Origin of the sequence: Sediminibacterium sp., assembly GCF_019264485.1 — a bacterium.
In the GTDB taxonomy this organism is placed as follows: Bacteria; Bacteroidota; Bacteroidia; order Chitinophagales; family Chitinophagaceae; genus Sediminibacterium.
On record NZ_JAHVAA010000006.1, the window covers coordinates 115,344 to 290,886 of the forward strand.

Consider the following 175,543-nt stretch of genomic DNA (forward strand, 5'->3'; position numbering starts at 1 on the left):
CTCCAGTAAAGGTCTCCGTGGCACATTGCAGGAGAGTTTGCAGGATGAAATTACCGGTGCCGTTCGTGAGCAGGATCACGCACTGATTAAATTTCACGGTATGTATGAACAGGACGACCGTGATGTACGTGAAGAACGGGCAGCAAAAAAATTAGATAAGTTATATTCATTTATGATACGGCTGCGTATACCTGGTGGGTATATGAAGGCAGATCAATGGGTGGCAGCACATCATATTGCAGGGAATTATTCAACAGGTGTTGTCAAGATTACCACCAGACAAACCATACAATTGCATGGTATTCTTAAACACCAGATAAAACCAACGCTTCAGGATTTTAATGCAGTTCATCTCGATTCAATTGCAGCCTGTGGTGATGTAAACAGGAATGTAGCCTGTACCAGTCATCCTTCAGAATCGCCCATACACGAAGAAGTGCATGCCTATGCTGATAAGATCAGTCGTTTGTTATTGCCTAAAACAAGGGCTTTTTATGAAATATGGCTGGACGAAGAAAAGCTGGTTGAGTACGATGAAACAGATCCATTGTATCAGGACCGTTACCTGCCGAGGAAATTTAAAATCGGTATTGCCATCCCGCCCAATAATGATGTAGATGTGCTGACAAATGATCTTGGTTTGATAGCTATTATTGAAAACGGAAAACTCACCGGTTTTAATATTGCTGTGGGGGGTGGCTTATCTACTACACATGGTAATCCGGATACTTATGCAAGACTGGCAACTGTGATTGGTTTTACAGCAGGCGAAGAAAAAACACTGAAGGCAGTGTATGAAGTGCTGACTATACAAAGAGATTTTGGTAATCGTTCAGATCGTAAGCTGGCACGACTCAAATATACACTCGACAAAATGGGTATTGATGCATTCAGAAAAGAACTCGAACAACGTTGTGGTTTTGAATTAGAAGAAACAAAACCATACAATTTTACAGCAAGAACAGATCGATATGGATGGCAGGCCGATCATCGTGGTAACTGGCATTATACTTTATTTGTTGAAAATGGAAGGGTAACCGATGAGGTTGATGTTCCGTTGAAAACGGCACTCCTGGAGATAGCAGAAACCGGTAAAATTATTTTCCGTTTTACCAGTAATCAAAACCTGATTCTAAGTGAAATTCAACCTGATGATAAACCAGTGATAGAAAGTATACTGCAGCGGTATGGTATTTTGGAAAGAGATGAATCAATTGGTCTCATGCGAAAAAATTCAATCGCCTGTGTGGCTTTGCCTACCTGTCCGCTGGCCCTTGCAGAAGCACAAAGATACCTGCCTTCACTTATCAGCAGTCTTGAACCCTTACTGGAAAAACACCAGTTAAAAGAAGAAGGTATTATTACGAGAATGACGGGCTGTCCCAATGGTTGTGCCCGCCCTTATGCAGCCGAAATTGGATTGGTGGGTACGGGCCCCGGGCGTTATAATCTTCATTTGGGTGGCGACCGCGAAGGAACAAGATTGAATACCAGGTACAGGGAACAATTAGATGAAGCAGGCATATTAAGTGAGCTCGATATAGTGTTTGATCAGTATAATAAAAATAAAAAGGAGCAGGAAAATTTTGGAGATTATGTGCAGCGGACCATATTATAAACCGGTTATATTCAGAGATGCGCAGGTTCAGACTTGCATATGTAAGCATGAGCGATGTTGTAGGTGTTAAAGAATAAAAAATTTATCTTATAACTCTACTAAATTAATAGACTAATGAAATATTTATTGTTATCTTTAAACTTCATGATTATCGCTGTATTCCTTTCCGCACAGGATATTTATACTTTATCCGGAACATTAAAAGAGGGTCAGGGAAATACTCCACTGGCAGGAGCAGTTATTCGTATAAAAAACAGTTCATCCGTTACTACTACCAATGATGATGGCTCATTTCAAATTAAAACCACTGCATCACTTCCGTTAACCATACAGGTGTCATCATTGGGTTACGCTACACAGGAATTTATTGTTTCTAACAAAAATAGCCCGCTATTATTGTCGTTGAATGTACAGAATGCTTATGCAAGTCTTGTAGTGGTTACGGCTTCACGTGTTCCAGAAAGTATTCTGAAATCGCCGGTGAGTATTGAGAAGTTGAGTTTATCTGCTATTAAAGAAGCAGCGGCACCAGGTTTTTATGATGCACTGGAGAATTTAAAAGGGGTTCAATTAACTACATCCAGTATCACATTTAAAGTGCCTAATACCAGAGGATTTAATATTCCCAATAATTTTCGTTTTGTACAACTTGTTGATGGAGTAGATATACAAGCTGCCACACTTGGTGTTTCGTTGGGTAATTCGATTGGCCCCACAGAACTTGATGTAGAGAATGTTGAAATTACACCGGGAGCTGCATCGGCTCTCTATGGCATGAACGCCATCAATGGTATGGCCAATATTGCTACAAAAAATCCGTTCAAATATCCGGGTCTGAGTATTTACCAGAAAACCGGGGTGAATCATGTTGATGGAAAGGATCGCAATGTATCAGTGCTAACAGAAACAGCCATTCGCTATGCACATGTATGGAACCAGAAATGGGCCTTTAAAGTGAATGCAGGTTATACGCGTGCCACAGACTGGGTATCGAATACACAAACCGATCAAAACCCGAATAACCTGAGTACGGCCAATCCTCAATACAGCGAACTCAATGGTAGTGCTAATGCCGCCTATGATGGATGGAATAAATATGGGGATGAAAATAATAATGCGGTAACAGTTACAGGAATCAATTACAACGGCCCTAACAAGTCTTTTATCATCAGAAGAACAGGTTACTGGGAAAAAGATCTTTCGAACCCTACAGTAGAAAACATAAAATTTGATATTGCATTACATCATAAATTTTCTACTAAAACAGAGCTCGCCTATAGTTATCGTTTTGGACAGATGGATGGTATTTTTCAAAGAGGTAATAAGATTCAGTTAGATAATGCCACTGTACAAAATCATAAGCTTGAACTAAAAGCAGGAGCCTTTACCGCCAGAACCTATCTCTCACTGGAGAATACTGGTAATTCATACAATATTAAACCACTGGCAGATAACCTGGACTTAACCCATCTTTCCAATAATGCCTGGCGCGACAGGTTTAGAAACATTTTTCAAACACAGCTAAACAATGGTACAGGTTTGGCAGAAGCTGCGGCTGCTGCAAGAGTAGCAGCCGATCTGGGTCGTGTGGAACCGGGAACCGCAGCTTTTGAACAATTAAAAAATACGATTACCGGTATTAATAATTGGGATCATGCCAATTCCGGAATTACAGGTGCGCCGGCAACCGGTGGTGCCTGGTTAAACCAGCGAAGCAGAATGTATCACACAGATGTACAATGGGATCTTTCAGATAAAGTAAAAATCTTCAGTCTGCTGGTAGGTGCCGACTATCGCTTGTATGAGGTAATACCTGACGGAAATAATTTTGTTGATTTTTCAAGGGCTACAGCAGATCGCAACAAACCATTGGCAGATGGGTCATATGGGAAACCCGTTCAATACACAAAATATGGTGTGTTTGCACAAAGCACAAAAACCTTTTTCGATCAACGGTTAAAATTAGTTACTTCTCTGCGAATGGATAATAATCCGGAGTTCTCACCAAAATTCAATCCAAGGATTGCATTGGTTTACACAGTTGCTCAAAAACACCATATTCGTACTTCATTCCAAAACGGATTCAGGTTCCCGGCTTTGTTTGAAGCCATTTCATTTGTAAATAATGGTAATGTAAGAAGGGTGGGAGGACTTTCATACATAAATAAAGGGCTTGGTTATCTTGATAATTCATATACCCTTGCATCTGTAAACGATTTCAACGCAGCGGTGAATAAAGATGTAGCAACAGGCTTAACTGCAAATAATGCCGCATTAAAAAACAGGTCCTTATTACAGGTAACAAGTTTGCAACCCACCAGACCCGAAAGAATTAACTCTTTTGAAATTGGTTATAAAACTGTGTTGCTGAATAATAAGCTGGTTATTGATCTCGACTTATATACCAATACCTACGATGGATTTTTAGGTCAGGTAGAAGTAGCCGTTCCAGAGAATAATACTGTGCAGGTAGGCTCAGATGCGGCAGTAATTGCTATGCTGGCTTCAAATAGGTCGAGACAAACACGTTACCGGGTGTACACCAATGCAAGAAACAAGTATTATAATTATGGAGGTGCATTTGGTTTGATCTTCAGTCTTCCTGAAAATTATACCATATCAGGTAACCTGAGTTATAATAATATTTCAGAGAACAGGCAGCGAGATGTATTTGTAACCGGTTTTAACACACCCAAATGGATAACCAATCTATCGCTGCGTAACAGGGAATTTATAAAAAATACCGGATTTAATATCGTCTGGAAATGGCAGGATTCTTTTAACTGGGAAAGCCCGCTGGCAAATGGCGGTGTTGCAGCATTCAGTACCATCGATTTACAATTTACACACCAGTTGCCCGATCTGAAAACTACCATCAAAGTCGGAGCTAGTAATATCTTAAATCATAGGTACATACAATATGCTGCAGGTCCAACAATTGGTGCATTGTATTACCTCGCACTGAGTTTCGATACAGGCTTTAAACCCAAATTACAGTAATGCAAATGACCATAGAAACCATTGAACAAAAACTATCCGGAACGCAATGCAGGGCCTCCCGTCAGAATCATTTATTTCCTGTTTTTATACAACTGGAAAGAATGCGTGTACTGATTGTAGGTGGAGGACCGGTAGCTTTTGAAAAATTACAAACAGTGCTGATAAATGCACCTGCAACAAGGGTTAAAATAGTAGCAAGGGAATTTGATGAAGAACTGGTTTTACTGGCTGAGAAAAAAGAACAGGTAACACTTGTACAAAAAAACTATTCATCGGGCGATTTATATGATGCCGATATAGTAATTGCAGCAGTAAATGATATTGTTACTGCAGAAGAAATCCGGAACGATGCAAAAGCAAGAAAACTATTGGTGAATGTGGCTGATAAACCTGCGTTATGCGATTTTTACCTTGGCTCAGTGGTTCAAAAAGGCAATCTTAAACTGGCTATTTCTACCAATGGCAAATCACCAACAATTGCCAAACGGTTAAAAGAAACATTAAATGAAATATTACCCGCCGAACTTGATCAGGTATTGGACCAGATGCAACTGATCAGAAATAAAATTGGGGGCGATTTTTCAGATAAAGTAAAAAAACTGAATGAGATCACTGCTGTATTAGCCGCTACAGATAAAAAGAATCCAACAGTAGCAGAAAAAAGATGGAAAAAAATTGCTTCCATTTTTCTGTTTGCTTTCTTCTTCATGTTTGTGGGTCACCTGGTACTTTCTTATGTACCCTTCTCACAACTGTTTGTACAATCAAAAGAACTCGTAGCTACTTTAGACAGTACTTTTTACTGGATGATACTGGCAGGATTTCTTGCGCAACTGGTTGATGGTTTACTGGGTATGGGTTATGGCGTGGTATCGGCTACGGTATTATTATCATTAGGAATAAAACTGCCTGCTATCAGCGGAAGTATTCATACGGCAGAAATGTTTTCCAGTGCGGCTTCCGGATATAGTCATTATCGTTTCGGTAATGTCAATAAAAAATTATTTAAGGCATTGTTGATTCCGGGTGTACTGGGTGCCATATTGGGGGCAGTTGTATTGTCAAAATTATCTGATCACTACTCAGGCCTTGTAAAACCTATTCTTGCAGCCTATACGCTTTTCCTTGGCTTAAGGATATTGCGAACTGGGTTTAAAAAAGTACACAAACCCAAAAAATTCCGTAAAGTAGGATGGCTGGGTGCTGCCGGTGGTTTTCTTGATTCTTTTGGTGGTGGCGGTTGGGGGCCTCTGGTAACAAGTACCTTGATACTAAAAGGAAGAACACCACGTTATGTGATTGGCTCTGTAAGCATTGCTGAATTTTTTATTACGCTGGCAAGTGCCGCTACTTTCTTTTCTTTACTGGGTATTTCTCACTGGCCTGTAATAGCAGGGTTGATTATTGGTGGTGTAATAGCTGCACCCATTGCTGCAAGACTTACGGGTAAATTACCATTAAAAACAATGTTTATTGCGGTGGGTATTATGGTTATTATCTGGAGTATCCGGATACTCATTAACTCATTCGTATAAAATAAATAAAAAAGCCTTTGCGGGGAAAACCCTGCAAAGGCCGCGTAGCGTTTGGTTTTTCAATCTTCGGATATTGCCCGTTTAACTTACACTACAGGAGTCAACAGGCTGATTTGGATTTTCTTAAGATGTTTGGATTCTAAACCGAGCAATGATACAGTTGTTTGTATTTCTTGCTGGAACAAAGGAACAATAAAGCGGTAGCAGGTACAATAGTGCTGCCATTCTAGTTACTGTAACGGATTTACTACAAATTGACGGTGTTTTAACCGGATATGTTACCTCCCCGCCTCCGTTAAATTACCGTAACGGATATTCCTTGACAGTTCTTCCTGTACTTTTCTGATGGAATTATTGACCTGGGGAATGATATATTGCTGTACATAATCTCTGTCGTTCAGCCGTCGCTCATTATAAGCTTCCAAACCATATTCAGGCGGTCGCATATCCTGCACATTACTGGTGGTTTTACTGGAGAAACAGATGATATCGCTGATCTGGTTTTTATAACCGGTATTTGTAAAACTGATGGTCATGGTAAACATTACAAAAGTCTGTTCCATTACCAGTCCGGATGTTTCAAGCGGGTACATGATATAAAAACCACATCTTCCGGCAATAGAATTTTTATTTTTATTCTCCACCAGATAAACAGGCTTGCCTTTTTTGGTGACCCTGAACTGATCTTCAAACCTGGATATTTTATAATAATTCATAAACCAGGTTTTTACACGGTTGTATTTATCTGCTTTTGAGACGGCAATTTCTTCTGTTTTATGAAAAGAGATTTTACCTGTTGACTGGTCGGACGGAAAATAAGCCTGACCCATACCACTTAATTGCAGGTATAAAAGAGATAATAACAAAAGAGTCTTCTTCATAAGCTGTAGTCGTAATCAAGATAGAAAGATTGAGTTAACCTGCCAATTAGATTCGGCTTAAAACTGGCAAACTTTCTGAGTAATGGCTAAAAAAAATTCCTATAGACACAGTTTATTGATGGAGATCGGTTGTATAATAAGCAGTAACTTAATAGCAGGTAAACCCTAATGAATCAGCTAAAATATCCGCTATGAAACAAGCAAAAATTACAGAAGTGCGTACATGGCATGAACAGCATGCTTCTAAAAGAACTTTTGGTCAGCGGATTGCCGACGGAATATCAGAAGGCATGGGGTCATGGTCATTTATTATTATTCAAACCATTATTGTATTGATATGGATGGTATGTAACCTGATTGGATTTTTTTTGCATTGGGATCCTTATCCGTTTATTTTACTGAACCTTTTATTTTCAACCCAGGCTGCCTATGCCGCCCCAATTATTATGATGTCGCAAAAAAGACAAAACGAACGTGACCGTTTACAGGCCATGGATGATTATAAAACCAATTTTGAAGCAAAACAGGAAATAGAAGAACTGCAACGCAGGTTAAACAGGATAGAAATCGATAAACTGGATAAAATTCTCGCGATTCTCGAATCAGGAAACCTGAAGTAGGATTTTTTAATAAGCGGCTAAGTCAGCACAAAAATTCGTGCGCCATAATAATTTAAGGGTACAACACATTCTTATCTGTGCAAGTAGCCCTGCTGCAATAGTAAGCGCTCCTATAAAGAGTAATGTGCCTGTTATGCCAATACTGTCGGCCAGCAGACCCGCTAAAATAGCACCTACTACATAACCACTGTCTCTCCAGAAACGAAATAAACTAAGTCCAACTGCCCGCTGTGAAGGGTGCAGGTTTTCGGCCATTACGGTGAGGAAATTGGGGTATACCAGTGCGGTACCAATACCCAATAGCGCAGCTGCTAGTAACATGCCGGGAAAAGAATATAAAAAGATCATCAGAAAAATGGCCAGCCCCTGAATAACCATACCTACTGTAATCAGTTGTTTTTTGCAGACATGGTCGCCCATTTTGCCGGTGAATAATTGTGCAAAGCCCCAGGTAGCAGGATATACTGCTGCAATCCAGCCAATCTCTACTGTACTGAACCCTCTTTGTATTAACAATAGCGGAAGCACCCCCCAAACCATAGCATCATTCATATTATTTACCAGTCCGTTGATAGAAACAGTACCCATATTATGATGCTTCCAGCTTACCTGCTTCCATAAATCACTGAATAATTTGTTGGTGGTAGTCTGCGTTTCCTGTAACACAAAATGGCTGGTATCTTTTACCAGCAACAAAGAGATGAGCAGCCCTGCAGCTGCAAAAAATATACCGGGTAAGAATGGAAAATACTGATAACCAAAATTGGAAGCAATATTACTGGCCAATAAAGCAGCAAGACCTACTGCTACATACCCTGCAAACTCATTGATGCCCATGGCGAGCCCACGGTTTTTATTTCCTACCAGGTCAATCTTCATAATAACGGTCGATGACCAGGCCAGCCCCTGGTTAATCCCCAGGAAAATATTGGCTGCAATTACCCACCACCAGGAAGAGGCATACATGAGCAAAAACGGAACAGGCAGGGCAGCGATCCATCCAAGAATCAATACCTGTTTTCTTGTTTTTAGCAGGATGAGTTTTGCTACTGCAAGGTTTGCCAAAGCTTTTGTTAAGCCAAATGCAAGAATAAAAGAAAGGATGACGGTGTATTCATTGAGAAAAAAAACTTCTTTACCCAGACCCGATAAAACAGATCTTTCAAGTCCGATCATAGCACCAACAAAGGCATTAACCAATACCAGCAGGTAAAACTGGAAAGCATTTTTCTTTAATCCCTGCATACAATTGTTTAATGTGGCAAACGATCCCTGAAATAGCCATATACCCAGGTGCCTGCAATAGCGCTTAATAAAACTACAATCATTACGGTAATACCCATACCAATTTGTGCGAAGATGGGTCCGGGGCATGCACCGGTGAGTGCCCATCCTAAACCAAAAATCAGTCCGCCAATGATTTGTCCTTTATTGAATTTTTTGGGTGTGAAATGGATGTCTTCACCATGAATGGTTTGTACTTTGAATTTTTTGATCAAGGCTATCGAAATGGCCGCTACAACAACTGCCGTTCCGATTACACCATACATGTGAAAGCTTTGAAAACGAAACATCTCCTGCATGCGGAACCAGGAAATGATTTCAGCTTTCACAAAAACAATTCCAAATAAAATACCCACTGCGAGGTATTTAAAATTATACCACCATGGATGTTGCTGCTCCGACTCATTAATACACATGGTATCGAGTGAGCGTACTTCAAAATCGGTTACTATTTCAGTTTGAGAATGATTCATGATTTTCAGTTACAGTTTCATAATAAAAGGAAGGATCAGGTTGGCCATTAAAAATCCACCAGCCATAAAACAACAGGTAGCTACCAATGAGGGCCATTGCAGGTTAGCTAAACCCATGATGGCATGACCACTGGTACAACCACCTGCATAACGGGAACCAAAGCCCACTAAAAAGCCACCACCGATCATCATCACCAATCCGCGGGCTGAGAAAAAAGAGTCCCATGATACCAACTCTGTTGGTACCATGCTGCTGTAATCGGTAATGCCATAATCTTTTAACTCATTCACCAGTTCGGGATGAACAAGAATGGGATTGGGGTCGGGTATGCCAAATGCTGCAATCATTGCCCCAATAAGAATACCACCAACAAAAAACAGGTTCCATGATTCTTTTTTCCAGTTATACTGAAAAAAATTAATCCCCGCAGGAAAGCAGGCTGCACAGGCATGACGCAGGTTGGCCGAAATACCAAAATGCTTATTACCCAACAATAATAGTATGGGAACAATTAATCCGATTAATGCCCCCGCTACATACCATGGCCAGGGCTGTTGTAAAAACTCCTTCATAAAAAAATATTGATTACAAAAATGCTATTTATGGTCTTGTTGAAACGTGATACATGTCACGACTGCGCACTAATTTTTTTTGGCCTGAATAATGGGCAGAAAAGGGCCGTATTTATGCTGTTGCTCGCTAAAGCTATCTGTATAAGGGCCAAAAGGATGGTCGAAAGGTTTTTTTGAGATATCGGGCCAGTCATGCTGATTTCTGAAAACAGGACGTGGCTGTGAGTTTACATAGGCAGCAAGGTCCCAGGCTTCTTCATCGGTAAGACGGTTATTATGTGTTAGTTCATTAAAAGGCATATTTGATTGCACAAAACCTGCGAAACTACTGAGACGGTATAACCCCGCACCGGTATTATAACTATCCATACCCCAAAGCGGAGGATAAATGTATCCGTCATTCCCGGTATTTATTTGCCCTTCTCCATTACTGCCATGACAGCGTTCGCAGTTTATTGCATATAATTTTTCCCCACGAACAGGGTCGGCAGCACGATCCAGTATTTCAGGAATTTGTATACCGCTGCCCTTCGGGCGATCATTTTTGGCAACATCTTTCCCTATCCATTTAATATATGCTTCAATGGCCCTGAACTCACGGCTATTGCTATCGGGAGCACTGCCATTTAAACTTCTTTCAAAACAATCACTTACACGTTTGTAAACCGTTTCCATATGGCCGCTGCGTGACCTGAATTTAGGATAGGTAGCTGCAACTGCTGCATAGTTATTACCATTAACCCTTTTGCCTGCATCCAAATGACAGTTCTGACAATTCATGCCATTGCTGATTTGTTTTACTGTTCCATTCGGACCAAGATAACGAGCTGTATGGGCAATCAGTTCTTCGCCATATAATACAAGTTCACGAGTAGCTTCATCTTTAATAGGATCAATAAAATAACTGGGTGCATGCCAGCTACTGTCTGTCTGGCTGTACAGATTTGTATGCCGATTACTTTGAATAAACCAACTGATAATGACTGCTAACACCAGCAGTGATAACAAATATGCTGGCCAGTCTGGTTTTATTTTACTCCACATGTCAGATAAATTAGAATCGGTAGTTTAAAATTAGGTTGAATAATGATGCGTTCACTTTGTTGATAACATATTTATCATTGTTATGGCTGTCGCCTTCCTGTCCTTTATATACATAGAGCAGTTGCGCCTGTGTACCTTTCAGTAAACCGTTGAAATGATACTGAAGCTCAATATTTAATTGGGTATAAGATGGCATGCCATATTTGTTGAGTCGGGTATTCAGCACATCTGGCAATTGATAATAGCCCATACCGGTATATAACTGAAACCCACTTTCCCCAAATTGTTTTTTGTATTGTAACATCCATGCATCCAGATCTCCAAAACCTTCATTTCTTTCGCGCGGCAAAAAGGTAAAGAAAGGGTCACGCCCCCATTCACGAGGCATTAAATAACGGCCTTGTTGCGTAATGCGGGTATAGTTGAATGAAATATCCTGGTGTTTTTCTTTCCAGCCAAGTCTTGCGCCAAAACTTACTGCATTATTACCTTTTGGCATATAAGTATGCGCTGGATCATGATTACCGCCGTTTTTTATACTGTGTTGTATAATAGTTTGAACAGCGGCATAATAATGCTCTTCTTTGTTCTCTCCGAACTGTTGATCAGCCTGCAACAATATGGTATTAGAAACCTGTTGGGTTAATTGTTCCCATAACTGAATCTTTAGCCGACTGCTTACCGGATAGCTAATTCCAATGATACCAATAAAATTACTGCTGATATGTTCCTTATAATCTGATGGCTTTCCTGATTCGTTAACACCCTGCGGGTATATACCGATCGACTGTCCGATATTGAACCAGCGAACTGTACTTCTCGGGCTTATTCCCCATAATAAGCCTCCATCAATTTTTGCAGTGCCTGTTTTTGTCTTTAACCAAATACCTTCAACACCTGTTGGCCGCATTCTTCCATCCTGTGGGTTGATAAAAGGAGTATTGATGATTTGTTTGCCTAATACAACCGAATTTTTCTTCCAGCTATAACTCAGGTATAATTCTTCCAGCCGGTCAATATCATTTTTGTTGGATGGATTTTCAATATCAAATAATCCAATTTCATACCGATTAACCTGTTGTGTAGATGGATCTGTTTTTACAAGATCGGAAGAGCCGGTATTAAAAATGAAAAAGCCTCCGATACCCAGTCGAAACCCATGAAATCCTGCAGTAGCATAACATAAGCCACCGCCCGCTGCATGTGCATGGTAATCTGTGAGCCCTTTTTTATTATCGGTGGTCATAAAGAAATAACGGAAATGACCTTCTGTTTTTCCATTTCTGAAAACAGACAATAAGGAGCTGCTGTCTTTTTTATCTTCAACCGGTTCATGCTGTGCGAAAACAGAATGACTTAATAAAGAAAATAAAACTCCTATGGCAGCGTATGGAACTGTCATGCAAACAAGGTATTATTTGATAATTATTTTCCTGCGGAACAGGATACCAGTGAAACAACTTTCCTGAACATGGAATTATGACCCGATTCGGGATATCCCATTTTGTTGAGTGCTTTAGTAATAAGATCTCTTCTCACAGCAATACCCAGTATCAATATCTTTTTTTCTGTAAGAGACACCTGAACAGCCTGCACGCCGGGAATTTTATAAAGCGCAGCCTGAATTGTATTTATACAACCGGAACAACGGATATTTTCTGCATAAAATGTTTCTGTTGTTGTCATACTATATATTGTTGAAGCAGTTTATGTAACTGAGCCGCATTTTTTACACCCGGTTCTCTCCATAATAACTGACCTTTTTTAAAAATCATCAGTGTAGGTATACTGCTTACCTGAAAATGAGCAGATACATCTGCGTGTTCATCTACATTTACTTTAAATACCTGTACCTGATCGCCCATCTTCTCTTTAATTTCTTTTAATACAGGCGGCATCAGCCGGCATGGGCCGCACCAGTCTGCATAAAAGTCTACCAGCACGGGTTTCTCACTATTAATGATTTTTGAAAATGTATTATTCAACATGTGCATCTTTTTTAGCTGTTTTTTTAAATAAACTGAATAACAGAGCGCCCAATACAGAAAAATAAAGTGTACTGTTTAATGGTTTTGATGTAATGGCACAGGTGCCGGAAATACATCCAATATATTTCCAGTATAGATAACCCACCAGGGCACCCAGTGCTGCACCAATGATCAGCAGATAGTTATTATTAAACCACTTCTTCATACACGGGGTCATTAGGGGATGCCTTTTTATTCTTTTTCACCGGAGTGTAGCAACCACTGGCACCACAGCAACCAATATTAAATACACCCATCAATAACAATAATACACCCACAATTGCAGTGGTGCTGTCTTTTGCATACCATGACTGTACCAGAATGGCGATTGCCAATACCACTCTTAGCATACGCATAAAGTGCCAGTTGCGACCTATTGTTTTTAAGGAGGATAACATACTCTTTTAATTTTTGTAGCGTAACATATCACTTAATCCACCGCCATTATATACTTCTTTCAGCCCTTGCTGGTGTAAGAAACTCATACCAATACCACTTCTGTTGCCACTTCTGCAATAGAGTACGATAGGTTTGAGGTCTGTTTTTAACTGGTTGAGGTGTTTGGGTAATTCATCTAACGGAATATTAATGGCATCCGGATAATGCGATACCCCAAATTCGCTGCTTGTTCTTACATCAATAATAGTTGCATTGCCATCACTGATTATTTCCTGTATTGTTTTCATGTTATAATAAAGTTGTTGGACATACATAATCACTTACCCTGAATTTCTCTGATTCTTTAATGGCTTTAAACCCACCTTTAACATCAATCAGGTTATCGAAACCTCTTGCGCGCAGGATTGAATTAAAAATCATGGACCGGTAACCACCTGCACAGTGTACATAATAGGTTTTGTTACGGTCTATCTGGCTCATGCTCTCATTGATAAAATCGAGTGGTGCGTTCTCTGCCTCTAACACATGCTCACTCAGGTATTCACTTTTTTTGCGTACATCAAGTATGTTTACCTTTTCTTCTTCCATGATGAGAGCCAGCTCTTCGGCACTAACAGAACGAATCTGATCTACTTCTTTGCCTGCTTCTTTCCAGCTTGCGAAACCACCTTTTAAATAGCCAATGGTAAAATCGTAGCCTACCCTGGCTAAACGGGTAATAACTTCCTGCTCTCTTCCATCATCTGTTACCAATAAAATTTCCTGTTTAATATCTGGTATCATAGCGCCTACCCATGGAGCAAAATTTCCGTCGATACCAATATTGATAGCGTTGGGAACAAAACCTGCGGCAAAAGTTTGTGGGTCGCGGGTGTCGAGAATCAGTGCACCTGTTTCATTGGCCGCAGCTTCAAAGGCATCGGCACTCAGCGCGTGCTGACCTCTTTCCAGCACTGTATCAATACTATCGTAACCATGAATATTCATCATTACGTTTAATGGAAAATAGGCTGGTGGTGCAACAAGACCATTGGTTACTTCCCTGATAAACTCTTCTTTTGTCATATCGGCTCTCAACGCATAATTGGTTTGCTTCTGATGACCCAGGGTATCAGTTGTTTCTTTGCTCATGTTTTTACCACAGGCACTACCAGCACCATGAGCCGGGTAAACGATAATATCATCGGCTAGTGGCATAATCTTGTTTCTTAAGGAATCAAATAAATAACCCGCCAGCATATCCTGTGTGAGTGCTGCTTTTACTTTTTGTGCCAGATCGGGGCGACCCACATCACCAATAAATAAAGTATCTCCGCTGAACAGACCAATTGCTTTTCCTGTTTCATCTTTTAACAGGTAACAGGTGCTTTCCATGGTATGCCCCGGTGTATGTAATACCTGAATGGTTGCCTTACCTATTTTCAACTCTTCACCATCTTTAGCAGAATAGAAATCGAAATCAGGAGCTGCGTTTGGACCATACACAATTTGCGCGCCGGTTTTTTTAGCGAGGTCGATGTGGCCTGATACAAAATCGGCATGGAAATGTGTTTCGAGCACATATTTTATTTTGGCACCATTGCGTTCTGCCTTTTGAATATAAGGGGCTACTTCTCTGAGTGGATCAATTACCACAGCTTCACCATTGCTTTCAATATAATAGGCACCCTGTGCCAGGCATCCGGTATAAATTTGTTCAACTATCATAATGGTTTGTTTTATTTGATACTGTAAAATTCAGTTGTTTCATTTGCCTTTTTCGTGACCTGTATCACGATGAACATTTTTTAACACTCCTCTGCGAAAACTCTGCGCCCTTCTTTTTCTGCGGTGAAAATTCACCGCAGAGAAAAGAGAACGGAGAGTTTTCGCAGAGGGGTTGTAAAGTTGAAAAGAGTAGTCGAGTTAAAACGTGATATTCGTCACATTCAGCACTGCTCTTTGTCATAAATTGGAAAGGCCCACATCGCTGCAGGCCTCTCGCTTATTGGGGGGTATAAAAAACTAGTGTGATGAACCGCCGGGGAAAACCAACTCTTTAATGATAATATAAATACCCATTACCAGTACAAACCAACCAAATCCTTTTTTGAGTTTATTACCATCAATTTTTGTACTGATGCGGTTACCGATAAAAATTCCGCCAATGGCCAGGGCTGTTACTGAACCGAGTAAGGTCCAGTTCATTTGAAAATGTGAAAGATCGCCTGTAAAACCAATCAGCGACTTGGCTGCAATAATCAACAATGACGTTCCCACGGCCTGTTTCATGGGCAGCTTGCTTAATAATACCAGTGCTGGAATGATTAAAAAACCACCACCGGCACCTACCAGTCCTGTTAAAATACCTACAACAGCTCCCTCGAGTAAAATCAAGGGATAATTAAATTGCTGTGGTCCTGTTTCTTTTTCTTCTGTCTTTTGTTTTTCGCGGATCATAGAAACAGAAGCGAAAAGCATGAGCACAGCAAATAAAAGCATCATTAATATAGACTTCGTTACTACGAAACCATAAATAGTAAATACTTCATCGGGTATAACCGGAACAATAAATTTCCGGGTGGCAAAAACTGCAGCAATAGATGGAATACCAAATATGATGGCAGTTTTGAGGTTAATAAAACCCTGTTTGTATTTTGGAACAGCTCCAATCAGGCTCGACAAACCCACGATAAACAGTGAATAAGCAGTAGCCAGTACAGGTTCTACATGAAAAAGATAAACAAGCACAGGTACCGTTAAAATAGAACCACCGCCTCCTATTAACCCGAGTGAAATGCCAATAACCAGCGATGCGATATAACCTGCTATTTCCATGTTTTTAATTGTGAGGGCAAAGTTGGGTGTATGAGTGGAGTTATTTCGTGATAAATATCACGAACCCCATTTTTGCAGGTTAAGAATTTCAATTTGCGATTTATGCTGCCTGATCATACCTTTTTCGGCGAGTTTCTTCATGAGCCTTGAAATTACTTCACGCGATGAATTGAGTTCCTGGGCTATTTCGGTAAAAGAAATACTCAGCATGGGCGATTTGGTGGTAGTCTGGTGTTGTTTCAGGTAAAAGACCAAACGTTCATCCATATTCCTGAAAGCAATATGGTCTATGGTTTGTAATATGTCTTCAAAACGCTCACGGTAACTACTTACCACAAAATGATACCAGCTTTTGTGATTTGCCATCCATTGATCCATATAGGTAAGCGGAATGGTGATTACCTCTGTTTTATTGACCGTTTTAGCCATAATCTGACTTGTCTCCTGTTTAATGGCACAAACCATAGAGAGGGCGCAGGCCTGACCGGGCTGCAGGTAATACATAAAGAATTCATTTCCCTCTTCATCTTCCCTGAAAATTTTGATGAGCCCTGAAAGCACCAACATGGTAGAACGTATATTCTGACCGGTTTTCATGAGGATATCGCCCGATTCAAATTCTTTTATTTCACCTATGGCAGCAATCTGATCCTGTAATTCTTTTTCAAAAAAAGGGAAATGTTTTTCTATGATCTCAGTAGGTATCATGTACACAATTTAGACAATCTGCAAATTTAACCTACTTAAAAAGCAGGTGCGTGACATTTGTCACGGGCTATTTTTTGTTCAGGATGAGTAACTGGTGAAATTTTTCAATTTCTTTTTGTTCCAAAGCTGCAAGTGTTTTTCGTTGTTCCAGCTGCGTTTTAAGGAATAATACACGTTTATGTTGCGGGTATTTTTCAAGTACCTCATTCATCAGTTTACTGTAGTCTTCGCTTGATTCCTGGTCCTTGCTTCTTATACTTTCTACCGGCGTTTTATCACGTGTTGGCATTTTCAGTACAATGGCTTCCACTGCTGCAATAATACCTGTAGGGAGGTCGTTTATTTTTCTGGCTTTTAATAATAAACCTTCCAGTTGTTTTTTACTCAGGCTGCCACGGTCTTCGTACTGGTGCATGAGGCTCATAATAAACAAAGCATCTTTATTATGCTGGTAGCAAGCTTCCAGCAATTTATCTATTACGTCTATCTTTTTCTTCTTTCCGGTTAATGCCATCTGTATGAAATGAGAGGAAAGGTAGAAAAACCCTGCGAAATCTCCGTTTCCTCTCGTTCTCTGCGGTGAATATTCGCGTAAGTTCACCGCAGAGAACGAGAGTTTGCAGTCTACAGGACTCCTTCGGAGAGTTTTCGCAGAGAGTGTATAATGTTTTGGAGTAGTTTTAATATTCATAACTGCCATATATGTATCGTAATAGTTTACTTATTTGTTTTGCATCTATCTTTTTCCTGTATTGCAACCCTGCTAAAAAAACACAACGAAATGAACCGGTAAAAACATCCGGCGCCGACAGAGAGTTCAGGGCAGCATGGATCGCCACAGTGGCCAATATTAACTGGCCCAGTAAACCCGGATTAAGTGTTGAGCAACAAAAACAGGAAGCCATTGAGCAGCTCGATTTTCTAAAAGCACATCATTTTAATGCAGTCATTTTCCAGGTACGCCCACAAGCCGATGCTTTGTATGAGAGTGCATTGGAGCCATGGTCTTATTATCTCACCGGTAAGCAGGGAAAAGCACCCGAACCATTTTATGATCCTTTACATTTCTGGATTGAAGCGGCACATGATCGTGGTATGGAGTTGCATGTATGGTTAAACCCATACCGGGCACATCATAAGGATGGGAAAGAGATCAGTGAACAATCGATTGTAACCAAACATCCTGAACTGGTAATGAAACTAAAAGAAGGGTACTGGTGGATGGACCCTGCCAGAAAAGAAACACAGGATCATACATCGGCAGTGGTGATGGACCTGGTAAAACGTTATGATATAGATGGTGTTCATTTTGATGATTATTTCTATCCTTATCCATCTTACAATGGAACCGATGATTTTCCGGATGATGAAAGCTGGAAAATGTATCAGCAGTCAGGCGGTAAATTATCGCGTGGCGACTGGAGAAGAGATGCGGTGAATACCTTAATTGAAAGGTTATACAAAGAAATTAAAGCGGAGAAGAAACATGTAAAATTCGGGCTGAGCCCATTTGGTATCTGGCGCCCGGGTTATCCTGCATCCATTGAGGGGTTCGATCAGTATGATCAATTATATGCAGATGCAAAGTTGTGGCTGAATAAAGGATGGATTGATTATTTCGCTCCTCAATTATACTGGCCCATCAATCGTATGCCTCAGAGTTATCCGGTTTTATTGGGTTGGTGGCAACAGGAGAATACCATGCAGCGTCATCTCTGGCCGGGTATTAGTGTGGGGAGAGATACCAGTGCAAAAAACGTAAATGAAATCATGAGCCAGATTATGATTTCACGTGGCATGTTACCGGAAAGCATGGGAGTATTACATTGGAATATTTTTTCTGTTTCCAAAAATCCACCCATGGCAAAAGCATTGATAGAAGGGCCGTATAAAAAACAGGCGCTGGTACCTGCAAGTCCATGGTTGGGTACCAATGCTCCTGCAAAACCGGAACTAAATATTATTACTGAAAATGGAAAAGTAAAAATCAGTTGGAAACATGGAGAAGCAACGGCTGTATTTAAGTGGGTGGTTTATTACCGGTATGGAAGCCAGAAACGGTATCAGATACTTAACAGGAACGACAGGATGCTTGAACTTGAACAAAGCATAACTGCTGCCAATAAGGAAAGAATAAACTTATCTGCAGTTGCTGTAACGGCTATTGACAGATTGGGTAATGAAAGTGAAAAAAGTGAAATGCTGAGTTCAAATGGAACATCATGGACTACTCATTAATCGGCTTAACCCTGCCCCGGACTTAAGTCCGGGGCAGGGTTAAGGTTGGGTCAAAAATGAATTGTATATTAATGGTTAAAACCTGCTCATGAAGCGCCTTATTCTTTTCTGCTTCCTTATGATATTCGCAAAACAACATACAGAAGCACAAAACCAGTACGATCAATACCCCACTTATAAAGGCAATGATCTGGGTTTAACCTATACCAGTCAGTCATCTTTATTCCGTATCTGGAGCCCGCCTGCTGCTGAAGTTGAGTTGAGGTTGTATAAGCAGGGTACGGGTGGCCATGTATATCGTTCTCTGGCAATGACAAAATCTCAATCAGGTACATGGGTTGCTAAGGTTGAAGAAAACCTGAAAGGAGTTTTTTATACTATTCGAACAAAAATTAACGGAAAATGGAACAATGAAGTAACCGACCCCTATGCCAGAGCCGTTGGTATCAACGGACAAAGAGCCATGGTGGTTGACTTGAAAGATACCAATCCTGATGGATGGAATAAAGACAGAAGCCCCGATTTCTCCGATAAAAACCTGCCCACTGATGCCATTATTTATGAATTGCATATTCGTGATGCAACCATTCACCCTTCCTCGGGTGTAAAACAGAAGGGCAAGTTTTTAGGACTGGCAGAAACAGGAACCCAAAATACAGCCGGCTTATCGACTGGTCTTGATCATATAAAAGAACTGGGTGTTACACATGTGCACCTGCTTCCTTTTTACGATTACAATTCGGTAGATGAAACAAAAACCGATCAGTATAACTGGGGTTACGATCCTGTTCACTATAATGTGCCCGAAGGATCATACAGTACCAATGCTGCAGACGGCCTGACTCGTATACGTGAGTTGAAACAAATGATACAGGCTTTTCACAAAAAAGGATTGCGGGTGGTGATGGATGTGGTGTATAACCATACGGCGCTTACTGAAACTTCTAATTTCAATCAACTGGTGCCGGGTTATTATTACCGCCAGAAAGCCGATGGTAGTTTTTCGGATGCCACTGCCTGTGGTAATGAAACGGCCAGTGAGAGAGAAATGTTCCGCAAGTTTATGCTGGAGAGTGTTTTGTACTGGGTAAAAGAATACCATATAGATGGTTTTCGTTTCGACCTGATGGGTGTGCATGATATTAAAACCATGAACCTTATTTCAGATACCCTGCATAAAATAAAACCCGATATACTTTTATATGGTGAGGGCTGGACGGCAGGCGCCTCCCCTTATCCGGAAGAACAAAGAGCCGTAAAGAAAAACGCACATTTACTAAAAGGTATTGCTGTTTTCAGTGATGATATACGAGATGGTATTAAAGGCAGTGTGTTTGATATAAAAGACAGAGGTTTTGCCACAGGAAAAACAAGCAACGCCGAATCGGTAAAATTTGGTATAGTGGCATCGGGTAAACATGTACAGATTGATATGCGTAAAGTGAATTACTCAAAAGAACCCTATACATCAGGTCCTGATAATGTGATTACTTATGCTGAGTGCCACGATAATAATATTCTCTGGGATAAAATTGCCTTATCTGTTCCTGAAGCATCGGAAGCAGACAGGAAGAAAATGCATGAACTGGCTTTAACCATTGTACTTACTTCACAAGGCATTCCTTTTTTGCATGCAGGCTCAGAGTTTCTGCGTTCAAAGTTTGGAGAGGAAAATTCGTATAATAAAGGAGATAGTGTAAATGCGATTCGGTGGGATCAAAAGACTATTCATTGTGAATTAAACCATGCAGTAAAGAAATTAATCGAATTAAGAAAATCCTACTCGCCGCTTAGGATGAATACTCAGAAAGAGGTCAACAGTAAGCTACAGTTTTTACAACTACTACCAGATGGAGTAATTGCCTATATCGTTAAAGGGAGGTTTCATGATAGCAAATTTGGGGAAATGTTGCTGTTATTCAATGGCAGCGCTGACAGCCATACTATTAGCGTACCGAACGGAATATGGATTCCATTACTACAGGAAGATTATCTGACAACTCAAAAACCTCTACCAAACCAGATTAAAGTAGCTCCATTTAGCAGTTTAATATTAATTGGAAAATAACAGATACACCTATATTTGCACAAAATCAACAACGGTATGACCATTGAAAGTTTTAAAGAACTGGCCCACGAAAAGAAACTGTTAGAGCTGAAGCATAACGGTGAATTGCTGGGTCCATATGAGCGCAGAAGCGAAAACGGTGACAGTAAAACCCCCGGTGATATTTTTACACTGTTTGAATTTTGGGTGTTTTTGAGTGAAGATGAGAAAATGATCATCCCCACCCGCAGAAACCCGCTGTACAAGGCAGAAGAAGAAGAATAACCAGGCACTCTCTTTATACATAGCCACAGGCGTATTGGATGAAAGGAAATATTTTCCAATTGTAATCTTTTACGACTGTGGCTATATTTATGCAGTAAAGCCAACACATGCCCTACCAACTACCTGCAGCAATTGTAAAAAAACAATTACACTACGATCTTATTGGTAAAGATTCTCAAAGAGGTATTACCCTCAGTTATGGCTGGCTGGCCAATCAGTGCGGACATTGTATGCTCGGTTTTATTCCTACTCATTTGCTCTATCTTCTTTTATCAAGCGTATTCCATGTGAAAGGAGCATCGTGGAAAGCTGCGGTGTTTATAGCACTGTTCTGGACCCTTTTTGAAATTTACAATGTGGTAAAACCACTTAGTCAGCAGAAAAAAGAAGGTGCTTTATTCGAACCCGACTGGAAAAATATTATTCATGATACGGCAACCGATCTTGTTTTTTTTGCTACTGGCGCACTACTCGCCGGCTTATTATTGGGATTTAACTGGTACCTGCTTGCTGGTCTTTTGGTAATAGGGTTGGTGCTGGTTTCCCCATCCAAACACTGGTACCATACCAAAATATTTCAGCAAGCCGCAGAATATCCATTTCAGTTCAGGCTTAGTCAATGGAGGTGGAATATGAAAGAAGCCGACAAAACTACGGCCCTGTATTTTTTAAAGCAACCGAAAGCCGGTTATCATCTATTAATATCAGGCGCTTACAAAACCGGTAAAACATCGCTGGCAGTGGCTATTGCAAATGAGTTGTCTATAAAACACCATACTTGTAAATATGCTACATCCATGAAATTGTTTAGCTGGATGTTTGAATCGGATTTGGTGGAGCCATCCGTTCCATCCAATCTATGGAACTGGCGTAATGCAGATTGTCTGGTGATTGATGATCTCAATACCGGATTACCACATTCCGGTGAACTCATCTCTCCGGCTGTTTTCCTCCAACACATGAATGAAGGCCAGTATGCCGCACAAAATCTCAAAGCGTTACAGCAACTGAATACCATCTGGGTATTGGGTGAAATAACATCTGTATCTGCGCAAACCCTCCAAAACAGCTGGCAGCATATGTTATCAGGTATGGGTGTTCCTGCTGAGAAGATAATACAGATTGATCTTAATCGTTCTGCCTGATACCATTATCAGGGAAGAATATGATTATCGTAGGCAAAGCTCACGAGGTGGGTAAGACTTTTTACATCGAAACGTTTGTACAGCGGAATAATTCTCTTTTCAATAGCTGATTGCGACACATTGAAATTACTGGCAATTTCCTTGAATGAAAAACCTTTCGCTACCAATGCCAATGCTTCTTTTTCTTTATTCGAAATAGCGTACTGATAGAATAATGTTTTATTCAGTTCTTCTTCAAAACCAGATTTCTCGGGGCCGAAAGCAGCATAACGCATTACTTTACCGAAAGTGAGACTCCTGTTAACCTGAAAACGACCGATGATAGATAACACTTTTCCTTCTGCATGTTCAAAAACACCTACCCTCGCTACAATAGGTACTTCGGTACCATTCTTGTGCATCTTCTTCGACTCAATCATGAAACTGTATTTGTCGAGATCGCTATTGGTTTTATGAATAAACATAAGCGCCTTATCATTTACTTCATGCACAAAGGGTGCATAAGCAGGGGCAGTCATGTTTACAATCTTCAGCATGGTTATTTCGTCGTCTTTATAACCCAGTACTTCTTCCCATCCATGGGCATAAATCATTCTGCCTTTTGCAAATGAATAAATATAAATTCCTTCTTCAGGAAATTTGGGAATGGTTTCATTAAAATGTTTCACTTCCTCTGCAGAAAGGTCTGCAGGGATATCGGTGATAAACTTTTTTGAATAAGTACCTAATCCGGTGGGTGCTGTCTGGTTCATACTCGTTTACTAAAAACACTCATTTCCTGCACCTGCGTCTTTTCACAGTTGACTTGTATAATCAGTCGCTGTACTTTTGGATTCAGAAAAGAGGGGTTATTAAACCTCGTCCGTTTAACAGTTTAAAATTAGTAATCATATACTAATACACCAAGAAACTATAACTCCTCTTATCTCATTGATAATCAGGCATTAGCCTTTATCGAATAAACCTATCGGGGCTGTTACCGATCACGTCGGGGGGTGTGATCCTGTAACAGCCCTAGGGTTGAGCAAGCAATCATTAGTCCTATGGTAAGCCATTCCCCCATCTGAAAGGGTGGGCACAGACCCGGATAACCCTATCCGGGTCTTATTTTTTGGCATAGTTCAATAAGCAGGAAATCTTCTTTAAGCGGGATACCAGATTCAGTATAACATTTTCGATCAACCTAAATTATAAGCTCATGCCACTGGCGCAATTCAGGATTTTTTCGCCGGATGAATTTGATGTTTATCTCAACAGTTCTGTTTTTTCAAGAACGGTGAAGATTATTCAGAATCACCACACCTGGCGACCGGGTTATTCGCATCTTAGTTCTCAGCGGGGAGAAATGTATTGGCTCGAATCGATGCGATCGGTTCATATCAATGACCGAAAATGGAGTGATATTGGTCAGCACATCACCACCTTTCCATCAGGTAATATTGCATTATGTCGCCCGATTGACCTGGTTCCCGCAGGTATTCGCGGCGCAAATACAGGTGGTATATGCATCGAGCATTTTGGAAATTTTGATCTGGGTGCCGATCAAATGACCGATGCACACAGAAACTGTATCATCAGGCTGAATGCCTTGCTCTGTAAAAAATTCAAACTACAACCGAACGCTTCCACCATTGTATACCATCACTGGTATGATCAGCGGGGAAAAAGATTTTCGGAAGAAAAAATAAATTCAGGGTTGGTTGGTAATGAACAGAAGAGTTGTCCGGGTACCGGATTTTTTGGTGGTAATACCATTATGGCTGCACAGAATAATTTTTTTCCACTGATTACAGAAGCAATGAAAGATCAGGCCACAACACCTGTTGTTCAGCCAAAGATGAAAAAGGTAAAAGCTTCTGCATTAAACGTGCGTTCAGGTCCAGATAAAAATTCACCTGTTTTGAGGGTAGTTCCAAAAGAAACAGAATTGGCTGTGTACCAGGAAAGAGATGGCTGGAGCAAAATCAGCAACACTGCCAACGAATGGGTATTTAGTAACCTCTTAATCTGATCATCAAATCCAACATCAATCATGGAAAAAAATAATTTAGGATTCCTGCAGGCGAAAGCATGGAGCGGAAGAGAATGGCTGCTGACACTTTGTTTATTACTGGGTATTACTGTTCTTGTATATGTGTCGACACATATAGCCTGGAAAGGAAATCAATATGTACAACTCGATAAAAAACAATTACAACTGGTGTATAAATACCTCGCGTACGACAGCAGTATGCAGGCAAAAGACAGCATAAAAACCAGTCCCTACCTGCAACGTAATTTGTTCCTCGATCATTTTCTCAGAACCGAATTGCACCAGAAAATTAACCGGCAACAACTGAGTGAGACCATGGCTTTGCTGACGCAAATGAAGAACCAGGATATAACCGATTATTTGATCGATAAAAAATTTCTGGTAAGCAGTCCCTTTTGGTTAACGGGGAATAAAACATACCTGGAAGCTTTTTTCTGGAGCCTGATGGGCGTATTGGTGAGCCTTGTGTATTATGTAAGTATTGCCAATGCAAAAAGCCTGAATACTGCGGGTACGGAAGACAGTGGCAGTTTCGATCCGGCTGAAATATCGGGTCAGGTAGCCAAAATGTTTTACGCACCTGCCTGTACCATCGTGTTGGTATTGGGTTACCAGTATATTACAGACAGCAACGATAATATGATTGATATTTCCGTGAATAACGGGTTGATTGTATTTGCTTTTATCAGTGGTTTCTTTTCTGGCCGCGTGATGCGTTTTCTTGACCGCCTGAAAGAACTCATCCTTCCTTTTGGAACGGCTACCCAAACTACCATTACCCATACAGAAACCGGTAAAGCTGATATAACTGTTACACTTGATTTGACAGAAGCAGTTGAGAAAAGCAAAGAAGGAGCTTCCATTTCGGAGGCGGGTTTTAATGCAGCAACTGTAACTTTAAAACCATTGAATGGCAAAGAAATAATCACACTGGTAAATCCTGCCGATGACCAGTCGGATGATTTTATGGGGAAAGCAATTCCTTTTGGTAAGTATATATTATCTGCTCAACTGGCGTATAAAAAAGATGAGGACGACAGTATCATCAATTTTTCAGTGGAAGAAGAAATTACGATCAACCAGCCATTGGTTACGAAAACAATGCTGCTGCAAAGAATGACGGAGGAAGGATAATTTATTTTAGTTTGGGTTTGTTCAGCAGGAACATACGCATCCGCACATCAGTGAGCGGTCTGTCGCTTTTTGTGGGGGTAACTGCTATAGAATCCAACACCTCGAAACCCTGTAATAGTTCACCAAAAACGGTATATCCACCATCAAGATGAGGGGTGCCGCCAACTGTAGTATATATTTTTTTTTGCTCCTCAGTTAAAACTAATTTTCTGGCAGCAATGGTACTGTCCAGTTCAGTTTTTCGCCAGGCGGGTCTTTGTACAATATAGAACTGACAATTGCTACTGGCTTTTTCGGGATTATCGGTGCGTGCAGCAGCTAATGCGCCACGCTGGTGATAAATTTTCTGATCGGTCCTGAATTCTGCAGGGATACGATCACCCGGGGCTGCTCCGCCTCCAATACGTTTTTCTGCTGTTGCATTTTTACTTTCAGGATCTCCGCCCTGTATCATGAAGCGATTGATAACACGGTGAAATAATAAACTATCGTAAAATCCTGCACTTACTTTTGAAAGAAAATTATCTCTGTGCAAAGGGGTTTGGTTATAGAGTTTAACTACCATATTTCCCTTACTGGTCATGATAAGCACATGCGCTTCCTTTTTGGAAACAGCTACCCATTTTTTACTTTCTTTTACAGCCCTTTTTTCTTCTTTATCAAGTTTCCTGAAATATTTAGTTCCGCTACAGGAGCTGATAAAGAGAGCAAGAACAAGTAATAATTTATTCATTGGGTAAGATTAATGTATAAGTAATTGTTTATAATTCGCCATTCCATTCGGAATAAAACTGCTGAAGATAATTCTCCATGAATACATGTCTTTGTAAAGTCAGTTGTTTCCCTGTAACTGTATTCATCCTGTCTTTCAGGAGTAATAGTTTTTCATAAAAATGGTTAATGGTGGGTGCCTGACTGTTTTTATACGCTTCTTTGGTCATATGCAAATCAGGAGCAATGGCAGGATCGTAGATTTCTCTGTTTTTGTAACCTCCATAATGAAAGGCCCTGGCTATACCAATGGCGCCAATGGCATCGAGGCGGTCGGCATCCTGCACAACAGCCAGTTCTGGTGAATAAAAACCCTTTTCATGATTACCACCTTTGAATGATATATGGGTCACTATATTCACTACATGTGTTGCAATGCCAGCATCTACCGGAAGTGTAGCTAAAAAAGTTTTTGCTGTTGAAGGACCAATGTTTTCATCGCCATCATGAAATTTTGAATCTGCAATATCATGCAACAAAGCAGCCAGTTCTACCACCAGTAAATCAACCTGTTCCGATGCGGCAATCAGTTTGGCATTTCTCCAGACCCGTTCTATATGAAACCAGTTGTGACCCGATTCGCTGCCAGAGAGGGTCTGCTTTACATAAATAACAGTTGTGTTTATAATATCCTGGTTCGTCATCATTGTTTGGGTTCAAGTAACTCCCGTTTTGTCCAGCACTCGTCCATAGCGCCACCTGTTGATTTCTGCCCCTTGTGCCTCCAGTCGCCATTTACAAAAGAGTAGTCAAAACTTAAACTCTTGCCAACGCTCTCTGCTGTTTTGGTAAAGAAATGAATAGTTTCTGTGTATTTACCATTTTCAGTCGTATAAGTGCCTCCGCCCGTATCAATAAACTGTTTGGTTACTACATTATATGCAATCCACTGAAAATGTTTGCCCGATAAAATCTTCATGGTTCTGCGTGGATAAAACGGACTGCGTCTTTTTGATACCTGATCATTGGTATAGCTGCCTGTAATGATCCAGGCTCCTGCCAGCTCACCGGGTGTTCCATCATCGAGCCGGTCTAATTTTTTGGGTAACCCGTTCAGGCTTAACTGATTTTTTGTAATACTAAAAGACGATACCCAGTCAGTGCCAACTTTAGCACTGTCGATGCTGTTCCACTCTGTTTTCAGTACAAGTTTATCGTCTTTTACAGACCATGTTCCGCCATAAGAGGAGATAAATTTCTTTTCACTGATATTATAAGTGGCAGATGAAAAAACCTGTGGTGTAATGATAATCACTGTTTGTTCCTTACCTGAAACATATTGCCAGGCACCCTGTACAGACTTAGGGTTGTCTTTTTTTACAGTAAAAGACAGGAGCGCCAAGGTGAAAAGTAAAATTATACTGCAGTAGCTACCGGTAATATTTTTTTTCATACGCTAAGCTTTCTATAAATATAAGCAGCAGATCTGAAAAATCGAACCAGATTCATTTTTCGTATCTAAAACAATTGGCAGGAGTTCTGTTCCATTAATTTATCTTTACCCTATTCCTATTATATATGACAATAACTCCACCCGTTCCCGAAAATGAAATGCAGCGAGTGATTGAGCTGTCTGAGTTTGATCTCGATTATTCTTCACTGGATGAGCAATTTAAAGAGCTAACCAAACTGGCGGCGAAAGTGGCGGGTACAGATATATCGCTGATAAACCTGATCGACTCTTTCACTCAATGGTCGGTTAGTAATTACGGACTGGATATACAGCAAATGCCCAGAGAAGATTCTGTTTGTCAGTATACGATTGTAACAGAAAATTTCTTTGAAGTAAAAGATCTTTCTGCTGATGCAAGATTCAGGGATAAATTCTATGTAAAAGATGATCCCAATCTCCGGTATTATTTTGGTGTTCCACTACAGGCAGATAATGGCATCCAATTAGGGGCTCTCTGTGTACTTGATACGGTTGGAAAAGAAATCAGTCCAGAAAAAGTAGAAATGCTGAAGATCATTGCGGATGAAATTGTTAACCGGCTAATGATAACCCGTGTTATTAACGGACTGAAAAACCGGGTAAAAGAAGCGAGAGAAACACAGAAAAAGGTAGCACACGATATACGCGGCCCTTTGTCGGGTATAGTTGGGCTGGCACAAATCATCAGCGAACAGGGTAATGAAAATAAACTGGAGGAAGTACTGCAATTGGTGTCTATGATACAGAAAGGCGGGCATTCGTTACTTGAGCTGGCAGATGAAATATTGAGTTCAGAAAAGAAAAAGGAAAATGCAGCAGAGCCGGGTTTAAATGAATACAATCTCCTGACTTTTAAAGAAAAGATTGAAAAACTATTTGCGCCACAGGCTGTCAATAAAAAGATTTTATTCTCTGTGCTGGCCGATGCTAAAACAGATGATATTCCTTTCTCAAAAAATAAATTATTGCAGATCACCGGAAACCTGATTTCTAATGCGATCAAGTTTACACCGCTTAACGGATGTGTAACAGTTGCATTATCAATACAGATTACAAAAGTAAAACACCTTGTTATTAAAGTGAAGGACTCAGGTAGTGGAATGGACGCTGCTACTGTACATGAAATCCAGAAGGGAGAGGCAGAATCATCTGATGGTACAGGCGGTGAAAAAGGTTATGGGTTTGGTTTGAAACTGGTTAAGCATCTTGTTCATAAACTTAATGGCAGTATTACAATCGAATCTGAGCAAGAGAAAGGGTCATCATTTGAAATTCGTTTACCAATCAGCTAGTAATCACTGGTATTGTACAAATCCATCAACTTTATTAAATCGGTTTCTGTCTTCAGGTTTAATTGATGTTCCTGAACGAGTTTTGATAATTTACCTGCCTGTTGTGCATTAATAGCAACAGGTATATCCTGTGGCGATTTGGGTAATTTAATCATGCCTCTACTATCATTGTAAATATAATAGGTTGGAGACTGTTCATATTTTCTTGTGGGAACCGCCTCATGATAAGCGCGTGACTCAGACCAGTAAAGGGTAATAACTTTTAGGAGATTGGTTTTGCCAGGATGCAGCAACTCATAATAACTTTTTTCTGTCTGTTTATCGATCGCAGGAAGACCCGATAAAACCGTTCTTTCCTGGCCCGTCGTTTCATCTTCAAAAACAACCCTGTACACCGGTACAGAAATAGCAAACAGTTTCTTTTTTTCATCCAGCACTACAATCTCATTATTCTCAAGATCCAGGTTTGCGGGAATATTGGCAATGGCTTTGTTGCGATCGAGGTAAATGGTAGCATTGACAAATTGCTTTAATAAAAAAGGAGAGCCTTCAGTTTTTCTATTGTTTCTGTTCCTTTCTGGTGACCATAATGGTAAATCACCAAGGTTGGGTGCTGTAATTGTGTTCTGTGCCTCGGTAATTAAAACAGAACCAAGCATCAGAAAAAAACAAAAGAACCTTTTCATATTGCTGATTTATACCTGAAATATACAACATTACAACTGTAAAACATGTTAAAATATCTGCATAAGATATTGTGCCTTTATAATGAATTGTAATAAGCAAAAAGCCTGGTCAAATCTGCTTCATTTCTTGATTTTAGCTGATTGGTGCGTATATAGCTATTGAGTTTGTCTTTCTTTTCTTTTTCAAATAAACCAGGGATATCAGAGATAGATCTTGGAATTTTTACAAGCCCCTGTGCAGGCAAAAACACATAATAAGCAGTGGTTTGTTCATATACCCTTGTAGGTATGGATTCAGAATAACCCCTTGATTCTGAAAAATTACTTTGGTAAGATTTCAGTAATAAAACTGTGCCTGAATCAAGTAATTGATAAAAACTGCGTTCAGTTAAACGATCTATGGGGCTGAAACCAGATAAAAAGACTTTCTTTTCATTTGTTTCACAATCCTTAAATACCACACGTGATACAGGAATGTTTACCGCCATTATTTGACTGTCTGGCGATTGGAAAATCAGTTCACTGGTTTCGAGATTAATATTGGCTGGTATATTGTTATAGCTTTTACCACGGGTTGAAACTATGCTTGCATTGCAGAAATCTTTCAGTAGTAACGGGCTTCCTTCCATTTTATAATTCTTGGTAAAACCATCAAGAATGCGGCCATTGGCATCGCGCATAAAAAAATTGATTTCACTGGGCCCCTGGGCATTTATAATACTGGGTGCTAAGAGCAGAATCAGGTAAGTAGCAAATTTCATGTTACAGTTTTTATAGTAGGCAGATCAATTCATCATTAGATACACAAAAATGAAGCCAGATATGAGCAACCACCAGGCCATTGCAGTAAGAATAGCAAGTCCAAAGGATTTGACTTTACCCCTGGTGGTAAATTCACCCATAAAATGGTAATAGAAAATAGTTCGGTACAGTATTTCAAACAAAACAAAAATATAACTGGCAGATTTTAGTCCGGGATGAATATGTAACAAAGCCAGTATTGGTGAATAAATCATACACCGGACGAGATTGGTAAAACCGATGAGGTAGAGGTTGGCTACAAGGTGTTCGGTAAAATTATAAGGTCCTTTCAGGTAAACCAGCCATATCAGCAAACTGATAAATGGTGCTGCAAACATGGCGACGAAATTCGAATACTTAGCAAAGAAGCGATTAATAGGGGCCATTTTGCGAGCCATGTTTTGCTGTTCGGCCGAAATGGTAGTTTTGCTTTGCTGAGTGGTATAACTATTGGATTTGTTGCCTTGTCTTATTGCTGTATTTGAATAACTCAACACACTGTTCATAAATACATACAAGGCGGCAACGATGAGAAAAAAATTCAGTGGAGGAAAATATTTTTTTCTTTTGCCTGTTACGAATTCCCTGGCAACAGTTCCGGTTTTTGTAATCAATGCGCGGAGTAACTGGAAAATACCCTTATCAGCATGTGTGAAATAGTGTACTACATCATGCCATATATCATGCAGGTTAAGTCTTTTTAAAGCCGCTTTTTGTCCGCAGTTGGAACAGAAATGCTGTCCTTCGAGTAGCGGATGATTACAGTTTAAGCAGTTGTTCATGGTGTTTACGAATATAAATAAGAATGACTGTTTTTTCTATTCTTTATGATGAATTAATAGAACTGTAATTCACCTACCTTTCAAGAAAATTCTTATGGATCAGGGAAAAGCGGCTTTTATACGGGAAGGGTTTATAACCTTACTCGATCATTTATCACCAGACGCAGAAGCAGTATGGGGTAAAATGAATGCACAGCAAATGGTGGAACATGTAACGGGTTTCTTTATGGTATCAACAGATCGGCTGCATTTTCCATTGGTAACACCCGAGGAACACCTGCCCAAATTCAAGGAGTTTTTATTAAGCGATAAACAATTTAGGGAGAATACAAAAGCCCCTGTTTTACCGGAAGAACCACTACCAACAAGACAACCCGATCTGGCATCGGCCGTTCAACAACTCAGGAATACGATTGAAGCTTTCTTTGTCTATTTTGAAGCCGACCCTGCCAGAACAACTGCTCATCCGGTTTTTGGCTGGTTAAATTTTGAAGAATGGGTACTGCTGCATTATAAACATGTAACCCATCATGCCCGCCAGTTTGGGTTATTACCACGATGATTTTGTGTTGGAATACAGCCACAGATTCACAGAGTATTGTTTTAAAATCTGTGAATCTGTGGCTTTAATTAATTACAATCTTCAACTAAAGCTATCAATCGTTAGCTTTGCCATCTAAACGATAGAAATGGCAAAACTTGAAAATTATATCCTTGGAAAATGGATCACTGGAGATGGTGAGGGGCAGCCCCTTTTTAATGCAGTAACCGGTGAGCAGATTACAACAGCATCAACAAAAGGAATTGATTTCAAAGCTATATTGGATTACGCAAGAACCAAAGGTAATCCCGCTCTTCGGAAAATGAGTTTTCATGAACGTGGACTCATGTTGAGAAGTCTTGCCCTTCATTTAAGGAATCATCTCGATCGTTTTTATCAGGTAAGTTACCAGACCGGCGCCACCAAAGCCGACAGTTGGGTTGACATTGAAGGCGGTATTGGTAATTTATTCTCCTATGCATCTTTACGCAGAAAATTTCCTGATGAAGCATATTGTCTCGATGGAGAGCAACATATTTTAGGTAAGGGCAGCACTTTTATGGGACACCATTTACTGGTGCCCAAAGAAGGCACAGCCATTCATATTAATGCATTTAACTTTCCGGTATGGGGTATGCTGGAAAAAATTGCAGTAAACCTTTTGGCCGGCGTACCTGCCATTGTTAAACCGGCAACTGTAACATCCTATCTTACAGAAAGTGTAGTAAAAGAAATTATTGCTTCCGGTATTCTTCCAAAAGGCGCACTGCAATTGATTTGTGGAAGTGCCGGTGATATATTACAACACGTAACAGAACAGGATGTGGTAACTTTTACCGGTTCTGCTACAACAGGATTAATGTTGAAATCAACACCCGCTATCCTGGGTAATAATGTTCCCTTTACGATGGAGGCCGATTCGCTTAACTGTATTGTATTGGGCGATGACGTAACACCCGATATGCCTGAGTGGGATATTTTTCTGAAAGAAGTACGAAAAGAAATGACCACTAAATGCGGACAAAAGTGTACTGCTATCAGGAGAATTTTTGTGCCGGAAAATAAAATTGAAGACATACAGATTGCATTGGGTAAAGCCCTCTCACAAACTACGATTGGTAATCCGCTGAATGAAAAAGTAAGAATGGGTTCACTGGCAGGCTTATCGCAAAAGGAAGAAGTAAAGGCACAGGTACAGAAATTGCTGGCTTCCTCACAAATTATTTATGGATCACTTGACAGTGTTGAATTGATTGATGCAGATGCAGCCAAAGGAGCATTTATAAGCCCGATATTATTACTGAATGAAAATCCTTTTCATTCAAAAGAAGTACATGAAGTTGAAGCATTTGGACCGGTTTCAACATTAATGCCATACAAGCATATAGATGATGCTATTGCACTGGCAAAAATGGGAAAGGGTTCATTGGTGAGTTCTGTAGTTACAGCCAACAGAAAAATAGCCAGACAATATGTATTGGGTGCGGGCCCATATCATGGGCGTATATTGGTACTGAACCAGGAATGTGCCAAAGAAAGTACTGGTCATGGTTCACCTTTGCCATTACTGGTGCATGGCGGTCCGGGAAGGGCAGGCGGCGGTGAAGAGATGGGAGGTATTCGTGGTGTGAAACATTATATGCAACGGGTGGCTATTCAGGGCTCGCCTGAAATGATTACTGCTATCAGTAATGTATACCAGGCTGGTGCAAAAGGTAATACAAATGGCATCCATCCTTTCAAAAAATATTTTGATGAATTGCAGATTGGTGATCAGTTGCTGACTGAAAAAAGACTGATTACTGCTGAAGATATTGATCGGTTTGCAGACCTGAGTGGCGATCATTTCTATGCACACCTGCGTGATACTGATTTCTCTGGCACCATGTTTGAAAAACAAGTAGCCCACGGATATCTGATTATGAGCATAGCGGCGGGTTTGTTTGTAAGTAGCTATGAAAAAAATCCGGTTCTATTGAATTATGGTATTGACGAACTGCGTTTTACCAAACCCGTTTATCCGGGTGCAGAAGTGCAGGTAAGATTTACCTGCAAAGAAAAAATAAGACAAGAGAAAAAAGAACCTGCAGATATTGATAAAGGTATTGTTAAGTGGCTGGTAGAAATTATGGATGAAACAGGTGAAATTACAGGTGTAGCCACCATTTTAACAATGGTGGAGCGGAAAGCATAAAAAGATTAATTAACTTTAAAATACAGTTGGGTTTATTGTATTTTATCAAGAGAACAGAGCGATTATGATCGAAGAAATTAAAGAAGGCTATGTAAAAGTAGAAAGAGAACATGGTATTGCCACGATTGAGTTTTATCATCCGCAACGCAATTCTCTGCCCGGACAAATACTGGATGCCCTGGCGAAAGATATTCATAGTGAAGGATTGAATCCTGAAACAAAAGTGATCGTACTAAGGTCGGCTGGAGAGAAAGTTTTTTGTTCCGGTGCCTCATTCGATGAACTGGCATCTATTACCAATGAAACACAGGGGTCGAAATTTTTTAATGGCTTTGCACAGGTTATAAATGCCATGCGTACAACTCCTCAACTCATTGTTGCCCGTATTCAGGGTAAATGTGTGGGTGGGGGTGTAGGTATTGCTGCTGCTGCCGATTATGCCATTGCTGCAGAAGGTGCTGATGTAAAACTCAGTGAACTGGCTGTAGGTATTGGTCCATTTGTAGTAGGACCTGCAGTTGAAAGAAAAATCGGCATTTCGGCTTTTTCGCAACTGGCTATTGATGCATCTATGTGGCGCCCGGCCGATTGGGCCCGCCGGAAAGGACTTTTTGCTGAACTGCATGCCGATGTGGCTGGTATGGACGATTCTATTAACCGGCTTACTACCACTTTATCGCAATCGAGTCCTGATGCAATACGTGAGATGAAAAAAATATTGTGGTCGGGTACAGAACATTGGGACGAACTGCTGAAAGAAAGAGCCAAAATAAGCGGCAGGCTTATACTCAGCGACTACAGTAAAAAAGCCATAGCCCGCTTCAAGGAAAAGCAGCCATGAGTGGGGTAAAAAGATTCGGAGAAGAGAATTTTATTTCACTTTGTGATGAACTGGCTGTTATTGATAAGAGTTTTCAGCAAATCATTGATGAATATGGTTATGCTCCGTGTTGGAGCCGTAAGCCAACATTTTCTACACTCATTCACATCATACTGGAACAACAAGTGTCGCTGGCTTCAGCCAAAGCTGCATTTGATAAGTTGCAATTATATACAGGAGCCATCAATCCGGAAAATATTTTACGCCTTTCTGATGAAGAAATGAAAGCCTGTTATTTCAGCCGGCAAAAAACAACCTACGCACGCTGTTTGGCAGAAGCGGTGTTAAGTGGTAATCTTGATTTGGAAAGCCTGATATATAAAGATGATGATACCATTCGTGTAATACTCACAAAAATTAAAGGTATCGGTAACTGGACCGTTGATGTTTTTTTGATGATGTGTTTGCACAGTCCAGATATTTTTCCTTTCGGAGATATTGCTTTGGTAAACAGTCTTAAGCATGTAAAACAGCTTCCGTCGCATACAACAAAAGAAGAACTGCTATCCGTTATTGAACCATGGAAACCATACAGAACGATTGCTGCTTTTCTGTTATGGCATGCCTATATCTGCAGAAAAGGAATCGTTTTTAAGTCAGCGTAATAAACCAGCAGACCAGTCAACAGCATACCTGGCTTTCAAATATTTGATACGTAAGCTGATTAATTTTTCAGCCGTTTCAATCACTTTATTTTCTCTGGTATTAATGAGGAATAAAGAACTCTCTCCATTCCTGAATTTGAGGTATTCGGCTGTTAAGATGGTTTGAAAATTCTTGTAAGCCTGTTCACTGATTACTAATTGTTGTTGCAGTTGACTTGTTTCATTCAGGTATGATCTGAGTTTGTTTTCAGTTTCTCTTCTCTTGAGAGAAAGTTCATAAGAGGTTTCCTTGATTTTAAGTACAGATTTCCTGTACTCGCCCCTGCCTTCTCTGATGAATAAAGGCAATTTAAAATCAATACCCCATACATAATTATTCTGAAAAAGGGCGCTGTTCCATCCCTTGAAAACGTTGTAACCCCTGTTAAGCAGGTTGGCCTTCAAATCGATGGAAGGTAAAATATTCTGTTGCTTTAGTTTTCTGTCGATTTCAAGTGCATTCAACTTGAAATCATATATACGCAATAGGGGGTTTGCCGTTAAAGCCTGTTGTATGATAGCTGATTCATCGGGCAGAATAACATATTTTGAAAAGCCCGTGGTATCGGGAATGTATGTTGGTGAGAGGAGATAAGTACTGTCTCTTTCATCCCATATATAATTAGACAAATCAAGTGTGCTGTTAGTATACTGGAGCAGGGCTTCATTCTGTAAAAGTTGAAATTGCTGCACCTGCGTAAGTGCTTCTATGGTATCTACTGAAGCTCTTTCGCCATTGTAAAAACCTATTTTTACGAGTCTCAAACGATCCTGAGCAATTGTTACAAATCTTGAATAAATCCGGAATAATTGATACCTGCCCGTCCACTGCCAATAAGCCTGATAGGCATCAAATAACAGGTTATTGAGTGCATTTAATTGTTCCTGTTCACTTTGTTCACGCAATACACGCGCCTGTTGTAAAGTAGCCCTTCTTTTATCAAGCAGTAAACCTTTGGCTACAGGTAATGTTAAGCCGAGATAGCTGGTTTGTCCGGCTGTGATTTCTGAACTTAAAAACTGACCTCCATTATTTTCAATTCCTGCTTTAATATCGGCACCAATCCAGGTAGGGATTTTTATTTCAGGGTTGGTATAGAAATAATAATTTTTTCCATCAAATGTTTTTCTGCTGGCATCCATGGCAACTACAGGATCGAAACCTCCTTTGGCACTTAATAAATCTGCATCAGCTTTTTGTATGCCAATTTGCGCTTGTCTGGCCATAGGGTGATTGCTGCGTACCATTTTTATAAAATCGTCAGCATAAAATACCTGTGCATTGCAATAACAGGTAAGCAGTAATCCAAGAATACTATAGATTAATTTCATGCTGCCTTATTTTCCGATACTGGTATTTGGGTTAACGGGTTGATAGTATTCTGGTGGGAAGCCATTTATATTCCGCCATAATTCGTAACCAACAGTTACATCTTTCAATAATGCAATACCGTTGGCGCCACCACCAATACGCAATTGTGTAGGCCAGCTCTTTTCATTTGGGTCTTCTGTTACCAATACCCTGAATTTACCATTACTGCTTACAGAATTTTCGATGGCCGTTACAATACCACCGAATGTGCCATAAGAACTGGAGGGCCAGCCACTGAATACGATCGCCGGAAAACCATCGAACACAAAGCGAATTTTTTGTCCTCTGGAGAGCAGGGGTAAATCCATTGGAGTAACAAACATTTCAACCGCGTACTGAATTTTATCGGGGACTACTTCAACAATCATATCGCCCTCTTTCAACAATTCCCCGATCCCGGCTTTACGGGCTTTTGTAATTTGACCACTTTGGGGGGCAGTAACATAGTAAAGTTTATTTCGCATATCATAATTAGCATAGGCATTTTTTAGCTTTGCTACTTCAGCATCATTACTGGCTTTATCAGATATGGCACTGTATTGTTCACCCCTGGCTTTGGCGATTTTGTCTGTATAATCCTGTACTACTGAATTTTTTTCAATCCGGAGGGCCGTTAGTTCCTGTTTACTCTGTAATAATTTATTTTCGGCGCCGATTCGCTTGGCAGTGGCATTCTGAAAATTTATTTTTCTTCTCTCATAATCTATCAGTGCAATTACACCACTGTCTAACATTGCTTTAGCCGCATCAATTTGTCTTCTGGCAATATTCAGTTCATTTATTACGGCACTGAGGTCTATACTATCGCTTTCTACTTTTAATTGCTGCTGCCGGAGTTTAATATCCAATTGTGAGAGTTTAAGTGTTCTTCCTTCTTCCAGCGCCGCAATCTGTTGTACGGATGTTTGTGCCTTATTTTCATAACCAGCCCCGGCGTTCTCTTTGGCAGTAATCTGGATACCTGTTCTTTCAAGTAATGCGGGATCGAAGTATTCTACTTTTACTTCACCTAATTGTAAAATAGTATCACCCTGCTTAACAAAATCGCCTTCTTTCACCCACCATTTTTCTACTTTTCCACCAATAACTGAGTTGAGTTGCTGGGGTCTTTGTTCCTGTCTTAAAGTGGTAATTAAACCTGTAGCCCGGATATTTTGTGTCCAGGGTAAAAACATCAATAGAATAATTAACACAAGAGAACCCCAAAGCCAGTTTTTTACCCTGCTTCTTCTCCCGATATGGTAGATGTTTTGAAATGAGGGGATGTTAGTATTATTTAATTCTACTTCCGGTTCACAGGTAAGGTATTTACTCATATGATCATGCATTGAGTTGTTTAGAAATGGTTTCCCAACTGCCAAAGGCTGTTGCTTTTCCTTGCGTCAGGTATAATACTTTATCGCACCGCATTGCTACTTCCTGATCGTTGGAAGTAATAATAACAGTCGCTTCCCTGTCTTTTTTAAGAAAATCGAGTACCATCATCTTATAATGATTTTCAATTCCGTTGAAGGGTTCTTCCAACAATACAAGTTGCCTCTTACCCAGCAATGCTCTTGCAAGCAGAATACCTTTACGGGTTTTTGTAGGCAATTTTTTACCGGTAGGGTCAAGCTGTGTATCGAGTCCTTGTGGTAATGATTCAAGAAAAGCACTTAATCCGCATTTTTCAATTATATCCGTAATATTAGCGAGGGTAATATCTTTATTGCCCATAGTGATATTCTCCCATAAGGTTCCCTGAAATATATCCTGCTGACTCAACAAAATGCCTGTTGAAGCCCTCAGGCTATTTAAATTGTAATTACCGATGGGTATATTATTCACCAACACGCTTCCTTCAAAATTTTTGAAAGCACCTGTCAATAACCTCAGTAAGGTTGACTTCCCTGAACCTGAAGTGCCCATCACACATATTTTTTCACCAGGTGCAATTGAGCAGTTGATCTGATCTAATACATACTGTTTGTCGGGATAACTAAAACGCAAATCCGTAAAACGAATGCTCAAACCACCAGTGTGTTTGTCTAATAATTCTGTTCCGCCGGTTTCAGTTTCACTGCCGGTTATTTTATCGAGTTTTTCAATTGAGGTGAGAGAATCGTATACTTTATCGAGATTAATGATAAGCTTTTCAACAGAATTCATAACAGTGAGAATTACAATCTCAGCTGCAATAAACTGACCAATATTTATCTGCTGGTCGGTAAGTAGAATTACGCCAACAATCAGCATGGTGGCTGTAATAATAACCTTGAATGTTACAAGGCTCCAGAACTGGGCCAGTAATATTCTAAAATATTTTGTTCTTGACAAAAGGTAACTGCTCACCAGTAGATCTGTTTTTTCAATATTCAACGAAGTGCCTCTGGAGTATTTAAAGGATTTGATAGACCTTGATATTTCTTCCAGCCAGGATGCTGTTTTGTATTTATACTCGCTTGCGGCCATACTGGCAGCAAAACCATTGGGTAGCGTATTACGAAGAATGATGTATAACAACAGTAATAATAAAGCACCGAAACCTATAAATACAGGATGATAGAATGATAATAGAATAATGCCAAAGAATATCTGGATAATAGCAGAGGGTACATCGAGTAGAATTTTTTCAATACCTTTTTGAAGTGATATGGTATCAAAAAAACGGTTTACCAGCTCTGGCAGGTAATAGTGATCTAGTTTTTCGATATCAAGTTTGGGGATCCGGTCGGCGAATTCAAGTGCATACCGTGTATAAATTTTCTGCTTGATCTTTTCAATGATCTGCATTTGCCGTACCTGTAGCAGGCCATAGATAAAAACACCGGCTACAACGAGAACAATCAACACTATGATAGAAGTGGAAATAGATCCTGCCATTACAAAACTGATAATGGTTTGTATACCCAATGGAAGAGATAATTGTACTAAACCAGCCAATATCGAAAAAGCGTAAATAGCTGATACGTCTTTTCGGTCTAGTTTAAGTAGTGCAAAAAATTTCCTGGCCGCACCTGATGGTGAGCCGTTTGCTTGTTGAGCCATAGTGCTGAGTTGTCAAAGAAAGTTATCGTTACTTCTAAGCAGGAACAACATAGTATCTGGTGAATTGTTCTGCGAAACAGTTCATTTTCTGTTTTTTAATACATTTTTATGAACTGGATGATAAAGGGTCTGTGATGAAAATAAATTCATCACAGACCGGTAAATTTATAAGTCGTCGTATTCGTAAAGGCTGTCAATATTGGTATTGGCAGACATTTCAAAAACGGGTTTAATTAAACCATCTTTCAATCCATATACCCAACCATGTAAATGAGGGCGCTGTTCATTTTTCCAGGCGCGTTGAATAATGGATGTTTTTGCGAGGTGTATTACCTGCTCCTGTACATTGAGTTCAACGAGGCGATCAAATTTTTGCTGCTCGTCGGTAATGGCATTTAACTCATCGCGGTGCAGGCGGTTTACATCTTTAATATTGCGTAACCACATGTTGAGTACCTGGTTATAGTCGTGGTTTGTCATGGATGCTTTTACACCACCGCAACCATAGTGACCGCAAACAATTACATGTTTTACTTTCAGGTGTGTTACAGCATAGTCTAATACGCTTAACAGGTTTACATCTGTATGTACCACCAGATTGGCAATATTGCGGTGTACAAAAATTTCACCAGGTTGTGTATTGGTAATTTCGTTGGCCGGTACACGGCTATCACTGCAACCGATCCACAAGAAATCAGGTTTTTGAATATCTGCCAGCCTGCTGAAATATTCCGGGTCTACTTTTACTTTTTCACCCGCCCATGCTTTATTTTCTAATAATAGTTTTTCGTAAATTTTCATTTTTCTGAAGTTTGAGGAATAACAAATAAATTATGCATTGATTTACTCTGACTAGTCTTGATTTCTACTTTAATTTTTTTAAGGTGTGCGTGACAAAGAAAATTATTGACTTCTTCAATCACATCTTTATCAATAAAGTCGGCTCTTGTAGCATCAATAATTACATTGGCATTGTGGGGAACGTCTTCGAGTTTCTTTTTAACGATGGGTTTATTGAGGAAAGAAACATCTTTTCGGAAACGGATCAGGTAATTATTATCATCATTTACCACCATTACAGCTGATCTGAAATTACTTCTGATCAGGTAAAATAATCCAACACCAATACCAATCATGATACCTACGAGCAGATCGGTAAAGAGAATGGCCACAATAGTTACTACAAAAGGAACAAACTGATCCCATCCTTTACGATAAAACTCTTTAAATAAAGATACTTTTGCCAGCTTGTATCCTGTAAAAATTAATACTGCTGCCAGTGAACTCAGCGGAATTTTATTAAGGATGGTTGGAATAAACATTACACAAAGCATCAGCATAGTACCATGAAAAATGGTTGACATTTTTGATTTGGCACCTGATGAAATATTGGCGGAAGTTCTTACTACAACAGAGGTAAGTGGCAAACCACCAATAAGACCAGACACCATATTACCTACACCCTGAGCTTTTAATTCCCTGTTCGTTGGGGTTACCCTTTTCAATGGGTCTAATTTATCGGCCGCTTCAATTGCAAGTAATGTTTCAAGACTGGCAACTATAGCTATGGTGATACCAGATACCCATACATCAGGATTTTTCAGGAAAGCGATATCAGGAAAAGTTAAGAACGAAACAAAGGAACTAACATCAGTAGCTACAGGTAATGTAACCAGGTGTTTTGAGTCCAATGCATAGGCTGGTTGTGATGCTTTGAAATATTCATTCAAAATAGTTCCGATTAATACCACCACTAAAGGACCGGGAACAAGTTTCAGTGATTTTTTTGATTTAATGAATTTACTTTCCCATACCATCAATAAAACAATTGAAACTGAACCAATAATTAATGCAGTTGGTGTAATATATTTTACTGCACTGAACATGGCTGTAAAAGTATTTTCATGATCGGGCTGCAGAAATGATTCATCGCCTTCAAAATCGGCATCATATCCTACCAGGTGAGGAAACTGTTTCATGATCAGGATCAAACCAATGGCTGCCAACATTCCTTTAATGACTGAATTGGGCACATAATCGCCAATAACACCGGCTTTAATGAAGCCAAAAATCAGTTGAAACAAACCAGCCAATACTACGGCAAGCAGGAACGCCTCATATACCTGTAATTTGGTAATGGCTGTGGCAACAATAACAGTAAGACCTGCTGCAGGTCCGCTAACACTTAGTTGTGATCCACTTAATGCACCAATAACGATACCACCAACCACACCGGCAATGATACCTGAAAAGAGTGGGGCTCCTGATCCGAGTGCAATACCCAGACAAAGGGGTAAAGCCACGAGGAGGACAACAATAGACGCAGATACATCGGCACCTGCATGTTTTAAATATTTATTCATGCATTAGTTTATAATAGTAAAGATAGAAAACCAGACTAGTCGGTAAAACGATTAGCAATTGGGTGGGGGTACGTGAATTTCCGTTGTATGATTCTGCGGAATCACATCGGCGGTAACGGGATGAATGAGACCAATGCAGTCTTTCAGGTGAAACATAGAGAGCTCAGGGGTAGAAATAAAATCACTTTTTGATTCTGATTGTTGAGGCTCTCCGGAATGATCGAGACTATGGGGTATTTCTTCTGTAAACTGATTGGTATACAAAAGCTTACCCATTTGTTGAATGGGAAGGATCTGTATGGCCAGCACCAGGATCAGAAAAATATTGATAATACGTTTACCCATAATGAGTTGCAAATGTAACCGCCTGTGAAACAACATACAAGCTTAAACATTTGTTTAACAAAAAAATAAGTTACCCGTTAGTTTTGTAAACAGTTGAAAATTAGGTGATTACACGGTTACAAATTGAATAATCGGTGAAATTCTGTATTCAATAGGGGAAGACTGTCGTTATAAAAGCAGTATAACGACAGTCTCCATATCTAGATATTTAATCCGCCACAGGCACTTAATACCTGTCCGGTGATATATGAACTCATATCGCTGGCAAGGAAAAGGGTTGTATTGGCAATTTCTTCCGCCTTACCAAAACGGCCTAAAGGGATCTTTTTCAGAAAATCTGTAGCTGCATCACCATCTTTCAGGTAATGGGTCATATCGGTTTCAATAAAACCCGGGGCGATGGCATTACACCTGATATTGCGGCTGCCCAGTTCATGTGCAACAGATTTGGTAAATCCGATGATGCCGGCTTTGCTCGCAGCATAACTACTCTGACCTGCATTACCTCTTAAACCTATGATGGAACTCATATTGATGATACTGCCCGATTTAGCTTTCATCATTGGACGAATAACCTGTTTGGTCATGTTGAATACACTTTTCAGGTTAATATTCATCACGTCGTCCCACTGTTCTGCTGTCATGCGCAGTAAAAGATTGTCTTTGGAAATACCGGCATTGTTTACGCAAACGTCAATGGCGCCAAACTCTTTCAATACATCGTTAACAAAGCTCTCACTTTCTGCAAAATCGCCGGCATTGCTTTTCCAGGCTTTGGCATTAACGCCTAAAGATTTTAGTTGTGTTTCAAGCGCTGCTGCTTTTTCTGCACTGCTGTCACTCACATAAGTAAAAGCAATATGGCTGCCCTGTTCGGCAAGTTTTACTGCAATGGCTGCACCAATTCCTCTGGCCGCACCGGTAACAATCGATACTTTTCCTTCAAGTAGTTTCATAGTTAATGTATTTGATAGAATACGGCTACAAATAAAGTGAATTTATACAAGGTGTAAGACATCCTGCTGGTAAAGAAAAGGAAAAAGAAAAACAATCAGGGCGTTACCGTAGTGTCATCAGCTGTTTAATATCGTCAATGTACTTTCTGTCGTTACTGAGTCGCGGTACTTTATGTTGTCCTCCCAGTTTTCCTTTGCTTTTTAACCATTGATTAAATAAACCTGCTGGCACTGCATGTACCTGTGGAAGTGTTAATGCCATATCCTTGTAACGTTTGGCCTCATAATCACTGTTCAACGATTTGAGTGCGCAATCGAGTTCATAGGCAAACGCATCAGTTGACGCAGGATGCTCTTCAAACTCAATCAACCATTCATGCGCGCCCTTGCTATGATCGCCAAAATAAACAGGGGCAGCCGTATAATCTTTAACTACCAATCCTGTTTTTTCTGCAGCCATAGTAATGGCTTTATCGGAATTGTCTGCAATTACTTCTTCTCCAAAAGCATTGATATATTGTTTTAACCTGCCACTTACTTTTATCCTGAATGGGTTAAGTGAGGTAAACTGAACGGTATCTCCCACCAGGTATCTCCACAGACCCCCATTGGTACTAATAACAAGCGCATAGTTTTTACCCATTTCTACTTTATCAAGACCAACGGTAAGCGGGTCTTTTTTCCCGTATTCTTCTACGGGCATAAACTCATAAAATATGCCGTGGTTTAAGAAGAGTAACATGCCTTCTTCATTTGGGTCGTCCTGTGCAGCAAAAAAGCCTTCACTGGCATTGTACATTTCAAGATAGGTACAATCCTCCCCGATTAGTTTTTTAAACTGTTCGCGGTAAGGAGTAAAAGATACACCCCCATGTATGTACAATTCAAGATCGGGCCATACTTCTTTAAGAGTTTGTTTGCCAGTAATCTCAAGAATACGTTTTATCAAAACCAAAGTCCAGGTAGGAACACCTGAAATAGAAGTAACGGTTTCAGGGATAGTAGACTGGGCCAGTTTTTCAATCTTTTCTTCCCATTCATCCATGAGTGCAATAGAAAGTTCTGGTGTTCTGATCCAGTTTGCCCAGATGGGGGTGTTTTGTAAGAGTACAGCACTCAGATCGCCATAATTTACTTCCTCATTTATTTTACTGATCTGGTGGCTGCCACCAATAACCAATCCCTTTCCGGTAAGCAAATGACTTTCATTGTGGTAATTATAATACAGTGTGAGTACGTCTTTTGCGGCCTGGTAATGACAGTCTTCCAGGCTTTCCTGTGTAATGGGAATGAATTTGCTTTTATCGCTGGTAGTGCCGCTGCTCTTGGCAAACCAGTTTACAGGGGTGTTCCACAAAAGATGCTGCTCACCCTGCATTAATCTTTCGATATAAGGTTTCAGATCATCGTATTCATGAATGGGAACTGACGCTTTGAATTTGCGGATATTAAAAAGAGAGGTAAACCCATACTTGCGGCCAAATTCTGAGTACTGTCCATGTGTTACAAGGTCTTGCAGCACTTCTCTCTGTGTGGCTATGGGGTCAGTAATCCATTGCTCAATGCGCCAATGCCTGAACCGGGCCAAACGTGATATAGCAGGACTGAGCAGTTTCATGGTTGATAATAGCAAAATAAGGAATCGGGCTGATAAATACTAATCTGTGACTCTGTCGCTAAAATTATTTCCTGATAGGTAAGTAATCTGCTATTCGTGTATTGATGAAGGCGCTGTTTGTGTTTTGCCCATTTCAATGATCCAGTCTTTTCTTCTTAATTCAAAATTGGTGCCGAGGTATAAACGCCTTACCTGTTCATCATCTGCCAGTTCTTCTGCTGTGCCATGTTTAAATATTTTACCTTCAATAAGCAGATAGGCGCGGTCGCAAATAGAGAGGGTTTCGTTTACATTATGGTCAGTAATGAGGATACCGATATTTTTATATTTCAGTCGGGCTACTACACCCTGTATATCTTCAACAGCAATCGGGTCTACACCTGCAAAGGGCTCATCCAGTAATATAAATTTCGGATCAACAGCCAATGCCCGGGCAATTTCTGTTCTTCTTCTTTCGCCGCCACTTAAACTGTCGCCATTATTTTTGCGCACATGGTGCAGGTTAAATTCGTCCAGTAACTGATTGAGTTTATATATCCTTTCTTTCTTTGTAAGTGAAGTCATCTCCAGCACCGCAAGAATATTGTCTTCAACACTTAATGTTCTGAACACACTGGCTTCCTGAGGCAGGTAACCAATACCCATCTGCGCCCTTTTATACATGGGTAGTTTGGTAATATCGGTATCGTTGAGGAATACACTTCCTTCATCAGGTTTAATCAGTCCAACCACCATATAGAAAGTGGTGGTTTTACCGGCACCATTGGGCCCTAATAAACCAACGATTTCGCCCTGGTTCACATTAATACTTACCTGTTTTACAACGGTTCTGCCCTTGTAACTCTTAACCAGTTGCTGGGTATGTATGGTTAGACTCAAAATCTTTGTTTCAACAAAAATACGGCTTCTCATTTGCAGAAATGCACCTGTTTGCCGGATTAACAGATGTTTTTATAAAGCTGTTAAGGCTGTATATTGCAGCCATTTAGAACCCGCAAGCAAGCAGGCATGAAGATTACAGAACATATACAACAGGCAAAAGACACGCTGATTTCTTTTGAGGTATTACCTCCTTTAAAAGGGAAGACCATCGTTTCATTATATGATCACCTCGACCCATTGATGGAATTTAAGCCATCATGGATCAATGTTACTTATCACAGAAGTGAAACCATGTTCAAGAAAAAACCCGATAATACTTTCGAAAAAGTGGAAGTACGTAAACGTCCGGGTACGGTAGGTATTTGCGCCGCCATTATGAACCATTACCAGGTAGATGCGGTACCGCATATTATTTGTGGAGGATTTACCAAACGTGAAACAGAAGATGCTTTAATTGACCTTGATTTTCTGGGTATTGATAATGTACTGGCCTTACGTGGTGATGCTGCTAAAAATGAATCAGCTTTTGAACCAGAACCCGGAGGTAATCATTATGCCATTGAACTGATTCGTCAGGTAAATAATATGAATAATGGTTTGTACATTGATGAAGACATCAAGAATGGCGGGAAAACCAAATTCTGTATTGGCGTGGCGGGTTATCCCGAAAAACATTTTGAAGCTCCCAACCTCGAAATAGACCTTGCCAAACTCAAAGAAAAAGTAGATGCGGGTGCTGAATACATCATGACGCAGATGTTTTTTGATAACCAGAAGTTTTTTGATTTTGTAAAAAGCTGTAAAGACATGGGGATCAATGTGCCGATTATTCCGGGACTAAAACCCATCACTAATAAAAAACAATTATCGGTTTTGCCTCGCATTTTTCATGTGGATATTCCAACAGATCTTTCTAATGCCATTATGAAATGCAAGACCGATGCGGAATGTGAACAGGTAGGTACCGAGTGGCTCACACAGCAAAGCCGTGAACTGAAAGCCTTTGGCGTTCCTGTATTACACTATTATACTTTAGGTAAACCCAAAGTAATCTGGAACGTGGTAAAAGAACTCGTCTAAAATAAAAAAAATCCGGTCTGAAAAGACCGGATTTTTTTTACTTGTTCTTAGATTTCGTCATAATCAAATCATCAAACTGTTCGATACTTAGCTGTTTGGCGATGATTCGTTTGTCTTTATCTAAAAGGTAAAGTGTTGGTGTTTTAAAAATATCATATAGCTGCCTGTAATTGGGTGCACCTGCTTTTTCTTCTGCATCTCGGGCAGCTTTGGTTTGATAAGTATGTGTCCAGCCTGATAATTTATTATCACTGATAAATTTTTTCCAGGCAGGGAGCTCATTTTCATAAATGTTTACACCATATATCGCCACGTTCATATTTTTCCATTTATGGCGGTAAAATGAGTCTAAGCGTGGCATTTCGTCTTTGCAATGCCCGCAGTTGGGGTCCCAGAAAGCTACAACTGTAAAAGCAGCATTAATGCTGTGAAGTGGAACGATTTTCCCGGTTGTATCTGTTAAATTCAATACTGGTGCAGGTTTGCCGAGTTGATTGGCCATTAAGCTATAGGCTCTTTCAATTACCGTTTTACGGGAGCTTGCATTGAGAATGGTGGTATCGCCTTTGGCATAAAAATTTTCAAAGAGGTATACAAATACTTTATCCTGACCCATGAATTCGGGATTCATGTATTTGTTGGTGAACTTGGTGAGCAAATAAGGGTAGATTTCTTTTCCAGTTCGTGCGGAAAGTAAAATGTATTTCACTTCTTCAATCAGTGAGTCGGGCTCAGGTGAAACATAATATTTGAAATAATCATCGAGTTTAGGCTCAAAAAAAGGTGTTCTCAGGAGCCGGTCATCACTAAATAACACATCATCCCAGAAATGATCTTTTACATAGCGGTATGGGTAAGCAGAATCGGCTTTGCCATTTACTACTGGAACTGGAGGTAGCTCAGGTCTTTTCATGGTATTAAACAACATGGCCAGCAAAGAATTGGGATGTTGTTTCATGATATTCGCTCTGTAGTCCTGTAATTCTTTGTCTGCTTTGGTGAGCGCAGCCAGCAAACGTATAGAATCGGCTTTATTGGTAGCTGTTTTGTAAGCATTACTAAGTTGTTGAATCAATTGCCCTTTTTCAACAGAGAAACCTGTATAGCTTTTAAAGAGGTCATTGTCAACAGAACCACGAATAACAGCCTGGTCTTTTAAAGAAGTGTCGCCTACAATACTGAATTGCTGAACATTATCCATTAATACCTCAAACTGAATGGTCATTTGCGGAGATACCACAAAATAAATACCCCCCGTTAGCTTTTTGTCGCCTTTAAAAACACCCTGACTTTTATCATTCAGCATGGCAGAATCAACCAGTGTTCTGCCGGTACCCATATAACTACCCAGGTATACTTTACAGTTTTTTAAAGGGGTAAGTGTAATGGAGATATTTCTCCCGGTAGAGCCTGTTTTTGGACTGGTCTTAAGCGGTGCTTTGGGTTTTGGTTTTGATGTTGCTGATTTCTGTTGAGAAAAAGCGGTTAATGATAAAGCCATACAGGCCAGCCATAAGAAACAATACTTCATATCCTGAGAATTGGGCCCAAATTTAGTTAATTACTTAAATGGGTTCGTTAATCATCTGTCAAATACATCATTTCAGGATCTTCATAGTTACCTTTGCCACGTGAGAAAGCAAAAGAAAAGAATCATTTTAGAGAATATAAGGGTAGAAGACTATGCTGCCGAGGGCCGTTCACTGGCAAGGGTAGATGGTAAAGTTATTTTTATTGAAGGTGCCGTTCCGGGCGATGTGGTGAATATTCAGCTTACCAAAAACAAGTCCGACTGGGCTGAGGGGCATACTATTCAGATCAATAGCTTCTCTACTGACCGGGTAGCGCCGTTTTGTGCTCATTTCGGGGTTTGTGGGGGATGTCAGTGGCAGATGCTTCCTTATGAACAACAACTGAGGTATAAACAAAAACAGGTAACAGATAATCTTACACGTATTGGCCGTATTGAACTGCCGGAGATGATGCCCATTGCAGGTGCCGGTGAAACCCGCTATTACCGCAATAAAATGGAATATACATTTGCCACAAGAAAATATATTCCAGCAGATGTGTTCAGGCAGATGAAAACAGAAGGTATTAATCCTGATGAATTGCCCGGTGCAGCCGGTTTTCATGCACGCGGTTTTTTTGATAAAGTAGTGGAAATAGATACCTGTCATTTACAGGCTGAGCCCACCAATCTTATCCGGAAATTTGCAGCATCATACACGCTCGACAATGGGCTGCCTTTTTATGATATTAAACAACACCAGGGCTGGTTGCGAAATATGTTTGTTAGAAATACCAGCACCGGGGAGTTGATGGTAAATGTAATTCTGGGGTATGAAGACAAAGAACACCGAGAAGCGCTGTTGAATGGAATGCTGAAAGCTTTCCCTGAGATCACCACTTTATTATATACAATTAATACCAAACGTAACGATAGTTTGTTTGATCTTAACCCGCAGGTGTATACTGGTAAAGGTTATATCATTGAAAAACTGGAAGATTTTCAATTCAAGATCAGCCCCAAATCCTTTTTTCAGACCAATACCAAACAGGCTGAAAAACTATACCAGATAACCCGCGACTTTGCTGAACTTGATGGTTCACAAACTGTATATGATCTGTACTGTGGTACAGGTAGCATTGGTATTTTTGTTAGTAAGCAGGCAGCCAGGGTAGTGGGTGTGGAAGTAATTGCCGACGCAATTGAAGATGCAAAAGAGAATGCAATTCTCAACGGACTTACGCATACTGCTTTTTTTGCGGGTGATGTAGTGGATATTTGTGATGATGTATTCTTTACTACACATGGCAAACCCGATGTAGTAATTACTGACCCTCCAAGAGCGGGCATGCATGATAAACTGGTGAGGAAACTATTGGATATTGCCGCGCCAACAGTTGTGTATGTAAGCTGTAATCCGGCTACACAGGCGCGCGATCTGGCATTACTGGACGAGAAATACAAGGTCACAAAAATTCAACCTGTTGATATGTTTCCGCATACCTTGCATATAGAAAATGTGGTGCAGTTAAAGTTGAGAGACTAATTTTATTTTATCTAATAAATACGCGTAAGCGTTATTAATATGACAGAATTCAGACCGGGAAGATTTGAGATATTACCGATCATCATCAAGAACCTGTTGATCATTAATGGTATTTTTTTTCTCGCACAGATTACTTTCTCAAAAGGTGTGGCCCCTGTTTTTTCTTTTGAAGATCATTTTGCCTTACATGCCTGGCAGAGTGAATTGTTTAAGCCATGGCAACTCATTACACATATGTTCATGCATAGTACCTATGATTATTTTCATATCATCGGTAATATGTTTGCCCTCTGGATGTTTGGCTCTGTATTGGAAAATGTATGGGGTGCCAAACGCTTTCTTACTTTTTACCTGATTTGCGGACTGGGCGCGGCATTAATGCACCTGCTTTTTCTTTCTTATGAATTATCGCCCATTATCAGAGATTTTACATTAGTAGCACAACAGCAAAATGATCCGGTTGGTTTTACAGATGCCTTACTCAGTTTCGGACGTAAATATGAGCTGAGCTGGTACAGACCCGAGCTTATTACTTACCTGCGTTCAGCTCCAGGTAATACTGAAATAACAGAACAAATATTAAGTAATATCACTTCTTTTTATGAGAGTCGCCTGAATACTGCAACAGTAGGTGCAAGCGGGGCTGTATTTGGTATACTGGCAGCCTTTGTATACCTCTTCCCAAATACCTATATATATATCTATTTCCTGGTTCCTGTAAAGGCTAAATGGCTGGGGATACTCTACTTCGGGTATGAAATATTTTATGCAGTACAAAATTCTGCCGGAGATAATGTCGCCAGATGGGCGCATATAGGAGGCGGTATTGTGGGTCTGCTGATTGTGATAACCTGGAACAAAACCAACAGAAAAACGTTGTATTAATAAAGTAACCGTGCGATATGGCTATACAAACTTATAAAAGCAATAGCAGGAAAATATTACTGGGGCAGGATAATAATTCACTCGTGTTCCTGTTTGCTGTAAACATGCTGATGTTTGTTATCGTGAACTTTCTTAAGGTAGTATATTATTTATCGGAGATACCCGATGAATTCTTTTACAGCCAGGTATTAAACTGGTTGAGCCTCCCGGCTCAGACAGACATTTTTCTAACACGTCCCTGGACTTTAATCTCTGCTATAATTACGCATCATAGTATTTGGCAACTGATCAGTAGTATGTTGTGGTTATGGTGTTTTGGTTTCATCTTACAGGACCTTGCAGGAAACAATAAACTTATTCCTATTTATATCTACGGTGGTCTTGTGGGAAGTATTTCCTTCCTGCTTATGAATAACCTGGTTCCTGTACTGGCTAATAATGTACAAACAGTAGCGCCTCTGCTGGGTGCAGGATCTGCTGTGATGGCTATTGCAGTAGCAACCACTACACTTGCGCCAAATTACAGGGTGTTTCCTCTGATCAATGGTGGTATTCCACTATGGGTAATTACACTCATATTTGTTGCCATTGACTTTGCAACAATGGCCAGCAGTAATGCAGGTATTGGAGCCGGACATCTTATGGCAGGAATGATCGGTTATTTCTATATCCGTCAGATGCGGAGAGGATCGGACTGGGGAGCATGGATGAATAAATTTGCACAATGGCTGGATGATCTCTTTAATCCTGAAAAAAAGCATAGGCAAAAATCATCATCCGAGAAACATTTTTATAAAGCAGAGAATAAACCATTTGAAAAGAAAGCCAATCTCACTCAACAAAGACTGGATGAAATTCTCGATAAAATCAATCAACAGGGTTACCAGTTTCTTACCGATGAAGAAAAAGCCTTTCTTAAAAGAGCCAGTAAGGAGGATATTTGACTTTTATATTATCGATCATAATAGTAAGCTCTCAGACTTAAAAACTGTAGGGCAATAATCTTTAAATCTGACGCTTATTTTTTTCAATTAGATACTGTCATTAATCAGTATTTTAGCTCATGGCAACGAGCTTTTTCCGAAGGGTAACTAAAACCCTGATCGTTATATTGAATCTGACGATCGTTCTGCTGTTTCTGCTTGCCAGTTTAAGCCCTTTTTTAAATACAGCCAAATGGTGGATGATAGGTTTTACCGGGCTCATGGCTCCTTATCTGATTATCGGGCTTATTTTATTTATAATTTTTTGGCTTATTGTAAAGCCCAAAATGGCACTGATTTCATTGGCTGCCCTACTTATAGGCTTTCAGCAAGTGAATGTGGTGTTTGCCTGGCGACCCGGTTCTGCAGTAAGTGAAAGAAAACCTGAAGGATTAATTCGTGTGGTTAGCTGGAACATCCAGAGTTTTAATGGGTTTACCAAAAACCAAACGGCCAGGAAACTGGCAAGAACGGAACTCGTTGAATCGATTCTGAAATTTGAACCCGATGTCGTGTGTTTACAGGAATTCAACCACAAGGAAGGCGGTAACCCCGAATCGGATAATCTTTCGCTTTTCAGGAAAGCCTATCCTTATCATCATTTTTCAAAAGATTACATGAGAAATGGAGGAGAATACCAATCGGGTTGTATTATTTTTTCCAAATATCCTATTGCTGGTACAGGGAAAGTGAAATACCCGGTTGCTGAAAGTTTAATTTATGCCGATCTTGTAAAAGGCAAGGATACAATCAGGGTATTTAATACACATCTCCAGTCTTTTAAATTCAAAGAAGCCGATTATTCTGATCTGGAAAGAATCCGGGTACAGGACGACGAAGGCTTGCGGGCTTCCAAAAATATTGTTCGAAAAATGCGTCTGGCCTTTAAACGAAGGGGTGTACAGGCGGGTATTGTAAAGCAGGAGTTGGATAAGAGCCCCTATCCTTCTATTATCTGTGGCGATTTTAATGATGTGCCTAATTCATACACATATTTTCATATCAAGGGTATCTGGCAGGATGCATTCCTGAAAAAAGGCTTTGGTATCGGGAGGAGTTTTATAGCCCTGGCGCCTACCCTGCGGATTGATTATATTCTGGCGAATGGCGATTTTACGGTTAAACTGTTTGATATGGTAGACGAGGGCCTGAGCGACCATATCATGCTTGTTTCTGATCTGCAATTGAAAAAATAAATATCTTCGCTACATCATGAAGCTGAAATGCATCTTTATCTGTTGTTGCTGTTGTTGATCTATGAAGAGATCTGCTCAGGATCTTATGTCTTTTGTTATCTGATTAATTTCCCTCTAATTCTCAAGCATGTCACTTAAAGTTTATAACTCACTCACCCGGAAAAAAGAAGTTTTTGAAGCCATCAATGCACCCTATGTAGGCATGTATGTATGTGGACCAACCGTTAGCGGCGAAAGCCATTTAGGTCATGCCCGTCCTTTTATTACGTTCGATGTGGTATATCGTTACCTGATGCACCTTGGCTATAAAGTACGTTATGTAAGAAATATTACTGATGCAGGTCATTTTGAAGAAGAAGGAAGGGAGGCTGAAGACAAAATCAGTACAAAAGCAATATTGGAGAAGCTGGAACCTATGGAACTGGTGCAGAAATACACCAATCTCTATCACTGGGCGATGGCAAAATTCAATAACCTGCCACCCAGTATTGAACCTACTGCTACTGGTCATATTGTGGAGCAGATTGAAATGATTAAAAAAATTATAACCGATGGTTATGCATATGAAGCCAACGGTTCTGTATACTTCAATGTAGAGAAGTATAATACTGATTTTTCTAAAAAAGGCATGCCTTATGGGATGTTGAGTGGCCGGGTACTTGATGATCAGATAGATAGCACACGCGATCTCGATAACCAGGAAGAAAAAAGAAATAAAAGTGATTTCGCTTTATGGAAAAACGCACCACCAGAACATATAATGCGCTGGCAAAGCCCGTGGGGCGAAGGTTTCCCGGGCTGGCATATTGAATGCTCTGCTATGAGTACGAAATACCTCGGTGAAGAATTTGATATTCATGGCGGAGGCATGGATCTGCAGTTTCCGCATCATGAATGTGAAATTGCACAGAGTACTGTATGCAATCATAAAACACCTGCACGTTACTGGTTACACAATAATATGATTACCATCAACGGAAAGAAGATGGGTAAGAGTTATAATAATGTAATTAAACTAAGTGAGCTATTTGAAGGCACACATCCTATACTCGAGCAGGCTTATCATCCGATGACGGTTAGGTTTTTTATCCTGCAAAGTCATTACAGGGGAACACTTGATTTTAGTAATGAAGCTTTACAGGCATCTGAAAAAGCATTGCGCCGCCTGTGGGAAGCGTATGAGTGGCTGGGTAAGCAAGAAATTAATGCAGCTGTAACAGCTTCAGATAAAGTGCAGGATGAAAAAGTACGACAGCTGATCGGCGAATTTGATGAGTTTATGAACGATGACCTGAACACCGCCAAAGTATTGGCCAATATGTTTGAATTGAGTTCGGTAATCAATTCCATCAAAGACAAACATATTAAGGCAGATGCGATCAGCGGAGCTACATTACAGCTCCTGCAACAACAACTCAAACTTTATATTGAAGATATTTTTGGTCTAACCGGAGAGCGTACAGCTGATGATGGTAAACTTGATGGGGTATTGCAATTACTGATAGATATCCGCAAAGAAGCCAAGCAACGCAAAGATTTCGTTACCAGCGATAAAATCAGAAATGAACTGGCTTCATTGGGTGTGCAATTAAAAGATGAGAAAGATGGTGGTGTAAGTTATTCTATACAGTAGTGGTGAATTATCAATAGTGAATTGAACTACTATTAGTCTTTTACTCTAGCATGCGTATATAGATGAGTTTAATCCTTATCTAAAATGAATTTAACTTGTTTCTCCAATTGCTTTTTATCAGGCAGATAAAGTTTGTATTGCGAAATAAAAATTTTGTTTGAAATACCTCCGGTAGCGTATTCGATTAATACTTCATCTTTATCTGCAGAGAGAATAATGCCAATCGGTTCATTGTCGCCTTCTACATTTTCTTCTGTTTTAAAATAATTGAGGTAGAGGTTCATCTGCCCTATATCGGTGTGTTTAACTGCTTTGGTTTTTAAATCAATCAATACAAAACATTTAAGAATACGATGATAAAAAACGAGGTCAATGTAAAAGTGTTTGTTTCGAAATGAAATTTTATACTGTCGGCCAACGAATGCAAAACCTTTGCCTAATTCGAGTAAGAAGAGCTGAAGATTGTCAATAATTTTTTGTTCAAGTTGCTTTTCTGTTATCCGAAGATTTTGCGAAATCTTCAGGAAATCAAGTATGTAAGGGTCTTTGATTACTTCCCTCGGATGTTTAATGAGTTGTCTTTTTTTCGATAATTGTAATACCGTTTTTTTATCTCTGCTCAGGGCCAATCGTTCATATAAAGATGAATCTATTTGCCTTTCTAACTCACGTTTAGACCAGTTTTCATGAATTGCCTGTTTTTCATAAAATTTTCTTGCTTTGTTATCTGAGATGCTCAATAGCACAATAAAATGACTCCAGCTTAAAATGGCAGACACTGTCTGCCATTTTGGATAAGCCAGATAAAACCTGCGCATATCCAATACATTTCGTCTGCCAAATCCTTTTCCATGGAGTAAACTTAAATCCTTTGAAAGCCTTGCCAGCAGGTCGCTTCCGTATTCTGCTCTTTCCTGTCCATCCTGCTCAAATTCAATAATGTGTCTGCCAATTTCCCAATTAACCTGAACCAATGCTGTGTTTACAGCTTTAACAGCACTCTGTCTTGCTGTCTCGATAGCCTGACCAATATTTTTGAGCAGACTTTTGTAATTGTTCTTTGTTGGTTTCATTTAAACGGAATGAATTATTATAAAACTGTTTGCTTAATGCAATACATTATTTATATAGCCTTCTTTCCGGTACAAATAGTAAACCTCGAACCTTTGTGTAAACAAATTTCGGGAGATTATTAAGAAAATGCAATGATATTTTTTAGTAAAAGACAGGCGATGCGCCAGTCGTATAGCCTACAATTTTACTATACAGGGTTATGGAAATTCTTAGCCTTCCGCTCAAAGATTAACAGGCTTCTATTTCAGAGAAATCCTTCCACCAATAAATAGCCTTATACCTTGATTTGGTGCATACACATATGTGGGATCAAAGCTAAGTGCATAAGGGTTTTCAGCTGTTGCCGTTATTTGACCGTTTGCAGCATACTGTACTTTTTTATCAAAAGGATCGGTTGTGCGCGCAATTAAAAAAGGGTTGCCTTTATTAGGAGTCCAATTGAGTAAGTTTTTTACTCCGCCATAAATTTCTATTTGTTTCAGACCAGAGAAAACAAACTGAATATTCTGTAAGCTCCACAAAGGCGAGTTAGGTTTACGCGGATCAAGCGGACCGAGTAAAGGTAAACGCATGGGTCCGTAAAAGTTACCAGTATAATCGATGGCAAGGTTCCAGGGTTTTATTTTATATGATACAGACCAGGTACCTGTAATTTTTTCTGTAAGTATCTGTTGCGTTTTAATACCTTTTTCTACAAGTGATACATCCTGTATAGTAATTCCTGCCATACCTTTTAATCCATTCAGTAAACTGAAGTCTGTGTTTAGTGTAATACCTTTACTTACTGCATAACCTTTAAGATTATCATAGTTAATCTCATTCGGATTGGTTTCATAATCGCCAATAATACGGTTATTAAAATGGGTGTACCATACTGAAAAATCAAACCCAACAATAGTTCCGTTACGGGTCAACGTTTTCTTGGTGAAGTTGAGGTTTACATTGTAAGAGCGTTCAGGCTTTAATTCATTTCTGATTACTATTTTTCTTGCTCCTGTTAGGGCTGCATGGTCTTCCGTAAATAAGTTTACCACCCTGAAACCTGTTCCGGCATTGAGGCGTAAACTCTGGTTCTCATCAATTTTCCACTTGTATGCTATTCTTGGTGTAATAATATTACCATGAATGGAATGGCGATCGTAGCGTAACCCCATTAACAATTGTTGCTGACCGAATTTTATTTCATCCTGTACAAAAGCACCCGGCAACCACGTTTTCTGTGGCACATTTTTAGGGTTCAAAGGAGCTGAACTTGCAGTAGCAGGTGTATTATCATCATAATAAGTATAACGAACAGCAAGACCCGAAAGTAGATCATGCTTACCAAGTTTTTTATCCCAGGTAAGCTGGTGAAAAAGAATCTGCTGATCAGCTATATAGGAAGTAGTACCATAACGGCTGTCTTGCTGATGTGAATTATACGAAACTGAATACAGCAATTTTTCTTTAGTGGGTAGTTGGTACTGACCGGTTAGCTCCCACCTCCTTGTATAAATGCTTTCACCATATATGCTGTCGCCACCTCTGAACTTTGTATTCCAGCGCATATCACCACCCCATCGGTCTTCATTATAATAACGTGCAGCAAAACTGAATAAGCGATTTTCTTTTCTTGAGACAGACCATTTCTGAAAAACAGAAATCCTTTTTTGAAGGGTTACATCTGTAAAACCATCGTTGTTATTATCAATCGGATTATTATATAGATATGCGTTTAACCCTGTTAGCAAACGAATATTTTTAGAAGGCTGAACTACAAAGCCCAGATCCGCATTTTTTTCGTTCCAGCTTGTGTGCATGTAATCTGCATAAAATTTGGCAGCGTGTTGTGCATTTTTGGTGATGATATTAATAAGGCCGCCTACCGCCTCGCTTCCGTACAATGACGAAGCAGGACCTTTTACTATTTCAACTCGTTCAATCAATGCATTAGGTATGCCTGATAAGCCATAAACAGTAGACAAGCTGCTAACGATGGGCATACCATCAATTAAAACCATGGTATAGGGCCCTTCGAGGCCGTTGATATGAATATCACCTGTATTACAAATATTGCAGTTTAACTGTGGTCTCACACCGTTAACTTGTTGCAATGCATCAAAAATATTTGGGGTAGGATTTTTTCGGAAGAATGTAGGCGTAAAAACTTCAACAGGAACCGGGCTTTCTGTTTTTCTGACTTCTTTAAGTGTACCTGTAACTACTACATCAGGAATCGCAAAATCAATTGCCTTTAAGGATATATCAATGATCAGTAACTCATTAGCTTTTAGCTGAATTTTTTTTCTGTAAGGCTCATAACCAACCCTCTCCGCAATTAGGGTATAAGTACCCGGTGTAGGTATATACAGACTGTATAATCCATTACTATCAGAAATTGTTTGAATGGGGTTATTGAGTAATCTGATTGAAACCGATTCGATCCCTTTTCCCAATGAACTCACTTTACCCGATACAGTTGACTGTTGGGCCCATGCCAGTTGGGTTATCGATATCAATAAAATACTCAAAAACGATTTCATAACAGGAAACTATAACAGTTCGATGCGTGAAATTACAAATGTTAGACTAATCTAACAAAAATAGTTTGTCTTTTCTTTTATCTTTGGGTTATGTTATCAACTACAGAAGAGAATTACCTGAAGGCTCTTTTACAGCTAACGTTTGAACAGGAGGATAAAGCTGAAGCAGGCACCAACGAACTGGCCGCCCAACTGGGTGTAAAACCTGCTACGGCTAATGATATGCTCAAGAAACTGCGTGAAAAACAGTTGATACACTACGAGAAATACGGTAAGTCATCCTTAACGGCGGAAGGGAAAAAAAGGGCCGTAGAAGTAGTTCGTAAACACCGCTTATGGGAAACTTTTTTATATGAACACCTTGGTTTTACCTGGGATGAAGTACATGAAGTAGCAGAACAACTGGAACATATTCAAAGCCCGAAACTCATTGACCGACTCGATCAGTTATTGAATTACCCTTCATTCGATCCGCATGGCGATGTAATTCCTACTGCATCTGGTGAAATGAAAATACCCGCAAAGAAAACACTGAATGAAGAGCAGGTAGGGCATCAATGTAAAATGGTAGGTGTTAAAGACAATTCCGCTACTTTTTTACAATATGTTGATAAAGTAGGCTTACGGATGAATCAGCCAATTAAAGTGTTGTCGAGGCAACCGTATGATGAATTGATTGAGATAGAAGTAAACGGCCTGAAATCAAGCGTGAGCCCACGTTTCGCCGAAAACATTGTGATCGTTTGCAACGATTGCGAAATAAGAATGAAAAGTATTTAGTGATCACAGTCATCGCTGTGTGCATGGTTATGCGACCTGCACATACGGTAGTTGAGGTAGTGAGCAGTAATAATAAACAACACTGCCGGTATGAGCAACCAGAGTTCCCAGTGATGCCATATAACTTTACTGAGTAATAAAATAATTCCAATCGTAAAAAAAACCATCGGTAACCAGCTGTGGTGATGTTTTTTACGGCCATGGTATAATGAATAAGTTCCTACAGCAAATGCCAGAGCAATCATACCATATTCAAACCAGTTGTTCTCAATAATGTTGTATCCAAATAAAGGCAGACTGCTTAAAAAGAGCGGTAGTAAAGCACAATGAATGGCGCAGGCCAGCGAAGTGGCAATACCAAAAGCGTCCCAATTGATCTTGAAATTCATGCAGCTGCAAATATATTTCAATGCAACAATGTTGCAAAATTTATTTTAAGCCTTTTTTTCTATCCCCTTTCTGAACTGATTGGGGTGTAACTTTGTGATATAGATGAGTTATGAGTAGAAAATTAATCGGATACCTATTGTTTTTTGCCGTTCTGGTAGCAGCTTTCTATTATTTCCTTTTCCGCGGAACAGATAACTGGAAGGTAAAACTGGCACAATTGAGTTATGTAAAACCCTTTATGTTTAAAAACCAGGATGGTGTGCCTGTTACGGAAAAAGACCTCCTGGGTAAAGTGACCGTTGTAGAATATTTCTTCACTACCTGCAAGGGAATCTGTCCTAAAATGCATGTGGGAATGAAAAATATCTATGAAACGTACAAAGATCATCCGGATTTTGTGATAATGGCCCATACCAGTGATCCGGAAACCGATTCGGTAGCGAGATTAAAAGTGTATGCCGACTCTATGAAAATTGATACAAAAAAATGGGTCTTATTAACGGGTAGAAAAGACAGCCTCTACAAGATGGCAAGAAACTCTTACTTACTCGATGATCCTAAAAATAATTTTGAAAAAATTGAGGACCAGTTCATACACACACAGTTTTTTGCGCTTGTTGATAAGAACGGGAAAGTGCGTGGACAGATTTATGACGGACTAAAAACCGAAGAACTGGAGAAACTTAAGAAAGATATAGCCACACTATTAAAAGAAAAAGGGTCTGGTAATTTTGTCAATGGCATTTTTACCAATAACCCACAGTAAGGAGTAATATTTATGAATGAGCGTATAGTTGACTTACTGAAGAAAAATCATCTCAGTATTACAGACAGCAGGAAAAAAATCCTCTCACATTTTCTTGATTCAAATGGTGCATTGGCACATGCCGATATAGAACACAAGAGTGGAACAGAATTCGATCGGGTAACTATTTATAGAACACTACAGACATTTGTAGAGAAAGGTATTATTCATACTATTCCTACTACCGATAATTCTGTACGTTATGCACTTTGTAAAGATGAATGTTCGGCTGGTCATCACCACGACGATCATGTTCATTTTATGTGTGATGAGTGCGGTACCACTTATTGCCTCGATCATGTAACCGTACCCAAAGTTGAATTGCCAGCTGGTTTTACCGCCACACAGAACGACCTTGTAGTAAGTGGTCTTTGTAATAAATGCTCATAGCAGGTAAAGCTATATCCCAACACATTCGTTTATCTTCGTTCAAACTAATTTCATGATTCTTGTTACCGGCGCTACAGGTTTGGTGGGTACTCACTTGCTAAGGCGACTGGTTCAGAGCGGACAAAAAGTGCGCGCCACTTACCGGTCTTCCATTCCATCTTCTGATATTTCAAATCAGGTTGAATGGGTACGGGCTGATATCCTTGACATTCTGTCAATAGAAGAAGCCATGCAACAGATACAAGAGGTATATCATTGTGCTGCTGTTGTTTCATTCAACCCGGATCAAAAAAAACAATTACAGCATGTAAATGTAGAGGGTACGGCAAATGTGGTGAATGCGGCATTGGATGCCGGCGTGCAGAAAATGGTTTTTATGAGTTCGGTTGCCGCACTCGGCCGCATACGTGAAGATGTAGCCATAGATGAAAGCATGAACTGGACCCCCGAAACCAGTAACAGCGAATATGGTAAAAGCAAATACCTCGCCGAAATGGAAGTATGGAGAGGTATAGGAGAAGGATTGAATGCGGTAATTGTAAATCCCGTTATCATACTTGGTGCCGGCGACTGGAGCAGCGGATCAACCGCTATCTTCAAATCGGCTTATGATGAATTTCCGTGGTATACAGAAGGAGTAAGCGGTTTTGTGGATGTGGAAGATGTGGTGACAGTAATGATTGAACTGATGAAGAGTAATATCAGCGACCAGCGTTTTATTGTAAGTGGTGCAAATATTCCTTATCGCACCATTTTTAATATGATTGCACGGGGGTTTGGTAAAAAATTACCTTCCCGGAAAGTAAGTCCTCTTATGGCCGCTATCGTATGGCGCATCGAAGCTATTAAATCATGGTTTACAGGTAAATCGCCTCTTCTGACCAAAGAAACGGCAAGAACGGCGCAGGCAAAAGTGAATTTCAATAATACTAAATTGCTGAAACTGCTCCCGGCTTTCTCCTATACATCTGCAGAAACTTCTATTGACCGTATTTGCAGGGAGCTAAAAGTTAAATATCAGCTTCCATAATCTTCATCGTAATAATTTAAAGTACCTTGTAGCAGGTGATGAAATACCTGGTAACTATTATATTATCCTTATCGCTCTATGCACCACAGGTAGCTAAATTTTTGGCTTATGCAGAATGTTCTGCTCTGGCCCTCACCATCGCCGATCAAAGCTGGTGCGATTGTATGCTTACGGCCGATACAGATACCGATGGTATTCCCGCAACAGAAAAACAAAAAGACATCCAGTTTAAAACAGACTGGAAATTTATCACAGAGAAAAATATTGTTGTTAGAGATATAAATGCCTGCTCTGATTTAATGAAGAGCAGCACTCTTTCATTTCAGCTACCCACTCCCTTTTTAGCTGCTGTTTTCCATCCACCCCTTGGATAAACAAATACAACGTTGTGTAGTTCCGGGTTACCGGAACCATTTATTTATTCAAACCTTTAATCTATCTACAATGAAATCATTGATATGGGTTGTGGCTGCAATATGCATGACCACTACCTTTTCGCCTGCACATGCACAGGCGCCAACAGTTTTTGCCAATACTGAAATAAAAAACGCCAATGGCGATGTTATGTTACTGGGTCATTGCAATATTTCGATGCTCAGACAGGGAGCGTTTCAACAATGGTTTATACCCGGGTTTAATACCTATCAACCCGATACTTCAGTTGCCCATTCTCTTGTGCCTTTGTTAAAAAATAAGTTCATTGAAATATTCCTGGGTACCTGGTGCGGCGACAGTAGAAGAGAGGTACCGCGGATGCTTAAGTTACTGGAGATAGCAGGTTTCGATATCCAGAAAGTAAAACTGATTTTTGTAAACAATACTGCAGAGGCCTATAAGCAGAGCCCGCAACATGAAGAAGCGGGAAAAAATATCAAAAGGGTTCCAACAATGATCGTTTATGAAAACCAGCTAGAAATCGGGCGAATAATCGAGTACCCGGTTGAAACACTGGAGAAAGATTTACTGAGAATATTGAAGGCAGAAAAGTATGTGCCGAATTATAATCAGTTGAAGTAGGGTTTAATAGTGAGTAGTGAGTAGTCAGTATAAAAACTCACTACTCACTTAGCACCTCCCTCCATTACTTTTTTCCATAATTCCGGTATTCTCTTAATCCATACCAGCTCTCTTCTTTTTAGTGAAGCATCTTCGGCGGGGTAGCCGAAGTAGGTTTTTCCGCCTTCCAATGAAGAGGGAACACCACTTTGAGCCAGCACTACTGCATTGGCGCCGATGGTTAAGGTTTTACTTACACCCACCTGTCCCCAAAGTGTAACACCATCTTCAATAATGGTTCCGCCTGCAATACCTACCTGTGCAGCAAATAAACAGTTTTTACCGACAGTAGTATCGTGACCAATATGAACCATATTATCCATGCAAGTGCCTTTCCCGATCCGGGTTTCGGCAGTTACTCCACGATCAATGGTACAGCCTGCACCTATTTCAACATGGTCTTCAATAACCACATTGCCGCAGCTGACCATTTTTTTAAACCATACGTCGCGGTCTTTTTTAGTATTGTAATAGAAGGCATCGCTGCCGATTACTGTGCCGGATTGTATTACTACATGATCGCCGATTATCGTATGATTGAGTATTGTTACATTCGGATGGATGATACAATGTTTTCCGATCACTACCTGTTCTCCAATAAAACAATTGGGCATTACAACTGAACCCTCTCCAATAACAGCACTAGTACTGATACTTGTTTGTGCAGGTGTAAATGGTCGGAACTGTTGTACAATTTTTAAATAGGCTTCAAAAGGTTCATCAGTTATTAAAATGGTTTTTCCTTCAGGAACAACTACATCAATGGTATTGATAATGATAAAATCAGCAGCACTGTTCAGGCATTTATCATAGTATTTTGGATGGTCCACAAAAACCAGGTCACCACTTTCTACCTTATGAATTTCATTGATACCGGTAATCATCGCTTCGGGATTTCCTTTGATCTTAGCATCGATCAATGATGCGATATGGCTGGCAGAAACGGGTGCGGGAAACTTCATATGCCCTTTTTTTGTTAAAATCAAAGGTAACGAGCGGCTTTGATGAGAAATTATTTTAGTTGGGTTTTAACGTAAAAAACTGCTTATTTTTTACAGACATAACAGTTTTTTTATTGCTAACTGATTGTTTATGCCTGAAAAGATCATCTTATGAAACCCTTTGTTCATCTATATTACAGCAGATTAATATTTTGTGTTCAGTATAATCTCAATTACTTACATAACCTAAAAAACAACCTGTCTGGTGCTCTTAAACTAAGCTGCTATTCACAACTGCTCCTAAAATGTGAATAAAATTGTTTAAAAAAATTTTTGCTTTCGATGAAACTATTTTTAATATTGTGTAGGGAAATTTATTTCCCAGTACTTACTAACCCATCCATATACAAAGTCTCGCTTCTGCGGGACTTTTGTTTTACATGAATCACTACTTCATCATCTATAAACCTTACCTCGTTCAATCGCAGTTTTCACCTGTTGAAGGAAAGCAAACACTTGCAGATTTTTTTCAGGTACCGACAGATGTATATCCCGTTGGCAGACTGGATCATGACAGTGAGGGATTATTGATACTGACTAATGATAAGCAACTGAATCATCGTTTACTGCATCCGAAATTTAAACACGAAAGAGAATATTGGGTACAGGTTGATGGTGCCATAACACATGAAGCAATTACGCAACTTGCTAAAGGTGTAACCATTGCTGTTGACGGGAAACAACATACAACGGCACCTGCCGAAGTGTATGGTTTTGAAACAGCGCCCCTCGTTCCGGTTCGAAATCCACCCATTCGTTTTCGTAAAGAAATTCCTGCACCATGGGTGAGCATCAGCTTAACAGAAGGCAAAAACAGGCAGGTAAGAAAAATGACAGCAAGTGTTGGTTTTCCGACCCTGAGATTGATCCGTTACAGGATTGAACAGTTAACCATCGACGGAATGCAGCCAGGCGATTTGGTTAGTCTCTCAAAATCATCTTTGTATAAACAATTGTTTCATGAATAAATCTGTTATCGCACAAAACGGTGTTTATTTCATTACTACCGACCGGGATGCAATGGATATTGGAATGATTCATCGCTACCTGTCTGAAGACTCTTATTGGGCTAAAAATATTCCGGTAGAACTGGTCCGAAAATCAGTCGGCCATTCTCTTTGTTTTGGGGTTTTTGAAACGGAGTCGCAAATTGGGTTTGCCCGTGTAATTACCGATACAACCAGTTTTGCCTATCTCGCAGACGTATTTATTTTACCTGATCATAGAGGTAAGGGTTTGTCGAAATGGTTGATGAAAACCATACACGCACATCCCGATTTACAGGGACTAAGGCGATGGTTACTCTTTACCAGTGATGCCCATGGCTTGTATAGTCAGTTTGGTTGGGAACAGGTACCGGATAACTTCACAGGCCGTATCATGCAGATACATAACCCCGACATTTACCTGGTATCTAAAGAAAACTAAACCCGGTAAGCTGCTTAATAATCCGCTAATCTTTCACCAATCTTGCCTGCTAAGCGTTAATTTTGCTGCTCTTTACGTAACCGTAGTATTTATATGAGTCAAGCACATTTATCGGAGCAGGAACTGATTCGCCGGGAGAAACTGGCCAAATTACAGGAAGCTGGTATCGACCCCTTCCCGGCAGCCCTGTACCCCGTTAGTCACTATTCAACAGATATTAAAGAGAATTACTCAGAAGAAACCAAGGATTCATTTGCCGGTATTTGTGTGGCAGGAAGGGTAATGAGTATAAACGATAAAGGGAAAGTGTTCTTTATCAAGATACAGGACAGCAAGGGTATTATACAACTGTACGTAAAGCGTGATGATATTTGTCCGGAAGAGGATAAGTCACTCTGGGACCATGTCATTAAACATGGCCTGGATCTTGGCGACATCATTGGTGTAACTGGTTTTGCATTTATTACCAAAACAGGAGAAACCTCTGTTCATGCGCAAACATTTACCATGCTGGCCAAATCGCTCAAACCACTTCCCGTAGTAAAACGCGATGAAGAAGGGAATGTATTTGATGCAGTTACCGACCCTGAGTTCAGGTATCGTCAACGATATGCCGACCTGATTATCAATCCCGACGTAAAAGATACTTTTGTTAAACGTACCAAACTCATAAATACCATCCGTACTTTCCTGAATGAACAGGGAGCACTGGAAGTAGATACACCTGTATTACAGGCTATTCCTGGTGGTGCTGCAGCCCGTCCTTTTATAACGCATCACAATGCACTGGACGTTCCCTTTTATCTCCGAATAGCCAATGAACTATACCTGAAACGTTTGATTGTGGGTGGTTTCGACTGGGTATATGAGTTTAGCCGCAATTTCAGGAATGAGGGTATGGACAGAACACATAACCCCGAGTTTACCGTACTGGAATGGTATACTGCTTACAAAGATTATTTCTGGATGATGGAAATAACCGAACAGCTTTTTGAAAAAATAGCTATCGCATTACATGGTACCACCGATGTACCGTTGGGTGATAAAACGATCAGTTTTAAAGCCCCTTTTAAAAGAATAAGTATTCATGACGCCATTAAGGAAAATACCGGGGTTGATGTGAGTGCTATGGATGAAGCCGGTTTGAGAGAGGTTTGTAAACAACTGAAGATAGATGTGCCTGGCAATATTGGCAAAGGCAAATTGATAGATGAAATTTTTGGGGCCACTAGTGAGCATACATTCATTCAACCCACATTCATTATTGATTACCCGGTTGAAATGAGCCCACTCACTAAAAAACACCGTACTAAAAACGGATTGGTGGAAAGATTTGAGTTGATGGTAAACGGAAAAGAAATAGCCAATGCTTATTCTGAACTGAACGACCCCATCGATCAGCGTGAACGGTTTGAGGAGCAGTTAAAACTGATGGAGCGTGGCGATGATGAAGCGATGTTTATTGATCATGATTTTCTTCGTGCGCTTGAATATGGTATGCCACCAACTTCTGGAATCGGCATTGGTATTGATCGTTTGTGTATGATGATGACCAATCAGTCTTCCATTCAGGATGTATTGTTGTTTCCCCAAATGAGGCCGGAAAAGCAGGTGGAATAATTGCTAGTTGAACACGGGAACGAATTGCTTTACTTCATCAGCAAAGGCAATGGCTTCCCGGTCATTTTTAAAACGAATCAGGAATTTATTACGGACCTCATATTGGGGTCCCTTTTTTTGTGTAGTGTACATTGTCGTAAAAAAAAACTGCTGATCGCTTTTTAGTCTAACCAGTATCTCGGAAGGCTTATTATTATCAAAACTGTTAGTACTTAATTCAGACAGGCGAGTCCACAGGCTTATATATTTACCGACTCTTACCTTCCCCGCCTCAGTTTCTTCTATCCAGAACCAGATATACCCATTTTTTTCATCAACCTTATAATAGGTTTTTACGGTAATACTATTATTATTGCCAGCTTCATTGACATCCACTGAACTAATCAGTTTACCCTCTATTGTATAACGAAAATCACCACAATGACCATGAAATTGTGCATGTGCAGATACGGCCATAAAAACCGTCAAAATGAGTATTAAAGCAGTATTTCGCATCAGGGGGTCTACGATATTACTACTATTTTCTAAAAAATGCGAGTATCTGCGCTTAAAAGTAGATTAACAATCAATAAAAAGTAGACGAACTCCTATACAAACAGGTCATTGTACAACTGGCCCCTGGGTACAACAGCATATTTATCTAAATCTGTAATGCCTTCCGCAGCAAGCAGTTCTTCATCAATAAAAGTGTTACCCGTACAGCTTAGACCCGTTTTCAGAAGTATATAAAAAACAGAATCGGCGATAATTTCAGGCGTCCGGCTCATTTTGGCCAGGGCTTCTCCGCCAAGCAGGTTACGCACTGCGGCTGTATCGATGGTGGTTCTGGGCCATAAAGCATTCGAAGCTATACCCGCCCCTTTAAATTCTGCTGCCCAACCCAAAGCCAGCATACTCATATTGTATTTGGTGAGGGTATAGGCAATATGTCCACCCAGCCATTTAGGTTGCAGACTGATGGGTGGTGATAAGGTTATAATATGGGGATTGTTTCCTTTTTTTAACCAGGGAATACAATGTTTTACCACCAGAAAAGTTCCTCTCACATTAATGCTGTGCATCAGGTCGAAACGTTTTGTTTCTGTTTGCTCGGTGGGTGTAAGCTGTATGGCTGAGGCATTATTAATCACTACATCAATTCCACCAAATTTTGCTACTGCCTGCTCAACCATCGATTGAATCTGTTCTTCATGTCTTATATCAACCTGAACTGCCAGCGCCTTACCACCTGCGGCTTCTATTTCTTCAGCAGCAGAAAAAATAGTGCCTCCCAGTCGCGGATCTTCAGTTACACTTTTAGCAGCTACTACAATATTGGCGCCCTCTTTTGCCAAGCGTAAAGCGATGGCTTTACCAATACCACGACTGGCACCTGTAATAAGAATGGTTCTGTTCTGAAATGACATAATAAAACATATTGATGTACCTAAATTTAGGCAAACATCGTTACCAACCTAAGAAATCTTTGATCAAAGATTCTGTTGCAAGGCAGGCTTTCTGAAGCTCATCGTTAACAATAGTATGATGAAAATGATGACTGAAAGAAATCTCATAACTGGCTTTGTTTACTCTGGTAGCAAGGCTTTCCGGCGTTTCGGTACCACGACTTTCTAAACGTCGTTTTAATTCTTCCACAGAGGGAGGCTGTATAAATATAGAGAGGCAGCTTCCTTCAAATTGCTGCTGTACATGAATGGCACCTTTAACATCAATATCAAGAACAGGAACGCGTCCCTCATTCCAGATACGATCCAGTTCGCTTTTCAGGGTACCATAATATTTTCCCTCGTATACCATTTCCCATTCAACAAAAGATTCTTCCTTTATTTTCTGCTGAAAAGTTTCAGGGCTAATAAAATAATAATCTACTCCGTTTTTTTCCTTTCCCCTGGGTGAGCGTGTTGCCGCAGAAATAGAAAAGCAAAGCAGGGGGTATTTATTGAGCAGGTAATGTGTAATAGAAGTTTTACCCGATCCCGACGGTGCTGTTATGATGATGAGTTTCCCTTTATTTGCTTGCATGCGCAAAGAAACAGAATTTTCAGAAGCCTGAAAAGGGGTTTGTTTTTCATTGTAAAACTAAGGCTCTGCGGAGTAGATTCACCGCAGAGCCGCAGGAGTTAAAGAGATTTCGCAGAGAAAAAACTCAGCTGTGCCAGGTTGTTTTTTCTGAGAGTGGAATGTTTCTTTTTCCATCAGCTGTCGTTTCATCTGTGTAACCCAGGTATAATAAACCCATTACAAGATCATCATCGGCAAGCCCCAGCATATTTTTCATGCTTTCGTGGTGTGTCATAGCTCCGGTACTCCATAAAGTAGCAATACCAAGTGCATGGGCACCCAGTAAAATATGTTCAACAGCCGCAGCAGTAGCAGCAATTTCTTCTATTAAGGGAATTTTTTGGGTTGGCTGCCGTTTCATGTATACCAGAACGAGATGAGAAATTTTTTCACCGTTTTGAATAATACCCTGGTATTTAGCAGTGGTAAATTTATCAGCATCGGTATGTGCCTTATAAAGATCTGCATGTTGTTGGCAGAAAATTTTCAGGCTTTCTCCTGAATATACCACAAAACGCCAGGGTTCGGTTCTTCCATGTGTTGGTGCCCAATCTGCCAGTTCTAATAATTGCTGAACAGAAGCCGGGTCAATCTTTTTTCCATTCATTAAAGAAGGCTTACTGCTTCTTCTGCCGGTAACGATTTCCTGAAAAATTTCAAATGTGTTCATACTGCAAACATAAACCGATCAGGTTTTATATCTGTAAACCCGGAACATATAAACATTTTCGAGAAACGATAAAATGGCTTATATTGATTGGTGTTTTATAGTATATGGCAGGTGCTTTGTACTATATCTGTTTAGCAAATTGCTTGCTATGACGACAAAGGAGTTTCAACTTGTTTTTGATAATCTACCCGGTATGTACCTCTTGCTGGCACCGGACGATCCTGCATATACCATTATTGCAGCCAATAAAGCATACATAAAAGCAACAAAAACCGCCGGTATAAAACTCATTGGAGAACCGGTGTTTAGCATTTTTCCGGATACCCCAGGATTGCATAACCGGGAGGGGAAAAACAAACTGATTAATTTATTCCGCGAAACTGTTGCAACAAAACAGTCTAATGAAACACAGCGGTTGAGGTATGATATTCCCAGTAATGATGGAACTGGTTTATTTCTAGAGCGGTACTGGAAAATTACGAATACACCTGTACTGGATAAAAAGAATAATGTAACACAAATTATAAACTCTGTTGATGATATTACAGAACAGGTATTTGAGGAAATGGAAACCCTTCAGGCACTGGCCGAATCGGAAGAAAGGTATAAAAAACTGTTTTATACCAATCCCATGCCCATGTGGATATATGATGAAACTACTTATCAGTTTATGGAGGTGAATGATGCGGCTATTCTTAAATATGGTTATAGCCGGGATGAATTTCTTTCCATGACCATTATGCAGATAAGACCCGAAGATGATATTGAAAGAGTGAAAATAGCTTCGAAAAAAAGAAAGGGAAATTATCTTATACATCATGATAAATGGCGTCACATTAAGAAAAATGGAGAGTTAGTATATGTAGAAATAACCGCGCACCATATCATACACAATAATAAAGCATCTGTTCTTGTACTGGTTAATGATATAACGGATAAAGTAAATGCTGAAGAGGAAAGTAGATTTGAGCGTAATAACAGAGAAGCGCTGATAAATAACACCAATGATCTGATCTGGAGCGTTGACAGGAACCTGAAGCTTATTACTGCAAACCAGTCTTTTATTCGGTCTCTTGAAATGCAGACAGGGAAAAAATTACAAAGCGGTGATAATGTGCTGCTGGAATCTCATTTCCCCGAATCGTTTATTCTATCCTGGAAGAAATTATATGAACAGGCTTTATCAGGCGAATTTTTTGTACATGAAATTTATACGCCGGAACTGAAGGGTCAGCCCGGCGAATGGACAGATGTGAGTTTTAATCCGATTATAAGTAAAGAGGAAATTATCGGTGTTGCCTGTTATGGAAGAGATATTTCTGAAAATAAACGTTACCAACAAACACTGGAAAATGTAAACAGTGAACTGGTTGAAAAAATAAAGGAAATCTCCGACTACAAATTTGCTTTAGATCAGTCCAGTATTGTTGCTATTACAAATCAAAAAGGGATTATCCAATATGTCAATGATAATTTCTGTGCTATTTCGGGGTATACAAAAGAAGAATTAATAGGGCAAGATCACCGCATCATCAACTCAGGACATCATCCGAAGTCATTCCTGAAGAATTTGTGGGTTACAATTGCTAATGGAAAAGTATGGAGGGGTGAAATTAAAAATAAAACCAAAACAGGTAGCTATTACTGGGTTGATACAACTATTGTTCCTTTTCTAAACGAAAATGGAAAACCTTATCAGTTTGTAGCCATCCGTAATGATATAACCCAGAAAAAGGCTGAAGAAGAAAAGTCACACCTCATGAATATGGTCATCACAAATACCAATGATGCCATACTCATAACTGAAGCAGAACCTGTAGAAGGAACAGGTCCCAAAATACTCTATGTAAATGAAGCCTTTACCCGCATGACAGGTTATACTGCAGAGGAAGTCATAGGAAAAACTCCCCGTATTTTACAAGGCCCAGATACAGATCAACAGGAACTAGCGCGTCTTAAAAAAGCGCTCAAAAAATGGGAGCCCTGCGATATAGAAGTACTGAACTATAAAAAGAATGGTGAGCCTTTCTGGAACAATTTTACAGTGGCACCGGTTGCCAATGAAGCAGGGTGGTATACACACTGGGTAGCCGTTGAAAGAGATGTAACAGAAAGAAGGAAAACCGATGCGCTGATTCGTGATAGTGAAGAAAAAAGAAGGCTGATAATGAATGCCGCACTGGATGCCATTATATGTATTGATACAGAAGGCATGATTACTTTCTGGAACCCACAGGCCGAACAGATTTTTGGCTGGAAACAGGAAGAAGTAATGGGTAAACGCCTGTCTAGTATCATTATCCCCGAACCCTATCGTTCTATGCACGATCATGGTATGGAGCAGTATAAAATAACCGGTAAAGGACCTGCATTAAATGTATTACTCGAGCTCAGTGCCATTAATCGTGATGGTGTAAACTTCCCGGTTGAACTAACAGTATTACCCATTCAGCAGGATAATGAATCATTTTTCTGTGCCTTTATCAGGGATATAACAGAAAGAAAAAAAGCAGAAACGGCAACACGCAGATCAAATGAAAGATATGAACTCGTGGCAAAAGCTACCAGTGATGCCATCTGGGACTGGGATATGCGAACAGGTGCAGTTACTCGCTCAGGCGACGGGTTACAGAAATTGTTTGGGTATGATACGGTAACGGCAAGTGCCGATAATGATTTCTGGCGTAAGCATGTACATCCTGATGATATCAACAGGGTAATGGAGAGGAGGGAAATAATGTTACAAACAACTGCCGATCAGTACTGGGAAGATGAATACAGGTTTGAAAGAAAAGATGGTAGTTATGCCCATGTATATGATCGTGGTTATGTAATCAGGAACAAAGATGGCAAAGCCGTTCGCATGATTGGCTCCACTCAGGATATTTCTGCACTGAAACGTTCTGAGCAGCAATTATATGATCTCAACGTTGTTTTGGAAAAACGTGCTTCCGAACTGGCCAGGTCAAATGCAGAACTTGAACGTTTTGCATATGTAGCTTCTCACGATTTACAGGAACCCCTTCGTATGGTAAGTAGTTTTCTGCAACTATTAGACAAACAATACACCGGAAAGCTCGACGATAAAGCAAGGGAGTACATTAATTTTGCAGTAGGTGGCGCAGAAAGAATGAAAAGACTAATACTCGACCTGCTCTCTTATTCGCGCGTAGCCACCGTAGCTGAGCATTTTCAGCCGGTTGATATGAATACCGTTGCGCAACAGGTGGTTCAAATTTTTGAATCGAGATTTGAAAAAGAAGGAATAACTTTAATAATTGATCGCTTACCGGTAGTTCAGGGTAATGCCACACAATTGCAACAGTTGTTACAGAATCTGATAGGTAATGCAATAAAATATAAAAGTGAACACCCCCCCCATATTGAAATTGGCTGCTTGGAAGAAGCAGGTCGTTATGTCTTTTTTGTAAGAGATAATGGTATTGGAATTAATCCAAAATATTTCGAAAAAATATTTGTAGTGTTTCAGCGCTTACACCCCGTTAATAACTATTCCGGAACGGGTATCGGGCTGGCTATCTGCAAAAAAATTGTCGAGCGGCATCATGGCGAAATCTGGGTTGAATCGCAGGAAGGAAAAGGCAGTTGCTTTTTCTTTAGTATGCCTAAATAAATAATCACTTAAAACTATGTTATATGTCAGCTTTTCAGGACCTTGAAATTTTGCTGGTAGAAGACAATGAAGGAGATATTCAACTTACAATTGAAGCGTTTAAAGAGGCCAAAATCCGAAACCAGATAAAAGTAGTGCGCGATGGTGAAGAGGCACTGGATTACCTGCGAAAACAGGGAAACTATACAAATGTGCCATCACCTGATATCATTTTAATGGATATCAACCTGCCAAAAATTGACGGGAAAGAAGTATTAAGCACCATGAAAAACGACCCGGTATTAAAAATTATTCCCGTCATCATGTTAACCACTTCTTCGGCTGATGCTGATATACATGAATCGTATGCAAACCATGCCAACTGTTACGTGGTAAAACCTGTTGACCTTGATAAATTCATGGATGTAATCCGTAGTATTGAAGATTACTGGGTATCAATCGTTAAACTCCCGTCCAAATCCTGATTCCAATTATTAAATACGTGTAATATCAGCACCAATTTTTCTCAAACGTTCATCAATCTGCTGGTAGCCACGGTCAATCTGTTCAATATTCTGTATCACACTTTTCCCTTCCGCACTTAATGCGGCAATAAGCAGTGCCTGTCCGGCGCGTATATCCGGACTACTCATGGTTATACCACGCAGGTTATTCTTTCTGCCCAAACCGATAACAGTGGCCCTGTGCGGGTCGCAGAGAATAATTTGCGCACCCATATCTATCAGCTTATCTACAAAGAACAAACGACTCTCAAACATTTTCTGGTGCACGAGTACACTACCCCTTGCCTGTGTGGCCACTACCAGTACAATACTGAGTAAGTCGGGTGTAAAACCAGGCCAGGGATGATCGGAAATGGTGAGTATACCGCCATCCATATAAGTCTGTATCTCATAAACATCCTGTGCAGGAATATAAATATCATCGCCCTTGACGGAAAACTGAATACCAAGCTGACTGAATTTTTCCGGAATGATACCCAGGTGTTCTACACCTGCATTTTTAATGGTAAGCTCGCTTTGCGTCATTGCTGCCAGACCAATAAAACTACCAATCTCAATCATGTCGGGCAACATACGGTGTTCGGTTCCGTTGAGTTTATTAACGCCTTCTATTGTTAAGAGGTTACTGCCGATACCCTCTATTTTCGCACCCATCCGGTTAAGCATACTGCAAAGTTGTTGTAGGTATGGTTCACAGGCTGCATTGTAGATCTGTGTAACACCTTCTGCCAGCACTGCTGCCATAACTATATTAGCTGTTCCTGTTACCGAAGGTTCATCCAGTAACATATAGGCACCTCTTAATTCTGGTGCTGATAATTTGAAACAACTTTGTATTTCATCATATTCAAACCTCGCGCCGAGTTTTTCAAAACCAATAATATGTGTATCGAGTCTTCTCCTGCCAATCTTGTCACCACCGGGTTTTGGGATATATGCTTTTTTAAAACGCGCCAGCATAGGTCCGGCAAGCATTACACTGCCACGTAATCGGCCACCTTTTTTCCTGAAATCATCAGACGACAGGTAATCAACGTCAATATTATCTGCTTTAAAGCGATAAGTATCTGTGCTGAGTTTTACTGTTTTTACACCCATGTCCTGCAATAATTCAATCAGCAGGTTTACATCGAGTATATCAGGAATATTGGAAATAGTCATTTCAGCGTCGGTGAGTACAACGGCTGATAATATTTGTAAAGCCTCGTTTTTGGCTCCCTGCGGAACAATCTCTCCCTTGAGGCGGTTACCGCCACGTACTTCAAATGAACCCATAATGTTTACTTAGATGGTTGTATACACGAATGTAATAAATGGCCGCTTGTAAATAAGAAGAATGAAATGAAAAGCCCCGACAAATTTGCCGGGGCTTTGTATAAAGAAGTTGTAATAGCTTAATAACGTTTTTTGAACTGGCCACCACCGCCATTGTTATTGCGGTTATTGTTATTATTGCGTCCACCGCCATTGTTGTTGCGGTTATTGTTATTATTGCGTCCACCACCACCGCCATTGTTGTTGCGGTTATTACTTCCGCCGCTGTTGCGGTTTCGTCCACCAAAATTTTGCTGCCAGCGGCCGCCTCTTGCACCACTGCCATATTCATCGCGTTCAAAGTTCTGGTTGCGGTGTTTAATGTATGGGGTATTGCTGAATTCAAGTTCACCACCGGTAATATTGTTCAGCTCGCTCCTGATAGCATCATCATGTACCAGTTCTTTATGCCAGTTGCTGTAGGCCAGTTTCATATAATAGGCAATGGCATGTGCAAAGCCGGCTTTTTTCTCCGGGTCTTCTTCTTTCAGCGCCTTATCAATCACCACTTCCAGGTTTTTACCCAGGTGTGCATATTTGGGATGGCGTTTGGGATAAGGAAGCGGATCGGGCTTCAGTTTATAGGTTTCTCTTTGGGGAATGGGGTATGGACTGTCGACATCCAGTTTGAAATCGCTGATAAAAAACAGGTGATCCCATAATTTATGACGAAAATCTTCCACATTTTTCAGGTGAGGGTTCAAAAAACCCATCAGTTCAATCACCGATTGTGCCTGTTGCTGTCTTTTTTCACGATCCTCGATGGTCAGTAAATAGTCAACCATTCTATGCACATGACGACCATATTCACGCATGCCCAGGTAAGTTCTTGAAGTATTATATTCCATGTAACGTTAATAAATGCAAGAACAAATGTAAGCATTTAAGGGCTTTGAGTGGCAGAATTCAGTCGCAAAGGCGTTAAAGAAATCATTTTTTCGACACTCCGCCGGGCTGTTTATCTTCGCATTATGGAACAGATTGTGCAACAGATAGAGCAATATAAACAGGAAATGCAGGCTTTTGAAGCCAATACACCCGATCTGGTGGAAGCTTTTCGTATTAAATACCTCGGCACCAAAGGACTGGTAAAAACCGTCATGGGTGAGATGAAAAATGTACCGGTGGATCAGAAAAAAGCATTCGGACAGGTACTCAATGAATTTAAAGAATTTGCAGAAGCACGTTATAACGCTTTAAAAGAGGGAGCCGGTGAACAGTCTGATTCCAATGCGGCAGCAAAAGACATTACGTTGCCCGGCGATCTGTTTCCTGTAGGTACAAGACATCCATTGAACCTGGTACGTAACCAGATTATTTCCATATTCCGCAGACTGGGTTTTGCTGTGGCCGAAGGACCGGAGATAGAAGACGACTGGCATAATTTCGGTGCCATGAATTTACCAGAAGACCATCCGGCGCGTGATATGCAGGATACTTTTTACATCAGTCAAAACCCCGACTGGTTATTACGTACCCATACCAGCAGTGTACAGGCACGTGTAATGGAAACACAGAAACCACCTATACGTGTCATTTGTCCGGGCAGGGTATACCGAAATGAAACCATCAGTGCACGTGCGCATTGCTTTTTTCACCAGGTTGAAGGATTGTATATTGATGAAAACGTAAGTTTTGCCGATCTTAAGCAAACGCTTTATTTCTTTGTACAGGAAATGTTTGGTCAGCATGTAAAAGTGCGTTTCAGACCCAGCTATTTTCCTTTTACAGAACCCAGTGCAGAAATGGATATCAGTTGTCAGATCTGTGGCGGCAGCGGATGTAATATCTGTAAACATACCGGATGGGTAGAAATACTCGGAAGTGGTATGGTGCATCCGAAAGTGCTGGAGAATTTTGGTATCGATTCAACCAAATACACCGGCTTTGCATTTGGTATGGGTGTTGAGCGTATCACGCAATTAAAATACCAGGTAAACGACCTTCGCCTGTATTCACAAAATGATGTGCGGTTCTTGAAACAGTTTACAGGGGTAGTGGGGTGAGAGTAGACCATGGTCCATAGTCGATGGTCTATGCTAAATTAATTATGGAGTTCTTCGTTTTAAGGAAAATACTACCTGTCATTGTTCATTGTCCATAGTCAATAGTTCATGGCAAAACCGATAATAAGACTCGTCAGTGTATATAAATATTCTTCCTATGGACCATGCACTATGGTCTATAGACTATAACCTTCCTCCATGCTTCACGCTACCAAAGGAATAGTACTGCGAACAGTAAAGTATGGTGATACAAGTATCATCACTACTGTTTATACAGAGCTGTTTGGTATACAGAGTTATCTGGTAAAAGGGGTGAGACAAAGTACCAGAACCTCTGCCGGGAAAGCTTCTTATTTTCAACCATCTGCCCTGCTCGATATGGAAGTGTATCATAACGAGCTGAAACAGCTACAGTTTGTAAAAGAATACCGTTGGAGTTATTTGTATGAAGGTGTACTTACAGATGTGGTAAAACATGCAGTGGCCATGTATATGATTGAAATGTTGCAGCACAGCCTGAAACAACCCGAAGCCAATCCCGAATTATTCTATCTGATTGAAGACAGTTTGAAACAACTCGATAAAGGCAATGAAGCTTTAACAGCCAACCTACCCCTTTATTTTGTTTTGCACCTGGCAGCAGAACTTGGGTTTAAACCACAGGGTAATTATACATCTGCAACACCTGTCTTCGATTTGCAGGAAGGTATTTTTGTAGCTGAAATACCTTTGCATCCCTATTACCTGGAAGGGTTATTGGCAGAAACAACATCACAACTTACGGAACTGCAATTTTATAACCAGTTGGAAAATATAAAATTGAACAGAACAATCAGACGAAGTTTATTGGAATCTTATCAAACCTATATGGCATTGCATATTGCCGACTTCGGCGAACTCAAAACACTCGCCATTCTACAGGAAATCTTGAGTTAACCCTGCGAAAACTCCATTTTCTCTCGTTCTCTGCGGTGAATATTCGAGTAAGTTCACCGCAGAGAAAGAGTACACAGAGTTTACGCAGAGCATTAAATAAGTCTTGTAATGTTTGTAGTGTTTTCCAACACAATTACTCCGGGCTTTTTTCCTTTTTCAAAACTTCCCAACACATCATCCATACCCAAAGCCCTAGCACCGTTTAGTGTGGCGGCTTGTAAAAGAACAGCCAGCGATAAATGAGGAAAATGTAATTGCAATGTTTTTATTTCTTCCCATACACTTAACTGGTGATTACTCGCTAAGCTATCGGTGCCGATACAGATATTCAGTTTGTTCTGTAATAAGAGATCAACCGGTGGTAAAGTGTTTTCAATATATAAATTGGCATTTGGACAAAGACAAAATGAAACGGGCGTATTAGTTTGAAGAACAAGGTCGATATCATTCTGGCTGGTGAAACTGTTATGAACCAGTATAACATGTTTGCCCTTTTGCATTTGATGAAAATAAGCAGGCAAACTATTTGTTCCCGGAGCTTTGAAAGAAGGATTAGTGATGTGCATTGTTTCATATAAACGGATAAAATCACCTGTTCCGTTTTGAAAGAGTTCATTCTCTGCCTCAGATTCCTGGTTGTGTATGGTAATTACCTGCTCAATAAAATAAGGCTGCATGAGCGCCCATAATTCAGGCGATACAGAATATGGAGCATGTGGTGAGAGGCTGGAATGTTTCGAAAAAGCCTGTTGAAAAGTCTGGTAATGTTCCAGTGACCTTTCCATTCTTATATCGGCAATCAAAGGGTTCCAGCCGCTTACTTCAATAAAATTATGGTAGTGTAAGCGGTTCAGTTTTTTCTGTGGAAGCGTGAGTGTATTGTTACAGATATCGCCCACAGCAACAATACCAGCTGCCAGCATATCAGTTTCTGCTTTTTCAATAGCAGTGAGTATTTCGTCTTCCGGAAAATGCCGTTGAGTAACTACCTGTAATACAAAATCAACCAGTCCTGTATGTTCGGCAATCAGCCCTTTCATGTGACTGAGTTCGAGGTGGCAGTGGGTATTGATAAAACCCGGTGAGAGAATACCGTTTAACTGTTGTACGTCATCACCTGCTTCTTCTGTCTTTACAATGGCTTCAATACAGCCATCTTTTTCAGTAATCAACACAAAATCATCACCAAGCATTGTTGTGCCGGTGAACAACTGTCTGGCTTTGAATTTTTTGTATGACAAAATAATGGATTGATTATCTGCGAAGTTATTGGATAATGCATTGATGGTACAGGAATATTTGAAGACATTTTTAAGTCAGACTTAAACTTTCCTTCCAATCTTTCCTTATCTTGATTAGAGATGTACAGTAGATTTATTCAGTATTAAAAAAACGATATGAAGAAAATTGTACTAATGATTTTACTCGGTATCAGTTTTACAACTCATGCCCAAACAGCTGATGACTTAAACGAAAATTTGATTAAAGAAACAGTGAATTCTTTTTTCCTGTCATTAGAAAAGCAGGATACCGTGTTATTTAAAACAGTGGTATTACTCGATGGGCAACTCTGGCGGGTATCGAATCTTTCAGACCCGAAAAAATATGATATGAGAGATTTTAGAACTGATATGAATAAGGTAATCTCAAAAAAAAAGGTAAAAGAAATACCTCACCGGTTCGATATTAAAATACATAATGGAATTGCTATGGCCTGGGTGCCCTATGAGTTTCTGGTGAATGAAAAATTCTCTCATTGCGGCATCGATGTTTTTACATTGATACAGACACCAGCAGGGTGGAAAATTGTAAACGCATCCTATACCATTGATCAAACAGGTTGTGCAGCATTAAAGAAGGGCAAATAAGAATGTATTAGTAATCAATAAAGCTTACAATAAAAATAATAGCTGTATGAAATTATCAGCGAAGCAAGCCAACGAACTGATTGATCTCTTAAAAGTTCGTTTTGAAAAAAACACTAAACGACATAAAGGTATTGAGTGGAGCAAAGTGGAAGCAAGGTTAAAAGCCAATGCTGATAAACTATGGTCGCTCAGTGAAATGGAAAGAACAGGCGGTGAACCTGATGTAACAGGGCAGGACAAAAAAACAGGCGCTATTATTTTTTGCGACTGTTCAGCTGAAAGTCCGGCTGGCCGAAGAAGTTTATGTTACGATCGGGAGGCGCTTAACAGTCGTAAAGAGTTTAAGCCTTCGGATACTGCAGTTGATATGGCTGCGACGATGGGGGTTGAAATATTAAATGAAGAGGAGTACAGAAATTTACAGATGCTGGGAAATTTTGATGCAAAAACTTCCAGCTGGTTAAAAACACCTGAAGCCATCCGTAAACATGGAGGTGCCATTTTCGGCGACTGGCGGTATCAGCATGTATTTGTGTACCATAATGGGGCGGGATCTTATTATGCGGCGAGGGGCTTTAGGGCATCTGTACTGGTTTAAACCCGGTAATCAAAGGCAATTAAATAATTGCCGTTTATTTACAACAGCAAAGCATTGGCAGATGAGCGGAAAAGATAAAATTGTCGAATACATTAACAGATCTGTTTCTTTAACGGAAGCAGAGGCGGAAGTATTTGGTGCATCCTTCAAAGAAAAAAGAATAAAAAAAAGACAGTTTATTGTACAGCCTGATTTTATTGTAAAACACAGAAACTATGTATTGGAAGGCGCTTTCAGGGCCTATGTAGTTGATGATAGCGGTAACGACAATACCATTGCATTTGCCATTGAAGACTGGTGGATCACAGATTATAATAGTTATATTCTTCAAAAACCTGCTACCATGTTTGTAGTGGCACTGGAAGACAGTAAAATTTTGGAGATTTCTTTTGAACAGGAAGAAGCATTGAAAAAAAGCAATCATAAATTTGAAACTTTTTTCAGAATCAGGGCCGAACGCACTGCTGCTTTTATGCAGCAAAGAATTATTGCTGGTCTTACACAAACAGCTGGCCAGCGGTATGAACAGTTCCTTGAAAAATATCCACAGATTGTTCAAAGGGTACCACAGTATGCACTTGCCTCATATCTCGGCATGACTACAGAATTTCTCTCCCGTATACGAAACAGGAAGAGAACAAAAAATAGTTGATCTACATCAATCATTTTTCCTGTACTACTTCATTTTCTATGTTTATCGGTCTTGCCAATTTTACAGTGTCAATAATGACATATCATTTTAACACTGTAAAATATGACAACAACAAATGCAGGAACATTTGCTATTCCTACCAAATCAGACGTAACAGCAAACAACCAGGCCATTTTCGATACACTTCAGAGCCGTTTGGGTTTTGTGCCTAATCTCTACGCCTATTTTGCAAAAAGCGAAACGGCATTAAGCGATTACCTTACCCTGCAGAACCGGAAAAGCTCCCTAAAAGCCAAAGAGCGGGAAGTGATTAATCTGGTAACAAGCCAGATCAATGGGTGCAGGTACTGCCAGAGTGCCCATACAGCAATTGGTAAAATGAATGGATTTACAGATGAGCAGATTTTGGAAATACGTAAGGGGACCGCAGGTTTTGATCATCAATTAGATGCGCTGGCAAAGTTTACAGCAGCGGTAGTAACCAGCCGTGGAAAGGCAAGCGAAGCAAGTAAAGAAGCTTTTTTTGCAGCAGGCTATAATGAGGTAAACATGATTGATGCCGTAATCGTTATCGGCGACAAAATCATCAGTAACTATATACACAACCTTACTTCTTTCGAAATTGATTTTCCAATAGCCGATGAAATCTGAGCATTGTTTCCTTTTACTGGGCAGTGACAATAAAATTCAATACCATAAACCCATCACTTTACAAGCGCAGCAAAGTTTTCCTTTACCGCAAGGTTAAATCTGCGATAAAGGAAAACTTATATTGTCTTACAGCCAGGCAGGCCAGATAACCTGTTATTGAAAACAGATTTTACATTAATACAAATGTTTATATCTTAGTGTGCAATTAAATTTAACTGCATGCAAAAAATTGTCATTGCATTGGTTACGTGCATATTGTTTTCATCGGTGCTAACAGCGCAGAAAACTACACTTGTGGGTATAAATTTTACTGCTGAAACTTCAGGTAACCACTTCAGGCCTGGATTTGGCGTAATGATAGAACATAAGTTTACAAAAAAAAGCGGTATTGAAACCGGGTTGTATTACAGAAATTATTCACGGACTAATACTTATCTTTTTCAAAACAGCGCCGGTACGGGATTGGTCCCATATACAATTATATTAGTGGAAAGATTTATCTCTTTCCCCTTACTGTATAAATTTTATTCCCGCCTGGTAAATGTTAGTGCAGGTCTTAGTTTTGATTTTTATACTGGTTTCCGTCATAAAAACAAGAGTCAGCAAATTACTGTTACTGATTACAGTATTGACCCCAATATGGCTATAGGTGTGCAGGTTAAAATAAGTAAGCCGATTAAACTTGATAACAAACTTTTGCTTGAGCCGGAATTTCGTTTTAACCCTGTTATCACTTATGGGAGAACATACGGGGGATTAGGCATTACGGCAAAGTATAGATTGAAATGATAATAATAACTGAATTATGATGGATGCATTTTTTAAAATCTGGGAAACCAACCGCAATAATTATTTGCGTTTTATAGAACCGCTTACACTGGAACAACTGAATAAAACTCCCGAAGGGTTTAACAATAATATCATCTGGAATGTGGGTCATATTATTGTGGCACAACAATCGCTGGTTTACCGTTTGTCGGGGCTGCCAATGCAGGTAACGGATGAAATGTTTAACCTGTATAAACCCGGCACAAAACCAGAAAGAGCTATTACACAGCAGGAAGCAGATGAACTCAAACAATTACTGATCGCACTCTGCGAACAGACAAGAAAAGATGTTGAGAAAGGTATTTTCACCAGCTTCACCGGCAGAATGACCGCTACCGGATTTGATCTTGCATCTTTTGATGATGCATTGGAATTTAATAATTATCATGAAGGTTTGCATTTGGGGATGATGATGACTATCCGTAAGTTTATATAATCCTATATGTATCAGATAAGTATTTAAAAGAGTTGTATGAGTAATCTGATTGGTTTACTATCTCGTCTGATGCTGTTTAGCATAACCACTATGCTAATACTTTCCTGTACTTTCTCTCCTGAAAATGAAGTGGCAGAAAAACCAGTGTTTAAATGTTTACCCTGTGGTCTTGATTGCGACATGGTGCTGTATGAAAAAGAGGGAATATGCAAGCATTGTGAAATGGAACTCGTACCTGCTTCAACCATTACATTCAAAACCATAGAGCCATCTGCCATTTGTGAATATATCAGCCAACACCCTGAAGTGGTTTTGCTGGATGTAAGAACCAAAGAAGAATTTGAAGGAAATACAGAGCCCGATTTCGGAACATTAAAAAATGCAATTAACTTACCCATACAAGAACTTGAGGCAAACATGACCAGTCTGGAGCAGTATAAAAACAAAGACATTATTGTATTCTGCTCACATAGTCACAGAAGCCCGAGAGCCAGTTATATGTTAACACAAAATGGGTTTAAGCGAGTGACTAATATGGCTGGAGGCATGAGTGTACTTGCAGACAGTAGTTGTAAAAAGTAAATTTCAATCCATGACTTTAGTTGCTATTTTTCTGCCTTTTTTATCATTTATGCTTCGAGGAAGAATACTAACTGGCATTATTTGTTTGGTATTACAGGTAACGCTAATTGGCTGGATACCTGCAGCAATATGGGCTACTATTTCATTACAAAATGCCAGAGCCGACAGGCGAAACGAAAAATTAATCCGGGCACTAAAGAAAAAGTAATCTGCAAAAAACATGGTCGGGTATTATGTGGTAAGAACTGGGGATCAATGCAAGTATTAAAATCAGTAACTTTCAATAAAACCAAGGCCATGCTAAAAAAATATCTTTTCATTTTTGTTTTTGCGCTCTTTGCAATTCAGTTAATAAACGCACAACAGGTTATAAAGCTCTACGAAGGCAAAGCCCCCGGCTCCGAAAACTGGAACTGGTCTGAAGCAACTATCGAGAAAACCAGTTGGAACACACCTGTAGTATATAATGTAGCCGACCCCACACTAACCGTCATCAAACCCGAAGCAGGAAAAGCCAATGGTACGGCGGTGATAATTTGTCCGGGTGGTGGTTTTTTTGCCCTCTCTATAGAAAATGAAGGATTGGGTGTGGCCAGGTGGCTGGCAACAAAAGGGGTAACCTGTTTCGTGTTGAAATACAGACTGGCAAAAGCATCCGGTGACGATCCGATCAAAGATTTTAATGCCTCATTTGGTGATAAGGAATTACAGGCCAAACAAATGGCATCTGTACCCATGGCCATAGCTGATGGTAAACAGGCAGTGGCATATGTAAGAAAAAATGCAGCACAATTGGGTGTTGATCCCAATAAAATAGGCATCATGGGTTTTTCAGCAGGCGGAACAGTAGCTGGTTCAGCTGGTTTTGGATATACCGCAGAGAATAAACCCGATTTTGTAGCACCTATCTATGCCTTCCTCCCACCCGAAATGCAGGGCACGGTTACGGCAGATGCACCACCTATGTTTATTGCAGTGGCTTCCGATGACCAGATTGGTTTGCAAACGCATAGTGTTGCGTTGTATACTAAATGGAACACGGCCAAACGCTCAGCCGAGTTACATGTATATAATAAAGGTGGACATGGTTTTGGTATCCGCAAACAGCAACAACCATCCGATGCCTGGGCCGATCAGTTTGCGGCCTGGCTGGAATACCAGGGGTTTCTCAAAAAATAGGATTTAAGCTACAAGGGACAAGCCACAAGCTGTAAGTTGTTTGTGCAGAAAGGTGACGGAGGGGCATTGAAATAAGCCACAGATTCACAGATTATACTCAGTAATCTGTGAATCTGTGGCTTATTTTTTAATCAATATAAATTTCAGCTCAAATTTTTTATTGAAAATCAATGAATTACAAAGGTCCGAGTAAAAATAACACCCAAAATCTTTGGAAAATCGTATCAATCGGGCCTACCTTTGCCGTCCGAAAATTCGGGATATTAAAACCGGTGGGATAGCACCGGGTTCACTAAAAAAGAAATATTATGAGTAAACTCCATTTCACCACCAAGCATGCAAATGCGGCTACCGTTCAGCACAACTGGTATGTGGTTGACGGTGCTAATCAAACCGTAGGTCGTATTGCTTCAAAGATTGCTTCTGTTCTGCGTGGTAAGAACAAAGCTTATTACACACCGCACGTAGATTGTGGTGATTACGTAATTGTTATCAACGCTGAGAAAGTTGTTTTCACTGGTAACAAATTCGAAGACAAACAATACATTAACTATTCTGGTTACCCCGGTGGTAAAAAAGAAGAAGCAGCACAGGATCTGATCAAGCGTCGTCCTGAAGTGATCATGGAAAGAGCGGTAAAAGGTATGTTACCTAAAAACCGTTTAGGCCGTAAAATGATCAAGAAATTGTTTGTATATGCAGGTACTGCACATCCGCATACTGCTCAACAACCTAAAGAACTGAAGTTCTAATCCACAACAAATTAGCTAATTACAAATTCCTGATAAATGGAAAAACAAAAAAACGCAGTTGGTCGCCGTAAAGAAGCTGTTACCCGTGTCTTCATCAGCAAGGGTGATGGTAAGATCACTGTAAACGATAAAGATTATAAAGTATATTTTCCGCTGGTATACCTGCAGAATCAGGTAGAAGCGCCCCTGAAAACTGCTGAAGTATTCGGTAAGTATGATGTGGTGATCAATGCACAAGGTGGTGGCTTAAAAGGCCAGGCCGAAGCGGCGAAACTGGGTATTGCCCGTGCCCTGCTGGAAGTAAATGCTGAATTCCGTCCGTCATTAAAAGCTGCCGGTCAACTGAAGCGCGATCCACGTGGTGTTGAACGTAAGAAATTCGGTCACAAGAAAGCACGTAGAAGCTACCAGTTTAGTAAGCGTTAATAGGAGAAGCTACAAGCCACAAGCTACAAGCTTCAAGCTAATACTGCTTGCAGCTTGAGGCTTATTAGCTTGCAGCTTATAAAATAAATTCAAAAATTACAACAATCATACAAGATGGAAAATAACACTTCATTACAGCAGCAACTTCTGGAGGCCGGCGTACACTTTGGTCACCTGAAAAAGAAGTGGAACCCTAAGATGTTGCCATACATCTTTGCTGAGAAGAAAGGTATTCACATCATCGATCTGAATAAAACTGTTGATCACCTGCAGGAAGCTTCTGCAGCTGTTAAACAGATCGCCAAAAGCGGTAAGAAGATCATGTTTGTGGCTACTAAAAAACAGGCAAAAGAAATCGTTAGCGAATGTGCCAAACGTGTAAATATGCCTTTTGCAACTGAACGTTGGTTGGGTGGTATGTTAACCAACTTCAACACTGTTCGTAAGAGCGTTAAGAAAATGCAGAGCATCGAAAAAATGCTGGCTGACGGAAGTGCTGAGAGCCTGACTAAAAAAGAGCGTCTCACCTTGAGCCGTGATAAAGACAAAATGGAGAAAGTGCTGGGTGGTATAGCCCAACTAGGTCGTTTACCTGCAGCATTGTTTCTGGTAGATATTGGTCATGAGCATATTGCGCTGGCAGAAGCCAAGCGTTTAGGCATCACCACTTTTGGTATGGTAGATACCAATTGCGATCCTAATAAAGTAGACTTCGCCATTCCTGCGAATGACGATGCTACCAAATCTATCGCCATCATTACCAACTATATTGTTGCTGCTATTGCAGAAGGTTTGGCTGAGCGCCAGGCTTCTAAAGATGAAGAAGAAACAGACGACAGCAACAATGAAAACGAAGCAAAAGCACGTCGTTTAGAAGCTGAGGCACAGGCCGAAGCTGGTCGTGGTGGCCGTCGTGGTGGTAGCGGAGCGCCTGCTGAAGCTGGTGCACCAAAGCGCCGCGTTCCAGGTAACCGTCGCCCTGCCGGTGGTGGTGGAAGCAGATAATGAAGTAATCTTATTGGGTCATTACGTCATTATCTGATGAGATAGTGACATAATGACCCAATTTATATATACACTTCAGTGTTTTGCCATACAGGCATTGTATTTGACAATACCTGTTCATCATTTAATAAAACAGGATAGCTGGAAGAAGCAGATACATTTGCAGCCTGAACAGGTATCCCAATCATCAACATTATAAATTTCACATACCATGAGTACTGTAACAATTACAGCAGCTGATATCAACAAATTGCGTCAGGCAACAGGTGCCGGAATGATGGATTGTCGTAAAGCATTGACAGAAACCAATGGCGATTTTGAAGCTGCCATTGACTGGTTACGTAAACAGGGCCAGAAAGTAGCTGCCAAACGCAGCGACCGTGAAGCAAAAGAAGGGGTGATCATCGCTAAAACTTCTGCTGATAATAAAACCGGTTTTGTGGTTTGTATCAGTTGCGAAACCGATTTCGTTTCTAAAAATGCGGAGTTCGTTGCTTTTGCACAATCAATTGCTGATGCTGCTGTAGCCAACGATGTAAAAAGCGTAGAAGAACTGAATGAAGTAGTGATCAACGGTGCAAAAGTAGCCGATATGATCAACGATAAACTGGCATCTATCGGCGAAAAAATCGGTGTTGCTAAATTCGAAAGAATTGAAGCGCCATTTGTAGCATCTTATATTCACGGTGCATACCGCATGGGTGTACTGGTAGGTTTAAACAAAGATGCTGCTGAAGCAGGTAAAGATGTGGCTATGCAGATTGCAGCCATGAACCCGCTGGCAGTAGATGCCAACAGTATTCCTGCTGAAACCATTGAAAGAGAAAGAGCCATTGTGGTAGATACCATGAAAGCCGATCCTAAAATGGCCGGTAAACCAGATGATATGATTGCCAAGATTGCAGAAGGTAAACTCAATGCATTCTTTAAAGAGAATACCTTACTGGCCCAGGCATTTGTAAAAGATGGTGGTATAACAGTAGAAGCCTACCTGAAATCTGCCGGTGATGTAACCGTAACAGAATTCAAACGTGTGGCGTTAGGATAATTATATTTTTGAGTAGATTTTTAAAGAGGGAGATGAGTTTTCATCTCCCTCTTTTGTGTGCTATACTTTTGGAAATTTTCGGAATCGTTTCAAAAGTATAGCCGCACTTAGCTGATACCTAAATCATCACCTCCTTTCTGCTGACCCTCTTTCCGTCATTATAGCAGCATAATTCATGGATAGTACCTGTTGTTATTTAGAAAACACATCATTTATGGTACAATCAAGTGAGAATTCCCTTTTTGAGAGGCCAAAAGTATCAATAAAAGATTCCCTCGGTTTACAAAAGAGTGAGAATTACCCACACAAACATGTGACCCCAAAAATTGTAACAGAAAATATTATATTTCGTTAAGTATAAAAAGACCGTATGAAATATATAATCCTTGTACTGGCACTCTATCTAAGTACATCCGCTACCGCACAAACCATCCGGGTTCAAATTGATTCCTCGATAAAAAAACCGCTTTCGGGTAAACTCTATCTCTTTACCCAAAGCGATACATCCAAAAGGGTACCCAATAACCCCGACCCCTCGCAACCCATGTTTGCCTGGAATATCAGTAACCTGGAAAAAGAAATCACGCTCACATTCGACAAGGCCGATAGCCGCTTATTACCCGATGGTCTTAAAAATCTGAAACCCGGCTATTACAAAGTAGCAGGTGTTATTGACACCGATTTTGAAGAGAGAGGCACATTTAATCCCGGAAACGTTTACGCACGTAAAGAAGTGCTGTTACATGTAAATGAAAAAGGGGAAGGGCAGACCAGCATTCTTTTTGAATCGGTGGTAACAGCACGAAAATTCCGGGAAACAGATCAGCAGAAAGAAGTGGTACTGAAGAGCAAACTGCTCAGCTTGTTCAGAAAGAAAGATATTTTTATAAAAGCGGGTGTTCGACTACCCTCATCCTATACTACAGATAGTAATCGCCACTATCCCGTTGTATTTGTAATACCCGGTTGGGGTGGTACCCATTACGACCTCGGCAATAATATGACGCTGCAACGATATGGTATGACGCAGGGAAAAGAAAAAATTTATGTGTACCTCAACCCCGAAACACAATCTCCCTTTGGGTTACATGCATTTGTAGATTCAAGGGTAAATGGTTCATGGGGAAAGGCACTGGTAGAAGAATTGATTCCCCATCTCGAAGAAAAATACCGTGTGGTTAAAGATGCCAGCCAGCGTTTTGTTATGGGGCAGAGTACCGGAGGTTATGCTTCTTTGTGGTTACAGTTGAATTACCCAGAAGCATTTGGCGGCTGCTGGGCAGTATCGCCCGATCCGGTTGATTTTTCATCTTATATAGGTATTGATCTTTACGCAAAAAATGCGAACGTATTTTTCGACCAGCAGGGAAAAGCCATTGGCACTTTTTTCATGGATGGCAAACCCTTGATGACTACCCAGCAAATGTCTGACCTTGAAAACTTTCTGGGAGATGGAGAACAACTACAGGCTTTTGAAGCAGAGTTTGGGGTACCCGATAAAAATGGAAGACCCCGCATATTGCATAACAGGGTTACCGGAAAAGTAGACGCATCCGTTCTGAAAACATGGGAGCCTTACGACCTGGGCCTCTTTATGAAAAAAAATGGGCAAAAGCTGGAATCTAAACTCAAAAATAAAGTGCATGTATATGCTGGCGACAAGGATAATTTTATGTTACATGAAGCGGTAATCGCGTTTGGTAAAAAAGCAGCAGGTACTTCGGCTGTGGCTGAACTCATTCCGGGTGCTGATCATTGGAGTATCTGGTCACCCGCCTTTACCCTCCGTGTGCAAAAAGAAATCGACGAAAAAATTCGATAACCCAGCGAAAACTCAGCGCCCTCTTGTTCTCTGCGATGAATTTATTCGAATGTTCACCGCAGAGAACAAGAGGTAACAGAGGTTTCGCAGAGATAGGGTTAAAGACTAAGGGTAAGTTCGCAGTTGGGAAACTCTTCATGCCATGGGGCAACAATTAGTTCATCTTCGGGTTTGATATTGGCAACCAGTGTTTGTAAGCCAGTGAAAGTATGTAGCAAACGATAAATGCCTTTAACTGTTATATTGGTGTGTTTAATGTAGAGGTATTCCAATTGATGCAAATGCAGGATACAGTCCAGATTGCCATCATGTAACGCCATACTCCCCAGATCGAGATAATATACCTGTTCAAGTTTTTTGAGTAATTGCAAACCCTCTTCGGTTACATAAGAACCACGTAATACCAACCTGTCAATGGCTTTTACATATTTGGTAATGAAAAATAAAGTTTCATCTGTTGTATCTCCATCCGGCACGCCAAACTGTGATATATGAGCAGGAATATTTTTATTGTTTTTGGTGTTGAAATAGGTTTGCAGTAAATATTTTTCCTGGCTTTTCGATAACATGGAATATTGGTTTTCGTAAAGCTACGATTGGAAATCGATAATATTTTTATTGCCACCGAGGGCACAGAGAGGCACAGAAAAATTTCTCCAAAGGAGTCGTGTTGGCAGTGTAATTCTGTGCCTTCAGTGGCTATAAACTTTAAAAAACCAGCTACGCTTTATATACTTTCTGGTTATAGATATAAGATGTAATACCAGCCGCAAATACAAGTATCATGATACTCATACCCGGATCTACACCACCTACTTTAATAACAGAATACATGGCTCCCACTAAATCGAAAGCCAAACCTGCATAAGCCCATTCCTTTATTTTTTTAAACGATGGAATAAGTATGGCAACAGAACCCAATAGTTTGGCCACACCAATAAAGGGGATAAAATATTCAGGATAACCCAGGTAGCCTGTAAGAAACTGTTTTGATTCTGCATTCAACATGATGTTCGGAATAGCCGAAAAAATCATAAAACCGGAAAAGAGAATGGTGGTGATCCAGTAGATTAGTTTGGTTTTGTTCATGTTGTTTTTTTTAGTCGGGAAGACCGGAAGACCGGAAGACCGGAAGACCGAAAGTCCGAAAGTCCGAAAGTCCGAAGGAACTACTGACTACTCACTATTGACTATTCACCATTGACCATTCACCATTCACCACAAGCAACATGAACGAACTCATTCAAAGATTAACAGCAGAAGCAGGACTTACACCTGAGCAGGCACAGAAAGCGGTGGCTACTATTGCCGGTTTTGTAAAAGAAAAATTCCCGATGCTCGGCGGAGCCGTAGATCAGATTTTCTCGGCGGGTGCTAAGGAAGAGGAGTAATAAGTTTTAGCCGGTTCTGAGTATTTCTGTGCTTTCAGTGGCAAAATAAAGTTGCCACTGAAAGCACAGAGGAACACAGAAGTTTATTGTTTTTTCTTTTTCTCTACCAGTTGATAGGAATGATCGATAAATTCTTTCAACTGCCGGGTTGATAATATACCATCAACTACAATGGTGTTCCAGTGTTTTTTGTTCATATGATAACCGGGTAATACAGATTGCGGATATTCTTCCCTGAGTTCCACTGCCCGGTCGGGATCGCATTTTACATTGAATTGAACGGTCTCATTATCGAGCCCCATCAGGAAAAATATTTTACCATTGATTTTATACACAAGGGTATCAGGCCCAAAGGGAGTAGCTTCTTCTACGTCGGGAAGCGATAGTACATAATTACGGAGATCTTCTATATGCATGGGGGAGGAAATCAAAATTAAAAAGTCAAAAGTCAAAACCTGATCATGCTTTTTGACTTTTGACTTTTTAATTTTGACTTTTGAATTATTTCTTAATCAATTCCTTCACCGCAGTCACCAGTTCTCCTTTGGTAATAGGAATACCCATAATCTTATTGTATCCTTTCGCATCAACCAGGTATTGATCGCGGATGATTTTAATCAGCTGTCCGTTATTGATTTCAGGAATGAGTACATGTTCAAAATTGCCGATGATTTCGCCGAGGTTTTTCGGGAAAGGTCTGAGGTAACGTATATGGGCATGACTCACTTCAATACCCTCTGCCAGTAGTTCCACAACGGCACTTTTAATGGCGCCGTAGGTAGAACCCCAACCCAGTATCAATACTTTTCCTTTTTCGGGTCCGTTATCTAATGTTTGTAACGGAATATAATCTGCAATCTTATCTACTTTGGCCTGACGCGTTTTCACCATATGCTGGTGATTCTCCGGTTCATAGTTTACATTACCCGTAACATCCTGTTTTTCCAGACCACCAATACGGTGTTCCAGTCCGGGTGTGCCGGGCACCGCCCATGGACGTACCAGTTTTTCATCACGCTTATAAGGCATGAATTTTTCTTCTCCCTCGGCCAGTCCTTTCTTAAACTCCACTGCTATGGGTGTAAGATCGGCAGCAGCGGGAAATTTCCAGGGTTCGGCTCCATTGGCAATATATCCGTCACTCAATAAAATAACGGGTGTCATATGTTGTACCGCTATTCTCACGGCTTCATAAGCCACATCAAAACAATCGCTGGGTGTGGAAGATGCAATGACGGGCATAGGACATTCACCATTTCTTCCATAATAAGCCTGCATCAAATCACTCTGTTCTGTTTTAGTGGGTAGTCCGGTTGACGGGCCCCCACGCTGTATGTTTATAATGAGCAGTGGTATTTCCAGCATTACTGCCAGACCCATAGCTTCTGTTTTCAGTGCCATTCCGGGGCCCGATGTGGTGGTAATACCCAATGATCCTCCATAGCTTGCGCCAATAGCAGCAGTAATACCGGCAATTTCATCTTCTGCCTGAAAAGTGCGTATACCAAATGCTTTATGTTTACTCAGTTCATGCAAAATATCTGATGCAGGTGTAATGGGGTATGTACCTAAAAAAATCGGCAACCCGCTTTTGTCACTCGCTGCAATCAATCCCATCGACAAAGCCTGGTTACCCATGATGCTGCGGTATACGCCCGGATTCATCTTCGCTTTCTCCACTTTATAACGCGTGGTAAAAGACTCTGTTGTATCGCCATAGTGATAACCTGCCTGCAATACTTTGATATTGCTTTGCAGGATCACATCTTTTTTCCCGAATTTTTCTTTGAGGAAGTCGATGGTATTATCCAGGCTGCGGTTATACATCCAGTATAACAGTCCTAATACAAACATGTTTTTGGCACGGTCTCTCTCTTTGGTACCGAGCTCGGTAAATTCCTTCAGGGCTTCACGGGTGAGTTTGGTAACATCTACTTTGGTTAACTCATACCCATCAAGACTTCCATCTTCCAATGGATTTACGCCATCGGGATAATTGGCCAGGCGAAGGTTTTTGGCATCGAAGCCGTCAATATTGGCAATGATTTTACCGCCTGGTTTTATGCCTTTCAGGTTTACTTTGAGTGCGGCGGCATTCATGGCCACCAACACATCACAAAGATCACCGGGTGTAAATACACGATCACTGGAGAAACGCAACTGGAAACCGCTTACGCCGGGCAAGGTTCCAATAGGAGCACGTATTTCTGCCGGAAAGTCGGGGAATGTAGCCAGATCGATACCCAGTAGTGCCGTATTATTGGTAAACTGCTGACCCGTTAACTGCATACCATCACCACTGTCACCTGCAAACTTGATAACCACATCCTGTAAAAGCGTTTCGTTTCTTTCCATCTCCATAAATTGTCCGACAAAGTTATAGGATTGAGCAATGCTCACTGTCGTTTTTTGGTCAGAATGAAATAGCCGCCCATACAGGCCATCACTCCTGCTCGCCTGCAATTCGTTAAGATTAGCTCACTTAGTGCTATTTTCACTAAAGCCGTTAAGAATTACGTACATTTGATATAATAAAAGAACGACATATGGCCATATTTAAATCGGGTAACCCTACCCTCACAGAAAAGATGTTTAATAAAAGCCTCCACACCGATGCCGCCGCTCAAGGCGTTATGAGTGTGAGAGGAACCATCAATAAGTTTGGATTTTTAATGCTCATGGTAATTGGAGCTGCCTCCTATACCTGGTATTTATTCGACCAGTTAAATGAGGGTTTAATGATGACACTCATGATTGTGGGTATTGTTGGTGCGTTGATCACTGGCATTGTGATTGCATTTAAACCCAACTGGGCACAATACCTGGCACCTGCTTATGGAATTTTACAGGGTTTCTTTATCGGTGGTATTTCTGCTATTCTGAATGCCGCATTTGCCGATAAATACCCCGGGCTGATTATGCAGGCTGTGGGTTTAACTTTTGGCGTAGCCATTTCAATGTTCCTCTTATATAATTTCAGGATCATTAACCCCACTCAACGTTTTAAATCGATCGTGATATCGGCTACCATGGGTATCGCCGTTTTTTACCTAATAACGCTGGTGCTTAATTTATTCGGCGTAAACATGAGTTTCATGTACGATAGCAGCTGGTTGAGTATTGGTATCAGTTTGTTTATCGTCATCATTGCTTCACTAAACCTGATCCTCGATTTCGAAAGAATTGAAATGGGTGCTGAAATGGGCGCTCCTAAATTCATGGAATGGTATGGCGCATTCGGACTCATGGTTACAATTATCTGGCTCTATATTGAAATACTGAAACTGTTAAGCAAATTAGGTAGCAGAGACTAATTCAATTCATAACTTTCAAAAAAACCATCCCCCTGTGGCGGATGGTTTTTTTATACCTGCATTTCCTGAATACAAGTATCTTAGACTTTCTATAATATTCCTCCATGCAATTCGACAGAACCAAACTCACAGATCCTGAACTGGTATTTATTTACAGAAGCATTGTATTACCAAGGATGATTGAGGAAAAAATGCTGGTGCTCCTGCGTCAGGGTAAAATCAGTAAATGGTTCAGTGGCATCGGGCAGGAAGCTATTGCTGTAGGAAGTACACTGGCTTTGCAAAAAGATGAATGGATTATGCCACTACACCGTAACCTCGGTGTTTTTACCACCCGTCAGATGGGACTTGAAAAAATGTTCAAACAATGGCAGGGTAATAAAGATGGGTATAGTAAAGGACGTGAAAGAAGTTTTCATTTTGGAAGCAAACCACATTATATCTGTGGTATGATTTCTCACCTCGGTCCGCAACTGGCTTTGGCCGATGGTGTAGCACTGGCTTATAAACTCAAAAAAGAAAATAAAGTATCCCTTGCCTATTCGGGTGATGGTGGCACGAGTGAAGGCGATTTTCATGAAGCACTAAATGTAGCTGCTGTATGGGGACTGCCGGTAATTTTTGTAATTGAAAACAATGGCTACGGATTAAGCACTCCTGTTAATGAACAATACCGTTGCGAAAGTCTGGTAGATAAAGCCAAAGGGTATGGTATGGAAGGTATTCGTATTGATGGTAATAATATTCTCGAAGTATATGATACCATACGAGGCGTGAGAGATTATTGCATCAACAACCAGAAGCCCTATCTGATTGAATGTATGACTTTCCGTATGCGCGGTCATGAAGAAGCCAGTGGCACCAAATATGTACCCCAGGAATTATTTGAAGAATGGGGCAGGAAAGATCCGGTAAAAAATTATGAACAGTTTCTCATTGCTGAAAGCGTATTGAATGAAATGCAGATAGCAGATATCAGACATGAGTTCAGAGAATATATTGAAACAGAATTGAAAGCCGCTTTTGAAGCAGAGGCGATTGTGCCGGATACAGGTGAAGAGATTAAAGATGTTTATGCGAAGAAGACCATGGCCAATAGTCCATGGTCGATAGACAAAGACATTGAAGCCCCTCCACTCACTTCTGACTACTCACTACTCACTAAAAACGAAAAACGTTTCGTAGACGCTTTACAAGATGGCCTCCGCCAGAGCATGGAACAGCACGAAAACCTGATTCTCATGGGTCAGGATATTGCGGAATATGGCGGTGCTTTTAAAATAACAGAAGGTTTTGTAGAACAGTTTGGAAAAGACCGAGTACGCAATACACCACTGTGCGAAAGTGCCATTGTAGGTACGGCGCTGGGATTGAGTCTTGAAGGTTACAAGAGTATGATGGAAATGCAGTTTGCCGATTTTGTAACAGTAGGTTTTAATCAGATCGTAAATAACCTCGCCAAAATACATTACCGCTGGGGACAAAATGCTGATGTGGTTATCCGTATGCCAACGGGCGGTGGTGTAGGTGCCGGCCCATTTCATTCGCAGAGTAATGAAGCATGGTTTACACATGTACCGGGATTAAAAGTGGTGTATCCATCCAACCCACAGGATGCAAAAGGATTGATGATTGCAGCAATCAACGACCCCAATCCCGTGATGTTTTTTGAGCATAAAGCATTGTACAGAAGTGTGAGTGGAATGGTACCCGATATCTATTATGAAACACCCATTGGTAAAGCGGCTGTTACAAAAGCCGGAACAGATATTACGGTGATTACTTATGGTGCCGGTGTTCATTGGGCATTAAACTACCAGGAACAATATCCTGATACTTCCTTACATATACTTGATTTGAGAACATTGTTACCCTTAGATTATGATTCCATTCGTGAAGCAGTAGCCACCACCGGTAAAGTATTGATACTCCATGAAGACACATTAACCGGCGGAATCGGCGGTGAAGTAAGTGCCTGGATCAGTGAGCATTGTTTTGAACTACTCGATGCACCGGTAATGCGTTGTGCATCATTGGATACACCCATTCCTTTTAATATAGAGTTAGAGAAAAATTTTATGGCGAACAGCAGATTGGAGGAGTATATTAAAAAGTTGATGGATTATTAATGTATTAACAAACAAAGGTTTCAGAAAACGCATGAGAATCGTTTATTTATCCCTATTCTTTTCTTTTTTCTTCCAGACAGTTCAGGCACAGGAAGAAAAAAAGATAGCAGAGCAGGCTTACCTGATAACCCGCATGGTACAACGTTATCATGTATTACCAAAAGAATTGAATACAGATTTCTCCGCCGATTTTTTCCGGCAGTTTATCACCACCATCAATGAAGGAAATATCATACTGCTTAAAACCGATGTAGATAGCCTGAGTTATTTTAAAAATATACTCTCAGAAGAAATTAAAAATAAACAAACCGGGTTTTTAAAACTAACGATACAGCTCTTTCAAAAAAGGTTTCGTCAGGCAGACAGTCTGGTGCAGTTATTGTCGGAAAAACCTTTTAACCTGATGTTGCAGGAAACACTTAGTGAAGAAGAAGCCGGCCGTCATCCCAAAGATATTGCCGAGCAGCAACAGAAATTGTATAAATGGATCAAGTTAAAAATACTGGAAGAATTAATAGAGGAATCAGACATTAACGAAGCAACCAATAAAGACAGCCTTATTAAATTATTACCTGTTCTTGAACCCAGACTCAGAAAAAAAGCCATTGCTGCTTTTCAGCGATCCATCAGACAGATTACAGAAACCCCCAACGGAATTACGGATGCCGTGGGGAAAATTTATTGTAAAGTACTGGCTTCCTGCTTTGATCCGCATACCAGTTTTTTCCCGCCGGCAGAAAGAGAAAATTTTGAAAGTGAAATGGGGAAGAGTGTTCCTAAATTCGGTTTTAGTCTTTCGGCAGAAGAAGATGACATTGTAATAGAGAATCTGGCACCAGGAAGTGCGGCCTATAAAAGTGGTCAGTTGAATCCGGGCGATAAGATTGAAAAAATAAAATGGGAAGGAAAAGATGCTGTTGATGTAGCGGGGGCAAACCAGAAAGAAATAAGTGAACTGTTAAGCTCAGGTAACCAGGAAAAGCTAACCCTCACTGTTCGTAAAACCGATGGAACCCTCAGAGAAGTAGTATTGCAGAAAGAACTGATTGATAAAGACCTCGAAGAAGAAAAAGTGCAGGGATATATTTTAAGCGGTGAGAAAAAAATAGGATTTGTTTCTCTGCCAGATTTTTATACAGACTGGGAAGACAAAACCAATAGTATTAATGGCTGTGCCAATGATCTGGCCAAAGAAATCATCCGCCTGAAAAAAGAAAATATAGATGGACTGATTCTTGATCTTCGTTTTAACGGAGGCGGATCGATGCAGGAAGCCATTGATCTGTCAGGAATTTTTATTGATGCCGGTCCGGTAGGTCAGTTGAAAACCAAAGACGAGAAGCTGATCACTTTAAAAGATGTGAACAGGGGCATGGTGTACGACGGACCACTTGTAATATTGGTAAATGCTTTTAGTGCCTCTGCCTCAGAAATGGTTGCCGGAACGCTGCAGGATTATAAAAGGGCCGTTATTATTGGCTCTCCTACTTTTGGCAAGGGTACGGCTCAGGTAATGATGCCACTTGATACCACCATCGATTTTTCGAAACCGCCTGTATTCAAACCCAATAGCAATTCCATCAAACTTACTGTGGAACATTTGTATCGTGTAAATGGTGTAACGGTTCAGGGTAAGGGGGTAATACCTGATATTGAGTTGCCCGATTTTTTTCAGGCAGCAGGAGAAAGAGAAAAAGACCAGCCTTTTTCGCTACAGCCACAGGATGTACCTGCTAATAAATATTATCAACCCCTGCAGTATACTCAACCACTCGATTTTCTGAGAAGTTATGCTGCAAACATCACAGATACGCTGGGGTATTTTAAAATGCTGAATAAATATATACAATACTATCAGGCGGTAACAGAAAATAAAAACACCTCACTCTATCTGCCGGTTTTGCTGGATCAACAACAAAAGATGACCCGTTTAACGAATCAGTTAGACAGTGTGAGAATGGCCTATCAGAACAGTTTTATGGTTAACAGACCCGGGAAAAAAGAGGCAACTGCTTTTTCACAGGAGGCTTTTATGAACCAGCTGTTGAAAAAAAGTCTTTCGACTGATCCCTACATTGATATCGCATACCGTATCTTAGCAGTCCCCCCTAAAAAATAAATTTCATTTATTCTATCTCACAAAATCCTGGGTAATGAGAAAATTGCTTTGCCGCTTGTTTTGCGGCTTCCTGCTGTTAATGGTGTCTATTTTTTCTGCTGCTGATGCAAGCGCTCAAAATGTGTCTGAAAACCCTGTTGACTACCTCTCGGCAGTGGGAAACATTCAAACAGAGATGAACGCCAAATACATGGCCTATATCAGTGCAGTGGCGCATGGAAGAAGAGCCAGAAAGATTGAAAAAATGCGCATGCAGACACTCGATGCCATCACAAACAGCCGGTATAAAACCATAGAGTTACCCTACTTCAAAAAAGACAATTCGCTTCGCCAGAGCAGTATTGAATATATACAGTTGTGTTACAGTGTTTTCAATGAAGATTATGCCAAAATTGTAAACATGGAAGAAATTGCAGAACAGTCATTCGACCAGATGCAGGCATATATACTGTTGCAGGAGAAAACAAGCGAGAAATTAAAACAGGCTTCCGACAAAATGCAACAGGCCAGTAAAGATTTTGCTGCCAAAAACAATATTACACTTGTTAATAAGCAAACTGAGCTGGGCGACAAAATGGAAATTGCAGGAGAGCTGAATCATTACATGAATAAAATATTCCTTGTTTTTTTTAAATGCAACTGGCAGGATAATGAACTCATTAAAGCAATTAACAGTAAAAAAGTAACGGATATTGAACAGGCGCGCAGTGCTATCATTAAATATGCAGCGGAGGGCTTACAGGCACTGGATACCATTAAGAATTTTAAAGGCGATGGTACACTGGCAATGGCTTGCAGACAGGCGTTACAGTATTATAAAAAAACGGCAGAAAATGATATACCAAAAGTTACAGACTTCTTTTTGCTGGAAGAAAATTTTGCTAAACAACAGAAAACCATTGATGCCAAAGGAGCAGGCAGAACAAAAGAAGATGTAGATGCATTTAATAAACTGGTGAAAGAATTTAATAATGGTGTAAATGCGTATAACCAGTTAAATAATAACCTTAATGCCAACCGAAACAGGATTCTTGAAAACTGGCAATCGGCTGAAAAAGGTTTTGCTGATGCGCATATGCCACATTATAAATAAGGTAATGTGGTCAAAAAAAATGCTTAACATTACAATTATTGTAAAGCGAAGAGCCATTCCTGTTGAGAATGGCTCTTCGCTTTATTAATCGAGCGTATAGGTAAGTCTTACAGTGATTCTCGCCGTTTTATATTTACTGTAGGTATCCAGATTGCCTCCATAACTGTCTTCTTCGATAGATCCTTTTCCGGTGATCTGAAACACACCCATAGAAGCGTCTTTTAATTTACCGAGTCTGCCTTTGGCTGTTGCAACAATTTTTTCAGCCCTTTCCCTTGCATCCTGAGAACCCTTTTCAATTAAGTTGTGTTTTAAACTGGGTAAGTCTGAATACGTATATTGTATACGACTTCCTTCAAACTCAATACCTGAATTAATGAGTTCTGAAGTCTGATCAACTACTGCTTCAATTTTTTTCATCAGCGCAGGATTTTTACGGCTGTTAAACGCAACTGTCTGTGTAGCGATATAACCATCAAATACCTGTTCCGATTTTATCTGATCGCCATTCTGTTCAATAGTAATAGTTCTGTACGATTTTTCAAAACTAACACCTCCGAAACTAAATTCAGATGACTGAAAGCCTTTCGACAGAAAAAAGGATTTTACTTTCTCTCTGTCGGCATTAATCATATTGTAGGCGTCCTTTGCCTGTTTGGCCCTTGCGCTATAGCTGCCTGTCCAGGAAATTTCATCAGACTCGAAATCCCTGGTACCCAGCCCTACCACTGAAATAGAATCCTGGGTTGCATTCCGGTTTTTAAAAGCACCTCCGAGTATCAATGCTGTAATAATAAGAGCCAGACCGGTAATGACCGGTTTAAGAAAGGGTTCAAACTTCATATACTGACAGATTTTTGAATATTGTAGTGTTGAAGTTAAGTACAAAAGTTGAAGAACAAAATCGTTACTTAAAAGCTACTTTATTCCTTTTCCGGAGTGTGCTTTTTTTGAATATTCCCAGTTTTCCCTCTATCACCGCAGGCTTGAGAGGGAGACATTGCGTAGAACTTTTTTGAACACCCTGCGAAGAAGGAATGCAACCGTTATTACCTGCTGTGTTTTTTAGCAACAAGTTATTTTCATTCGCAACTTATTCCAATAACTTTTTGTCAGATTTAGTGCTGTAAAAATGTGTACTAATGCTATTATGATTGCACCTGGCAACAGGTTTACAGCAACAAAGTGGAATAGTTCATAGTTTTTCAGATTAGAGAGGTCTTGAACAATTTCGATTCCGTTTTCAGTATAAGTTAATTTAAGCGCAAAGAATACAGCTATTGATGAGAAATGAAAACCATTTACAAACAAATGCAAAATATATTCCCAACGTGGAAGACCTCCCATAAAACTTCTGCTGTCTTTTTCTACAAAAGCATCTATGCCGAGTACAATGATGTCTGTTATAACGAACAAAACACCCAAATAAAAACTTGTAAGACAGTTTTGAGAAATGAATAGAAAATAGACAATCATCGGAAATAAAATTGCCCGTATGGTATGTACCAGATGCTCAAATTTACTTTCCTTATTATTGAATAGCTGGTATTTGAAAATATGAAGGTAGAAACCATCGATTATTGCCAATAAAGCAAAGGCCAAAAGCAATATTGTTGAGAGCAGAAAACCCATACTGTAAAAAGTTTATTTTTACAAAGGTCTGCACCTGGTATAACTCTTAAAAGGACAAATGTCCTCAAATGATTTATTTAGAAACTTCCTGTCGAATTCTCGATAAGGTTCGCCGTGTTACTCCCAAATAAGAAGCAATATCTTCTACTTTTGCTTTTTGAATTACTGTTGGCTGCTCTTTCAATAAGCGTAAATATTTTTCCTTTGCATTTTCATTGTTAAGCACAGAAGCATATTTCTCCATTTCAATATATTCCTGTTCCACAATAATTCTTCCGATATTTTGCCAAATGGCACTTGAATGATACAACTTCTGTAGATTATCATAATCAATAACCAGCAGTTCAGTTTCTTCAATGGCTTGAATTGACAAATTAGAAGGTTCCTGTAAGATGAAACTTTTGTAAGAAGTTGTAAAGCTGTTCTCCGTACAAAAACAAGAAGTTGTTTCTTCTGATTTATTGTTTATATAGAAAGTTCGTAAAGTTCCTTTCACAATAAAGGCAATATGCCGACAAACTTTATCTTGCTTTACAAAAAACTCGCCTTTCTGTAAATTTTGTTCTGTAAAAAAAGTAATGGTGTCTTCAAACTCATCGTCTGTAATAGGCGCAATACTTTTTAGAAACTGTTTAAATTTGTCCACTTTGTTGTACTAAAATTATTTTATAAGTCATTATTTTCTGTTGGTAAAAGGTGTTGTAGCGTAACAGAAAGTAAGTTATCCGGAGTGAAGGTAAAATTCGACTCCAATTCTGCAAAATGATTCGCAGTGTTACAGATTTTATTTTTAATACAGGCTAAGAAGAAAGCATTACGGCTGCGCATTTTTTTTGGAAACACTGCCGCCATTTTTTTTAGGTTTAAACAGATGTAGAGGAACACCTTACGAAAAAAGAAACTTTATGCGCATTCACATATTACCAATCAGGTTACACACTTTTTTTTACAACATGTTTATTTAACCACTCAACAATATCCTTAAAGTTTAATTGTCCGGTTGCAATGCTTACCACAAAATCATATTTTTCTGTCTGACTTGCATGGATATCAAAGTTATGTGCCATTAGAAAAAGCCTCATCAGTACATAACCAGTTCGCTTATTCCCATCAAGGAAAGGATGATTCATTAAAATACTTTCGATAAGTGCTGCAGCTTTTTGTATAGGACTTGGCAGTAGTTCTGCACCATCAAAAGTTTGAAAAGGTCTGGCTAATGCGGCATCTAATGCTGCGAGGTCTCTTGTACCATGAATGCCCCGAAAGAATCTATTAAGGTTGTATGGATTTCCTCAACTTCTTTAACGGTTATCATTGTGCAAGTTTGACTAATAGATCTTTATCTTCTTCCAGAATTTTGTGTAAAGCAGAGGATCCGGAAATATTTACTTCGCTTTTAGTATCAAGTTCTTTTAAAAAGGCCAGAAGTTCGGCTAAGGCTTTATCCGAGAAGTGATCTAACACTTTACTAATTTCATATTTAATTTCTTCCTTAGACATTAGATAAAATTGAATTACTAATTTACAACTTATTTTTTGAAATGTATACTAATAGGGCAACTATACATCATTGCGCATATAAAAAAACTTGAGGGAGAAACCCATTTTTAAAAATAAATGTACGCACCCCGGCTTTGTTGCAACGCAACGTCCTCCAAGGGAGTCCTGTGGACTCCCTCTAAAGCCTTCGGCTTGAGAGGGAGACATTCGTATGTTTGATTATTGATAATTTCCATTCAAAAATAGCAGGAAGGTTGAGAGAACAGGAGACGTTAAGCAGTTCTTAGAAACATGCTGTTTCGCAGATATTCCTCAACCTTTTTTTACTCTTTAAAGTTTGAACAGAATCCAAAGCGGTAATTACCAGCTTCTATACTACGAGTTAAGACTAAAGAGAGTATTGCTTAAAACTTAAATTATGGAAACAGTAATTAAACAAGCTGTTGGAATTGATTGCGGCTCTCAGGAATTGGTAGTTACACTGGGAGAGTTGTCAATTACACAAGGGTTCACTTGCAAAAGCAGTCAATGTTTTGCTAACAATGAAGGAGGATTTAAGAAACTTCAAAAATGGGTATTAGATGAGCTAATGCCTGATGCTCCCATTCTTTATGTAATGGAAGCAACCGGTGTTTATCATGAGAAGTTAGCGTATGCTTTAGTAATTAACGGGCATAGAGTAAGCATTGTTCTTCCAAACAAAGTGAATGCCTTTGCTAAGACATGTGTTTCTAAAAAGCAAGATGATCTACAGGCATCTAAAGTACTTGCAGAGTTTGGCTGTGTCAAACATTTAACTGAATGGACACCACCTAGCCCCTTGTTTGCAACACTTAAGATTCTTACTAGAGAGAAGCTGCAACTTAAGCGTGAGTTGGTACTTATTCAAAATCAATTACATGCGGAAGAAACAAGAGCTATTGGATCGAAGGCTACTATTAAAAGAATGAAAGCGAGATGTAAGCTAATTGAAAAGCAGATATGCGACATCAGTAAAGAGATTGAAGAAGTATTAGCTCAGGATGAGGCTGTGAAAGAAAAGGTAGATAACATCTGTACTATACCAGGAGTAGGCTTGCAAACGGCTGCGATAGTTATCGCTGAAACAAACGGATTTAACCTGATAAGAAATAGCCGACAGTTGGTGAGTTATGCAGGATTAGATGTAATAAAGAAAGAATCGGGAATATCCGTCAGAGGGAGATCGCATATATCAAAGAGGGGAAATATTCACTTGCGACAGTGCTTGCATTTTCCAGCTTTTACGGCTGTTAAATATAACAAGCCGTTAAAAAATCTACATGAAAGAATAGTCGAAAGACAAGCAATAAAGATGAAGGGTTATGTTGCAGTGCAAAGAAAGTTACTGATGCTAATATTCAGTTTATGGAAGAAGAATGAACCCTATAAATGTTTAGAGCAGCCTGTTGAAGCTGCCCTAATCGAGCTGGATTAAATCCGCTCTTGGTTTTGCACTTTAAAGGTAGAAAATATTTGGATTTTATCACAGAATCTGCGTAGAACTTCTTTATTGAACACCCTGCGAAGAAAGAAGAAGCCTTACTGTTAGCTGCATACCCTTCGTCACTATGAACAACAGGATGCCCCTAATTGCATTGGCGGGCATTTTACTGTCCCGTAACTGCAATAGACGCAACAGTCACCCTCTTTTGGTTTAAGTCGTGTCTTGCAACTTGAACACTCATAAAAATACTGGCAAGCATCTGTTGGCATTGTTTCTTCTTGTCCGTGTCCACAAATGGGGCAAGTAATAACAGATTGAAGTATGATAGTTCTAACCATTAGTTGTTGATTACAGATTGAGAAGTTATTTTATACCCAGTTTTATTTATGACGGAGACAAGGCTGTCAACGGAAGTTTTACTGTTGTCAAACTTCACAAGACTGTTGCCTTTTTCGTATGAAGTATTGTACTCAATTACTCCCGATGTTTTTGAAAGTTCGCTGTTTATATGTACTGTACAGCCTTCACAGGTCATACCTTTTATTTTAAATTCCACTGTCTGTATATTGCTTTTATCAACAATAACAACTCTTGCATGTTTTGGTTTTGGATAAAACACTTTTGCGTAGTAAGGAAATGTAATTAATAGCCCAGCAACCACAGTAACGATTGCTAGAAATAATTTTGATTGCCAAAATGATTTTTTATTATCACTTTCACAGTCGCAGTCAACTTGCTTTTGTGGCTTTAGTTTTTGATACCAGGCAAATGCAAAAACTGCAATTGTCAAACTGATTAAATAAGGACGAAAAGGTTCAATCCATGAAAACGAAGAAGAAAGTCCGCTTGCACCACCTAAGAAAGCTAAAACAGGTGTCATGCAACAAAGAGAAGCTGCAACTGCAGTAAAAATTCCTGCAACCCAACTTTTAATATTTTTTATTTTCGTTCTCATACAGCCGCCAAATTTTGTTGATTGATTATTTTAAAGAACGGTCTTAAAACTTTTAAATGTTCGCTGCGTAAAGAATAGAAAATAGTTTGGCCTACTTTTCTGGCTTCAATAATGTTGCCGTCTTTTAGTTTACGTAAATGTTGGGAAATTGCAGGAATACTCATTCCTAAAATATCGCTAAGATCACAGGGGCAAAGTTCGTTTTCTTCTTCAAGCAGAAACAGAATTTTCAACCGAACTTCGTTACCTACCAAAGCAAGAACTTGTCCTAACTGCAAAAATGATTTAGAGGTTACTTTTATTTTTTTACGGCAACTTTTGATTTGCTCTATGTCTGCCTGAAGCCGTATGCAAGTGTCGTTTGCCATTGTCAATTTTATTTGTCTTGTCAAAAGTAGTAAAGGTTACTTATTTAAGCAAATACTTAAATACAGAATTGTCAGCAGGGTTACATAGTATCCTTGAAGTGTCGCCAAAAATGTCCGTTGAATAATTGGAAAGTGCCCAGTAGAGTTGTAGCTAACTCATAAATACACACAAACCCTTCATGTATAATAAAACCCCACTCCATTGAAATTCAAGTAATTACACAAAACCAGAGAAGTAATTCTGACAAATTCAGCAATGTGTATTTCTCTTCTATCATCCGTCTATAATACTCCCATTCCAACTTTCCGCTAAACATTGTATATTATCTCATCATCCTATTTTATTTCCATCCAATAAAACAAGCATCCATGTTGTTCATACGCACTGTCATCATCATAACAATACTCCTGCAAACAAATTCGCTTTGTATTGCCCAAAAGACCCGTGATTATTTACCCGCATCTTTCGCAGCACAAAACCGTTTACAAAAAATAGCACCCCTCTTTCCTGTAATCGAAGCACTCTATAGCAACCATGCAGCAAAAAATCATTTCCCCGGTTATAGTTTTGGTATTGTGTTAGATGGTCAACTGGTGTTTACCGGTAACGGTGGTTATCTTGATATTGCTACTAAACAGCCGGTCACATCTCAGTCTATGTTTAGAATTGCTTCTATGTCTAAAAGTTTTACGGCTATGGCCATTGTGCATCTCAGAGACGATGGCAAGCTCCGTTTAGATGATCCTGTAGAAAAATATATTCCGGCTCTCAAAGAACAACGCTTAACCAGCGATGCACCCCTTATTACCATCCGCGATCTGCTCACCCATTCCGGTGGCTTTCCGCAAGACGATCCCTGGGGCGATCGTCAGTTGGCCGATACAGAAGAAGAACTGCTGGCACTCATTAAAAAAGGGCTCCACTTTTCTACTGTTACCGGTTTGCAGTATGAGTACAGTAACCTGGGTTTTGCCATGCTGGGCTATATTATTCACCAGGTTTCCGGCAAACCCTATAGTGAGTATATAGCAGACCATATCTGGAAACCCTTAGGCATGAACCAGGCCGAATGGGAGTACAGTAATGTACCGGCAGCCTCTCTCGCCAAAGGCCATCGCTGGATCAACAATAACTGGATAGATGAACCGCTTTTACACGATGGTATTTTTGGTGCCATGGGTGGTATGATCAGTTCGGTTTCTTCCTTCAGCAAATACATGGCTTTACATATGCAGGCCTGGCCTGCCAGCAACGCCACAGAAACAGGCCCGGTTAAACGCAGCAGTATCAGAGAAATGCAGCAGCCTCAACGTTTCAGTTCACTCAATCCGCAATACCGTTATGCCGATGGGCGGCTTTGTCCCATGGTTACCGCTTATGGTTATGGGCTGCGCTGGTCGAAAGACTGTGTGGGCAGAACCACGGTGGGTCATAGCGGCGGTCTCCCCGGCTTTGGCAGTAACTGGGTTATTGCACCCGATTATGGTATTGGGGTGGTTTTCTTCGCCAATGTTACCTATGCTTCCACAGCGATTATCAATGCACAGGTATTAGATACTTTAATCAGAGGAGCTGGCTTAGAACCAAGGGTTTTGCCTGCCTCGAACGTATTAAAAGATGCACAAAGCCGTTTACTGGCTTTGTTACCCGACTGGAACAATGCAGCCAGTTCTTCCTTATTTGCGGATAATTTTTTCGACGATTATCCCCTCGCCAATCTGAAAGAGGATGCCAGGAAAATATTTGATGCGGCTGGTAAAATAATAAGCATCGGTGAAATGATTCCCGAGAACCAGTTAAGAGGCAGCTGTACGCTGCAATGCGAGAAAGGGCGTATTCAGATTTTCTTTACCCTCACGCCGGAAAACCCGGCTAAGATTCAGGAATACAGGATCAGGGGAGTGGGGCTTTGAGCTGCGAGCTGTGAGCTGTGAGCCATGAAGTATTTTGATTATGTTGTAAATAACTAAAAAGGAAAAACAGCTCCAAACTCATAGCTCATAGCTTCTCTCTACACCCAAAAGCTCATAGCTCGAAGCTCAAGGCTCATAGCCTATAATATCAATGTTATCAAATTATTACTAAATGATTAATAAATCATTACTAAATAGTTAACTGATAATTTTGCCGGCGTCCAAAAGATGTTACATGGCAAGATTATGGATTGCGGCTTTACTGGTGATGTTGTCTTTTACGGTTCTATCTCAAACCAGTAAAGACAGTACCAAAACGGCTGCCAAACCTGCTCCCGAAAAGAAATGGTTTGAAACTTTCTCTGTACGGGGTTATGTTCAGGCCCGCTATAACCGATTGCTCGAAACCAACCCCAACCTCGGTAATGAACAGGGCGACAGAAGCTGGGGTAAAAACGGAGGCTTCTTTCTTCGCCGTACCCGTATTATCTTCTTCGGACAAATCAGCAAACAGGTTTATTTCTATATTCAGCCCGATTTTGCCAGTTCGGCTTCTTCTTCCTCATTACATTTTGGTCAACTGAGAGATGCGTATATGGATGTGGGGGTGGATGCCAAAAATGAATTTCGTTTCAGAATAGGTCAGAGTAAAGTGCCTTATGGTTTTGAGAACATGCAATCGAGTCAGAACAGACTGGTACTCGACAGAAACGATGCACTGAACAGTGCTGTTGCCAATGAACGCGATCTGGGTGTATTTTTCTATTGGGCGCCTACCAAACAAAGAGAACTGTTTTCATCACTGGTTCGTGATGGGTTAAAAGGCTCCGGCGATTATGGTGTTTTTGCTTTTGGTGCCTATAACGGACAAACCGCCAACAAACCCGAACAAAACGATCAGTTACATGTGGTTACCCGTTTTTCTTATCCCATGGCCATCGGCAAACAAATTATAGAACCGGGTATTCAGGCTTATACCGGTAAATATGTGGTTACCAGAGAACAAACCAGCAGCAACACCAAAATAAAACAGGATCGTAATTACCTCGATCAGCGTGTGGCAGGCACATTTGTACTCTATCCTAAACCCTTTGGCATTCAGGCTGAATATACATTTGGTAAAGGACCTGAGTTTAATACGGTAACAGATTCTATTGAAACCAGATCGTTACAGGGTGGTTATATCACCCTCTCTTACCTGATTAAAAACAAGCAACAACAAATTTTTATTCCTTTCGTGCGTGGTCAATATTATGATGGTGGTAAAAAACATGAACTCGATGCCCGCAGTTACCGGGTAAAAGAATTAGAGATTGGTATAGAATGGATACCCGTTAAACAGTTTGAACTGGTAGCCATGTACACGATTTCTTCCCGCAGGTACGAAGATTTTGCATTGCAGAATAACCTGCAAAAAGGAAACCTGCTGCGTTTACAGGCTCAGTTTAATTTCTAACTTCTCTCCCTTTCTCTTTGTTAAATCTACCTCAACTATTTGAGTGTTAACTTATGCAAGGGTATTTAACAAAGAGAAAGGGAGAAGGGGAGTTATTATACAAGTTAAGGCTGTTGATTAAACAGGTGAATGTCTTTAACTTTAGTGAGTTAAACCAATTAAGATGGCTATTAAAACACAAGTGGGTAAAGAAGACGTAGTAGCATTTCTTCAGCAACAACCCGAACCTAAACAAGCAGACTGTCTGGTTTTGCTCGATATGATGAAAGCTGTTACAGGTTTGCCCGCTCAGTTATGGGGCGGTGCCATCGTTGGTTTTGGCAGTTATGATTACCAGCAAAAAGGTGGCGTTAAAGGAAGCTGGTTCTTAACCGGTTTTGCTCCACGCAAACAAAATATCAGCATTTATATCATGACCGGTTTTTCGCACTATGAAGATTTGTTGAAAAAACTCGGACCTCACAAAACAGGCATGGGTTGCCTGTACATAAAAAAACTGTCTGATATTGATCAGACAGTTTTAAAAGAGATGATTGAGGCTTCTTTCCTTCTAATGAAATCGAAATATACCCAACAGTAATAATTTATTGCTGACGCAAAGGCTTTCCTACTTCAATGGTACAGTCATGACCTGGCTGTCCGTGTGGCGGATTCAACCTTACACCCCCTGCATTTGCTGGTGCCTGTTGCATTACTGGTGCGTTTGTTTGTGGTGTTTGAATCTGAACGGGGGCAGGACCTCCTGCATTGGCCGGTGAATTTAAAGGAGCCCCTACTGCAATATCGCAACGGTGCCCGGGCATACCATGGGCAGGATTAAGTGCCGTAGTTGTTTGCTGTGGTTGTATGGCCGATGCCTTATTTGTATCAGCAGCAACCTGTGGTGCCGATGTTGCTACCTGCTGCAATGGAGCAGCGGATTGATTCAATTGCACATTCCCTTCTCCCTCACTGCTGTTACAGCCAATGAGTGTGGTAAACAAGGCTATGCCGATGATGTTTTTTATTTGCTTCATATTTTAAATATACGATTGTCTGATTATTTTGAGCTGTTTGCCTTAAATACCCGTAAAAAATTCTCTCCCAGTATTTTGCGGATGTCTTTCTTGCTGTACCCTCTTTCCTGCAATGCTTTTGTAATAAGTGGCAAACCCGTTACATCATCTAACTGTTGTGGTGCAGAACTGATACCATCAAAATCGGAACCCAGCCCTACATGGTCTACCCCCGCCAGCCGAACAATATAATCCAGGTGATCGAGCAACATAGAAAGGGGCGGCCGCAATGCTTTTACTTCTTCCGGATATTTACTAAAGAGATATTCCTCTGTGAAATGTGGCTCGGGGTTGATGGCTTTTAAAGAGTCTTTTTCTCTTTGATGTGTATTGAGAAAACTGATATTCCGCTTATTAAAATTGCTGTCTACAAAACCAGAGAAAAAATTGAGGTGAATTACCCCGCCATTTTTAGCAATGGCTTTTATCTGATCATCTTTCAGGTTTCTGAATACAGGACATAACTGGTGCACACAACTGTGCGAAGCAATCACAGGTTTGGTGGTGATGTTGATGGCATCCCAGAATGTTTGTTCACCTACATGCGAAATGTCGACGATCATTCCCAATGCATTCATGCGTTGAATAATCTGTTCGCCCAAACTGGTTAATCCTTTTTTGCCATTGGGTATTTTGTTGGCCGATTCATCCATCGCCGAACTGGCCCAACTGGTTGAGTTGTTCCAGGTAAGTGTCATATACCGCACGCCTCTTTCATACAACTGATCGAGGTATTCGAGTTTGTCTTCGATCATATGTCCACCTTCCACACCCATCATTACCGCCAGTTTCTTTTGCCTCACCGCTTTTTTCAGATCAGCAGGTGTTTTTGTAATCATCATGGCAGATGGGTTACGGTTGGTCCAGGCGTATAAAGAATCAATCTGTCTGTTGGCACGTGCAAAACCCTTACCTGCTGTAAAAGTTCCATCGCTCCAGATAGAAAAAACCTGTACATCTATTCCGCCTTCTTTCATTCTCTTCAAATCGGAATGGGTGATGCCTTTCAGGTCCTGATCGAAACGAACTCCTTTCTCCATTGACTGATTGGGGAAATCATTATGCGTATCGATAACGATGGAACGCTGATGTAATTTTTTATATGATTGTGCAGTCAGCAGCACAGGCAATAAAAAAATAAATAACAACCGTAATTTATGCATAATAAAATTTTAATTCAATCTCCTCTGCGAAAACTCCCCGTTCTCTTTTCTCTGCGGTGAACATTCGCAACAATTCACCGCAGAGAAAAGAGAACACAGAGTTTACGCAGAGTATGTTATTGTTTTCTTATACTGACTCCTGCCCGAATACCTGTATGTGTTCCCTCATTTACCGTTAATTCACCATTCACCAATACATATTTAAACCCTGTTGAATACTGATGTGGTTTTTCGAAAGTGGAAAGGTCTTTTACCTGTTGCTCATCAAACACTACAATATCTGCCGCATAACCTTCTACCAGTAAGCCTCTTCCTTCGAGTTTAAATTTCGATGCAGGCAAAGATGTCATTCTTCTGATGGCTTCTTCCAGTGAAATTACTTTCTCTTCACGCACATATTTCGATAATACCCTTGCATTGGTTCCATAACCACGCGGATGCGGATTACCCTGTTTGTAAATGCGTATGCTGGCATCAGAAGCAAACATGTTAAATGGATATTGCATAATGGCTTTTACATCATCTTCACTCATTCCATGAAAAACCATACCGGCACCACCTTTCTCCATCATTTGCACAATGGTTTCTGCTTCATTGATTGCATCAGATGCTCTGCCCATGATTTTATTTACTTCTTCAATGCTTTTTCCGTTGAGTGTAGTATCTGCTTCATAATAAGCTACTACCGGAAAACTAAAATGCTGTAATCCTCTTTTGGCAAGTCTTTGCAGCATATGTTTTTTTACTTCATTTCTGATGGCAGGTTTTGCCAGTCTTGCTTTAATGGAATCGCGCCCGTCTGCCAATACCCAGTCTGGCAATAAAGTACTGAGTGATGTACTCGAAGCAGTATATGGATACTGATCAATCGTTACATCCAGTCCTTCCTGTCTTGCTTTAATTACCATTGGTATGGTTTCTTTACTTCTCCCCCAGTTCTGCTGACCACTCAATTTAAAATGCGATAACTGAACTGGCAGTCCGGCTTCTCTTCCTATCTGCAAAGCTTCTTCAATGGCATAGGTTACACTATCACCTTCATCGCGCATATGACTGGCATATACACCATGGTACCTGGCAGCCACTTTTGCCAGCCGTAATACTTCTGCTGTCTTTGAATAAGTGCCTGGTATATAAATAAGTCCTGTTGACATTCCCACTGCTCCATCTTTCATGGCTTTCTCTACAATGGCTTCCATCTGCACCATTTCTTCTTCGGTAGGGTCTCTTTTAACCGACCCCATCACTGCTTTGCGCACATTGTTATGCCCAATGAGTGCTGCTACATTTACAGATGTTTTCAGACTGTCGATCATTTGCAGGTACTTACCAATATCGGCATCTGATAAACCGCAATTTCCTGTAATAACAGTGGTTACGCCATCGTATATAAAATTACCTGCCTGCGGATTCTTTTTCTCATCATCTTCAATATGCGTATGCACATCTATAAAACCGGGGGCTACTATCAACCCTTTCGCATCGATGATCCGGTTGGCTGTCCATCCGGTTAGGTTTCCCTTTTTTACTATTCTGCCTTTGCTGATGGCCAGATCGCCATAGTACCAGGAATTACCGGTTCCGTCGAGTATTTTCCCACCTTTAATGAGTATATCGGCCTGCTGGCCATTAGCAGTGAGGCCTATGAAAAGAGTTGCAATAACAAATAAACGCATACGAAAAGATTATATATTTTCTTTCTCCGGATTAAAATCCGGAGCAGGAAATGGATTGAAAGGTAATAAATCTTAAGTGACTGATTTACAGAGCCGGTTTAAATTGCCAGCTATGAGCTGTGAGCTACGGGCTATGAGCTTTTTGATATTCTCTTTTATTTTTTTCCTGGATCTGAACATTAGCTCGCAGCTCACAGCTCGTGGCTCATAGCATAAAACCCTCACAATAGCAATTCAATAATATGTCTTACCCGATCGCTTAAACTCAGGGTGAATAGCGTAATTTTGCACTCCAATAAAAAAGCGGATATGCTGGATAAGCTCGAAGCAATTAAGGCAAGGTTTGAACAGGTAGGTGTGGCACTCACCAACCCTGAGATCATTAATGATCAGAAGAAATTTGGCGCCTTCAGTAAAGAGTACCGTTCACTGGAGAAAATTGTACAGCCTTATGAGGCCTATCTCAAGGTAATGGCCGATTATGCTTTTGCCAAAGAGAGCCAGAGCAGCAGCGATGAAGAAATGCGCGAACTGGCTAAGATGGAACTGCCTGAGCTGGAAACAAAGAAAGAAGCTTTGGAGAAAGAACTTACCAAACTGCTTATACCAAAAGATCCGCAGGACGATAAAAATGCCATTCTCGAAATACGCGCCGGTACCGGTGGCGATGAAGCCAGTTTATTTGCAGGTGACCTTCTGGGTATGTACCTCCGCTACTGTGCCAAAAAAGGCTGGAAAGCTGCAGTAGTAAGTGAAAGTGAAGGAACTGTGGGTGGTTATAAAGAAGTAGTAGTTGAAGTAACCGGTGAAGATGTATACGGTACCTTGAAATTTGAGAGTGGCGTTCACCGCGTACAGCGTGTACCTGATACTGAAACACAGGGACGGGTTCATACATCTGCTGCCACTGTTGCTGTGATGCCTGAAGCAGAAGAAGTAGATTTTGAACTAAAGGAAAGCGATGTAAAAATGGAAACCGCCCGAAGTGGTGGTGCAGGTGGACAGAACGTAAACAAAGTAGAAACAAAAGTATTTCTTACCCATATACCCACAGGAGTGGTGGTGGTTTGTCAGACCGAACGCTCACAGTTAGGTAACCGCGAAAAAGCCATGACCATGTTACGTACCAAACTCTATGAAGAACAGGTACGTAAGCAGGAGGAAGAAATTGCCCGTCACCGAAAAACACTGGTTAGTACCGGCGACCGAAGTGCCAAAATAAGAACTTATAACTGGCCCCAGGGCAGGGTTACCGACCATCGTATCGGTCTTACCTCCTATAACCTCGATGCCGTAATTAATGGTGAAATTGAAGAATTTATTGAAGCATTACAGGTTGCTGAGAATGCGGAGAAAATGCTGGAGAATTAATAGGCGGTTTATAATTTTAAGTTGCAGGTGTTCAGGCTGCTAGCTACTAGCTGTCAGCTCCTGGTTTTTAGCGTTCCCCGCCTTTGATCCGTTTTAATGTATCCGTTAACAGATGATGCTTATATTTAATACAGTAAACCTGTATTATGATAAGAGTACTGACAATATTTCTTTTGTTTTGTCTTTCCTATGTTCCATGCCGGGCGCAACTCGGATCCTATTCTTTTAATTCGAATGTATTGTACAACGATGGTTATGGAATACCCTGGAACTTCGATTTCCCTTTTTTCATGGATGGCTCACCCTTTTTTGATACCAGTTTCTGTAAAGGTTCTGTACAATTACTGAATGGTAAAACTTACGGCGGTTTAGAGCTGAAGCTCAACCTCGAACAGCAAAAAGTTATCTTTACTACCAGTGAAGGGAAAGCTTTTGCACTTGCACAACCCGTCTTAAGAGTGGAACTTGCCTGCAACGTTCAGGCGAAACCGGTTGTCTTTCGTTCAGGATTTGGTGCTATCGACAAGCAAAATGAAGGTTCTTTATATCAGGTGCTGGATTCAGGCAAAGTGTTGTTATTGAAATATGTGGATATCAGGTATAAGGATTCCAAAGCCTATAACAGCAATGATATGACCCGGTCATACCGCCAGTTGCCTTCTTATTACCTCTGGATGCCCGGCAAGGACATGATAAAATTGCCCAACGATGAAAATGAGTTACTGGGTTTACTAAAAGACCAGCGAAAACAACTTACCGAAGCGATAGATAAGGATAAGCTGAAATTTAAAAAAGAAACAGACCTTATACAGATTATCAAAAAGTATAACAGTTTATCGCAAACTATATAAACAATAATGCAGCATGAAAAATCTCTCTGTTTTTCTGATTTCTCTGTGTCTTACACTTTTACAACACAGTATAGCAGCACAGGATTTTGAACGCATTGATCCGCTCAGACATGCAAAAGAAAATATTAATTTTCTCAGCGATGCCAATGGCAGGCCCTTTAAATCACTGCGCAATTTTGAGGAAGAAGGTTCTCCCTATTTTTCAGCCGACTATATAAAAAGTCATATTCAGATGCAGAATGGAAAAACCTATTACAATATACCGATCAAAATTAACCAGCTAACGGGTGAAATAATATTCAAAACTTCTGATGATCGTGAAATGCTGGTGGTAAACCCTTTTCAGCGTATCGAACTACAGTTTGAAGGAAAGACTTATGTATTCAGAAGCGGGTTCCCGGCTATTGATAAACAAAATGATATGTCGGCTTACCAGTTACTCGATTCAGGTACAGCTATTTTATTAAAGTATACCTCTGTTCAGTACCAGGACAAACAGGCCTATAATTCTCCGAATATTATTCGCAGCTACAGCAAAAAAGAAAATCATTATATATGGACTTCTTCAAAAGGTTTGGTACGTATTCCTAAAAAAGAAGAAGAATGGGCAGGCTTTTTTGGTCATCACCAAACGGAGATGAATAATTTTATCAGGAAAGAACATGTAAAGCTGAAAAAGGAAGAGGATATCGTAAGAATGTTTCACTATTATAATCAGTTATTGAAACAGGTTAGCGCTAATAATCACTAATCTCTGTCTTGTAAAAATATATGTCTGCAGACCTGTTTTTTATTGATTATTATTACCAATAGTAATTCATTAATTCATTTCCGGTATTTATAACCTATAAGTATAACGCGCATGAAATATGTCTTCTTTCTGTTTGCATTTGTGATATATTCAGTTGATGCAAATACACAAACCCCCAATACAGCAACAGCAAGGGTAGAAATGGACCGCTTTATGGTAGATGCCAACGGCAGATTGCTCAAACCCCCTGCCGATTATAATGAGGAAGGTTCTCCTTATTATTCAAAAGAATTTTTACCCGGTTCGGTTACTATTCTCAAAGGTCATACCTATCACGGCTTACAGTTAAAAATTAATTTTCACAGCAATGAAATTATTTTCCTCGACCAGGAGGGTAATGAAATGATAGTTGCTCAACCGGTTGAGAGAGTAGTATTACAAACTGCCGATGGCATAAAAACCTTCAGGTCTGGTTATGGACCAATCGACAACCACGATGGCAATTCGTTTTATGAAGTGCTCGATTCCGGATCAATCAGTTATTTGAAATATACGGAAGTTAGTTTCAGTGAAAGACAACCTTATCCGAATGCACGTTTTGTTCGTACCTATCGCGACCGTGTATTGTATTATGCTGCTAAAGGAACACAGTTGCAAAAACTACCTAAAAACATCGAAGAGATACCTGCATTGTTCGCCGGGAAAGAATTGAAAGTAGCAGAACTGATTAAAAAAGATAAGCTGAAGTTGAAAAAAGAAAATGATATGATTCAGCTTTTCAGGTATGTTAATATGTTGCAATAGGCTCAGTTGCGGGATACACTTTCTTCTTCCTGTTTAATCTTTTGCTCCCATGCCCATGCGGTACGCATCATTTCAGTGATATCGTATTTTATTTGCCAGCCCAGTACAGCAACAGCTTTTTCATTATTGGCATATATGGCTTTTATATCACCGGGTCTTCTCGGACCCATTTCATAATTGAGTTTTACGCCACTTACTTTCTCAAAACTTTGTATCGCTTCCAGTACCGTAATACCAATACCCGTGCCCAGGTTAAACACTTCACAGGATGACTGATTTTTTCCTGCGGTTAAATATTCCAATGCCAGTGTGTGTGCACGTGCAATATCGGATACATGAATATAATCGCGTATACAGCTGCCGTCACGGGTATCGTAATCGTTACCATATACCATCATCTTAGGTAATTTACCAATGGCTGTTTGTGTAATTACGGGTACAAGGTTCTGTGGTTTACCCAATGGCAATTCTCCAATTAAACAGGAAGGATGTGCTCCAACGGGGTTAAAATAGCGAAGCAGTATAACAGAGGTGGATAGAGATACTTCAGCAAAGTCTTTCAGTATTTCTTCTCCCATTTTCTTGGTGGCTCCATAAGGTGAGGCAGCAGCCTGTAACACCGTATCTTCTGTAACCGGAGATGTTTGTGGGTTGCCGTAAACAGTGCAGGAAGATGAAAAGACAAAATGTGGTATTGAAAATTCCTTTACACATTTCAATACACTGATGAGTGAACCAATATTATTTTCATAATACATGAGCGATTGCTCTACCGATTCTCCAACCGCTTTATATGCTGCAAAATGAATAACACCCGCGATATCGGGGTTCTCCTGGAAGACTGCCAGGGTTTCATCAAAGTTTTTCAGGTCAACTTTGTAGTTTTTGACCATTTTTCCGGTAATGAGCTGAATACCCGTTAATGGATAAGGTGTGGAGCGCGACTGGTCATCAATAGAAATTACATCGTACCCATTTTCGAGAAGATCAACAATGGCATGCGATCCGATATATCCGCAGCCTCCGGTAACAAGTATCTTTGCCATGATCAGAAATTGACACGGCAAAATACACAGAGCCGCTTAGAATCAGATAAATAATTTTACGAGAAAATAAAATATGGCCGCCATTGCTGCTGATACAGGAATGGTTAATATCCATGCCCAGAGCAGGTTTACAGTAACACCCCAGCGAACCGCACTTAAACGTTTTGTTGCACCTACCCCAATAATAGAACCGGTAATGGTATGTGTTGTACTTACAGGTATACCCAGTTTCTCCGTGAGGAAAAGTGTAATGGCACCAGCTGTTTCGGCACTTACGCCTTCCAATGGGGTTACTTTTGTGATACGTGTACCCATGGTTTTTACAATCTTCCAGCCACCGCTCATGGTACCTAAGCCAATCGCGAGAAAACTACAGAAAGGCACCCAGCTATAGTGTACCACAAATTCATTAAACGACATCTGTACACCCAGTGTGCTCTCATAATAAATGATGGCTGCGCCGATAATACCCATTACTTTCTGTGCATCGTTACCACCATGCCCCAGACTGAATGCGGCAGATGAAACCAGCTGCAGTCTTTTAAACCAGGTTTCTGCTTTGTATGGATTGGCCCTTTTACACAGATGAACAATTAATATGGTAATGAAGAATGCAATGAACATACCGAGCAGGGGCGCAAGAAAGATAAACATGAAAGTAGGTATCACTTTTGCGTAGTTCACTACATCCATACCGTTCTCACTAAATCCGCCGGCATGTGCTATGGCAGCACCCATAAAACCACCGAGAAGAGTATGTGAAGAACTGGAGGGAATACCAAACCACCAGGTGATGAGGTTCCAGGTAATAGCTGCGAGTAAGCCTGCAAAAATTACTTCAAGTGTAATAAAATTTTCATTGACCGATTTTGCAATGGTATTACCAATCTTAAACTCACCAATCAGGTATTTGGAAATAAAGAATGCCGCAAAATTGAATACCGCTGCCCACAATACTGCCTGAAAAGGCGTTAATACTTTTGTAGAAACAATGGTAGCAATGGAATTGGCCGCATCATGAAATCCATTGATATAATCAAAGATAAATGCAAGCACTATAATGATAACCAGAAGGGTGAACATACGGTGTGGGGTTTTAATAGCCTGAAAACTGAAATGGTTTGATCCAATTATACAGTTCTCAGATAGATCTTCTACGCATACTTGATAATAATAGACTCAATCACATTGGCCGCATCTTCACATTTATCGGTGGCAATTTCCATTACCTGATAAATTTCTCTTTTCTTGATCACTTCTTTAAAATCGTTTTCCTGCTGGAACAACATTTCAATACTCATATCAAACACATCATCCGCCTGGTTCTCAATACTGTTTACCTTTACCATGGCTTCAGTCATCTCACGCAGGTTTTTCATATCGCGTAAGCCATTTACTGCTTTTTTAATTTCAATAGTACCCTGCAGAATGAGGTCGGCCATTTTCTGGATACCTGTGTCGTTCGGGTTTACACTATAAAAATTAATTTTTTTGGAGGAAGCGAAGATATAATCAGCAATATCATCGAGGGCAGTAGCGAGGTAGTGTATATCTTCCCTGTCGAATGGAGTGATAAAATTTCTGCCCAATTCTGTAAAAATACGATGGGTATTATCGTCATTTTTATGTTCCAGGTCCTCAATCTGAGCCAGCACCGCAGCACGTTTATTACTATCGGGCTCACTTACCATTTCCTTGAGTTTTATGCCCATTTCATGTACTTTCTCTGCAACATCCTCGAATAACTCATAGAAAACCTTGTTCTTCGGCATAAACAAGCGGCCAAATGTGTTGATACCCATAGTTTAAAATTTACGCAAAAATAGCCTCCTGCTTCCGATGTAGGAAAGAAAACTCAGAATTAATAATTCGGTAACATTGAGGTTTCCTGATTTTTTTGTATTAAAAAATCAATAAAAAGAAGTATTTGATAACAGTTTATTCTTATTCCCATCATTTAACGGTAACAAAGAACCGGCAGTTTTGCGCTACAGTTTATCGTAATTGAGCAACGAAAGTAGATTTTCTCATGTGTAAACCCCTGATGTCTATCGGGGGTTTTTGCATGAATGGTCAATAGTGAATGCTCAATTATGGAGTGCTGCAAGTATTGATTACACATATTCACCATTGACCATTCGCCCACCTCACTCCCGCTTCCTCTCCAACGTAAACCCAATAGTAGTACCAACATCCAGCTTGCTGCGTACATGCATGGTTTGTCCGTGTGCTTCAATAATATGTTTACAGATGGCCAGTCCGAGTCCTGTTCCGCCTTTATCCCTGCTGCGGCCCCTGTCTGTTCGATAAAAACGTTCAAAAATGCGCGGTAAATGTTCTTCGGCTATACCAATTCCATCATCACTGAACTCTATCAACACGTGTTCATCGTCTGTTTTATAAATGCTAGCCACAATCGATCCGTCCTGCTTCCCATATTTTACTGCATTCTCCAGCAGGTTATTAATTACCTGCCTGATTTTTTCCTGGTCTGCAAAAACTGCAATAGGGTATTCGCATCCTTTTTTAATACTGCATTTGATGTTCTTTGCCGTGGTTTTTATAGACAGGGTCTCATAAATTTCCCTGATCAGGTCCTGGATGATAAAGTTCTCTTTGTACAGTGGTTGTTCCCCACTTTCCAGTCTCGAAATTTCATCCAGGTCTTTTACCAGGTTCACCATACGGTCTACATTGCGGGCCGTATTCTCCAGAAATCTCTTACTTACTTCCGGAGAGTCCATGGCACCACCTAATAAAGTATCTACATAGCCCTGAATAGCAAATATGGGTGTCTTGAATTCGTGTGCGAGGTTCTGCAAAAATTCTTTCCTGTAAGCTTCATTATTTTTCAGCAGTTCAATTTCAGCACTGCGCTGTTCGGCCCATTTCTCCACGTCTTCACGCACTTCATCAATACCTTTCTGTGGAAGAATATATTTATAATAAGTCTCTTCTCTCTTACTCGCTTTGGTCTGATAAATAAATTTATAGATCAGTTTTATCTTTCTATAAATAAACGATTCCAGCACCATCCTTATCAACATATAACTTCCCAGAAAAACTACCACAAATGCTACCAGTGTAATGATCCAATCGGGACGAATAACCCAGATACCCAAAGAAATGGGTAAAGACAATATCAAAGCTGTAAAAGCTGATAATTGTTGTGGTGAAAGATTCTTGGTTTTAAACATTCATAATAAAGATAAGAAGAAGAAGGATCAAGGGGGCAAGATTCAGGAGATAAGAAGACCGAAAGTCCGTATATAAAGATACCTTGCAGAATTATTTTTCTTGTAGCTTGTAGCTTGTAGCTTGTAGCTCGTAGCTTGTAACTCAAAGCTCAAACTTATACCCCACTCCCTTCACCGTGGTGATACAATCAATGCCCAGTTTCTGGCGCACTTTGCGGATATGTACATCGATGGTGCGGTCGCCAACAATTACATCGTTACCCCATATTTGCGAGAGTATTTCATTACGAAGAAATACACGACCCGGGCGGGATGCCAGCAGGTAGAGGAGTTCAAATTCTTTTTTGGCAAGGATTACTTCCGTTTCATCCACATTCACCATAAATTTTACCGGATCGATCTGAATATTCCCCAGCTTAATCGTTTTGCCGGTTTCTTTTCCATTCAGTCTCCTGAAAAGTGCATTAACACGGCTTACCAGTACTTTTGGACTGATGGGTTTACTCACATAATCGTCAGCACCTGTTTCCAGGCCTTTGATTTGTGAAGCTTCATCGCTGAGTGCAGTAAGAAAAATGATGAGTGTGTCCTGAAACAATGGTTGTGTACGAAGGATCTGACAAACTTCCACGCCTGTTTTTTTAGGCATCATGATATCAAGGATGATCAGATCAGGATGTATTTGTTTGGCTCTTTCGATGGCTTCATTTCCGTCTTTAGCCGTGTACACTTCATAACCTTCTTTGGTGAGGTTATAAGTGATGATCTCCAATATGTCCTGTTCATCGTCTGCAATCAGAATCTGTTTCGCCTTGCCTTCCATTGTTAACCTTATGTTTACACAAAATTAATTTTAAACATTGGCATATCAGGTTTTTGGCACTATTATGTTATTGTTAACTGAATTTCAGGCAAAAATCAGGTCTGATTATTGGGAAAGCAGCGTTTCCCGCTTTTCGTTCATTTGGCAGTATTTTTGCAAAAGGATATGAACATGAAGAAATTTTACCTGATAATACTGTTATCGTCTTTCTGTAATATGGCATTGGCACAGCAGGAAATGACAATTCCGCCCATTCCAGCCATGCGCGAACTGCACCATGAGTACATACAAACCTCATTACGCTCCATTGCCCGGCTCAATAGTGTTGCCGATGCCGTTTTTCCTGTAACCAACGACCCCAAACTCAATCTCTCTATCGATAAAACCATACGCATATATGTAAATAATATGCGTGCCATGGTTGAGTCGAGTACCCAACTCAACGATAACCAGAAATATCTCTGGCTGAGAGGTATTAATGAGCTGCTCACCGGGTTTCAGTCTGCCTGGCAGGCTGGTCTTATTAAAAACATAATGTATCCGGGGCTGGTGAAAGCTTTTTATGAAGCCATGCAACTGGAAATGCGGCAGCAATCTATCCTCCCCATTGTGAAGAATAATGAACTGGAGATAGGCAATATGCTCATTCAGAATTTTTGTTTGAAAAACAATATTGGAATAGAAGCCGCCAAAGATGTACTGGTATTAAAAAGCTGTCAGCGAGACCCATCTGCTATTTTGAAAATATTGACACGTTTTCCTGAAAACAGTTATGCCGACAGTCTTATTATTGTTTCAGCCTTCCGTAATCAGGAAGAATTATACAATTATGCCGCGGCACCCAATGCATTGGGTAAACGTATACAGACTGTCAATCACCCCCTGGTAAAACTAATCGCCGGTCTGGCACAGTCGAAAACCGGCAGGATGTATTTCCCTTTCCTTGATGATTTATATCAGGGGAAAATAAGTGTTGAAAAAATTGCCCCTGTTCTGGCAGATGAAAATTCAGACAACTATTATAAACTACTGGTAAAAACAAGGGTGGGTTATGCCCAAAGGATGCGTAAAGGCGATACACCGATGGCAGCAAAGACACTGGTAGCAAAGCTTCGAAGCAAAGCTGTTGAATTATACATCAATGAAATTAATGCACTTCATGATGAAAACAACCCCGCTATCCGTTTCAAAAAAATAGATTCACTCAATCCACAGGAACTTTATTACCTGGCTGTTTTAGGAGAGGAAGAAATTTATACATCGAGTTTTGTATCGGGTGTATATCCGCGTATATTCTCCCGTTCAAAACAGTCTGATGCAGATTCTTTATTGCAATTACTTGGCTATGATTTTTACCGGAAGTTTATTAAAATGTCGGCAGCATATAATACACTCGACGACTTTCTGAAACGCATGAGTAAGCCGTCAGCAGAAAAACTCATGCGCAATTTTGTAAACGGACTTGAAAAAACAGGTTCTCTCGAAGATGCAGTGGATGTGGCCGATTCGTATGCCAGTATTTACAATAAACCTATTCGCAATCTTATTCTCAAACAGGTTCAGCAAAACCTGAAAAACAGTCGTACACAAAAAGACAAAAGAGGAGAAGTAATTTATAACCTGCTCAATACTATTTTCCTATCTGCCGATTCGGCGGGTAAAACCAACTTATCGGCTTCACTTGGCATCAATACCGTGTATAATATGCCATTGAAAGAATTACAGAATGAAGCAGGCCGTATCATTATTCAGCAATATGCTTATGGTGATAAGGATGCCGAAAGCTATTTTGGAGCTTTTCTTGCACGGTTTTCCAACAGTAACTGGCGTATAGTGAGAAAGCCCTATTGGGTAGAAATCAGTTCCGTTCGCGGCACTCCGGTAACCATCTATGCCAACCTGCCGCTTGATGAAACAAAAGACCTTGATGCGATGGCGCAAGACAGCCTGAATTATTATCTTGAGACCAATGGCCTGGCACCTACCATGGTTATACATCGCGGACATAGTTATTACCTTCAACAAACCATCGATCAACTGGTACCATCTGCGAAAGTGGTATTGCTCGGTAGTTGTGGTGGCTACCAAAAACTGAACCTTGTACTTGATATTTGTCCGACTGCACATATCATTTCCTCCAAACAGGTAGCTGCCGGTGTACTGAACCAGGCACTTATTGATGCCATTACAGAGCAAATCAGGCTGAATAAAGACCTGGTTTGGGAAGAAATCTGGCAGAAACTACAATCAAGGGTAACCGGTGGTTACAAAGAGAAGTTTGAAGATTATATTCCTCCCCATAAAAACCTGGGCGCCATTTTCATCATGGCATATAATAAAGCCATGGAAACGCTCTAAGTTCAGAGAAAAGGATTGTGCTTTTTTTCATGACCAATTGTGGTGGTAATACCGTGGCCAGCATATACCAGAACATCATCGGGCAATACAAAGAGTTTTTCACGAATGCTGTTCAGCAATGTGTCATGGTCACCACCCGGTAAATCGGTACGGCCTATACTTTCATGAAATAATACATCTCCGCCGATCAAAAAACCTTGTTCTTCACAATAAAAACAGATGCTGCCCGGCGAATGACCGGGTGCCAGTATTACTTTCAGGGCATCATTACCAAGTTTCACCGTATCTCCTTCAGCAAGAAAATGTAATGGACCTTTATAATTCTCAAAGGGCAAACCCCAGCGTTCACCTGAAAAAGGAGCTCTTTCCAGCAAGGGTTGCTCAAGGGTATGAAGATATAATTCAAGACCAAACTCATCATGAACCCATTTGTTACCAAATACATGATCGAGATGACAATGTGTATTGAGCAACTGAAGGGGTTGAAGCTTCGTATCTTTTATAAAGTTTTTTAACGTTTCCTGTTCAGCGGAAAAGTAACATCCGGGATCAATTATAATAGCTTTGCCTTGTTCATTGTATAACACATAGGTGTTTTCCTGAACAGGGCTGAATGTAAAGGCCTTTACCTGGAGCATATGGTTTTTTGTGAAGGTTTTACAGGGTAAATGACTAATTTTAAAACACTAAAGTTCGGATATGCAATTGAATCGCATCAAGAAAGGATTGGTTTTGGCCAGTTTTTTATTTCCCATCCTTTCCATGGCCCAGGTAAATACAGTAGAATTTGGCAAGAACAGGGTTCAACACAAAAAGCTGGTATGGAAATTCTACCAGTCGCCCAATTTTAACGCCTATACCTCGCAGGGGGGTGTAGAGCTGGGGAAATTTGCCGCACAGGTGGCGGAAGAAGAACTGCGCTCACTCGAAAATTTTATAGAATACTCATTACAGCGCCGTGCCAATATTGTGGTGTATAACAACTATAATGATTATAAAAGCAGCAATATTGGTTTGGGTATCGACTGGCAAAATTCAGGTGGTGTAACCAAATTAGTGAACAATAAGATTGTTGTGTATTTCGATGGTAACCATGCCAACCTGAAACGCCAGATCAGGGAAGGAATAGCCAAAGTATTAACCGATAACCTTTTATTTGGTGACGATATAGGCGAATTTGCCAGTAACCAGGCACTACTCGATCTACCCAAATGGCTGGTAGACGGTTATGTATCTTATGCCGCTGAGCCATGGAGTACGGTTAAAGACGATGACCTGAAAAGTGCCATACTAAGTGGCTCTTACCGTTCCTTCTACCAGTTTGCTTTTGAAAAACCGGTGCTGGCGGGTCACTCATTCTGGTATTATATCGGTGAAAAATACCGTAAGGAAAATATTACCTACCTCCTTTATCTCGCACGCATTTACAAAAACCTGAATCAGGCCTGTATGCGTGTTTGTAAAAAGAAATTTAAAGAGGTGCTGGCTGAGTTTATGCAGTACCAGCAGGACCGCTATTCCAAAGATATACGCCAGCGCAGAAATGCACCAAGGGGTCAGTTAAACGTATCTGAAGAAGTACGTAAAAAAGATTTTTTCCGCTTTCAGGCCAACCCTAATCCAAGGAGTACCACCTATGCAGTTGTTGAATTTAACAGAGGTATTTATTGTGTGAAACTGATGGAGAATTTTTACGACGGGAAGATACTCCTCAAGAGTGGTGTACGTACCAACACAGATGACGTAAACCCTAATTATCCCATACTGGCATGGGACGGGAAAGGCACCCGTTTATTGGTGGCGTATTGGGAAAACGGAAAGGTTAAAATGTTTGTGTACGATCTTATAGCCAGACTCAAACGGTATAAGCAGGAAATTGAAGGTGTTGATCAGTTACTTGATGCCAGCTTTATGCTCGACGCAAATTCGCTCATCTTCAGTGCTGTAAAAAATGGGCATACCGATATCTTCACTTATAAGATAGAACAGAATAAACTGGAGCAGATTACAGATGATGTATATGATGACCTGAACCCCACTTTTGTTTCTTTCCCTAATCGTTCCGGTATTATTTTCAGTTCAAACAGACCATCCCCAACTGCTATTAATGCTGATACGGTTTTACCCAGCAGGCATCGTTATAATGTATTCATGGTAGATATCCTGAATACCAGCAAGCAAAAACAGATTACACAGCTTACCAATCTTAAATTTGGAAACGCATCTTATCCGATGCAATACAATACCAATCACTTTACTTTTGTAGCAGATGAAAATGGTATTGGTAACCGATGGGCCGGCTTTTTTGCAACGCAGCGTAACGGGCTTGATACACTTTATTATATTGGCGATGAATTATTGCGTAATCCCTCGCCCAAAGAATTTGATTCTACCCTGCGCGCCTGGCAGAAAGATGAACCGGATAGTGTAAGCTATTTCCAGGTATATAAAGATTCTACGTATACTTTCCCGATTACCAACTACCAGAGTTCCCTGCTTGAAACAAGAATTGCAGGCGATAATGGTCAGGTAAGTGAGGTAAGAAGAGAAGGCGATTTCAAGTTCCTCTACAAACTCCGCGTTGATGAACAGGCGCTGAACAAAAGAAATGTAAATAGCCGTCCTACCGAATACATGAAGAAGGTAATGGATGAAAAGAAAGCAGCAGATGGAAAAGCAATCATCTATAATAATGGCATTGCCACAAAAGATACGGTTGCAAAAGCTGCGAAAGATTTCTTCCAGAATGAATTTGCTAATGAAAAAGCAGATACCTCAAGACAGATAGTCGACGAAGAAGTAATACCAAAAGCTACTACCCTTGAACGTTCGAGGTTATTTGACTACCGATTGAAATTCAGCAGCGATTATATTCTCAGTGGATTTACGAACAATGTGCTTGTCAACAGGTACCAGCCTTATGCTGGTGGTGCGGGACCTATTCAGCTTAATAATGGTAACGACTTCAATTTTACTTTCCGTGTAGGAGTAAGTGATTTATTTGAGGACCAGAAATTTGTTGGTGGTTTTCGCTTTGGCACCAACCTGAGCGACAAAGATGTATTCTTCTCTTACCAGAATTTACGTAAACGTTTCGACTGGGGACTTACCTATTACAGAAGTAATGTGAGCAACTTTTATAATATTCCTTATAACAGTATGCTCATTACCAACCTGTACCAGGGTAATATAACCTATGCATTTAATGAAGTAAAAAGTTTAAGAGCTACTGTTGGTTTAAGATCAGATCGCGGTGTTCTTCGCTCTTTTGATAATGGCAGCGGGTTACCCGATCCGAATGCATTGGCATTCCCTGATACCATCAGTCGTTTTATTGTATCGCGTATTGAATACGTACACGATAATACCATTAACCCAACTCAGAATATCTGGAACGGACTTCGTTACAAAGTATATTTCGATGTAAACATGCCTACGTTTAAAACTTCTTTGAATAATGGCAAGGGAACATTCAACCTGGGTTTTGATGCCCGTTATTATTATAAACTATACCGCAACTTTATATGGGCAGGTCGTGCAGCGGCTGATTTCTCATGGGGCGGACAAAAACTCATTTATTACCTCGGTGGTGTTGATGGATGGATTGGTCCGAAATTCAACAGTCAGAATACACCCGCACCCGATCAGTCTTATGCATTCCAATCGCTTGCGGTGAATATGCGTGGTTACAGACAGAATATTGCAAACGGGAATAATGCTTTTGTCATCAACAGTGAATTCAGGTTCCCACTGTTTGCCACACTGATCAACAAACCAATTAACAACGCATTCCTGCGCAATTTTCAACTGGTGCAATTCATTGATTTAGGCACAGCATGGAATGGAAAATACAATGGCATCAAGCGCCCGGGTGAGGTAATAGCCGACCCATCATCTCCTGTTGTGGTTCGTATTGATGCCGGTGGTCTCGGACCATTTGCCGGCGGCTATGGTTTCGGTGCAAGAAGTACTTTACTGGGTTACTTTATGAAGTTTGATGCCGGCTGGCCCATGAAAGGCATCTTCAAGGGAGCTCCGGTGTATTATTTTGCGATTGGATTTGATTTCTAATCTTTGATTTTTTGATCTTTGATTTTTTGATTTAGAACTATACTTAAATCAAAAAATCAAAGATCAAAAAATCAAACTTTTCTTCTCCCCTCTTTAGCATAATACCTGCACAATTCCGTAAGGCCACAGGATTCGCATTTAGGATTTCGCGCAAGACAGGTATATCTGCCGTGTAATATGAGCCAGTGATGTGCTTTATGCACCAGCCCTTCCGGAATATATTTAATCAATTCTTTTTCAACAGCCAGGGGGGTACTTGCTTTTTCAGTTACAAGCCCTAATCTTTTACTTACACGAAACACGTGAGTATCAACGGCCATATTGGGTTGTTGATCTATTACACTGGTAATTACGTTTGCTGTTTTTCTTCCTACACCTGGCAACTTTACCAATTGCTCAACCGTCATCGGCACTTCACCATTAAATTGTTCCCGCAACATGTTGGCCATACCAATCAGGTGCTTGGTTTTGTTATTGGGGTAAGAAATGCTTTTGATATAAGGAAAGAGTTCCTCAAAGCTTGCTTTCGATAATTCAGCCGCAGTAGGGTATTTAGCAAAGATGGCAGGTGTTGTCATATTCACCCTTTTATCTGTGCATTGTGCAGAGAGAATAACAGCTACCAATAACTGAAAAGGGTTATCATAAATCAATTCCGTCTCGGCAACCGGAATCTGTTCATTGAAATAATTAATAACAGACGAATATCTTTCTTTTTTGGTCATGCGTTTGAATAAACTCAAAAGTAAAGATATCATCGCGCGAATCGCCCAGTTTTGCAAATATATAAGCCACAGATTCACAGATTATTGGTTTTCCCAGCTGTGAATCTGTGGCTTATATCCTTTAATACCTGGTGGTAGTATCCAATAAAATGCTACTTCTTGCGAACCGCTTCCCGGGCATGTTGCATGATGGTTTTAACCGACAAAGGTGATGGCGATTTTAGTTTAAGCCCGTCTAACTGACGGATACTTCGTTTAAGAATACTGAGTTTTTCTGTTAATTCAATATCTCCCTCTTCCAGCGCTTCCTCGACTGCTTGTTGTATGCCGGGCGAACACTCTTTGTACAGGTACAATATCAAATCCTCTTCTTTGAATTTTTTCATAAAAGTTCTGTTAGCTGGGAGGATACGGTATATATTAAAACGGGAGGTGCTGCGCTATTATTGTAAAAGCTTTCTTAGTAAACAGTAAATTAGTCATTCTAAACAAAGATTTACTGAGAGGATTGCATAACAATCTGATAATCAAATAATTAAAATCTACTAAAAAGATTAGAAATTACACATTTTACACAATGGCTACCTTCCTATCCTGTAACTTGTAGCTTGTTCCCTGGATCCTAATTTTTCTCTGCTGTGGAATCTTCAATAATAAAAATGTCTTCGCCTTCTTTTTTCATGAGGTAACGTTCGCGGGCAAATTTTTCGAGTGCGGCGGGATTACGCTGGATATCCTGAAGTTCCTGTTTGGTTTTACTGATTTCTTCGAGGTAATATTTTTTCTTGGCTTCTAATTTCTCAAGTTCTTTTCTGCGTTCGCGTTGCTGAAAAAAATCGCGCTGGTCAAAAAACAACATCCACACCACAAAAAAACCTCCTGCCAGCAGGTATTTGTTGGTAATAATGGAAGTGAATTTTTTCATAGAGTAAAGCTAATAAAAAAGCATCAAGCTACAAGTTGCAAGCCACAAGATGTATTTTTCTTGTAGCCTGTGCCTTGTAACTTGATGCTTGAATCTTGTAGCTTGAATCTTACCAAACTATTTTTTACCAAACTTCACTTTCCCTTTGGGGTACACTGCAGTTTCACCCAACATTTCTTCAATACGAATCAACTGGTTGTATTTGGCAATACGATCTGTACGTGATGCAGAACCGGTTTTAATTTGTCCGCAATTCAGTGCAACAGCCAGATCTGCAATGGTGGTATCTTCTGTTTCACCGCTGCGATGACTCATGATGGTATTATAGCCATTGTGCTGAGCGAGGGTTACTGCATTAATGGTTTCGGTAAGCGTACCAATCTGGTTTACTTTTACCAGCAGTCCATTGGCAATACTTTTATCAATACCAGTCTGTAAACGGTTTACATTGGTCACAAACAAGTCGTCACCTACCAGCTGGCATTTACTGCCAATGGCCTGTGTAAGGGCTTTCCAGCCATTCCAGTCGTCTTCCGCCATTCCATCTTCAATTGAAGCGATGGGGTATTGTTTCACCCATTTCTCCCAGTATTTTACCAGTTCATCGCTGCTCAATACTTTACCATTACTCTTGTGGAATACATATTTCTTTTTCTTGGCATCCCAGAGTTCACTATTTGCAGCATCCATCGCGATTACAATCTGTGACCCTGTTTTATAACCGGCGGCCTGGATTGATTCCAGCACTGTTTCTATGGCTTCTTCATTGCTTTGGATATTGGGGGCAAATCCACCTTCATCACCTACATTGGTGCTGTATCCTTTTTTCTTCAATACATTTTTCAGGGTATGGAATATTTCAACACCCCAGCGTAATCCTTCACTAAAACTGGTTGCACCAACGGGCATGATCATAAATTCCTGAAAATCAATCTTGTTATCGGCATGTGCACCACCATTCAGGATATTCATCATGGGGATAGGCAATGTTTTCGCATTGGTTCCACCGATATAACGGTATAAAGGCAACCCTGCTTCTTCTGCTGCAGCTTTAGCAACCGCCATACTTACAGCCAGCAGGGCATTGGCTCCCAGTTTTGCTTTATTGGGTGTACCGTCTAACGCTATCATAGCTTCATCTATGGCAGCCTGTGCAGCCACATCATAGCCTACAATGGCATCGGCGATAATATCATTTACATTTTTAACGGCTTTTAATACGCCTTTACCAACATATTTCTTTTTATCGTTATCACGCAGTTCAACTGCTTCGTGGATACCGGTGCTGGCCCCGCTTGGAACAGCGGCGCGACCCAAAGCACCATCATCTGTTAATACATCTACTTCTACAGTAGGATTGCCGCGGCTGTCGAGTATCTGCCTGGCATGAACTTCAATAATGTAACTCATGATTGTTTTCTTATTTGTATATAATTAAGCTGGTAACACAGGAATCGGTAACCTGACGCAATTTACACAAATAGTCATTAGGAGGTAAATACTACTATTGTGTATTTACCTCCTAATTAACAAGCGTTCGTATGTAAATGAGTTTACTGAAGTTTTAAAAGGGCAACCTAGTTGCCTGGTACAAGAATTGAGCGTATAATGGTATTGCCCACTTGTGTTACCTTTTTTAGCTCACCTGCCTCCATAACAACTACTTTATCCTGGCTGTATCCCCGAATATTGGCAACCTTGCTAAATACGGAATAATACTTACTGCCATTTTTTACAAGATCAGTGAGTATATATCCTTCTGCTTTTTTCTCCTCCAACATTGAAGCCTCTACTTTGTCGGAAATAGAAAGTTTTTGTTGTGCATAATCAGTCCCTTTTGTCATCACTACCAGCCATTTCCCTTTTCCACATGCCATATTTGTAATAGCATACCCTTGTTTCCATTTTTCATTAACCCATGTTTCTGGATAAACAGTTGTTCCGGCTGCGGAAACAATCTGAGAAGTAAACGGTGTGTTTTGTGAATAAACAGCTACCCATTCGTTATTGATAAAATTCAGGTAAGTAATAAGATTTTTATCCGAAGCCTTGTATTTTTCTCTAACACTTTCAATCATCGTTATATCTGTATTTCGTTTAGCCCAGCTTTGATCCGTATACCTGGCTTTACCCATTACCAGCGTATATTCAACATCGCTCGTATCTGCTGATACCGTCAAGTCAATAATATAATAATTCTGATCCCAGTATTTTTTTATTGCAGCCTCAGGAAATGTTTTACTACTCACTACTACTTGTTCTGACTGGGGAGCTTTATTAGTAGACAGAACAAAATGTTTCCCATCTTTCTGCTCTAACACTTCAGCAAATATTTTCATCATACTTTCCAAGTCCTCATCCGATAAGTTAAACTCCGATTTAGGTTTTTCGCTTTCCGGAATTTCAGATAACCGGCCTTTTTTATCTATGTACAGGTACTTACCATCTTCTTTTACAATTGCTTTTTCATTTTTAAAATCCTCTGCACTCTCATATCGTGGAAAAATGGCCTCGTTTCCTTCTGTGTTAATATAACCCCATTTATTATTTACCTGAACGGCTGCCATTCCATTTGAGAAATCCTCCACTTTTTCATATTTGGCTGCAGTAATCTCTTTACCAGAAGTATTTACAAAACCAAATTTAGCATTGGTGTAATACACGCCAGGTATATTCTTCTTGTAAATCGCTATCCCATCTTCACTGAAATTCCCTAATCCGTCATATTTAGGCTCAAGGATTTCTTTGCCATTTTGCAACGCTACCATTCCATACTTCTTATTCAACTCCACGCCACAATAACCATTCTTACACTCAAAAATTTTATCGTAACGCGCCTGGATAATGATGTTGCCTTTCACGTCTATCATTCCTGTTTTATCTTTATAGATAACCAGTGCATACCCTTCATTTACTTCAGAAAAATTATCAATATCATCGAACTCAAATGGGATCGTTTCTCTGCCGCGTTGATCAATCATGCCGGTTTTGTCTTTCTTTTCAGCTATATACCAGCCTGTAGCATCGTCGAGATAAAGTGATTGATAATTAAAAGAGATCAGTGTTTTTCCTGATTTATCAATAACCCCTGTCTTACCATTCCTTTCTACGACAGCTCGTCCATTTTCAAAAACACTTACACTTTCGAATTCAAATGGTAACTGTACCTGGTCAAGTGTATCAATATAACCCCATTTGCCTCCTTTTTTTGCGCCTATGAATCCCTCACCGTAATTGTGGATCATATCGTACTCGGGTGGAATAATTTCCTGACCGGCTTCGTTCAGATAGCCCCATTTTTTGTCTAGCACCATCATGCCCAATCCTTTATTATATCGTAGCAAGTCGTATTTACGTAAAGTCACCTGACGCCCCTTTTTATCGATCAGCCAGTTTTTTTTATTGCCAGACACAACAGCATATCCTTTATTGAAATTATTTCCGCCATCATACTCAAATGGCACCACAATACGGTTATTCTTATCGATATAACCAACTTTACCATTTTTTTTCACGGCTGAAACCCCTTCATAGAAACCATTAGCCGCTTCATATACCAGTTCTATTACCACTTCTCCCTGGGCATTGATAAAACCAGTTTTACCACTTTTGGTAACTTTTCGAAGTCCTTCACGGAGTGAATCAATCTTATCGTATTTCTGGGATTTTGCTGACACCAATAACAACACAAACAAAAATGAGAGTACCTGTTTCATAGGGGGGATATAATAAAGTGACAGATTTTTACTTCATGAAAGTAACAGAAAAGGAGTATTCAGCAAGAGGTCGAAAAAAAATACACAGTTTTGTGTATTTTTTATTACCCAGCGAATAGTTACAGGTGTTTACGCAATGGTTGTTAATGACCTGAATATTTTTTCAAGGCTGTTTTTTTCACTTTGCAGTGATACAATCTGAAGATTATAAGCCACTGCCAGATTTAAAAGATGTTTGCGAACCAGTTCAGGGTTTGAAGTATGTAAACGAAAAACCGAATCGCTGAGTTGGTCCACCTGGAAAACTGCCTGGAGACGTTCCAGCACTTCCATTTCTACAGTTTCGTTAAATTGTATTTGTAATATATGTCGGTCGTTTTGTTCTTCCTTAAGATTTGTCAATGTATCATTGGCCACAATATTCCCTTTATTAATCACCACTACTTTATCGCAAATAGCTTCTACTTCCTGTAAAATATGTGATGAAAACAGTACGGTTTTATTGGCGCCCTGTAAACGAATTACATTGCGTATTTCTACAATCTGGTTAGGGTCAAGACCACTTGTGGGTTCATCGAGTATCAATACTTCGGGGTCATGTATTAATGCCGCAGCTAAGCCAACCCGTTGCTTATATCCCTTTGATAACTGCCCTGCTTTTTTATGTGCTTCGGGGCCTAGTCCGGTTAATTCAATTACATTGTTTATCGATTGATTCACCTGTTTTAACCCATGAACGCCTGCAATAAATCCCAGGTATTCTTTTACATACATATCATAATACAATGGATTGGCTTCGGGCAGGTACCCGATTTTCTTTTTTGCGGATAGCGGGTCTGTGGCAATATCAATTCCACATACTTTAAACGAACCGGCATCAGCAGACAGGTAGCCGGTTATGATTTTCATGGTTGTACTTTTCCCGGCACCATTTGGGCCCAGAAAACCCAGTATGGTTCCCTTTTCTACTGAAAAGGAAATATCATTCACTGCCCTTTGTGTACCATATATTTTCGAGAGACCCCTGATTTCAATAGACATGCGGTAAAGGTATCAATTGAATTGTTTTCTGTGCAGATAAAAATGGTAAGAAAAATTAAAAATGAATACGGCAACAACTATGCAGGTTTATACTTCTTTATCATATTCTCCTTTATATGCATAGTATCCAAATAAACTAAGACCGAATGCGATGGGAAGAAAAATCAACACAAATACGCCCCACTGTACCCATGTATCTGCCGATGGTTTGGTTATAATTTCGTTTGCTGCCGTTCGTATCAGAAAGAAAACGGCCACTGGTCCTAAAACCATCCAAATAATGCCTGCTGCACGTTTCAATTGTTTCATATCAGTGAATGGTTTTTTTATTACTTAAATATAATATACCTATTACAAGACATATACCTGCCACCATAATAGGATACATGAGCCCTGCCAATTGATTACCTGTATAAATCGTTGTAAGCAATGTGGCAATAAAAGGAGTCAACCCTCCAAACACACCATTACCAATATGGTAAGGCAACGACATTGAGGTATATCTTATTCTTGTTGGGAACAATTCTACAAGGAATGCTGCAATAGGCCCATACACCATTGTTACATAAACAATCATCAGAAATACTATACCAACCATTTTCCAATAAATACCATCCCCCACTTCTTTCGAAACAGTAACCAGCGGCTTTATCGTTTTCTTTGCAGCATCAGCATATAAAGTATCTTTTGTACTTGTGTGAAGAGTTAAACCATCCGTAAAAAATTGTGTTTGTTTTATCACTCTCACAGAATCACCTGTACCCGGAACCGGCATTAGTGTAGCTATTTTTTTTGCCAGTGAGGTTTGCTCTGTTTTTTGCGCCGTGTCGCTTAACACCACCAGTTCCTTAAATAAGGGACGATAGGTAAGCACTGCCAGCAACATACCGGCCAGCATGATCCATTTTCTTCCAATCTTATCGCTCCAATGACCAAAGAATACAAAAAAAGGTGTGCCAAAAACAATGGCCCATATTAAAATGGTACGCGACTGATCAAAATCAATTTTACAAACATTTTCGAGAAAAGACTGAGCATAGAACTGACCGGTATACCATACCACTCCCTGCCCCATGGTGGCACCAAACAATGCCAATAAAACCATTTTCAGATTGGTCTTATTGCCAAAACTTTCTTTTAAAGGATTTGCTGATGTTTTACCCTCTGATTTCAGTTTGGAAAACAGTGGCGATTCCTGCATTTTCAACCGTATATAGATAGAAACAATGACGAGTACAATAGATAACAGAAATGGAATACGCCATCCCCAGTCATTGAATTTTGCAATGGAAATTTGTTTGTCGGCATCGAGGCTGTGCCTGGTTAGCAAGATAACACCCAGTGAAACAAAAAGACCCAGTGTTGCAGTTGTTTGAATCCATGAAGTAAAATAACCTCTTCGGTGTGCAGGTGCATGTTCAGCTACATAAGTAGCAGCTCCTCCATATTCACCCCCAAGTGCCAGCCCCTGTAATAAACGTAATAACAATACTATAATGGGTGCAGCAAAACCAATGCTTTCATAAGAAGGTACCAGTCCGATAGCAAAAGTTGAACCTCCCATCAATACAAGCGTCAATAAAAATGTATATTTTCTTCCTACAATATCACCTAACCTGCCAAATACCAGTGCTCCGAATGGACGTACAATAAAGCCAGCAGCAAAAGTGGCCAGGGTTGACAACAATGCTGCTGTAGGGTTGGTCTTGGGAAAAAACTGACCTGCTATAACGGTAGCGAGACTGCCAAAAATGTAAAAATCATACCATTCAATCAATGTACCCAATGAAGAAGCAGTAATGACTTTCCAGATACCCTGTTCTTTTTTCATATAAGTTTACAACTTACTGCAAAGAAATGATTTCGCCAAGCAGACCACGATTGGCAGTGTTGATTTTAATGAATTGTCTATTACTTATTGAAGCTTCTATTACTTCAATAAAAAACGAACAGTCATTCGTATAAAGAAGGTTTTCATCGGCTGTTCATCACGTATATTTATAGCCTGAAAATTCGATTGACATGTCCTATCCTTATCAGATCAAAAGTTTTGAAGCCTATCAGGAAGCCTATAAAAAAAGTATTAGTGATCCCGAATCTTTCTGGGGTGAAATAGCATCACATTTTACCTGGCGGAAAAAATGGGATACCGTTCTTGAATGGAATTTTAAAGAACCAAAAGTTGAATGGTTTAAAGGAGGTAAGCTCAATATCACTGAAAACTGTTTAGATCGTCATCTTGAAACCAGGGGCAATCATCCTGCCATTATCTGGGAACCCAATGCAGCTGATGAAAGCCATCGCATTCTTACTTATAAAAAATTGCATGAAAAAGTTTGTCAGTTTGCACACGTGCTGATAAACAATGGGGTACAAAAAGGTGACCGTGTTTGTATTTATATGGGTATGATTCCGGAACTGGCCATCTCAGTGCTTGCCTGTGCCCGTATTGGCGCCATTCACTCAGTGGTTTTTGGAGGATTCTCAGCTCAGAGTATTGCCGACAGACTTGAAGATGCACAGGCAACATTTATTGTTACCTGCGATGGTGCTTACAGGGGGGCAAAAGATATTCCTTTAAAAAGCGTAATCGATGATGCACTGATTGGTAATAAAACCGTTAAACGTGTCATTGTTGCTACCCGTACTCGCACACCTGTTTCCATGATCAAGGGAAGAGATGTATGGTGGGAAGATGAAATGAAACAAGTGGAAGAAAAGGGAATTACATTTATTGAAGCAGCAGAGATGGACGCCGAAGACCCTCTTTTTATTCTTTACACATCTGGCTCTACCGGTAAACCCAAAGGCGTGGTTCATAGCGTTGCCGGGTATATGGTATACACCAACTATACTTTTGTAAACGTATTTCAATACCAGCCGGGGCAGGTACATTTCTGTACGGCAGATATTGGCTGGATTACCGGACATAGTTATATTGTTTACGGGCCACTCAGTGCCGGTGCCACTTCTCTTCTGTTTGAAGGTGTTCCTACCTGGCCCGATGCAGGTCGCTTCTGGGATATAATAGACAAATACTGCGTCAACATTCTTTATACGGCCCCCACTGCCATTAGAAGTTTGATGGGGTTTGGACTCGGCCCCTTACAAGGCAAAGATCTCTCTTCACTCAAAGTATTGGGTACAGTAGGCGAACCTATCAACGAAGAAGCCTGGCATTGGTATGATGAACATGTAGGCAAGAAAAAATGTCCGATTGTTGATACCTGGTGGCAAACAGAAACCGGAGGTTGCCTTATTTCAAATCTTGCAGGTATTACACCCGCTAAACCCGGATGGGCTACACTGCCCATGCCTGGATTAGAAATGGTATTGGTAGATGAAAATGGCAAGGAAATAATTCAACAGGGTGACGAGATCATTTCAGGAAACCTTTGTATCAAATCGCCGTGGCCCTCTATTCTCAGAACAACTTATGGCGATCATGAAAGATGCAGAACCAATTATTTTGCCACTTACGAAAACATGTATTTCACCGGCGATGGTGCAATGAAAAACAAAGATGGTTTCTTCCGCATCACAGGCAGGGTTGATGATGTACTGAATGTAAGCGGACACCGTATTGGTACTGCCGAAGTAGAGAACGCTATTAATATGCATGCAGGAGTTGTAGAAAGTGCTGTAGTAGGTTATCCGCATGATATTAAAGGACAAGGTATTTATGCATACATAATTTATCAGGGCTCTCATGCACAGGACACGCATGGCACGGGCGATCTGGTAAGAAAAGACATTCTGCAAACAGTAACACGTATTATTGGCGCCATCGCCAAACCAGATAAAATTCAGTTTGTAAGTGGTTTACCAAAAACAAGAAGTGGAAAAATCATGCGAAGAATTTTACGCAAGATTGCAGAAGGAGAAACAGAGAACCTGGGCGATACAAGTACTTTACTGGATCCGGGCGTAGTGGATGAGATTAAAAAAGGTAGATTATAAATTAATTTTTAGCCGCAGATTTACAGACTAGTTTGGCCGATCTGCGAATCTGTGGCCCGCTCGTTTTCAGCAAATTCAGCATTAATAGTATATTTAAGCAATGAAAAGGGTATTTTTTCTTTGCTTTCTTATTGGTCTTTCAATATATAGTTCTTCGCAAAATCTTATCAGGTTCATTGAGAACAATAAATTTGGCTACGTTCACAAAATAACCGGCAGAACTACTATTACACCCCAGTTTACTTATGCCAGCCAGTTTAACGACGGTATTGCAGTGGCTGCAGTTGGTAATCACCTGTTATCATCCAAATACGGTTTTATCAACGAAAAAGGAAAATGGTTGATTATTCCTCAATTTAATGCTGCCGGCAATTTTTCTGCAGGAAAAGCAAGGGTACAACAGAGTGGCAAATGGGGTTATATCGATAAAAAAGGAAGTTTTGTTATTCAACCACAGTTTGCGCTATGTTATGATTTTAAAGAAGGACTGGCAGTGGCTTCTGTAAAAAACAATCTATGGGGTCTGATTGACAGTAGTGGAAAATTTATATTACAACCAGAATATTATAGCATCACTGATGTATTTGCGGGATTAACCTGTACGCAAAAAAACATGACTGATAAATGGGAGATTCTCAATATCAAAAAGAAAACAAGTATTAAAACTTCCTTTACACGTATGTATGCATTTGCCGACAGCCTCGCTCCGGCACGTGATACCAGTAATAAATGGGGTTTTGTAAATACCAGTGGCGCCTGGGTTATTCAACCCGGTTTTACCAATGCCAGTTCATTCAGTGAAGGACTTGCAGCTGTTGAAAAAGATTACGGATACTGGGGTTTTATCAATAAAAAAGGAGAATGGGTCATTGCACCACAATTCGACCGGTCTGGCAGTTTCCACAAAGGTTTGGCCTTAATGGAAAAAGGAGCAGATATTGTTTATGTTGACAAAGAAGGTGTACCTGTTTTTAGCTTCAAGCGATAATTATGTTTGCTGTTTCATATCATAAGTCATGTTCTGATTTTCCCAAAAAATACAATATCAGTGGCCCCAGAAATAATATAACTATGATAATCACAGCAGGTATCATAACAAACAGATGAATTTCTTTTTGTATGATATTTCGCTTCAGCGCCTTAACAAGCAAAGCCATAAAACAAAAACATCCAACCCATGATAAGATGGTTGCGGTAAAATAAAAGAACAGCGGGCTTCTGTCCTGTTTTAAGACATCAAAAAGTGGAAGAAAAAATAGTAATAGGGCATCTGCCGCGAGTAATAGAAAAATGGTGTTGAAGGGTATATTCAATAACCTGATCAGCAATTTTTTCGCTTGCATTAAAAAATAAACAGGTATTGTATGAAATATGGATTTAGATAGTTCATGCCCATTTATAGATGCAAGATAATTCCAATAAAAAGAAAACAGGCAGGTAGCACTTGCATCTTCTTTCTATTCTCTTACATATTTCATGGTTTCACTTCATCAATTCAACTTTTTTACCTTCCCATCCAGGGAAAAGTCCATTTGTGTTTTTTAGCCGAAGATGACCGGAGGATACGCTACTAAATACTGCACGAAAGTCTGTTGAAACGGGCAAATCTCTACCATCTTCCAGATCGGCTTTGGCCAATGATTTTATATTATGATATACTTTACCACCTTGTACATCATTCCCCAGAACAAATAAGCAACTTGCTCTTCCATGATCGGTTCCGCCGGTTCCGTTCTGATGAGCGGTACGGCCAAATTCGGTCATCGTCATTACTGTCACTTCATCCTGGTACTGACCCATATCGGTCCAGAAAGCAGCAATACTATCACTGAAATCGCGAAGATTACGTGCAAATGCACCATTCACCGTTCCCTGATTGAAATGCGTATCCCATCCCCCACTTTCTGCAAAAGCTACTTCAACACCTACATCCATTTTAATTAATGTAGCAATCTGTTTCAGTGAATTTCCCAGCGGAGAATTTGGATATATCGCCCCATTGGCAGGTTGGTAATTTTTGATATCTGTAGACTTTAAAATTTTCATCGCCTCAAAACTCTCTTTCCCTGTTTTGTTGAGTAACTGATTACTGGTCTGGTCATACAGCGATTCAAAAGATTTGGCAGCCATATTTCCAGCCATTGGATTACCCTGCATCTGAATAGCAAAATCCTGCAGGTTGCTGATGGCCAATGCTTCGCGATCGCCATACAAACTCCTTGGTAAAGCACTGGTTAAACTCACGGCACTAAATGGTGTTGCTTCATGACCGGTTAAACCTACGGCCCTGTTCAGCCATCCGCTGCTTGTTCCTTTATTAAAGGGAGTTCCGCTTTCCATAAAATCCTGTGCATCGAAATGACTTCTTGTATTATTTGGGCTACCTACACCATGTACAATGGCCATACGACCCTCCTTGAAAAAAGAAGACAAGCTATTTAATGCCGGGTGCAATCCAAATTGTCCATCCAAATCCATCATACCACCCTGTGCCTGTACCGGGCTCATAAATAAGGTAGGGCGTAAGGTTTTCAGGTTAGGGTCTGTAAACGGACTCACTGCCATCAAGCCATCCATCGCACCTCTTTGAAAAATGCATACCAATACTTTATTCTTTTTGTATGGGTGCAAAATTTTCCTGTTATCTGCCGCACGTGCAATAAAATTGGGCACACCACCAAAACCTGCAGCAAAAAGTGCCAGTGCACCTGATTTCATAAATGCTCTTCTGTGAATCATAAAAAAAGTTTAGTTATAAGCTGAGGGCCAGGCAGCAAGTAACAAGCTACAAGATTCAAGCCCACAAGTTTAGATTCTTAATTTTTTAATTATTGCCTTTCTAATTCCTCTCACGTTTCACCTTTCACGTCTCACGTCTCTCATTTTCTCTGAAATTCCGGCGACCCAATAATAATTCCTACCACCTGTGCCACTGTTGCTGCGGTGCTATTCATTGTATTAACTCCTTGTATCTTGTCGCCCTCCTTGTTCCTTGCTCCTTGTCTTCCTGCCCCTTGTCTTCTTACTTCCTGTTCCTCCATTTCATCTTCCACCATTTCAGTTTTTATTTTAGATGCGGCTTCATTTATTTTTTGTTCCACCTGTGTATCACGTACCATCGCTGTAAGACGTTTGATATTTTCTTCCTGGTCTCGTTCAGGTAAAAGTATTCTGCTGTAAATACGCAAAGCTTCATCTGCACTTTCAGGCTCATGATTATCATTAAGTGAGAGTAGGTTTATTCTTACTCCGGGAATTTTCTGAGTGGCCAGTGCCAGTCCGAAATTCATCCTGTTTAATAATGAGCCGCTGTTGATCCAGAAATTTGCACGATCGGGAAAGCCTGTTGGAGCCTGATAATAATAAAACCGTTGTCCCATTTTTGTACACCAATTATATATCTGAAACGGTTGCATAACCTGTGCTTTTGTTGCACGGATGGCGCTGATCGCAAATTCAAATGGTGATTTCACTTTCTCTCTTAACGCATTCTTCGACCAGAAATCAGGATGATTTACCATGGTTATTAGCATGGCTTTTATATTGCCACCTGTTTCCTGAAAAGTTTTCGCTATCGATTTAACGATCGCTTCAGAAGGTTCATCCGCTACAAAACGTCTGGCCAGTTTGGTTGCAATAAACTGTGCTGTTGAAGCATGTGAAGACAGCATTTCCAGTACCTGTACTCCTTCTTTATATCCATCTTTACCACTAAACTGTTTTCCTAAAATTATTTTAGGGTTTTCATCATGTTTATCGCCACGAAAAAGAAAATCACCCTCAACCATCAAGCCTCGTCTTTCGAGTTGGGTTTGATTCAGGTTTTCAATCAATTGTCTTCCAGGACCTTCTTTATACATCGGTTTCACCGCCCATCCTGTTAAGGCCCGTGCTACTTCCGTTACATCTTTTTGTGCATAGCCCCCATCTACACCCAGCGTATGCAACTCCATTACTTCACGGGCATAATTTTCATTCAAGCCCTGTGTTCTTCTTGCAGCAACAGCCTGTTGAACCAATGCTCCGCCTGGCATAGATGTGTCACTCAGTCTTGCTTCCACACGCTCTCTTGCAGCTCTCAATACTGCATTGTTCTGCTGACGGCGAGTTCTTTCATTCTCATTGCTTACACTTAATGCATTATCTAAATATTCCAGCATGGCCGGATGTTTGGCCGTTGCCATCAACATATCTTTAAAATTACCCAGTACATATGGTCTTATGGCATCTCTTTCATAAGTCATCACATATTGCTGGCTCTGCCCTTTGGTAAGCGAAACATTGAAATGGTTAAACCAGAAATCAGTCAGCACTTCTTTTAACTGGTTGTTACTGTATGCAGCTCTTAATACTTTCTGATTAATGAGTTGCCGGTGCAGTTCCTGAACAGGTTTAAAACCTTCTTTCTCCTGAATCAATCGTAATTGCTCCCGGTATTTTTGTCTGTCGGCATTATTGATAGAATCAGCAGGTATCAGTTTATTTCTGATGGCAACACGAATAACCTGCGCAGGTGTGAGATATGTATTGACGATTTTATCATTGCTCAGGTTCAATGATTCAAATGTTTCTAAGCGACGATTAAGTTCTGTATCGGCCAGACTGGCTTCGAGTTGTTGTAACAGCCATTTTTCCAAACCTGTGTTTACTACTTCCTTTATTTGTCCGGGTTGTACGCCATAACTAAACCTGTTTAATAAATGTGCTGCCGCCTGTTCCTGTGTGAGGCCCGCTTTTTTATACGGCATTTTAATTTCAGACAAACCACTATTACTATTGGTAAAAGCTGCACCCAGGGTAAATATGGCCCCGATTGTAAAAGTCTTGAACATGCGCTGCAAGGACATCGGTTTTAGTTTTGTATTGGACAAAAGATCGAATGAAAGGTTTAACAGTTTGGTGAAATTAATTGCCACTGTCCAAAGGAGTCCTCTGGACAGTGGCAAAAAAAGAGCGTCTTCATCAGACGCTCTTTCAATATTTACCTTTACGTTGTTTTCTTCATGGCCACTCTATATAGTATAAAGCCCATCAATGCAAAGAATAAGGTTCCCAGCAGGAAGTATCCGTTTTCAGACAATGTATTCACCAGTCCATGTTCCATGCTTATATCCTGGAGGAACTTTTCTCCGCCCGATGTTCCGGTAATAAACGCTATTACCACACCTGCAACTGCACCACCTGCAACCAGCCCTGTTGCAAATAAGCTCCCCTTACTCAATTCCTCTTCTTCTGCACTCATTTCTTTTTTATCTTTTTTCTGTCTGCCTTCTACAATTCCACGAATAGCACCACCAATAAAAATAGGCAGTGTAGTTGCCAATGGCAGGTAAACACCAATTGCAAAACTCAGCGATTTAATACCACAAAGTTCCATTACCACTGCGAGGAACATCCCTACAATTACATATTGCCAGTCGAGGTTTTGTGAAAGAATGCCTTTTATTAATGTAGCCATCAGCGTGGCCTGTGGAGCCGGATATTTTTCTGTACCGATTGCATGTTGTATACCCTGTTGTACCATTTCGGTAGTAGGTTTATCCAGAAATTTAACCGTTATACCAATTACGATTGATGAAACGATAGCACCCACAAACAAAGCAATCTGCTGGTTACGTGGTGTGGCACCTACTATATAACCACTTTTTAAATCCTGAGAAGTGGCGCCAGCATTTGCTGCAGCAATACAGATCATACCACCTACTACCAGCACCAGTGGTTCATATGCCTGACCCGACCAGCCAAGGCTTAAGAAAATAAGACTCGTACCCATAACAGTGGCGATGGTCATACCACTGATAGGATTATTAGAGGACCCAATCAATCCCACAATACGTGATGAAACAGTTACAAACAATGCACCGAATAATACCACAAGAATACCGATCAGTATTTTTTGCATGAATCCATCACCCGGTAGATTGGGAATAACAGAAATGATGGCAATCAGCGCAAGACTTCCCAAACCCACCACTTTTAAACTCAGGTCCTTATCGGTACGGGCTACATTAATATTTGCACCGCCTGAACCACCACGTAAAGAAGCCATGCTGCCTTTTACAGACTTTACAATGGTGGGTAATGTTTTAATCAGCGTAATGATACCACCTGCTGCTACTGTACCTGCACCTACCTGACGCACATAAGCATAATAAATGGCAGCAGAGTAATCGGCAAATGTATGGGTAATGGGGTCCCAGCCACCTTTGCCACCTGCTTTGCTGATATCGGCCAGGTAACCCAGTTTGGCTAACTGAATAGCAATGGCATCCGCAGGTACAAGCGTAGATAGTAATGGAATGAATACCATCCAGCTCAATACACTACCTGCCACAAGTACACCTGCAATACGCGGGCCGATGATATAACCCACTCCTAAATATTCAGGCGTTATTTCACCGCTTACTTTAGCAGAAGGGAAAAATTTATTGATCTGTTGAGTTGCGTAGTGAGGTGTTTCAGCTATGATATGCATCACTTTCTGCAGCAGCGCATAAACAAAAGCTACGCCCAGCCCCCAGAAAGCCGTTTTGGCAAAATCTCCTCCTCGTTCACCGGCTTTCAATACATCACCACAGGCTGTTCCTTCCGGGTAAGGAAGGTTATCGTGTTCATTTACGATCAGCGCTTTTCTGAGTGGCACCATTAATAAAGTACCGAGTAAACCACCCACGATCGCAAGAATCAGGATGGTGAGATAATTAAAATATTCAGCACTACTGGGGGAAGATAAAAAGAGAAAACCGGGAAGGGTAAATGCCACACCCGCTGCAATACTTTCTCCGGCAGAACCGGTGGTTTGAATGATATTGTTTTCGAGAATTGTTGTTTTCAGAAATTTCCGACCCAATGTAATGGCAATAACGGCAATGGGTATAGACGCTGATACGGTTAAGCCCGCTTTCAGCGCCAGATAAACAGTGGCGGCACCAAAGATCACTCCAAAAAGACTCCCTACCAGAATCGATTTCACGGTAAGCTCTTTCATGTTTGTTTCGGGGGAAACAAATGGTTTAAAGGTTTTTTGAGGTTGAGACATGAGTTGGTTTTTAGATGAAGCAAGCAATTTTTTCGGCGAACAAATAAAGGTTTACCGATTGTTTCCGATACTTTTAAATTTCAAAATACGATTTATGTCCGATATACAAAATGAGTCACCAAAAGGCAGGATGCCAAAATCGGTTCCTTATATCATTGGCAGTGAAATAGCAGAGCGGTTTAGTTTTTATGGTTTGCGCTCCATCATGGTTACTTATATGGCCGTGGCTTTTTTCAATCCAACCCTCAACCCGGCACTGACCGCCGAAGCAGATGCAAAAGCCAATGAAATGTCGCACCTGTTTGTTACACTGGCTTATTTCATGCCCATGGTTGGCGCCATTATGGCCGATTGGTTCTTTGGAAAATACCGCGTTATCTTACTTGTATCCATCCTCTATACTTTTGGTCACCTGATTCTTTCTGTTTCCGGCGATAGCTATACAATATTTAGTCTTGGACTTATTGTTATTGCCTGTTGTGCCGGAGGTATTAAATCATGTGTGTCTGCCAATGTGGGCGACCAGTTCGATAAGTCCAATGAACACCTGCTTTCCAAAGCATATGGTTGGTTCTATATGAGTATTAACCTGGGTGGCACACTCGCCCCCTTATTTATTCCGTTACTGAAAAAATATTATGGCCCTGAAATCGCTTTTGGTGTACCGGGTATATTGATGGCACTGGCTACTATTCTATTCTGGCTTGGACGAAAAAAATACGTTAGGGTTCCTCCGGCAGGAATTAAAAAAGAGAACTTTTTTTCCATCTCCATCTATGCATTAAGAAAATTATTTAAACGTAAACCCGGACAAAAAGTTTGGGAGGCTGTAGGAGAAAAATATTCAGCTACATCTATCGATGGTATCAAAGCCGTGTACCGCGTATTAGCGGTATTTGCATTTACCCCTATTTTCTGGGCCCTTTGGGATCAAAACCTTTCTGAATGGGTTTTACAGGCTACAAGACTAGACCTTACACTGACAGGAGATTTCTCTATTTTACCAGAGCAGATCAATTTTATCAACCCACTGTTTTTAGTGTTGCTCATTCCTGTTTTTAACTCTTTTCTTTTCCCTTACCTGGAAAAAAAAGGTATCAAAGTAAGTCCTTTACGAAAAATAGGAGCCGGACTGGTTATCATTGGTCTATCCTTCACCATTATTGCCTTTATCCAGGAAGCTATTGATGCAGGCGGAAAACCTTCTGTATGGTGGCAGATACTGGCTTACATTCTTTTGGCAGCATCAGAAATACTCGTTTCCGTAACCTGTCTGGAATATGCCTATACCCATTCTCCCAAGTCCATGAAAAGTACCATGAGTGCCCTTTACCTGCTGGGTATTTCTGCTGGTAACCTGCTGGTGGGACTGATCAATGGAAACATTGTAGACAAAGGCTTTTTCAGTCAGTTTACCGGTGCCAAATACTACTGGTTATTCCTGGGCATACTCGCTGTATCTTTTATTTTGTTTCTTTTGGTAGCCAAACGTTTACCCGAGAAACGCTATGTTGGCAATGAAGAGACTGAAAACTGATTTTTTAGGATGAGAGATGCGTTCATAAAAAAACACCTCTCTCATCCTAAAAATCCTTCTTAGGACCTACTTTCGCCACCTGAACCTGTTTATTATGAATATTCTTCTTCTCGGATCTGGTGGCCGCGAACACGCTTTGGCCTGGAAAATGACACAAAGTCATCATTGCGATGCCCTTTTTATTGCTCCCGGTAATGCCGGAACCAGTGAATTTGGGACCAATCTCCCTGTTTCCGTTACCGATTTTGAAGTCATTAAACAAGCCTGCATTGAACATAAAATAGGCATGCTGGTAGTAGGACCAGAAGAACCCCTCGTAAAAGGTATTTATGATTTTTTTGAAGCTGATCCTCAACTACAAAAAATACTGGTGGTAGGCCCTTCTGCAAAAGCGGCGCAACTGGAAGGGAGTAAAGCATTCAGTAAAAAATTTATGCAGCGCCAAAATATTCCGACGGCTGCATATGCAGAATTTACTGCTGCAAATTTTGAGGAAGGAAAAAAATATATTGCACAACATGGCTTACCTGTTGTGCTCAAAGCAGATGGTCTTGCTGCCGGTAAAGGTGTAGTAATAGCTGCTACACATGAAGAAGCATTGAAGTGTTTTGAAGAAATGATTCTCCACAAACAATTCGGCGATGCAAGCAGCAAAGTAGTGATCGAAGAATTTTTACAGGGTATTGAAGTAAGTGTATTTGTTTTAACGAATGGATCAGACTACCAGATCATTGGTCATGCAAAAGATTATAAGAGAATTGGTGAAGGCGATACCGGCTTAAACACAGGTGGCATGGGCTGTGTAAGCCCTGTGCCTTTTATGGATGATGTATTTATGCGCAAGGTAGAAGAACGAATTATTACTCCTACTGTAAAAGGATTAGAGAAAGAAGAACTCATCTATCATGGTTTTATTTTCTTTGGTTTGATGAATGTAAATGGCGAACCTTTTGTTATTGAATACAATTGCAGAATGGGTGATCCTGAAACGGAAGTAGTGATGCCCCGTTTACAAACAGACCTCGTTGCATTGTTTGCCGCCATGGATAATGGCACACTCGCTGATGTAAATATTTCTTACGATGAAAGATTTTGCGCAACAGTAATGGCTGTGAGTGGTGGTTATCCGGGCGATTATGAAAAAAATAAAATCATCCATGGACTTGGCCCTAACAATTCAAAAGAAGTCATCGTATTTCATGCCGGAACCAAAGAAGATGAAAACAAAGTTTTAACAAATGGTGGCAGGGTTTTAGCAGTAAGCGCGTACGGAAATAATATTGCTGATGCAGTTATCAAATCAAAAAATAAACTCGCTGAAATTTCGTTTGAAGGAATGTATTTCAGAAGAGATATCGGGTATGAATTTAAAGGATAGACCATAGCATATAGACCATTGTCAATTGCCAAAGTTTTTTAAAAAAAGCAAATACCATGGACTATTGACCATCGACTATCAACTATTCTCCACCCCACGAAAATTCAGTATTTTAGGCTTTGTTAATTCAAGTAATTTCAACCACCTTTGCAATCATTGATCAAGAAATAAAGCATTTTTAATATACAATGGGATTATTCAATTTTTTTACGCAGGAAATAGCCATGGATCTGGGTACCGCCAATACCCTGATTATCCATAATGATGAAGTAGTGGTAAATGAGCCCTCAATTGTGGCCCTGAACCGTAACAATATGAAGGAAGTGCTGGCCGTGGGCAAAAAAGCCCTCATGATGCACGAAAAAACCCATGAAAGTATCCGTACCGTTCGCCCCCTGAAAGACGGGGTAATTGCCGATTTTAACGCTGCCGAGCTGATGATCAGGGAGTTAATCAAGATGATTTATCCCAAAAAGCCCCTGTTCCCGCCTAGCTGGAGAATGGTGATCTGTATTCCATCTTCCATTACTGAGGTAGAGAAACGTGCTGTTCGCGACAGTGCAGAGCAGGCAGGTGCCAAAGAAGTATATATGATTCATGAACCCATGGCTGCGGCACTGGGTATTGGTATAGATGTAGAAGAACCCGTTGGTAATATGATCATCGATATCGGGGGTGGTACCACCGGTATTACCGTTATTGCCCTTGCAGGTATTGTATGCGACCAGAGTATCCGGGTGGCAGGTGATGAGTTTACTGCCGATATCATGGAAGCCCTGCGCCGTTACCACAGCCTGCTGATTGGGGAACGTACCGCAGAACAAATCAAGATCAATGTGGGCGCTGCCATGAAAGACCTGGATAATCCGCCAGATGATATGCCAGTTAATGGTCGCGATCTTGTTACGGGTATTCCTAAGCAGATTATGGTAAGCTATCAGGAAATTGCTGAAGCACTCGATAAAAGCATCTTCAAAATTGAAGAAGCCATCCTGAAAGCATTGGAAACCACACCTCCTGAACTGGCTGCCGATATTTACCGTAGAGGCTTATACCTTACAGGTGGTGGTGCGTTATTGCGTGGGTTGGACAAACGCTTAAGTGCCAAAATAAAATTACCGGTACATGTAGCAGATGATCCATTGAAGAGTGTGGTGCGTGGTACGGGTCTGGCTTTGAAAAACTATCAGCGTTTTCCATTCATCATGCGATAAAAGAATCACCGGAACCGGCATTGGCAGGTTTCACTACTTTATTGATCGCTAATAGATTCTCAGGTTGAAAAATATCTTTTTTTTCATACGGCGTTACTTTACTTTTCTGAGCTTCCTGCTCTTACAGGTATTTGCCATTATTTTATTAACCCGCTCGAGCAAAGCACATGAGGCTTTTTTTACCGATGCCACCAGTGAACTCACGGGTAAACTAAATAAGCGCTACAGCAACCTGCGCAGTTATTTCAGCCTGTCGGAAACCAATCGTCAGCTGGCCGAAGAGAATACCCGTTTAAAAAACCTGCTGGCTTCCAATAATATAGCTCCCGACAGTTCCCGGGTTATGTATACCGATACCACACATGTCGATTCATCGGGCCGTTACCGGAAATTCACCTGGTTACCGGCTAGGGTAATAGGTAACACGGTTACATTACAGACCAATTTCCTCACACTCGAAAGAGGAAGTAACCAGGGTGTAAAGAAAGGAATGGCTGTTATTGGTCCGCAAGGTATTGTTGGCGTAGTAGTAGAAACCAGTTCCAATATCAGTAAGGTAATGAGCCTCCTGCACCGCAACAGTCGTGTGAGCGCCATGCTCAAAAAAGACAATAACGCAGGTAGTATTGAATGGGATGGGAACGACCCATCCATCCTCACCCTCCGTAATGTATCGAAGAGTGCCAAAGTGGTGAAGGGCGATTCGGTAGTAACCAGTACCTACTCTGCCAATTTCCCATCGCATCTGATGGTGGGTACCGTTGCTTCTATTGTTGAAGACCCTTCCAGTAATTTTTATACCCTGAAAGTAAAAACCGCCACCAATTTCTTTAATGTACAATATGTATACCTGGTAGAAAATACAAGGTATGCAGAACAATTACAACTGGAAAACACCCCTATGACCAATCAATGAGCAGCTTAGTAAAAAATATTATCCGCTTTATACTGTTCATCATTCTGCAGGTGTTCATCCTTAATGAAGTGCCCCCACTGCATCGCTTTATTGTTCCGTATATCTATTTCCTCTATATACTCTGGCTGCCCTTTACCATTAACAGAATTGCCCTCATGGCCATTGCTTTTATATTTGGCCTGAGCCTTGATTTCTTTTCCGGAACCACCGGTTTGCATGCAGCACCCTGTGTGCTGATTGCTTATATACGACCATTCCTGCTCGGGTTACTATTACCTCAGGAAACCATTGAACAGAGTTACTCTGAGCCGGGTAGCAAAAGCATGGGCTGGGCACCTTATAGTTTGTATGTAGGCCTGCTCACTTTTATCCATCATTTTTACCTGGTACTGATAGAGTGGCTGCAATTTGGCGACTTCCTATATTTTCTTGGAAAAGTGTTGGGTACCACTGCCATCAGCCTGCTGATGATTTTCCTTGCAGAACTGCTGTTCCTTAGAAAAGGTAAGTACCGCACCAATGCGGCCTAGGACGAATAAGCTTAAAAGTCTTGATTCCTTGATTTCCTGACTTTTGATTTTACGCTCCAACAAATAGCAACAATTTTTAAAAAGTTTTTTCGTTTGATCCATAACAATGCATCAAATTTGTAGTACACTTCTCTTTTACGTTTAGTCCCAAAGAAATATGCCTGTCTTCAACCAGAGCCGCAGTCGTGTGATACAGTTTATTTTTGCAGGTGTTTTCATCGCCATCACCGGGCAGTTGATTAATCTGCAATTATTTTCCAGCAAATACAAACTGGCTGCAGATAACAATGCGTTCTACAGAAAAGTAATCTATCCCGATCGTGGTATCGTCTTCGACAGAAAAAAAAGAGGGATCCTTGAAAATACCATCAGCTACGATCTGGTGGTCATTCCTTCCGAAGCAAGGGGAACAGATACTGCTACACTTTGCCGGCTACTCAATATTGATACCGCAGTCTATAAAAAGAGAATGCGTGACCTCATCTTCAAAAACACCAGTGTAAAACCCAGTGTATTTGAAGCGTTGCTGACACCTGAAATGTTTGCCAAACTGAATGAAAACATGTATCGTTTCCCGGGGTTTTCGCTTAATGAACGCTCGGTGCGCACCTATCCATACAATGTAGGCGCAGCCATCCTCGGTTATATGGCCGAAGTAGATACCGGATTCCTGCGCAGACATAGGGATGATGGTTATGAAATGGGCGACTACTTTGGCAGTACCGGGCTGGAGAGTACGTATGAAAAAGTATTGATGGGTCAACGGGGTATCAAACGTTTTATCCGCGATAATAAAGGTCGCTTACAGGGTTCATGGGAAAATGGCGCCTATGACACCGCTGCAGTTGCCGGAAATAATCTCTATTCAAGTATAGATGTAGAATTACAGCAATTGGGTGAAAAACTCATGGAGAATAAAGTAGGAAGTATTGTAGCCATCGATCCAAAAACAGGCGGTATACTTTGTATGGTGAGTGCCCCAACTTATAACCCTAATTATCTCACCGGTAACCAGCGAAAAAAACACCTGGTAGAGATGTTGTATTTCGATCCGCGTTTACCCTTATTGAACAGAACACTGGGCACCTTCTATTCACCGGGTTCTACTTTTAAGACGATGGTGGGTATTATTGGTATGAATGAAGGAGTAATTGATGACCAGTTTACTGTTAGCTGCGGCGGAGCTTATTATGGTTGCGGCCGCCCCATGGGCTGTCATGCTAAAGGTACTTTTACATTGAAACCGGCTATTTCAAAATCGTGTAACAGTTATTTTGCCGCTACTTACAGAAGAATTCTGGAGAATCCTAAATACCCTAACAGAGATAGTGCATTAAATTCTTTTAACCAGTACGCATATTCATTCGGACTTGGCAGAAGACTTGGTGTAGACCTGCCTTCAGAAAAAATGGGTAATATTCCTACCCCAAAATATTATCACGGAATATTTGGCAAGAACTGGCAGTCATGTAATATCATTTCAAATAGTATTGGCCAGGGTGAAATTGCTACCTCACTTACGCAATTGGCCAACGTGATGGCCATCATTGCCAACAAAGGTTGGTACTATACCCCCCACCTCATCGATTCTATTGAAGGAGGTGATCAATTTGGTTTACTCGATAAATTCAGGGTAAAACACAAAACGAAAGAAATACCTGAATATATATGGGAGGAAGTACATGAAGGCATGCAGGGAACTATGGAATTCGGTACAGGTTTTTATGCAAAAGTGCCAGGCATTAATGTATGTGGTAAAACAGGAACGGTGGAAAATGCCTATCGTGGTGAAAAATTAAAAGACCACGCTTTCTTTGGTGCTTTTGCACCCAGGGAAAATCCACGCATCGCCATTGCAGTAATGTGTGAAAATGCAGGTTATGGTGCTACATCTGCAGCCCCAATCGCCAGTTTGCTGATAGAAAAATATTTAAAAGACTCTGTGAGTGGTAACGACCGGAAAGCAAAAATTGAACAGCTGGCCAATATGAACCTCATACCACCACAGATGAAAAGACAGATGGTGAAAAGAGATTCTTTGCGTCAGGCTCAACAACTGGCGGCGGCAAAAAAAGCAGCACGCGATACATCGGGTGTAGAAGAAGCCCCGGAAGAGACAGATACTGACAGTTCGGTTACACCCAACAAACCACAGCCGGCAAAAAAAGGAACAAAGAAAGATACAGCCAACAAAGTGGCACTCTTACCTGAGGAACAACGTAAAAACAATACCAAAAGAAAAACCGCAGCCTGAGTTGTATGAACAGAAGAAACCATCAAATAGCTACACAGGGTGTTGATTATCTCGTTATCTGGTTATATGCAATACTGGTAACAATCGGTATTCTATGCATTTTTATGGTGGAGTACAGACCCGGTACAGACTGGTTTACTTCATTTCTCAATGGCAAAACCAATTATAGCAAGCAACTCATATTTGCAGGTGTATGTGCCATTGCTGCCACTTTTATTCTTTTAACAGACAGCAAACTCTTTACAGCTTTTGCTAATTTGTTTTACCTCGCTGGTATACTACTCATGCTTGCCACTTTTGTCATTGGTAAAAACATCAATGGCTCAAAAAGCTGGATACCGTTGGCTGGTGGCTTTAACCTGCAACCGGCCGAGCTTTGTAAAATATTTGCAGCACTAGCCCTGGCGAAATTTCTATCGAGGCAGGAAGTAGATTTCTCAAAAATCCGTTCACAACTTATTGCCGGTGCTATTACTTTATCACCAGCCGTACTATCTATTCTACAACATGAACTTGGGTTGGCACTGGTTTACACAAGTTTTCTTATTGCCATGTACCGCGAAGGTTTACCCGCTCAAATACTCATTATCGGTTCATCATTTGGTGTATTGGTGATTGCCACACTTATTCTTGAGCCCAATATACTCGCTATTATTCTCACAGCTATTGCAGCCTTTGTGATATTTCTGCTTCGTAAGCAAATAAAAAAGAAAAAAAAGTTATTGACCATCATTATTACCATCTGGTTAATTTGTGTGGGTGTTCAACGTTTTGTAGTACCCTATATTTTTAATAATGTACTTGAATGTTACCAGAGTACCCGTATCTATAGCATGGTGGGTAAGGAATATAATTGTGCTGAAAACAGAAAAGCACAGGATAAAACCAATACCAACAAACCGGTAAGGAAACCCGATGACTATAACGTGCGGCAAAGCAAGATTGCCATTGGTTCTGGCGGTTTTTTTGGAAGAGGCTTTTTGAAAGGAACCCAAACCCGCGGCAAATATGTACCTGAACAACATACCGATTTTATATTCACATCACTGGGTGAAGCTTTTGGTTTTGTAGGCTGCTTTATTTTTTTACTGATATACCTGTTACTACTGTATCGTATTGTTCGTATTGCAGAACGACAGCGAAGTACGTTCAGCCGTGTGTATGCATATAGTGTAGTGAGTATTCTCTTTTTTCATATTGCCGTAAACGTGAGTATGACCATTGGTTTATTTCCTATTGTAGGTATTCCATTACCACTGATCAGTTATGGCGGCTCTTCTTTACTTACCTTTACAGCGTTAATATTTATTCTGCTCAGGCTTGATGCAGACAGACAAATGGTATTAAGATAAAGCGAAGGCATGCAGATTATTCCACTTTCAGAAGGCAGTTTTACCATCGATAAAACCAAAGTATTTGTTCCATTTGATACGGAGAAGGAAGAACTGAACAGCCGCCCCACCGGCAGTCTGCTCGTAGAAATACAACCCTTTGTAGTGATCACAGAAAAAGATGTGATATTACTCGATGCCGGGCTGGGTTATAATGAAGCCGATGGAACACCTCAATTGTACAAAAACCTGGAAAGAGCAGGTATCAACCCATCTCAGGTTACCAAGGTATTGATGAGTCATTTACATAAGGATCATGCAGGGGGTGTAACCATTGATAATACACAAACAGAGGAGCGTTTCATCAGTTTCCCCTACGCCACATATTATGTACAACAGAGAGAAATGGAATTTGCATTGGGAGTAGGCTCAGCTTCTTATATTCCGGAAGATTTTCGTTTACTTGAAGAATTTAGCCGCGTAGTGTGGCTAACAGAAGATGAAGGATTTATTGATGGCTATATCCGCTATCAACTCACTGGCGCACATAGTAAATTTCACCAGGTATTCTGGATTGAAGAAAACGGAGAAACTGTTTTCTTTGGAGGCGACGATGCCCCTCAATTACAACAGATGAAGAGCCGCTTTGTTGCAAAATACGATTACGATGGAAAAAAATGTATGGAACTGCGAAAGCAATGGTGGGAAGAAGGGCAATCAAAAAACTGGACCTTTTTATTTTACCATGATATACAATCGCCCGTGTGGGGACCCCTTAAACAATGATCAGTCACCTGTTTTTTGGTCACGCATTTTTTTACGCATTTCCATTCTTTGCTGAAGCTCTTTACGAACAACATTCATGAACTCCCGCTCGGCCAGTAATGCCTTATTTACACGCTCATCAGTAACAAGTATTTTCTTCAGTTCACCCTTGTATTTTTTCCGGATATTTAATACTGCTTCTTCAAAAGCAAGAATATCTTCTTTATTGTCCTGACGGGCTTTTTTTACTTCTCCTGTATAACTATTGTACATGGGCCAGAATTTTTCCGCCTCCTCTGTAGTAAGTGAGAGGTGCCTGGTGAAATAGGCCACTTTCAGCACTTCAATATTCTGGCGCTGACCCATCATTTTTCTTTGTGGTTCCTGTGCAGCAAGAAAAGAAACAGCAAACACTGCAATAAAAAATATGATTGTCTTTTTCATGATCAACTATTTGTATCAACCTTTGCTTCGGCTGAAGTTTCCGCAGATTCATCCAGGTATTGTTTCAACTCATCATCACTCATAAGTTGTATATGTTCATTTACATCGGGTAATTCATCTTCCCCATACTGATCCCTTTCGCCCGATATTACTACCAGTTTTTCAGTTGTGGTAAGATAGCTATTCAATTCCTCCTCACTCAACATCGTTATTTCCTTTGATACATCCATTTGAGCATAACTGGCGAGGGTTGCTTCATCGACAGCGTTATTATTACCTCCATTGTACAGGAAAGCCGTTGTCAGTATTATTCCTGCGAGTACTGCCGCTGCCGCATACTGCAGCCATTTCCGGGTTTTACGCACCGGCATTTTAATAACTGGTATTTCATTCACTGCCGACTGCCCCATGATAGCTTCCATATTAAATTCGGACAATGAAATATGGCTGTAAGGCATTTCTCTGGAAACACTGTTCAGCAAAGGCGCCAGCTCATTCAGTTCCTGTTCTACCTCCTCTCTGCGAATAGCAGCCATGGTATTTCCGGCTAATTGATCAAAATAAGCACACGGCACCTGATACCCTTTGTTTTTTTCAATATTTAACCCAAGCGAAGCACTCTCCAGCAGTTTTTCGGTTGTGGCTTCAAAATAACCTGCAGGCAGTTTGTAAGGCATATGAAACGGCCATTGAGCCATTGACGGATCAATCTGTTTCAGCTCTGCTGTTATTTCTTCTCTGTAATTCATTGTGTATTTGATTCCTCTGCTTAAGCAAGGTTTAATTTTCTCGTATAAATGCCTCTATTTTCCTTGCCGCATGATGGTAACTCGCTTTCAAAGCACCCTCACTTGTATCCAACACACGGCTCATCTCTTCATATGGCATTTCATCGTAATAACGCAGGTTGAATACCACACGCTGCTTTTCCGGTAATTGCTGAATGGCCAGTTGCAGTTTCCATTCCAAACGGTTTCCGTCGAAATTACTGTCTGCCTTTACTTTATTAGCGAGTCCTTCCCCCACTTCATCCATACTTACTGACGCTCTCCGCTTCTGTTGTTCAATAAAACTCAAACACTCATTTGTGGCTATCCTGTACATCCAGGTATACAAACGGCTGTCTTCTCTGAAATTTTCAAGCCCCTTCCAAACTTTAATAAATATATTCTGCAATACATCATTTGCATCGTCATGATCAATTACCAACCGGCGAATATGCCAGTATAATTTCTCCTGGTATTTTTTTATGATCGCCGTAAATCCCTGCTCTTTTGTGGAAGGCTGGCGAAACTGATTCAATAATACCTGATCGTCTGAATGCATGCAGGGTTATTTTATTCGAATATAAAGTCCAATGCGTCTTAGACCAAGCATTTACAAAAAGGTTTAATTCCGATAACTAACATTTGTTTTACGAAAAGCCAATTTTCATTAGCATAAACAGCTACATCTGTTAGTTTAATCGGTGAAAAATGGGTAAATTGTCATCGAAATTATATGCCATCCAGTCATTATATCAACCAGTTCAGGCGCAATGTAACAGACAAGTACACTATTTACAACAGCCTGTTTGCGGCATTACCTTTTTCAGGTATTGCCAATGTGGGAGCCCTCTTACCCATACTTTCTCAATCCTGTCAGGACGAATACCATGCAGGAAAAGACCCGGTTCAGATTATCAATGATTTTTTTCAGCAACATACAGAAGTACGCAGTGAAAAAGATAAACTGGACCGTCTGTTTAAATTTGTTCAATACATAGAAAGACAGGTAGTACTATTTGATGCAATTGAAGATGCGGCTTTCGATACTGTAAATAATATTCAGGGGCCCGGAAGCCTGAAAGCATTGTATAATGAAGCAGTGTTTGCCGGTAAAACACAGGCACTGAAAAACAAACTCAGAAAATTCAGGGTAAGGGTGGTGCTTACTGCTCACCCTACACAATTTTATCCAGGCAGTGTATTGGGTATTATTCATGATATGAGTGAGTCAATCGCCAAAAACGATTTTCATACCATCAATGAATATATACAGCAATTGGGTATTACTCCTTTTTTCAACAAAAAGCAGCCTACACCTTATGATGAAGCATTGAACCTCATGTGGTACCTGGAGAATATTCTTTATCACTCTATAGGTAATATATACAATACCATTGAGCGCGACTTTTTTGAACATACTTACGAAAGTGATAACCCTTTTATTGAATTAGGTTTCTGGCCAGGTGGCGACCGTGATGGCAACCCGTTTGTAAATGCTGACGCCACCATTAAAGTAGCGGAAGCATTGAGAAGCGCCATCACCGTTTGTTATTACCGCGATATCAGGAAACTAAAACGGAGACTTAGTTTCTCCTCTGTAGATACCCTAATTCAGGAACTGGAAGCTGTACTGTATGAAAACGTCTTCCGTCCAACCGAACAAAACAGGGTACAACTGGCCGATCTGCAGGCAAGATTAATACAGATCCGCGATCTGGTTATAGAGAAACACCATTCCCTGTTTTTACAAAGACTGAACAGCCTTATTCATAAAGTAAAAATTTTCGGAACACATTTCGCTACTATCGATATCAGGCAAGACAGCCGGATACACACACAGGTATTACTCAACGTTCATGAAACACTGAAAAAGGAAAAAAACAGCGGTATTCTACCAGATAATTATCTCTTACTCGATGAAGCTGCCAGGATGAATATACTGGCAACATTAAAAGATAAATTAGATCCTGCTTTTTTTGAACCAGGCATTACAAGAGATACGCTTGAAAGTATTTATGCCATTCAAACCATTCAGCACAACAATGGAGAGGCCGGTTGTAACAGGTATGTAATCAGCAATTGCCAGAGTAGCGTTAATGTAATGGAAGTATATGCTTTGTTCCGTCTTTGCGGGTGGCAGCAGCAACAAATGCCCATTGACATCATTCCGTTGTTTGAAACCATTGATGATTTAAAGGAGGCTGAACAGATTATGGATCGTTTATACCAGCACCCAGTATATGCACAACACCTGGCAGGCAGAAAAATGCAACAGACCATCATGCTGGGTTTTAGTGATGGTACTAAAGACGGTGGCTACCTACAAGCAAACTGGAGTATTTATACTGCCAAAGAAAACCTCACAGCTATTTCACGCAAGTACAATATAAAAGCCCGTTTCTTCGATGGACGTGGCGGCCCGCCTTCTCGTGGTGGTGGTAAAACCAATAAGTTCTATGCCTCCATGGGTACAAATATTGAAAACGAAGACATACAATTAACGATACAGGGACAAACCATTACTTCCAATTTTGGCACCACACAATCATCACAATATAACCTTGAGCAACTGCTGAGTGCAGGTATCAGTAATGAACTGTTTGCCGACACACGTATACAATTATCACAGCACGACCGATTTTTGCTGGAAGAACTGGGTCGCATCAGCCATGAAACTTACCAGCAGTTTAAACAACATCCACTGTTTCTTTCATATATGCAGTTATTTAGTCCGCTTAACTATTACAGTAAAAGCAATATTGCCAGCCGGCCGGCCAAAAGAGGAAGTGGTAGTGGTTTACGTTTTGAAGACCTCCGCGCCATTCCTTTTGTAGGTAGCTGGAGCCAGTTGAAGCAGAATGTACCTGGTTTTTTTGGTGTGGGTACTGCTTTACAGCAGATGAAAGAGAAAGGTTATTGGGAAGACATAAAAGCCATGTTCCGAAATGTATTGTTCTTCCACACACTTGTTGACAATAGCATGATGAGTATGCTGAAATCTTTTTTCCCGCTTACACAATACATAAAAAATGATCCCGAATACGGTGCGGTATGGCAACTGGTAAAAGATGAATTCGATCTTACAGAAAAACTGGTACTCGAACTGGCTGATGCCTCAATATTAATGGAAGACGATTTACCCGGTCGTGCCTCTATTCAGATGAGAGATAATATTGTACTGCCACTTCTTACCATTCAGCAATATGCTTTACACCAACTCAGAAAAAAAGCGATTGATAGTAATGAAAAAGAAGTGTATGAGAAACTGGTAACCAGAAGCATGTTTGGCATCATTAACGCTGCCCGCAACTCAGCCTGATAAATAATGAATAACGAATATCGAATACTCAATTTCGAAGTTGGACATTCGATATTCGTTATTCATTATTCTTCTACTTGTCTTTCCAGCTCCAGAGATGCAAACAGGCATAGGTTCTGTACGGGCTCCAGTTGGCAGCTATTTTGAGCATCCTGGCTTTCATTTTCTTTTTATCGGCAGCACTGATCTTATATAGTTTACACATGGCCTGCTGAATACCCAGATCATCTACTGCAAATACATCTTCCCTCCCAAGACTGAACATCAGCAACATTTCAACCGTCCATTTACCTACTCCTTTTATCTGAGTAAGTAATTCAACAATAGCTTCATTATCCATCTTCTGCAACCTCGTATCTGTAATCTTATGATCAATACAAAACTGTGCTACATTTTGTATATAGGCTACTTTGGCATTACTCAGCCCTATACCTCGCAGTGTTTCAAAGGGAGTATCCAATACCTGTTTTGGCTTTGGTTCCTTACCATTGTACAAAGTGAGAAAGCGGTGAAAAATTACTTTGGCCACTTTTGTACTCAGTTGCTGGCTCATGATACTGGCCATCAAACGCAGTGGTATGTTTTTATGCAGCTTGAGTTCGTGTGTACTCCCATCAAGAATAGTAGCAAGTTTGATATCTTTACGCAGGTGTTTACTGTATTCCATATACGGAAGATAAATATTCAGTTTCATTCTGAAAACTAACCTTGCTATTGATTTACCTCATGGAACGACTTCTTCAAATTACTGCAGATGGCTCTCATACTATTTCGGTACCTGCTATGGGGGTAGCTTATCATAGTAAACATGGTGCCATTGCAGAAAGCAATCATGTTTTTATTGAAGCAGGGTTGAAATATTATGCTTCAATAAACCCCGGCAAATCAGTAGCAATACTTGAAATGGGGTTTGGTACAGGGTTAAATTGCCTGCTTGCTGCCATCTATGCAAAAAAGCAGCAACTTAATGTACGCTACCACACAATTGAGCCATTTCCATTACATACAGATGAAACAGATACATTGAATTACGGAGAGCTGTTAGCTGAAAAAGAAATATTTCAGTATATACACCAGTCTGCCTGGAATGAGGCGATACTCATTCATTCATTTTTTCATCTGCAGAAAACCCCCTCAGCCCTTCAGCATTTTTCAACTGTCGACTTATTCGATTGCATTTTCTATGATGCTTTTGCACCATCAGTACAACCGGAGTTGTGGACACCGGAAATTTTCCTGCAACTATTTTCCATGCTAAAACCAAATGGTTTTCTTGTTACCTATTGCAGCAAAACTGTTGTTCGCCGGGCCATGGAAGCTGCGGGATTAAGGGTTACCAAAATTCAGGGGCCTTTCGGGAAAAGAGAAATGGTAAGGGCTTTCAAAGACGCTTAATTTTCAGTAGCTTTCTGAAAATTCATAACATGAAATGGTTTACCCTGTTTTTATTCATTGGTTTTGCTCAACCCTTACATGCACAAACCGGTGATGAAAAAATAATCCATGATTTACTGGAACGACAGACCCGCGACTGGAACCGGGGCGATATCGATGCTTTTATGAAAGGTTACTGGGAAAGTGACAGCCTTATGTTTGTTGGCAAAAACGGAGCTACTTACGGGTATCAGAAAACATTAAACAATTATAAAAAAAATTACCCCGACAGCACTTCAATGGGTAAACTCAGGTTCAATATTCTTGAAGTACGCAGGTTATCTGCCACTCATTATTTTGTTTTAGGGAAATGGATGCTTACACGGAGCATAGGTGACCTTAGTGGACACTATACCCTATTACTTAAAAAAATAAAGGGCAAATGGACCATCATTGCGGACCATAGCAGTTGATTTTTGTAATATTTCGGCAATTTCACAGACTCATTTTAAAACAGTTTTATGGCACTCATCATTATCGGCATCATTGTACTGGTTATTGGTATTGTTCTCCGGAAGCAGGAAAGAGAAGAAATACAAAAGCTTGCAACAGGTGTCAGGGTACTGGCAGTTATTATCATTATTGTAGGTGTTCTTACTTCCTGCATCAAACAAATTGACGCAGGCCAGATAGGTGTAAAGAGTATGTTTGGTAAAGTATCGGATGATATTCTTACCAGCGGCTTAAATATGGTAAACCCATTGGTTGATGTTAAAACGGTTGATATTAAAACACAGAACTATACCATGAGTGGTGTACACGATGAAGGTGATCAGGCCGGTGATGACGCCATTCGTGTGCTGACTGCCGACGGACTTGAAGTAATTATTGATTTAACCGTATTATACCGGGTAGTTGGCCAGGAAGCACCCAAAATTGTAAAGGAAACAGGGCTCGATTATAAAGATAAAATCGTTCGCCCGCTCACCCGTACCAAGATTCGCGACAATGCAGTTTATTTTACTGCCATAGAACTTTACTCTAATAAACGCGATCAGTTTCAGAACCGCATTTTCAAAAGCATTGAAGATGATTTCAGGAAACGTGGCCTGGTACTGGAACAATTGCTGGTGCGAAACATTACTTTACCCAATAATGTAAAAACATCCATCGAAGAAAAAATCAAAGCAGAACAGGACGCACAAAAAATGGAGTTTGTGCTGCAGAAAGAAAAGCAGGAAGCCGAACGTAAACGTGTAGAAGCCCAGGGTATTGCCGACTACCAGCGAATTATGAGCAGTGGTCTTACCGATAAGCAGTTACAATATGAGCAAATACAGGTATTGAAAGGTCTGGTAACATCTCCCAATTCAAAGGTAATTGTAATGGGCAAAGGAAATACACCGGTAATACTGGATACCAAAGACAATAAAAACTAATTATTCAGGATGCTTGAACAGTAGCAAGTGTATAACGAGCCATCAGCCTTTTAAAATACAAGTGTCCAAGGAATACACCAATGACGGAGGAAATAATATCGAGATAATCGAATGTTCTGCCAAAAATGGGGATTAACTGCAGGTATTCATTAATGACTACCATTAATAAACCAACGCTACAGGTAACATTCAGATCAGTATCTGTCTCCAGCCTGAAAATACGTTGAAAAAACCAGCAGGCACCAAAAGGTAGCAGAAAAGAACCTATCAGGTTGGGCGCTAACCCAACCAAAGGCTTTAGTACCGGGTCAATAAATATAAATGGACGAAGCAGGAATTTGATGGACCATATGATGAGGGTACCAGCAATCATGATCCGCCTGGACATTTTCTTTAGGGGCATTACCTATTGAGTTTCAACTCTGAAAATAAGGATTTATGTAGGTATTTCACACCCTATTCCATTTCTGATTGCTTATTTTACCACAGATAGACAGATTTTAGCAGCAAATCTGACATCCATGGTTATTTCAACCAGTATGACAATACCTGTTACATTTTTGAAACGGATACAATTAAAGAATGTTACTCCTGAAAATCAATAGGTTTACTCCAGAGACGGATCACATACCATAAATAGGCAGTCAGGCTTATTACAAACCAGATATAAAAAAGGATATTACCTGTCGTTACTTTCTCATGAATAAACGCGTGATCATACATAATGCCGGCTGTAGAATTGATGGCCAGCCACAACAATCCCAGTGAAAGTGTATTAACGATACGAAGCAGGTATTTTCTAATGCCGGGTTCCAATGGACTGAGATTGTATTACAAAATACAAACAGTAGGGATGAATGTTCTCTAAAACAGCTTTTCTTTTCAGAAATGAGAACATATTTACTGGCCGTAAGCCGGTTTTTTTTCAGAATATCTGCTAAGAAAACACCTAACTACTCCTAGCTCATAGCTACTTGCTACTAGTCCATACTCTGGTTACTCGCTGCTGCCAGTTTAAGCAGACGATCAAATTGAGCTGGTGTAAGATCGTTGTAGAAATAGTAAATCGGATTAACAGGTGTTCCGCGGTGGTGTACTTCATAATGACAGTGCGGACCAGAGCTTTTGCCGGTATTTCCAACATAACCGATAACTTCACCCCTTTTTACCCTTTGCCCAACCCTTGCTTTAATGCGGTACATATGTCCGTAAAGTGTTTCGTAGTTATTACCATGGTTAAGCACCACCCTGTTTCCAAAACCACCGGTATTAAAACCCGCATCTGAAACCACTCCGTCTGCTGTTGCATAAATAGGTGTACCCTGTGGTGCGGTAAAATCCATACCCATATGGGCTCTTCTGTCTTTGTAAATGGGATCAATCCGATAGCCGTATCCGGAAGCAATACGGGTAAGGTTTTTATTACTGATAGGTTGTATGGCAGGAATAGACGCCAGTAACTGGGCCTTATTTTTTACCATTTTCGTGATCTCATCAAAAGAACGTTCCTGGTAGGCCATGCGTAAAGCCAGGTTATTCAATTGGGCCGTCATGTTTTTAACCAGTTCTGTTGAACCCATACCCTGCACCAATTGTACCTCTTTCCGCTTTTCCATCTCTCGAACACGGGCGCTATCCGGAATGGGTTTGGCCTCAAAAATGGAGCGGTAAACAGTATTATCGCGATTGGCAATTTCGTCCATCTGTAGCTCCAGTTGTTTCAACCGTTCCTGCATAATGCTGTAATTCTGACGTAAATCGTCGTTCTGCTGACGGAGCAATTTTTCTTTGGGGGAGTCGATATACCTGAAAGCAATGGCAAAAATGATGATACCGGTAACAATGGATGCGGCTATAAAACCAAATAACTGTAATAAACGCACCCGCAGGGGAGTCTCCAGCTTTTCATAACGAAGCGTATGCGTATTATAGTAATATTTGATCTTTTTCATAAATCGGGGGGAAGCGCTCGTCTGATTGCTACAGAACAGGCCAATTCCTTACCTTTGATGCCTTTCTAAAGCGCTCAAAGATAGCTTCTGAGCGACTAAAATACAGTTTTTAAAATTTTATGACCAGCGCAGAGATCAGAAAGCAGTTTTTGGATTTTTTTGCTTCCAAGCAACACCAGATTGTACCATCGGCACCAATCGTGGTAAAAAACGATCCTACCCTCCTGTTTACCAATGCAGGAATGAACCAGTTTAAAGACTATTTCCTGGGCAATAAAAAAGCAGAAAATCCACGAATAGCAGATACCCAAAAATGCCTGCGTGTAAGTGGAAAACACAACGACCTCGAAGAAGTAGGTGTAGACACTTATCACCATACCATGTTCGAAATGCTGGGCAACTGGAGCTTTGGTAATTATTTCAAAACCGAGGCCATTACCTGGAGCTGGGAACTGTTGACAGAAGTGTACAAACTGGATAAAGAACGTTTATACGTTACCATATTTGAAGGCGATGAAAAAGAAGGTATTCCTCGCGATGAAGAAGCATTCCGGGAATGGAAAAAAGTAATTCCTGAAGACAGAATATTACTCGGTAATAAAAAAGATAATTTTTGGGAAATGGGTGATACCGGACCCTGTGGCCCCTGCACCGAGATACATGTAGATTGCCGACCCGACACAGAAAGAATAGCAGTTGAAGGAAAAACACTGGTAAACAACGATCATCCCCAGGTGATTGAAATATGGAACAATGTATTCATCCAGTTCAATCGTTTAAAAGACGGAAGCCTGGAACCCTTGCCCGCCAAGCATGTTGACACAGGCATGGGCTTTGAGCGATTGGTACGTGTAATACAGGGAAAACAAAGTAATTACGATACAGATGTATTTACCGGCACCATTGCAACAGTTGAAAAAATTACCGGAAAAAAATACGATTACAGCAACAGTAAACAGGCCATTGCATTTCGTGTGCTGGCCGATCATATAAGAGCCATTTCATTTACCATTGCCGATGGACAATTACCCGCTAATACAGGCGCCGGATATGTTATCAGGAGAATTTTAAGAAGAGCCGTTCGTTACTATTATTCTTACCTCGACTACAAACAACCCCTGCTTTTTCAATTAGTACCGGTTATTGCGTCACAGTTTGCAACTGTCTTTACTGAGTTAGCACAGCAGTTAGATTTTGTAAGTAAAGTAGTGAAAGAAGAAGAAGATGCTTTCCTTAGAACTTTGGATAAAGGTTTGAAAAGAATTGATGATATTATTCAGTCTGCTTCAACATCAACCATCCCGGGCAAAGCTGCTTTTGAGTTGTTTGATACCTATGGTTTCCCGATTGACCTTACCCGGCTTATTGCTGCTGAAAATAATTTATCGGTAGATGAACCTGGCTTTGAAGCAGAAATGCAACAACAGAAAAACCGCAGCCGTGCTGCTACGGCTGTAGATACAGAAGACTGGGTACTTGTAAATGAAAGCAACGAAAATCATTTTGCAGGTTATACGGATATTGAAACCAGAACACGCGTCAGCAAATACAGAAAAGTAAAAGCAAAAGGAAAAGAAGCTTACCAGCTTGTATTGGAAAACACACCTTTTTATGCTGAGAGTGGCGGACAGGTAGGCGACAGCGGCACACTAAACTTCGATGGAGAAACGATTGAGGTCTTCGATACCAAAAAAGAAAATAACCTCATCATCCATTTTTGTGAAAGCTTACCCGCAGCAATTGATGCTCCGGTACTGGCAAAAATCGATTTATTAAAAAGACAATCTACAGCCATTCATCATAGTGCCACCCATTTACTACATGCCGCACTCAGACAGGTTCTTGGTGTTCATGTAGCACAGAAAGGCAGTCTTGTAAATGAATCGCAGTTAAGATTCGATTTCTCTCATTTCTCTAAAGTAAGTGATGAAGAAATAAATACCATTGAACAGATCGTGAATCAGAAGATTCGTGAAAACATTCCGGTGGTTATCAAAGAAATGGGGAAAGATGAAGCAGTAGCAATGGGTGCCATGGCTTTATTTGGAGAGAAATATGGAGATAAAGTGCGCGTTGTTATCATCGACCCTAACTATTCGATAGAACTTTGTGGAGGTACCCATGTAGGCGCAACAGGCGAACTGGGTTTATTTAAAATAAAATCTGAGTCAGCTGTAGCTGCAGGTGTAAGAAGAATGGAAGCCGTCAGCGGACTTGTTGCAGAGCAGTTTATTACGGAGCAACTGACACAATTAAATGCCATCCGCGAAACTTTAAAAAATCCGAAAGAGATTCTGAAAGCAGTAGAAACCCTTTATGCTGATAATAATGAACTGAAAAAGAAAATTGAGAGCCTGGAAGCAAAACAGCTCACCCTCATTAAACAGGAATTATTACAACAGGTGGAAACAATTAATGGTGTGCAGTTTATCGGAGCCATTATTGAGATCAGTAATGCAGATGGTTTGAAAAAACTTTGCTTCGATCTGAAAGATGCTCTTTCAAATTATATCATTACCCTCGCTGCCAATATTGAAGGTAAAGCCAACGTAGCTATTGCTGTTGCTGATGAATTGGTAAGCAGTAAGGGACTGGAAGCGCCAAAACTGATAAAAGAACATGTTGCAGGTATAATCAAGGGCGGCGGCGGTGGACAAAAAACACTGGCTACTGCAGGTGGTCAGGATGCGAGTAATTTGCCACAGGTAATAGAGAAAATAAAATCACTGTTATAAAGTTTTGCAATCTTTGTGCCATCCGGTTTAAAGCCGGATGGCATTTTCATTTCATATGGGTCCGGTTATATTCACCAGCAAGCGATTATTATTTCGTCAATTCAATATTGATGATGCAGCATTGATTCATCATATGAACAGTGACCCATTGGTGCTGAAATACGTTCATGAACTACCGAGTACACCCGAAAGAGCATTTGAAAGATTACAGAACAGTATATTACCACACTACAATCAATATGGTTATGGCAGATGGGCCGTACAACTGAAAGAGGGTAATGATTTTATAGGCTGGTGCGGCTTAAAATTCAGACCGGAAAGAAAGGAAACCGATCTGGGTTATCGTTTTATTCCATCTTACTGGGGTAATGGTTATGCCAGTGAAGCAGCTATGGCCTGTCTGGAATATGGCTTCCATCATTTATTGTTAAACCGCATTACCGCCACTGCCCATGTGAAAAACACTGCTTCTCTCCGCATCATTCAAAAATGCAACATGCAATACCTCCGCGATGAAGTAGTTGACCATTGTCCGGTTAAAAGTTTTGAAAAACTGAAAAGCGAATAGCCCTATAGTTAATGGCTGATAATTACTTTTTCTTCCATTGACCCTTTACTATGAACTATCAGCCATAAGCCATTAACCATTTGCCAAATCATTAACCTTTTTTAACATTTCCGAAACCCTTCGTATATTCTTTTTTCCTGTACATTTGACTACTAAACATTTCGTACACTTTAAAAAAGAACCCTATGTATCGCAAATGGATGGCAGTACTGGTACTGTTTACAGGTATTACAGCCACTGCACAAACAACTGAAAAAGAAAAAGCAGATAAAGATCCTAAAGAGAAGATCAGTAAAAAACTCTCCATTGTGGTTGATGGCAACAAAGTAACCATCAATGGTAAGGATATGAAAGACATGAGTCCGGAGGAAATGGAAAAACTGGGTGATCTTGATATGCTGAAATCAAGCCCGGGTCTGCGTATGATATTGCCCAGAGATGGCGGAGGTAACTTCTTTAAACTTGATGGCTCAAGTGCCGATAGATTTGCCGGTACACCTCGTGCTCTTCTGGGTGTAATGAGTGAAAAGCATGAAAAAGGTGCAAAAATTACTTCGGTAACCAAAGAAAGTGCTGCTGCAAAAGCAGGTTTACAGAAAGATGATATCATTACCAAAGTAAATGATGCAGCCATCGGCGACAGTGAAGATCTCTATGAAACCATCGGTAAATATAAACCTGAGGAAAAAGTAACCATTCATTACCTGCGCGACGGCCAGACAAAAACAGCTGTTGCAACTTTAGGCAAGACCATGGAAATGGGTTTTGATTTTGACTTTGGCGACAATTTTAACCATGACTTTAACTTCAAAATGCCTGGTACCAGTATGCCGCGCGTTTTCCTCGATAAAATAGCTTCTAAACCCAGACTGGGAATGGCCATTGAAGACACAGAAGACAGCAAAGGTGTAAAAGTTACTGATGTAGATGAGGAAACGCCTGCTGACAAAGCCGGCATGAAAAAAGAAGACATCATTACTTCACTCAACGGGAAGGCGGTAAATTCTGTAGACGAAATTAAAGAAGCACTGAAAAACCTTAAAGATGGCGATACCGTAAAAGCGGGTATTACAAGAGCGGGTAAAACTCAAACCATTGAAATTAAATTGCCGAAAAAACTAAAAACGGCCGATCTGTAAGATTGTGTAAGCATTTCTCTAATTCTCATGTGTATATATACCGCGTTACCCTGACAATGGAAGGGTTGGCGCGGTTTTTTTATTCGTATTTTTAAACCCACCCTTTTAAAGGTGATAAAAACATACGTTTAAAAAAACTGTTTATGAGATATTTACTGCTTACACTTTTTGTGGGAACCCTTTTCCAATCGTCGGCACAGGTATATCAATCCAAACAACCATTGGTGCATACCTACTCTATTGTAGCAAGAGATGTCAATACCGGAGAAATGGCCGTGGGTGTTCAAAGCCATTGGTTTAGTGTGGGCACATCTGTACCCTGGGCAGAAGCAGGTGTGGGTGCAGTAGCTACCCAGTCTTTTGTTGATAAATCTTATGGCCCCAAAGCCCTTGACTTACTTAAAAAAGGGCTGACGGCGCAGGAGGTATTAAACCAGTTAACAGCCGCCGATCCGGGAAGAGAAGTACGACAGGTAGCCATTATTGATGCAAAGGGCAATGTGGCAACACATACAGGTAAAAACTGCATACAGGTGGCGAGCCATATTAAAGGCATTAACTATAGTGTGCAAAGCAATATGATGCTGGGCGATAAGGTAGATGAATATATGTCGGAGGCATTTGAAAAAAGCAACGGTAAACCATTGGCCGAAAGAGTATTGCTTGCGTTGGAAGCCGCTCAAAAAGCTGGCGGAGATATTCGTGGCATGCAGGCTGCAGCCATTATTGTGGTACCCGGAAAACCAACCGAAAGCTGGAACAATAAAACGGTAGATATAAGGGTGGATGACGCAAAAGAACCCCTGAAAGAGCTGCGTCGTTTATACAAGGTACACCTTGCCTATCAGCATATGAATGATGGTGACCTTGCAGTAGAGAAAAATGATATGTCGAAAGCCATGGCCGATTATAACGCAGCCATGCAACTTTTTCCTGAGAACCTGGAAATGCAGTTCTGGACCGCTATCACCCTGGCCAACAATAAACAGGTGGATAAGGCCCTGCCCATGCTGAAAAAGATTTTTTTACAGGATAAAAACTGGAAAGAACTTACCCGTCGTTTGCCTGCAGTTAACCTGCTTACTGTAGCCGAAAAGGACCTGAAACGGATTCTTTCCCTATAATTCTCTCATAAAATAATAAATCTGGCCTCTGGGGTAAGGCAGGTACAGTATTTTTGCAGTTCATGTTATTACAGGAAAAATACGAAGCAGTTATTGGATTAGAAGTACATGCACAACTGGCAACAGCCAGTAAATTATTTTGTGGCGACAGTACCGGTTTTGGTGCCGCCCCTAATACACATGTAAGTCCTATAACACTAGGTCATCCAGGAACATTACCCAAAACCAATAAAAAAGCTGTTGAGTATGCCATAAAAATGGGATTGGCCTGTAATTGCGAAATTGAAAAAGATAACTATTTCGCAAGAAAAAATTATTTCTATCCCGATCTGCCCAAAGGTTACCAGATATCGCAACATACTACTCCTATCTGTAAAGCAGGTTATGTAACCATCCACACAAGTACTGGCAGAAAAGATGTACAACTGAACCGTATTCACCTCGAAGAAGATGCGGGTAAAAGTATTCATGACCTGGAAGATGATTTTACCTGTATCGATTTAAACCGTGCCGGTACGCCGCTGATTGAAATAGTAACAGAACCCGATCTGCATAGTGCCGAGGAAGCCTGGCATTATGTAACTGAAATCAGAAAATTGGTACAATGGCTTGATATCTGCGACGGAAATATGGAGGAAGGTAGTTTGCGTTGCGATGCCAATATATCTGTTCGCCTGAGGGGTGAAAAAAAATTAGGTACACGGGTGGAAGTAAAGAACCTGAACTCCATTCGCAATGTAAAAAAAGCCATTGAATTTGAGATAGACCGTATTATTGGCTTACTGGAAGAAGGAAAAACCATACAGCAGCAAACCAGGAGTTTCGATGCATCCAACGACACTACATTTGCTATTCGTGATAAGGAAGAAGCCAATGATTACCGCTATTTCCCTGATCCCGATCTGGCACCTTTTCATTTATCACCCGACTATATTCAGGCAATCAATACAGACTTACCTGAGCTGCCAAATGCGTTGACTGAAAAATATATGAGCAGGTTTGGCTTAAGTGAATACGATGCTGCTCAATTATGCGATGCAAAGTCAACTGCCCATTATTTTGAGTCAGTAATACTACACAGTCAACAATACAAAGCTATTGCCAACTGGATGCTGGGGCCTATTCGCCAATATTTAAATGACCAGCAAAAAGATTTTAGCAACCTCTTGCTCAAGCCTGCTACACTGGCCGCCTTAATTGAACTGGTGCAGCTTAGTAAGGTTAACTTCTCTGTTGCGTCTTCTAAACTGTTACCGGTTTTATTGGAAAATAACGCTGATCCACTTGTACTTGCAGAATCTATGAACCTGATGCAGGTGAGTGATGAAAATGCCATTGAAGCCTGGGTAAATGAAGCCATTGCTGCAATGCCCGACAAAGTAGCTGAATATAAAAAAGGGAAAAAGGGATTAATCGGCTTATTTGTCGGTGAAGTAAAAAAACGCAGTCAGGGTAAGGCCGATCCCAAACAGGTAACCAGTTTACTGGAACAAAAACTCAATCAATAAATATCAGATAGTGTATGAAAAAAATGCTATACATCGCAGCAATAGTTGCACTGGCAGGTAGTTGCCAGGAAAAAAAATACGGTGCATTTACAGTGAGTGGAAAGATCAGCAATGCCCCATCCAAAAAAATATTCCTGCAGGAATTGCCTTATGGCGGTGAACAACCCGTAGTGCTTGATTCCGGAACACTGAAAGACAATGGCAATTTCGAGTTAAGGGCTGTGGCAAAGGAAGAATCCCTGTATCGTCTTGTTGTTGAGAATGGGCCAGATGTATTATTGGTGAATGATGGTAAAAGTATCCGTGTGAATATGGATATCAATAATTACCGCGCTTATAAAATTGAAGGTTCCGATGCCAGTGAGCGTTTGCATACCTTATTCGAAAAGTTCAGCGTAAAAGATTCTGTTTTATATGGTACGCTGGGTATGCTTGATAGTTTACAGAGAGATGGCAACGACAGTCTGATTACGGTAGAGAAAGCCAAACGCGATGTACAGATTAAAGAAATGAACAAGCTGGTGACCGATTTTATCAATGAATCTGAGAGTCCGGCCGCCAGGTATTATGCTTTAGGTATGGGTTCCCGTACCATGGCTCCTGAAGAATTAAAAGCACTCGCTGATGCTTCTGCTGAAAAATTCAAAGCGCATACGGGTTTGGCAAAAATAAAAGCGCTATTGGCTGCTTATGGACAAAACCAGCAACCGGCAGGTAATTCTTTATTAAATCAGCAGGCGCCCGAAATTAATTTACCCGATACAGAAGGAAAGCCTTTTAGTTTAAGCAGTTTAAAAGGTAAATATGTACTGGTAGATTTCTGGGCCAGCTGGTGTATGCCTTGCAGAAAAGAAAATCCCAATGTAGTAGCTGCATACAATAAATTCAAGGATAAAAATTTCACTATACTGGGTGTATCATTAGATCAGGATAAAGAAGCATGGTTGAATGCAATTGCAAAAGACAAACTAAGCTGGAAACATATAAGTGATTTGAAATACTGGGAAAGTGTGGTAGTTCCATTGTATAAAATTGAAGGCATCCCTTTTAATGTATTATTAGATCCAACAGGTAAAATTGTGGCAATGGATTTAAGAGGTGAAGCATTGGAGCAAAAATTAGCTGAATTACTTCAGTAAAACATGTACTACTTAGGTATTGAAATAAAAAGAGACTGTATCAAAAGCCGATACAGTCTCTTTTTATTTCACCTCCTGTGAGGTTCTATTTGTTCTTCGTTGCGCTGGGTGAATATTTATGTAGACTTACCTCAAAGAAAAAGCGTGAAGAGGTTTCGCACAGAAGACTCCAAAAAAAGAGCCGATCCATCGGGACCGGCTCTTTTAGTATAGTGATACAAACTGTATTAGTTGGTATAACCTGGGTTCTGCTGGATAACAGGGTTAGCCTGAATTTCAGCATTTGGTATAGGTAACAGGAAGCGGAAGTTACCTGCAGCCAATGTAGTTGCAGCGTTTACCTGTGGTAAATCAGCAGTTAAACGAACAACAGGCAGATTTCTTCTTTTCAGGTCCCAGAAACGGTGACCTTCATAAGCCAGTTCCTTGAAACGCTCATCCATGATAGCAGTGATGGCTGCATCTTTGCTGGCCAATACAACAGGTGTATAACCAGTGATACGGGCAGTTCTCAGTGCATTCAGGTCTGTAGCAGCACCAACAAGGTCGTTGTTTTCTGCACGGGCTTCAGCACGAATCAGGTACATTTCACCAGTACGGAAAACCTTGGCATCAGCTACGTTTTCAGTAGCAGTACCATAAGTAGTACCGGCATATTTGGTAATCAGACGTGTGTATTTACGACCTGTACCAACAAGCAATGGCTCGTTTTTAGCATAGGAAGAAAAACGGATATCGTTCGTCTGATCGTACATGTCCCAGAGTTTCTGAGCGATGGTCCAGGTAATAGCACCGATGTTGCTTGCGCTGGCAGAAGTACCACGCCATAAGCTACCGATACGACCACCCAGAGAAGCGGTACGGCTTAATTTGAAAGCAGTTTCGTTGCTATTGGCATCAGTCCAGATACCTGGGAAATTAGCACGTGTAGCTAAAGGAACCGCATTGATGTATTCTGTACTGAAAGTAATGGCGTCGTTCCACTCTTTCAGGTAAAGGGCCGTACGTGCTTGTAAAGCAGCGGCAGCAGCCTGGGTTGCTCTGTATACATTGGTACCTGAAAAATCAGAAGGCAGCAATGGTTTGGCAGCAGCCAGATCAGCTTTTAATTTCTGGAAATAAGGAGCTACCGTAATACGGGCCTGTGGCTGTAAAGAAGGTGTTTCCATATAAGCCATAGCCAGATCGGTACCTACAGCACTATTGCTGTAATAACGATACAGTTCAAAATGGCAGAAAGCTCTCAGGAACAAAGCTTCACCCCTTAATCTTGAACGTTTAGCTTCATCACCTGCTACAGTTGCAGTAGCAGCTGGTAATGCCTGTAACACACGGTTCACGCGGTCGATGATACGATAGTACAGGTTAAAAGCTGTAAAGTTATCGCGGATAGAGATATCTGTTGAGCTGTACTGCCACTCGTGTACAGTAGCAGCATTGTAGAAATCTGCTGATACTACTTCATCTGCAAATACAGCATTCAGCAAAATGCCCATTTCTACGTTCATCGCAGCATACGCACCAATGATACCTTGCTCATTGTTGGTTACTGTTTTCAGGGCGATATCACCTGCAATCAGGTCGGTCTCTTTAATCTCTACCAGTTTCTGGCAGGAAAAAAGCGTAGACACCAGCATCGCAGTGAGGATCAGTATTTTCGTTTTTTTCATTGTCATTGTTTTAGAAAATTCGATAATGAATATTAATGCCTAGTATATTGAATTAGAAATTAATATCCAGACCAGCTACGAACATTTTAGGGTTAGGATATTCGTTCAAGCTGATATTGTTACCATCTTCAGGATCCAGACCTTTCCATGGGCTCCAGATAGCCAGGTTCTGTGCTTGCACATAGA

The 175,543-nt window shown here is 40.4% G+C and carries 167 protein-coding genes (1 of these 167 running past the window's edge); 83 read left to right on the forward strand and 84 right to left on the reverse strand.

Going from position 1 to position 175,543, the window contains the following annotated elements:
• The 3 genes from KXJ59_RS03595 to KXJ59_RS03605 form a co-directional block, all read left to right on the forward strand.
• Window positions 1-1,618: the 3' portion of an NADPH-dependent assimilatory sulfite reductase hemoprotein subunit gene (locus KXJ59_RS03595; protein WP_295201248.1), read on the forward strand. Its footprint begins 71 nt before the window's first position; 1,618 of the gene's 1,689 nt are visible here — the last part of the coding sequence; its start codon lies beyond the left edge, outside the window; it ends in the stop codon at window positions 1,616-1,618.
• Window positions 1,619-1,732: 114 nt separating this feature from the next.
• Entirely contained in the window at window positions 1,733-4,618 is a 2,886-nt protein-coding gene (locus tag KXJ59_RS03600) for a TonB-dependent receptor (protein WP_295201250.1), read from the forward strand.
• Entirely contained in the window at window positions 4,618-6,153 is a 1,536-nt protein-coding gene (locus KXJ59_RS03605) for a TSUP family transporter (protein WP_295201251.1), read from the forward strand. The genes KXJ59_RS03600 and KXJ59_RS03605 overlap by 1 nt, the downstream gene beginning before the upstream one ends.
• A 278-nt stretch (window positions 6,154-6,431) precedes the next feature.
• Here the strand turns inward: KXJ59_RS03605 and KXJ59_RS03610 are convergent, their stop codons facing one another.
• On the reverse strand, window positions 6,432-7,034 hold the full coding sequence (locus KXJ59_RS03610) for a hypothetical protein (RefSeq protein ID WP_295201252.1): 603 nt from the start codon (window positions 7,032-7,034) through the stop codon (window positions 6,432-6,434).
• A 191-nt stretch (window positions 7,035-7,225) separates the two neighbouring features.
• On the opposite strand from KXJ59_RS03610, the gene KXJ59_RS03615 reads away from it, so the two are divergent.
• Window positions 7,226-7,654, forward strand: a complete 429-nt coding sequence (locus KXJ59_RS03615) for a DUF1003 domain-containing protein (protein WP_295201254.1) — start codon at window positions 7,226-7,228, stop codon at window positions 7,652-7,654.
• A gap of 6 nt (window positions 7,655-7,660) precedes the next feature.
• Here the strand turns inward: KXJ59_RS03615 and KXJ59_RS03620 are convergent, their stop codons facing one another.
• The 14 genes from KXJ59_RS03620 to KXJ59_RS03685 all read right to left on the reverse strand — a co-directional run bounded on the left by KXJ59_RS03620 (window position 7,661) and on the right by KXJ59_RS03685 (window position 17,493).
• Entirely contained in the window at window positions 7,661-8,899 is a 1,239-nt protein-coding gene (locus KXJ59_RS03620) for an MFS transporter (RefSeq protein WP_295201256.1), read from the reverse strand.
• Window positions 8,900-8,907: 8 nt separating this feature from the next.
• Window positions 8,908-9,411, reverse strand: a complete 504-nt coding sequence (locus KXJ59_RS03625) for a DUF6691 family protein (RefSeq protein WP_295201257.1) — start codon at window positions 9,409-9,411, stop codon at window positions 8,908-8,910.
• Between the two features lie 9 nt (window positions 9,412-9,420).
• Complete coding sequence (locus KXJ59_RS03630) at window positions 9,421-9,984, reverse strand: YeeE/YedE thiosulfate transporter family protein (protein ID WP_295201258.1); 564 nt, start codon at window positions 9,982-9,984, stop codon at window positions 9,421-9,423.
• A 69-nt stretch (window positions 9,985-10,053) separates the two neighbouring features.
• Window positions 10,054-11,028 (reverse strand): c-type cytochrome, encoded by a 975-nt coding sequence (locus tag KXJ59_RS03635; RefSeq protein WP_295201260.1) that lies wholly within the window; start codon window positions 11,026-11,028, stop codon window positions 10,054-10,056.
• Window positions 11,029-11,038: 10 nt separating this feature from the next.
• Window positions 11,039-12,430, reverse strand: a complete 1,392-nt coding sequence (locus KXJ59_RS03640) for a hypothetical protein (RefSeq protein ID WP_295201263.1) — start codon at window positions 12,428-12,430, stop codon at window positions 11,039-11,041.
• Window positions 12,431-12,453: 23 nt separating this feature from the next.
• The gene (locus KXJ59_RS03645; RefSeq protein WP_295201265.1) at window positions 12,454-12,714 is read right to left on the reverse strand and encodes a heavy metal-associated domain-containing protein; all 261 of its coding nucleotides are present in this window, start codon (window positions 12,712-12,714) and stop codon (window positions 12,454-12,456) included.
• Window positions 12,711-13,016 (reverse strand): thioredoxin, encoded by a 306-nt coding sequence (trxA, locus tag KXJ59_RS03650; RefSeq protein ID WP_295201266.1) that lies wholly within the window; start codon window positions 13,014-13,016, stop codon window positions 12,711-12,713. Before trxA ends, KXJ59_RS03645 begins: the two co-directional genes overlap by 4 nt.
• Window positions 13,006-13,221: a DUF6132 family protein gene (locus tag KXJ59_RS03655; protein WP_295201268.1), complete on the reverse strand. Its 216-nt coding sequence runs from the start codon at window positions 13,219-13,221 to the stop codon at window positions 13,006-13,008. Before KXJ59_RS03655 ends, trxA begins: the two co-directional genes overlap by 11 nt.
• Window positions 13,205-13,453 carry a hypothetical protein gene (locus KXJ59_RS03660; protein ID WP_295201270.1) on the reverse strand — a complete coding sequence of 83 codons (249 nt, stop codon included), beginning with the start codon at window positions 13,451-13,453 and terminating at the stop codon, window positions 13,205-13,207. Before KXJ59_RS03660 ends, KXJ59_RS03655 begins: the two co-directional genes overlap by 17 nt.
• 6 nt (window positions 13,454-13,459) lie before the next feature.
• Window positions 13,460-13,741 (reverse strand): rhodanese-like domain-containing protein, encoded by a 282-nt coding sequence (locus tag KXJ59_RS03665; RefSeq protein ID WP_295201272.1) that lies wholly within the window; start codon window positions 13,739-13,741, stop codon window positions 13,460-13,462.
• A gap of 1 nt (window position 13,742) precedes the next feature.
• On the reverse strand, window positions 13,743-15,161 hold the full coding sequence (locus tag KXJ59_RS03670) for an MBL fold metallo-hydrolase (protein WP_295201274.1): 1,419 nt from the start codon (window positions 15,159-15,161) through the stop codon (window positions 13,743-13,745).
• A 297-nt stretch (window positions 15,162-15,458) separates the two neighbouring features.
• Window positions 15,459-16,271, reverse strand: coding sequence for a sulfite exporter TauE/SafE family protein (locus KXJ59_RS03675; RefSeq protein WP_295201275.1), 813 nt, complete (start codon window positions 16,269-16,271; stop codon window positions 15,459-15,461).
• Window positions 16,272-16,328: 57 nt separating this feature from the next.
• Entirely contained in the window at window positions 16,329-16,979 is a 651-nt protein-coding gene (locus tag KXJ59_RS03680) for a Crp/Fnr family transcriptional regulator (RefSeq protein WP_295201277.1), read from the reverse strand.
• Window positions 16,980-17,046: 67 nt separating this feature from the next.
• Window positions 17,047-17,493: a hypothetical protein gene (locus KXJ59_RS03685; protein ID WP_295201279.1), complete on the reverse strand. Its 447-nt coding sequence runs from the start codon at window positions 17,491-17,493 to the stop codon at window positions 17,047-17,049.
• Between the two features lie 188 nt (window positions 17,494-17,681).
• On the opposite strand from KXJ59_RS03685, the gene KXJ59_RS03690 reads away from it, so the two are divergent.
• The 4 genes from KXJ59_RS03690 to KXJ59_RS03705 all read left to right on the forward strand — a co-directional run bounded on the left by KXJ59_RS03690 (window position 17,682) and on the right by KXJ59_RS03705 (window position 22,694).
• Window positions 17,682-19,217 (forward strand): family 10 glycosylhydrolase, encoded by a 1,536-nt coding sequence (locus tag KXJ59_RS03690; protein WP_295201281.1) that lies wholly within the window; start codon window positions 17,682-17,684, stop codon window positions 19,215-19,217.
• A gap of 88 nt (window positions 19,218-19,305) precedes the next feature.
• Complete coding sequence (gene pulA / locus KXJ59_RS03695) at window positions 19,306-21,285, forward strand: type I pullulanase (RefSeq protein WP_295201282.1); 1,980 nt, start codon at window positions 19,306-19,308, stop codon at window positions 21,283-21,285.
• 36 nt (window positions 21,286-21,321) lie between these two features.
• Window positions 21,322-21,549, forward strand: a complete 228-nt coding sequence (locus tag KXJ59_RS03700; RefSeq protein WP_295201285.1) for a hypothetical protein — start codon at window positions 21,322-21,324, stop codon at window positions 21,547-21,549.
• Window positions 21,550-21,656: 107 nt separating this feature from the next.
• On the forward strand, window positions 21,657-22,694 hold the full coding sequence (locus KXJ59_RS03705) for a hypothetical protein (protein WP_295201287.1): 1,038 nt from the start codon (window positions 21,657-21,659) through the stop codon (window positions 22,692-22,694).
• Between the two features lie 8 nt (window positions 22,695-22,702).
• On the opposite strand, the gene KXJ59_RS03710 is transcribed toward KXJ59_RS03705, so the two are convergent.
• The gene (locus KXJ59_RS03710) at window positions 22,703-23,446 is read right to left on the reverse strand and encodes a LuxR C-terminal-related transcriptional regulator (protein ID WP_295201289.1); all 744 of its coding nucleotides are present in this window, start codon (window positions 23,444-23,446) and stop codon (window positions 22,703-22,705) included.
• Between the two features lie 446 nt (window positions 23,447-23,892).
• Between KXJ59_RS03710 and KXJ59_RS03715 the strand changes: the two genes are divergently transcribed.
• Together KXJ59_RS03715 and KXJ59_RS03720 are read left to right on the forward strand one after the other, a co-directional pair.
• Complete coding sequence (locus KXJ59_RS03715; RefSeq protein WP_295201291.1) at window positions 23,893-24,705, forward strand: amidase; 813 nt, start codon at window positions 23,893-23,895, stop codon at window positions 24,703-24,705.
• 21 nt (window positions 24,706-24,726) lie between these two features.
• Entirely contained in the window at window positions 24,727-25,860 is a 1,134-nt protein-coding gene (locus KXJ59_RS03720) for a hypothetical protein (protein ID WP_295201293.1), read from the forward strand.
• A gap of 1 nt (window position 25,861) precedes the next feature.
• Here KXJ59_RS03720 and KXJ59_RS03725 read toward each other — a convergent pair whose 3' ends face one another.
• The 3 genes from KXJ59_RS03725 to KXJ59_RS03735 are packed head-to-tail and all read right to left on the reverse strand — an operon-like array spanning window position 25,862 to window position 28,024.
• On the reverse strand, window positions 25,862-26,593 hold the full coding sequence (locus KXJ59_RS03725; protein ID WP_295201294.1) for a peptidylprolyl isomerase: 732 nt from the start codon (window positions 26,591-26,593) through the stop codon (window positions 25,862-25,864).
• Window positions 26,594-26,621: 28 nt separating this feature from the next.
• On the reverse strand, window positions 26,622-27,278 hold the full coding sequence (locus tag KXJ59_RS03730) for an HD domain-containing protein (protein WP_295201297.1): 657 nt from the start codon (window positions 27,276-27,278) through the stop codon (window positions 26,622-26,624).
• On the reverse strand, window positions 27,275-28,024 hold the full coding sequence (locus KXJ59_RS03735; RefSeq protein ID WP_295201300.1) for a hypothetical protein: 750 nt from the start codon (window positions 28,022-28,024) through the stop codon (window positions 27,275-27,277). The genes KXJ59_RS03730 and KXJ59_RS03735 overlap by 4 nt, the downstream gene beginning before the upstream one ends.
• 125 nt (window positions 28,025-28,149) lie before the next feature.
• Between KXJ59_RS03735 and KXJ59_RS03740 the strand changes: the two genes are divergently transcribed.
• Window positions 28,150-29,355, forward strand: coding sequence for a GAF domain-containing sensor histidine kinase (locus tag KXJ59_RS03740; RefSeq protein WP_295201302.1), 1,206 nt, complete (start codon window positions 28,150-28,152; stop codon window positions 29,353-29,355).
• Here the strand turns inward: KXJ59_RS03740 and KXJ59_RS03745 are convergent.
• From KXJ59_RS03745 to KXJ59_RS03755, 3 genes are all read right to left on the reverse strand, one after another.
• Complete coding sequence (locus KXJ59_RS03745) at window positions 29,352-30,041, reverse strand: hypothetical protein (protein ID WP_295201303.1); 690 nt, start codon at window positions 30,039-30,041, stop codon at window positions 29,352-29,354. The two genes, KXJ59_RS03740 and KXJ59_RS03745, sit on opposite strands and share 4 nt — an antisense overlap.
• A gap of 77 nt (window positions 30,042-30,118) precedes the next feature.
• Complete coding sequence (locus KXJ59_RS03750; RefSeq protein ID WP_295201305.1) at window positions 30,119-30,802, reverse strand: hypothetical protein; 684 nt, start codon at window positions 30,800-30,802, stop codon at window positions 30,119-30,121.
• A 24-nt stretch (window positions 30,803-30,826) separates the two neighbouring features.
• Window positions 30,827-31,624, reverse strand: a complete 798-nt coding sequence (locus tag KXJ59_RS03755) for a DUF3667 domain-containing protein (RefSeq protein ID WP_295201307.1) — start codon at window positions 31,622-31,624, stop codon at window positions 30,827-30,829.
• 94 nt (window positions 31,625-31,718) lie between these two features.
• Here KXJ59_RS03755 and KXJ59_RS03760 point away from each other — a divergent pair, with 94 nt between their 5' ends.
• The 4 genes from KXJ59_RS03760 (at window position 31,719) to KXJ59_RS03775 (ending at window position 35,844) form a co-directional block, all read left to right on the forward strand.
• Window positions 31,719-32,186 carry a DinB family protein gene (locus KXJ59_RS03760; protein WP_295201310.1) on the forward strand — a complete coding sequence of 156 codons (468 nt, stop codon included), beginning with the start codon at window positions 31,719-31,721 and terminating at the stop codon, window positions 32,184-32,186.
• 127 nt (window positions 32,187-32,313) lie between these two features.
• Window positions 32,314-34,359, forward strand: a complete 2,046-nt coding sequence (paaZ, locus tag KXJ59_RS03765; protein ID WP_295201312.1) for a phenylacetic acid degradation bifunctional protein PaaZ — start codon at window positions 32,314-32,316, stop codon at window positions 34,357-34,359.
• A 64-nt stretch (window positions 34,360-34,423) separates the two neighbouring features.
• Complete coding sequence (locus tag KXJ59_RS03770) at window positions 34,424-35,200, forward strand: enoyl-CoA hydratase/isomerase family protein (RefSeq protein WP_295201313.1); 777 nt, start codon at window positions 34,424-34,426, stop codon at window positions 35,198-35,200.
• On the forward strand, window positions 35,197-35,844 hold the full coding sequence (locus tag KXJ59_RS03775) for a DNA-3-methyladenine glycosylase 2 family protein (protein WP_295201316.1): 648 nt from the start codon (window positions 35,197-35,199) through the stop codon (window positions 35,842-35,844). The genes KXJ59_RS03770 and KXJ59_RS03775 overlap by 4 nt, the downstream gene beginning before the upstream one ends.
• Here the strand turns inward: KXJ59_RS03775 and KXJ59_RS03780 are convergent.
• The 9 genes from KXJ59_RS03780 to lptB all read right to left on the reverse strand — a co-directional run bounded on the left by KXJ59_RS03780 (window position 35,836) and on the right by lptB (window position 46,443).
• Window positions 35,836-37,215, reverse strand: a complete 1,380-nt coding sequence (locus KXJ59_RS03780; protein WP_295201319.1) for a TolC family protein — start codon at window positions 37,213-37,215, stop codon at window positions 35,836-35,838. The genes KXJ59_RS03775 and KXJ59_RS03780 overlap by 9 nt on opposite strands.
• Before the next feature lie 6 nt (window positions 37,216-37,221).
• On the reverse strand, window positions 37,222-38,571 hold the full coding sequence (locus KXJ59_RS03785) for an HlyD family efflux transporter periplasmic adaptor subunit (protein WP_295201320.1): 1,350 nt from the start codon (window positions 38,569-38,571) through the stop codon (window positions 37,222-37,224).
• 4 nt (window positions 38,572-38,575) lie between these two features.
• The gene (locus KXJ59_RS03790) at window positions 38,576-40,282 is read right to left on the reverse strand and encodes an ATP-binding cassette domain-containing protein (protein ID WP_295201322.1); all 1,707 of its coding nucleotides are present in this window, start codon (window positions 40,280-40,282) and stop codon (window positions 38,576-38,578) included.
• A gap of 165 nt (window positions 40,283-40,447) precedes the next feature.
• A complete protein-coding gene (locus KXJ59_RS03795; protein WP_295201324.1) occupies window positions 40,448-41,083 on the reverse strand; it encodes a carbonic anhydrase in 636 nt (211 codons plus the stop codon).
• The gene (locus tag KXJ59_RS03800) at window positions 41,080-42,645 is read right to left on the reverse strand and encodes a SulP family inorganic anion transporter (protein ID WP_295201325.1); all 1,566 of its coding nucleotides are present in this window, start codon (window positions 42,643-42,645) and stop codon (window positions 41,080-41,082) included. Before KXJ59_RS03800 ends, KXJ59_RS03795 begins: the two co-directional genes overlap by 4 nt.
• Before the next feature lie 51 nt (window positions 42,646-42,696).
• A complete protein-coding gene (locus KXJ59_RS03805) occupies window positions 42,697-43,026 on the reverse strand; it encodes a hypothetical protein (RefSeq protein ID WP_295201327.1) in 330 nt (109 codons plus the stop codon).
• Window positions 43,027-43,190: 164 nt separating this feature from the next.
• Window positions 43,191-43,946 (reverse strand): 3-oxoacyl-[acyl-carrier-protein] reductase, encoded by a 756-nt coding sequence (gene fabG / locus KXJ59_RS03810; RefSeq protein WP_295201329.1) that lies wholly within the window; start codon window positions 43,944-43,946, stop codon window positions 43,191-43,193.
• A gap of 103 nt (window positions 43,947-44,049) precedes the next feature.
• Window positions 44,050-45,564 carry a GH3 auxin-responsive promoter family protein gene (locus tag KXJ59_RS03815; protein WP_295201330.1) on the reverse strand — a complete coding sequence of 505 codons (1,515 nt, stop codon included), beginning with the start codon at window positions 45,562-45,564 and terminating at the stop codon, window positions 44,050-44,052.
• 90 nt (window positions 45,565-45,654) lie between these two features.
• Window positions 45,655-46,443, reverse strand: a complete 789-nt coding sequence (gene lptB / locus KXJ59_RS03820) for an LPS export ABC transporter ATP-binding protein (protein ID WP_295201331.1) — start codon at window positions 46,441-46,443, stop codon at window positions 45,655-45,657.
• Window positions 46,444-46,572: 129 nt separating this feature from the next.
• Between lptB and metF the strand changes: the two genes are divergently transcribed.
• Window positions 46,573-47,526 carry a methylenetetrahydrofolate reductase [NAD(P)H] gene (gene metF, locus KXJ59_RS03825; RefSeq protein WP_295201333.1) on the forward strand — a complete coding sequence of 318 codons (954 nt, stop codon included), beginning with the start codon at window positions 46,573-46,575 and terminating at the stop codon, window positions 47,524-47,526.
• 37 nt (window positions 47,527-47,563) lie between these two features.
• On the opposite strand, the gene KXJ59_RS03830 is transcribed toward metF, so the two are convergent.
• Window positions 47,564-49,057 (reverse strand): TlpA family protein disulfide reductase, encoded by a 1,494-nt coding sequence (locus KXJ59_RS03830; protein ID WP_295201334.1) that lies wholly within the window; start codon window positions 49,055-49,057, stop codon window positions 47,564-47,566.
• Between the two features lie 100 nt (window positions 49,058-49,157).
• Here KXJ59_RS03830 and rlmD point away from each other — a divergent pair, with 100 nt between their 5' ends.
• The 5 genes from rlmD to cysS all read left to right on the forward strand — a co-directional run bounded on the left by rlmD (window position 49,158) and on the right by cysS (window position 55,279).
• Window positions 49,158-50,582: a 23S rRNA (uracil(1939)-C(5))-methyltransferase RlmD gene (gene rlmD / locus KXJ59_RS03835; protein WP_295201335.1), complete on the forward strand. Its 1,425-nt coding sequence runs from the start codon at window positions 49,158-49,160 to the stop codon at window positions 50,580-50,582.
• A 39-nt stretch (window positions 50,583-50,621) separates the two neighbouring features.
• Window positions 50,622-51,467, forward strand: coding sequence for a rhomboid family intramembrane serine protease (locus KXJ59_RS03840; RefSeq protein WP_295201337.1), 846 nt, complete (start codon window positions 50,622-50,624; stop codon window positions 51,465-51,467).
• Between the two features lie 17 nt (window positions 51,468-51,484).
• Window positions 51,485-52,411, forward strand: a complete 927-nt coding sequence (locus tag KXJ59_RS03845) for a rhomboid family intramembrane serine protease (RefSeq protein ID WP_295201338.1) — start codon at window positions 51,485-51,487, stop codon at window positions 52,409-52,411.
• A 119-nt stretch (window positions 52,412-52,530) separates the two neighbouring features.
• A complete protein-coding gene (locus tag KXJ59_RS03850) occupies window positions 52,531-53,646 on the forward strand; it encodes an endonuclease/exonuclease/phosphatase family protein (protein WP_295201339.1) in 1,116 nt (371 codons plus the stop codon).
• 127 nt (window positions 53,647-53,773) lie between these two features.
• Window positions 53,774-55,279: a cysteine--tRNA ligase gene (gene cysS / locus KXJ59_RS03855; protein WP_295201341.1), complete on the forward strand. Its 1,506-nt coding sequence runs from the start codon at window positions 53,774-53,776 to the stop codon at window positions 55,277-55,279.
• A gap of 68 nt (window positions 55,280-55,347) precedes the next feature.
• Here cysS and KXJ59_RS03860 read toward each other — a convergent pair whose 3' ends face one another.
• Together KXJ59_RS03860 and KXJ59_RS03865 are read right to left on the reverse strand one after the other, a co-directional pair.
• Window positions 55,348-56,352 carry a PDDEXK nuclease domain-containing protein gene (locus tag KXJ59_RS03860; RefSeq protein ID WP_295201342.1) on the reverse strand — a complete coding sequence of 335 codons (1,005 nt, stop codon included), beginning with the start codon at window positions 56,350-56,352 and terminating at the stop codon, window positions 55,348-55,350.
• A 240-nt stretch (window positions 56,353-56,592) separates the two neighbouring features.
• The gene (locus KXJ59_RS03865) at window positions 56,593-58,875 is read right to left on the reverse strand and encodes a TonB-dependent receptor (protein WP_295201344.1); all 2,283 of its coding nucleotides are present in this window, start codon (window positions 58,873-58,875) and stop codon (window positions 56,593-56,595) included.
• 90 nt (window positions 58,876-58,965) lie between these two features.
• Between KXJ59_RS03865 and KXJ59_RS03870 the strand changes: the two genes are divergently transcribed.
• Window positions 58,966-59,655 (forward strand): metal-dependent transcriptional regulator, encoded by a 690-nt coding sequence (locus KXJ59_RS03870; protein WP_295201345.1) that lies wholly within the window; start codon window positions 58,966-58,968, stop codon window positions 59,653-59,655.
• Here the strand turns inward: KXJ59_RS03870 and KXJ59_RS03875 are convergent.
• Window positions 59,652-60,044 (reverse strand): MerC domain-containing protein, encoded by a 393-nt coding sequence (locus KXJ59_RS03875; RefSeq protein WP_295201346.1) that lies wholly within the window; start codon window positions 60,042-60,044, stop codon window positions 59,652-59,654. The two genes, KXJ59_RS03870 and KXJ59_RS03875, sit on opposite strands and share 4 nt — an antisense overlap.
• A gap of 110 nt (window positions 60,045-60,154) precedes the next feature.
• Between KXJ59_RS03875 and KXJ59_RS03880 the strand changes: the two genes are divergently transcribed.
• The 5 genes from KXJ59_RS03880 to KXJ59_RS03900 all read left to right on the forward strand — a co-directional run bounded on the left by KXJ59_RS03880 (window position 60,155) and on the right by KXJ59_RS03900 (window position 63,287).
• Window positions 60,155-60,811 (forward strand): SCO family protein, encoded by a 657-nt coding sequence (locus KXJ59_RS03880; RefSeq protein ID WP_295201347.1) that lies wholly within the window; start codon window positions 60,155-60,157, stop codon window positions 60,809-60,811.
• Between the two features lie 12 nt (window positions 60,812-60,823).
• Entirely contained in the window at window positions 60,824-61,240 is a 417-nt protein-coding gene (locus tag KXJ59_RS03885) for a transcriptional repressor (RefSeq protein WP_295201348.1), read from the forward strand.
• A gap of 52 nt (window positions 61,241-61,292) precedes the next feature.
• Window positions 61,293-62,270 (forward strand): NAD-dependent epimerase/dehydratase family protein, encoded by a 978-nt coding sequence (locus KXJ59_RS03890; RefSeq protein ID WP_295201350.1) that lies wholly within the window; start codon window positions 61,293-61,295, stop codon window positions 62,268-62,270.
• 38 nt (window positions 62,271-62,308) lie between these two features.
• Window positions 62,309-62,644 (forward strand): hypothetical protein, encoded by a 336-nt coding sequence (locus KXJ59_RS03895; protein WP_295201351.1) that lies wholly within the window; start codon window positions 62,309-62,311, stop codon window positions 62,642-62,644.
• Between the two features lie 70 nt (window positions 62,645-62,714).
• Window positions 62,715-63,287, forward strand: a complete 573-nt coding sequence (locus KXJ59_RS03900) for a thioredoxin family protein (protein WP_295201352.1) — start codon at window positions 62,715-62,717, stop codon at window positions 63,285-63,287.
• Window positions 63,288-63,331: 44 nt separating this feature from the next.
• On the opposite strand, the gene KXJ59_RS03905 is transcribed toward KXJ59_RS03900, so the two are convergent.
• The gene (locus tag KXJ59_RS03905; RefSeq protein WP_295201353.1) at window positions 63,332-64,288 is read right to left on the reverse strand and encodes a UDP-3-O-(3-hydroxymyristoyl)glucosamine N-acyltransferase; all 957 of its coding nucleotides are present in this window, start codon (window positions 64,286-64,288) and stop codon (window positions 63,332-63,334) included.
• Window positions 64,289-64,707: 419 nt separating this feature from the next.
• Between KXJ59_RS03905 and KXJ59_RS03910 the strand changes: the two genes are divergently transcribed.
• The 3 genes from KXJ59_RS03910 to lysS all read left to right on the forward strand — a co-directional run bounded on the left by KXJ59_RS03910 (window position 64,708) and on the right by lysS (window position 67,375).
• Window positions 64,708-65,295: a pseudouridine synthase gene (locus KXJ59_RS03910; protein WP_295201355.1), complete on the forward strand. Its 588-nt coding sequence runs from the start codon at window positions 64,708-64,710 to the stop codon at window positions 65,293-65,295.
• On the forward strand, window positions 65,288-65,755 hold the full coding sequence (locus KXJ59_RS03915; protein ID WP_295201356.1) for a GNAT family N-acetyltransferase: 468 nt from the start codon (window positions 65,288-65,290) through the stop codon (window positions 65,753-65,755). Before KXJ59_RS03910 ends, KXJ59_RS03915 begins: the two co-directional genes overlap by 8 nt.
• A 93-nt stretch (window positions 65,756-65,848) precedes the next feature.
• Window positions 65,849-67,375, forward strand: a complete 1,527-nt coding sequence (lysS, locus tag KXJ59_RS03920) for a lysine--tRNA ligase (protein WP_295201358.1) — start codon at window positions 65,849-65,851, stop codon at window positions 67,373-67,375.
• A 3-nt stretch (window positions 67,376-67,378) separates the two neighbouring features.
• Here lysS and KXJ59_RS03925 read toward each other — a convergent pair whose 3' ends face one another.
• The 4 genes from KXJ59_RS03925 to KXJ59_RS03940 form a co-directional block, all read right to left on the reverse strand.
• Window positions 67,379-67,870 carry a hypothetical protein gene (locus tag KXJ59_RS03925; protein ID WP_295201360.1) on the reverse strand — a complete coding sequence of 164 codons (492 nt, stop codon included), beginning with the start codon at window positions 67,868-67,870 and terminating at the stop codon, window positions 67,379-67,381.
• A 92-nt stretch (window positions 67,871-67,962) separates the two neighbouring features.
• Window positions 67,963-68,781 (reverse strand): NAD(P)-dependent oxidoreductase, encoded by an 819-nt coding sequence (locus KXJ59_RS03930; RefSeq protein WP_295201362.1) that lies wholly within the window; start codon window positions 68,779-68,781, stop codon window positions 67,963-67,965.
• Window positions 68,782-68,821: 40 nt separating this feature from the next.
• The gene (gene gmk / locus KXJ59_RS03935; protein ID WP_295201363.1) at window positions 68,822-69,397 is read right to left on the reverse strand and encodes a guanylate kinase; all 576 of its coding nucleotides are present in this window, start codon (window positions 69,395-69,397) and stop codon (window positions 68,822-68,824) included.
• A gap of 124 nt (window positions 69,398-69,521) precedes the next feature.
• A complete protein-coding gene (locus tag KXJ59_RS03940) occupies window positions 69,522-70,106 on the reverse strand; it encodes a nitroreductase (protein ID WP_295201365.1) in 585 nt (194 codons plus the stop codon).
• Between the two features lie 148 nt (window positions 70,107-70,254).
• On the opposite strand from KXJ59_RS03940, the gene KXJ59_RS03945 reads away from it, so the two are divergent.
• Window positions 70,255-73,740, forward strand: coding sequence for a PAS domain S-box protein (locus KXJ59_RS03945; RefSeq protein ID WP_295201367.1), 3,486 nt, complete (start codon window positions 70,255-70,257; stop codon window positions 73,738-73,740).
• A gap of 23 nt (window positions 73,741-73,763) precedes the next feature.
• Window positions 73,764-74,204 (forward strand): response regulator, encoded by a 441-nt coding sequence (locus tag KXJ59_RS03950; RefSeq protein ID WP_295201368.1) that lies wholly within the window; start codon window positions 73,764-73,766, stop codon window positions 74,202-74,204.
• 9 nt (window positions 74,205-74,213) lie between these two features.
• Here KXJ59_RS03950 and murA read toward each other — a convergent pair whose 3' ends face one another.
• Window positions 74,214-75,518, reverse strand: a complete 1,305-nt coding sequence (murA, locus tag KXJ59_RS03955; protein WP_295201369.1) for a UDP-N-acetylglucosamine 1-carboxyvinyltransferase — start codon at window positions 75,516-75,518, stop codon at window positions 74,214-74,216.
• Between the two features lie 119 nt (window positions 75,519-75,637).
• A complete protein-coding gene (locus KXJ59_RS03960) occupies window positions 75,638-76,405 on the reverse strand; it encodes a DUF4290 domain-containing protein (RefSeq protein WP_295201371.1) in 768 nt (255 codons plus the stop codon).
• A 123-nt stretch (window positions 76,406-76,528) separates the two neighbouring features.
• On the opposite strand from KXJ59_RS03960, the gene pheS reads away from it, so the two are divergent.
• Entirely contained in the window at window positions 76,529-77,563 is a 1,035-nt protein-coding gene (pheS, locus tag KXJ59_RS03965; protein ID WP_295201372.1) for a phenylalanine--tRNA ligase subunit alpha, read from the forward strand.
• A 198-nt stretch (window positions 77,564-77,761) separates the two neighbouring features.
• Window positions 77,762-78,499 (forward strand): DNA repair protein RecO, encoded by a 738-nt coding sequence (gene recO / locus KXJ59_RS03970; protein ID WP_295201374.1) that lies wholly within the window; start codon window positions 77,762-77,764, stop codon window positions 78,497-78,499.
• Window positions 78,500-78,591: 92 nt separating this feature from the next.
• On the opposite strand, the gene KXJ59_RS03975 is transcribed toward recO, so the two are convergent.
• Complete coding sequence (locus KXJ59_RS03975; protein WP_295201376.1) at window positions 78,592-79,740, reverse strand: amidohydrolase family protein; 1,149 nt, start codon at window positions 79,738-79,740, stop codon at window positions 78,592-78,594.
• Window positions 79,741-79,896: 156 nt separating this feature from the next.
• Here KXJ59_RS03975 and KXJ59_RS03980 point away from each other — a divergent pair, with 156 nt between their 5' ends.
• The 12 genes from KXJ59_RS03980 to rpsB all read left to right on the forward strand — a co-directional run bounded on the left by KXJ59_RS03980 (window position 79,897) and on the right by rpsB (window position 87,476).
• On the forward strand, window positions 79,897-80,367 hold the full coding sequence (locus KXJ59_RS03980; RefSeq protein WP_295201378.1) for a hypothetical protein: 471 nt from the start codon (window positions 79,897-79,899) through the stop codon (window positions 80,365-80,367).
• A 46-nt stretch (window positions 80,368-80,413) separates the two neighbouring features.
• Window positions 80,414-80,965, forward strand: coding sequence for a DUF4256 domain-containing protein (locus KXJ59_RS03985; protein ID WP_295201379.1), 552 nt, complete (start codon window positions 80,414-80,416; stop codon window positions 80,963-80,965).
• 61 nt (window positions 80,966-81,026) lie between these two features.
• A complete protein-coding gene (locus KXJ59_RS03990; protein WP_295201380.1) occupies window positions 81,027-81,617 on the forward strand; it encodes a Crp/Fnr family transcriptional regulator in 591 nt (196 codons plus the stop codon).
• Window positions 81,618-81,719: 102 nt separating this feature from the next.
• Complete coding sequence (locus KXJ59_RS03995) at window positions 81,720-82,268, forward strand: carboxymuconolactone decarboxylase family protein (RefSeq protein WP_295201383.1); 549 nt, start codon at window positions 81,720-81,722, stop codon at window positions 82,266-82,268.
• Window positions 82,269-82,487: 219 nt separating this feature from the next.
• On the forward strand, window positions 82,488-83,057 hold the full coding sequence (locus KXJ59_RS04000; protein ID WP_295201385.1) for a hypothetical protein: 570 nt from the start codon (window positions 82,488-82,490) through the stop codon (window positions 83,055-83,057).
• 16 nt (window positions 83,058-83,073) lie between these two features.
• The gene (locus tag KXJ59_RS04005; protein ID WP_295201387.1) at window positions 83,074-83,532 is read left to right on the forward strand and encodes a DinB family protein; all 459 of its coding nucleotides are present in this window, start codon (window positions 83,074-83,076) and stop codon (window positions 83,530-83,532) included.
• A gap of 36 nt (window positions 83,533-83,568) precedes the next feature.
• A complete protein-coding gene (locus KXJ59_RS04010; RefSeq protein WP_295201390.1) occupies window positions 83,569-84,114 on the forward strand; it encodes a rhodanese-like domain-containing protein in 546 nt (181 codons plus the stop codon).
• 10 nt (window positions 84,115-84,124) lie between these two features.
• The gene (locus KXJ59_RS04015) at window positions 84,125-84,322 is read left to right on the forward strand and encodes a YqaE/Pmp3 family membrane protein (protein WP_295201392.1); all 198 of its coding nucleotides are present in this window, start codon (window positions 84,125-84,127) and stop codon (window positions 84,320-84,322) included.
• 89 nt (window positions 84,323-84,411) lie between these two features.
• Complete coding sequence (locus KXJ59_RS04020; protein WP_295201394.1) at window positions 84,412-85,293, forward strand: alpha/beta hydrolase; 882 nt, start codon at window positions 84,412-84,414, stop codon at window positions 85,291-85,293.
• 308 nt (window positions 85,294-85,601) lie between these two features.
• The gene (gene rplM, locus KXJ59_RS04025) at window positions 85,602-86,045 is read left to right on the forward strand and encodes a 50S ribosomal protein L13 (RefSeq protein ID WP_295201397.1); all 444 of its coding nucleotides are present in this window, start codon (window positions 85,602-85,604) and stop codon (window positions 86,043-86,045) included.
• Window positions 86,046-86,081: 36 nt separating this feature from the next.
• A complete protein-coding gene (gene rpsI / locus KXJ59_RS04030) occupies window positions 86,082-86,471 on the forward strand; it encodes a 30S ribosomal protein S9 (RefSeq protein ID WP_295201398.1) in 390 nt (129 codons plus the stop codon).
• A 114-nt stretch (window positions 86,472-86,585) separates the two neighbouring features.
• Window positions 86,586-87,476: a 30S ribosomal protein S2 gene (gene rpsB, locus KXJ59_RS04035; RefSeq protein ID WP_295201399.1), complete on the forward strand. Its 891-nt coding sequence runs from the start codon at window positions 86,586-86,588 to the stop codon at window positions 87,474-87,476.
• A 62-nt stretch (window positions 87,477-87,538) separates the two neighbouring features.
• Here the strand turns inward: rpsB and KXJ59_RS04040 are convergent, their stop codons facing one another.
• Window positions 87,539-87,682: a hypothetical protein gene (locus KXJ59_RS04040; RefSeq protein WP_295201402.1), complete on the reverse strand. Its 144-nt coding sequence runs from the start codon at window positions 87,680-87,682 to the stop codon at window positions 87,539-87,541.
• Between the two features lie 5 nt (window positions 87,683-87,687).
• On the opposite strand from KXJ59_RS04040, the gene tsf reads away from it, so the two are divergent.
• The gene (gene tsf, locus KXJ59_RS04045; protein ID WP_295201403.1) at window positions 87,688-88,524 is read left to right on the forward strand and encodes a translation elongation factor Ts; all 837 of its coding nucleotides are present in this window, start codon (window positions 87,688-87,690) and stop codon (window positions 88,522-88,524) included.
• 370 nt (window positions 88,525-88,894) lie between these two features.
• Window positions 88,895-90,346, forward strand: coding sequence for an alpha/beta hydrolase-fold protein (locus tag KXJ59_RS04050; RefSeq protein WP_295201405.1), 1,452 nt, complete (start codon window positions 88,895-88,897; stop codon window positions 90,344-90,346).
• A gap of 98 nt (window positions 90,347-90,444) precedes the next feature.
• Here KXJ59_RS04050 and KXJ59_RS04055 read toward each other — a convergent pair whose 3' ends face one another.
• Window positions 90,445-90,915, reverse strand: coding sequence for a hypothetical protein (locus KXJ59_RS04055; RefSeq protein WP_295201407.1), 471 nt, complete (start codon window positions 90,913-90,915; stop codon window positions 90,445-90,447).
• A gap of 151 nt (window positions 90,916-91,066) precedes the next feature.
• Entirely contained in the window at window positions 91,067-91,435 is a 369-nt protein-coding gene (locus KXJ59_RS04060) for a DoxX family protein (protein ID WP_295201410.1), read from the reverse strand.
• 140 nt (window positions 91,436-91,575) lie between these two features.
• Here KXJ59_RS04060 and KXJ59_RS04065 point away from each other — a divergent pair, with 140 nt between their 5' ends.
• Window positions 91,576-91,737 carry a hypothetical protein gene (locus KXJ59_RS04065; protein WP_295201411.1) on the forward strand — a complete coding sequence of 54 codons (162 nt, stop codon included), beginning with the start codon at window positions 91,576-91,578 and terminating at the stop codon, window positions 91,735-91,737.
• Window positions 91,738-91,820: 83 nt separating this feature from the next.
• Here KXJ59_RS04065 and KXJ59_RS04070 read toward each other — a convergent pair whose 3' ends face one another.
• Complete coding sequence (locus KXJ59_RS04070; protein WP_295201413.1) at window positions 91,821-92,153, reverse strand: MmcQ/YjbR family DNA-binding protein; 333 nt, start codon at window positions 92,151-92,153, stop codon at window positions 91,821-91,823.
• Between the two features lie 85 nt (window positions 92,154-92,238).
• Entirely contained in the window at window positions 92,239-94,092 is a 1,854-nt protein-coding gene (locus KXJ59_RS04075; RefSeq protein ID WP_295201416.1) for a 2-oxoacid:acceptor oxidoreductase subunit alpha, read from the reverse strand.
• Between the two features lie 191 nt (window positions 94,093-94,283).
• Between KXJ59_RS04075 and KXJ59_RS04080 the strand changes: the two genes are divergently transcribed.
• The 4 genes from KXJ59_RS04080 (at window position 94,284) to KXJ59_RS04095 (ending at window position 100,392) form a co-directional block, all read left to right on the forward strand.
• The gene (locus tag KXJ59_RS04080) at window positions 94,284-95,051 is read left to right on the forward strand and encodes a Bax inhibitor-1/YccA family protein (RefSeq protein WP_295201417.1); all 768 of its coding nucleotides are present in this window, start codon (window positions 94,284-94,286) and stop codon (window positions 95,049-95,051) included.
• Window positions 95,052-95,155: 104 nt separating this feature from the next.
• On the forward strand, window positions 95,156-97,180 hold the full coding sequence (locus KXJ59_RS04085) for a dehydrogenase E1 component subunit alpha/beta (protein WP_295201420.1): 2,025 nt from the start codon (window positions 95,156-95,158) through the stop codon (window positions 97,178-97,180).
• Window positions 97,181-97,211: 31 nt separating this feature from the next.
• Window positions 97,212-99,299: a S41 family peptidase gene (locus KXJ59_RS04090; protein ID WP_295201423.1), complete on the forward strand. Its 2,088-nt coding sequence runs from the start codon at window positions 97,212-97,214 to the stop codon at window positions 99,297-99,299.
• A 34-nt stretch (window positions 99,300-99,333) separates the two neighbouring features.
• Window positions 99,334-100,392, forward strand: a complete 1,059-nt coding sequence (locus KXJ59_RS04095; RefSeq protein WP_295201426.1) for a hypothetical protein — start codon at window positions 99,334-99,336, stop codon at window positions 100,390-100,392.
• 84 nt (window positions 100,393-100,476) lie between these two features.
• Here KXJ59_RS04095 and KXJ59_RS04100 read toward each other — a convergent pair whose 3' ends face one another.
• The 5 genes from KXJ59_RS04100 to KXJ59_RS04120 all read right to left on the reverse strand — a co-directional run bounded on the left by KXJ59_RS04100 (window position 100,477) and on the right by KXJ59_RS04120 (window position 103,524).
• Window positions 100,477-101,235: an SIMPL domain-containing protein gene (locus KXJ59_RS04100; RefSeq protein ID WP_295201428.1), complete on the reverse strand. Its 759-nt coding sequence runs from the start codon at window positions 101,233-101,235 to the stop codon at window positions 100,477-100,479.
• A gap of 222 nt (window positions 101,236-101,457) precedes the next feature.
• Window positions 101,458-102,024: a hypothetical protein gene (locus tag KXJ59_RS04105; protein ID WP_295201431.1), complete on the reverse strand. Its 567-nt coding sequence runs from the start codon at window positions 102,022-102,024 to the stop codon at window positions 101,458-101,460.
• A 73-nt stretch (window positions 102,025-102,097) separates the two neighbouring features.
• A complete protein-coding gene (locus KXJ59_RS04110; protein ID WP_295201432.1) occupies window positions 102,098-102,670 on the reverse strand; it encodes a Crp/Fnr family transcriptional regulator in 573 nt (190 codons plus the stop codon).
• 286 nt (window positions 102,671-102,956) lie between these two features.
• Window positions 102,957-103,280 (reverse strand): type II toxin-antitoxin system death-on-curing family toxin, encoded by a 324-nt coding sequence (locus KXJ59_RS04115; RefSeq protein WP_295201560.1) that lies wholly within the window; start codon window positions 103,278-103,280, stop codon window positions 102,957-102,959.
• A 55-nt stretch (window positions 103,281-103,335) separates the two neighbouring features.
• Complete coding sequence (locus KXJ59_RS04120; RefSeq protein WP_295201435.1) at window positions 103,336-103,524, reverse strand: hypothetical protein; 189 nt, start codon at window positions 103,522-103,524, stop codon at window positions 103,336-103,338.
• 418 nt (window positions 103,525-103,942) lie between these two features.
• On the opposite strand from KXJ59_RS04120, the gene KXJ59_RS04125 reads away from it, so the two are divergent.
• Complete coding sequence (locus tag KXJ59_RS04125; RefSeq protein WP_295201437.1) at window positions 103,943-104,980, forward strand: IS110 family transposase; 1,038 nt, start codon at window positions 103,943-103,945, stop codon at window positions 104,978-104,980.
• A 131-nt stretch (window positions 104,981-105,111) separates the two neighbouring features.
• Here KXJ59_RS04125 and KXJ59_RS04130 read toward each other — a convergent pair whose 3' ends face one another.
• The 3 genes from KXJ59_RS04130 to KXJ59_RS04140 are packed head-to-tail and all read right to left on the reverse strand — an operon-like array spanning window position 105,112 to window position 106,312.
• A complete protein-coding gene (locus KXJ59_RS04130) occupies window positions 105,112-105,327 on the reverse strand; it encodes a GDCCVxC domain-containing (seleno)protein (RefSeq protein ID WP_295201438.1) in 216 nt (71 codons plus the stop codon).
• Window positions 105,327-105,944 (reverse strand): mercuric transport protein MerTP, encoded by a 618-nt coding sequence (merTP, locus tag KXJ59_RS04135; protein WP_295201439.1) that lies wholly within the window; start codon window positions 105,942-105,944, stop codon window positions 105,327-105,329. The genes KXJ59_RS04130 and merTP overlap by 1 nt, the downstream gene beginning before the upstream one ends.
• Window positions 105,941-106,312, reverse strand: a complete 372-nt coding sequence (locus KXJ59_RS04140) for a metalloregulator ArsR/SmtB family transcription factor (RefSeq protein ID WP_295201441.1) — start codon at window positions 106,310-106,312, stop codon at window positions 105,941-105,943. The genes merTP and KXJ59_RS04140 overlap by 4 nt, the downstream gene beginning before the upstream one ends.
• Before the next feature lie 369 nt (window positions 106,313-106,681).
• On the opposite strand from KXJ59_RS04140, the gene KXJ59_RS04145 reads away from it, so the two are divergent.
• From KXJ59_RS04145 to KXJ59_RS04155, 3 genes are all read left to right on the forward strand, one after another.
• On the forward strand, window positions 106,682-108,226 hold the full coding sequence (locus tag KXJ59_RS04145; protein ID WP_295201444.1) for a serine hydrolase domain-containing protein: 1,545 nt from the start codon (window positions 106,682-106,684) through the stop codon (window positions 108,224-108,226).
• Between the two features lie 235 nt (window positions 108,227-108,461).
• On the forward strand, window positions 108,462-109,682 hold the full coding sequence (locus tag KXJ59_RS04150; protein ID WP_295201447.1) for a porin: 1,221 nt from the start codon (window positions 108,462-108,464) through the stop codon (window positions 109,680-109,682).
• Between the two features lie 163 nt (window positions 109,683-109,845).
• Window positions 109,846-110,262, forward strand: coding sequence for a DUF1801 domain-containing protein (locus KXJ59_RS04155; protein ID WP_295201449.1), 417 nt, complete (start codon window positions 109,846-109,848; stop codon window positions 110,260-110,262).
• 4 nt (window positions 110,263-110,266) lie between these two features.
• Here the strand turns inward: KXJ59_RS04155 and KXJ59_RS04160 are convergent, their stop codons facing one another.
• The 3 genes from KXJ59_RS04160 to KXJ59_RS04170 form a co-directional block, all read right to left on the reverse strand.
• A complete protein-coding gene (locus KXJ59_RS04160) occupies window positions 110,267-110,698 on the reverse strand; it encodes a hypothetical protein (RefSeq protein WP_295201451.1) in 432 nt (143 codons plus the stop codon).
• Between the two features lie 23 nt (window positions 110,699-110,721).
• Window positions 110,722-111,900, reverse strand: coding sequence for a dipeptidase (locus tag KXJ59_RS04165; protein ID WP_295201453.1), 1,179 nt, complete (start codon window positions 111,898-111,900; stop codon window positions 110,722-110,724).
• 116 nt (window positions 111,901-112,016) lie between these two features.
• Window positions 112,017-113,576 carry a D-aminoacylase gene (locus KXJ59_RS04170; protein WP_295201456.1) on the reverse strand — a complete coding sequence of 520 codons (1,560 nt, stop codon included), beginning with the start codon at window positions 113,574-113,576 and terminating at the stop codon, window positions 112,017-112,019.
• 309 nt (window positions 113,577-113,885) lie between these two features.
• Between KXJ59_RS04170 and prfA the strand changes: the two genes are divergently transcribed.
• The 4 genes from prfA to KXJ59_RS04190 all read left to right on the forward strand — a co-directional run bounded on the left by prfA (window position 113,886) and on the right by KXJ59_RS04190 (window position 117,353).
• Window positions 113,886-114,947 (forward strand): peptide chain release factor 1, encoded by a 1,062-nt coding sequence (gene prfA / locus KXJ59_RS04175; RefSeq protein WP_295201459.1) that lies wholly within the window; start codon window positions 113,886-113,888, stop codon window positions 114,945-114,947.
• 146 nt (window positions 114,948-115,093) lie between these two features.
• The gene (locus tag KXJ59_RS04180) at window positions 115,094-115,798 is read left to right on the forward strand and encodes a hypothetical protein (protein ID WP_295201461.1); all 705 of its coding nucleotides are present in this window, start codon (window positions 115,094-115,096) and stop codon (window positions 115,796-115,798) included.
• Between the two features lie 13 nt (window positions 115,799-115,811).
• Window positions 115,812-116,549 carry a hypothetical protein gene (locus KXJ59_RS04185; RefSeq protein WP_295201464.1) on the forward strand — a complete coding sequence of 246 codons (738 nt, stop codon included), beginning with the start codon at window positions 115,812-115,814 and terminating at the stop codon, window positions 116,547-116,549.
• A 111-nt stretch (window positions 116,550-116,660) separates the two neighbouring features.
• Window positions 116,661-117,353, forward strand: coding sequence for a hypothetical protein (locus KXJ59_RS04190; protein WP_295201465.1), 693 nt, complete (start codon window positions 116,661-116,663; stop codon window positions 117,351-117,353).
• Window positions 117,354-117,355: 2 nt separating this feature from the next.
• Here KXJ59_RS04190 and galE read toward each other — a convergent pair whose 3' ends face one another.
• The 5 genes from galE to KXJ59_RS04215 form a co-directional block, all read right to left on the reverse strand.
• Entirely contained in the window at window positions 117,356-118,399 is a 1,044-nt protein-coding gene (gene galE / locus KXJ59_RS04195; RefSeq protein ID WP_295201468.1) for a UDP-glucose 4-epimerase GalE, read from the reverse strand.
• A gap of 42 nt (window positions 118,400-118,441) precedes the next feature.
• Complete coding sequence (locus KXJ59_RS04200) at window positions 118,442-119,482, reverse strand: inorganic phosphate transporter (RefSeq protein WP_295201471.1); 1,041 nt, start codon at window positions 119,480-119,482, stop codon at window positions 118,442-118,444.
• A gap of 71 nt (window positions 119,483-119,553) precedes the next feature.
• Complete coding sequence (locus tag KXJ59_RS04205; RefSeq protein ID WP_295201472.1) at window positions 119,554-120,201, reverse strand: DUF47 family protein; 648 nt, start codon at window positions 120,199-120,201, stop codon at window positions 119,554-119,556.
• A gap of 345 nt (window positions 120,202-120,546) precedes the next feature.
• Complete coding sequence (locus KXJ59_RS04210) at window positions 120,547-121,596, reverse strand: ATP-binding protein (protein ID WP_295201475.1); 1,050 nt, start codon at window positions 121,594-121,596, stop codon at window positions 120,547-120,549.
• A gap of 142 nt (window positions 121,597-121,738) precedes the next feature.
• Window positions 121,739-122,419, reverse strand: a complete 681-nt coding sequence (locus KXJ59_RS04215) for a response regulator (RefSeq protein ID WP_295201477.1) — start codon at window positions 122,417-122,419, stop codon at window positions 121,739-121,741.
• A gap of 171 nt (window positions 122,420-122,590) precedes the next feature.
• Between KXJ59_RS04215 and KXJ59_RS04220 the strand changes: the two genes are divergently transcribed.
• Window positions 122,591-124,777 carry a hypothetical protein gene (locus KXJ59_RS04220; protein ID WP_295201480.1) on the forward strand — a complete coding sequence of 729 codons (2,187 nt, stop codon included), beginning with the start codon at window positions 122,591-122,593 and terminating at the stop codon, window positions 124,775-124,777.
• A gap of 2 nt (window positions 124,778-124,779) precedes the next feature.
• Here KXJ59_RS04220 and KXJ59_RS04225 read toward each other — a convergent pair whose 3' ends face one another.
• A complete protein-coding gene (locus KXJ59_RS04225) occupies window positions 124,780-125,415 on the reverse strand; it encodes an MBL fold metallo-hydrolase (protein WP_295201481.1) in 636 nt (211 codons plus the stop codon).
• 61 nt (window positions 125,416-125,476) lie between these two features.
• On the opposite strand from KXJ59_RS04225, the gene KXJ59_RS04230 reads away from it, so the two are divergent.
• Window positions 125,477-128,848, forward strand: a complete 3,372-nt coding sequence (locus tag KXJ59_RS04230; protein ID WP_295201482.1) for a hypothetical protein — start codon at window positions 125,477-125,479, stop codon at window positions 128,846-128,848.
• Window positions 128,849-128,919: 71 nt separating this feature from the next.
• Here KXJ59_RS04230 and nth read toward each other — a convergent pair whose 3' ends face one another.
• The 8 genes from nth to KXJ59_RS04270 all read right to left on the reverse strand — a co-directional run bounded on the left by nth (window position 128,920) and on the right by KXJ59_RS04270 (window position 137,086).
• Window positions 128,920-129,606: an endonuclease III gene (gene nth, locus KXJ59_RS04235; protein WP_295201483.1), complete on the reverse strand. Its 687-nt coding sequence runs from the start codon at window positions 129,604-129,606 to the stop codon at window positions 128,920-128,922.
• Between the two features lie 119 nt (window positions 129,607-129,725).
• A complete protein-coding gene (locus tag KXJ59_RS04240; protein WP_295201485.1) occupies window positions 129,726-129,959 on the reverse strand; it encodes a hypothetical protein in 234 nt (77 codons plus the stop codon).
• Window positions 129,960-130,195: 236 nt separating this feature from the next.
• On the reverse strand, window positions 130,196-130,498 hold the full coding sequence (locus KXJ59_RS04245) for a septum formation initiator family protein (protein WP_295201486.1): 303 nt from the start codon (window positions 130,496-130,498) through the stop codon (window positions 130,196-130,198).
• 117 nt (window positions 130,499-130,615) lie between these two features.
• Complete coding sequence (eno, locus tag KXJ59_RS04250) at window positions 130,616-131,908, reverse strand: phosphopyruvate hydratase (RefSeq protein WP_295201489.1); 1,293 nt, start codon at window positions 131,906-131,908, stop codon at window positions 130,616-130,618.
• A 167-nt stretch (window positions 131,909-132,075) separates the two neighbouring features.
• Window positions 132,076-134,214: a WG repeat-containing protein gene (locus KXJ59_RS04255; protein ID WP_295201491.1), complete on the reverse strand. Its 2,139-nt coding sequence runs from the start codon at window positions 134,212-134,214 to the stop codon at window positions 132,076-132,078.
• A 129-nt stretch (window positions 134,215-134,343) separates the two neighbouring features.
• Window positions 134,344-135,255 (reverse strand): gliding motility-associated ABC transporter ATP-binding subunit GldA, encoded by a 912-nt coding sequence (gene gldA, locus KXJ59_RS04260; protein WP_295201494.1) that lies wholly within the window; start codon window positions 135,253-135,255, stop codon window positions 134,344-134,346.
• An 87-nt stretch (window positions 135,256-135,342) separates the two neighbouring features.
• Window positions 135,343-135,564 carry a DUF6814 family protein gene (locus KXJ59_RS04265; protein WP_295201497.1) on the reverse strand — a complete coding sequence of 74 codons (222 nt, stop codon included), beginning with the start codon at window positions 135,562-135,564 and terminating at the stop codon, window positions 135,343-135,345.
• A 1-nt stretch (window position 135,565) separates the two neighbouring features.
• Window positions 135,566-137,086: an MFS transporter gene (locus KXJ59_RS04270; protein WP_295201499.1), complete on the reverse strand. Its 1,521-nt coding sequence runs from the start codon at window positions 137,084-137,086 to the stop codon at window positions 135,566-135,568.
• Between the two features lie 191 nt (window positions 137,087-137,277).
• On the opposite strand from KXJ59_RS04270, the gene acs reads away from it, so the two are divergent.
• Entirely contained in the window at window positions 137,278-139,215 is a 1,938-nt protein-coding gene (gene acs / locus KXJ59_RS04275; protein ID WP_295201500.1) for an acetate--CoA ligase, read from the forward strand.
• 100 nt (window positions 139,216-139,315) lie between these two features.
• Entirely contained in the window at window positions 139,316-140,203 is an 888-nt protein-coding gene (locus KXJ59_RS04280; RefSeq protein WP_295201502.1) for a WG repeat-containing protein, read from the forward strand.
• Between the two features lie 494 nt (window positions 140,204-140,697).
• Here the strand turns inward: KXJ59_RS04280 and KXJ59_RS04285 are convergent, their stop codons facing one another.
• The 3 genes from KXJ59_RS04285 to KXJ59_RS04295 all read right to left on the reverse strand — a co-directional run bounded on the left by KXJ59_RS04285 (window position 140,698) and on the right by KXJ59_RS04295 (window position 146,254).
• Window positions 140,698-141,954: a DUF1501 domain-containing protein gene (locus KXJ59_RS04285; RefSeq protein ID WP_295201503.1), complete on the reverse strand. Its 1,257-nt coding sequence runs from the start codon at window positions 141,952-141,954 to the stop codon at window positions 140,698-140,700.
• A gap of 140 nt (window positions 141,955-142,094) precedes the next feature.
• Window positions 142,095-144,062 (reverse strand): DUF1800 domain-containing protein, encoded by a 1,968-nt coding sequence (locus tag KXJ59_RS04290; protein ID WP_295201507.1) that lies wholly within the window; start codon window positions 144,060-144,062, stop codon window positions 142,095-142,097.
• Window positions 144,063-144,202: 140 nt separating this feature from the next.
• Window positions 144,203-146,254 (reverse strand): OPT/YSL family transporter, encoded by a 2,052-nt coding sequence (locus KXJ59_RS04295; RefSeq protein ID WP_295201508.1) that lies wholly within the window; start codon window positions 146,252-146,254, stop codon window positions 144,203-144,205.
• A 94-nt stretch (window positions 146,255-146,348) separates the two neighbouring features.
• On the opposite strand from KXJ59_RS04295, the gene KXJ59_RS04300 reads away from it, so the two are divergent.
• From KXJ59_RS04300 to KXJ59_RS04335, 8 genes are all read left to right on the forward strand, one after another.
• Entirely contained in the window at window positions 146,349-147,791 is a 1,443-nt protein-coding gene (locus KXJ59_RS04300) for an MFS transporter (RefSeq protein WP_295201510.1), read from the forward strand.
• 94 nt (window positions 147,792-147,885) lie between these two features.
• Complete coding sequence (gene purD, locus KXJ59_RS04305; RefSeq protein WP_295201512.1) at window positions 147,886-149,169, forward strand: phosphoribosylamine--glycine ligase; 1,284 nt, start codon at window positions 147,886-147,888, stop codon at window positions 149,167-149,169.
• Between the two features lie 188 nt (window positions 149,170-149,357).
• Window positions 149,358-150,383 (forward strand): rod shape-determining protein, encoded by a 1,026-nt coding sequence (locus KXJ59_RS04310; RefSeq protein WP_133473547.1) that lies wholly within the window; start codon window positions 149,358-149,360, stop codon window positions 150,381-150,383.
• A 64-nt stretch (window positions 150,384-150,447) separates the two neighbouring features.
• Entirely contained in the window at window positions 150,448-151,299 is an 852-nt protein-coding gene (gene mreC / locus KXJ59_RS04315; protein WP_295201513.1) for a rod shape-determining protein MreC, read from the forward strand.
• Entirely contained in the window at window positions 151,296-151,829 is a 534-nt protein-coding gene (locus KXJ59_RS04320; RefSeq protein ID WP_295201514.1) for a rod shape-determining protein MreD, read from the forward strand. The genes mreC and KXJ59_RS04320 overlap by 4 nt, the downstream gene beginning before the upstream one ends.
• A 157-nt stretch (window positions 151,830-151,986) precedes the next feature.
• Entirely contained in the window at window positions 151,987-154,083 is a 2,097-nt protein-coding gene (locus tag KXJ59_RS04325; protein ID WP_295201516.1) for a penicillin-binding transpeptidase domain-containing protein, read from the forward strand.
• A 5-nt stretch (window positions 154,084-154,088) separates the two neighbouring features.
• Entirely contained in the window at window positions 154,089-155,435 is a 1,347-nt protein-coding gene (gene rodA / locus KXJ59_RS04330) for a rod shape-determining protein RodA (RefSeq protein ID WP_295201518.1), read from the forward strand.
• Between the two features lie 9 nt (window positions 155,436-155,444).
• The gene (locus KXJ59_RS04335) at window positions 155,445-156,200 is read left to right on the forward strand and encodes an MBL fold metallo-hydrolase (protein ID WP_295201520.1); all 756 of its coding nucleotides are present in this window, start codon (window positions 155,445-155,447) and stop codon (window positions 156,198-156,200) included.
• Here KXJ59_RS04335 and KXJ59_RS04340 read toward each other — a convergent pair whose 3' ends face one another.
• Genes KXJ59_RS04340 through KXJ59_RS04350 form a run of 3 tightly spaced genes read right to left on the reverse strand, consistent with a single transcriptional unit; the run spans window position 156,201 to window position 157,949 of the window.
• Window positions 156,201-156,623, reverse strand: coding sequence for a hypothetical protein (locus KXJ59_RS04340; RefSeq protein WP_295201521.1), 423 nt, complete (start codon window positions 156,621-156,623; stop codon window positions 156,201-156,203).
• A 2-nt stretch (window positions 156,624-156,625) separates the two neighbouring features.
• Window positions 156,626-157,372: a hypothetical protein gene (locus tag KXJ59_RS04345; protein WP_295201523.1), complete on the reverse strand. Its 747-nt coding sequence runs from the start codon at window positions 157,370-157,372 to the stop codon at window positions 156,626-156,628.
• A 31-nt stretch (window positions 157,373-157,403) separates the two neighbouring features.
• A complete protein-coding gene (locus KXJ59_RS04350) occupies window positions 157,404-157,949 on the reverse strand; it encodes an RNA polymerase sigma factor (protein WP_295201526.1) in 546 nt (181 codons plus the stop codon).
• A 174-nt stretch (window positions 157,950-158,123) separates the two neighbouring features.
• Between KXJ59_RS04350 and KXJ59_RS04355 the strand changes: the two genes are divergently transcribed.
• Entirely contained in the window at window positions 158,124-160,709 is a 2,586-nt protein-coding gene (locus KXJ59_RS04355) for a phosphoenolpyruvate carboxylase (RefSeq protein ID WP_295201528.1), read from the forward strand.
• A 73-nt stretch (window positions 160,710-160,782) separates the two neighbouring features.
• Here the strand turns inward: KXJ59_RS04355 and KXJ59_RS04360 are convergent, their stop codons facing one another.
• The gene (locus tag KXJ59_RS04360) at window positions 160,783-161,376 is read right to left on the reverse strand and encodes a DNA-3-methyladenine glycosylase 2 family protein (RefSeq protein WP_295201531.1); all 594 of its coding nucleotides are present in this window, start codon (window positions 161,374-161,376) and stop codon (window positions 160,783-160,785) included.
• A 59-nt stretch (window positions 161,377-161,435) separates the two neighbouring features.
• Between KXJ59_RS04360 and mnmD the strand changes: the two genes are divergently transcribed.
• The 3 genes from mnmD to KXJ59_RS04375 are packed head-to-tail and all read left to right on the forward strand — an operon-like array spanning window position 161,436 to window position 163,522.
• Window positions 161,436-162,104 carry a tRNA (5-methylaminomethyl-2-thiouridine)(34)-methyltransferase MnmD gene (mnmD, locus tag KXJ59_RS04365; protein WP_295201533.1) on the forward strand — a complete coding sequence of 223 codons (669 nt, stop codon included), beginning with the start codon at window positions 161,436-161,438 and terminating at the stop codon, window positions 162,102-162,104.
• Between the two features lie 29 nt (window positions 162,105-162,133).
• A complete protein-coding gene (locus KXJ59_RS04370; protein WP_295201535.1) occupies window positions 162,134-162,556 on the forward strand; it encodes a nuclear transport factor 2 family protein in 423 nt (140 codons plus the stop codon).
• A 48-nt stretch (window positions 162,557-162,604) separates the two neighbouring features.
• Window positions 162,605-163,522 carry a prohibitin family protein gene (locus KXJ59_RS04375; RefSeq protein ID WP_295201536.1) on the forward strand — a complete coding sequence of 306 codons (918 nt, stop codon included), beginning with the start codon at window positions 162,605-162,607 and terminating at the stop codon, window positions 163,520-163,522.
• Between the two features lie 4 nt (window positions 163,523-163,526).
• Here the strand turns inward: KXJ59_RS04375 and KXJ59_RS04380 are convergent, their stop codons facing one another.
• From KXJ59_RS04380 to KXJ59_RS04390, 3 genes are all read right to left on the reverse strand, one after another.
• Window positions 163,527-163,925: a hypothetical protein gene (locus KXJ59_RS04380; RefSeq protein ID WP_295201538.1), complete on the reverse strand. Its 399-nt coding sequence runs from the start codon at window positions 163,923-163,925 to the stop codon at window positions 163,527-163,529.
• A 182-nt stretch (window positions 163,926-164,107) separates the two neighbouring features.
• Window positions 164,108-164,338, reverse strand: coding sequence for a hypothetical protein (locus KXJ59_RS04385; RefSeq protein ID WP_295201540.1), 231 nt, complete (start codon window positions 164,336-164,338; stop codon window positions 164,108-164,110).
• A 164-nt stretch (window positions 164,339-164,502) separates the two neighbouring features.
• Window positions 164,503-165,474, reverse strand: coding sequence for a M23 family metallopeptidase (locus KXJ59_RS04390; RefSeq protein WP_295201541.1), 972 nt, complete (start codon window positions 165,472-165,474; stop codon window positions 164,503-164,505).
• Window positions 165,475-165,593: 119 nt separating this feature from the next.
• Between KXJ59_RS04390 and alaS the strand changes: the two genes are divergently transcribed.
• The 6 genes from alaS (at window position 165,594) to KXJ59_RS04420 (ending at window position 173,687) form a co-directional block, all read left to right on the forward strand.
• Window positions 165,594-168,209 (forward strand): alanine--tRNA ligase, encoded by a 2,616-nt coding sequence (gene alaS / locus KXJ59_RS04395; RefSeq protein ID WP_295201543.1) that lies wholly within the window; start codon window positions 165,594-165,596, stop codon window positions 168,207-168,209.
• A 37-nt stretch (window positions 168,210-168,246) separates the two neighbouring features.
• Window positions 168,247-168,777: a GNAT family N-acetyltransferase gene (locus KXJ59_RS04400; protein ID WP_295201545.1), complete on the forward strand. Its 531-nt coding sequence runs from the start codon at window positions 168,247-168,249 to the stop codon at window positions 168,775-168,777.
• A 185-nt stretch (window positions 168,778-168,962) separates the two neighbouring features.
• On the forward strand, window positions 168,963-169,916 hold the full coding sequence (locus KXJ59_RS04405) for a PDZ domain-containing protein (protein ID WP_295201547.1): 954 nt from the start codon (window positions 168,963-168,965) through the stop codon (window positions 169,914-169,916).
• Window positions 169,917-170,059: 143 nt separating this feature from the next.
• A complete protein-coding gene (locus KXJ59_RS04410; RefSeq protein WP_295201550.1) occupies window positions 170,060-171,040 on the forward strand; it encodes a DUF1028 domain-containing protein in 981 nt (326 codons plus the stop codon).
• A 62-nt stretch (window positions 171,041-171,102) separates the two neighbouring features.
• On the forward strand, window positions 171,103-172,548 hold the full coding sequence (gatB, locus tag KXJ59_RS04415) for an Asp-tRNA(Asn)/Glu-tRNA(Gln) amidotransferase subunit GatB (RefSeq protein ID WP_295201552.1): 1,446 nt from the start codon (window positions 171,103-171,105) through the stop codon (window positions 172,546-172,548).
• A 14-nt stretch (window positions 172,549-172,562) separates the two neighbouring features.
• Complete coding sequence (locus KXJ59_RS04420) at window positions 172,563-173,687, forward strand: TlpA disulfide reductase family protein (RefSeq protein ID WP_295201553.1); 1,125 nt, start codon at window positions 172,563-172,565, stop codon at window positions 173,685-173,687.
• A 227-nt stretch (window positions 173,688-173,914) separates the two neighbouring features.
• Here the strand turns inward: KXJ59_RS04420 and KXJ59_RS04425 are convergent, their stop codons facing one another.
• Window positions 173,915-175,357, reverse strand: a complete 1,443-nt coding sequence (locus KXJ59_RS04425; protein WP_295201555.1) for a RagB/SusD family nutrient uptake outer membrane protein — start codon at window positions 175,355-175,357, stop codon at window positions 173,915-173,917.
• Window positions 175,358-175,543: the final 186 nt, after the last annotated feature.

Excerpts from the sequence above, each read along its gene's own strand:
- KXJ59_RS04425 (WP_295201555.1), bottom strand. The coding sequence starts at position 175,357 with ATGAAAAAAACGAAAATACTGATCCTCACTGCGATGCTGGTGTCTACG.
- KXJ59_RS04295 (WP_295201508.1), bottom strand. The coding sequence starts at position 146,254 with ATGTCTCAACCTCAAAAAACCTTTAAACCATTTGTTTCCCCCGAAACA.
- KXJ59_RS03770 (WP_295201313.1), top strand. The coding sequence starts at position 34,424 with ATGATCGAAGAAATTAAAGAAGGCTATGTAAAAGTAGAAAGAGAACAT.
- KXJ59_RS03680 (WP_295201277.1), bottom strand. The coding sequence starts at position 16,979 with ATGATACCTACTGAGATCATAGAAAAACATTTCCCTTTTTTTGAAAAA.
- KXJ59_RS03960 (WP_295201371.1), bottom strand. The coding sequence starts at position 76,405 with ATGGAATATAATACTTCAAGAACTTACCTGGGCATGCGTGAATATGGT.
- purD (WP_295201512.1), top strand. The coding sequence starts at position 147,886 with ATGAATATTCTTCTTCTCGGATCTGGTGGCCGCGAACACGCTTTGGCC.
- eno (WP_295201489.1), bottom strand. The coding sequence starts at position 131,908 with ATGAGTTACATTATTGAAGTTCATGCCAGGCAGATACTCGACAGCCGC.
- KXJ59_RS04350 (WP_295201526.1), bottom strand. The coding sequence starts at position 157,949 with ATGCATTCAGACGATCAGGTATTATTGAATCAGTTTCGCCAGCCTTCC.
- KXJ59_RS04210 (WP_295201475.1), bottom strand. The coding sequence starts at position 121,596 with ATGTTTAAAACCAAGAATCTTTCACCACAACAATTATCAGCTTTTACA.
- KXJ59_RS04065 (WP_295201411.1), top strand. The coding sequence starts at position 91,576 with ATGAACGAACTCATTCAAAGATTAACAGCAGAAGCAGGACTTACACCT.
- KXJ59_RS03630 (WP_295201258.1), bottom strand. The coding sequence starts at position 9,984 with ATGAAGGAGTTTTTACAACAGCCCTGGCCATGGTATGTAGCGGGGGCA.
- KXJ59_RS03755 (WP_295201307.1), bottom strand. The coding sequence starts at position 31,624 with ATGAACAACTGCTTAAACTGTAATCATCCGCTACTCGAAGGACAGCAT.
- KXJ59_RS03860 (WP_295201342.1), bottom strand. The coding sequence starts at position 56,352 with ATGAAACCAACAAAGAACAATTACAAAAGTCTGCTCAAAAATATTGGT.
- KXJ59_RS03815 (WP_295201330.1), bottom strand. The coding sequence starts at position 45,564 with ATGAAACTGCTCAGTCCTGCTATATCACGTTTGGCCCGGTTCAGGCAT.
- KXJ59_RS03995 (WP_295201383.1), top strand. The coding sequence starts at position 81,720 with ATGACAACAACAAATGCAGGAACATTTGCTATTCCTACCAAATCAGAC.
- KXJ59_RS03705 (WP_295201287.1), top strand. The coding sequence starts at position 21,657 with ATGCCCTACCAACTACCTGCAGCAATTGTAAAAAAACAATTACACTAC.
- KXJ59_RS04100 (WP_295201428.1), bottom strand. The coding sequence starts at position 101,235 with ATGAAGTTTGAACCCTTTCTTAAACCGGTCATTACCGGTCTGGCTCTT.
- KXJ59_RS04280 (WP_295201502.1), top strand. The coding sequence starts at position 139,316 with ATGAAAAGGGTATTTTTTCTTTGCTTTCTTATTGGTCTTTCAATATAT.
- KXJ59_RS03890 (WP_295201350.1), top strand. The coding sequence starts at position 61,293 with ATGATTCTTGTTACCGGCGCTACAGGTTTGGTGGGTACTCACTTGCTA.
- rpsI (WP_295201398.1), top strand. The coding sequence starts at position 86,082 with ATGGAAAAACAAAAAAACGCAGTTGGTCGCCGTAAAGAAGCTGTTACC.
- pulA (WP_295201282.1), top strand. The coding sequence starts at position 19,306 with ATGAAGCGCCTTATTCTTTTCTGCTTCCTTATGATATTCGCAAAACAA.
- paaZ (WP_295201312.1), top strand. The coding sequence starts at position 32,314 with ATGGCAAAACTTGAAAATTATATCCTTGGAAAATGGATCACTGGAGAT.
- KXJ59_RS03850 (WP_295201339.1), top strand. The coding sequence starts at position 52,531 with ATGGCAACGAGCTTTTTCCGAAGGGTAACTAAAACCCTGATCGTTATA.
- KXJ59_RS04245 (WP_295201486.1), bottom strand. The coding sequence starts at position 130,498 with ATGAAAAAATTCACTTCCATTATTACCAACAAATACCTGCTGGCAGGA.
- lysS (WP_295201358.1), top strand. The coding sequence starts at position 65,849 with ATGAGTCAAGCACATTTATCGGAGCAGGAACTGATTCGCCGGGAGAAA.
- gmk (WP_295201363.1), bottom strand. The coding sequence starts at position 69,397 with ATGCAAGCAAATAAAGGGAAACTCATCATCATAACAGCACCGTCGGGA.
- KXJ59_RS03620 (WP_295201256.1), bottom strand. The coding sequence starts at position 8,899 with ATGCAGGGATTAAAGAAAAATGCTTTCCAGTTTTACCTGCTGGTATTG.
- KXJ59_RS03690 (WP_295201281.1), top strand. The coding sequence starts at position 17,682 with ATGTATCGTAATAGTTTACTTATTTGTTTTGCATCTATCTTTTTCCTG.
- KXJ59_RS04050 (WP_295201405.1), top strand. The coding sequence starts at position 88,895 with ATGAAATATATAATCCTTGTACTGGCACTCTATCTAAGTACATCCGCT.
- KXJ59_RS04085 (WP_295201420.1), top strand. The coding sequence starts at position 95,156 with ATGCAATTCGACAGAACCAAACTCACAGATCCTGAACTGGTATTTATT.
- KXJ59_RS04310 (WP_133473547.1), top strand. The coding sequence starts at position 149,358 with ATGGGATTATTCAATTTTTTTACGCAGGAAATAGCCATGGATCTGGGT.
- KXJ59_RS04005 (WP_295201387.1), top strand. The coding sequence starts at position 83,074 with ATGATGGATGCATTTTTTAAAATCTGGGAAACCAACCGCAATAATTAT.
- KXJ59_RS03950 (WP_295201368.1), top strand. The coding sequence starts at position 73,764 with ATGTCAGCTTTTCAGGACCTTGAAATTTTGCTGGTAGAAGACAATGAA.
- KXJ59_RS03870 (WP_295201345.1), top strand. The coding sequence starts at position 58,966 with ATGTTATCAACTACAGAAGAGAATTACCTGAAGGCTCTTTTACAGCTA.
- KXJ59_RS03665 (WP_295201272.1), bottom strand. The coding sequence starts at position 13,741 with ATGAAAACAATACAGGAAATAATCAGTGATGGCAATGCAACTATTATT.
- KXJ59_RS04180 (WP_295201461.1), top strand. The coding sequence starts at position 115,094 with ATGATAAGAGTACTGACAATATTTCTTTTGTTTTGTCTTTCCTATGTT.
- KXJ59_RS04340 (WP_295201521.1), bottom strand. The coding sequence starts at position 156,623 with ATGAAAAAGACAATCATATTTTTTATTGCAGTGTTTGCTGTTTCTTTT.
- KXJ59_RS04020 (WP_295201394.1), top strand. The coding sequence starts at position 84,412 with ATGCTAAAAAAATATCTTTTCATTTTTGTTTTTGCGCTCTTTGCAATT.
- KXJ59_RS03710 (WP_295201289.1), bottom strand. The coding sequence starts at position 23,446 with ATGAACCAGACAGCACCCACCGGATTAGGTACTTATTCAAAAAAGTTT.
- KXJ59_RS04070 (WP_295201413.1), bottom strand. The coding sequence starts at position 92,153 with ATGCATATAGAAGATCTCCGTAATTATGTACTATCGCTTCCCGACGTA.
- KXJ59_RS03840 (WP_295201337.1), top strand. The coding sequence starts at position 50,622 with ATGACAGAATTCAGACCGGGAAGATTTGAGATATTACCGATCATCATC.
- KXJ59_RS04335 (WP_295201520.1), top strand. The coding sequence starts at position 155,445 with ATGCAGATTATTCCACTTTCAGAAGGCAGTTTTACCATCGATAAAACC.
- KXJ59_RS04015 (WP_295201392.1), top strand. The coding sequence starts at position 84,125 with ATGACTTTAGTTGCTATTTTTCTGCCTTTTTTATCATTTATGCTTCGA.
- KXJ59_RS04000 (WP_295201385.1), top strand. The coding sequence starts at position 82,488 with ATGCAAAAAATTGTCATTGCATTGGTTACGTGCATATTGTTTTCATCG.
- KXJ59_RS04265 (WP_295201497.1), bottom strand. The coding sequence starts at position 135,564 with ATGAAACAATTGAAACGTGCAGCAGGCATTATTTGGATGGTTTTAGGA.
- KXJ59_RS03655 (WP_295201268.1), bottom strand. The coding sequence starts at position 13,221 with ATGAAGAAGTGGTTTAATAATAACTATCTGCTGATCATTGGTGCAGCA.
- KXJ59_RS04375 (WP_295201536.1), top strand. The coding sequence starts at position 162,605 with ATGGCACTCATCATTATCGGCATCATTGTACTGGTTATTGGTATTGTT.
- KXJ59_RS03730 (WP_295201297.1), bottom strand. The coding sequence starts at position 27,278 with ATGATGACGAACCAGGATATTATAAACACAACTGTTATTTATGTAAAG.
- KXJ59_RS03625 (WP_295201257.1), bottom strand. The coding sequence starts at position 9,411 with ATGAATCATTCTCAAACTGAAATAGTAACCGATTTTGAAGTACGCTCA.
- KXJ59_RS04320 (WP_295201514.1), top strand. The coding sequence starts at position 151,296 with ATGAGCAGCTTAGTAAAAAATATTATCCGCTTTATACTGTTCATCATT.
- KXJ59_RS04125 (WP_295201437.1), top strand. The coding sequence starts at position 103,943 with ATGGAAACAGTAATTAAACAAGCTGTTGGAATTGATTGCGGCTCTCAG.
- cysS (WP_295201341.1), top strand. The coding sequence starts at position 53,774 with ATGTCACTTAAAGTTTATAACTCACTCACCCGGAAAAAAGAAGTTTTT.
- galE (WP_295201468.1), bottom strand. The coding sequence starts at position 118,399 with ATGGCAAAGATACTTGTTACCGGAGGCTGCGGATATATCGGATCGCAT.
- KXJ59_RS04075 (WP_295201416.1), bottom strand. The coding sequence starts at position 94,092 with ATGGAAAGAAACGAAACGCTTTTACAGGATGTGGTTATCAAGTTTGCA.
- KXJ59_RS03795 (WP_295201324.1), bottom strand. The coding sequence starts at position 41,083 with ATGAAAATTTACGAAAAACTATTATTAGAAAATAAAGCATGGGCGGGT.
- KXJ59_RS03790 (WP_295201322.1), bottom strand. The coding sequence starts at position 40,282 with ATGGCTCAACAAGCAAACGGCTCACCATCAGGTGCGGCCAGGAAATTT.
- KXJ59_RS03615 (WP_295201254.1), top strand. The coding sequence starts at position 7,226 with ATGAAACAAGCAAAAATTACAGAAGTGCGTACATGGCATGAACAGCAT.
- KXJ59_RS04205 (WP_295201472.1), bottom strand. The coding sequence starts at position 120,201 with ATGGGTATCAACACATTTGGCCGCTTGTTTATGCCGAAGAACAAGGTT.
- KXJ59_RS04145 (WP_295201444.1), top strand. The coding sequence starts at position 106,682 with ATGTTGTTCATACGCACTGTCATCATCATAACAATACTCCTGCAAACA.
- KXJ59_RS03740 (WP_295201302.1), top strand. The coding sequence starts at position 28,150 with ATGACAATAACTCCACCCGTTCCCGAAAATGAAATGCAGCGAGTGATT.
- KXJ59_RS03600 (WP_295201250.1), top strand. The coding sequence starts at position 1,733 with ATGAAATATTTATTGTTATCTTTAAACTTCATGATTATCGCTGTATTC.
- KXJ59_RS04325 (WP_295201516.1), top strand. The coding sequence starts at position 151,987 with ATGCCTGTCTTCAACCAGAGCCGCAGTCGTGTGATACAGTTTATTTTT.
- KXJ59_RS04355 (WP_295201528.1), top strand. The coding sequence starts at position 158,124 with ATGCCATCCAGTCATTATATCAACCAGTTCAGGCGCAATGTAACAGAC.
- KXJ59_RS03915 (WP_295201356.1), top strand. The coding sequence starts at position 65,288 with ATGAATAAATCTGTTATCGCACAAAACGGTGTTTATTTCATTACTACC.
- KXJ59_RS03830 (WP_295201334.1), bottom strand. The coding sequence starts at position 49,057 with ATGAAGTATTGTTTCTTATGGCTGGCCTGTATGGCTTTATCATTAACC.
- KXJ59_RS03775 (WP_295201316.1), top strand. The coding sequence starts at position 35,197 with ATGAGTGGGGTAAAAAGATTCGGAGAAGAGAATTTTATTTCACTTTGT.
- KXJ59_RS04090 (WP_295201423.1), top strand. The coding sequence starts at position 97,212 with ATGAGAATCGTTTATTTATCCCTATTCTTTTCTTTTTTCTTCCAGACA.
- KXJ59_RS03715 (WP_295201291.1), top strand. The coding sequence starts at position 23,893 with ATGCCACTGGCGCAATTCAGGATTTTTTCGCCGGATGAATTTGATGTT.
- KXJ59_RS04155 (WP_295201449.1), top strand. The coding sequence starts at position 109,846 with ATGGCTATTAAAACACAAGTGGGTAAAGAAGACGTAGTAGCATTTCTT.
- KXJ59_RS04270 (WP_295201499.1), bottom strand. The coding sequence starts at position 137,086 with ATGAAAAAAGAACAGGGTATCTGGAAAGTCATTACTGCTTCTTCATTG.
- KXJ59_RS04095 (WP_295201426.1), top strand. The coding sequence starts at position 99,334 with ATGAGAAAATTGCTTTGCCGCTTGTTTTGCGGCTTCCTGCTGTTAATG.
- KXJ59_RS04360 (WP_295201531.1), bottom strand. The coding sequence starts at position 161,376 with ATGGAATACAGTAAACACCTGCGTAAAGATATCAAACTTGCTACTATT.
- trxA (WP_295201266.1), bottom strand. The coding sequence starts at position 13,016 with ATGTTGAATAATACATTTTCAAAAATCATTAATAGTGAGAAACCCGTG.
- KXJ59_RS03750 (WP_295201305.1), bottom strand. The coding sequence starts at position 30,802 with ATGAAATTTGCTACTTACCTGATTCTGCTCTTAGCACCCAGTATTATA.
- KXJ59_RS04060 (WP_295201410.1), bottom strand. The coding sequence starts at position 91,435 with ATGAACAAAACCAAACTAATCTACTGGATCACCACCATTCTCTTTTCC.
- KXJ59_RS03805 (WP_295201327.1), bottom strand. The coding sequence starts at position 43,026 with ATGTTGTTTCACAGGCGGTTACATTTGCAACTCATTATGGGTAAACGT.
- KXJ59_RS03605 (WP_295201251.1), top strand. The coding sequence starts at position 4,618 with ATGCAAATGACCATAGAAACCATTGAACAAAAACTATCCGGAACGCAA.
- KXJ59_RS04300 (WP_295201510.1), top strand. The coding sequence starts at position 146,349 with ATGTCCGATATACAAAATGAGTCACCAAAAGGCAGGATGCCAAAATCG.
- KXJ59_RS03660 (WP_295201270.1), bottom strand. The coding sequence starts at position 13,453 with ATGTTATCCTCCTTAAAAACAATAGGTCGCAACTGGCACTTTATGCGT.
- KXJ59_RS04080 (WP_295201417.1), top strand. The coding sequence starts at position 94,284 with ATGGCCATATTTAAATCGGGTAACCCTACCCTCACAGAAAAGATGTTT.
- KXJ59_RS03910 (WP_295201355.1), top strand. The coding sequence starts at position 64,708 with ATGAATCACTACTTCATCATCTATAAACCTTACCTCGTTCAATCGCAG.
- KXJ59_RS04290 (WP_295201507.1), bottom strand. The coding sequence starts at position 144,062 with ATGTCCTTGCAGCGCATGTTCAAGACTTTTACAATCGGGGCCATATTT.
- alaS (WP_295201543.1), top strand. The coding sequence starts at position 165,594 with ATGACCAGCGCAGAGATCAGAAAGCAGTTTTTGGATTTTTTTGCTTCC.
- KXJ59_RS04200 (WP_295201471.1), bottom strand. The coding sequence starts at position 119,482 with ATGTTCACCCTTCTGGTTATCATTATAGTGCTTGCATTTATCTTTGAT.
- KXJ59_RS03905 (WP_295201353.1), bottom strand. The coding sequence starts at position 64,288 with ATGAAGTTTCCCGCACCCGTTTCTGCCAGCCATATCGCATCATTGATC.
- KXJ59_RS04390 (WP_295201541.1), bottom strand. The coding sequence starts at position 165,474 with ATGAAAAAGATCAAATATTACTATAATACGCATACGCTTCGTTATGAA.
- recO (WP_295201374.1), top strand. The coding sequence starts at position 77,762 with ATGCTTCACGCTACCAAAGGAATAGTACTGCGAACAGTAAAGTATGGT.
- KXJ59_RS04185 (WP_295201464.1), top strand. The coding sequence starts at position 115,812 with ATGAAAAATCTCTCTGTTTTTCTGATTTCTCTGTGTCTTACACTTTTA.
- pheS (WP_295201372.1), top strand. The coding sequence starts at position 76,529 with ATGGAACAGATTGTGCAACAGATAGAGCAATATAAACAGGAAATGCAG.
- KXJ59_RS04285 (WP_295201503.1), bottom strand. The coding sequence starts at position 141,954 with ATGATTCACAGAAGAGCATTTATGAAATCAGGTGCACTGGCACTTTTT.
- KXJ59_RS03800 (WP_295201325.1), bottom strand. The coding sequence starts at position 42,645 with ATGAATAAATATTTAAAACATGCAGGTGCCGATGTATCTGCGTCTATT.
- KXJ59_RS03645 (WP_295201265.1), bottom strand. The coding sequence starts at position 12,714 with ATGACAACAACAGAAACATTTTATGCAGAAAATATCCGTTGTTCCGGT.
- merTP (WP_295201439.1), bottom strand. The coding sequence starts at position 105,944 with ATGAGAACGAAAATAAAAAATATTAAAAGTTGGGTTGCAGGAATTTTT.
- KXJ59_RS04225 (WP_295201481.1), bottom strand. The coding sequence starts at position 125,415 with ATGCTCCAGGTAAAGGCCTTTACATTCAGCCCTGTTCAGGAAAACACC.
- KXJ59_RS03865 (WP_295201344.1), bottom strand. The coding sequence starts at position 58,875 with ATGAAATCGTTTTTGAGTATTTTATTGATATCGATAACCCAACTGGCA.
- acs (WP_295201500.1), top strand. The coding sequence starts at position 137,278 with ATGTCCTATCCTTATCAGATCAAAAGTTTTGAAGCCTATCAGGAAGCC.
- KXJ59_RS04240 (WP_295201485.1), bottom strand. The coding sequence starts at position 129,959 with ATGAAAAAATTCAAAGAAGAGGATTTGATATTGTACCTGTACAAAGAG.
- KXJ59_RS03760 (WP_295201310.1), top strand. The coding sequence starts at position 31,719 with ATGGATCAGGGAAAAGCGGCTTTTATACGGGAAGGGTTTATAACCTTA.
- KXJ59_RS03685 (WP_295201279.1), bottom strand. The coding sequence starts at position 17,493 with ATGGCATTAACCGGAAAGAAGAAAAAGATAGACGTAATAGATAAATTG.
- KXJ59_RS04165 (WP_295201453.1), bottom strand. The coding sequence starts at position 111,900 with ATGCATAAATTACGGTTGTTATTTATTTTTTTATTGCCTGTGCTGCTG.
- KXJ59_RS04215 (WP_295201477.1), bottom strand. The coding sequence starts at position 122,419 with ATGGAAGGCAAGGCGAAACAGATTCTGATTGCAGACGATGAACAGGAC.
- KXJ59_RS03845 (WP_295201338.1), top strand. The coding sequence starts at position 51,485 with ATGGCTATACAAACTTATAAAAGCAATAGCAGGAAAATATTACTGGGG.
- KXJ59_RS03980 (WP_295201378.1), top strand. The coding sequence starts at position 79,897 with ATGAAGAAAATTGTACTAATGATTTTACTCGGTATCAGTTTTACAACT.
- KXJ59_RS03735 (WP_295201300.1), bottom strand. The coding sequence starts at position 28,024 with ATGAAAAAAAATATTACCGGTAGCTACTGCAGTATAATTTTACTTTTC.
- KXJ59_RS04255 (WP_295201491.1), bottom strand. The coding sequence starts at position 134,214 with ATGAAACAGGTACTCTCATTTTTGTTTGTGTTGTTATTGGTGTCAGCA.
- KXJ59_RS04220 (WP_295201480.1), top strand. The coding sequence starts at position 122,591 with ATGAAGAAATTTTACCTGATAATACTGTTATCGTCTTTCTGTAATATG.
- KXJ59_RS03720 (WP_295201293.1), top strand. The coding sequence starts at position 24,727 with ATGGAAAAAAATAATTTAGGATTCCTGCAGGCGAAAGCATGGAGCGGA.
- KXJ59_RS04405 (WP_295201547.1), top strand. The coding sequence starts at position 168,963 with ATGTATCGCAAATGGATGGCAGTACTGGTACTGTTTACAGGTATTACA.
- KXJ59_RS03990 (WP_295201380.1), top strand. The coding sequence starts at position 81,027 with ATGAGCGGAAAAGATAAAATTGTCGAATACATTAACAGATCTGTTTCT.
- mnmD (WP_295201533.1), top strand. The coding sequence starts at position 161,436 with ATGGAACGACTTCTTCAAATTACTGCAGATGGCTCTCATACTATTTCG.
- KXJ59_RS03885 (WP_295201348.1), top strand. The coding sequence starts at position 60,824 with ATGAATGAGCGTATAGTTGACTTACTGAAGAAAAATCATCTCAGTATT.
- KXJ59_RS03635 (WP_295201260.1), bottom strand. The coding sequence starts at position 11,028 with ATGTGGAGTAAAATAAAACCAGACTGGCCAGCATATTTGTTATCACTG.
- KXJ59_RS04140 (WP_295201441.1), bottom strand. The coding sequence starts at position 106,312 with ATGGCAAACGACACTTGCATACGGCTTCAGGCAGACATAGAGCAAATC.
- gldA (WP_295201494.1), bottom strand. The coding sequence starts at position 135,255 with ATGTCTATTGAAATCAGGGGTCTCTCGAAAATATATGGTACACAAAGG.
- KXJ59_RS03670 (WP_295201274.1), bottom strand. The coding sequence starts at position 15,161 with ATGATAGTTGAACAAATTTATACCGGATGCCTGGCACAGGGTGCCTAT.
- KXJ59_RS03700 (WP_295201285.1), top strand. The coding sequence starts at position 21,322 with ATGACCATTGAAAGTTTTAAAGAACTGGCCCACGAAAAGAAACTGTTA.
- rpsB (WP_295201399.1), top strand. The coding sequence starts at position 86,586 with ATGGAAAATAACACTTCATTACAGCAGCAACTTCTGGAGGCCGGCGTA.
- nth (WP_295201483.1), bottom strand. The coding sequence starts at position 129,606 with ATGATATCTTTACTTTTGAGTTTATTCAAACGCATGACCAAAAAAGAA.
- KXJ59_RS03880 (WP_295201347.1), top strand. The coding sequence starts at position 60,155 with ATGAGTAGAAAATTAATCGGATACCTATTGTTTTTTGCCGTTCTGGTA.
- KXJ59_RS03780 (WP_295201319.1), bottom strand. The coding sequence starts at position 37,215 with ATGAAATTAATCTATAGTATTCTTGGATTACTGCTTACCTGTTATTGC.
- KXJ59_RS03940 (WP_295201365.1), bottom strand. The coding sequence starts at position 70,106 with ATGAACACATTTGAAATTTTTCAGGAAATCGTTACCGGCAGAAGAAGC.
- KXJ59_RS03875 (WP_295201346.1), bottom strand. The coding sequence starts at position 60,044 with ATGAATTTCAAGATCAATTGGGACGCTTTTGGTATTGCCACTTCGCTG.
- KXJ59_RS04130 (WP_295201438.1), bottom strand. The coding sequence starts at position 105,327 with ATGGTTAGAACTATCATACTTCAATCTGTTATTACTTGCCCCATTTGT.
- KXJ59_RS03895 (WP_295201351.1), top strand. The coding sequence starts at position 62,309 with ATGAAATACCTGGTAACTATTATATTATCCTTATCGCTCTATGCACCA.
- KXJ59_RS03725 (WP_295201294.1), bottom strand. The coding sequence starts at position 26,593 with ATGAATAAATTATTACTTGTTCTTGCTCTCTTTATCAGCTCCTGTAGC.
- KXJ59_RS04055 (WP_295201407.1), bottom strand. The coding sequence starts at position 90,915 with ATGTTATCGAAAAGCCAGGAAAAATATTTACTGCAAACCTATTTCAAC.
- KXJ59_RS04410 (WP_295201550.1), top strand. The coding sequence starts at position 170,060 with ATGAGATATTTACTGCTTACACTTTTTGTGGGAACCCTTTTCCAATCG.
- KXJ59_RS03930 (WP_295201362.1), bottom strand. The coding sequence starts at position 68,781 with ATGTCATTTCAGAACAGAACCATTCTTATTACAGGTGCCAGTCGTGGT.
- gatB (WP_295201552.1), top strand. The coding sequence starts at position 171,103 with ATGTTATTACAGGAAAAATACGAAGCAGTTATTGGATTAGAAGTACAT.
- KXJ59_RS04010 (WP_295201390.1), top strand. The coding sequence starts at position 83,569 with ATGAGTAATCTGATTGGTTTACTATCTCGTCTGATGCTGTTTAGCATA.
- KXJ59_RS04230 (WP_295201482.1), top strand. The coding sequence starts at position 125,477 with ATGCAATTGAATCGCATCAAGAAAGGATTGGTTTTGGCCAGTTTTTTA.
- tsf (WP_295201403.1), top strand. The coding sequence starts at position 87,688 with ATGAGTACTGTAACAATTACAGCAGCTGATATCAACAAATTGCGTCAG.
- KXJ59_RS03745 (WP_295201303.1), bottom strand. The coding sequence starts at position 30,041 with ATGAAAAGGTTCTTTTGTTTTTTTCTGATGCTTGGTTCTGTTTTAATT.
- rplM (WP_295201397.1), top strand. The coding sequence starts at position 85,602 with ATGAGTAAACTCCATTTCACCACCAAGCATGCAAATGCGGCTACCGTT.
- KXJ59_RS03985 (WP_295201379.1), top strand. The coding sequence starts at position 80,414 with ATGAAATTATCAGCGAAGCAAGCCAACGAACTGATTGATCTCTTAAAA.
- KXJ59_RS04370 (WP_295201535.1), top strand. The coding sequence starts at position 162,134 with ATGAAATGGTTTACCCTGTTTTTATTCATTGGTTTTGCTCAACCCTTA.
- KXJ59_RS04420 (WP_295201553.1), top strand. The coding sequence starts at position 172,563 with ATGAAAAAAATGCTATACATCGCAGCAATAGTTGCACTGGCAGGTAGT.
- KXJ59_RS04400 (WP_295201545.1), top strand. The coding sequence starts at position 168,247 with ATGGCATTTTCATTTCATATGGGTCCGGTTATATTCACCAGCAAGCGA.
- KXJ59_RS04380 (WP_295201538.1), bottom strand. The coding sequence starts at position 163,925 with ATGCCCCTAAAGAAAATGTCCAGGCGGATCATGATTGCTGGTACCCTC.
- KXJ59_RS03900 (WP_295201352.1), top strand. The coding sequence starts at position 62,715 with ATGAAATCATTGATATGGGTTGTGGCTGCAATATGCATGACCACTACC.
- fabG (WP_295201329.1), bottom strand. The coding sequence starts at position 43,946 with ATGAAACTACTTGAAGGAAAAGTATCGATTGTTACCGGTGCGGCCAGA.
- KXJ59_RS03945 (WP_295201367.1), top strand. The coding sequence starts at position 70,255 with ATGACGACAAAGGAGTTTCAACTTGTTTTTGATAATCTACCCGGTATG.
- prfA (WP_295201459.1), top strand. The coding sequence starts at position 113,886 with ATGCTGGATAAGCTCGAAGCAATTAAGGCAAGGTTTGAACAGGTAGGT.
- rodA (WP_295201518.1), top strand. The coding sequence starts at position 154,089 with ATGAACAGAAGAAACCATCAAATAGCTACACAGGGTGTTGATTATCTC.
- KXJ59_RS03610 (WP_295201252.1), bottom strand. The coding sequence starts at position 7,034 with ATGAAGAAGACTCTTTTGTTATTATCTCTTTTATACCTGCAATTAAGT.
- murA (WP_295201369.1), bottom strand. The coding sequence starts at position 75,518 with ATGGGTTCATTTGAAGTACGTGGCGGTAACCGCCTCAAGGGAGAGATT.
- KXJ59_RS03925 (WP_295201360.1), bottom strand. The coding sequence starts at position 67,870 with ATGCGAAATACTGCTTTAATACTCATTTTGACGGTTTTTATGGCCGTA.
- KXJ59_RS04170 (WP_295201456.1), bottom strand. The coding sequence starts at position 113,576 with ATGCGTTTATTTGTTATTGCAACTCTTTTCATAGGCCTCACTGCTAAT.
- KXJ59_RS04160 (WP_295201451.1), bottom strand. The coding sequence starts at position 110,698 with ATGAAGCAAATAAAAAACATCATCGGCATAGCCTTGTTTACCACACTC.
- KXJ59_RS04150 (WP_295201447.1), top strand. The coding sequence starts at position 108,462 with ATGGCAAGATTATGGATTGCGGCTTTACTGGTGATGTTGTCTTTTACG.
- KXJ59_RS04345 (WP_295201523.1), bottom strand. The coding sequence starts at position 157,372 with ATGAATTACAGAGAAGAAATAACAGCAGAGCTGAAACAGATTGATCCG.
- KXJ59_RS04120 (WP_295201435.1), bottom strand. The coding sequence starts at position 103,524 with ATGTCTAAGGAAGAAATTAAATATGAAATTAGTAAAGTGTTAGATCAC.
- metF (WP_295201333.1), top strand. The coding sequence starts at position 46,573 with ATGAAGATTACAGAACATATACAACAGGCAAAAGACACGCTGATTTCT.
- KXJ59_RS03675 (WP_295201275.1), bottom strand. The coding sequence starts at position 16,271 with ATGGAAATAGCAGGTTATATCGCATCGCTGGTTATTGGCATTTCACTC.
- KXJ59_RS03785 (WP_295201320.1), bottom strand. The coding sequence starts at position 38,571 with ATGAGTAAATACCTTACCTGTGAACCGGAAGTAGAATTAAATAATACT.
- KXJ59_RS03640 (WP_295201263.1), bottom strand. The coding sequence starts at position 12,430 with ATGACAGTTCCATACGCTGCCATAGGAGTTTTATTTTCTTTATTAAGT.
- KXJ59_RS04190 (WP_295201465.1), top strand. The coding sequence starts at position 116,661 with ATGAAATATGTCTTCTTTCTGTTTGCATTTGTGATATATTCAGTTGAT.
- KXJ59_RS04105 (WP_295201431.1), bottom strand. The coding sequence starts at position 102,024 with ATGGGTTTTCTGCTCTCAACAATATTGCTTTTGGCCTTTGCTTTATTG.